Source organism: Aquimarina sp. AWH4_224, from assembly GCF_056160245.1.
In genome coordinates, this window is sequence record NZ_JBSWWU010000001.1 from 57,672 (window position 1) to 288,357 (window position 230,686).

Annotated in this window: 210 protein-coding genes, 1 other RNA gene and 2 pseudogenes (2 of these 213 only partly in view); 131 read left to right on the top strand and 82 right to left on the bottom strand. The window is 35.6% G+C overall.

The window, feature by feature from the left end; genetic code table 11:
* Positions 1 to 23 carry the start of a histidine ammonia-lyase gene (gene hutH / locus ACXAGJ_RS00220; RefSeq protein WP_474836043.1) on the bottom strand. 1,558 nt of this gene lie to the left of the window's left edge, so the window shows 23 of its 1,581 coding nt (coding positions 1-23); the start codon lies at positions 21 to 23; the stop codon falls past the left edge of the window.
* An 83-nt stretch (positions 24 to 106) separates the two neighbouring features.
* Here hutH and ACXAGJ_RS00225 point away from each other — a divergent pair, with 83 nt between their 5' ends.
* Complete coding sequence (locus ACXAGJ_RS00225; protein WP_474836045.1) at positions 107 to 991, top strand: LysR family transcriptional regulator; 885 nt, start codon at positions 107 to 109, stop codon at positions 989 to 991.
* A gap of 147 nt (positions 992 to 1,138) precedes the next feature.
* Positions 1,139 to 1,771: a porin family protein gene (locus tag ACXAGJ_RS00230; RefSeq protein WP_474836047.1), complete on the top strand. Its 633-nt coding sequence runs from the start codon at positions 1,139 to 1,141 to the stop codon at positions 1,769 to 1,771.
* A 78-nt stretch (positions 1,772 to 1,849) separates the two neighbouring features.
* Here ACXAGJ_RS00230 and ACXAGJ_RS00235 read toward each other — a convergent pair whose 3' ends face one another.
* The 6 genes from ACXAGJ_RS00235 to ACXAGJ_RS00260 all read right to left on the bottom strand — a co-directional run bounded on the left by ACXAGJ_RS00235 (position 1,850) and on the right by ACXAGJ_RS00260 (position 6,022).
* Positions 1,850 to 2,218, bottom strand: a complete 369-nt coding sequence (locus ACXAGJ_RS00235; RefSeq protein WP_073312790.1) for a SnoaL-like domain-containing protein — start codon at positions 2,216 to 2,218, stop codon at positions 1,850 to 1,852.
* A 99-nt stretch (positions 2,219 to 2,317) separates the two neighbouring features.
* Entirely contained in the window at positions 2,318 to 3,625 is a 1,308-nt protein-coding gene (locus tag ACXAGJ_RS00240; RefSeq protein ID WP_474836049.1) for a cryptochrome/photolyase family protein, read from the bottom strand.
* A gap of 2 nt (positions 3,626 to 3,627) precedes the next feature.
* Complete coding sequence (locus ACXAGJ_RS00245; RefSeq protein ID WP_474836051.1) at positions 3,628 to 4,329, bottom strand: SDR family NAD(P)-dependent oxidoreductase; 702 nt, start codon at positions 4,327 to 4,329, stop codon at positions 3,628 to 3,630.
* Between the two features lie 12 nt (positions 4,330 to 4,341).
* Positions 4,342 to 4,836, bottom strand: coding sequence for an SRPBCC family protein (locus ACXAGJ_RS00250; RefSeq protein WP_474836053.1), 495 nt, complete (start codon positions 4,834 to 4,836; stop codon positions 4,342 to 4,344).
* 81 nt (positions 4,837 to 4,917) lie between these two features.
* Positions 4,918 to 5,274, bottom strand: coding sequence for a hypothetical protein (locus tag ACXAGJ_RS00255; protein WP_474836055.1), 357 nt, complete (start codon positions 5,272 to 5,274; stop codon positions 4,918 to 4,920).
* 88 nt (positions 5,275 to 5,362) lie between these two features.
* Positions 5,363 to 6,022, bottom strand: a complete 660-nt coding sequence (locus ACXAGJ_RS00260; RefSeq protein ID WP_474836057.1) for an MIP/aquaporin family protein — start codon at positions 6,020 to 6,022, stop codon at positions 5,363 to 5,365.
* A gap of 128 nt (positions 6,023 to 6,150) precedes the next feature.
* Between ACXAGJ_RS00260 and ACXAGJ_RS00265 the strand changes: the two genes are divergently transcribed.
* Positions 6,151 to 6,993, top strand: a complete 843-nt coding sequence (locus ACXAGJ_RS00265) for a DUF2911 domain-containing protein (RefSeq protein ID WP_474836059.1) — start codon at positions 6,151 to 6,153, stop codon at positions 6,991 to 6,993.
* Positions 6,994 to 7,066: 73 nt separating this feature from the next.
* On the opposite strand, the gene ACXAGJ_RS00270 is transcribed toward ACXAGJ_RS00265, so the two are convergent.
* A complete protein-coding gene (locus tag ACXAGJ_RS00270) occupies positions 7,067 to 8,044 on the bottom strand; it encodes a Gfo/Idh/MocA family protein (RefSeq protein WP_474836061.1) in 978 nt (325 codons plus the stop codon).
* Positions 8,045 to 8,271: 227 nt separating this feature from the next.
* On the opposite strand from ACXAGJ_RS00270, the gene ACXAGJ_RS00275 reads away from it, so the two are divergent.
* Positions 8,272 to 8,604, top strand: a complete 333-nt coding sequence (locus tag ACXAGJ_RS00275) for a hypothetical protein (protein WP_474836063.1) — start codon at positions 8,272 to 8,274, stop codon at positions 8,602 to 8,604.
* A gap of 11 nt (positions 8,605 to 8,615) precedes the next feature.
* Here ACXAGJ_RS00275 and ACXAGJ_RS00280 read toward each other — a convergent pair whose 3' ends face one another.
* From ACXAGJ_RS00280 to ACXAGJ_RS00290, 3 genes are all read right to left on the bottom strand, one after another.
* Positions 8,616 to 10,343: a sodium:solute symporter family protein gene (locus ACXAGJ_RS00280; RefSeq protein WP_474836065.1), complete on the bottom strand. Its 1,728-nt coding sequence runs from the start codon at positions 10,341 to 10,343 to the stop codon at positions 8,616 to 8,618.
* A gap of 163 nt (positions 10,344 to 10,506) precedes the next feature.
* A complete protein-coding gene (locus ACXAGJ_RS00285; RefSeq protein WP_474836067.1) occupies positions 10,507 to 13,005 on the bottom strand; it encodes a PIG-L family deacetylase in 2,499 nt (832 codons plus the stop codon).
* Between the two features lie 114 nt (positions 13,006 to 13,119).
* Positions 13,120 to 15,294, bottom strand: a complete 2,175-nt coding sequence (locus ACXAGJ_RS00290; protein WP_474836069.1) for an endonuclease MutS2 — start codon at positions 15,292 to 15,294, stop codon at positions 13,120 to 13,122.
* 86 nt (positions 15,295 to 15,380) lie between these two features.
* Between ACXAGJ_RS00290 and ACXAGJ_RS00295 the strand changes: the two genes are divergently transcribed.
* Complete coding sequence (locus ACXAGJ_RS00295; RefSeq protein WP_474836071.1) at positions 15,381 to 16,046, top strand: uracil-DNA glycosylase; 666 nt, start codon at positions 15,381 to 15,383, stop codon at positions 16,044 to 16,046.
* Here ACXAGJ_RS00295 and ACXAGJ_RS00300 read toward each other — a convergent pair whose 3' ends face one another.
* Positions 16,047 to 16,217 carry a hypothetical protein gene (locus ACXAGJ_RS00300; RefSeq protein ID WP_474836073.1) on the bottom strand — a complete coding sequence of 57 codons (171 nt, stop codon included), beginning with the start codon at positions 16,215 to 16,217 and terminating at the stop codon, positions 16,047 to 16,049.
* 284 nt (positions 16,218 to 16,501) lie between these two features.
* Positions 16,502 to 17,353 (bottom strand): substrate-binding domain-containing protein, encoded by an 852-nt coding sequence (locus ACXAGJ_RS00305; protein WP_474836075.1) that lies wholly within the window; start codon positions 17,351 to 17,353, stop codon positions 16,502 to 16,504.
* 150 nt (positions 17,354 to 17,503) lie between these two features.
* Between ACXAGJ_RS00305 and ACXAGJ_RS00310 the strand changes: the two genes are divergently transcribed.
* On the top strand, positions 17,504 to 17,650 hold the full coding sequence (locus ACXAGJ_RS00310; RefSeq protein WP_474836077.1) for a hypothetical protein: 147 nt from the start codon (positions 17,504 to 17,506) through the stop codon (positions 17,648 to 17,650).
* 83 nt (positions 17,651 to 17,733) lie between these two features.
* Here the strand turns inward: ACXAGJ_RS00310 and ACXAGJ_RS00315 are convergent, their stop codons facing one another.
* Genes ACXAGJ_RS00315 through ACXAGJ_RS00330 form a run of 4 tightly spaced genes read right to left on the bottom strand, consistent with a single transcriptional unit; the run spans position 17,734 to position 20,878 of the window.
* Positions 17,734 to 18,618, bottom strand: coding sequence for a nucleoside phosphorylase (locus tag ACXAGJ_RS00315; RefSeq protein WP_474836079.1), 885 nt, complete (start codon positions 18,616 to 18,618; stop codon positions 17,734 to 17,736).
* A 1-nt stretch (position 18,619) separates the two neighbouring features.
* Positions 18,620 to 19,561, bottom strand: coding sequence for a DUF1835 domain-containing protein (locus ACXAGJ_RS00320; protein ID WP_474836081.1), 942 nt, complete (start codon positions 19,559 to 19,561; stop codon positions 18,620 to 18,622).
* 21 nt (positions 19,562 to 19,582) lie between these two features.
* Complete coding sequence (locus ACXAGJ_RS00325; RefSeq protein WP_474836083.1) at positions 19,583 to 19,915, bottom strand: translation initiation factor; 333 nt, start codon at positions 19,913 to 19,915, stop codon at positions 19,583 to 19,585.
* Between the two features lie 12 nt (positions 19,916 to 19,927).
* On the bottom strand, positions 19,928 to 20,878 hold the full coding sequence (locus ACXAGJ_RS00330) for an isopenicillin N synthase family dioxygenase (protein ID WP_474836085.1): 951 nt from the start codon (positions 20,876 to 20,878) through the stop codon (positions 19,928 to 19,930).
* Positions 20,879 to 21,133: 255 nt separating this feature from the next.
* Between ACXAGJ_RS00330 and ACXAGJ_RS00335 the strand changes: the two genes are divergently transcribed.
* From ACXAGJ_RS00335 to ACXAGJ_RS00440, 22 genes are all read left to right on the top strand, one after another.
* Positions 21,134 to 23,140 (top strand): alpha-ketoacid dehydrogenase subunit alpha/beta, encoded by a 2,007-nt coding sequence (locus tag ACXAGJ_RS00335; protein ID WP_474836087.1) that lies wholly within the window; start codon positions 21,134 to 21,136, stop codon positions 23,138 to 23,140.
* A gap of 257 nt (positions 23,141 to 23,397) precedes the next feature.
* Entirely contained in the window at positions 23,398 to 24,393 is a 996-nt protein-coding gene (locus tag ACXAGJ_RS00340; RefSeq protein WP_474836089.1) for an SDR family oxidoreductase, read from the top strand.
* A gap of 38 nt (positions 24,394 to 24,431) precedes the next feature.
* The gene (locus tag ACXAGJ_RS00345) at positions 24,432 to 25,715 is read left to right on the top strand and encodes a nucleotide sugar dehydrogenase (protein WP_474836091.1); all 1,284 of its coding nucleotides are present in this window, start codon (positions 24,432 to 24,434) and stop codon (positions 25,713 to 25,715) included.
* A 49-nt stretch (positions 25,716 to 25,764) separates the two neighbouring features.
* Positions 25,765 to 27,306 carry a lipopolysaccharide biosynthesis protein gene (locus tag ACXAGJ_RS00350; protein ID WP_474836093.1) on the top strand — a complete coding sequence of 514 codons (1,542 nt, stop codon included), beginning with the start codon at positions 25,765 to 25,767 and terminating at the stop codon, positions 27,304 to 27,306.
* Positions 27,307 to 27,308: 2 nt separating this feature from the next.
* On the top strand, positions 27,309 to 28,589 hold the full coding sequence (locus ACXAGJ_RS00355; RefSeq protein WP_474836095.1) for a hypothetical protein: 1,281 nt from the start codon (positions 27,309 to 27,311) through the stop codon (positions 28,587 to 28,589).
* A gap of 4 nt (positions 28,590 to 28,593) precedes the next feature.
* On the top strand, positions 28,594 to 29,562 hold the full coding sequence (locus tag ACXAGJ_RS00360; RefSeq protein WP_073312833.1) for a polysaccharide pyruvyl transferase family protein: 969 nt from the start codon (positions 28,594 to 28,596) through the stop codon (positions 29,560 to 29,562).
* 13 nt (positions 29,563 to 29,575) lie between these two features.
* Positions 29,576 to 30,688: a glycosyltransferase family 4 protein gene (locus ACXAGJ_RS00365; protein ID WP_474836097.1), complete on the top strand. Its 1,113-nt coding sequence runs from the start codon at positions 29,576 to 29,578 to the stop codon at positions 30,686 to 30,688.
* Complete coding sequence (locus ACXAGJ_RS00370) at positions 30,685 to 31,806, top strand: glycosyltransferase family 4 protein (RefSeq protein ID WP_474836099.1); 1,122 nt, start codon at positions 30,685 to 30,687, stop codon at positions 31,804 to 31,806. The genes ACXAGJ_RS00365 and ACXAGJ_RS00370 overlap by 4 nt, the downstream gene beginning before the upstream one ends.
* Positions 31,803 to 32,375, top strand: a complete 573-nt coding sequence (locus ACXAGJ_RS00375) for a serine O-acetyltransferase (protein WP_474836101.1) — start codon at positions 31,803 to 31,805, stop codon at positions 32,373 to 32,375. Before ACXAGJ_RS00370 ends, ACXAGJ_RS00375 begins: the two co-directional genes overlap by 4 nt.
* A gap of 22 nt (positions 32,376 to 32,397) precedes the next feature.
* The gene (locus ACXAGJ_RS00380; RefSeq protein WP_474836103.1) at positions 32,398 to 33,882 is read left to right on the top strand and encodes an AMP-binding protein; all 1,485 of its coding nucleotides are present in this window, start codon (positions 32,398 to 32,400) and stop codon (positions 33,880 to 33,882) included.
* Between the two features lie 15 nt (positions 33,883 to 33,897).
* Entirely contained in the window at positions 33,898 to 34,137 is a 240-nt protein-coding gene (locus tag ACXAGJ_RS00385) for an acyl carrier protein (RefSeq protein WP_474836105.1), read from the top strand.
* Positions 34,138 to 34,148: 11 nt separating this feature from the next.
* Positions 34,149 to 35,594, top strand: coding sequence for an MBOAT family O-acyltransferase (locus ACXAGJ_RS00390; protein WP_474836107.1), 1,446 nt, complete (start codon positions 34,149 to 34,151; stop codon positions 35,592 to 35,594).
* Positions 35,595 to 35,600: 6 nt separating this feature from the next.
* Complete coding sequence (locus ACXAGJ_RS00395) at positions 35,601 to 36,551, top strand: hypothetical protein (RefSeq protein ID WP_474836109.1); 951 nt, start codon at positions 35,601 to 35,603, stop codon at positions 36,549 to 36,551.
* A 100-nt stretch (positions 36,552 to 36,651) separates the two neighbouring features.
* Positions 36,652 to 37,653 carry an EpsG family protein gene (locus tag ACXAGJ_RS00400; protein ID WP_474836111.1) on the top strand — a complete coding sequence of 334 codons (1,002 nt, stop codon included), beginning with the start codon at positions 36,652 to 36,654 and terminating at the stop codon, positions 37,651 to 37,653.
* 21 nt (positions 37,654 to 37,674) lie between these two features.
* Positions 37,675 to 38,565, top strand: coding sequence for a glycosyltransferase family 2 protein (locus ACXAGJ_RS00405; RefSeq protein WP_474836113.1), 891 nt, complete (start codon positions 37,675 to 37,677; stop codon positions 38,563 to 38,565).
* Entirely contained in the window at positions 38,565 to 39,704 is a 1,140-nt protein-coding gene (locus ACXAGJ_RS00410; RefSeq protein WP_474836115.1) for a glycosyltransferase family 1 protein, read from the top strand. The genes ACXAGJ_RS00405 and ACXAGJ_RS00410 overlap by 1 nt, the downstream gene beginning before the upstream one ends.
* Before the next feature lie 2 nt (positions 39,705 to 39,706).
* Positions 39,707 to 41,107, top strand: a complete 1,401-nt coding sequence (locus tag ACXAGJ_RS00415) for a phenylacetate--CoA ligase family protein (protein WP_474836117.1) — start codon at positions 39,707 to 39,709, stop codon at positions 41,105 to 41,107.
* A 15-nt stretch (positions 41,108 to 41,122) separates the two neighbouring features.
* Positions 41,123 to 42,169 (top strand): glycosyltransferase, encoded by a 1,047-nt coding sequence (locus ACXAGJ_RS00420; RefSeq protein WP_474836119.1) that lies wholly within the window; start codon positions 41,123 to 41,125, stop codon positions 42,167 to 42,169.
* Between the two features lie 14 nt (positions 42,170 to 42,183).
* The gene (locus ACXAGJ_RS00425) at positions 42,184 to 43,593 is read left to right on the top strand and encodes an MBOAT family O-acyltransferase (RefSeq protein WP_474836121.1); all 1,410 of its coding nucleotides are present in this window, start codon (positions 42,184 to 42,186) and stop codon (positions 43,591 to 43,593) included.
* Positions 43,594 to 43,599: 6 nt separating this feature from the next.
* The gene (locus ACXAGJ_RS00430) at positions 43,600 to 44,535 is read left to right on the top strand and encodes an SGNH/GDSL hydrolase family protein (RefSeq protein WP_474836123.1); all 936 of its coding nucleotides are present in this window, start codon (positions 43,600 to 43,602) and stop codon (positions 44,533 to 44,535) included.
* Positions 44,536 to 44,667: 132 nt separating this feature from the next.
* Complete coding sequence (locus ACXAGJ_RS00435) at positions 44,668 to 45,999, top strand: MBOAT family O-acyltransferase (protein ID WP_474836125.1); 1,332 nt, start codon at positions 44,668 to 44,670, stop codon at positions 45,997 to 45,999.
* Positions 46,000 to 46,002: 3 nt separating this feature from the next.
* A complete protein-coding gene (locus tag ACXAGJ_RS00440; protein WP_474836127.1) occupies positions 46,003 to 46,965 on the top strand; it encodes a hypothetical protein in 963 nt (320 codons plus the stop codon).
* A gap of 52 nt (positions 46,966 to 47,017) precedes the next feature.
* Here the strand turns inward: ACXAGJ_RS00440 and ACXAGJ_RS00445 are convergent, their stop codons facing one another.
* Positions 47,018 to 48,991 (bottom strand): right-handed parallel beta-helix repeat-containing protein, encoded by a 1,974-nt coding sequence (locus ACXAGJ_RS00445; RefSeq protein WP_474836129.1) that lies wholly within the window; start codon positions 48,989 to 48,991, stop codon positions 47,018 to 47,020.
* A gap of 381 nt (positions 48,992 to 49,372) precedes the next feature.
* Here ACXAGJ_RS00445 and ACXAGJ_RS00450 point away from each other — a divergent pair, with 381 nt between their 5' ends.
* The 13 genes and pseudogenes from ACXAGJ_RS00450 to ACXAGJ_RS00510 all read left to right on the top strand — a co-directional run bounded on the left by ACXAGJ_RS00450 (position 49,373) and on the right by ACXAGJ_RS00510 (position 62,416).
* Positions 49,373 to 50,524, top strand: a complete 1,152-nt coding sequence (locus ACXAGJ_RS00450) for a glycosyltransferase family 4 protein (protein ID WP_474836131.1) — start codon at positions 49,373 to 49,375, stop codon at positions 50,522 to 50,524.
* A gap of 15 nt (positions 50,525 to 50,539) precedes the next feature.
* Complete coding sequence (locus ACXAGJ_RS00455) at positions 50,540 to 51,589, top strand: sugar-transfer associated ATP-grasp domain-containing protein (protein WP_474836133.1); 1,050 nt, start codon at positions 50,540 to 50,542, stop codon at positions 51,587 to 51,589.
* A 21-nt stretch (positions 51,590 to 51,610) separates the two neighbouring features.
* Positions 51,611 to 52,912: a phenylacetate--CoA ligase family protein gene (locus ACXAGJ_RS00460; RefSeq protein ID WP_474836135.1), complete on the top strand. Its 1,302-nt coding sequence runs from the start codon at positions 51,611 to 51,613 to the stop codon at positions 52,910 to 52,912.
* Positions 52,913 to 52,933: 21 nt separating this feature from the next.
* Positions 52,934 to 53,539 carry a sugar transferase gene (locus ACXAGJ_RS00465; protein ID WP_474836137.1) on the top strand — a complete coding sequence of 202 codons (606 nt, stop codon included), beginning with the start codon at positions 52,934 to 52,936 and terminating at the stop codon, positions 53,537 to 53,539.
* 17 nt (positions 53,540 to 53,556) lie between these two features.
* On the top strand, positions 53,557 to 54,654 hold the full coding sequence (locus ACXAGJ_RS00470; protein WP_474836139.1) for a hypothetical protein: 1,098 nt from the start codon (positions 53,557 to 53,559) through the stop codon (positions 54,652 to 54,654).
* 23 nt (positions 54,655 to 54,677) lie between these two features.
* Positions 54,678 to 56,174 (top strand): AMP-binding protein, encoded by a 1,497-nt coding sequence (locus tag ACXAGJ_RS00475; RefSeq protein ID WP_474836141.1) that lies wholly within the window; start codon positions 54,678 to 54,680, stop codon positions 56,172 to 56,174.
* Between the two features lie 10 nt (positions 56,175 to 56,184).
* Positions 56,185 to 56,430: an acyl carrier protein gene (locus tag ACXAGJ_RS00480; protein ID WP_474836143.1), complete on the top strand. Its 246-nt coding sequence runs from the start codon at positions 56,185 to 56,187 to the stop codon at positions 56,428 to 56,430.
* Positions 56,431 to 56,514: 84 nt separating this feature from the next.
* Positions 56,515 to 57,183 (top strand): acetyltransferase, encoded by a 669-nt coding sequence (locus tag ACXAGJ_RS00485; RefSeq protein WP_474836145.1) that lies wholly within the window; start codon positions 56,515 to 56,517, stop codon positions 57,181 to 57,183.
* 62 nt (positions 57,184 to 57,245) lie between these two features.
* Positions 57,246 to 57,851, top strand: coding sequence for a sugar transferase (locus ACXAGJ_RS00490; RefSeq protein ID WP_474836147.1), 606 nt, complete (start codon positions 57,246 to 57,248; stop codon positions 57,849 to 57,851).
* 29 nt (positions 57,852 to 57,880) lie between these two features.
* Positions 57,881 to 58,531: pseudogene (locus ACXAGJ_RS00495) on the top strand (NeuD/PglB/VioB family sugar acetyltransferase); the annotation flags it as partial.
* A 3-nt stretch (positions 58,532 to 58,534) separates the two neighbouring features.
* Positions 58,535 to 60,115 (top strand): FAD/NAD(P)-binding protein, encoded by a 1,581-nt coding sequence (locus ACXAGJ_RS00500; protein ID WP_474836149.1) that lies wholly within the window; start codon positions 58,535 to 58,537, stop codon positions 60,113 to 60,115.
* 38 nt (positions 60,116 to 60,153) lie between these two features.
* A complete protein-coding gene (locus ACXAGJ_RS00505; protein WP_474836151.1) occupies positions 60,154 to 61,242 on the top strand; it encodes a GNAT family N-acetyltransferase in 1,089 nt (362 codons plus the stop codon).
* 28 nt (positions 61,243 to 61,270) lie between these two features.
* On the top strand, positions 61,271 to 62,416 hold the full coding sequence (locus ACXAGJ_RS00510; protein WP_474836153.1) for a GNAT family N-acetyltransferase: 1,146 nt from the start codon (positions 61,271 to 61,273) through the stop codon (positions 62,414 to 62,416).
* A 25-nt stretch (positions 62,417 to 62,441) separates the two neighbouring features.
* Here the strand turns inward: ACXAGJ_RS00510 and ACXAGJ_RS00515 are convergent, their stop codons facing one another.
* Both ACXAGJ_RS00515 and ACXAGJ_RS00520 read right to left on the bottom strand, forming a co-directional pair.
* Positions 62,442 to 63,410, bottom strand: coding sequence for a hypothetical protein (locus ACXAGJ_RS00515; RefSeq protein ID WP_474836155.1), 969 nt, complete (start codon positions 63,408 to 63,410; stop codon positions 62,442 to 62,444).
* Positions 63,411 to 63,416: 6 nt separating this feature from the next.
* Positions 63,417 to 64,490, bottom strand: a complete 1,074-nt coding sequence (locus tag ACXAGJ_RS00520) for an MBOAT family O-acyltransferase (RefSeq protein WP_474836157.1) — start codon at positions 64,488 to 64,490, stop codon at positions 63,417 to 63,419.
* A gap of 1,038 nt (positions 64,491 to 65,528) precedes the next feature.
* On the opposite strand from ACXAGJ_RS00520, the gene ACXAGJ_RS00525 reads away from it, so the two are divergent.
* The 4 genes from ACXAGJ_RS00525 to ACXAGJ_RS00540 all read left to right on the top strand — a co-directional run bounded on the left by ACXAGJ_RS00525 (position 65,529) and on the right by ACXAGJ_RS00540 (position 71,902).
* Positions 65,529 to 66,662 carry a DegT/DnrJ/EryC1/StrS family aminotransferase gene (locus ACXAGJ_RS00525; RefSeq protein WP_474836159.1) on the top strand — a complete coding sequence of 378 codons (1,134 nt, stop codon included), beginning with the start codon at positions 65,529 to 65,531 and terminating at the stop codon, positions 66,660 to 66,662.
* A complete protein-coding gene (locus ACXAGJ_RS00530) occupies positions 66,659 to 68,587 on the top strand; it encodes an SDR family NAD(P)-dependent oxidoreductase (protein WP_473286665.1) in 1,929 nt (642 codons plus the stop codon). The genes ACXAGJ_RS00525 and ACXAGJ_RS00530 overlap by 4 nt, the downstream gene beginning before the upstream one ends.
* A gap of 160 nt (positions 68,588 to 68,747) precedes the next feature.
* Complete coding sequence (locus ACXAGJ_RS00535) at positions 68,748 to 69,539, top strand: polysaccharide biosynthesis/export family protein (protein WP_473286666.1); 792 nt, start codon at positions 68,748 to 68,750, stop codon at positions 69,537 to 69,539.
* A gap of 14 nt (positions 69,540 to 69,553) precedes the next feature.
* Complete coding sequence (locus ACXAGJ_RS00540; RefSeq protein ID WP_473286667.1) at positions 69,554 to 71,902, top strand: polysaccharide biosynthesis tyrosine autokinase; 2,349 nt, start codon at positions 69,554 to 69,556, stop codon at positions 71,900 to 71,902.
* On the opposite strand, the gene ACXAGJ_RS00545 is transcribed toward ACXAGJ_RS00540, so the two are convergent.
* The 5 genes from ACXAGJ_RS00545 to ACXAGJ_RS00565 form a co-directional block, all read right to left on the bottom strand.
* The gene (locus ACXAGJ_RS00545) at positions 71,899 to 72,636 is read right to left on the bottom strand and encodes a tyrosine-protein phosphatase (protein WP_474836162.1); all 738 of its coding nucleotides are present in this window, start codon (positions 72,634 to 72,636) and stop codon (positions 71,899 to 71,901) included. The two genes, ACXAGJ_RS00540 and ACXAGJ_RS00545, sit on opposite strands and share 4 nt — an antisense overlap.
* A 159-nt stretch (positions 72,637 to 72,795) precedes the next feature.
* Positions 72,796 to 73,530, bottom strand: coding sequence for a head GIN domain-containing protein (locus ACXAGJ_RS00550; RefSeq protein ID WP_474836163.1), 735 nt, complete (start codon positions 73,528 to 73,530; stop codon positions 72,796 to 72,798).
* A 25-nt stretch (positions 73,531 to 73,555) separates the two neighbouring features.
* Positions 73,556 to 74,647, bottom strand: coding sequence for a DUF4097 family beta strand repeat-containing protein (locus tag ACXAGJ_RS00555; RefSeq protein WP_474836165.1), 1,092 nt, complete (start codon positions 74,645 to 74,647; stop codon positions 73,556 to 73,558).
* Positions 74,628 to 75,188 (bottom strand): hypothetical protein, encoded by a 561-nt coding sequence (locus ACXAGJ_RS00560; RefSeq protein WP_474836167.1) that lies wholly within the window; start codon positions 75,186 to 75,188, stop codon positions 74,628 to 74,630. Before ACXAGJ_RS00560 ends, ACXAGJ_RS00555 begins: the two co-directional genes overlap by 20 nt.
* Positions 75,185 to 75,733 (bottom strand): RNA polymerase sigma factor, encoded by a 549-nt coding sequence (locus ACXAGJ_RS00565; protein WP_073312920.1) that lies wholly within the window; start codon positions 75,731 to 75,733, stop codon positions 75,185 to 75,187. Before ACXAGJ_RS00565 ends, ACXAGJ_RS00560 begins: the two co-directional genes overlap by 4 nt.
* Positions 75,734 to 75,956: 223 nt before the next feature.
* On the opposite strand from ACXAGJ_RS00565, the gene lon reads away from it, so the two are divergent.
* Positions 75,957 to 78,407, top strand: coding sequence for an endopeptidase La (gene lon, locus ACXAGJ_RS00570; protein ID WP_474836169.1), 2,451 nt, complete (start codon positions 75,957 to 75,959; stop codon positions 78,405 to 78,407).
* Positions 78,408 to 78,439: 32 nt separating this feature from the next.
* Here the strand turns inward: lon and mreB are convergent, their stop codons facing one another.
* On the bottom strand, positions 78,440 to 79,474 hold the full coding sequence (gene mreB, locus ACXAGJ_RS00575; RefSeq protein WP_474836171.1) for a rod shape-determining protein MreB: 1,035 nt from the start codon (positions 79,472 to 79,474) through the stop codon (positions 78,440 to 78,442).
* A gap of 272 nt (positions 79,475 to 79,746) precedes the next feature.
* Here mreB and cmk point away from each other — a divergent pair, with 272 nt between their 5' ends.
* Positions 79,747 to 80,445, top strand: coding sequence for a (d)CMP kinase (cmk, locus tag ACXAGJ_RS00580; protein WP_474836173.1), 699 nt, complete (start codon positions 79,747 to 79,749; stop codon positions 80,443 to 80,445).
* On the opposite strand, the gene ACXAGJ_RS00585 is transcribed toward cmk, so the two are convergent.
* The gene (locus tag ACXAGJ_RS00585; protein WP_474836175.1) at positions 80,446 to 80,796 is read right to left on the bottom strand and encodes a hypothetical protein; all 351 of its coding nucleotides are present in this window, start codon (positions 80,794 to 80,796) and stop codon (positions 80,446 to 80,448) included. It abuts the gene before it with no gap.
* Between the two features lie 218 nt (positions 80,797 to 81,014).
* Positions 81,015 to 81,392: a LysM peptidoglycan-binding domain-containing protein gene (locus ACXAGJ_RS00590; RefSeq protein WP_473286677.1), complete on the bottom strand. Its 378-nt coding sequence runs from the start codon at positions 81,390 to 81,392 to the stop codon at positions 81,015 to 81,017.
* Between the two features lie 148 nt (positions 81,393 to 81,540).
* Here ACXAGJ_RS00590 and ACXAGJ_RS00595 point away from each other — a divergent pair, with 148 nt between their 5' ends.
* Positions 81,541 to 82,329 carry a tRNA pseudouridine synthase A gene (locus ACXAGJ_RS00595; protein ID WP_474836177.1) on the top strand — a complete coding sequence of 263 codons (789 nt, stop codon included), beginning with the start codon at positions 81,541 to 81,543 and terminating at the stop codon, positions 82,327 to 82,329.
* Positions 82,330 to 82,333: 4 nt separating this feature from the next.
* Positions 82,334 to 82,969, top strand: a complete 636-nt coding sequence (locus ACXAGJ_RS00600) for an MOSC domain-containing protein (protein WP_474836179.1) — start codon at positions 82,334 to 82,336, stop codon at positions 82,967 to 82,969.
* Between the two features lie 17 nt (positions 82,970 to 82,986).
* Here the strand turns inward: ACXAGJ_RS00600 and ACXAGJ_RS00605 are convergent, their stop codons facing one another.
* The 5 genes and pseudogenes from ACXAGJ_RS00605 to epsC all read right to left on the bottom strand — a co-directional run bounded on the left by ACXAGJ_RS00605 (position 82,987) and on the right by epsC (position 88,356).
* Positions 82,987 to 84,021 (bottom strand): 2-dehydropantoate 2-reductase, encoded by a 1,035-nt coding sequence (locus ACXAGJ_RS00605; RefSeq protein ID WP_474836181.1) that lies wholly within the window; start codon positions 84,019 to 84,021, stop codon positions 82,987 to 82,989.
* 10 nt (positions 84,022 to 84,031) lie between these two features.
* Positions 84,032 to 86,149, bottom strand: coding sequence for a DNA helicase RecQ (gene recQ, locus ACXAGJ_RS00610; protein WP_474836183.1), 2,118 nt, complete (start codon positions 86,147 to 86,149; stop codon positions 84,032 to 84,034).
* A 133-nt stretch (positions 86,150 to 86,282) separates the two neighbouring features.
* Positions 86,283 to 86,659 (bottom strand): annotated as a pseudogene (locus tag ACXAGJ_RS00615) (nuclear transport factor 2 family protein).
* A 21-nt stretch (positions 86,660 to 86,680) separates the two neighbouring features.
* A complete protein-coding gene (gene cysM / locus ACXAGJ_RS00620; RefSeq protein ID WP_474836185.1) occupies positions 86,681 to 87,565 on the bottom strand; it encodes a cysteine synthase CysM in 885 nt (294 codons plus the stop codon).
* Positions 87,565 to 88,356, bottom strand: coding sequence for a serine O-acetyltransferase EpsC (epsC, locus tag ACXAGJ_RS00625; protein ID WP_474836187.1), 792 nt, complete (start codon positions 88,354 to 88,356; stop codon positions 87,565 to 87,567). The genes cysM and epsC overlap by 1 nt, the downstream gene beginning before the upstream one ends.
* Positions 88,357 to 88,545: 189 nt before the next feature.
* Here epsC and ACXAGJ_RS00630 point away from each other — a divergent pair, with 189 nt between their 5' ends.
* Together ACXAGJ_RS00630 and ACXAGJ_RS00635 are read left to right on the top strand one after the other, a co-directional pair.
* A complete protein-coding gene (locus ACXAGJ_RS00630) occupies positions 88,546 to 89,226 on the top strand; it encodes a DUF2461 domain-containing protein (protein ID WP_073312953.1) in 681 nt (226 codons plus the stop codon).
* A 100-nt stretch (positions 89,227 to 89,326) separates the two neighbouring features.
* Positions 89,327 to 90,316: a type I glyceraldehyde-3-phosphate dehydrogenase gene (locus tag ACXAGJ_RS00635; protein ID WP_474836189.1), complete on the top strand. Its 990-nt coding sequence runs from the start codon at positions 89,327 to 89,329 to the stop codon at positions 90,314 to 90,316.
* Between the two features lie 77 nt (positions 90,317 to 90,393).
* Here the strand turns inward: ACXAGJ_RS00635 and ACXAGJ_RS00640 are convergent, their stop codons facing one another.
* The 6 genes from ACXAGJ_RS00640 to ACXAGJ_RS00665 form a co-directional block, all read right to left on the bottom strand.
* Positions 90,394 to 91,143, bottom strand: a complete 750-nt coding sequence (locus ACXAGJ_RS00640) for an SDR family NAD(P)-dependent oxidoreductase (RefSeq protein ID WP_474836191.1) — start codon at positions 91,141 to 91,143, stop codon at positions 90,394 to 90,396.
* A 14-nt stretch (positions 91,144 to 91,157) separates the two neighbouring features.
* The gene (locus ACXAGJ_RS00645; RefSeq protein WP_474836193.1) at positions 91,158 to 91,751 is read right to left on the bottom strand and encodes an FMN-dependent NADH-azoreductase; all 594 of its coding nucleotides are present in this window, start codon (positions 91,749 to 91,751) and stop codon (positions 91,158 to 91,160) included.
* A gap of 49 nt (positions 91,752 to 91,800) precedes the next feature.
* The gene (locus ACXAGJ_RS00650) at positions 91,801 to 92,382 is read right to left on the bottom strand and encodes a TetR/AcrR family transcriptional regulator (RefSeq protein WP_474836195.1); all 582 of its coding nucleotides are present in this window, start codon (positions 92,380 to 92,382) and stop codon (positions 91,801 to 91,803) included.
* Positions 92,383 to 92,450: 68 nt separating this feature from the next.
* Positions 92,451 to 92,975 (bottom strand): GNAT family N-acetyltransferase, encoded by a 525-nt coding sequence (locus ACXAGJ_RS00655; protein ID WP_474836197.1) that lies wholly within the window; start codon positions 92,973 to 92,975, stop codon positions 92,451 to 92,453.
* Positions 92,976 to 92,983: 8 nt separating this feature from the next.
* Entirely contained in the window at positions 92,984 to 93,733 is a 750-nt protein-coding gene (locus ACXAGJ_RS00660; RefSeq protein ID WP_474836199.1) for a C40 family peptidase, read from the bottom strand.
* Positions 93,734 to 93,787: 54 nt separating this feature from the next.
* Positions 93,788 to 94,966, bottom strand: coding sequence for an acetyl-CoA C-acyltransferase (locus tag ACXAGJ_RS00665; RefSeq protein ID WP_474836201.1), 1,179 nt, complete (start codon positions 94,964 to 94,966; stop codon positions 93,788 to 93,790).
* A 178-nt stretch (positions 94,967 to 95,144) separates the two neighbouring features.
* Here ACXAGJ_RS00665 and ACXAGJ_RS00670 point away from each other — a divergent pair, with 178 nt between their 5' ends.
* A complete protein-coding gene (locus ACXAGJ_RS00670; RefSeq protein WP_474836203.1) occupies positions 95,145 to 97,190 on the top strand; it encodes an HD family phosphohydrolase in 2,046 nt (681 codons plus the stop codon).
* Between the two features lie 77 nt (positions 97,191 to 97,267).
* Complete coding sequence (locus ACXAGJ_RS00675) at positions 97,268 to 97,822, top strand: hypothetical protein (protein WP_474836205.1); 555 nt, start codon at positions 97,268 to 97,270, stop codon at positions 97,820 to 97,822.
* Here ACXAGJ_RS00675 and ACXAGJ_RS00680 read toward each other — a convergent pair.
* From ACXAGJ_RS00680 to ACXAGJ_RS00695, 4 genes are all read right to left on the bottom strand, one after another.
* Positions 97,809 to 98,090, bottom strand: a complete 282-nt coding sequence (locus tag ACXAGJ_RS00680; RefSeq protein WP_474836207.1) for a DUF3817 domain-containing protein — start codon at positions 98,088 to 98,090, stop codon at positions 97,809 to 97,811. The two genes, ACXAGJ_RS00675 and ACXAGJ_RS00680, sit on opposite strands and share 14 nt — an antisense overlap.
* 3 nt (positions 98,091 to 98,093) lie before the next feature.
* Entirely contained in the window at positions 98,094 to 99,332 is a 1,239-nt protein-coding gene (locus ACXAGJ_RS00685) for a mechanosensitive ion channel family protein (RefSeq protein ID WP_474836209.1), read from the bottom strand.
* A gap of 149 nt (positions 99,333 to 99,481) precedes the next feature.
* Positions 99,482 to 102,106 carry a TonB-dependent receptor gene (locus tag ACXAGJ_RS00690; protein ID WP_474836211.1) on the bottom strand — a complete coding sequence of 875 codons (2,625 nt, stop codon included), beginning with the start codon at positions 102,104 to 102,106 and terminating at the stop codon, positions 99,482 to 99,484.
* A gap of 134 nt (positions 102,107 to 102,240) precedes the next feature.
* On the bottom strand, positions 102,241 to 102,756 hold the full coding sequence (locus ACXAGJ_RS00695) for a hypothetical protein (protein ID WP_474836213.1): 516 nt from the start codon (positions 102,754 to 102,756) through the stop codon (positions 102,241 to 102,243).
* A 204-nt stretch (positions 102,757 to 102,960) separates the two neighbouring features.
* Here ACXAGJ_RS00695 and ychF point away from each other — a divergent pair, with 204 nt between their 5' ends.
* Positions 102,961 to 104,055: a redox-regulated ATPase YchF gene (gene ychF / locus ACXAGJ_RS00700; RefSeq protein WP_474836215.1), complete on the top strand. Its 1,095-nt coding sequence runs from the start codon at positions 102,961 to 102,963 to the stop codon at positions 104,053 to 104,055.
* Between the two features lie 306 nt (positions 104,056 to 104,361).
* Complete coding sequence (locus tag ACXAGJ_RS00705; protein WP_474836216.1) at positions 104,362 to 106,545, top strand: tetratricopeptide repeat-containing hybrid sensor histidine kinase/response regulator; 2,184 nt, start codon at positions 104,362 to 104,364, stop codon at positions 106,543 to 106,545.
* A gap of 38 nt (positions 106,546 to 106,583) precedes the next feature.
* Here ACXAGJ_RS00705 and ACXAGJ_RS00710 read toward each other — a convergent pair whose 3' ends face one another.
* A complete protein-coding gene (locus ACXAGJ_RS00710) occupies positions 106,584 to 109,031 on the bottom strand; it encodes an alpha/beta hydrolase family protein (protein ID WP_474836218.1) in 2,448 nt (815 codons plus the stop codon).
* Between the two features lie 98 nt (positions 109,032 to 109,129).
* Complete coding sequence (locus ACXAGJ_RS00715) at positions 109,130 to 109,900, bottom strand: alpha/beta fold hydrolase (protein WP_474836219.1); 771 nt, start codon at positions 109,898 to 109,900, stop codon at positions 109,130 to 109,132.
* A 131-nt stretch (positions 109,901 to 110,031) separates the two neighbouring features.
* Here ACXAGJ_RS00715 and ACXAGJ_RS00720 point away from each other — a divergent pair, with 131 nt between their 5' ends.
* Complete coding sequence (locus ACXAGJ_RS00720; protein ID WP_474836221.1) at positions 110,032 to 111,909, top strand: M61 family metallopeptidase; 1,878 nt, start codon at positions 110,032 to 110,034, stop codon at positions 111,907 to 111,909.
* 74 nt (positions 111,910 to 111,983) lie between these two features.
* Here ACXAGJ_RS00720 and ACXAGJ_RS00725 read toward each other — a convergent pair whose 3' ends face one another.
* The 6 genes from ACXAGJ_RS00725 to ACXAGJ_RS00750 all read right to left on the bottom strand — a co-directional run bounded on the left by ACXAGJ_RS00725 (position 111,984) and on the right by ACXAGJ_RS00750 (position 115,630).
* Positions 111,984 to 112,394, bottom strand: coding sequence for a Dabb family protein (locus ACXAGJ_RS00725; protein WP_474836223.1), 411 nt, complete (start codon positions 112,392 to 112,394; stop codon positions 111,984 to 111,986).
* A gap of 76 nt (positions 112,395 to 112,470) precedes the next feature.
* Positions 112,471 to 113,268, bottom strand: a complete 798-nt coding sequence (ppk2, locus tag ACXAGJ_RS00730; RefSeq protein ID WP_474836224.1) for a polyphosphate kinase 2 — start codon at positions 113,266 to 113,268, stop codon at positions 112,471 to 112,473.
* A gap of 6 nt (positions 113,269 to 113,274) precedes the next feature.
* On the bottom strand, positions 113,275 to 114,120 hold the full coding sequence (gene ppk2, locus ACXAGJ_RS00735; RefSeq protein ID WP_073312989.1) for a polyphosphate kinase 2: 846 nt from the start codon (positions 114,118 to 114,120) through the stop codon (positions 113,275 to 113,277).
* A gap of 194 nt (positions 114,121 to 114,314) precedes the next feature.
* Positions 114,315 to 114,770, bottom strand: coding sequence for an SRPBCC family protein (locus ACXAGJ_RS00740; protein WP_474836226.1), 456 nt, complete (start codon positions 114,768 to 114,770; stop codon positions 114,315 to 114,317).
* Positions 114,763 to 115,101 (bottom strand): ArsR/SmtB family transcription factor, encoded by a 339-nt coding sequence (locus tag ACXAGJ_RS00745; protein WP_073312993.1) that lies wholly within the window; start codon positions 115,099 to 115,101, stop codon positions 114,763 to 114,765. Before ACXAGJ_RS00745 ends, ACXAGJ_RS00740 begins: the two co-directional genes overlap by 8 nt.
* A 100-nt stretch (positions 115,102 to 115,201) precedes the next feature.
* Positions 115,202 to 115,630: a DUF1801 domain-containing protein gene (locus tag ACXAGJ_RS00750; RefSeq protein WP_474836228.1), complete on the bottom strand. Its 429-nt coding sequence runs from the start codon at positions 115,628 to 115,630 to the stop codon at positions 115,202 to 115,204.
* Between the two features lie 229 nt (positions 115,631 to 115,859).
* On the opposite strand from ACXAGJ_RS00750, the gene ACXAGJ_RS00755 reads away from it, so the two are divergent.
* From ACXAGJ_RS00755 to ACXAGJ_RS00765, 3 genes are all read left to right on the top strand, one after another.
* The gene (locus tag ACXAGJ_RS00755; RefSeq protein ID WP_474836230.1) at positions 115,860 to 116,237 is read left to right on the top strand and encodes a hypothetical protein; all 378 of its coding nucleotides are present in this window, start codon (positions 115,860 to 115,862) and stop codon (positions 116,235 to 116,237) included.
* A gap of 312 nt (positions 116,238 to 116,549) precedes the next feature.
* Positions 116,550 to 118,409, top strand: a complete 1,860-nt coding sequence (locus ACXAGJ_RS00760; protein ID WP_474836231.1) for a DNA topoisomerase IV subunit B — start codon at positions 116,550 to 116,552, stop codon at positions 118,407 to 118,409.
* Between the two features lie 26 nt (positions 118,410 to 118,435).
* Positions 118,436 to 121,111 carry a DNA gyrase/topoisomerase IV subunit A gene (locus ACXAGJ_RS00765; RefSeq protein ID WP_474836233.1) on the top strand — a complete coding sequence of 892 codons (2,676 nt, stop codon included), beginning with the start codon at positions 118,436 to 118,438 and terminating at the stop codon, positions 121,109 to 121,111.
* Positions 121,112 to 121,209: 98 nt separating this feature from the next.
* Here ACXAGJ_RS00765 and ACXAGJ_RS00770 read toward each other — a convergent pair whose 3' ends face one another.
* The 7 genes from ACXAGJ_RS00770 to ACXAGJ_RS00800 all read right to left on the bottom strand — a co-directional run bounded on the left by ACXAGJ_RS00770 (position 121,210) and on the right by ACXAGJ_RS00800 (position 125,885).
* Positions 121,210 to 121,788: a PhnA domain-containing protein gene (locus tag ACXAGJ_RS00770; protein ID WP_474836235.1), complete on the bottom strand. Its 579-nt coding sequence runs from the start codon at positions 121,786 to 121,788 to the stop codon at positions 121,210 to 121,212.
* A gap of 77 nt (positions 121,789 to 121,865) precedes the next feature.
* A complete protein-coding gene (locus ACXAGJ_RS00775; RefSeq protein ID WP_474836237.1) occupies positions 121,866 to 122,726 on the bottom strand; it encodes a lysostaphin resistance A-like protein in 861 nt (286 codons plus the stop codon).
* 60 nt (positions 122,727 to 122,786) lie between these two features.
* Positions 122,787 to 123,236 (bottom strand): SRPBCC family protein, encoded by a 450-nt coding sequence (locus tag ACXAGJ_RS00780; protein WP_474836239.1) that lies wholly within the window; start codon positions 123,234 to 123,236, stop codon positions 122,787 to 122,789.
* 100 nt (positions 123,237 to 123,336) lie between these two features.
* Positions 123,337 to 123,783: a hypothetical protein gene (locus tag ACXAGJ_RS00785; protein ID WP_474836241.1), complete on the bottom strand. Its 447-nt coding sequence runs from the start codon at positions 123,781 to 123,783 to the stop codon at positions 123,337 to 123,339.
* 368 nt (positions 123,784 to 124,151) lie between these two features.
* Entirely contained in the window at positions 124,152 to 124,943 is a 792-nt protein-coding gene (locus ACXAGJ_RS00790; protein WP_474836242.1) for a TerC family protein, read from the bottom strand.
* A gap of 1 nt (position 124,944) precedes the next feature.
* Positions 124,945 to 125,319, bottom strand: coding sequence for a DNA topoisomerase IV (locus tag ACXAGJ_RS00795; RefSeq protein ID WP_073313010.1), 375 nt, complete (start codon positions 125,317 to 125,319; stop codon positions 124,945 to 124,947).
* A gap of 68 nt (positions 125,320 to 125,387) precedes the next feature.
* Entirely contained in the window at positions 125,388 to 125,885 is a 498-nt protein-coding gene (locus ACXAGJ_RS00800; protein ID WP_474836245.1) for a helix-turn-helix domain-containing protein, read from the bottom strand.
* A gap of 379 nt (positions 125,886 to 126,264) precedes the next feature.
* Here ACXAGJ_RS00800 and ACXAGJ_RS00805 point away from each other — a divergent pair, with 379 nt between their 5' ends.
* The 5 genes from ACXAGJ_RS00805 to ACXAGJ_RS00825 all read left to right on the top strand — a co-directional run bounded on the left by ACXAGJ_RS00805 (position 126,265) and on the right by ACXAGJ_RS00825 (position 131,636).
* A complete protein-coding gene (locus tag ACXAGJ_RS00805; RefSeq protein WP_474836247.1) occupies positions 126,265 to 127,425 on the top strand; it encodes a M14 family zinc carboxypeptidase in 1,161 nt (386 codons plus the stop codon).
* A 76-nt stretch (positions 127,426 to 127,501) separates the two neighbouring features.
* A complete protein-coding gene (locus ACXAGJ_RS00810; RefSeq protein ID WP_073313016.1) occupies positions 127,502 to 127,981 on the top strand; it encodes an Lrp/AsnC family transcriptional regulator in 480 nt (159 codons plus the stop codon).
* A 94-nt stretch (positions 127,982 to 128,075) separates the two neighbouring features.
* Complete coding sequence (locus ACXAGJ_RS00815; RefSeq protein WP_474836249.1) at positions 128,076 to 130,661, top strand: phosphoenolpyruvate carboxylase; 2,586 nt, start codon at positions 128,076 to 128,078, stop codon at positions 130,659 to 130,661.
* A 77-nt stretch (positions 130,662 to 130,738) separates the two neighbouring features.
* Positions 130,739 to 131,251 carry a DinB family protein gene (locus tag ACXAGJ_RS00820; RefSeq protein ID WP_474836251.1) on the top strand — a complete coding sequence of 171 codons (513 nt, stop codon included), beginning with the start codon at positions 130,739 to 130,741 and terminating at the stop codon, positions 131,249 to 131,251.
* 1 nt (position 131,252) lies between these two features.
* On the top strand, positions 131,253 to 131,636 hold the full coding sequence (locus tag ACXAGJ_RS00825; RefSeq protein ID WP_474836253.1) for a nuclear transport factor 2 family protein: 384 nt from the start codon (positions 131,253 to 131,255) through the stop codon (positions 131,634 to 131,636).
* 10 nt (positions 131,637 to 131,646) lie between these two features.
* Here ACXAGJ_RS00825 and ACXAGJ_RS00830 read toward each other — a convergent pair whose 3' ends face one another.
* The 3 genes from ACXAGJ_RS00830 to ACXAGJ_RS00840 are packed head-to-tail and all read right to left on the bottom strand — an operon-like array spanning position 131,647 to position 133,727.
* Positions 131,647 to 132,285: an alpha/beta hydrolase gene (locus ACXAGJ_RS00830; RefSeq protein WP_474836255.1), complete on the bottom strand. Its 639-nt coding sequence runs from the start codon at positions 132,283 to 132,285 to the stop codon at positions 131,647 to 131,649.
* 19 nt (positions 132,286 to 132,304) lie between these two features.
* Positions 132,305 to 133,156, bottom strand: a complete 852-nt coding sequence (locus tag ACXAGJ_RS00835) for an alpha/beta hydrolase family protein (protein WP_474836257.1) — start codon at positions 133,154 to 133,156, stop codon at positions 132,305 to 132,307.
* Between the two features lie 4 nt (positions 133,157 to 133,160).
* Entirely contained in the window at positions 133,161 to 133,727 is a 567-nt protein-coding gene (locus ACXAGJ_RS00840) for a TetR/AcrR family transcriptional regulator (RefSeq protein ID WP_474836259.1), read from the bottom strand.
* An 89-nt stretch (positions 133,728 to 133,816) separates the two neighbouring features.
* Between ACXAGJ_RS00840 and ACXAGJ_RS00845 the strand changes: the two genes are divergently transcribed.
* The 6 genes from ACXAGJ_RS00845 to ACXAGJ_RS00870 all read left to right on the top strand — a co-directional run bounded on the left by ACXAGJ_RS00845 (position 133,817) and on the right by ACXAGJ_RS00870 (position 139,609).
* Positions 133,817 to 134,242 (top strand): PaaI family thioesterase, encoded by a 426-nt coding sequence (locus ACXAGJ_RS00845; protein WP_073313028.1) that lies wholly within the window; start codon positions 133,817 to 133,819, stop codon positions 134,240 to 134,242.
* Between the two features lies 1 nt (position 134,243).
* On the top strand, positions 134,244 to 135,341 hold the full coding sequence (locus tag ACXAGJ_RS00850) for an isochorismate synthase (protein WP_474836262.1): 1,098 nt from the start codon (positions 134,244 to 134,246) through the stop codon (positions 135,339 to 135,341).
* 55 nt (positions 135,342 to 135,396) lie between these two features.
* Positions 135,397 to 137,121 (top strand): 2-succinyl-5-enolpyruvyl-6-hydroxy-3-cyclohexene-1-carboxylic-acid synthase, encoded by a 1,725-nt coding sequence (gene menD / locus ACXAGJ_RS00855; protein WP_474836264.1) that lies wholly within the window; start codon positions 135,397 to 135,399, stop codon positions 137,119 to 137,121.
* Between the two features lie 103 nt (positions 137,122 to 137,224).
* Positions 137,225 to 137,566, top strand: coding sequence for a DUF2853 family protein (locus ACXAGJ_RS00860; protein WP_073313105.1), 342 nt, complete (start codon positions 137,225 to 137,227; stop codon positions 137,564 to 137,566).
* 118 nt (positions 137,567 to 137,684) lie between these two features.
* Entirely contained in the window at positions 137,685 to 138,518 is an 834-nt protein-coding gene (locus ACXAGJ_RS00865) for a CvfB family protein (RefSeq protein ID WP_073313106.1), read from the top strand.
* Between the two features lie 134 nt (positions 138,519 to 138,652).
* Complete coding sequence (locus tag ACXAGJ_RS00870; RefSeq protein ID WP_474836267.1) at positions 138,653 to 139,609, top strand: ion transporter; 957 nt, start codon at positions 138,653 to 138,655, stop codon at positions 139,607 to 139,609.
* Positions 139,610 to 139,613: 4 nt separating this feature from the next.
* Here the strand turns inward: ACXAGJ_RS00870 and ACXAGJ_RS00875 are convergent, their stop codons facing one another.
* On the bottom strand, positions 139,614 to 140,015 hold the full coding sequence (locus tag ACXAGJ_RS00875; RefSeq protein WP_474836269.1) for a hypothetical protein: 402 nt from the start codon (positions 140,013 to 140,015) through the stop codon (positions 139,614 to 139,616).
* 159 nt (positions 140,016 to 140,174) lie between these two features.
* Here ACXAGJ_RS00875 and ACXAGJ_RS00880 point away from each other — a divergent pair, with 159 nt between their 5' ends.
* Genes ACXAGJ_RS00880 through ACXAGJ_RS00890 form a run of 3 tightly spaced genes read left to right on the top strand, consistent with a single transcriptional unit; the run spans position 140,175 to position 142,512 of the window.
* Positions 140,175 to 141,017 carry a 1,4-dihydroxy-2-naphthoyl-CoA synthase gene (locus tag ACXAGJ_RS00880; RefSeq protein ID WP_473286728.1) on the top strand — a complete coding sequence of 281 codons (843 nt, stop codon included), beginning with the start codon at positions 140,175 to 140,177 and terminating at the stop codon, positions 141,015 to 141,017.
* Between the two features lie 39 nt (positions 141,018 to 141,056).
* Positions 141,057 to 141,833: a hypothetical protein gene (locus ACXAGJ_RS00885; protein ID WP_474836271.1), complete on the top strand. Its 777-nt coding sequence runs from the start codon at positions 141,057 to 141,059 to the stop codon at positions 141,831 to 141,833.
* A gap of 58 nt (positions 141,834 to 141,891) precedes the next feature.
* On the top strand, positions 141,892 to 142,512 hold the full coding sequence (locus ACXAGJ_RS00890) for a hypothetical protein (RefSeq protein ID WP_474836273.1): 621 nt from the start codon (positions 141,892 to 141,894) through the stop codon (positions 142,510 to 142,512).
* A 14-nt stretch (positions 142,513 to 142,526) separates the two neighbouring features.
* On the opposite strand, the gene ACXAGJ_RS00895 is transcribed toward ACXAGJ_RS00890, so the two are convergent.
* The 4 genes from ACXAGJ_RS00895 to uvrA form a co-directional block, all read right to left on the bottom strand.
* A complete protein-coding gene (locus tag ACXAGJ_RS00895; protein WP_474836275.1) occupies positions 142,527 to 144,941 on the bottom strand; it encodes an alpha-ketoacid dehydrogenase subunit alpha/beta in 2,415 nt (804 codons plus the stop codon).
* A gap of 198 nt (positions 144,942 to 145,139) precedes the next feature.
* Positions 145,140 to 147,971 carry a gluzincin family metallopeptidase gene (locus tag ACXAGJ_RS00900; protein ID WP_474836277.1) on the bottom strand — a complete coding sequence of 944 codons (2,832 nt, stop codon included), beginning with the start codon at positions 147,969 to 147,971 and terminating at the stop codon, positions 145,140 to 145,142.
* Positions 147,972 to 148,101: 130 nt separating this feature from the next.
* A complete protein-coding gene (locus tag ACXAGJ_RS00905) occupies positions 148,102 to 148,791 on the bottom strand; it encodes an LOG family protein (protein WP_073313130.1) in 690 nt (229 codons plus the stop codon).
* Between the two features lie 14 nt (positions 148,792 to 148,805).
* Positions 148,806 to 151,646 (bottom strand): excinuclease ABC subunit UvrA, encoded by a 2,841-nt coding sequence (uvrA, locus tag ACXAGJ_RS00910; protein ID WP_474836280.1) that lies wholly within the window; start codon positions 151,644 to 151,646, stop codon positions 148,806 to 148,808.
* A 176-nt stretch (positions 151,647 to 151,822) separates the two neighbouring features.
* On the opposite strand from uvrA, the gene ACXAGJ_RS00915 reads away from it, so the two are divergent.
* Complete coding sequence (locus ACXAGJ_RS00915; RefSeq protein WP_474836282.1) at positions 151,823 to 152,344, top strand: hypothetical protein; 522 nt, start codon at positions 151,823 to 151,825, stop codon at positions 152,342 to 152,344.
* A gap of 17 nt (positions 152,345 to 152,361) precedes the next feature.
* Here the strand turns inward: ACXAGJ_RS00915 and ACXAGJ_RS00920 are convergent, their stop codons facing one another.
* Both ACXAGJ_RS00920 and aroB read right to left on the bottom strand, forming a co-directional pair.
* A complete protein-coding gene (locus tag ACXAGJ_RS00920; RefSeq protein ID WP_474836284.1) occupies positions 152,362 to 153,084 on the bottom strand; it encodes a hypothetical protein in 723 nt (240 codons plus the stop codon).
* Between the two features lie 50 nt (positions 153,085 to 153,134).
* A complete protein-coding gene (aroB, locus tag ACXAGJ_RS00925) occupies positions 153,135 to 154,205 on the bottom strand; it encodes a 3-dehydroquinate synthase (RefSeq protein ID WP_474836286.1) in 1,071 nt (356 codons plus the stop codon).
* A 166-nt stretch (positions 154,206 to 154,371) separates the two neighbouring features.
* On the opposite strand from aroB, the gene ACXAGJ_RS00930 reads away from it, so the two are divergent.
* From ACXAGJ_RS00930 to ACXAGJ_RS00940, 3 genes are read left to right on the top strand one after another with little or no spacing between them, the layout of a single operon-like run.
* A complete protein-coding gene (locus tag ACXAGJ_RS00930; protein ID WP_474836288.1) occupies positions 154,372 to 155,544 on the top strand; it encodes a proline dehydrogenase family protein in 1,173 nt (390 codons plus the stop codon).
* The gene (locus tag ACXAGJ_RS00935) at positions 155,544 to 155,921 is read left to right on the top strand and encodes a VOC family protein (protein ID WP_474836290.1); all 378 of its coding nucleotides are present in this window, start codon (positions 155,544 to 155,546) and stop codon (positions 155,919 to 155,921) included. Before ACXAGJ_RS00930 ends, ACXAGJ_RS00935 begins: the two co-directional genes overlap by 1 nt.
* Before the next feature lie 16 nt (positions 155,922 to 155,937).
* Positions 155,938 to 156,510, top strand: a complete 573-nt coding sequence (locus ACXAGJ_RS00940) for a pentapeptide repeat-containing protein (RefSeq protein ID WP_474836292.1) — start codon at positions 155,938 to 155,940, stop codon at positions 156,508 to 156,510.
* 9 nt (positions 156,511 to 156,519) lie between these two features.
* Here ACXAGJ_RS00940 and pdxR read toward each other — a convergent pair whose 3' ends face one another.
* Complete coding sequence (gene pdxR / locus ACXAGJ_RS00945; protein ID WP_474836294.1) at positions 156,520 to 158,001, bottom strand: MocR-like pyridoxine biosynthesis transcription factor PdxR; 1,482 nt, start codon at positions 157,999 to 158,001, stop codon at positions 156,520 to 156,522.
* A gap of 134 nt (positions 158,002 to 158,135) precedes the next feature.
* Here pdxR and ACXAGJ_RS00950 point away from each other — a divergent pair, with 134 nt between their 5' ends.
* The 3 genes from ACXAGJ_RS00950 to ACXAGJ_RS00960 are packed head-to-tail and all read left to right on the top strand — an operon-like array spanning position 158,136 to position 159,628.
* A complete protein-coding gene (locus ACXAGJ_RS00950; protein ID WP_474836296.1) occupies positions 158,136 to 158,795 on the top strand; it encodes a pyridoxamine 5'-phosphate oxidase family protein in 660 nt (219 codons plus the stop codon).
* A 6-nt stretch (positions 158,796 to 158,801) separates the two neighbouring features.
* On the top strand, positions 158,802 to 159,107 hold the full coding sequence (locus ACXAGJ_RS00955; protein WP_073313161.1) for a DUF1272 domain-containing protein: 306 nt from the start codon (positions 158,802 to 158,804) through the stop codon (positions 159,105 to 159,107).
* Positions 159,108 to 159,109: 2 nt separating this feature from the next.
* Entirely contained in the window at positions 159,110 to 159,628 is a 519-nt protein-coding gene (locus ACXAGJ_RS00960; RefSeq protein ID WP_474836298.1) for an N-acetyltransferase family protein, read from the top strand.
* Here ACXAGJ_RS00960 and ACXAGJ_RS00965 read toward each other — a convergent pair.
* The 4 genes from ACXAGJ_RS00965 to porX form a co-directional block, all read right to left on the bottom strand.
* Positions 159,620 to 160,003, bottom strand: a complete 384-nt coding sequence (locus tag ACXAGJ_RS00965) for a DUF4258 domain-containing protein (RefSeq protein ID WP_073313165.1) — start codon at positions 160,001 to 160,003, stop codon at positions 159,620 to 159,622. The two genes, ACXAGJ_RS00960 and ACXAGJ_RS00965, sit on opposite strands and share 9 nt — an antisense overlap.
* Before the next feature lie 73 nt (positions 160,004 to 160,076).
* The gene (locus tag ACXAGJ_RS00970; RefSeq protein ID WP_474836301.1) at positions 160,077 to 161,279 is read right to left on the bottom strand and encodes an alanine dehydrogenase; all 1,203 of its coding nucleotides are present in this window, start codon (positions 161,277 to 161,279) and stop codon (positions 160,077 to 160,079) included.
* An 86-nt stretch (positions 161,280 to 161,365) separates the two neighbouring features.
* Positions 161,366 to 161,770 (bottom strand): tRNA (adenosine(37)-N6)-threonylcarbamoyltransferase complex ATPase subunit type 1 TsaE, encoded by a 405-nt coding sequence (gene tsaE, locus ACXAGJ_RS00975; protein ID WP_474836303.1) that lies wholly within the window; start codon positions 161,768 to 161,770, stop codon positions 161,366 to 161,368.
* Between the two features lie 7 nt (positions 161,771 to 161,777).
* Entirely contained in the window at positions 161,778 to 163,328 is a 1,551-nt protein-coding gene (porX, locus tag ACXAGJ_RS00980) for a T9SS response regulator signal transducer PorX (RefSeq protein WP_474836305.1), read from the bottom strand.
* A gap of 144 nt (positions 163,329 to 163,472) precedes the next feature.
* Between porX and ACXAGJ_RS00985 the strand changes: the two genes are divergently transcribed.
* The 13 genes from ACXAGJ_RS00985 to ACXAGJ_RS01045 all read left to right on the top strand — a co-directional run bounded on the left by ACXAGJ_RS00985 (position 163,473) and on the right by ACXAGJ_RS01045 (position 181,819).
* Positions 163,473 to 164,702, top strand: coding sequence for an HD domain-containing protein (locus tag ACXAGJ_RS00985; RefSeq protein WP_474836307.1), 1,230 nt, complete (start codon positions 163,473 to 163,475; stop codon positions 164,700 to 164,702).
* Positions 164,703 to 164,726: 24 nt separating this feature from the next.
* The gene (gene lpxD, locus ACXAGJ_RS00990) at positions 164,727 to 165,755 is read left to right on the top strand and encodes a UDP-3-O-(3-hydroxymyristoyl)glucosamine N-acyltransferase (RefSeq protein ID WP_474836308.1); all 1,029 of its coding nucleotides are present in this window, start codon (positions 164,727 to 164,729) and stop codon (positions 165,753 to 165,755) included.
* Positions 165,748 to 167,151 carry a bifunctional UDP-3-O-[3-hydroxymyristoyl] N-acetylglucosamine deacetylase/3-hydroxyacyl-ACP dehydratase gene (locus ACXAGJ_RS00995; RefSeq protein WP_474836310.1) on the top strand — a complete coding sequence of 468 codons (1,404 nt, stop codon included), beginning with the start codon at positions 165,748 to 165,750 and terminating at the stop codon, positions 167,149 to 167,151. The genes lpxD and ACXAGJ_RS00995 overlap by 8 nt, the downstream gene beginning before the upstream one ends.
* 103 nt (positions 167,152 to 167,254) lie before the next feature.
* Positions 167,255 to 168,037 (top strand): acyl-ACP--UDP-N-acetylglucosamine O-acyltransferase, encoded by a 783-nt coding sequence (lpxA, locus tag ACXAGJ_RS01000; protein ID WP_474836312.1) that lies wholly within the window; start codon positions 167,255 to 167,257, stop codon positions 168,035 to 168,037.
* A 28-nt stretch (positions 168,038 to 168,065) separates the two neighbouring features.
* Positions 168,066 to 168,632 (top strand): elongation factor P, encoded by a 567-nt coding sequence (gene efp / locus ACXAGJ_RS01005; RefSeq protein ID WP_073313180.1) that lies wholly within the window; start codon positions 168,066 to 168,068, stop codon positions 168,630 to 168,632.
* A gap of 20 nt (positions 168,633 to 168,652) precedes the next feature.
* Positions 168,653 to 169,588: a UDP-3-O-(3-hydroxymyristoyl)glucosamine N-acyltransferase gene (locus ACXAGJ_RS01010; RefSeq protein ID WP_474836314.1), complete on the top strand. Its 936-nt coding sequence runs from the start codon at positions 168,653 to 168,655 to the stop codon at positions 169,586 to 169,588.
* Entirely contained in the window at positions 169,585 to 169,992 is a 408-nt protein-coding gene (locus tag ACXAGJ_RS01015; protein ID WP_474836316.1) for a nuclear transport factor 2 family protein, read from the top strand. The genes ACXAGJ_RS01010 and ACXAGJ_RS01015 overlap by 4 nt, the downstream gene beginning before the upstream one ends.
* Before the next feature lie 77 nt (positions 169,993 to 170,069).
* Positions 170,070 to 170,942 carry a succinate--CoA ligase subunit alpha gene (sucD, locus tag ACXAGJ_RS01020; protein WP_474836318.1) on the top strand — a complete coding sequence of 291 codons (873 nt, stop codon included), beginning with the start codon at positions 170,070 to 170,072 and terminating at the stop codon, positions 170,940 to 170,942.
* A 137-nt stretch (positions 170,943 to 171,079) separates the two neighbouring features.
* Positions 171,080 to 174,061 (top strand): M16 family metallopeptidase, encoded by a 2,982-nt coding sequence (locus ACXAGJ_RS01025; protein WP_474836320.1) that lies wholly within the window; start codon positions 171,080 to 171,082, stop codon positions 174,059 to 174,061.
* A 119-nt stretch (positions 174,062 to 174,180) separates the two neighbouring features.
* Positions 174,181 to 174,927, top strand: coding sequence for a 3-oxoacyl-[acyl-carrier-protein] reductase (gene fabG, locus ACXAGJ_RS01030; RefSeq protein ID WP_474836322.1), 747 nt, complete (start codon positions 174,181 to 174,183; stop codon positions 174,925 to 174,927).
* 38 nt (positions 174,928 to 174,965) lie between these two features.
* Positions 174,966 to 176,996 carry a VWA domain-containing protein gene (locus tag ACXAGJ_RS01035; RefSeq protein ID WP_474836324.1) on the top strand — a complete coding sequence of 677 codons (2,031 nt, stop codon included), beginning with the start codon at positions 174,966 to 174,968 and terminating at the stop codon, positions 176,994 to 176,996.
* Positions 176,997 to 177,017: 21 nt separating this feature from the next.
* Positions 177,018 to 177,833 carry a prohibitin family protein gene (locus ACXAGJ_RS01040; RefSeq protein WP_073313199.1) on the top strand — a complete coding sequence of 272 codons (816 nt, stop codon included), beginning with the start codon at positions 177,018 to 177,020 and terminating at the stop codon, positions 177,831 to 177,833.
* Positions 177,834 to 178,021: 188 nt separating this feature from the next.
* Entirely contained in the window at positions 178,022 to 181,819 is a 3,798-nt protein-coding gene (locus ACXAGJ_RS01045; RefSeq protein ID WP_474836326.1) for a T9SS type A sorting domain-containing protein, read from the top strand.
* A 147-nt stretch (positions 181,820 to 181,966) separates the two neighbouring features.
* Here the strand turns inward: ACXAGJ_RS01045 and ACXAGJ_RS01050 are convergent, their stop codons facing one another.
* Both ACXAGJ_RS01050 and ACXAGJ_RS01055 read right to left on the bottom strand, forming a co-directional pair.
* A complete protein-coding gene (locus ACXAGJ_RS01050; protein WP_473286753.1) occupies positions 181,967 to 182,497 on the bottom strand; it encodes a hypothetical protein in 531 nt (176 codons plus the stop codon).
* A gap of 12 nt (positions 182,498 to 182,509) precedes the next feature.
* Positions 182,510 to 183,433: an OmpA family protein gene (locus ACXAGJ_RS01055; RefSeq protein ID WP_474836328.1), complete on the bottom strand. Its 924-nt coding sequence runs from the start codon at positions 183,431 to 183,433 to the stop codon at positions 182,510 to 182,512.
* 340 nt (positions 183,434 to 183,773) lie between these two features.
* Here ACXAGJ_RS01055 and hisG point away from each other — a divergent pair, with 340 nt between their 5' ends.
* The 23 genes from hisG to pdxH all read left to right on the top strand — a co-directional run bounded on the left by hisG (position 183,774) and on the right by pdxH (position 207,244).
* Positions 183,774 to 184,631: an ATP phosphoribosyltransferase gene (gene hisG / locus ACXAGJ_RS01060; RefSeq protein ID WP_473286755.1), complete on the top strand. Its 858-nt coding sequence runs from the start codon at positions 183,774 to 183,776 to the stop codon at positions 184,629 to 184,631.
* A gap of 24 nt (positions 184,632 to 184,655) precedes the next feature.
* On the top strand, positions 184,656 to 185,075 hold the full coding sequence (locus ACXAGJ_RS01065; RefSeq protein WP_474836331.1) for a GNAT family N-acetyltransferase: 420 nt from the start codon (positions 184,656 to 184,658) through the stop codon (positions 185,073 to 185,075).
* A 28-nt stretch (positions 185,076 to 185,103) separates the two neighbouring features.
* The gene (hisD, locus tag ACXAGJ_RS01070) at positions 185,104 to 186,393 is read left to right on the top strand and encodes a histidinol dehydrogenase (protein WP_474836333.1); all 1,290 of its coding nucleotides are present in this window, start codon (positions 185,104 to 185,106) and stop codon (positions 186,391 to 186,393) included.
* Between the two features lie 10 nt (positions 186,394 to 186,403).
* Complete coding sequence (locus ACXAGJ_RS01075; protein ID WP_474836335.1) at positions 186,404 to 187,243, top strand: DUF3667 domain-containing protein; 840 nt, start codon at positions 186,404 to 186,406, stop codon at positions 187,241 to 187,243.
* 9 nt (positions 187,244 to 187,252) lie between these two features.
* Positions 187,253 to 188,302, top strand: coding sequence for a histidinol-phosphate transaminase (gene hisC / locus ACXAGJ_RS01080; RefSeq protein WP_474836337.1), 1,050 nt, complete (start codon positions 187,253 to 187,255; stop codon positions 188,300 to 188,302).
* 39 nt (positions 188,303 to 188,341) lie between these two features.
* Positions 188,342 to 189,478, top strand: a complete 1,137-nt coding sequence (gene hisB, locus ACXAGJ_RS01085) for a bifunctional histidinol-phosphatase/imidazoleglycerol-phosphate dehydratase HisB (RefSeq protein WP_474836339.1) — start codon at positions 188,342 to 188,344, stop codon at positions 189,476 to 189,478.
* A 34-nt stretch (positions 189,479 to 189,512) separates the two neighbouring features.
* Positions 189,513 to 190,094 (top strand): imidazole glycerol phosphate synthase subunit HisH, encoded by a 582-nt coding sequence (gene hisH / locus ACXAGJ_RS01090; RefSeq protein ID WP_474836341.1) that lies wholly within the window; start codon positions 189,513 to 189,515, stop codon positions 190,092 to 190,094.
* Complete coding sequence (gene hisA / locus ACXAGJ_RS01095; protein WP_474836343.1) at positions 190,091 to 190,819, top strand: 1-(5-phosphoribosyl)-5-[(5-phosphoribosylamino)methylideneamino]imidazole-4-carboxamide isomerase; 729 nt, start codon at positions 190,091 to 190,093, stop codon at positions 190,817 to 190,819. The genes hisH and hisA overlap by 4 nt, the downstream gene beginning before the upstream one ends.
* Before the next feature lie 2 nt (positions 190,820 to 190,821).
* Positions 190,822 to 191,340 (top strand): DinB family protein, encoded by a 519-nt coding sequence (locus ACXAGJ_RS01100; RefSeq protein WP_474836345.1) that lies wholly within the window; start codon positions 190,822 to 190,824, stop codon positions 191,338 to 191,340.
* Positions 191,340 to 192,095 (top strand): imidazole glycerol phosphate synthase subunit HisF, encoded by a 756-nt coding sequence (gene hisF, locus ACXAGJ_RS01105; protein ID WP_474836347.1) that lies wholly within the window; start codon positions 191,340 to 191,342, stop codon positions 192,093 to 192,095. Before ACXAGJ_RS01100 ends, hisF begins: the two co-directional genes overlap by 1 nt.
* A gap of 96 nt (positions 192,096 to 192,191) precedes the next feature.
* Positions 192,192 to 192,788 carry a bifunctional phosphoribosyl-AMP cyclohydrolase/phosphoribosyl-ATP diphosphatase HisIE gene (hisIE, locus tag ACXAGJ_RS01110; protein WP_474836349.1) on the top strand — a complete coding sequence of 199 codons (597 nt, stop codon included), beginning with the start codon at positions 192,192 to 192,194 and terminating at the stop codon, positions 192,786 to 192,788.
* Positions 192,789 to 192,887: 99 nt separating this feature from the next.
* Positions 192,888 to 195,698, top strand: coding sequence for a gliding motility-associated C-terminal domain-containing protein (locus ACXAGJ_RS01115; RefSeq protein ID WP_474836351.1), 2,811 nt, complete (start codon positions 192,888 to 192,890; stop codon positions 195,696 to 195,698).
* A 3-nt stretch (positions 195,699 to 195,701) separates the two neighbouring features.
* Positions 195,702 to 196,616 carry a PorP/SprF family type IX secretion system membrane protein gene (locus ACXAGJ_RS01120; protein WP_474836353.1) on the top strand — a complete coding sequence of 305 codons (915 nt, stop codon included), beginning with the start codon at positions 195,702 to 195,704 and terminating at the stop codon, positions 196,614 to 196,616.
* Positions 196,617 to 198,695, top strand: a complete 2,079-nt coding sequence (locus ACXAGJ_RS01125) for an OmpA family protein (RefSeq protein WP_474836355.1) — start codon at positions 196,617 to 196,619, stop codon at positions 198,693 to 198,695.
* A 119-nt stretch (positions 198,696 to 198,814) separates the two neighbouring features.
* Complete coding sequence (locus tag ACXAGJ_RS01130) at positions 198,815 to 199,531, top strand: hypothetical protein (RefSeq protein ID WP_474836357.1); 717 nt, start codon at positions 198,815 to 198,817, stop codon at positions 199,529 to 199,531.
* Positions 199,532 to 199,684: 153 nt separating this feature from the next.
* The gene (locus ACXAGJ_RS01135) at positions 199,685 to 201,046 is read left to right on the top strand and encodes a TlpA family protein disulfide reductase (RefSeq protein ID WP_474836359.1); all 1,362 of its coding nucleotides are present in this window, start codon (positions 199,685 to 199,687) and stop codon (positions 201,044 to 201,046) included.
* A 218-nt stretch (positions 201,047 to 201,264) separates the two neighbouring features.
* Positions 201,265 to 203,064, top strand: coding sequence for a 30S ribosomal protein S1 (rpsA, locus tag ACXAGJ_RS01140; RefSeq protein WP_073313251.1), 1,800 nt, complete (start codon positions 201,265 to 201,267; stop codon positions 203,062 to 203,064).
* A gap of 146 nt (positions 203,065 to 203,210) precedes the next feature.
* On the top strand, positions 203,211 to 203,750 hold the full coding sequence (pyrR, locus tag ACXAGJ_RS01145) for a bifunctional pyr operon transcriptional regulator/uracil phosphoribosyltransferase PyrR (protein ID WP_073313253.1): 540 nt from the start codon (positions 203,211 to 203,213) through the stop codon (positions 203,748 to 203,750).
* 37 nt (positions 203,751 to 203,787) lie between these two features.
* The gene (locus ACXAGJ_RS01150; protein ID WP_474836362.1) at positions 203,788 to 204,717 is read left to right on the top strand and encodes an aspartate carbamoyltransferase catalytic subunit; all 930 of its coding nucleotides are present in this window, start codon (positions 203,788 to 203,790) and stop codon (positions 204,715 to 204,717) included.
* A gap of 3 nt (positions 204,718 to 204,720) precedes the next feature.
* Complete coding sequence (locus ACXAGJ_RS01155) at positions 204,721 to 205,053, top strand: ribonuclease Z (protein WP_474836364.1); 333 nt, start codon at positions 204,721 to 204,723, stop codon at positions 205,051 to 205,053.
* Positions 205,054 to 205,105: 52 nt separating this feature from the next.
* On the top strand, positions 205,106 to 205,567 hold the full coding sequence (locus ACXAGJ_RS01160) for a thioredoxin family protein (protein ID WP_474836366.1): 462 nt from the start codon (positions 205,106 to 205,108) through the stop codon (positions 205,565 to 205,567).
* Between the two features lie 57 nt (positions 205,568 to 205,624).
* Positions 205,625 to 206,530: a ribonuclease Z gene (locus ACXAGJ_RS01165; protein WP_474836368.1), complete on the top strand. Its 906-nt coding sequence runs from the start codon at positions 205,625 to 205,627 to the stop codon at positions 206,528 to 206,530.
* 69 nt (positions 206,531 to 206,599) lie between these two features.
* The gene (pdxH, locus tag ACXAGJ_RS01170; RefSeq protein ID WP_474836370.1) at positions 206,600 to 207,244 is read left to right on the top strand and encodes a pyridoxamine 5'-phosphate oxidase; all 645 of its coding nucleotides are present in this window, start codon (positions 206,600 to 206,602) and stop codon (positions 207,242 to 207,244) included.
* A 1-nt stretch (position 207,245) separates the two neighbouring features.
* Here pdxH and ACXAGJ_RS01175 read toward each other — a convergent pair whose 3' ends face one another.
* Positions 207,246 to 209,447 carry an OmpA family protein gene (locus ACXAGJ_RS01175; protein WP_474836372.1) on the bottom strand — a complete coding sequence of 734 codons (2,202 nt, stop codon included), beginning with the start codon at positions 209,445 to 209,447 and terminating at the stop codon, positions 207,246 to 207,248.
* Positions 209,448 to 209,830: 383 nt separating this feature from the next.
* Between ACXAGJ_RS01175 and ACXAGJ_RS01180 the strand changes: the two genes are divergently transcribed.
* The 4 genes from ACXAGJ_RS01180 to ACXAGJ_RS01195 all read left to right on the top strand — a co-directional run bounded on the left by ACXAGJ_RS01180 (position 209,831) and on the right by ACXAGJ_RS01195 (position 213,950).
* The gene (locus tag ACXAGJ_RS01180) at positions 209,831 to 210,316 is read left to right on the top strand and encodes a SixA phosphatase family protein (protein WP_474836374.1); all 486 of its coding nucleotides are present in this window, start codon (positions 209,831 to 209,833) and stop codon (positions 210,314 to 210,316) included.
* A 2-nt stretch (positions 210,317 to 210,318) separates the two neighbouring features.
* A complete protein-coding gene (gene ppk1 / locus ACXAGJ_RS01185; protein ID WP_474836376.1) occupies positions 210,319 to 212,421 on the top strand; it encodes a polyphosphate kinase 1 in 2,103 nt (700 codons plus the stop codon).
* A 5-nt stretch (positions 212,422 to 212,426) separates the two neighbouring features.
* Positions 212,427 to 213,326 (top strand): Ppx/GppA phosphatase family protein, encoded by a 900-nt coding sequence (locus ACXAGJ_RS01190; protein WP_474836378.1) that lies wholly within the window; start codon positions 212,427 to 212,429, stop codon positions 213,324 to 213,326.
* A gap of 66 nt (positions 213,327 to 213,392) precedes the next feature.
* Entirely contained in the window at positions 213,393 to 213,950 is a 558-nt protein-coding gene (locus ACXAGJ_RS01195) for an outer membrane beta-barrel protein (RefSeq protein WP_473286781.1), read from the top strand.
* Positions 213,951 to 213,997: 47 nt separating this feature from the next.
* Here the strand turns inward: ACXAGJ_RS01195 and ACXAGJ_RS01200 are convergent, their stop codons facing one another.
* Complete coding sequence (locus ACXAGJ_RS01200) at positions 213,998 to 214,639, bottom strand: Crp/Fnr family transcriptional regulator (RefSeq protein ID WP_474836381.1); 642 nt, start codon at positions 214,637 to 214,639, stop codon at positions 213,998 to 214,000.
* Between the two features lie 249 nt (positions 214,640 to 214,888).
* Between ACXAGJ_RS01200 and ACXAGJ_RS01205 the strand changes: the two genes are divergently transcribed.
* The 6 genes from ACXAGJ_RS01205 (at position 214,889) to ACXAGJ_RS01230 (ending at position 220,348) form a co-directional block, all read left to right on the top strand.
* Positions 214,889 to 215,434, top strand: a complete 546-nt coding sequence (locus tag ACXAGJ_RS01205; RefSeq protein WP_474836383.1) for a YybH family protein — start codon at positions 214,889 to 214,891, stop codon at positions 215,432 to 215,434.
* 131 nt (positions 215,435 to 215,565) lie between these two features.
* The gene (locus tag ACXAGJ_RS01210; protein ID WP_474836385.1) at positions 215,566 to 216,843 is read left to right on the top strand and encodes a type III PLP-dependent enzyme domain-containing protein; all 1,278 of its coding nucleotides are present in this window, start codon (positions 215,566 to 215,568) and stop codon (positions 216,841 to 216,843) included.
* A gap of 3 nt (positions 216,844 to 216,846) precedes the next feature.
* Complete coding sequence (locus tag ACXAGJ_RS01215; RefSeq protein WP_474836387.1) at positions 216,847 to 217,125, top strand: acyl carrier protein; 279 nt, start codon at positions 216,847 to 216,849, stop codon at positions 217,123 to 217,125.
* 33 nt (positions 217,126 to 217,158) lie between these two features.
* A complete protein-coding gene (locus tag ACXAGJ_RS01220) occupies positions 217,159 to 218,736 on the top strand; it encodes a class I adenylate-forming enzyme family protein (RefSeq protein WP_474836389.1) in 1,578 nt (525 codons plus the stop codon).
* Between the two features lie 3 nt (positions 218,737 to 218,739).
* Positions 218,740 to 219,636 (top strand): alpha/beta fold hydrolase, encoded by an 897-nt coding sequence (locus ACXAGJ_RS01225; RefSeq protein ID WP_474836392.1) that lies wholly within the window; start codon positions 218,740 to 218,742, stop codon positions 219,634 to 219,636.
* Complete coding sequence (locus ACXAGJ_RS01230; RefSeq protein WP_474836394.1) at positions 219,623 to 220,348, top strand: DUF6733 family protein; 726 nt, start codon at positions 219,623 to 219,625, stop codon at positions 220,346 to 220,348. The genes ACXAGJ_RS01225 and ACXAGJ_RS01230 overlap by 14 nt, the downstream gene beginning before the upstream one ends.
* 41 nt (positions 220,349 to 220,389) lie before the next feature.
* Here the strand turns inward: ACXAGJ_RS01230 and ACXAGJ_RS01235 are convergent, their stop codons facing one another.
* Together ACXAGJ_RS01235 and ACXAGJ_RS01240 are read right to left on the bottom strand one after the other, a co-directional pair.
* Complete coding sequence (locus ACXAGJ_RS01235) at positions 220,390 to 220,971, bottom strand: MiaE family protein (RefSeq protein WP_474836396.1); 582 nt, start codon at positions 220,969 to 220,971, stop codon at positions 220,390 to 220,392.
* Between the two features lie 118 nt (positions 220,972 to 221,089).
* Positions 221,090 to 222,907 (bottom strand): DNA polymerase III subunit gamma/tau, encoded by a 1,818-nt coding sequence (locus ACXAGJ_RS01240; RefSeq protein WP_474837119.1) that lies wholly within the window; start codon positions 222,905 to 222,907, stop codon positions 221,090 to 221,092.
* A 106-nt stretch (positions 222,908 to 223,013) separates the two neighbouring features.
* Between ACXAGJ_RS01240 and rnpB the strand changes: the two genes are divergently transcribed.
* The 3 genes from rnpB (at position 223,014) to bshA (ending at position 225,025) form a co-directional block, all read left to right on the top strand.
* An RNA gene (gene rnpB / locus ACXAGJ_RS01245) (RNase P RNA component class A) lies at positions 223,014 to 223,315 on the top strand.
* Between the two features lie 53 nt (positions 223,316 to 223,368).
* Positions 223,369 to 223,827 carry a hypothetical protein gene (locus tag ACXAGJ_RS01250; protein WP_474836398.1) on the top strand — a complete coding sequence of 153 codons (459 nt, stop codon included), beginning with the start codon at positions 223,369 to 223,371 and terminating at the stop codon, positions 223,825 to 223,827.
* Positions 223,828 to 223,897: 70 nt separating this feature from the next.
* The gene (gene bshA, locus ACXAGJ_RS01255) at positions 223,898 to 225,025 is read left to right on the top strand and encodes an N-acetyl-alpha-D-glucosaminyl L-malate synthase BshA (RefSeq protein ID WP_474836400.1); all 1,128 of its coding nucleotides are present in this window, start codon (positions 223,898 to 223,900) and stop codon (positions 225,023 to 225,025) included.
* A gap of 34 nt (positions 225,026 to 225,059) precedes the next feature.
* On the opposite strand, the gene ACXAGJ_RS01260 is transcribed toward bshA, so the two are convergent.
* Entirely contained in the window at positions 225,060 to 225,548 is a 489-nt protein-coding gene (locus tag ACXAGJ_RS01260) for a hypothetical protein (protein WP_073313330.1), read from the bottom strand.
* Positions 225,549 to 225,626: 78 nt separating this feature from the next.
* Positions 225,627 to 226,439, bottom strand: coding sequence for a 2-oxoadipate dioxygenase/decarboxylase family protein (locus tag ACXAGJ_RS01265; RefSeq protein ID WP_474836403.1), 813 nt, complete (start codon positions 226,437 to 226,439; stop codon positions 225,627 to 225,629).
* A 159-nt stretch (positions 226,440 to 226,598) separates the two neighbouring features.
* Here ACXAGJ_RS01265 and ACXAGJ_RS01270 point away from each other — a divergent pair, with 159 nt between their 5' ends.
* On the top strand, positions 226,599 to 227,084 hold the full coding sequence (locus ACXAGJ_RS01270; RefSeq protein WP_474836405.1) for an Lrp/AsnC family transcriptional regulator: 486 nt from the start codon (positions 226,599 to 226,601) through the stop codon (positions 227,082 to 227,084).
* Positions 227,074 to 230,001 carry an FAD-binding and (Fe-S)-binding domain-containing protein gene (locus ACXAGJ_RS01275; RefSeq protein ID WP_474836407.1) on the top strand — a complete coding sequence of 976 codons (2,928 nt, stop codon included), beginning with the start codon at positions 227,074 to 227,076 and terminating at the stop codon, positions 229,999 to 230,001. Before ACXAGJ_RS01270 ends, ACXAGJ_RS01275 begins: the two co-directional genes overlap by 11 nt.
* On the opposite strand, the gene ACXAGJ_RS01280 is transcribed toward ACXAGJ_RS01275, so the two are convergent.
* A protein-coding gene (locus tag ACXAGJ_RS01280) for an esterase-like activity of phytase family protein (protein WP_474836409.1) crosses the window boundary here: on the bottom strand, positions 229,991 to 230,686 show its 3' portion. 603 nt of this gene lie beyond the right edge of the window; 696 of the gene's 1,299 nt are visible here — the last part of the coding sequence; its start codon lies off the right edge, out of view; it ends in the stop codon at positions 229,991 to 229,993. The two genes, ACXAGJ_RS01275 and ACXAGJ_RS01280, sit on opposite strands and share 11 nt — an antisense overlap.

Consider the following 230,686-nt stretch of genomic DNA (forward strand, 5'->3'; position numbering starts at 1 on the left):
AAATGGTGCGCTGTTGTTGACATTTATTCTTGTATGATTTGTTAGTACTAAATTAATGGTTACATTTAATAATTAGAAATACCATTTATATCAATTATTAATAACTATGAGTTATCAATTAGAGCTTAGACATTTTAGTTATTTTCTTGCCGTAGCCGAAGAATTACATTTCAGGAAAGCTGCCGATAGATTATTTATTTCTCAACCTGGATTGAGCCGACAAATCAAGCAGATGGAAGAGATCATTGGAGCTAAATTATTTGTTAGAGATAAAAGAAATGTAGCGCTTACTGCAGCTGGAGTTTTTCTAAAAAAAGAACTGGAGTATATTTTTAATCATATTGATTTTACCATAAAGCAAGCCCGATTAGTAGATCAGGGAAGTACTGGAGAGGTAAGGATAGGATTTTTAGGCTCAGCCATTCAAACAGTGATACCAGATATTTTGGTACAAGCCAATCAGGAATACCCTAATATTCAATTTAGCTTAGAGGAAATGTCTAATTATATGCAAGTAGAAGCTATACAGAAAGATCAGTTGGATCTTGGTTTCGTTAGATTATCCAGGGTTCCTGATGGGCTAAAAATGAAGACTGTGCATACAGATTCGTTTTCATTGGTGTTGCCCAAAGAACACCATTTAAATTTGAAAACATTTAAGAATATTGCTCAGGTAGCTGAGGAAAATTTCATTCTGTTTTCTTCTGATTATAGCTCTTTGTACTATAATAAAATTATGAGTATCTGCGAGGATAAGGGATTTACTCCCAAAGTGACTCATAAATCTGTACATGCTCAAACAATTTTTAAGTTGGTAGAAAGTGGTCTAGGAGTGGCCATCGTACCTACGTCATTACAGCATGGCTTTAATTTGGCAGTAAAGTTTCTTGAGATCCCAAAAATTCCTCAAAAGGCAGAGCTTTCGGTGATTTATAAAAAAGACAATCGTAACCCAGCTCTGTCAAAGATAAAAGCTATCATCGATGTTTGATTGTTTTATACAAGTATAATTATTTTTTTTATTTCTGGATCGGGTTGTTTACTTTTGAAAACGTAATTAAATTGTAGTTTCTTCGTTTATTACTGAGAATGAAGAAATTCTAACAACCAAATAATAATTGCTCCAAATTAGATTACTATGAATAAACGAATATTTTTCCTTGTTCTACTTGTTGGTTTTTTATCCCAAAAAATGACTAGCCAAGTTGAATCTTTTCAAATGGGATTAAAAGTTGGATTGAATGTGGCAGATGTAGTTGGTGATGGGACCGATGATCTTGATGTACGAACAAGTGTACACCTTGGATTGGTTGCCGAAATACCTATCATAGAGATCCTAGCTATACAACCAGAATTGTATTATTCTTTCCAGGGATATAAAGCAGATAGCCCGGAACCAAATTTTGAGGATGAAACCTTAAAGTTGGATTATATTTATCTTACTCCGACCATTAAGTATTATCCATTTTACACTGCACCTGGTTTTAGTATAGAAGTAGGGCCTCAGTTAGGATATTTGACTTCTGCTATTCTTGAACGTAAAAATACGGCTAATGGAGGTACAGAAACTTCTGATGTAGATTTGAAGGAATCTTTTTCTGAAATCGACTTTGGTGTGAATTTAGGATTGGGATATCAATTTGAGTTCGGGACCTTTTTTCAAGCCAGATATAACTTCGGAATTGCTGATATCGATGATATAGAAGGCTTAGAAGACGAAGCTTCCATTAGAAATGGAGTGTTTCAAGTTTCTTTTGGATACAAGTTTTAGGAGACAATAACATACAGATATAAGAACTAAAAGCCTGATGATTATCAGGCTTTTTTACTTTTTAAGGAATACCTTGCGTTATTGTGGAGGCATAGTATAGAAAAACTGTTCTTCGGTAATTTTACCATCGTTAACTTCGTAAACACAAAGCTCTTCTATTTGCATACGACCTTGCCCTTTAAAAGTACAATCCATTTTCATGGTAAGACTAAAATGATTATCGGCTACAAGAGGGTCAGAGATTTGGCCTCCGTGATACTCTTCTACCGTAGCATACCAGTCTTCACTTTTTTTTATCACTGCTTCTTTACCAGCGGTTACAGAGTTAGGGTATCCTGGCATTTCTTTGCTTACAACCTTGGTATCATAAAGTTCGCTGATAGCCTGCATGTTTTCTCCCATGCGGCAAAGTTCTACTAAACGGTTGGCAACTTGTTCTGTAGTCATTAGAATTTGGATTTATTGATTATGCGTATTGTTTTAAGTACTTCAAAATACGAAAAACATCAATCCCAAATATTAAATAAAATGTTATATTTTCATCGGTTAATCCAGCGCTTCCTTGTAGGTTTTTAGACAGCGTTCTCTGGCCATCTTGTGCTCTACCATAGGATGAGGGTAAGTGAGTTCATTGAGGTCTTGTACCCAAGTTTTAATGTACTCAAGATTTTTATCAAATTTGGTAATCTGCGTTGTGGGGTTAAATATTCTAAAATAAGGCGCTGCATCTACACCAGAACCCGATGCCCATTGCCAGTTGCCTACATTGGCAGAAAGATCGTAATCCAATAGTTTTTCCGCAAAGTACGCTTCACCCCATCTCCAGTCGATCAGTAAATGTTTACAAAGAAAACTAGCTACAACCATGCGTACACGATTATGCATGTAACCAGTTTGATTTAACTCTCGCATTCCTGCGTCTACCAAAGGATATCCAGTTTCTCCGTTTTTCCATTTTTCAAAATCTGCTTCGTTGTTTCGCCATTCTATGCGATCGTATTTGGATTTGAATGCATGATCTTTGGTTTTGGGATAATGCCATAGAATTTGCATAAAAAACTCTCTCCAAATCAGCTCAGACCAGAAGACTTCATTGTTTTGTGAAATTGCTTTTTTTACAATTTTTCTAATACTTACTATTCCAAAGCGCAAATAAGGGCCTAGTTTTGATGTTCCTTTTTCTTTGGCTGGGAAGTTCCTGGTATCTTCATAATTGTCGATCAAGGTAGGGGAGACGTCAAATACAGGAACTTTGATTATTGAAGGTTCAAATCCCATTTCGGCTAAGGTGATTTCAGGAAAATGAATATCCTTTACCGTATTAGCAAGATATTGTTCTGTAGCTACAGACTGTATCTGGCCGGTATGGAACAGTTCTTTCCATTTATTTTTATATGGTGTATAGACTACATAAGGATTGCCATCCTTTTTTAGAATATCACCTTTTTCAAAAATGACTTGATCTTTGTACGTCTGAAATCGAATATTTTTTTGAGTAAGAAATTCAGCTATTTTTTGATCTCTTTCTCGGGCATAGGGTTCATAGTCATGATTCGTATATACCTCTTTAACTTCAAAATTTGTAGTTAACTGATTGAACACTTCTTCGGGAGTACCATAAAACCTGGCCAAAGACGATTTGTATTTTTGATACAGTTCTTGATTTATTCCTTCTAAGGTGTTATAAATAAAGGAAACCCGTGCATCATTTTTTGGTAGGTGATCCAAAATCTTTTTATCAAAGATAAAGATAGGTAGGACAGGATATTCCGATTGCAGTGCGTTGTATAAACCAACATTATCATCTAATCGTAGATCTCGTCTAAACCAGAATACAGAAATAGCTTTACCCATTATTAATTGACGTTTAGGGTAGACATTCCTCCATCAACACCGATAACTTGTCCTGTAATCCAACTACTGTCGTCACTGAGTAAGAATCGTGCAATATTTGCAATATCTTCTGCTTGTCCTACTCGTTTCATTGGATGTCGATTATTCATCAACTCTTTCTTTTTTTCGTTTCCTAATAAACGTTTGGCTAATGGAGTTTCGGTTAACGAAGGTGCAATAACATTTACCCTAAATTGTGGAGCATATTCTGCTGCCAGTGCTTTTGCAAAACCTTCTATCGCTCCTTTTGCGGCCGCGATACTGGTATGAAATGGCATTCCAACTTTTACGGCTACAGTACTGAAAAATATCAAACTTGCTTGCTCAGAGTTTTTCAGTTTTGGTAAGATCGTATGAATAATTTTTACTAAAAACATGAAATTGATTTGCATATCCTCTTCAAAAGCTTTTGGATTCAACATTTTGAAAGGCTTCAGGTTAATACTCCCAGGACAATAAACAAAACCGTCAATTCTTTCTGGAAGGGCAGAAGAGTCTATTTCATCCTTGGAAGCATCATAAGGAATATGGGTTACTTCTAGATTTCCCAAATTTTCTGAGGTTCTGGACGCGATGTATATATTGTGTTCGCTATATAGTTTTAAAGCAATTTCGAAACCAATACCATGGCTTCCTCCGATCAATAAAATATTTTTTCTTTTCATATTCCCAAGGGATTAAGTAAATAGGATTTGGTAGTTGTTATTAGACTCTAAGGTACCAAATAGTTCTTCTAATTTATGTTTTCTATAATTAAAAATCTCTGTTAGTTTGGGTTTAACCAATATAGGATGAACCATTTGTCCTAATAGTCCAAAAGGAACTTTATAATCAATGATATCTTCCATCTCGACACCGCCAGGGATCTCTTTAATGAAGTGTTTATGATGCCAAAGGGCGTATGGACCAAACCTTTGTTCGTCAACAAAGTATAATTTGTCCTCAACATGCGTGATTTCTGTAACCCATTTGTTTTTGATACCAGCTATTGGAGTCACAATATATTGAATGATCTGACCCGGATACATTTCTCGGTCGGCACCAGATACAATTTGGAATCCCATATAATCAGGAGTAATGGTTTTTAAGTTTTTTGGGTCGGAAAGAAATTTCCAGGCTTGATCAACAGAAATAGGTAGGTTTTGTTTTGCTCTTAGGGTATAGATTTTCATACTTCAAGAATTTGAAGTAAAAATACAATCATTTTGTTTAACTAAAAAGGTTAAATTGTTAAACAACAATAAATTTTAACATTAGAAGTAAGCTTCTGCCCAGGAGATTGCTTCGTCAACACAGCTAAAAAACACAAAAGATTTACCATATAATTCTTGTTCCATAATGGCTTTGTTTCTTACTTCATTATCTTCAGAAACTATAGCAAGGCCCTTCATGTTTGATAATTGGCCTTGTTTATAAATGTCGGTACTTACGTTGTGTTTAAATTTTCTATAACTAATCATCAAAAAATCCTGAGCTTTATAATGCTCACGTAGCTTGTCTCTTATAATAGACGCTCTATCAAGGGTAAGATCCACATTTTCGTTAATAGTGAGGATAACAAATTGATCATGTAACTCCATCTGGCAAAATTCGTTCGAAAAATGCTTCATAAGGGGGAAATAGGTTAATTGTATGATAAATATATGTTAAAAATAAGGAGTTTTGCAAATTACAGGGGCTAGAAAAAGCTAAGAAATCTTAACAATCATCACAGCAATTGTCTGGTTTCACAATTCTGCAGGTTAAAACAGCCAGCAAAGCTCCAATTACCGGAGCGATAAAATATAGCCATTGATGCTCCCAGTGTCCAGATAATAGTGCAGGTCCAAGGGATCTTGCAGGATTCATTGATGCTTTGGTTACCGGACCGGCAAACATAGCTTCTAACAGCACAACACCTCCAATAGCGATGCCGGCCATAGTTCCTGTTTCTTTTGATCCTGTAGATACATTGATGATAACCACCATTAGAAAATAGGTAAGTAGTGTTTCTAGAACAAAAGCTTTATAAGGATCTATAGAGGGTATGGTACCTCCTAGGTACTCACTCTCCGGAAATAGAAAAAGCAGTACGGAACTTGCTAGGATAGCACCAATGCATTGTGCCAAAATATATTTGGGAACCTCTTTCCATTCAAACTTTTTTGCATAGGCAAAGGCTATGGTAACTGCTGGGTTAAAATGAGCACCGGATATTTCACCAAAAGCATAGATCATGGCCATAACAATAAGTCCCCAGGTAATGGCTATTCCTACATGAGATACGTCGCCTCCTGTAACTTCGTTAATGGTCATGGCTCCAGTACCACAAAATATCAAACTAAAGGTTCCAATGGTTTCTGAAATGTATGTTCGCATAATTTTTATTAAAACGAGACAAATATACTATTCCTTATTTTAAGTTTTTGTTAACTCATTATGTATGTGTAATCCTTATTTTCGTTACCGTTATTATTGAAACAAATCACAAACTAAATTAACACACAATGAAAAAAATTGTCTTATTTCTTTCTGCTGCGCTCTTGTCGTTTGGCATAGAAGCACAAGTAAAAACTCCTCAACCTAGTCCTTCTTCTAAGATTGAGCAGGTTATTGGATTGACCGATGTTGCTGTAGAGTATTCTCGACCTAGTATGAAAGGAAGAACTATTTTTGGAAACCTAGTTCCTTATGATAAACTATGGAGAACAGGTGCAAACAAAAATACTCAAATCACATTTGGTGATGATGTAAAAGTAGAAGGTAAAGAGCTTAAAAAAGGTACTTATGCGATTTTTACTAAACCAGGAAAAGAAAACTGGGAAGTAATTTTTTATAGCGATGCAAATAACTGGGGTACTCCAAGAAATTGGGATGATTCTAAAGTAGCCGCTACTGCGACTGTAAAAGCAAATACATTACCTATGAATGTGGAAACTTTTACGATCATGTTCAGTGATTTTACAATGAGTGGTGCTACAATGAACATTATTTGGGCAAATACTGAGGCAGCGGTAAAAATTGAAGTGCCAAGTAAGAAAAAGGCGTTAGCTAGTATCGAGCAAGTTATGGCTGGACCATCTGCAGGAGATCATTATCAAGCTGCAGTTTTCTATAAAGAAATCGAAAACTTTGATAAAGCTGCGGAACATATTGACAAAGCAATTTCGATGAGAAAAGAGCCTGCGTTCTGGTTTCACAGACAACAATCTTTGATCTATGCAAAAAAAGGAGACAAGGATGGGGCAATAAAAGCTGCTAAAACATCGTTAGAATTAGCAGAGAAGGCTGGAAATGCCGATTACGTAAAATTGAATAAAGATTCCCTTGCAGAGTGGGGGGCTAAATAATCACTCTTTTTCACACACACAGATCAGAAAAGCGTTCCAAACCAACTGGAACGCTTTTGTTATTTGATATACTTTAATACTGAAGACTTACTTCATTTCTTACGTTGTCTAATAGCTTAATTAGCTGTAGGCTTTTTTCAAAAGTCATAATGTCACTTTCGGTTCTTTTTTGAAGCAACATTTGTTGTACATGTTCAGCCTCAAAATTGTAGCCATTGGTGGTCACAGGGAATTCAAATAACTCTGTTTTACCATCTTTTTCAATAGTTACCGAAGATGGTTCGTGAAAACGACTATTGATCATAATCGTACCATATTCTAATTCGATCTTTGCCATTGTTTGGGTTTGTTGTGTAATTGCACTAAATAAATTAGCCTCCACATCATTTTGATATTTCAGTATCATTCTACACTTATGATCAACACCAGTATCACCAATTTCTGCTTCTGCTTTGACACTATCTGGGTACCCTATAAGACTCAACGCAGCAAAAAGCGGATAAATACCTACATCCAAAATGCTTCCTCCACCAAGGCTTTTGTTGAAAATTCTTCCGTTGGGATCAAATGGAGCAGAAAAGCCAAAATCTGCTTCAAGGTTTTTAATTTCACCAAGTTTCTTAGATTGGATCAATTCCAATACATATCGGTAGTGAGGTAGGAAATATGTCCAGAGTGCCTCCATCAGAAATACATTATTAGATTTGGCAGCTTCTATCATTTCGGTTACTTGTTTCAGATTCATCGCAAATGGCTTCTCGCACAATACTGCTTTTTTGTGATTGAGGCAAAGTATGGTGTTTTCATAATGAAACACATGAGGTGTTGCAATATAAATTACTTCAACATCAGGATCTTTAACCAATGCTTCGTAACTACCATAACTCATTGTACTTTTGAATTCATCTCCAAAGCGTTTTGCCTTTTCTTGATCTCTACTTGCTACTGCATGTAGTGAAGCATTTGGAACCGATTGTAAATCTTCTGCAAATTTTTGAGCGATTTTACCGCAACCAATAATTCCCCATTGTATAGATTGATTTGAAGACATAGAAGATATTTCATTAATAGTGTTATCAAAAATAGTTAAAAAGGGCTTGTTTTCTTCTCATAAAAACAGGTAAATACCCGTTCTTTTTTGTTTTTGTTATCGAATTGATACTACGAGTTTATTTTGTTGAAATATTCGTAATTATCAGATTTAAAACTACTTAAGTTTTGTGAGTTTATGTTAAATTCCTTATATTTAGGTAATTCTCACCTTAAAACCTTATTACCATGAATAAATCAGCTACTCTAGAAAACAAGTCCATTAGGCAACCTCATTTTATGAGATTGAATTTGATGAATCGAGAACTAACCAGAATGTTGGCTCGATTACATTCTTACCAATGTGAGCCTTGTACTTCGGAGATGTATGATAAGTTTTTAAGGTTAAATCATGATGGTCATAGACTGCAGGATACCATAGAAAAAATAAGTAAAGTATTAGATAGTACTACAAAGTTCCCTAAAGCTATACTGGATGAAATAGATGCGGTAATGCAGCGATATCACGGGTATCAAAAATCACTTACTTCTTACCTTTCTGAAGCGATTATTCATCACTAATTTCAATTAACTTACATTTTGTAATTCTCTTCTTCCAATGGATCATTATTTGACCCCATTACGGATTGTATCATAATGGCGATACCCATTACCAATACGCAGCCAAATAGGTTCAGCCATAAATAGGGCATCCAGTCATTGTACCATCCTATGATAACAATTACTTGGGTGATAATGGCTGCGATGAAGGTGGCATTACTTTTTACATACTTTATAAAGAAAGCAAGTAAGAAGATACCGAGTACATTTCCATAAAAAATAGAACCTATGATATTAACAAGCTGAATTAGGTTGTCGAATAAATTAGCAAAACAAGCCACCAAGATGGCGAGAATACCCCATAAAAGGGTAAAAAGCTTTGATGCATTAACAAAATGCTTATCGGTCTTATTGGTTTTGACATTACGTTTGTATAGATCGATAGCCGTAGTAGACGCCAGCGCGTTTAATTCTGAAGCGGTAGATGACATCGCAGCAGACAAAATTACCGCCAAAAGCAAACCAATTAATCCTCTTGGTAAGTTGTTTAATATAAAATGTATGAATACATAATCTTTATCATTGGTTTCTACATTAGCATCTGCTTTTTCGATTAGAGTTTTGGCTGCCTCACGATTAGCAATATCTTCTGCATTCAATGTTTTAATTTGATTTTGCAAAGCAGCAGTGCTCTCTGTATTATCAGTATTCCCTTCGTTTAGGTGTCGTACATATTCATTTTGTACTTTCTTTTTTTCGGTATATACTTGCCGATTCTCTGCTTCTAAGTTTTGATACGCTGATTGGTATTCTGAGCTTTCAATGACTTCTTTGGCCTTTGGATTAAAATTAAGTGGAGAAGGGTTGAATTGATAAAAAACAAAAACCATAACTCCAACCAATAGAATAAAGAATTGCATAGGCACTTTTAAAAGAGCGTTAAATAGCAAACCTAATTGACTCTCTTTAATCGATTTTCCCGACAAATAACGCTGCACCTGACTTTGGTCCGTTCCAAAGTAGGAGAGGGCCAGGAAACTTCCTCCTATAATTCCACTCCAAAAAGTGTAACGATTGTCCATATCAAAAGAAAAATCCAATATATCCATCTTGCCACTGGCACCTGCAATTTCCAATGCTTTGCTAAATGTCACTCCTTCTGGTAGATAACTTATGATTAAGAAAAAAGCAATGAACATCCCCGAAAAGATAATGGCCATTTGTTGTTTTTGAGTCACACTTACTGCTTTGGTACCTCCGGTGACTGTATAGATAATTACCAAAACTCCAATAATAATATTTAGGGTAGTGAGATTCCAACCTAAAACGGCAGATAAAATAATAGCAGGAGCAAAAATGGTAATCCCTGCAGATAATCCTCTTTGGACCAAAAATAAGATAGCCGTTAAGCTCCTGGTTTTGAGATCAAATCTGCTTTCCAGATATTCGTAAGCTGTATATACATTAAGTTTATGGTATAAAGGAATAAATATCATACAAATCACCACCATGGCGATTGGAAGTCCAAAATAAAACTGAACGAATCCCATCCCGCTATGAAAAGCTTGTCCTGGAGTAGATAAAAAGGTTATCGCACTGGCTTGAGTTGCCATTACGGATAAACCTACTGTCCACCATTTTGCTTCGTTACCACCACGGATATACTCTTGAACATTTTTACTTCCTTTGGTTTTCCAGGCTCCGTAAAGCACAATAAACAATAAAGTGATAATGAGAACTATCCAGTCTATACTTTGCATAGTGTTTGATTAGGTGGGTTGAAAATTTTAAACTAAAGCTATTTATGAAAACTTTGCGGTGATGAGATAGAATAAAAGAATATACACTGCATTTGCAATAAGTATCATCGAATACCATTTTTTCCAAACAAATTTCTCTTCGTTCTTCATGCTTTTAGATCTTTTATTTTCCTAAAGATAACATATTAGCAAATAAACGATAAGCACCAGATACTCCCGCAGGGAATTCTCGAAAGAAACTTAATCCGGTATATACGTAATATCCTTTACCATACTGAGCTACTAATAAAGGCCCTTTTTTTAGAGACTCTCCTTTATCATTTGCCGCCAAAATAGGAGTGTATTCGCTAGACCATTTGCTAGGAAAATATAAGCCTCTCTCTTGCACCCAACCCGAAAAATCCTGAGAAGAGATTTTATTAGGAGTGTTTAGCACCTGATGATCTGGGGCCAAAAATGTAATTTCTGCATTTTCGTCGGTAACCCGATCTCTAGACAGTTGGATAGGAAAGGGACCTAAGTTGTCTTTTACCTTTAGTCGATGACTTGTATTATATTGTATTACAAGATTCCCTCCATTTTTTACATAATCTAATAAGGTTTGCTGTTTGAATTTGAGTTCTTCTACAGTATTATAAGCTCTAATACCCACTACAATGGCATCGTATGCCGATAAGGTTTCGGGCGAAATAGATTCTGGATGTATAGTCGTTACTTTATATCCTATTTGTTCTAGACTTTCGGGAACAACATCTCCGGCACCTTCTATATAACCAATATTCTGTCCTTTTTTCTTGATGTCTAAGCGAACTACTTTAGTTTGAGAAGGCAAGGCTACCGTTTGAAATGGAATATGATCATAATCTATAGTAATTAACTCTTTGGAATACGTTTTTCCATCTACAGTTATTTTGGGAGAAATATACCCTTCACTTTGTTGTTGCGGAGCAGTGAGTTTAAAAACCACTGTTTTTTCTTCTCCTTTTTGTGCTAACTGAAAATCTATGTTAGAAGGTTCAATACTCCAGCCTTGTGGATGGTCTAAAGTAATAGATCCTTTCAAATTAGCTTTACCAGACTTAATGGTAACCGGTACTTGTTTTGAAGGCCCGTTAGCGTAAATAATTACTTTATCTTTTATTCCTGCAGATACTACGGGGATGATTTCAAAAGGTTTGTAAACCTCACCTTTTACAGGATCATTAGTTTTATAAACCACATCTTTGGTAAAAGAAACAGGTGTGCCTTCGATATCAAGATTAAAAACAGCTTTTATTTTATGATCAGTTTCCGGTTTACCAATAAGGTTACGATCGTCTACCTTGTACATCCCTAAGGTTCCTTTTTCATTTAACCAATAAGGGTTTGTTGCCTCAAACGATGCAGGTATTTTACCTTTTAAATCAATAGTTTGCTTTTCGTTATTAGCTAATACTTTCTCGACATTTTGAGTACTTCCTATAGCATCAAGTGTGATAGATTTTAAAGTAATTGAGCTTGCACTTCTATTAATGGCTTCAATTTTTATTTCAACATCATTACCCAAAGAACTATTAGATTCAGCAGAAACTGCTTCGAGATAAAGACCGGAAGCTGCAGTAATGATTTCCTTTATTTCTTTTGATTTCAACGTTTTCCAATGTTCATCTTCTAACTGTTGTATTAAGGAATAAGCTTTGACCAATTGAGGTACACAAGCAGAGGGATTTCTGAAATCAAAATCCTTTTCAACTTGATATAAGATATCACCTATGGCTTTACCTCCTTTAACTCTGTTCCAGGAAGTGTCAATACCATCAAAGACATTAGTTTTATCTTGTGGAAGATCTCCTTTTATAATTTCGACATATTCTTTTTGTTTTCCTCTAGAACCAGTACTTCCAAATCCTTGAGATTTGTGTTGACTTCGACTAAGCGAAGCAATTTCAGTATTAGATAAGCCTATCTCAGGGTAAAAAACACCCGTATCAAAAGACATTAACTTTGATTTGTCTGCTTTTTCGAAATTTTCTCTACTCCCGTAGAACCACCAAGAAGTATTAAAAAACAATCGCTTGGGTTGCCAGGTAGATACATATTCTAATTGATCCGGGAAAACAGAAGAATCTGCGGTTAGATCAAAAGCTTCTTCGCTCAACATCGCCGAAGTGGTATGATGACCGTGCGTTGTACCTGGAGTTCTATGATCGAAACGATTGATAATAATGTCTGGTTTGAACTTTCTGATGGCCCATACCACATCACTCATCACCTGATTTTTATCCCAAATAGATAAGGTTTCATTTGGGTGTTTTGAAAATCCAAAATCATTGGCTCTGGTGAATATTTGTTCACCACCGTCGGTTCTTCTTGCTGCTAATAGTTCTTGTGTTCTGATCACCCCAAGAAGTTCTCGAATTTCTGGTCCAATCAAATTTTGTCCACCATCACCTCTGGTTAAAGAAAGATACGCCGTTCTTGCTTTTACCTTATTGGCCATGTAGGAAATAAGTCTAGTATTCTCATCATCCGGATGAGCAGCTACATACAATACAGAGCCAAGGAAGTTCAACTTTTTGATGGCTTCATGGATTTCTGCAGAGGTTGGTTTATTTGGCTTTTGAGCAATACTATTGATCGGAATTAAAAGACTAAAACCAATAACTAGGAGTAACTTTCGCATAATTCTTTAGTGCAATTTTGATTGTAATTGCACCAAATATATAAAGATAAAACGCGCAGAAAAGTGGTTTAAGTATACTTTAACAGGGGATAGTTACCAATATAGTGTTGGCTTTTATTTCTTTGATCGTTCTACAAACTCTAATTGATCCAGAGTAACATTTGTAGTAAAAACACCATAGTTTACAATCGCTTTTTCCTTTTCGATAGTATCAATCGTTCCTACTGATTTTCCATCGATCATGCGAACCCGATCTCCAACTTTTAGGGTAACTTTGGGTTTGTTTTGTATTATTTTTTCTTCTTTCTTTTTTTCTTCTTTTTTCTTTTCCCGAATTACTTTTACTTTTTCGGTAACTTCTTTTACAACCTTTTGTTCCTTGGTTTTCTTGATCTTGCGTTCTTTGACGGATTGTTTTTTTCGTTTCGAATTTTCTACTTCTACGATTTTTAGAAATTCATTAATCAATTCGCGCTTTCTTTTGTTATTGAAATACTTCTCGCTTAGATCATTCACTTTTTGACCAAGGTATATCATACGTTGATTCGCATCATAAAGTTCTTGATAGCTTTCAAGTTTTCGCTGTATACGATCGTTGATTTTCTCTAATTTTTCTTTTTGAGCCTCTGCTTTTTGCTCTTTGGTTTTTAAGGAAGAAGTTGTTTTTTGAAGCTTTGATCGTTCCTTTTGCAGGTTTGCGATACTTTTATCAAATCTAATCTTGCCTCGCTCTACTTTTTTCTTGGCTTTGTTGATTAAGCTATATGGAATGCCATTTTTTTGAGCAACCTCAAAGGTAAATGAACTACCTGCTTCTCCTAGATGTAATTTGAAAAGAGGTAATAGCGTTCTTGAGTCAAAAAGCATATTGGCATTGGTCATGTTCGGAAGCTCATTAGCCAACATTTTTAAATTTGCGTAATGTGTGGTAATGATTCCAAAAGATTCTCTTTCGTAGAATACTTCGAGAAAAGCTTCAGCCAGTGCACCTCCTAATTCTGGATCGGATCCGGTACCAAATTCATCAATCAGGAATAAGGTTTTGTCATTACATTTCCGAAGAAAGTAATTCATATTCTTCAGGCGATAACTATAGGTACTCAAATGATTTTCTATGGATTGATTATCTCCAATATCAGTAAGAATTACATCAAACAAGCACATTCTGCTGTATTCGTGCACCGGAATTAAAATACCACTTTGCAACATTACTTGCAATAAGCCAATAGTCTTTAGCGTGATACTTTTTCCTCCAGCATTAGGCCCAGAGATCACTATTATTCTATTATTCTGGTCGAGAGATATGGTTTGCGGAAATGTTTTTTCTCCCTTTTCTATATTGCTGAGATACAATAAAGGATGATAAGCATCTTTTAGGGATAATTCTCTACTGTCTGTTATTTTTGGAAGCACCGCATTTAACTGGTTGGCATATTTTGATTTTGCGCCTACAATATCGATATCACTCAAGTATTCCTGATACTCCTGTAATAATTCTGTAAACGGACGTAGTTTGTTGGTGAGCTGTTTCAGAATTTTTACTACCTCTTCTCGTTCTTCATATTTCAGATTGCTTAGTTCACGACTAAATTGTAAAGTAGTTTCAGGTTCAATATATACAATGCTGCCTGTTTTGGAATTTCCCATAATCGCTCCTTTTACTTTGCGGCGATACATGGATTTTACAGCTAGGACTCTTCTATTGTCAACTACACTTTCCTTGATTTCATCCAAATACCCTAAGCTGTTGTAATGGGTAAGATCCTTGCCAAAACTTCCATTCAGTTTTCCTTGGATGATGTTTATTCGTTTTCTGAGTTGTAATAAAACTGCCGAAGCATTGTCTTTTACTTCTCCAAACTTATCTATTACAGCATCAACACAAAGAATAATTTCTTTGGTAAAAGGTATTTCGGTCGATGTTTGATATAGAAAAGGGTAAAGCTCTCTATTAGATTTGAAAAAATGTAATAGGTCATTACAAGTAACACTTATGGAAACTAATTTTTTCAAGTTTGACGCTTCCAAAAACGTATTTTCAATGTTGAGGAGCTGGATTTCCTTATTGATACTATCAAATCCATGATTTGGAATACGGGCATCGTTGAGATAAGATGATTTATATTCATTAACATGCTGTAAGGAGATCATTAAAAGTTCTTTGCTCTCATGCGGAGTGATTTGCAAAGCTTTTGATTTACCATAATCAGTAACACATAACTCGGCAACATGCACAAGAACTTTATCTAATTCTAGGTCCTTAAGTGTTTTTTCAGAAATACGAATCATACTTTTTTAAAGCCATTTTTTTGGCCTATATTTCTCAAGTTTTTAAGAGAAGCAAAAGTACATAATTAGAATAATTTATCGTGTAGATGGATGTAAATATTGAACCCGGCTGGAAAGAACAGCTAAAAGAAGAATTTGACAAACCCTATTTTTCAGAGTTGGTTAACTTCGTAAAGATGGAATATGGAAGTAATACTTGTTATCCCGCAGGTTCTAGAATCTTTTCGGCTTTTGACTACTGTAGCTTTGACGAAGTAAAAGTAGTGATTATCGGTCAAGATCCGTATCATGGGGTAGGGCAAGCCAATGGTTTGTGTTTCTCTGTAAATGATGGTATAGCAATGCCACCATCATTAATCAATATATTTAAAGAGATAGAAACTGATCTAGAGATTCCTTTTCCAGAAACCGGAAATCTGGAACGATGGGCGAAACAAGGTGTATTGCTTTTGAACGCAACTTTAACGGTAAGAGCGCATCAAGCAGGTTCTCATCAAAATAGAGGATGGGAGAAATTTACGGATGCTGTTATCAAATGTATTTCTGATAAAAAAGAAAAGGTGGTGTTTTTACTATGGGGTGGTTTTGCTAAAAAGAAAGGAGCAAAAATAAATAAGAATAAGCATTACGTACTAACAAGTGGGCATCCCTCACCACTTAGTGCGAATAGAGGATACTGGTTTGGTAATAAGCATTTCAGTAAGGTAAATGAATACTTATTGCAAACAAATCAAACCAAAATACAATGGTAGCTACGCTGCAGTTTGTATTTCTGAGCTTTTTGCTTTGCTGGTATTGATGTGGTTGATTTTTCCTTTGGCCTTGGCCTTTTTCTTTCTGCCATCTACAGATTGCATACTAAAGCGCAACAGCACAAAGTTAAAGGCGATCAAACCTATTAGTATTAGTAAAAAAGTAGTCATAGTGATTTGTTAGTTAATTATTAGATGCATTGAATACAAAATGGTTGCTTATGCGTTAATAATTAGTTCATTGGGGTAGGCTTGGCAAATGTACAAAAATATTTTATTTCTGTATGTATTTGAGTTATAGATAATTAATTATTAACGGTTTGATAAATTTTGACTCTGATCTTCATATATATTATAGTTTTACTCTTAATTTTTTAACATTCCTTTAGTATAAAACGTTTTAAACCTAAAACACCCTACCTCAGTTTAAAAAAATATTTTAAAATTTAATAAGATTAAAATCTATACATCAAATCTTCGGGAGAAATGGTTTCATCAATAATATTCAACGCGTGTAATTGTTGTTGAATATAAAGAAGTGTCTTTTGATCGATAATTGATTGACTCCATTGAGTTATGGTTAGCCATTTTTGGATATCCTCTAAACGCTGATCATATCTATAAGAAAGGGTTCGATCTATACTTGGGATGTTTTTGAAATCAGCCGTTGTTGTATTGATAATATTCAGGATTTTTTCTATTTGATCATGTTTTGTTTTTATAATTTCATCTCTTACTGCAATGACAAAACATGGCCATGGGGTTGGATAATCTGCAACTCTTCTGAAAGTTCCATTATCTACCAAAGGCTTGGTAGTAAAATGTTCCCACATAAAATAGTCGGCTTTTCCTGCAGTAAGTGCGTCTATAGCTCCGTTTAAATTTTGCGTGACTTCAAAGCTTAATGAAGAAGTATCCCAATTCTGTGATTGTGCATTCATATAAGCCATTAGTTCAGAACCAGAACCATATCGGCTTATAGCTACTTTGGTATTTTCTAATTGAGATAATTCGGTGTAAGGAGAGTTAGATGCAACATGTATACCCCATATTAATGGTGTTTGAATATAGGTTTGTACAATTTTGGATGGATTACCACCTATAATATCTTTAACGATGCCTTCGGTAAGAATAATTGCCATATCAATTTCTGAAGCACGTAACGCCTCACACATAGCTCCAGTACCGCCATAATAATCGGTCCATTCAAGTTGTATACCTTCTTTTTGATAGCTTTCATCTTCTATGGTTAGGTGCCAAGGTAGGTTAAAATGTTCAGGAACTCCTCCTATTTTTATAGTATGCATGCGTAACAAATTAATAAAAACATGTATTTCATCGATTATTTTTGTTTTTTAACGATGAAATTAAATTCTTTTTTTTATATTTGACCTATTATTCTTCCATTCAAGAGTATATTTGATAATAAGTTCAAACCCAAAATAAAAACAATTGCTATGAAAAAGAATTTTCTTAAAACCAAAAACACTTATGTAAAGGTTGCCAAGTTAAAAAATAATCCTGTTGAAAATGGAATTGTAGTTTTTATCGGGGTTTTATTATTAACAAATTTACTGATAAGTCTCAAAATATTGTTTGGTTAATAAAGAATCAAAATTGCCCTAATTATTTTCATAATATTTTAATGATAAAAAGATGAGTATTCGTACTCATCTTTTTTTGTTAGTTATTTAGTTGTATTGAAATTTATGATTTTAGATAGTGTGTATTCAATAAGTTGGTCCACAGTTTGTTTTGGATGTTCGCTGAATGTTCCTGTAACTCTATTCGCTAAAATTGCATTCATTGAAACAGCTTTATGACCTAAAAGCTTTGCCATTCCATAAATTCCCGCAGTCTCCATCTCCAAATTAGTTATCCTTTTTTCATTGTACCTAAATGAAGTAATCTTATCATTCATTTTTTTATCAGGAATTGCAAGTCGCAATACTCTTCCTTGTGGTCCATAAAACCCAACGTTAGTCGCGGTTATCCCTTTTTGGGTAAGTGAGCTATGCATCTGTTTTCCTAACTTTTCGTCATACTCAACTGCATAGGGGAGTGATTTGTTTGTACTCCAGTTCAAATGCTCTATCAAAGATGCTGATAGTTCTTTTTGCTGTATGGATTCACTTTTATAGAAATGAAGAAGACTATCAAATCCGATGGCCATCTCCGAAATAACAAAACTATCTACATCAATTTCTTTTTGTACAGAACCAGAGGTGCCTATTCTTATGATATTTAGAGAAGTAAGTTCTGGTTTAACTTCTCGTGTATTCAGATCAATATTTACTAATGCGTCTAACTCATTTAAAACAATATCTATGTTGTCTGTGCCAATTCCTGTAGAAATCACTGTAATTCTATGACCTTTATAGGAGCCAGTTTGTGTATGAAATTCTCGTTTTCGAATTACAAACTCTACAGATTCGAAATATTTGGTTACATCGTTTACACGATCGGGATCCCCTACAGTAATAATAGTTTGTGCTAAATGTTCTGGCTTTAAATTAAGGTGATAGATACTACCGTCTGTATTGAGAATGAGTTCTGATTCGGCTATAGGCATATTATAGTTTTAATAGGGTATGCGTTTCTGTATTGTACAAATAATCGTATTTTTTTACTCCTCCGTAATACCAATCTAACTTTTGAGTGTTGTAAAAATTCTTTTTACTTTTCAGAGCTAGCTTACCTCTTTCGGACAAATTGAGTTGATCTTTGGTTTGATCCAAAAATTGAAAGAGTCTTGCAATTACTCTTTTCATTTGCATATCTCCATATCCATAATACCCTTGATATTCTAATGCATATCCCATAAGTTGACGAACATTTTTTATTTGATATTTGTCGATCATTTCAAGGATGTTGTGTTCTAATATGTTCAATCCGGTGAGCATATTCGGGAAACGCTGTAAATGAGCTCTTAAACAAATAGAAAGGTATTCAAAAGAAGATTGTTTTTTGATCTGACCTGCGATCTTTTTAGGATTAGATTCGCAATATAATGTCCAGACATAATCAGCTAATTCTAGATCATCTAGTGAAAGCAATATTTTATTTTGATAATGTATTTTTAATTGTGCCGTAGACAGTTCGCATAAACCCATTAATTTTTTATCACTCTCTGTTCTTCCACTGCATACAAGATAGATTGGTATATCTTGTATTCCTTTTCTCATCAGTAGGCTTATAGCAGCAATCATATTGATATGACAAAACAGATCATATTCGAACCACAAGATAATTTCATCATAGTTTTGAAGATTATCTAGTAGTTGCAGCTGAGAAACAAATTTAGTTTCATAATCGTTAGGCGCGATACGGTAGTATTTCTTTAAAAAATCTTTTCGTTTTTTTATGCCGTCATCGCTTTCTATTTTAACAGAGGTGGGGCCTTCGCATAACATTTCGCGCCATGTAAAAAAATCCCCTTCTACAAGTTGCAGCTCTTGTAATCGATCTGTTAGACTGTCTCCGTTAGTGATATGTAATATTCCTCCTGTTGCCAAAATAAAATACAGGTAATTATGTTAACCTCCTACTCGTTTTACTTTAAATCCTTTCTCTTTTAGGATGTTCATAATCTGATCACGATAATCTCCCTGTATAATGATAGCATCATTTTTAAAACTACCTCCCACACTTAAACGTGTCTTTAACTCTTTGGCTAATTTTTTAAAATCTTCATCAGCACCCGTATATCCCTCTAGAATGGTAATAGGTTTTCCCTTTCGCTTTTCATACTTACAAATTATTGGATCATCTTGCATCCATAGTTTATCTTCTGGTGCTTCTGTAAGGTTTTCCTCTTCGTTAAACTCGTGATCAGGAAAAAGGTTTTTCAATTGATCTTGTAAATCCATATTATCCTTAGCCTATTTTTTTATCAATCCTATCTCTACCAACCGCTGATGCAAAAACTCTCCAGCGGTTATGTCATCATATTGCTTTGGATTTTCAGAAGTTACACACTCTTCCAAACAATTCAACTTCATGTCACTTCTAGGGTGCATAAAGAAAGGTATAGAATATCTCGGTTTACCCCATTGTTCTTTGGGTGGATTTACAACCCTGTGTATAGTAGATCTTAGCTTGTTATTGGTATGTCTTTCTAACATATCTCCCACATTGATTACCAATTCGTCATCTTGGGGTATAGCATCTATCCATTCCCCATCCTTACGTTGTACTTGTAAGCCTCCTGTTGAAGCACCCATTAGCAGTGTGATCAAATTAATATCTCCATGTGCACCTGCGCGTACAGCACCTTTTGGTTCTTCGGTAATAGGAGGGTAGTGAATCGGTCTTAGAATGCTATTCCCGTTACTTGCCCAATGATCAAAATAATTTTCGTCCAAACCAATGTATAAAGCCAATGCTCTTAATACATAAATTCCTGTTTTTTCCAGCATGCGGTAGGCTTCCATACCCGTTGCATTAAAATCTTCAAGTTCATCTACCACTATATTTTCGGGGTACTCTTCGATAAGGTTAGCATCTTTATCAGGTTCTTGTCCAAAATGCCAAAACTCCTTCAGATCACCTTCTTTTTTCCCTTTAGCATGTTCTTTTCCAAAAGAAGTGTATCCTCGTTGACCTCCTAGACCTTCAATTTCATACTTTTCCTTGGCTTCTACAGGTAAAGCAAAGAAACTTTTAACTTCTTTGTATAGATTTTCTACTAACTGATCGCTTAAGAAATGATTTTTTAAAGCTACAAAACCTATTTCTTCGTAGGCTCGTCCTATTTCATTTACAAATTTTTGCTTCTTAGCAGGGTCTTCAGATAAAAAATCTGCTAAATCAATACTAGGTATATTATTCATTGGATATATGCTTAATTATTGAAGAACTAAAATAAGGTGTATTTTACATAAAAACCATGGATTCTCTCCAAAAAGTTTTAAGGTTTAATTTCTGATCAAATTAATTATTTTTAGAATTATTAATAAGAAACTAAGGTAAATTTAATTAATTCGTATGATTGTTTGAATTAAATTAACAACTACTTAATAATATTCCTTTTTTGCTGCGATTTCTGAAGCAAAAAATAATTACATTTATTCTTTTAATTCTCATGTATGGATTACATTTCTGATGAAAAATCACCCCTCCAATTTGATAGAAAGCAATTGGACAACGAGACCTTAATTTCCCTTTACGAGAAGATGGTCAAACCAAGATTGATTGAAGAAAAAATGTTGGTGTTACTAAGACAAGGTAAGATCTCAAAATGGTTTAGTGGTATTGGGCAGGAAGCGATTGCCGTTGGGGTAACTGCTGCATTGAATCAGGATGAATATATTTTGCCAATGCATAGAAATCTTGGGGTATTTACGACAAGAAATATTCCATTATTCAGATTGTTTTCTCAGTGGCAAGGTAAATCGAACGGATTTACGAATGGTAGAGATCGTTCCTTTCATTTTGGAACGCAGGAATTTAAGATTGTAGGTATGATTTCTCATTTGGGTCCACAAATGGGGATAGCATGTGGGATTTCTTTGGCTAATGTTTTAAAGAAAAATAATAAGGTTACTGCTGTATTTACTGGAGAAGGAGGAACTAGCGAAGGTGATTTTCATGAAGCACTGAATGTAGCCTCTGTATGGAGTTTACCCGTACTGTTTTGTGTTGAAAATAATGGCTATGGTTTATCTACTCCAACCAGTGAACAATACAATTGTACAGATTTGGCAGATAGAGGAAAGGGGTACGGAATGGAATCTCATGTAATCGAAGGAAATAATGTTTTGGAAGTCTACACCAAGGTTGCCGGGTTGGTCAAAAGTATTCGGGAGAATCCTCGTCCTGTACTGTTGGAATTTAAAACGTTTAGGATGCGTGGACATGAAGAAGCTAGTGGAACCAAATATGTCCCTCAAGAGCTTATGGATTTTTGGCAAACAAAAGATCCGATAGACAATTATAGAAGTTATTTACAAGATTTAGGTCTTTTATCATCTGTTGAAGATGAAGCTTTACAAGTTGCTATTAAACAAGAGATAGATGAGCACTGGGAACGAACAAATGCGGAGGAGAATGTTGTCGTAGACCTAGAAAAAGAAATGAAAGATGTGTATGCTCCGCATGATTTTCATAGAGTTGATCCAAACGAGACTTCCAAAGAATTGAGATTAATAGATGCAATCTCGCAAGGCTTGTATCAAGCGATGGGAAAGTATAAGGATCTTGTAATAATGGGACAAGATATTGCAGAGTATGGAGGAGTGTTTAAAATAACCGAAGGCTTTGTCGAAGCATTCGGTAAACAAAGAGTGAGAAACACTCCAATCTGTGAATCTGCTATTGTTTCTACAGGATATGGGTTGTCTGTAAATGATCATAAGGCTGTGGTAGAGATGCAATTTGCTGATTTTGTGTCTTCAGGATTCAATCCAATTGTCAATTTATTGGCAAAATCCAATTACAGATGGGGGCAAACTGCCGATGTAGTGATTCGTATGCCATGTGGAGCAGGAGTAGGAGCCGGCCCTTTTCATAGTCAAACCAATGAAGCATGGTTTACCAAAGTGCCAGGGCTTAAAGTGGTATATCCAGCGTTTCCAAAAGATGCAAAAGGTTTATTAATTAGTGCAGTAGAAGATCCTAACCCGATACTGTTTTTTGAGCATAAGGCATTATACCGTAGTATTCGACAAGAAGTGCCAGAAGATTATTACAATCTACCTATAGGGCAGGCCTCTATTCTGAAGGAAGGAAACGATATTACCATTATTAGTTATGGAGCGGGAGTGCATTGGGTGTTGGAGACTTTGAGTAAGCATGAAGCTATTTCAGCAGAAGTCATTGATTTACGAACATTACAACCTCTGGACACGACTACTATTTATGCCTCGGTTAAGAAAACCGGAAAGGTAATTGTGCTACAAGAAGATACTTTATTCGGAGGGATTGCTTCAGAAGTAGCGGCTCTTATCATGGAAGAGTGTTTTGAGTTTTTGGATGCACCCGTAAAAAGAGTAGGGAGTATAGAAACACCAATACCTTTTGATTCAGGATTAGAAAAACAGTTCTTAGCAAAAAATGTTTTTGAAGAAGAATTAATTCGATTATTACAGTACTAATTTTGTCTTTTTTACATTAAGAAAACGTTATTGTTAATAAAAAACGTTAAAAAATTAAATATCTGATTTTTAGTTAATTAAATGGTTTTCGTAGGCTCAATGGTTGTTTTTTTACGTTAACCGACACACCCAGAATTTAAATAGGGGTAAAATCCCCTTTAACATATGTTGTATGTTCTTTTGGTAAATGTTAATTTCGCGCTGGCTATGGAAATCATAGTTTTGGGATTAAAAAACAGGGGGTTAAAACATAATACATGGACACTAAACAGATAGAACAGTTGCGTTCTTCAAGGATACTCGTGACTGGTGCTGCGGGTTTTATTGGATCTAATCTTTGCGAAACCTTATTGGATCTAGGCAGCAATGTGGTAGGAATGGATAATTTTGCTACCGGACACAGAAAAAATATTTCTTCATTACTAGAACATCAGAACTTTACTTTTGTAGAAGGAGATATTAGAGATTTGGATGCTTGTCATAAAGCATGTGAAGGTGCAGATTTTGTATTACATCAAGCGGCACTTGGGTCTGTTCCACGTTCTATAAACGATCCAATAACCAGTAATGAGGTAAATGTTGGAGGATTTCTAAATATGTTAGTTGCTTCCAGAGATGCAGGAGTTAAACGTTTTGTGTATGCGGCAAGTTCTTCTACCTATGGAGACTCCAAGGCCTTACCTAAGATTGAAGAAAATATCGGTAAGCCACTTTCTCCATATGCGATTACCAAATATGTGAATGAATTATATGCCGATAACTTCAAAAGAACTTATGATTTAGATACTGTTGGATTACGTTATTTTAATGTTTTTGGACGTAAACAAGATCCAGAGGGAGCATATGCCGCAGTAATTCCTAAATTTGTAATGCAATTGATGAAACATGAATCACCCGTAATAAATGGTGATGGTAGTTTTTCTAGAGACTTTACTTATATAGATAATGTGATTCAGATGAATATTTGTGCAATCACAACAGATAATACAGAGGCATTGAATAATGTATACAATACGGCATTTGGTGAAAGAACATCTCTTAATGAATTGACAGTATTATTAAAAGAATATTTATCAGAATTTGATGCCGACATCGCTAATGTGGATATACAGTATGGGCCAGAGCGAAAAGGCGATGTTCCGCATTCGTTGGCTTCTATAGATAAGGCAAAAGCTCTTTTGGGGTATGACCCTAAGTTTGATATGAAAACTGGATTAAAAGAAGCTGTAAAGTGGTATTGGGATAATTTATAATCTTATTCACCAGCAAACACAATAAATAAACAACCATTATGCAAGATACTAGGATCGCAGTAATCGGATTGGGATATGTAGGACTTCCGTTAGCAAGATTATTCGCCACAAAATTCCCTGTAGTAGGATTCGATATTAATCAAAATAGGATATCAGAATTGCAATCAGGTACGGATTCTACTTTAGAAGTAGAAGATGATTTGTTGAAAGAGGTATTGAAAACGAATAATGATCTTACATCAAATGGTTTGTTTTGTACTAATAACATTGAAGAAATAAAGGATTGTAACTACTATGTAGTTACTGTACCTACTCCGGTGGATAAAAATAACCGCCCGGATTTGACACCTTTGTATAAGTCTAGTGAGACTGTTGGATCTGTACTTAAAAAAGGAGACATAGTTATTTATGAATCTACAGTATACCCAGGAGTTACTGAAGAAGAATGTATACCGGTTCTTGAAAGAATAAGCGGATTAAAATTTAATACAGATTTTTATGCAGGGTATTCTCCAGAACGAATAAATCCTGGAGATAAGAAACATACCGTTGAAAAAATCCTAAAGGTTACGGCAGGCTCTACTCCAGAAATAGGAAAAAAGGTAGATGCATTATATGCATCTGTGATTGAAGCAGGAACACATCTTGCACCAACTATAAAGGTAGCTGAAGCTGCAAAAGTGATCGAAAATTCACAACGAGATATCAATATTGCTTTTGTAAATGAGTTGGCAAAAATCTTTAATTTAATGGATATCGACACACACGATGTACTTGCCGCTGCGGGAACAAAGTGGAATTTTTTACCGTTCAAACCTGGTTTGGTAGGAGGACATTGCATTGGAGTAGATCCTTATTATCTGGCTCAAAGAGCACAGGAATTTGGATATCATCCCGAGATTATTTTGGCAGGTAGAAGATTAAACGATAGTATGGGGAATTATGTTGCTTCCGAAGTAATTAAGCTAATGGTAAAACATGATATTCATATCAAGGGAGCTAATGTTTTAGTATTGGGAGTGACCTTCAAGGAAAATTGCCCTGATGTTCGTAATACGAGAGCCGTTGATGTAATTGATCAATTAAAGGATTTTGGAACTAATGTAACGGTTTATGACCCTTGGGCAAATCCGGATGAAGTAATGCATGAATACAATCTAGAAACGACTACTAATATTCCAAGTCAAAAATTTGATGCGATTGTTCTTACGGTAGCACATAAAGAATATTTGGATGTTGATCTTAACACTTTGCTGGTGCCCAATGGGGTTCTCTATGATGTAAAAGGAATTCTGGAAGGAGATGTACAAGGAAGATTATAAGTATTACCGAGTTTTTAATTTTAGCAACTAAACAACTAATACATCTAAATTGAGCCAACTAAAGAAAGGAGCGTTACTTACGTACTTAAAAATTGTGCTTACCAATGTTATAGGAATAATGATGACACCGTTCATCGTTAGCAATATTGGAAAGGATGAATATGGTATATTTAATGCTGTTGGGGCACTAATAGGCACAATTGCTCTTTTGGACTTTGGCTTAACTAACACCGTAGTTCGTTTCGTTGCAAAATACAGAGCAGAAAAGGATAGAAAAGGTGAAGAGAATTTTCTGGCAACGGTGCGATTAATATACTTTGTTATCTCGATGCTGGTTATCTTGCTGGGTGTTATTTTTTATTTCTTTCTAGATACTTATTTTACCAAGTTCAATGCCGAGGAAATTAGAATTACCAAGATCATGTTTGTAATTCTGATTATAAATCTGGCGATATATCTTCCTGGTATGATTTTTACAGGAATCTGCAAAGGGTATGAAGCTTTCGTTTTTCCAGAATCTGTTGGTATTATTAGGTACCTTCTTAGATCGGCAACCATAGTAGCAGTTCTTTTGTTTGGTGGTAAGGCGATATCATTGGTGATAGTAGATTCGTTGTTTAATTTGTTTACTATTACGGTTACAGGGTATTATGTTTTCAAAAAATTAAAAGTAAGGTTTAAACTTCATCAACTTTCTAAACAATATATCCTTCATATTTTTAAGTATTCTGGTTGGATCTTTGTATTTTCATTAGTAGCGATGTTGCAGTGGAAATCCGGAAGTTGGGTGTTGGGATCTATGAGTTTGCCAAAAGTACTTGGTATTTACGGTATTGGGATTGCTCTAGGATCATATTATGGAACTTTTTCAACTGCTATATCTAGTGTTTTCTTACCTAGGGCAACACAAATGTCTGTAAATAATGCATCTGGCGAGGAATTGACAAGTATGATGATTAAATTAGGTAGGTTGTCTTTTATCATATTAATGTATGTGCTTGGAGCTTTTATCTTGTATGGAGAGCAGTTCATAAATTTATGGGTTGGAGGAGGAGATGCTGAAAACTCTGGAAGATATACTCAAAGTGAATGTAAGGAAATCTATATTATTGCAGTTGCTATTATGGTTGGATATACTTTGCCATTGTTACAGGCTTTTGGAAACTCTATTCTTGAAGCAAAGAATAAATTGTCCTTCAAAGCAATACTCTATTTTGTTTTTATGTTTTTGGGCACATTATCAGGATGGCTATTGGCTTATAAGTATGGGGCTATAGGAATGATTTCTGGACTTGTAGGGGGATGGTTGATTGTGCAGAACGTAATGAATTTTTACTATCATAAAACCATCGGATTGAATATTTTTAGGTTTTTCAGAGAAATGTTACATAAGTCATCCTTGGTTATAATTTTAGTGATTTTCATAGGGTATTTTATCAATTATATTCCTGGAGAAGGTTGGCTTAATTTTGTGATAAAAGGAATTACCTATACAGCAGTATTTATTCCGCTAATGTACTTTTTGGGAATGCTGGACTATGAAAAACAATTATTTATCAAACCAATAGCATCAGTGCTGAAACGAAAATAAGAATGGATACAGTTAAGCTACAACATATTTCGTATTCTGATAATGGTCAAAAAATAAATTATGCGTATACCACCCAAGGTAATGCGCAAAAGTACTTTGTTCAGGAAAAACCTTTGTATTCCAAATACTTGGTAGATGTAAGTACAGTTCCCGATAGTATAGCGGTGATTCCTTTTTTGTCTAATTTACTTCCGATAGCTTGGTTCGCTGGATTTACCATAGAAGTAGATGAGGTAGATGAAGATTTCTATCATTCTCAAGAAGTTGTTAAGAAAGAATTTGAAAAGAGAGATACTTCCAGAACACTTTCAGGAGGATTAACTGCAAAAACTTTAATAAAGAACAATTGCAAAGGTGATAAAGCAGCTATGTTATTTAGTGGAGGCGTGGATGCTTATGCAACTTACATCAGAGCTTATGAGAAAAAGCCAGATTTAATTACTTTGCTAGGAGCAGATATTGAGATAGAAGATCAAAAACAGTGGACAGAGTTTACCGACTTTATAGAAAATGAAGAGCTATTAAAAAACAACCATAAAGAATATATAGAAACCAATCTTAGAGATTTTTATACCTATCAAGTAGAGTTATTGCTTAATGATATTGGCTGGTGGGGAAAAGTACAACATGGTTTGGCGCTAATAGGAGCTCTAGCTCCGCTTTCATTTTTATATAATTATGGATCGATTTACATCGCTTCTTCATACACTGATAATATTGATATAGACTGGGGTTCTACACCAGAAATGGATGAAAAAATTACCTGGGGAGGTGGAATCAAAGTGTTTCATGATGGTTACGAACTAAAGCGCCAAGACAAAGTTGATCTTATTGCTGGTTTTGCTTCAAATACAAACACCAAATTCAGATTACGGGTATGCTATTCTGAAAGACGAACAGAATTTAACTGTAGCAGTTGCGAAAAGTGTTTCAGAACAATTTTGGGATTAATATTGAATGGGAAAGACCCTAATGATTATGGCTTCAATGTTGATGAAGGCATATACGAGAAGTTTTACACCGTACTTGATATCGGTGGTGCGAGTAAAGGAGTACGATACTTTTGGTGGGAATTAATGGAGAAGGCAAAGTCGGTTGATGATTTCTTTATTTTTAAAGATAAAGAAATTGAGACTCAGCAGATGAATGACATTCGAAAGGGAAAAATTGATCGGCTTTTAGAACACAAAATAAATAATCCTCATAAAGGAATTCACCGAATGAAATTTATTTTAAGAAATAAATTTCCATGGTTGATCACATTATACAGAAAAATAAAATAGACAGATGAAATACGGGTTATTAACATACGATGAGAATAGACGTTTTTTTAACGTAGGAGACAATATTCAGAGTTTGGCGGCTAAGCAGTTTTTGCCTAAAGTAGATCAATTATTAAATCGCGAAAGGCTGGCAGAATATTCTGGAGAACCAATCAAATTGATCATGAATGGTTGGTTTACGCACAATACCCATAATTGGGTGCCGTCAGAACCGATAGATCCGGTATTTGTGTCTTTTCATATGAACAATACTGCGGCTCCTTTTATGCTTAGTGAAAAAGGAATTGCTTATCTAAAAAAGCATGAACCTATAGGATGTAGAGATCAGTTTACAGCAGATACACTGAAAGCAAAAGGTATCGATGCTTATTTTACAGGTTGTCTCACGCTAACTTTGGATTCATACAAAGTTGATGATGCTGAAAGAGGAGATCAGATTTATATCGTAGATCCATTATATAGTTACCCAAGACCAGAAAAAGTATTTTATAATACAAAAAATACGGTAAGGAATATCCTGAATGGTTCTGCATTCCAATTGGGTAAAAAGAACAAACATCTTAAGAATTTTATCAGCAAAGAGGTTTTAGAAACTGCAGAGTTCATTAATCAGGAACCACCTTCAAACAAATACACCGACGAGGAGAAGTTTGATATGGCTGAGAATCTACTCAAAAAATACGCAAGAGCGAGACTAGTAATCACTTCAAGAATTCATTGTGCTTTACCTTGTTTGGCTCTAGGTACTCCTGTGATATTTGTAAATGGGTTTGACAGTTTTGTAGATTCTTGTCGTTTTGATGGGATCTTAGAACTCTTTAACCGAATAGACGTGAATAGTAAAACAGGTGAGTTTACAGCTAATTTCCCTCTAGAGGGGCAAATTGGTTTGGATACGATGGTGAAAAATTTGGAGAAACACCATGATCTAGCCAATGCATTAAAAGAAAAAGTAACCAGTAAACTAAATTAGAAACTGCTTAGTGATGAGACTGGTCTATATTGTAAATAGAATCGATGGCCCTGGCGGATTAGAAAGAGTACTTTCTATAAAAGCCAGCAGGCTTGCTGATCATTACAATTATGATATACATGTGGTTACCTTAAACCAAAACACCAACGAGCTTTTTTATCAATTTAGCCCAAAAATTAAATATCATAATATTAATGCAGCGGGTAATCCCTTGGTTCATGCATACAAATATGCAAAAGGACTGAGAAAAGTGATTAAAAAGATAAAGCCCGATGTGATTGCAGTTTGTGATGACGGACTGAAAGGGTTTCTGGTGCCAAAAATTTTAAATAAGCCGTGTCCGATGATTTATGAACGGCATGTTTCTAGAAATGCCGTGATTAAACAAGGGGCTAAATCTTTTACTTCGAAAATTTCCGACCGTATAAAATCGGCACTGATGAATTTTGGAGGGCGATCTTATGATCATTTTGTAGTACTTACCAAAGGTAATTTAGAAGAGTGGACCTTTAAAAACTTAAAGGTAATTCCTAATCCATTATCGTTTTATCCAGAGGAGAAAAGTACACTGGATAACAAGAAAGTGCTGGCCGTCGGTAAACAAAGCTATCAAAAAGGATATGATCGTTTACTGAAGAGTTGGAAGACAGTTGCAGATAGACATCCCCAGTGGGAGCTGGATGTGTATGGTACTATAGATAAGAATCAAAAGCTGGATGATTTAGCTCTGGAGTTAGGGATAACAGATAAGGTGAATTTTTATCCACCTGTGAGAAACATAGCTGAAAAATACCAACAAGCGTCGTTATATACCATGTCTTCGAGATATGAAGGGTTTGGAATGGTGCTTACAGAGGCAATGGCCTATGGAGTTCCCTGTATTTCATTTGATTGTCCTTATGGTCCTTCAGATATTATTTCGCATCAGGAAAATGGAATTTTGGTAGAGAACGGAGATGTAGACGGGTTTGCTCAAGCCATTCTTGCCCTTATCGAAAATGAAGAAGAAAGAAAGTCCTTTGGAGTAAATGCTAAAGAAGCTGTAAAGAAATACCTTCCAGAAAAAATAGGAGAGGAGTGGGATACTCTGTTTAGAAGTCTAACAAATACAACAGTATCTGCATGAAAATCCTATTTATCATAGATCAGGTGTATTTGCATGGAGGTATAGAACGAGTACTTTCGATTAAAGCAAACTATTTTGCGCGGCAAGAAGACAACGAGGTTTTTATCATAACTAGTGAGCAAAAAGACAACGTTCCTTGTTATGTTTTTGATGAGCATATAAAGTTTCAGGATTTAGGAATTAATTACAATAGGTATAAATCCTATTTTCATCCTAAAAACCTGTTGAAATTACCAGGTCATATCCGAAAAACAAAATCGTCGATTAAAAAGTTTCAACCTGATGTGGTTGTAGTTTGTAGCCATAGTGCAGACACCTATTTTGTTCCTTTTTTAGTAAAACGCGTTCCTAAAGTAAAAGAGTTTCATTATTCAAAATTTATTGAAGAGGGAAAGCGTAAACGTCCCGGAGTTTTCAAGAAATGGTTTTTTAGGTTTGCAGATTATGTAGAGTCAAAATATGACAAGTTAGTCATCTTAAATAATGATGAGTCTAACTATTATAAGAGCAATAACACCGTGGTTATTCCTAATCCGTTGACGTTCTATCCCAATGAAGTCTCCAAAGGCACTGCCAAAAGAATTATTACGGCCGGTAGAATAGCACACGTAAAGGGGTATGATATACTAATTGATATTTGGAAATTGGTTCAGAAAAATAAGACCGATTGGCAACTTCATATCTTTGGAGATGGAGATAAAGGATATACTAAACAATTACAGGATAAAATAGATAAAGAAGAACTAGGCGACAGTTTACAACTCAAAGGATCTACGTCAAATATTCAAGGAGAGATGTTGGATTCTTCTATTTTTGTAATGAGTTCGCATAATGAATGTTTTCCTTTGGTATTGTTAGAAGCGCAAGCCTGCGGTTTACCTATTGTATCATTTGATTGTCCATATGGTCCAAGAAATATTGTAGATACAAAAAACGGGATTTTAATACCTATTTATGATAATGAGACTTTTGCAGATCAATTATATCAACTGATGAATGATTCAGATCGGATCAAAGAAATGGGTAAAAATGCAAGAGATAATGCACAACAGTATCAATTAGAGCCCGTAATGGGGATGTGGAAAAATATGTTTAATCAATTAATTGATAAATCATGAGATCGTTAATCATCAATTTCTATAAACTGTTTTTGTTTCCTCATGTACTTTTGTACTATAGAAGTAGAAACAAATCTGCCATAGATATGGATATTGATCGTTGGGCTTCTGCCAAAGGACTTACAGGGAGTCGAAGATCCTTATTATTAAGTTTTTTGGCGACTTCTCCTGATTTCAGAACAGTATTCTATCATAGAAACAGAGGTATGTTAGCTTCTTTATTGAATATCTATTGTAGAAAAGAAAAATATTTCAGAATCGATATCAGTACCAAATTAGGTGGAGGGATTCTTACCGGACATCCATACAGCACTATTTTGAATGCAGAGGAGATCGGAGAGAATTTTTACGTCAATCATCTGGTAACTCTTGGTGAAGTTGATGGTAAAAGACCAACCATAGGAAATAATGTTTCTGTATATACAGGAGCAATTATTATTGGAGATATAAAAATTGGGAACAACAGTGTTGTAGGAGCTGGATCCGTTGTAGTAAAGGATGTTCCCGATAATTGTGTAGTAGTAGGAAACCCTGCTAAAATCATTAAAAAAGACGGAAATAAAGTATAATTAAATTCTAAATTGGGGGATTATGAATTTGATATTAGATATACAAAAGGCGATAGAAACCAACTATGAGCGCAATGCCTTTTGCATTAGAGAACAGTATTATAGTTACCAACAGTTTGCACAGGTCATTTCAGACATAAGAAGCGCCATTCAGCAATCGGTAAAAAAGGAAGAAACTAATATTGGTTTGGTCACCAATGATGATATCCAAACCTATGCTTCTATCATTGCACTTTGGATGGAAGGTAAGGCTTATGTGCCATTAAATCCTGAGTTTCCAGAAAGCAGAAATCAAATGGTGGTGGATTTGGCTGATATTATTACGGTTCTAGACTCTTCAGAAAAAGAAGTGTTTGCCGAAACCAAAACAATTCTAACCAGGCATTTGGATACAACGGATATAGATCTAAAACCAGTTGTGGTTGGAGCAACTGATCTTGCCTATATTTTCTTTACTTCGGGAACTACAGGTACACCAAAGGGAGTGCCGATTACTTTTAGTAACCTTTCCAGTTTTATGGATGCATTTTGGGCACTGGATTATCCCATTACCAAAGAAGATCGATGCCTGCAAATGTTTGAGTTAACCTTTGATCTTTCGGTAATGTCTTATCTGGCACCCATGCTCAAAGGTGCTTGTACATATACCATACCCAAGGATGAGATAAAATACAGCTATATTTTTGAGTTGATGGAGGATTACGAGCTTACTTTTATGCTCATGGTTCCTTCCATTTTGCATTATTTACGTCCGTATTTTGATGAAATCAATTGTCCGGCCATGAAATACAGTTTGTTTTGCGGAGAAGCATTACCGTTGGATGTTACTGAAGAATGGAGTAACTGTGTTCCTAATGCCACAATTGCTAATGTATATGGCCCTACCGAATGCACCATATTTTGTACGGATTATACCTATGTAAGAAACGGAACAAACAAAACCCACAATGGTGTATTGACCATAGGAAAGGATATGAAAAATACAACTACCATTATTGTAGATGACGAGAATAATGAAGTGGCTGTAGGTGAAAGTGGAGAGTTATGTCTGAGTGGTGATCAACTTACCCCTGGTTATTGGAAAAACGAAATTAAGAATAAAGAAGTATTCTTTGATAAAGAATACAACGGGAAAAATACCAGGTTTTACAGAACAGGTGATCTATGTAATGTGGATCATGAAGGTGATATTTTGTATTTAGGAAGAGTTGATTTTCAGGCCAAAATTCAAGGATTCAGAGTAGAGTTATCCGAAATTGAGTTTCATGCCAAAGCAGGATTGGATAAGACCAATGCCGTAGCGATAGCTTTTACCAATAAGATTCACAATACAGAGATTGGGTTGGTGATAGAAGGCGAAGCTATGGATACAAATGATTTGGTAGTGTATATGAAAGGTAAATTACCGGCTTATATGATACCTACGCAAATAAAATTTATACAGAACTTTCCTTTAAACACCAACGGGAAAATAGATAGAAAGAAATTAAAAGAAATGTTTAGTTAAGAAAACAGAGTTCATATGGAAATTAGTACTATAAAAGAAAGAATAAGTAATGTGTTAACCTCTATTTTGGAACACAGCAACTTCGAAATGCACGACGAATTAACGGCCAAAGATGTAGATGGATGGGATTCATTATCACATATGATGATCATTACCAAGATTGAAGAAGAATTTGGTATTCGTTTTAAACTAAGAGAGTTAAATAAGCTTAAAAACATGGGAGCTTTGATCTCCTTAGTACAAAGTAAGGCATAAGTCGACTCAGCATGGTATTCAATTCTTTCGATTTTCTGGCATTTATTATTCCGGTATTGCTATTGTACTGGCTGGTTTTCAAGAAATCTGATGTGTTGCAAAACATATTGTTGTTGGTTTCCAGTTTGGTATTCTATGCATGGGCAGATTGGCGTTTTTTGGTACTATTGATTGCCAGTACGGGTATTAACTATGCACTAGGAATTAAAATTGCACAGACCGAAGAAGATAAGAAAAGAAGTGTATTTCTGTACCTGGGATTGATCTTTAATGTAGGCTTGTTATTGTATTTTAAATATGCCAACTTTTTCTATCAAGGATTTTACGACATACTTCAAGTTTTTGGATCCAGTGTAAGTCATAATACCTTGCAGATTATCCTACCACTTGGGATTAGTTTCTTTACTTTTCAAACCCTTGGATATCTTATCGATGTATTCAATGAAGAAATAGAACCTAGTAAAGATCTACTGCGTTTTTCTGTTTTTGTCACATTTTTTCCTAAGATATTATCAGGACCCATCGAAAGAGCTGCCGGACTATTACCACAACTCGAGGAGAAAAGAACCTTCTCTTATCCAGTAATGGTAGACGGATTGCGTCAAATTTTGTGGGGATTTTTTGCCAAAGTGGTTATTGCCGAAAATTGTGCGGCTATAGTGAATCCTATTTTTAATGATTACCAAGCACAGTCAGGAAGCACATTGCTGCTAGGGACATTTTTCTATGCGATTCAGTTATATGCAGATTTTTCTGGATATTCAAACATGGCGATTGGAGTAGGAAAACTATTTGGTATTCAATTAATGCGAAATTTTTCTACGCCATTCTTTTCAACAAACATTGCTGATTTTTGGAGAAAATGGCATATTTCATTAACCACTTGGATGATGGATTATGTGTTTACTCCGCTTTCCTTTATTTTGAGGAGGCATCAAAAAAGAGGATTAATGATCTCTATCGTTGCTACTTTTATTCTGGTAGGTTTTTGGCATGGTGCCAATTGGACCTTTGTGGTTTATGGACTGTGTCACGGTCTTTATTTTATACCGCTGGTATATTCGGGAAAAATGAATGCTTCTGAAGTTGTAGCCGAGGGTAAAGTACTACCTTCTTTTAAGGAATTAGGCAAAATGATTTTGTTGTTTTTGCTGATTATGCTAACCGATGTTTTTTTTAGAGCAAACAATGTCGTAGAGGCTTTTGATTATTTTGGAAAGATATTTTCGGGGTCTTTGTTTGATTTTCCTGCGATATTAATGGGGAGCAATTCGTTAATTACACTAGGGTTGATTTCACTTTTTGTCGCTGTAGAGTGGATTCATAGAGAGAAAGGGCATGATTTTGAATTGAGTACATATCCGGTATGGATACGTTGGAGCTCTTATGTGTTTATCTTTGTGTTATTGTTGTTTTTCGGTAAAAGTGCAGAAACATTCATATATTTTCAATTTTAGACGATCATGAAAAAGTTCATTTTAAAACTTAGCTTATTTTTTGCCATTTGTTTGGGTATCGTCACTTTTGTATTGATGAACTATGGGGGGAATATTGACTATTTCTACGAAAAATTTACTACTCCAAAGACAAAATCGATGATTGTAGGGGATTCCCGAAGCTTTCAAGGGATTCAACCAGCTGTAATCAATGAGCATTTTAAAGATACCGAATATAATTCTCCAATGCTGAATTATAGCTTTACGATTGCCCAGGCGATCATCGGGCCTTTGTATAATGAAAGCATTTATAAGAAATTAGATGAGTCGGCAGATAATGGTATATTTATCATTTCGGTAACTCCGGAGATGTTAACAGTACACGAAGAATATGACAATGCTGCAGGAGAGTTTAGAGAAGAAGGGCAACCACCTCATAATATGAATTTTGTAAATACGAATCCTAATTATGAGTATTTGATAAAGAATTTGTCGTTTTTTCATTTTCGAGCCATGTTTCGCCAAAAATCAAAAGTGCATAAGGATGGGTGGCTAGAAGAAACCAATTTACCAACAGATGAAAAGGTGTTTGAGGATTGGAAAAAAAATCAAATTGCTTTGTTTTTGAAGGATGCCAAGAAATCAAAGTTGTCAGACGTGAGGATTGAAAGTTTATCAGATTTGATCAATAAATTGAAGCAGCATGGGCATGTGTTTTTGGTAAGAATGCCAATTTCAAAAGAATTCTTGAGTTACGAAGAACAATATTTTCCAACATTTGGAAATGTTATTGATAAGGTTGCAAAATCAAATGATATATCTTATTTTGATTTTAACGTGGGGGAGATGAAGTATAAGACTTATGATGGACATCATATAGATAAATTTTCGGGAAAAGAATTTACAAAGGTCTTATCAGATTCTATTTATAATAGTATAAAAAAGCGAAAAAGAGTAGCTGAACATAGCGTAAACTAATATGAATACCTTTATTCCTATAGATTGGTATTATCCGTTGTATCTTAATCTGTGCTTCTTTTTAGTACTTTTTACGCTATTGCATACCCGAATTCTAAACATGAGCGAGCCTAAAAATTTGGCTTTTATCAATGTAACGGGATATGTATTATTGGCTTTTTTAATATTTCACATTGGTCAAAGACCCGCCAGTCATAGGTTTGGGGATACGATCAATTACTATAGGACTTTTCAGCATTACAGTACGGGAGGAGAGATTCTAACGGTCAATGACTATGGGTGGCATGTGTTTATGAAGACTATGGCCAGCTTTTCTTCTATCCATACTTTTTTTACCCTTTGTGCTTTCTTTTACATTTTTCCGATGTATAAGATTTCCAAGGTGTATTTCAAGGACTATTGGTACTACGCATTCATTATGTTTGTGGTTTCGTTTTCCTTTTGGACTTACGGTGTAAATGGGATGCGTAATGGAGCAGCTTGTTCTATCTTCCTTTGGGGGTTCAGTTACCATAAAACCAACAAGGTAGTTATGGGGCTCTTATTCCTTGTTGCTTCATTTTTTCATAAAACCACTTTATTACCCATCTTGGCATTTTTGATGACCTACATCTACAACAATCCAAAATTCTATTTCAAAGGTTGGCTGGCTTGTATACCCTTGTCGCTAGCGATGGGAGGTTTTTGGATTTCATTATTTGCCGGTTTAGGATTTGGTGATGATGACCGGCTATCGGGGTATTTAACTAGTGAAGCCGCAGAAGGGACCTTCTCTAGCACGGGATTTCGATGGGATTTTCTTTTTCATAGTGCTTTTGCTGTTTTTGCAGGATGGTATTTTGTGTTTAAAAAGAAGTTCGAAGACCCGATTTACAATAGATTACTCAATACCTACCTTATCTGTAATGGCTTTTGGATTTTGGTGATTAATGCAAACTACTCTAACAGGTTTGCCTATCTGTCTTGGTTTATGATGGCCATCGTAATTGCCTATCCATTTTTGACACAACGATTTTTTAAAAACCAACATTTTTTACTTGGGATGGTAATACTGGTATATTTCGCATTTACCTATTTTATGTATTACTTCTTTTGGGGATAACTCTTAAACTAACTAACAACTATGAAAACAATTACAGTATTCACACCAACCTATAATCGGGCCTACTGTTTGGATCAATGTTATCAAAGTTTGATAAGGCAAACGAATCAAGATTTTCTTTGGTTAATTATTGACGATGGATCTTCGGATAATACCGAAGAACTAGTGAATTCCTGGATTGCTGAAAATAAGATTGCAATACAGTATCATTTTCAGGAAAACCTGGGAATGCATGGCGGACATAATGCAGCATATCGTTTGATTGAAACTGAACTTAATGTTTGTATCGATAGCGATGACTTTATGCCGGATGATGCTATCGAAAAAATCCTTGCCAATTGGGAAAAGATCAAAGGGAAGGACAATTTTGCGGGTCTGGTAGGCCTTGATGCTAATACCAAAGGAGATATTATTGGAACCAAAATTCCTGACCACCTTACGGAAACAAGGCTCTATGATTTATACCATAGGCATGGTGTTTTGGGAGATAAAAAACTGGTATTCAGAACTGAAGTGGTTAAAAAATATCCACCATATCCTATTTTTGAAGGTGAGCGTTTCGTACCACTTGGGTACCTGTATCAACTTATAGATCAAGATTACAAACTATTGCCAGTAAATGAGGTGTTCTGTATTGTGGAGTACTTAACCGATGGATCGAGTATGAACATGCTAAAACAATACCGTAGACATCCCAATGGTTTTGCTTTTTCCAGAAAGAGCAGAATGAAATTAGGAGAAAGCTTTAAAGAGCGTTTCAAAAATGCCATTCACTATGTTTCTTGTGCATTGTTTACCAAGAACGGATCCTTTTTGGCAGAGTCTCCAAGAAAACTAATCACCTTTTTGGCGATCCCGTTTGGAGTAGCATTAAACATGTATATCCGTTTTAAAACCAGAGGAGGAATATAATGGCACCAATTAGGGTATTGCAGGTTTTTACTATCATGAATCGTGGTGGGGCAGAATCAATGATCATGAATTATTATCGAAATATTGATCGCGATCAAATACAGTTCGATTTTTTGGTGCATCGTAAAGAAAAAGCCGCGTTTGATGATGAAATAGAACGTTTAGGAGGTAAGATCTATAAACTGGATCCTATCAATCCAGTATCCCCTGCAAGATACTATGAAGCGCTGAGAGCTTTTTTTAAAGAGCATAGTGACTACGCTATTGTGCATTCTCATCTCAATACCTTTAGTAATTTTCCACTCAAAATAGCTAAAGAATTCAATATTCCCTGTCGGATTGCTCATGCGCATATAGCAATTTCCGACATCAATCTATCTAGTATTCGTAAAGAAGGGCTAAAAGAAACAGCAAAGAAATGGATTAAGTTTCGATTAAAGCAGAAGGTAAAGGATAACACCACTCATCTTTTTTCTTGTGGAGAGAAGGCAGGAAAATGGCTCTTTGGTAAAGAGACGTCATTTCAATTGATGAATAATGCGATTGATAGTAAGAAGTTCGCGTATAACGAGGATGTAGCAAGAACCTATAGAAATACACTACATATAAAAGAAGATACCCTGGTATTGGGGCATGTGGGACGCTATGCTAGCCAAAAAAATCATACGTTTTTGATCGATATTTTTGCAGCTACACTCAAAAAAAATCAGAACTGCGTATTGATTTCAGTAGGAGATGGACCTTTACGAGCTGGAATTGAACAAAAAGCCAAAACGCTGGGGATAGAGGATAAGATACTATTTTTGGGAGTGAGAGAAGATATCCCAGAATTGTTTCAGGTGTTTGATGTATTTGTTTTCCCATCGTTTTATGAAGGTCTTCCGGTTACCTTGATCGAAGCTCAGGCTGCAGGTGTAAAAGTAGTGGCATCCGATACCATTACTTCTGAAGTACATGTTACCGATGAGATTGCATTTTTACCACTGCAAAAAGAAGCCGATGTATGGGCCAAAACGATACTGGAGATAGATACCTCAAAAAAGGGGCAAAACACTGATAAAATTGTCGATGCAAATTATGATATTGTTTCCAATACCTTAGCGATGGAAAAATTTTACTTAGAACAATCAGCGATATAGCTATGGCAGGGATCAAAGAGAAAATATACAATAACATGCCATATCCTTTTAAGTTTATATTGTTGAATATAAAAGGATACTTAAATAGTAAACAGCGCTATAACAAAGAGTTCGAAGGCTATTTGAAAGAGCACATCCGATTGTGGGATGCAGATATAGAAACAGTAACTCGTTTTCAGGATAAAAGATTAGCCATGTTGTTGTCGGAAGTCCTGGAGCATTCGGATTGGTATGGCGATATCATGAAAAAGTTGAATATTACTGCAGAGGATATCCAAAATTCACCCAAAGAAGTGTTGTCCAAAATGCCGATACTTAAAAAATCTGAACGGAAGAATGAAGTAGAGCGTTTGGTGAATAAAAAACGTGAAACGGCAATGGTGGGGCATACCAGTGGTACTTCTGGATCTCCTACTATAGATTATATAGATCGAGATTCGATCAATATATCTTTTGCTCTATGGAAACGATTTCATCATGTGATTGGGATACAACCCAAAAGCAGACAAGTTCGGTTTTCTGGTCGATTAATCGTGGATACAACCACCAAAAAACCTCCATTTTGGGTATATAATTATTTCGAGAGACAACTGTTGATGTCTACCTATCATCTTACCGATACAAACTTGGGGCATTACATCAAAAAACTAAATTCCTTCAAGCCAGAATTACTGGATGGCTATCCTTCGGCAATTTATATCATCAGTAAGTTCATTAATCAGAATGGTATTCAATTAACGTTTACGCCAAAAGCAATAGCAGTAACTGCTGAGACCTTGTATGATTATCAGCGAGAAGAAATACAGAAGGCATTTGGTTGTCATGTGTATAACCAATACGCTTCTAGCGAAGGAAGCCCTTTTATTACCGAATGTGTTGAGGGGAATTTGCATCTTAATTTAGACTCAGGAGTTTTTGAATTCATAAATACCAAAGGAGAGCCTGCACAACCTGGGGAAATTGCAAAGCTGGTGGTAACTAGTTTTATTAATTACAAAACCCCATTGATACGTTATGATATTGGGGATACGGTGTTGTTGTCTCCAGCAGATAAAGAATGTCCGTGTGTGTGCAATATGCCCATCATAGAAAAGATCATTGGTAGGGAAGACGATATTCTATGGACTGAAGAGAAGGGGTATGTAGGCAGAATGGATACTGCGTATAAAGGATTGCATGGCATTGTTAAAAGTCAGATCATTCAGGAAAGTCCGGATAAAATTGTGGTCAATCTAATACCTGATCAAGGATATAACAAATCGATACAAAACCAATTACTCAAGAATTTGAAAGATAGATTAGGAGAGCAAATCGAATATGAGATTTGCGTGGTAGACGATATTCCTTTGGGACCTAATGGCAAGTTTGATGCCGTAAAAAGAAACTTTGAGTTACAACTTTAAAACCAATACAATACGTTGACAATTTTACATTTAATAACAGGTTTAAGTGGTGGTGGAGCCGAACATATGGTTTTGGAGCTTGCGGGTCAAACTGTAGGTACTGAAGACAAAACGATTGCAGTTTCTGTGTCTAATAGAAAACAAATTCAGCATAAGTTTGAAGAAAAAGGTATCGAGTGCCACTTCTTGAATATAGCCTCTCCAAAATCAATATTACCGGGACTCAAGAAATTAAAAGAAATATGTGTCAAAGAAAAAGAGTTGGTTTTTCATTGTCATATGTTTCATGCTTTCGCCTTTGGATTGTTATTTAAGCTTTTCTTCAAAAATGTACCTATTGTTTTTACGCTACATACCAATAAAGTAAAACAATCTTATCGTAGAGTTTTACTGTTTGTGACAAAAATTTTTAGAAAGAAGGATATTATTTTCAGCTCAAACTCCAAAAAATGGTATTTAAAGAATAGTGTCGCTATACCTAATGGAGTGGACACCAGTCGCTTTGATGATTCGGCAAAAAAACTAAATAATCCTTTTGTTTTTCTGTTTTTAGGAAGATTAACCGAACCCAAAAACCCTTTGTTTTTGATCGAATTGGTTAAAAGATTAAAAAATGCTGGGAATGAGAACTTTGTAATCCATGTTGTTGGTGATGGAGGATATAGAGAAGCATTAGAACGGGCAATAGCGGATGAGGATTTTGCTCAATATATACAGTTGTTTGGTCACCAAAATGATGTGCCAAAATACCTTAAGAATGCCAATTGTTTAATCATTACTTCTTTATGGGAAGGAATGCCAGTTTCTATTATAGAAGCAGGAGCATCAAGATTACCAGTAATTTCAACACCAGTGGGAAGTATTCCCGATTTTTTGAATGCTGAAAACGCTTACCTTACTCATTTGGATGGTTTTCATGAAGCAGCTATTTCGGTAATGACCAATTATGATGCAGCTTTACAAAAAGCAGAGGTTTTGTATGCGTTAGTCAAGAAACAGTATGATATCAATGAAGTGTATAATTTACATCTAGAATTGTATAGAAGCGCCATAAAAGGATAATAAACAAGATAACTATGCTATTTAACTCTTTTGATTTTTTTGTCTTTCTAGCGATAGTATTGGTATGCTATTGGTTGTTAGCTAAAAGTATCAAATGGCAGAATGTGTTGCTGTTGATCGCTAGTTATGTATTTTATGGCTGGTGGGATTGGCGCTTTCTATCCCTTATAGCATTAAGCACAATTGTTGATTACTTTGTGGGTTTCAAGGTGTATAGATCTGATGATAAAACAATAAAAAAGAGATGGCTTTGGGTAAGTGTATTCTTTAATATTGGATTGTTGGGTTTTTTTAAATACTTCAATTTTTTTGTGGATTCCTGGATAGAACTATTTGCATCTTTGGGATACACTTATCAAGATGTTTGGACACTCAGCATCGTATTGCCTGTGGGGATTTCTTTTTATACGTTTCAAACCATGTCATATTCCATCGATATTTATCGAGGGAAACTAGAACCTACAAAAGACTTTGTTGCTTTTGCAGCGTTCGTTAGTTTCTTTCCACAATTGGTAGCGGGACCTATCGAAAGAGCCACCAATCTGGTTCCTCAGTTTTTGAAACCACGAACGTTTACCTATGATGCCCTTTCAAAAGGAGGGAAGCTGATGATCTGGGGATTCTTTTTGAAGTTAGTTGTAGCCGATAGAGCAGCCATATATGTAAATGCAGTATATAACAATATTGAAAGCCACGATGGATTGAGTTTTATTGCAGCTACCATACTTTTTGCATTTCAGATCTATGGAGATTTTGCAGGGTATTCTTTAATCGCGATTGGTACAGCCAAATTGTTTGGTTTTGACTTGATGACTAATTTTAGAAGACCCTATTTTGCGGCTTCTGTAAGTGAGTTTTGGACTCGTTGGCATATATCCTTGTCTACCTGGTTTAGAGATTATTTGTATATCCCATTAGGAGGAAATAGAGTTTCAAAACCAAGGTGGTTGTATAATCTATTTATTACGTTCTTGATTAGTGGTTTATGGCATGGTGCTAACTGGACCTTTGTAGCCTGGGGAGCATTAAACGGGGTGTATTTGATCGCAGAAGCATTACTGTTTAAAAAAGGCCGTAAGGGACTGCATAACGTGTTGTTGACTTTTGTCTTGATCAATTTATCCTGGGTCTTTTTTAGAGCGAATAGTATCAACAATGCTTTATCTATGATCGGTGAAATGTTTACCAATCCAGGGAGATTATATATAGGTAGTGGAGACGATATTGCAGCTTCGCTGTATGCTACTTTGGCCATTGCGATGTTGGTGTTGGTAGAAACCAAAAAAGAATATTTTAATTCGTTGTTTACGATTTCCAAAAATAGGTTGGAGCTTATCCGATTGGTTGGATATGCGATTGTAGTATTTATGATATTGTATTTTGGGGTGTTTGGAGAGAGTCAATTTATTTATTTTCAGTTTTAGAATCGGATGAAAAAAGAATTTACATCGTCACTTATAAAGATCATGAAGTTTGTCATCATTTTATTGATGATTGATTTTTTGCTGGGTACGATTGCAAAACAGATATTCTTTAGTCAGGAAACTGGAAAGTTTGCTCGAGCGACACATGTGATTGAGGATAGTGAAGCCAAAGTCATGGTATTTGGTAGTTCGCATGCGCATCGACATTATGTGCCTAAAGTATTCGAACAAGAATTACAAACTACTTGCTATAATGCAGGAGCAGAAGGTCAACAATTGTTGTTTCATGCGGCCTTGCAACAAATGGTATTAAAAAGGTCAAAGCCGGATTTGTTACTCCTCAATATAGACGAAGATTTTCTGTATAGCTCTAGAGAAGCATATGATCGATTAGCAGATTTACATCCTTATTATTCAAATCATCGAGATGTGTTGAAGCCAATTTTGGAGATGGGATCACCAGGAATCGATTTCAAATTGTTTTTCAAATCCTTTCAGGCAAACTCAACTTTAATACACGCACTACGCTATTATGCTTCTCCTCAATTAGATCAAAAAGGGTATAGACCACTATATGGTAAAGTAAAACCTTCCAAAAATTTAAAGAGATTTGAAAATCTGGAAGCAGGGGATAATATTGATCCCAATTTTGTTATCGCGCTAGAACGTTTTATTGTTGAAGCGAAAGACAATGAAGTGCCATTGGTTTTTGTGACCTCGCCCAATCTGTTGGTTACAGACTATTCGAACAACGAGTCTTTATCCAAAATAAGAGAAATTGCCAAGAAAGAACAGGTGATGTTGCTGGATTTTTTTAATTCTGAAACATTTTTGGAACAATACCACTTGTTTCATGATACATCGCACCTCAATAATGATGGAGCAGAATTATTTACTAAGTTGGTGGCGGATAGGATTAAAGAATTGCAACACTCCAAATGATGATAAGAAAACAAATAGAAGTTGAATTAGATATGAATTTTAGAATTACCAGATATGCTTTTTAACTCTTTAGAATTTTTTGTCTTTTTACCAGTAGTTTTTCTATTGTACTGGTTCGTAGTACATAAAAATTTGAAACTTCAGAATTTTCTGGTACTTGTAGCTAGTTACGTGTTTTACGGATGGTGGGATTACAGATTTTTATCATTGATAGCACTAAGTACAGTTGTAGATTATTTTATTGGTATCGGTATTCACGAATCTGATAATAAAAAGATTCGTAAACGATTATTATTCTTAAGTGCATTATTCAATTTAGGGTTATTAGGATTTTTCAAGTACTACAATTTCTTTGTGGATTCTTGGATCGATTTGTTAGCTTCTATTGGATATGCGGTAGAAAGCACATGGACACTAAAGGTGATATTACCGGTAGGAATATCTTTTTATACCTTCCAAACGATGTCGTATTCTATAGATATTTATAGAAAACAAATGAAACCCACTAGAGATTTTGTTGCTTTTGCTGCATTCGTATCCTTTTTCCCGCAGTTGGTGGCTGGACCTATAGAACGAGCTTCTAATTTATTGCCACAAATGTTGGCTAAAAGAAAGTTTGACAAAACCAAAGCACTAAAAGGTATAGAATTAATTGTTTGGGGATTGTTTAAAAAGGTGGTGATTGCAGATTCGTTTGCTCCCATTGTGAATGATATTTTTGCGAATTATTCCGATTACTCTGGGGGCACATTAATTATGGGGGCAGTGCTCTTCGCCTTCCAGATTTATGGAGATTTTAGTGGATATTCGGATATAGCGATTGGTACGGCCAGACTCTTTGGTTTTGATTTGATGACCAATTTCAATTTCCCTTATTTTTCAAGAAGTATAGGTGAGTTTTGGAGAAAGTGGCACATATCATTATCCACGTGGTTTAGAGACTACTTATACATCCCCTTAGGAGGCTCCAAAGTAGGGAAGTGGAAAGGAATTAGAAATGTGTTTGCTATATTTTTGGTAAGTGGGTTTTGGCATGGGGCCAATTGGACTTTTATTGTCTGGGGAGGGATTCATGCGCTACTTTTTATTCCATCTTTCGTTTTAGGAACTAATCGAAGGCACTTGGAAGATAAGGTTGCCACCATAAATATTTTGACATATCTAAAAACAACAGCTCAAGTATTGTATACTTTTTTTGTGGTTACTGTAGCATGGGTCTTTTTTAGAGCAGATTCTATACGAGATGCCTTTCAATATTTGGGAGGCATACAATCATTAAAGGTGGATGCTACTAGTTTTATTATGTATTCTGACATATTATTAATCTTGGTGTTGTTGGTTTTGGATTTTATGAGATACAAAAAGAAGAAAATACACTTTATTTTATGGGTGCTTATGGCTATTGCTATCGTAGGGTCACTCAATAGAGAAATACAAGCAGAGTTTATTTATTTTCAATTTTAGGAGATGAAGTATATTAAAAATATTATCGTTGCTATCGTTATTCTGGAAGTTCTAAATCTGGGATATGCTGTGATTACCAAAGGATCAGATGCTTTTTTACCGGTGACTGGTTTTAATGATCCTCCGTTGTATTATGACATGAACGAATTGTATGGGGTAACCCGGCAAAAGAATAGTAAGCAAATGATTAACTATCCTTGGGGAGGAGTGGTTAACCAAATCAATTCCTTTGGATTTCGTGATGATGAATTCGATCAGGGAGGAACTCTGGTGGTGGGTAATTCGTTTGTAGAAGGATTTGGCATGGATAATCAGGATCGCTTTTCTGAACTATTAGAGGAGAAGTTGAAAACAAAAGTAAATAATGCTGGGTCAGGAGGGGTTTGGACTCCTGTGCAAGGTATCGTTTTAGTAAAACATCTGTTGAAGGAGAAGGGCTTGAAGTTTGATAAAGTGGTGTTTGTGATGACTCCTGGAGAAGTGGTTAATATTGGGCACAGGAATCCAAAAAATGATCCTAATAGGAGCTATCCTTACAGAAACGAAGATAAGATTGAATTCTATGCGGCTAGCAGTAATAGTTTTGGCAATCACCTTTCATTAACCAGTAAAGTAAAGCGATTCAGCAAAAGCTTATTGATGTTTAAATTATTCAATGTTTTCAAATACTACGGTACTGCCAAAACAAAGAACAAGGACGTTGATTTTGAAAAAGAAAACTTGGATTGGGTTATCAACCAGTTGGAAGCTCAAGATTTAGGGATCACTATTGACATGGTAGTCATTAATAATCTGGGAAGAATTAATATTAAAAATATTCATGATTATAAAAGCAACACTCAACAAGTACGATATCACGTTGTTGATTATCCAGACGGGTTAAGTAATTATTTTGTGGCTAATGGCCATTTGAATGAGAAAGGAAATGAGGTATTGGCCGATCTGCTATTACCAATCTTTCAATAAATAAAAATCCCGGGAACTACCCGGGATTTTTTATATAATAGTTGTTAGTTTTTTAGTTTGTACACGTATTCGTGTTAGCGATTACGATATTAGTACCAGCGGCTTTCTGATCGATACAGTCCAAATTAGTACCGATTACCGTAATGTTATTATTACCAATATTCAGATCGCTACATCCTTGTTGGATCGTAATTCCATCTTGTCCGGTAGATTCGATAGTATTACCTGTAATATCGATATTTTTTGCATTTACTAATATGATACCTTTCTTGGTTCTGTTTTCCATGAAATCTACACCATTAGTTCTACTTATCGTTGTAGATCCCGTAAAATCGTTGTCTCTAAAGGTAGTTTTGAAACTTTCCTGACCTGCATTTTCGTTTACAGCAACCATCTTTACACTTTCTCTTGCAACACGAACAACATTGTTGTTTCTAAAAGTAACATTGTCCATAGTAGTAAGATTACCAAAGATGGCAATACTGGCGTCTCTATCACTGGTTAATGTATTGTCGTAGATATCAAAGTTCCTAATATCTTTTGGTTGTATTCCTACACCAAAATCTTCGATGACATTACCATATATTTCCATGTCTCTTTGGTATGCCGCGATACCAATATTATGTCCAATAATTCTGTTATTAGCAATTACGTTGTTGTACGTATCTGATGAGTTAGGATGTCCTGTGGTAATTCCAGCTCCAATATTATCATCAGCTGCAGCGACGATAGTGTTACCGATAATTTTCACACCATGGCCTGCACCAATAGCTATTCCATCTTCAGTGGTATTGTTTTCTATGGTCACATCTTCACCGATAGCTACAACAAAAGCGCCAAACTTACTTCCTATTTCAGTACAGTTTCTTATCGTAATATCGTATGCTTTTTCATAAAGAATGAAGTTACCTGCATCATCTTTTCCTCTAAATGCTTCTACATCCAAAGCAACACCCGGAGCCATACCTGGAGAACCTGGCATATCTATACCGGCATCTTTAAAATGACATCCATCTAGTGTGATATTAAATCCATCAGTAATAGAAACATTATTTCTTCTATTACTATCGAACGTACAATTTGTAAATCTGATATTGTTAGAAGGCTGATAATTTGGTTGGAAGGTAAAGTTAAGACTGTTAACGTTTCCACCATCTCCTGTTCCAAAGGCCATGGTTACACCATCAATATCTACGTTGTTAGAACCGTGTACCATAAGCACCATACCAAATGCATGTGGTCCTGGTTGTGAATTGTCGTCATGATTTTTGCGATCACCGATTAAGTTTCCTCCTTCTACTCTTACATTAGATTCACCTCGAATACCTAGAAGGACATAATTCTTTCTGCTATTTGGCTGTACTCTTAAATATGTTCTATCTGTCATTCTAAAAGTAAAGTCTGAGGGAATATTTACGGATTCTACAGATGGATAGAAATTTTGATTTGTAGTCGTGCTAGTCACCGTAGCTACTTCAAAAAAGGCATCAAATTGATCTACTTCAAAAGTAGTAGCACCTAAAGCTTTGGTCTGATTGATTAAGTTTTCAAAATTTGTATTATTGGATAAAGCGACAGTAGTATTCACTTGTCCTTGTACAATATTCTTCCATCTAGAAGGAATAAATTTGAAAACAGGATCTTTTAATTGAACATCTCCTTTTAATTCTAGATCAGAATTCATTATTCTTCCGTCGATATATCCTCCTGAGAAATTTAAAGTTCCGTTGATAATTAATCCTCCGTCAAAATCAAAATTAACGTTGGCAGGTAAATCAACAGATTTTCCTTGTAAGTCTAATTGACAGTTAATTACGGTTGTAGTATTAGCTTTGATAGAAGAAATATCAAAATCACATGGATCCGTAACTAAGTCTGGATCTGGTTCTGGGTCGGGATCAGGATCTGGGTCCGGATCAGGGTTTTCTACCGCATCGGGCACGATTTCCTCAAATGATTCGTTGCTACATGCAACAAAAAGAATAGTTAGGCAAATAACTAGAATGTGGGGGGTCATTCTTTTCATAGCAAAATAAATTTGGTTATGTAATATTTAGTTTCTAAGTAATTATTTCGCCATATATATTTTTAAGGGTTTAGTACAAATAAACGTAATTTCATCGAGAGTATTGTGCATCACGTCGATAAAAAATGTTAAAAATTGCACAAAAAAACTATTTTTATAACAATTGCTTAACACTCTTACGGGAACACCGTACAATAAAGTTGCAAAATGGGGCTTTTCCCCCAGACTTCTTAACTTTTTTGCAATTATTTTTGCAATCGCATAATTCTTAAATTTTCTGTGTGAGAAAAATATGATTTCTGCAGTAAAAGAAAGAGTATTATCTATATTTGCATTCGAAATAAATAAACCAGGATTATAATTTTCATGTAAAGGGGGAATATGAATAAAATTATCCGTGTTACAACCATACCAAAGTCTTTAGGAGGATTACTCAAAGGCCAGCTAAAATTTATGTCTCAATACTATGAGGTTATCGGTATCTCAGGTAAAGGCGAAGGCAGGCTGGATAGAGTTGCAAAAGAAGAGGGTATTGCTGTGGTGCCAGTAGAAATGACTCGAAAAATCACACCAATAAAAGATCTTCAGGCAGTTTATACATTATATAGGATCTTCAGAAAAGAAAAACCAGATATTGTTCATAGCCATACACCAAAGGCAGGAACATTGGCAATGCTAGCTGCCAAATTAGCCAGAGTACCACACCGATTGCATACCATTGCTGGACTACCACTACTTGAAGCTACTGGGCCTAAAAGAACCTTATTAGATACAGTAGAAAAGATTACCTATGCTTGTGCAACAATTATATACCCTAACTCTTTTGGATTGAAGGATATCATTATTCAAAATAAATACACAAAGCCTAAAAAGCTAAAGGTGATTGCCAATGGGAGTTCTAATGGGATAGACACTTCGTTTTTTGATCCCGCTCTATACACACCAGAAGATAATCAGAAACTTAGAGACGAATTGAAAATTAAATCGTCTGATAAGGTGATCATTTATGTAGGTAGGTTGGTGAAGGATAAAGGAATTAATGAATTAGTTAGAGCTTTTAAAAGAATCAGTACGGATCATCCAGAAGCTAAATTACTTTTGGTGGGTATCTATGAAAAAGACCTGGATCCTTTATCTCCGGAGATTGAAAGCGAGATTGAAACAAATCCAAACATTATTTTTGTTGGGTGGCAAAATGATGTAAGGCCTTTTTTTGCAATTTCTGATATCTTAGCTTTTCCTAGTTATCGAGAAGGTTTTCCAAATGTGGTGATGCAAGCCGCGTCTATGGGAGTCGCAAGTGTAGTAACTGATATTAATGGATGCAATGAGATAATTACTGAAGGAGAAAATGGATTAATCATACCTGTTAAAGACACAGAAGCCGTATATCAAAAGGTATCAGAACTCATAAAAAATGACGATGTAAGAAATACGTTGGCAGCAAACTCAAGAACGTCTATAACTACCCGATACGAATGTCAGGTGGTATGGGAGAGCTTATTAGAAGAATACCGATCTTTGATGAACTAACCAAATCTACAATCAATGAAAAGGAAGTTTAAGTTATTGAAAAAAAGACTTGATGTTTTTTTCAAGGACCCCGAGCGGAAAAGTTTTTTTCGAATTTTTAGAGAAGCTATTGGGTTTTGGATGGCCAAAAAAGAATTTCCTTATTTCTACTTTGGTAAATTTTTATATCGTAAAGATGTAAAAAACTATAAAGACTACTTGAGCAGTAAAGAAGTGGATAACATCACCTTGTCTAAAAAATTGCATCGTCCGCAATATGCAACACTGCTTAGAAACAAATTGGCTTTTGCATTATTTATGGAGAAGAATAATTTGCCTGTTCCTCCTATGATTGCCTATAATCTTAAGAATCGATTTTTTTACAATTCTAATTTTACCTTAGTAAATAGTAAAGAAGAACTAGCAACATATTTTAATACCCTTTTTGAAAAAGAAGGAATCACTAAAATCTTTGTAAAAGCGATTACTGAAATGGGAGGTGTTGGGGCCTATTTGGTTACAAAAGATAATGTCGATCAAACGGTAGAAGAAGACGGTGAATATATCATGAATAATGATTGTATTCATCAAGATGTGATCATTCAACACGAAAAGATTAATGAATTGTATCCCCATAGCGTAAACACCATACGGTTTGATACGTATCTGGATAACAAAGGAGAGGTGCATATTCTATCAGGATATATGCGATTTGGTAGAGGAGGTAGCGTTTTGGATAATAGTAGTGGTGGAGGCTTTTGGGTATCTATCGACATGGAGAAAGGAGTGCTGGTAGAAAAAAGTTATCAATTGATGAAATACGGTGGTAAACGTTTTAAAAGTCATCCGGATACAGGAACAGTTTTTTTAAACCATGAGCTACCTTATTTCAAAGAAGCTTGTGATCTGGTAAAACAATGTGTTAATCATATTCCAGATAGAATCATAGGGTGGGATATTGCGGTTAGCCAAAATGGACCAGTTATTATAGAAGGGAATGATAATAACTCCTTGTTAGGTCCAGATTTGGTGTTTGGAGGGTTTTGTAAACATCCATTGTATCAGGAAATCATTAGTAACATTTAGTAAAAAACAATAAATCGGGGAATGAAACTTTTTGAAACAGCTAGAAATAAAGCTTTTTGGATCGTAGATGGATTAAAAGGTGGGTCTAAAAAACGTCATTACGAAGATATTAAGTTTGTCAATGAAAATCCTTTGGATCAAAAGGCGATAGCATACAAAGATGAACATTTAAAAAAAGTGTTGGATCACGCCGTAGCCACTTCACCTTTTTACAAGGAGCAAAATGGATATAGGTCCATCGAAGATTTTCCGGTGATCAATAAAAACGTAATTCGAGAGAATTTTGAGGATTTTCAATCTACAGCTTTTAAGGATCAACCAAAATTTACGGTAAGCACTAGTGGTTCTACAGGTACACCTTTCAAAACGTTTCAGGATAAGAACAAGCGACTCAGAAACATGGCGGATACCATATTTTTTTCTGAAAATGCAGGTTTTAAAATAGGAAACCGATTGACTTATTTCAGAATGTGGAATGCCTTTGAAAAAAAGAGTTTTACAACACGAGTATTGCAAAATATAGTGCCAATTGATGTATTTGAGTTTAGAGATGAAAAACTAATACAACAAGTAATTGATGACTTGCCAAATAGTAAATCTTCAGATAGCTGGCTTGGGTATGCTTCGGCTTACGAAGAGATTTGTAAATACTTAGATCGAAACAATTATTCGGTGGTGCCTAATAATCTTAAATCTATCATTGCGATGTCTGAGCGATTGAATGACTATACCAAACAAAGTGTTCTTAAATATTTTGATACCGAAGTGGTTTCCAGGTATTCTAATGTAGAGAACGGAATTTTGGCGCAGCAACCTCTCGGAAATAAAAAACACTTTGATATTAATGAGGCGAGTTATCTGGTAGAAATTCTAGAGATCGGCTCCAATAAGAGAGTACCTGATGGTGAGTCGGGAAGAATAGTGATTACCGATCTGTTTAATTATGCAGTACCGATGATTCGATATGATACTGGTGATATTGGTAGAAAGGATACCGTAGATGGAAAAGCCATTCTTTTAGAGGTAAACGGAAGAAAGATCGATCAGATTTATGATACCAAAGGAGAGCACATTTCTACAAACCTAGTGTTATTGGTAAACAACTATCCAGAATTGAAACAGTGTCAGTTGATCCAAAAAGCAAAAGGAACGTATCATTTTAAAATCAATAGCGGAGGTGATTTTTTACGAGAAAATGAGTTTGTTAACGACTTTAAAGGGTATTTGGGCGAAGATGCAAAAATCACTGTAGAATATGTTGATGAAATTCCGTTACTTGCATCTGGAAAAAGAAGAGTGATGGTTAATGAAATGAACAATTGATTGACGCTAAGCCGCTAGATAATGTATAGATCTTTTTTCAAACGGGTTCTTGATTTTTGTGTCTCCTTCACAGTGTTGGTTTTAATTTCTCCACTGTTTTTGATATTGATTATTTTTCTGGCTATTGCCAATCAGGGAAAACCTTTCTTTGTACAGAGAAGGCCTGGAAAAAATGAAAAGATATTTAGCATCGTTAAGTTCAAAACGATGAATGATAAGAAGGATGACCAAGGTAACTTGTTACCGGATAAAGATAGAATCACGAAAGTAGGAGCATTTGTTAGGAAAACCTCGCTTGATGAGATTCCGCAATTGCTGAATGTGTTAAAAGGTGAAATGTCACTAATTGGTCCTAGACCATTAATTATAGAGTATCTCCCCATCTATAATAGTACACAAAAAAAACGTCATAATGTTAGGCCTGGTATAACAGGCTGGGCTCAGGTTAATGGAAGAAATTCTATTACCTGGAAAAAAAAGTTTGAGTATGATGTCTGGTATGTGGAGCATCTAAGCTTTCTTGTAGATTTGAAAATCATTGGATTAACATTGCAGAAAGTGATTCAGAAAAAAGATGTAAATCTATCCGAAGAACTGACGTCAGAATATTTTAATGGAAACAATTAGGGTTTAGAAACAGTACTATGAGCAAAAATCTTGAGGTAATTGGGATCACCAAAAAAATGCTTAGGGAAGCAATTGATCAAAATACATTTTGGCAGGATAAGCTAGCTCCAATGCCAAGAGCTAAGGCGATCTGGTTGGTGGCTAACTCTAGGATTGCTGAAGATGATTATTGCGGGGTGATCGGTTATGAAGACCAAAAAATGATCTCCTTTATTTTTATGTTTCCAGATCTTGCGAATTCTCATAACCAAGAACCGCAAAAGGTGTACTGGATGATTTCCTGGTGGGTACATCCTACCTACAAGGATACGGTTTTGGGGACCTATATCTATAACGAAGCAGTAAATCTAACCGGGAAACGAGTGTTGATTAAGTCCTATGCAGAAAATGTGAATACTTTCTACGAGAAGCAACCGTTTACGGTAATCGCTTCGAGGTTAAGGCATACGATATTCTTCAGTTTGGATCCCTCGATGTTGATCGGAAGGTTTAAATTTTTGAAACCAGTACAATTTCTTTTGGTAGCGGCGGATTCGGTGATATACAGTTTCTTCAAGTGGATCAATGGATTCAGGTTCAAGAAAAACACAAAATCGTTGCATTACGATTATATAAATCAGATAGACGAACCTACCTGGAAATTTATCGAACCACTTTGCCAGAATGATCTGATATACAAAGCCAAAGAATATATCAATTGGCAAATTGATCCCGGTCAGTACTTGCAAACCCCAATTTCCAAAAAGTTTCCGCGAAAGGCTTTACAAACGGGTATAAGCAATAATATTCATATTCATAATTTGAAAGTAATTAAGGATAAGGAGATGATTGGATTTATGTCTTATGTGATTAATTTTAACGAGCTGAATGTGAAATATTTCCTGGCAAAAGATGAAGCGCATTATGAACTGTGTGTAGATGCACTTATTGATAATTTTGCAAAATCAGGTAGAAGATTCATTTTTACAGATGACACCCGGCTTTCTGATACCATTACCAAAAGGTATAAGACCATATTTACCCATAAGGTGACCAAGAAAGGACTGGCACATAATGAGACCAACTTGAATCTTGAACATATAGAATTATTGAATAGAGACGGACATTTTTATTAGACCAAAAATACGATTAACCAACTATGAATTTTATACATCAACTTCAGGAATCGATACAAAGCCATGCACAACACAATGTGTTATGCGTCAAAGGAGTGTTTTATTCGTATCAGGATTTTGCTAACGAAATATCCAAAATAAGACAAGCAATTGCTTCTACGATTGAGGATTCTGAAAAGTTGATAGGGTTAGTGACCAATGATGATCTATACACTTATGCGAGTATCGTTGCGCTTTGGTTTGAAGGAAAAGCTTATGTGCCGGTTAATCCTTTATCTCCGATAGAACGAAACACACAGGTTTTTGAAATGACAAAGACCAAATATGTGCTGGATTCCTCAGAGGAATCGTTATATAATTCACTTTCAGTAATACAAACACATACATTAACAGATGCTGCACCTAATCTTGTTCCAAAAACAGGGCATGGAGAGGATCTGGCTTATATATTGTTTACATCAGGAACCACTGGCTTGCCTAAGGGTGTTCCTATTACATTCGATAATGTTCAAGGACTCGTAAATGCAATAGATGCGGAACCAGAATTCAATTTGGTGCCTTCAGATCGTTGTTTACAAATGTTTGAACTTACCTTCGATTTTTCAGTGGTAACCTATTTATTTCCATTACTTGCAGGATCTTGTATGTATACAATTCCTAAAGGGGCGATCAAATATTTTTATGTATTCAAGTTGATCAAAGAAGAAAAGCTAACCGTGCTGACTATGGTACCTTCTATTATTAACTACTTACGTCCGTATTTTTCAGAAATCAATGCTCCGGATGTTCGATACTGTAGTTTTGGAGGAGGAGCTTTACATTATGATATCGCCAAAGAGTGGAGCGACTGTTTACCGAATTGTAAGATATTCAACTATTATGGTCCAACAGAGTTTACAGTGTACAGTGGTTTTTACCCGTATCATAAAGAAACACATACCAAAAACCATAACGGGATTATTGCCATAGGAACTCCTCAAAAAGATACGCGATACCTGGTGGTAGATCAAGAGAACAAAGAAGTTCCTATCGGAGTTACCGGAGAGTTATGTTTAGCAGGACCGCAAATAACTCCGGGATACTGGAAGAATGAAGAGAAAAATGCAGTCAGTTTTTTTACAAGAGAAGAGGAAGGGGAATCGATACGCTATTATAAAACCGGAGATTTATGCTTTAAAGATGAAGAAGATGATTTTCTCTATGTAGGAAGAGCAGATTTTCAGGTAAAAATAAGAGGGTATAGGGTTGAGCTTGCTGAAATTGAGTTTCATGCTAAAGCCAAATCCGAGAAAAAAGTGAATATGGTCGCTCTGGATATTACCAATAGCCTTGGGAATGCAGAATTAGGTTTGGCGATAGAATCTGAAGAATTTGATACAGAGGCAATGTTTGATTATATGAAAACTCAAATGCCTGACTACATGATTCCTATGCATGTTATATTTGTAAAAGAGTTTCCGCATAGTATCAACGGAAAAATCAATAGAAAAGAACTTAGAACGTATTTTGATATCAAATAATTAATCAATAATGACTCAAGAAGAAATAGTATCCAAAGTTAAAGAAGCCTTTGTAGCGGTATTAGAACATGATAATTTTGAACTTACTGACGAAACCACTGCCAATGATGTAGACGGTTGGGAGTCGGTAACCCACATGATGATTATTACAGAGGTAGAAAAAGCTTTTGGGATCAAATTTAAACTCATGGATTTGATGAACATGAACAATGTAGGAGATTTGATGAAAACCATTAAATCAGAGCTAGGTATATAAATCATTACTCTCCTGATTTTTGTCATAGTATAATGAAAAAGGGATTCATTCCTTTATCAAATATCATTGTACAAATGCAAAATCATGGAAAGAATAGTAGTAATAGGAGCATCAGGACATGCCAAGGTGATTATAGAGGCTATTGAAAGTATTGGGAAGTATAAAGTTTACGGACTTATTGATTCTTTCAAGCCTATTGGACAAAAAGTATTAGGCTATGAAATTCTGGGAACAGAGGATATCATTCCTACCCTTGCGAAACAGGGAATCTGTAAAGGTATTGTAGCTATAGGAGATAATTGGACAAGGTATGTAATGCATACTAGAATTAAAGAGATTGAGCCCGGTTTTGAATTTATCACGGTAGTGCATCCCTCTGCTGTAATAAGTAAAAGCGTTAGGATAGGAAAAGGAACAGTAATAATGGCATCGGTTACAATCAACGCTCTAGCAGAGATAGGTGATGGATGCATTGTAAACACAAATGCAAGTTTTGGACATGATGGAGTGCTTAATGATTTTTCTAGTATTGCACCAGGAGTGACCGTTGGAGGTAATGTCAAGATCGATTTTTGCTCAGCAGTATCACTAGGAGCAAATGTAATACAAGGGGTCACTATAGGTAGACACAGTATTATTGGAGCAGGGGCTTTGGTGCTGAACGATGTAGATGATTATAAATTAGTTTATGGAGTTCCTGGAAAGGAAATTGAAACCATTAAAAAAGGAAAAAAATATATTTCTAAATCTTAGTTTAGTATTCTTTCTAAAGTAGAGGAGGTATTTGATAAGATTTAATTTTTTAAATAAAAAAGATGTATAAATCATTTTTGAAACGCTTGTTAGATTTTTTGGCTTCCTTTTTTGGGATAGTATTGTTATCGCCAATTATCCTTTTTCTGATTGTGTTTTTGGCCATAGCAAACAATGGAAAGCCTTTTTTCTTTCAAGCGCGTCCGGGTAGAAATGAAAGAATTTTCAAAATTGTGAAGTTCAAGAGTATGAACGACAAGAAGGATGAAAACGGAGAGCTTTTACCATTTGAGCAACGCATCACAAAAGTGGGTAAGTTTATCAGAAAATACTCTTTGGATGAAATTCCACAGTTGTTTAATGTGCTAAAAGGGGATATGAGTCTTATTGGACCAAGGCCTTTATTAGTAAAATATCTTCCGTTGTATAATGATTTTCAGAAAAGAAGACATGATGTACGACCAGGAATCACGGGTTGGGCACAGGTAAATGGTAGAAATACGATCTCTTGGGACGAAAAATTTAAATTGGATGTTTGGTATACCGAACATATTAGTTTTACAACGGATATAAAGATTTTGATACGAACGATTAAGAAAGTATTGTTCAAAGAAGATATCAATAGCGGACAAAATTTGAATATGCCTACTTTTACAGGTAATAATTAACCAAAAAAACAACCACTAAAAACTTTAGATACAAAGTGAAAAATGCAGTTATTATAGGAGCAGGGACCCAGGGGCAGGTATACGCTTCCTATTTGAAAGAAGCTGGAGTGCAGATTATCGGTTTTATCGATGATAACCCCGATCTCCAAGGCACAGATGTGATCGGTATTCCCGTCTTGGGAAAATACGAAGACCTTTTTGATAATACATTTAAGAGTAAAATACAGGATGTGTATTGCCCTATCGGGGTGAATAAAGTAAGAGCAGAGTATTTATCGACCTTAAAGAATGAAGGGTACGGTATTCCGGGGTTTTTACACCATACTGTTTCTATCGCACCAGATGTAACCATTGGAGAAGCAGTCTACATGTTGGCAGGAAATATCGTAATGCCGCATACAACGATAGGAAATTACATCATGATCAATATGGATAGTACTATTGCACATCATGTAACTCTGGAAGATGGTGTTTTTATGTCATCTGGAGTTAATATTGGAGCTTTGATCAATGTAAGAGAAAACGCCTATATTGGTATGGGAGTAACCGCGATGACCGGGGTAAAAGAAATAGGTAGAGATACGCTTATAGGAGCCGGTACCGTTATTATACGTGATGTTCCTGATTATACCACTGTTGTAGGTAACCCAGGGAGAGTTATTAAAACCAAACAACCTTAATTCATGCAGGCCGAAATTAAAACCAAAATATCAGATATAACATTTATCGGTTCAGGGATATCTTCTTCTTTTACCATCTTACATTTTCTAGATAAATTAGAAGCTAATCCAGATGCAACCGAAAAGATTCACATCACAATCATCGATAAGTATAGCGAGTTTCACACGGGAATTCCATATGGTTCCAGATCAGGATATTCTGTGCACCTTATTACTTCTTTGAAAAACTTTTTACCAGAACCAGAGTTGAGCAAGTTTATCAAATGGCTTAACGAGAACAAAGGCTGGTTATTGGATAATTTGCAAAGAGAAGGAGGCGATTTGTCCGTTGAATGGATGCAAACTCATGCTCAAAAAATAGAAAACAATGATTGGAAAGATTTGTTTATTCCCAGAAGGTTTTTTGGATGCTATATCGAAGAAAAAGTGAACAGCCGTTTAGATAAATTCAGACAAGAGGGAAGACTGGAAATAAGCTGTGTTACCGGTGAAGTTATCGATATCGAAAAAGAAGCAGAACGATACCACCTATCATTAAAAAATGAACAAGTTATTGTTTCCAATAAAGTAGTACTGTCTGTAGGGTCATTGCCGGTCAACCATCTTTGGAAAGATGAGGACCTTATTGAAGAAGACAATCTTTTGTTTGCTAATGACCCTTACAAACCAGAGTTAGCACAAACTTTGCAAAAGATTGATGCTTTTTCTGAAAGATTGGGTAACAATACTCCGATTAATGTACTAATTGTAGGAGCCAATGCCAGTGGATTGGAGATGTTGTATAAGCTTAATGATATAGCTCATATAAAATCAAGGATAAATAAGTTCTCTTTTCTTTCTACTCAGGGATTGTTGCCGGATTCTGTTATTGATACTGAAAAGAGAAAAGAATATGTCCCTGAGCATTTAAAGGCTTTGGCAGATAAAGAAAGTCTAACTGCTCAAGAAATAGCGAATGCTACCTATAAAGATCTGGATCATGCCGATGAGATCAATTTGGGAGCTGCATCTACTGTTGAGATTGTTTCCAAAGCATTTGGAGCGTTGCTTGGTAAGTTAGATACAGATGAACTTAGAAAGTTTGCTTGTTTTCATGGTAATGAGATCGGGAGAAGACAGCGTTGTGCGGGATTTCATTATTCCAAAACCGTTGATGCATTAAAAGCCGAAGGAAGATTCAATCATATTGCGGGGCGATTTAGGGATCTAAAGAAGAATGATAATGGAGATTATGTTTTGGAATACTTGGATACACAAACCAAGACCAATTTGATAGATCAGGATCCAGTACATATCATTATCAATTGTGTAGGAAGTACAAATCTGTCAAAAGAGAACATACCCGTATTACTTCAGAATATGATAAAGAAAGGATATGCCAAGGCAAATGATTCTAATATCGGTTTTGAGGTGAATGAAAATTTGGAAGCCTTACCGAATTTACACATCATGGGCCCTTTGTTGGCTGGAAATATTTTTGATGGAAAGGCAGTTTGGCATTTAGAACATTGCGGTCGAATCATATGGTTGTCAAAAGTGCTGTCTGAAAAATTCAGTAGTTATTTTCTGAATACGGTAGAATAAAGAAACTAAATAATAAACCTAAATTAATAGTTGTACAATTGAAGCAAAACTACAGATTACTTGTCGACCATCTCGATGATCAAGCAAATGTATCTCAATACAGAACGCTTCTTCAGGAGAAATGGGATAATAACGTGTATTATGCAATCGAGCATTTGCGTTATTTTGCTAATGATTCTGACAAGCTGAATTACTTTTTGTTAGAAAAAGACGGTACCCCATGTGTATTAATGCCTTTTGTGTCAAGAGAAATTGAAGTAAATGGTGTTAAAAGTAAATATCGAGATGTAATAAGTCCTTATGGATATAATGGTCCTCTTTTTAATCCTGATGTTTCTGAAGAAGACCTATCTGAGTTTTGGAGACAAGTAGATGCCTGGTATCTGGAGAACAATATTGTCTCAGAGTTTATTCGGTTTAGTTTAACAGCTAATCATATGGCTTATTCTGGTAATTTGATACAAACCCTTTCGAATGTAAGAGGAAATCTTTTGGGAGATTTTGAAGCGCAATGGACGGCTTTTCTGCCCAAGGTGAGAAATAATTACAGAAAAGCAGTCAATTATGATTTGAGCTTTAAAATATTCGACAAGCAGGAGATTACTAAAGATGTCATCAAAATTTTTAATGATATTTATGTAGAAACGATGAGTAGAAATAATGCAGCTAGTATCTATTTCTTTTCTAGTTCGTATTTTGATGATCTTGTCCTTTCGAACATTAATAACTTTTCAATAGCAGTCGCTTATTTCGAAGATGTCCCAATTTCTGTAGAGTTGATCATTAATTACAAGGATACCGTTTTTGCCTTTTTGGGAGGGACCAATGCAGAATACTTCAGTTATCGACCTAATGATTTTCTACGGGTAAAAGTTATCGATTGGGCTATTGCCAATGATAAGAAACACTATGTTTTGGGTGGAGGAATGAAAGATAGAGATGGGTTGTACAAAAATAAAAAGTCATTGTTTCCAAAAGACGAAGATGTGATTTTTTATACCGGAAGGAAGGTGATCAATCAAGAAGTTTATGATGATTTGAGTACCTCTGTAAATCAAGAGTATACTACATTTTCTGAAGAAGAGTTGAACAATTGTTTTTTTCCGTTTTACCGATGGAAATCCTAAATAGAGGTATAAACCAAAATTTAAACAGGTGAAAAAAGAGATTGTAGATTATTTTTTCGAAATTTTTGAAAAGGGAAATATACCTCAAATATTTTCAGAGATTACTACCCATGGAGAGCATCAATCTATCCGAAATCCAGAGTATGAGGATCGATCAGATACGGTGTATTCATTTTTCTTTATTCCAGATTACCTAAAGCCGGTCTACAATACTGCAAAACTGAATACAAAGACGATTAATCAGTTTTTCAAGGGGTATGCGATTTTGTTAGACGGTTTTGCCAGTGCAGATGCATATGTAAAAGCTCGTTTCCGTAGTAATGCCAAAGGGATAAGACGAAGAGTAAAAAGACTAGAAACTTGCTTTGATGTCTCTTACAAAACCTTTTATGGAGAGATCCAGCGAGAAGAGTATGACACGTTGCTAAATGCTCTAGAAAAAATGTTGGTTAGAAGATTCGAACAACGCAATGATGTTAGCCAAAGTTTAAAACAATGGGATCGTTATAAAAAGATGTACTTTTCTTTAATCAATGAAAAGAAAGCTTCTCTTTTTGTAGTTTATGAAAAAAACACGCCTATAGTAGTTTCCTTAAATCATCATTTTCACGGGAGATTGTTTAGTGCGATATCTTCTTATGATATCGACTTTGGGAAATTTAGCTTGGGTAGTGTAGAGATTTTTAAGAAATTGGATTGGTGCATAGCAAATGATCACTTGTCTTATGAAATGGGAATGGGAGATTTGAGCTACAAAAGAGAATGGTGTAATCATATCTATCAATTCGAACAACAAATATTATATCCCAAAAAATCCCTCTCGGGATGGTTAACAGCTACTACAGAATACTTGAAAGCAAGTGCAAAAGAGTTTGTTTTTAAAATAGCTTACGTCCGCTACAAAAACTTTAAAGCAAAACGTAAAAAAGAACATCCTATTCAGGAAAGGTCTTTTGAGACCAACTCAATAGAAGAGCTAAAAACATTCGAAACCTACCAGGAAATCGATTACAATCAGGATGAACATCTGTACCTACGAAGAAACGTATTTGATTTTCTATACACTAGTATCGAACATGTAGATCAGGTAAAAGTGATTCAGATACCCGAAGAAAGGGATAGTTTTTATATTTGTGGAGTTTCCAAAATGCAAAAAATCATTTTTGCAGATTAAAGATTTCAGTAATTTCTTGTAGACTTTATTTCCAGCCTTTGTTTTGCTGCAAATGATCTGTGATCACTTTAGCAATCAAACTTCTACCATGGTTGTTCCAATGGCGATCATAAATCAACGTTGTGGGTTTTTTTGACGCTTCAAATAAAGAGGCAAAATCCAGATAATCAAAGTTATTCGTTTCCAGGTATTCTAGAAATAGAGGAGGGGTGATTCTGGAATCTAGTAGGAGTGTAAACCGTTCTTTGTCAAAGCCATAAAGATTAACCAGGCTTTCAAAATTGGCTAAATATTGTTGTTCTTTCTCTTTTTGGATTCGTAAAGTTTCTTCTTCGCTAACAGCATCGGGTTCCTGCTTTGATTTTAGAAAACTTCTCATCCTGTAGATCAGTTTTTGCGGAGGGTCAAGAAGCCCAATACTCTTGGTATAGACCAATAATTTACTCTTTTTGAGTAATTTGTTTAAAGGAGATTCTAGAGCCAGTCTTCCTGTCATTACCTGATATTTGGAGCGTGTTAAATCATTAGAAAACTTGATTCCCAATATCACTTGATCAATATGATCAAACTGTTCTTTGTAGGAGTGTACAAGATGCAATTGATCTGCAAAATCATACCCCGCATACCCATATTCATATACTTCGATATCTGTGAATTGTTGCTCTATTTTTTTACCAATGGAATTGTAGTAGTTTTGATGAAATCCCTCTATAAAAGAGTCTCCTACTAATGCCAGTTCTGTCTTATTCGCTGTAGGGTTAAATTCTCGATAAGAATTATATCCCGAGTTATTAATTTTGTATTCAGAAAAGTTTTGCCTTCGATTTCCGGTTACTGAAAAACCGTTTTGATTCGGTACCCATTTTTCAACTTCGTATTCATCAAGAAATCGAGTAGGAGTGTCCTTTCCTAAATGAAAAACACGCACCAAACCTTCCAGAAAAATTAGGATCAGAAAAAAGTATAAACCGCTTTTTAGAATAAGTTTTTTCATCGTGTTTTAGAATTGAAAGTAAATAAAAGATCGATCTACATTATCGTCGTAGAATAATAACATAGCCAGTATTACGAGCGCATATACCAAAAATCGAACGTACTTGGATTTAAATTTAAACGGAGCTCTTTCATCTCTACGTATCCTAAATTCATACCATACAAAAATACCAAGTAAAATATAATAATCGATCATTCTATATCCCAATGGATGATGATAGTTTTCGTAAGAAAAATTAGTATAACACTGTTTTATAAAACCAAAGGCGTCAGAAATGGATTCTGATCTAAAAAATACTCTAGAAAAAGTAACCAGAGAGAATGTGATCACGATCTGTATGATTTCTTTTACAGAAGGAAACCAGCTGTTTTCTGCTACTACATTGTTCATATAGATTCGGTTTCTTCCCATCAAAAATACAGGGATATACAATACCGCATGTAATGCTCCCCAGGCAATGAATGTCCAATTAGCACCATGCCAAAAGCCACTGACCAAAAATATGATGATGATATTTCTAACCGATTTAAGTTTGCTTACTCTGCTTCCTCCAAGTGGGATGTATACATAATGCCTAAACCATGTAGAGAGTGATACATGCCATCGTTGCCAGTATTCTGCTACATTTCTGGAAAAAACAGGGAATTTAAAATTAGACATCAACTCTATACCAAATAGTTTTGCGGTACCAATGGCGATATCAGAGTATCCGCTAAAATCCCCATACACCTGAAAACTAAAAAGAGAAACTCCCAGGATCAAGGTTGAAGCGGGATACGAATGGTAATTGGCAAAGATATCATCTACAATCGGTGCTATCGAATCTGCAATAACCACTTTTTTAAACAGTCCCCAAAGAATCAATTTTAACCCTTCCGTACATTGTACGTAGTTAAACACCCTTTTGGTAGTGATTTGTGATAGTAGGTTTGATGCTCTTTCAATAGGTCCGGCAACTAGTTGCGGAAAGAAACTTACAAAAGTGGCAAAAGCAATAAAGTTTTTGGTAGGAGATAGTCTTTTATAATAGATGTCTAACGAATACGACATGGTCTGGAAAGTATAAAAGGAAATTCCCACTGGTAATATGATTTGTAAAGTCCAGGTGCTTTTTAAATCATAACCTAAGATGGATATAAAATCAACCCAGGAATTTACAAAGAAATTATAGTATTTAAAAAAACCTAAAAGGCTGATATTGAAGATTACACTAATCCATAGCCAGGTTTTTCTTTTTGATTGATTATCAGAGTTGTGTATAGCTTGTCCTACAAAAAAATCTACTAAAGTGCTTGCTAGAATGAGGAATAAAAATCGCCAATCCCAAAGCCCATAAAAAATGTAACTAGCAACTAGAAGAAAGGTGTTTTGAATCTTGTTCTTTTTGTAAAAAAGAAACCAATAGGAAACAAAAACTATCGGTAGAAAAATGAAAAAATCTATAGAATTAAATAACATCTAGATGGTTTATAATTATAAAATTCTTGGGGAGGATAATAGTTACATTTATAACAATAGATAACTACTTTGAAGGAGTAAATTTTATATAATTAATTAAATAAATCAAAATTTATCTATGTTTTTTTTGAATTACACCCGTAAACCTGAGTGTTAGGTTCTAAACAGCCTGTGGTAAGGGGAAAATACCCCGTCTATATTTAGGTATTGCACTGTAATATTTAAAAAAAGTATGCCTATTATTGCAGTGTTTATTGGTGGTTAGCTAATAATGTCATCTCCTGATTATTTTTTTGTTTATCCTTGATCAAAATGACATTAGCGTAATTGCAACATAAGTTCTTTGAACAGTATTACTTGTAAAAGCTTGGTTTTCATCATACTTTTCTTACGGGAAACACGTATTTAGTGTAAGTAAGTAAGGGAATTTTAACCGTTAAACGTTTTTTTTAAGTATTCTGTCTAAAAAATAGATTTTTGAATTGATAATTGATCTATCTGAACTATTTTAGCTATCGGAAAATAAAATTATAAGGAAGTTCTACCCCCCTCTTCCAGCGTTTTTTTAGATTGTCATGAAAAAGAGGTGAATAGATGGTACAATTTAGTCGGTATCGTTTAATCACTTAGAGATTATTTGTTCATTATTAATGGGAAAATATGAATATAATTGACTCAAAAAGAATATGGCTTTCATCGCCGCATATGGGTGGAACGGAACAAGATTTCGTCAATGAAGCTTTTCGTACAAACTGGGTTGCTCCACTGGGGCCGAATGTTGATGGGTTTGAAAAAGACCTTGAAACTTACCTAGAAAATGATGCAAATGTAGCAGCACTAAGTTCTGGTACAGGAGCACTGCATCTTGGTTTGATCATGCTTGGGGTATCTCATGGAGATGAGGTATTATGTCAGAGTATGACCTTTGCAGCTTCAGCGAATCCAATTGTATACCTAGGGGCAAAGCCAATATTTGTTGATAGCGAAAGAGATACCTGGAACATCTGTCCAGAGCAATTAGAAATTGCGATTAAGGACAGAATAGCTAAGGGAAAAAAACCAAAAGCAATTGTGGCGGTTCATTTATATGGAATGCCTTACAATGTAGAAGCGGTTCATCAAGTAGCAAAAGAATACAAGATACCTGTTCTTGAGGATAGTGCAGAAGCTCTGGGAAGTACTTATCATGGGATTAAGTGTGGTACTTTTGGGGATTTAGCCATCTTATCTTTTAATGGAAACAAAATTATCACTACATCAGGAGGTGGTGCTTTGGTTACCAAGAATGAAGAACAAAAGAAGAGAGCTATCTTTTTATCGACGCAAGCAAGGGATAATGCTCCACATTATGAGCATTCAGAGATAGGGTATAACTATCGTATGAGCAACATTACAGCGGGAATCGGTCGAGGACAGATGCAAGTATTGGATAAGCATGTGTCTTATAGAAGAAGAAATTTTGAATTTTATAAAGAACATTTATCAGATTCTTCAGAAATAAAGTTTTTGGAGGAGCCTAACGGAATGTTTTCAAATAGATGGCTTAGTTGTATCGAAACCACTTCGTACGAACTAAGAGAAGCAATTAGAGGAGCCCTGGCCAAAGAGAATATTGAGTCCAGACCATTATGGAAACCGATGCATCTCCAATCTGTGTTTACAGAATGCGATGCGTATTTAAATGGAGTTTCAGAAGATCTGTTTGAACGTGGACTATGTCTGCCAAGCGGATCAAATCTTGAAGAAGACGATTTACAAAGAGTAGTTTCAGTAATTAAAAATGTATTACGATGATTAAAAATTACCTAATAAATAATTCACATAAACATGCTTCCAAGTGGTTAGTATTGTCTATAGATGTATCTATTACGATTTTTAATTTCTTTTTAGCTTATGTAATACGTTTTGGTATTACGCTAAATTTTGATACATCAAGTTTGTTATACCAAATCCCTGTGGTTGCGGTATTGGCAACGCTAAGCTTTTTGACCATCGGATCTTACAAAGGTGTAGTAAGACACACTGGGATGAGAGATGCGTACAATTTATTCCTGTCGGTTACCGTATTAATCGCTTTAACTGGCTTTTTGATGGTGTCTAGTAGAATGTCATTGATCCCTGAGTTATTGAATATTCCGGTATCGATTATTTGTATTCACTATCTTTTGAATATCATTACGCTTACTACTAGTCGTTTGATATTTAAATATTGTTTCTACTACATAAAATCAAAATTAGGAGAGACTTCTAGAATTTTAATCTACGGAGCAGGAGATTCTGGTTTGATCACTTTGGCAGCAATTACGAATGATTCTAGCCGTTCTCTTTCGGTGGTTGGTTTTGTAGATGATAATGCACAAAAAATAGGAAAGACCATCAATGGTATCAAGGTGTTCTCTTCAAAGTGCTTAACACAGAGTTTTATCAACAAGAATAACATCCAGGAAATCGTTGTGTCAATACCTCATATCAGCAAGAAAAGGCTTTCTGAAATTTCTGATGAGTTATTGAAACTATCGGTTAAAGTAAAAATTATTCCTGCGGTTAATGACTGGATCGATGGTAAGTTGAATGTTTCACAAATCAAAGAAATCCAGATTGAAGACTTGTTGGATAGAGCACCTATCAATATGGATAACCAAAATATTAAAGCAGAGCTTGAAGGTAAGGTAATTATGATTACAGGTGCTGCAGGTTCTATTGGTAGTGAGATTGTAAGACAAGCTTCTTATTATAACTACAAAAACTTGATTTTGGTAGATCAGGCAGAATCTGCTCTGTATGATTTACAACAAGAATTGTTAAGTAAAGGGGTTACTAAATTTACTCCTATCATAGCTGATATTAGAGATCACCAAAGAATAGAAACTATATTCGAAAAGTATAGACCTAATATGGTATTTCATGCGGCAGCGTATAAGCACGTACCGCTTATGGAATCTAATCCTTGCGAAGCAATTAAGATTAATGTTTTAGGAACTAGAAAATTAGCGGATCTCTCTTCAGAATTTGGTGTAGATAAATTCGTATTTGTTTCTACCGATAAAGCGGTGAACCCAACAAATGTTATGGGTGCAACCAAGAGAGTTGCAGAAATGTATATCAAGTGTCTTCATAGAACTAGTAAAACTAAGTTTATCACAACGAGATTTGGTAATGTACTTGGTTCTAATGGTTCTGTGATTCCTTTATTCAAAAAGCAAATCCAAAAAGGAGGTCCATTAACAGTTACTCACAAAGATGTAACACGTTTCTTTATGACTATTCCTGAAGCGTCACAATTAGTGATTGAGGCAGGTACTATGGGTAATGGAGGAGAGATCTTCATATTTGATATGGGGGAATCAGTAAAGATATTTGATCTTGCCAAAAAGATGATTCGACTTTCAGGATTACAATATCCAAACGATATTGACATCCAGATTACTGGACTAAGACCAGGGGAGAAGTTGTACGAAGAATTATTGGCGGATACCGAAAATACATTACCTACTTATCACAAGAAAATTATGATCAGCAAACATGATGATAATGATTGTGCATTGGTGAAAGATAAAATCGATGATTTGTGTATCATGAATTTATTAAATCAGGATCATCAAATTGTTGGAAAATTAAAAGAAATTGTGCCCGAATATATTTCTAATAACTCTACCTTCGAAAGTATTGATAAAATCAATAAAGAATCTAATAGAGCAAAAGAAGAGATTTTGGCATAGGGATTTAGGGAAAACAAGGTTTGCCATAGGACAATAATTGAGTTTGTGTCATTAAAAGGAATTTTAAGGGAAACAGATGATACAAAATTCTATTGTCGAATTAAATAAAGTTATATTTTTGTGACTTATACGATAGGCTTGCCTTAAAAGTGTTGTAAATATGCGATATAGATTTTTGTTATTACTTCTATTATTATTGATTTCAATTGTTTCATGTAAAGCTCCAAAAGACGTAGTATATTTTCAGGATTCTGCTAATTTGGAAAAAATAAGCTCTCCAAATTCATTTACACCTGTATTTAAAGTAGATGACATTGTTAGCATATTTATTTCTGCGGCGGATATGGATGCGGCAAGACCATTTAATTTGGGTCAGGGATCAAACATTAGTGCGGCAGGAGATGCTGGAGCAGCTGCAGCTGGTGGAGGAAGCGGAGTAGAGCCTAATTACTTAATCGACGAAAATGGAAATATCGATTTCCCAGTTCTTGGAAAGCTAAAAATAGCTGGGCTTACCAGAGTTCAGGTAAAAGATATGATCAAGGAGAAGTTGAAAATTTATATCAACGATCCAATAGTAAGTGTACGACTTATGAATTTCAAAATCACCGTTTTGGGTGAGGTTGCCAGGCCAGGTTCTTATACCATACCGAATGAAAGGGTAACTATAATTGAAGCACTAGGTCTAGCTGGTGATATGACCATTAAAGGAAAGAGAGAAAATGTGATGGTGATTAGAGAAAACGAAGGTGAAAATACCTATCATCGTGTGGATCTTACATCAAAATCAATTTTTGAATCTCCAGTATACTATTTAGCACAAAATGATGTGTTGTATATTGAGCCTAATGATTCTAGAGTAAGAACTTCTAAAACTAATAATAATGCCTTAGGAATTATTATCAGTGTGGTTGGTCTAGTCTTGTCTGCAGTAACATTAATCATAAGATAATATTAGGTAATTCTATGATTACTAATAATGCCCCCGTCGAAAATAATACTTTTGATGCCAATAATGGTTTTGGTTTCAATCTACGTGATCAAATAATTAAGTACCTCAAAAAATGGTATTGGTTCGCTTTGAGTGTAGCCATTTTTGTAACAGGAGCTTTTTTAAAGGTCAGATATACGATTCCGCAGTATAATGTGTCTTCATCTATCATGATTTCTCAGGATGAAAGTATAAGCGAATCAGAGCTTGCTGCTTTCAAGGATTTAGGGCTGATAGAGTCTTCTCAAAATAGTATACAAAACGAGATTCAGATTATTAGATCAAGAACTTTGATTACCAACGTGGTTAATAATTTGAAACTTAACGTTAGATATTTTTCTGAAGGTCGCATCTTAGAAGTAGAGAACTACCCTAAATCTTTGATAGAAATCAATTTTTTGGCAGATGATTCTATTGTACACACAAAGTCTAAAGTTTTTCATGTAAAAATAAACTCGTCTACTGCCTTTTCATTTTTAGATGAGAAAGGGAATAAGATCAGTGACCATTCTTTTGGAAATACCGTAAGCAGCACTGTTGGTGATATTGTGATCACTCCAAGTGTAGATAACCTCGACGCAAATATTGGTAAGATCATAAAAATCCAAATTGCTCCGGTAAAAATAGTGGCAGAGTCGTATAGAAACCGAATCGCCATATCGCCAATGAAAAACTCTACCATAGTTCGTTTGGCACTTAACGACCCTGTTAAGGAAAAAGCAAAGGATATCCTCAATAATCTGGTAGAAGAGTACAATAAGGCAACCATCGAGAATAAAAAACAAATCTCTGCCAGAACAGCAGATTTTATTAATGAACGTCTGGATTTGATATCTGGAGACTTATCTCAGGTGGATGATGAAGCAGCAGGTTATAAATCTAAGTTTGGTTTGACCAATGATGTAGAGGCACAAACACAACGCGTTGCAGATATTGATTCTAGAAACGTACAAGAAATAGCGCAGCTGAATACACAACTGAACCTAATCGAATCGATGAGAAGGTTTGTATTGAGCCAGGAGGGGCGATATGATCTCATTCCTGCCAATCTTGGATTTAGTGACGGTACGATTACAACAACCGTTACCAGGTACAACGGTTTGATTTTACAGCGAAAGCGATTATTAAAAACGTCTAGTGCACAAAACCCTGTGGTTGTCAATATTGATCAGCAAATCGATGGGTTACGACAAGTTTTGATCGGTAGTTTAAATAGTTTACGAAGTAATATCAATATTCGTTTACAAAGTTTAAGAACTCAGGATCAGTATTTCAGTGGTAAGCTATATAGCGCACCTTTGCGTCAAAAAGACCTGAGAGTTATTGAGCGTGAGCAAACCATTAAAGAACAACTTTACCTTTATTTATTACAAAAAAGGGAAGAAGCAGAGATCACAAGTCATATTACCTTGTCTAATGCACGTGTAATTGATAAAGCAACAACCTTAAGTTCATTCCCGGTATCTCCTAATAAAAAAATGATCTATGCAGGAGCGTTGTTCCTGGGATTAGTGATTCCGTTTATGATCATTTATTTATCAGATTTGCTGAATGTAAGAATCAACTCTAGAGAGGACCTTGAAAAAGTGCTTTCTATGCCTATTATAGGTTCTATTCCAAAGGTAAAAGGAAAGAGCAAGATTTTGATCTCTCAAAATGACAGATCAGGAATTGCAGAAGCGTTTAGGATACTACGTACCAATTTGGATTTCTTACTCGCAGGAATCAAAAAGGATAAAGGAAAAGTTATTTTTATTACCTCTACAATTTCGGGAGAAGGTAAGACCATGATATCTTCTAATTTGGCTAAAGCACTGTCTATTTCTGGTAAGAAAGTGGTGTATTTGGGTACTGACCTTAGAGATCCTAAATTTCATAAAATATTAGAGTTGCCTCAAGGGAAAGATACCAAAGGACTTACTAATTTCATCATGGATTCCGAATTGAAGACCACAGATGTGATATATAGTCAAAAAGATGAAGATTCTTTCGATTATATCCCTTCTGGAGCGATTCCTCCTAATCCTGCTGAGTTACTGATGCAGGATAGGGTAAAAACGATGTTCGATTATCTGGAAGAGAATTATGATTACGTAATTGTGGATACTGCACCTGTGAGCTTGGTTGCAGATACCTTATTGATAGGTAAGTTTTCTGATCTTAGTATTTATATCGTAAGAGAGAACTACTCAGATAAGAGAATTCTGCAGGTACCTGAAAATTTCTACAGAGAAAAACGTTTACCGAATATTGCCGTACTTCTTAATGCGGCGGGTAGTCAGGCAGGGTATAACTACGGTTATGGATACGGAAAAAAGAACTAAGAGAATATAAAGTTCTTTTTCATTAGGTTTTTGATTTGCTCTGCTATTTTTGGTTGGAAGCCTTTTTCCAGTACCATAAATTGTTGGTAGTTGTGAACGTCGGATCCGGTGAAGTCTATATAACCTCTTTCGATCATTTTCTTTGCAAATTCTTTAACCTGATCCCCATAAAAACCGGACAAAGACAATAGATTAAGTTGAAACAGAACACCAGCTTCTTTAAGCTCATCAAACTTCTTTATATCTTTTTGGTAAAATGTATAACGCTCGGGGTGTGCAAGTATCGGAATATATCCAGCCAATTTGGTTTCAAACAGCATTTCATTCAAATTCATTGGTGGACTAAAGGTGGACATCTCTACCAATACATATTTGTCGTGTAAAGGAAGAATGTCTTTTTCCTTTATTCTTTGAAAAAACAAATCATCCAACATGTATTCTGCACTTACCTTCAATTGAATATCTTCAATCCCCAGAGTGGGCAGTATAGCATTTACTTCCTCATATTTTTGAAGAATGGTTTCCGTAGAATTTGGCCAAATTTGTTGTAGCACGTGTGGCGTGGTGATTACTTTTTTTACTCCAAGCTTTTGAAATTGTTCTAATATATAGGCAGATTGATACATGGTTTTTACACCATCATCAATTCCTGGAATTAAATGCGAATGGATATCCACATAGCCATCAGGAACAATGTCCTTAAAAGGAATCTCTTTTTTAGATAAAAACAGCAATGCGGCAGGTATTTGGGGGTGAACAATATTTCCTTTATGCTTATCTTTTAATAAATTAAGATAATCATGATGTAAAAATAAAGATTATTATACATAAAAAAAACTGCTTATGATTTCCTTATGATCATAAGCAGTCTGATGTTGTTAAAAAACTGTCTATTAATATCTTGTAATGTCTCCTGATCCAGAAACCTTTTTGTCTTCTATTTTTGGATCTCCTTTATACATAATATCACCAGATCCTGTAACTCTTGCTTTTAATGAAGCAGTAGCAGTTACTTGTACATCTCCAGATCCAGTTACAGAAGCACTAACTTCTTTGGCATCCAAACTATATGCTTTTAGATCACCAGAACCTGTTACACTGCAGTCAAAGTTGCTTGAAGAACCGCTTAGCACCAAATCTCCACTACCAGTTACATAACCTTCTGTGGTTTCTGCATCCAACATCAATTTTACATCACCAGATCCTGAAACGCCGGTTTTAAAATTTGTTGCTTTGATTGGGTCTTTACTATAGACATCTCCAGATCCGGATAAGGTAACTTTACTAATATCTTCAAAAGGAACAGTGATTATTAATTTTTTACCTCTTGATACTTTTAGATAATATCCTTTTTCTACATAAATTTTTAATGCATCTCCATCTACTTCGGTATTTACGTACTCGATTAGGTTACTTTCACCTTCGATGGTTAATTTACCTTCAGAACCTGCTACCAAAGATACATCCAAAGATCCTTTTACCTTGATTATATCGTAGTCTGATACAGTTCTGTTTTTGGAAACCATATTACCGTTTCCGGCGATTTTCTTTCCATTTCCCCACCACTGTGCATTTACAGAAGTGATACTGCATAAAGCTAAACTTAAAATGATTGTTACTGTTCTCATTTGATTGAAATATTAGATTAGTGTTTTAATTTTTTCTGATTCTGATTCCTCCATAGCTAGAATAGATGTTCATCGTGTTTCCGGTATTGGGTTCACCCACATATCCCTGATACTCTTTTTTGGAGTCTTTACTGTATTTTTTCTGAACGTTGATACTGTCATCCAATTTAATGCCCCCGTAAGAAGTTTTGATGTAAAAATTAAAGCTACCCCCAGCTTCGTATCCAATATCGACTCCAGTATAATCAGTATCAATACTCACAGTTTTTATAGACGATTTTAGAGATTCTACATCTATCGAACCGTAATCTGATTCTATATTAAGGGTGTTTGATACACTCCCTATCTTGGTGTCTACATAGTCAGAATTTCCAATAATCTTATCGGCATTCTGGATTCTTATTCCCCCATAATCACAGTTATAGTTAATGGCTTTTACGGATTTAAATTTCGATTGAGTATAATCTGCATTCAAGTTTATTTTTTCACTGCTTCCCACCTCAAAGTTTGAGTAATCTGCATTGATCTTACCAGTCTTCATATACTTTATCGTGCTATTATTGGTATAATCAATGTTAATATCATTGTTCTTTCCCAGTAATTCACCCAAAATAATTTGTCCGTAGTCACAGTTAATGTTAGCATCTCCCTCGATCTTATCTAAGGTAATACTTCCGTAGTCATTGTTAAGATCAACACTGTTGGTTACTGGGACTTTTACGGTATAGTTTATTTTTAAACTTAAGTTGTTCCCCCAATTGTTGGTCCATTTATCCCACCAGGAACGATCTCCCTTGTTGAATGTAGTTTTTGCACTAACCATTTGAGAAGAAGATTCAAAATCTACATCTATGGATTCTAGCTTTTTAATTACCTTTTCTTCATTATTACCACTTACTTTTATGCTGATTTGCATTACGATGCGATTTTCATCCCAAGAGGTGATATCAAGATTTCCATAATCATTACTGATTTTTAACAAGGCATTTGGGCTCACAGAGAATTCTTTATTCAGTGTTTTCTCTTTGGTGTATTTTCCTTTTAGCTCTCCATTGTTTGCAATTACGGCCACAGGAAACAAGAGTAATAGTATTATCTTATAGAATAGCGTTTTCATTTTCGGATATTTTTAATTCGTTTATTTCGTTGATTTTTTGAAGTACATCTTCAAGCAAACTTGCCCTTTTCTGAAAGTTTCTAATCATTGCACTGATTACACGTTTATCATTTCCACTGTGTACCAGGTCTTTCTTTAGATCCTCATAGTCAGACTCAAGTTTTTCTAACAAATTCATGGCATCTTTTACTAATGCGTTGGTTTCTGGCGAAGAAATTTGATCAATTTCTTCTAGTTGTTGCTGAATGGCAGAGGTGAAAAACGTTTGGGTTTCTTCCATTTGCGGCGAAACACTAGCTAGATCTGCTTTCTCTTTGGGTTCATAAGATGTAAACATCGTAGCTACACCCATAAGGATTGCAATAGAAGCAGCAATGGCCAAAGGTTTGTACCAACTTTTCTTTTTGGCTGATAGTTGAACAACTTCACTTTGTTGTTGTAGTTTATCCAAAAATCTTGTTTTATGGCCATCAGCAGGTTCAAATATGTCTAGCTGATCTTTCATTCGTTCAAACAGTTTTTCAATATTGTCCTCTTTCATACCGGCTGTAATTTTTTGCGTAGGCTTTCTTTTGCGCGCGAAACAAGCGTACGACAATTAGAATATGATATATTCATGATCTCACAGATTTCTTCATAATCATACCCTTCAATGAGGTGTAATGATAATGCAGTGCTGTAACTTTCTTTTAGTTGTTTTAGTGTACTTAGAACTGTATTCGCCTTTATTTGTGTTAAATCTTCTTCTGCGATTCCGTCGGTATCACTCAAGCCATATTCAACGGTTTCCAAAGCTACCTCTTTATAGGTGTCCTTTTTGCGTAAAGCAGTGATACTAGAATTCACAACAATTTTCTTTAACCAGGCGCCAAACATTTTATTGTCTTCTAACATGGGCAGCTTTGTAAAGGCAGTTAAAAAAGCCTCTTGCATAACATCTTCTGCCTCTGCAGAATCTTTTATGATTCGTAAAGCTGCATTAAACATAGCTTTGTAATAGCGGTTGTAAACCTCAAGTTGCGCACCTTGATGTTGTTTACGACATTTCGCAATTAATTGCTCTGTATTTAGTTGGGTTAGTGACAAAAAAAATAGTTTACTTTAACCTAAAGATATAGAATGATACAGTTTGTTACAGTTTTTTAATTTTTTTTTTAAAGTTTGTGGCATAACAATTGAAATATAGAAGTATCATTACACGCTAAGAATCTGATTTTATTGGGTTTTTATTGATTTTTTTAATCTGATTATAGTAACTTTAAAAGATATGTCAATTGTCTTAATGACAAAATGACTTTTATATATACTTATGGCGAAAACCAAATTTACAACACTTGACAGTTTGTCATTTCAAGGGATAGATGAGGAAGCAGAGTTAATACCATTATTAACTCCAGAGGATGAAGAGGAAATTAATAAGGAATCGTTACCTGAGGTTTTACCAATTTTACCGCTTAGAAATACCGTATTGTTTCCAGGAGTGGTAATTCCTATCACCGCTGGAAGAGACAAATCCATAAAATTGCTTAACGAAGCAAACAGTGGAAATAAAACTATAGGCGTGGTTTCTCAAAAAGAAGAAGGAGTAGAAAATCCTTCTTTACAAGATATCAACAAAATTGGAGTGGTAGCTCGTATTCTTAGAGTCTTGAAAATGCCTGATGGCAATACTACGGTGATTCTGCAAGGGAAAAAAAGATTTGAAATAGAGGATGTAGTTGCAGAAAACCCTTACATCAAAGCTAAGGTAAAAGAAGTACCAGAAACAAGACCCACAAAGGAAAATAAAGAGTTTAGTGCAATTATTGAATCTATTAAAGACCTTGCACTAGAAATTATTAAGGAAAGTCCTAATATTCCTTCTGAGGCTTCTTTTGCTATCAAGAATATAGAGAGTAATTCTTTTTTGATCAATTTCGTTTCTTCTAATCTGAATCTTCCTGTAGAAGAAAAACAGAAACTTTTAGAGATCAACGATCTGCAAGAGAGAGCATTGGCAACACTGAAGTTCATGAACGTAGAGTTCCAAAAACTGGAGCTTAAAAATGTGATTCAAAGTAAAGTGCAGCATGATATGAGCCAGCAACAACGGGAATATTTTCTGCATCAACAAATGAAAACGATTCAAGAAGAACTTGGAGGAGTTTCGCATGAAGATGAGCTGGAGGATATGCGCATGCGAAGCAAAGAAAAGAAATGGGATGAAAAGATAGCCAAGCATTTTGAAAAAGAACTTTCAAAAATGCAACGTATGAACCCTCAAGTTGCAGAGTATTCGATACAGCGTAACTATTTGGATCTGTTTCTTGATTTACCTTGGAATGAATACAGTACAGATAAGTTTGACCTAAAACGAGCAAAGAAAATATTGGATAAAGACCATTATGGTCTAGACGAAGTAAAACGCAGAATCATAGAATACCTGGCGGTATTAAAACTGCGTAATGATATGAAATCTCCTATTCTTTGTCTTTATGGACCTCCGGGTGTGGGTAAAACCTCATTAGGGAAGTCTGTAGCCGAAGCTTTGGGAAGAGAGTATGTAAGAATATCCTTGGGTGGTTTGAGAGATGAAGCCGAAATACGAGGACATAGAAAGACCTATATCGGTGCAATGCCAGGTAGGATCGTTCAAAGTCTTAAGAAAGCAGGAACAAGCAATCCTGTCTTTGTACTAGACGAGATCGATAAACTATCTGTAGGGAATCAGGGAGATCCGTCTTCTGCCTTATTAGAAGTATTGGATCCAGAGCAAAATTCGGAGTTTCATGATAACTTCCTAGAGATGGGATTCGATTTGTCTAAGGTAATGTTTATCGCAACCTCAAATAGCCTGGCAACAATTCAGCCAGCGCTAAGAGATCGAATGGAAATCATTAACGTTACTGGATATACTATCGAGGAAAAAGTTGAGATTGCTAAGCAACATTTACTTCCAAAACAATTGGAAGAGCATGGGTTAACTAACACCCATCTTAAAATAGGGAAAGTACAATTAGAAAAAATCATAGAAGGGTATACTCGCGAGTCCGGTGTTAGAGGGCTGGAAAAACAAATCGCAAAAATGGTTCGCTATGCGGCAAAAAATATTGCGATGGAGGAGGAGTATAATATAAAAGTAACCAACGAGGATGTTATTGAGGTGTTGGGAGCTCCCAGATTAGAGAGAGATAAATACGAAAGTAATGAAGTAGCAGGAGTGGTTACCGGTTTGGCATGGACCAGCGTTGGAGGAGATATTTTATTCATAGAGTCTATTTTATCAAAAGGGAAAGGAAATCTTACGATTACTGGAAACTTAGGTAAAGTGATGAAAGAATCTGCTACTATAGCCATGGAGTATATCAAGGCTAATGCAGATATACTTGGGATTAATCCTGAGATTTTTGATAAGTACAATGTGCACATCCATGTGCCAGAAGGAGCGACTCCCAAAGATGGACCTAGCGCTGGTGTTACTATGCTAACCTCTTTGGTTTCATTATTTACACAACGTAAAGTAAAGAAAAGCCTTGCTATGACAGGTGAAATAACGTTGCGAGGTAAAGTATTACCAGTAGGAGGTATTAAAGAGAAAATCCTTGCGGCAAAAAGAGCTCATATCAAAGAGATCCTGCTTTGTGAAGACAATAGAAGAGATATCGAAGAGATAAAGGCAGAATACCTAAAAGGACTGACTTTTCACTATGTTAAGGATATGGGTGATGTTCTTAAAATAGCAATAACAAATACCAAGGTGAAAAAACCGAAAAAACTATAAACAAAAAAGCAGAACATTACGTTCTGCTTTTTTTATTTTTTTCTCACCAATACTCCGGTATAGCGATCTAAATTTTTGAGTACAATTTCACTTCCTTTTACAACGGTTTTCAAAGGTTGATCTCCAAGATGCACGGGTAGTTCTGTTGACCAAGATAAACGTTGGTCTAATCCCCTGAGCATGGATCCACCTCCAGTTAAATAAATACCGGAATTATAGATATCGGCAGAGATTTCTGGTGGGATTTCAGACAATGTTTCCATGATAGCATTTTCTATTTGTGAAATAGATTTATCCAGACTTCTTTCAATTTCTTTATAAGATAAAGAAATTTGTTTTGGCTTTCCGGTAAGTAAATCTCTTCCTTCAATTTTCATATCAGGTGGTGGTTTTTTTAAATCAGGTACTGCAGAACCAATTTGTAGTTTTACTTTTTCTGCCATAGATTCTCCAATATGAAGATTACGATGTTCTCTTACGTACTGCATAATGTCTTCGTTAAAAACATTACCTGCTATTTTTACAGATTGCCCACTAATAATACTTCCTATGGAGATTACTGCAATTTCTGTAGTTCCTCCACCAATATCAACAACCATGTTTCCTTTGGGTTCTAAAACATTGATCCCACCACCAATTGCAGCAGCTATAGGCTCGTGTATGAGGAAAACATTTTTTGCATTCAATCTTTTTGCCGATTCCTTTACTGCCCTCATTTCTACTTCTGTGCTTCCGCAGGGTATGGATATAATCATATTGTAAGAGGAAGTAAATAAAGAAGATTTAAGTGTGGATAGTTGCTTGATAAATGCTTTCAGCATTTTTTCTCCGGCATCAAAATTAGAAATAACTCCATTTTTAAAAGGGTGCAACGTCTGTATATTTTTGTTGATCTTTCCCTTCATCATACCAGCTTCCTTACCAACGCCGATAATTTTACCAGTTAATCTGTTGATGGCAACTATAGAAGGGTGGTTGATTACTATTTTTCCTTTGTAGGTGATTAAAGTATTTGAAGTGCCAAGATCTATGGCGATCTTTTCATTAAGAAAATCAAAGAAGCCCATATTTGCGTGTTTAGGTTAATAGATGTCGATTTAAGATCTTAAAAGTAACTTCTTGTCATGCAAAAGGGCGTTTCATGTAATAACTTTACAATTACTTAAATATTGTATACGAAGCCTCAACTGATGCATTAGGATGTGTCTAATGTCATTGAGGGCAGTTTAAGTTCTTTAAGTAAAGGGTAAGGTTTTAACTTTTTACTCGAATATGAGTTAGTTTGAATTGTTTAAGGTATTTTTGATGTAGAATTAAATTCTGAAAACAGGAATACAGCTTGGAAAATAATAAAATCATTATTGCAATAGATGGACATTCATCTACAGGAAAAAGTACAGTAGCCAAACAGTTGGCAAAAGCTTTGCGCTATATATATGTGGATACTGGAGCTATGTACAGAGCAGTAACACTATACGCAATGCGGAAAGGATATATAGATGTTGATCATTTTGATGTGGAAGCCTTGGAAAGTGAGTTGCCTTTGATACGTATTAGATTTGAAAGAAACGCTAATAATGGGTTGGCAGAGGTGATTTTGAATGATGAAAATATTGAAAAAGAAATAAGAGGGTTATCGGTATCCAGACATGTAAGTAAGATCGCTGCAGTATCTGCTGTTCGTAAAAAATTGGTCGAACAACAACAAGAAATGGGTAAAGATAAAGGTATTGTTATGGATGGTAGGGATATAGGAACGGTAGTATTTCCTAATGCAGAATTGAAATTATTTATGACAGCGACGGCAAAGGATCGAGCAGAACGACGCTATTTAGAACTAAAGGAAAGGGGGGACGATGTAAGTTATGAAGATGTTCTAAAAAATGTAGTTAACCGGGATCATATTGATAGTACACGTAAAGATTCACCATTGAGAAAAGCTAGCGATGCAATCAAAATAGACAACTCTAATCTTACTCTTGATCAACAGTTTGAGCAGATACTGGTATTGGCACAAACAAAAATTAAGAACTCTTAGTTAATTGGTGTCCGAAACATAATCGTGTTCATTGGTGTATTTGATAATGTTTCTGGATTCATAATACCTTAGCGTATTTTTGGTCCATTCTATAATCTCTACATATTCATCACCTCCACGAATAACCAATACACGATTTAACATCAGATCATTATTCTGGACAGTGATAAACCTTTTTATAGAAATATCATTCACTTCATAAAAAGCCTTTTCATTGATAATTTGATAAGACTTTCCGGTATTCAATACCACCTGATCTTTACGTTCGTAAATTATGTCTGTTTTTGACAGTGATTGGGCACATGTAGGTATTGAATAGCATAATACAATAAATAGTAATATCCTGTTCATACAAGTTGAGCTTTGGTTTCAAAATATAAAAATACGGTAAAACCACAAAATAATTAGGGTAATTGGCGGAATTTACTTGTTTTTCAGGGTAAAAAGAGCAAAAAATCGATATAATACATAAAAAAGCTACTTTTTGGAGGAGTTTTTATTAAAAAAAAGCCGCAATAATAATGTTATTGCGACTTTTCTGTTGTTTTTATAGTATGGAAAATACTTTCTTAGAGATTTGGGATCACTAATTCCTGATCTGGATGGATAACATCTGGATTTTTAAGAATGTTAGTATTCGCCTCAAAGATTTCTTTATATTTCATTGGGTCACCATAATAGTGTTTAGCTATTTTACTTAATGATTCGCCACTTTTTACCGTATGTCTGTGATAAACAGAATTATCTGATACGTCAATGTCAGCCATAATATCTGATGGAGATTCACCTCCAATTTCTTTAATTTTGTCCCAAAGTAGATTTTTCTCATATTGAGTCTTGGCAGTTCCCTTTATTTTAAGAGTTCCGTTTTCTTCAGAGACATCACCGCCTTGGATATTTAATTGTTGCCCTAGATCCAAAACTTCTTGATACTTAGCTTTTACCATAACAAAGTTGATTTTAAATTATTAATTAGATTTACTCAAATATAGTGATTCTTCACCTATCTTTTTTAAAGTTTTAGGATTAAAAAAGAGTGTTTTATCGTTGAAATACATAATTTATCTATATTCGGGGACTACATAATAAAAATCAATGTTTAGAAAACGTTTCTATTATTTATTAGAATTACAATACTTAGGGTTTAGATATCACGGTTGGCAAAAACAACCTACAGTAAACACATTACAAAGAATGGTAGAACGTACTGTTGCCTATGTTTTGGAACATAAAGATTTTAAAGTATTAGCAGCGGGGAGAACGGATGCAAAGGTATCTGCCAATCATGCATTTATAGAATTGTTTGTAGATCATGCCCCTTTGGATGTCGAAGAATTTTTGCCCATTTTCAATAGAAATCTTCCGCAGGATATTAGAGCTTTGAAGATAAGTGTTACTGACGAGCATTTTAATATCATTCAATCTCCAAAAGTCAAGGAATATTTATACTTATTTTCTTTTGGTTCAAAGTTTCATCCGTTTTGTGCTCCCTTTATGTACAATATTTTGGAAGACCTGGATATAGAAATCATGAAAAAAGCAGCCCAATTGTTTGTCGGGAAACACAATTTTAGATCGTATTGCCATCGCCCTTCGGAGAACACGATTTTGGAAGGAGAAATACTTTATTGTGAGATAGAAAAAAATGATATCTATATGGCAAATTTTTTTCCAGAAGAGAGTTATCTTTTACGAGTAAAAGGAGAAGGGTTTAAAAGAAATCAGATTCGTTTAATGATGGGAGTTTTGTTGGATTTGGGTAGAGGAAAAGTGGATATAGATTTTATAAAACAAACGTTGAATCCAGATGCAGAAGAAATTGTATTAGAGCATATCGTACCAGGATCAGGCTTGATTCTGAATAAAGTAGACTTAAAACCATAATATAATGAAAGTGTTATCAACAAACATAGGTGAATCCACAACCATACTCTGGAGAGGAAAAGAAGTGAAAACAGGGATTTATAAATACCCAGTGGACCAACCGATCTTTTTAGACAAAGAAGATGTAGCTGGAGATCACGTTATTGACAGGAGATATCATGGAGGGGTTGATAAGGCTTGCTATTTATATGCAGCGGAGCATTATCCTTTTTGGAAAGAAAAGTATCCCGATTTAGACTGGAATTATGGAATGTTTGGAGAAAATCTAACTGTTTCCGGTTTTCTGGAAGAAGCTATTAAAATAGGGTCTGTTTATCAACTAGGGACTGCAAAGGTACAGATTTCGAGACCCAGGCAACCGTGCTATAAGCTAGGTGTTCGATTCGGAAATCCTGCGATTATCAAACAATTTATCGATTCTAAGTTGTCTGGAGTATACGTGAGAGTTATCGAACCTGGATCTGTAAGTGCAGGCGATGAGTTCATTCTGGATAATGAAAATACCCAGGGGATCTCTATTAAAGAATTAAATACTTTATTGTTTCATTATAACGCTGAAGAACACGTTGAGCTTTTAAAGAAGGCAGTTGAAGATCCTTTGGTGTCTGATAGTGACAAAAAGTATTTTCCGAAGGACTAAACATACTTCTTGAGCTTCTAGGCAATCTCTTTTAATAAGGTGGTTGCTTCTATCCTTTTTCTGGGAAGAGAAGAAGCATTTGCAATTTCGCTTTCTTTGATCAATTGAATTATTCTTGTATTGGCTGGGCAGGCTATTTCATGTTTTTGAGCAGCTTTTATAATCGCACCGTTCAAATAATCGATTTCTGTCTTTTTGCCTTGAGAAAGATCCCACCACATCGATGTTCGTACTGTTGGATCGATGGCTAGCATTTTGTTGGCCACCAGATTAAAAAGAAAATTAGGTAAGCTAAGTACCAAGGGAAGGTATCTTGCAGGCAAGGATGTGAGTTTGGGTAATTGAATATCCAAAGAATTAGTAACCTTAAGCAACTCTTTCATTAATGCTGCAATCACTAAACGATAACCTCGTTGCTGGAGCATATTCTTGACCGGGATATCAGCTAATGCATTCACACTATTCCCCAGGTTGAGTTGTAATTTAGCCCATTGTAATTCCAACATGGCTTTGGTTTCTTTAACTGGTAACATTTTACTATCCAGTACTTCGACCAATTCTGTAATTACTTCAGGTTGTTCAATTGGTGTTTCGATATGCAAGGTCCCCTCTGATCCACGATGCAAATGACCAGGATCAGGTTCTGCCACATTAAAAGGAACCATGACTCGCAAAACCTGATTGTTTGGAAATTGTTCCTTAATCATTTGCTCAGATCCCAAACCGTTTTGACAACATAAAATTATAGTATTTGGACCCACAAATGGTTTGATATCATTGCTCACCTTTTGCATTGTAGTGCACTTTACGGTAACCCAAAGAAAACGACAATGCATATTATTGTCGGTTGCCGAAGGTATTTCTGAATCGATAAAATACAACTTAGGAATATTGACTTCATTTTTATGATAGTCGGTTAATCGAAGTCCATTTGCTAATTTCTTTTGGGTTTGTGGTCGACAAACCAATCTAGTATCCTGTCCCAAAGAAGTAAATATACCTCCTAGAAAACCTCCGATCAATCCAGCGCCAAAAACGATATGTGAAGACATAAGATTAGTATTAAGTAGTCGAGTCTTTTTTGTCTAATATAGCCAAACCAATTTTTATAGTGTTGTAATCTATTGTTCCTTCAAAGTGTTCGAAATAGGGTTTGAGTGTCTCAGGGCTGTTCAGTATCTCTTTAGCTTTTTGAATAGCTGTAATGTTTTTCTTATCAATAAATTGATGTAGATCTATGGCTTCACCATCTTCGTATAGTTTGAAGATGTGAGAAAAAATTGTACTGGCTGTCAGTTTTCTTTCGACTGCAATTTCTTCCAAAGAAAGCCCATTCTTCAAAAGGGTTAATGTTTCTGTATGAGTTTTTCCCTTTTTGGTGGTTTTTCTTTTCTTTTTTGGAGGGTCTACAAAAGCTTGAATTTCTTTGATAAACTGATAGCCGTAATTTTGCATCTTCTGGCGTCCTACACCATTAATCAGTATAAATTCTTCATCGGTTACAGGTTTGTGCTTTTCCATTTCCCGTAAAGTAGCATCATTGAAAATTTGATACGCAGGAATTCCTGCTTTTTTGGCAAGTTCTAAACGTAATAATCTTAGCTTTTCAAATAAATCATTACTCGCAACCTGATCCGTGTTGATCACGGGCTGTTTTACTTTCTCCAATTCTTTTAAATGTGCTAGACTTACCTTTTCTCCTTCAAACAATACTTTCTTGGATAAAGCAGTTAGCTTTAGTTTGTTATTTTGATGAAATGCAATTTCAAGATATCCTTGATTGATGAGTTGTATGATGTATTGTTGCCAATCTCTCCAGGCAATGTCGCGACCAATACCGTAGGTTTTAAGATTTTGATACCCTTGATCAACAACAATTGCATTTTGTGCTCCTCTTAGAACGTCTATTACTGTTCCAATAGGTTCCTGTTCTTTAATTCTTGTGACGCAGGATAAGGCCTTTTGGGCCAGGATTGTCCCATCGATTATAGTAGGGGGATTATTGCAAACATCGCAATTACCGCAATCTTTTTCTATCAATTCTCCAAAATAGCTCAATAGTATTTTGCGTCTGCAACTCAAGGATTCTGCGTATTGTTTCATTCTATCCAATTTGGCCAATTGGATGTCTTTATTACCAGACATATCTGCAAACTTTTGCAGTTGTACAACATCGGCATAACTATGAAACAATAGAGTAGAAGAGGGAAGCCCGTCGCGGCCGGCACGACCAATCTCTTGATAGTATCCTTCTATGTTTTTGGGTAAGTTATAATGAATTACCCATCGTACATTGGACTTGTCGATCCCCATACCAAAGGCAATGGTAGCACATACTATTTGTATACTATCATTAATAAACTTTTCTTGTACTTCGGCTCGTTTTTGATGTTCGATCCCAGCATGATATGCTGCAGCACTAAAACCTTTGTTGTTTAACTTTTCTGCAAGCGCCTCTGTAGTTTTTCTGCTCAGGCAGTAAATGATCCCACTTTGAAAAGGTTTATCAGAAAGGAAAGTATAGATCTGCTCGATACGTTTATTTCCCGGTCGTACTTCTAATGCTAGATTTTTACGATCAAAAGAAGCTAGATGTAATTTGGCATTTGGGATATTCAATTGATCACAGATATCTTTTCTAGTAGCCTTATCCGCCGTAGCAGTTAAGGCGATTATTGGGGTTTCGGGAAATTGTTTTTTCAGATATCCGAGTTGTGTGTAGGCTGGTCTAAAATCATGTCCCCAAGCTGAAATACAATGAGCTTCATCAATGGCGATTAAGCTTATCTCTATTTCGTTGAGTAGCCCTTCCAAAAAGTGTAAGCTTTCCGGAGCAACATATAGTATTTTAATAGCCTGATTAGCGATGTCCTGAAATATTTCTTGTTGTTCTGCTTCGTCTTGACTACTATTTACAAAGGCAGCTTTAATTCCGTTAGCCTTTAATCCATCTACCTGATCTTTCATTAATGCAATCAGTGGAGAAATGACTAAAGTGATACCTGGTAGTAATAACGCAGGTAGTTGATAACAAATCGATTTCCCTCCACCGGTTGGCATAATAACCAAGTTATCCTTTCCTTCAAAAACAGCATCTATAATTTCCTTTTGGAGATCACGAAAGCTGTCATATCCAAAATATTCTTTGAGGGTGTTTAGTATCAGTTGTGATTCAGGCATAGTATTAGCAATACTGTATTCGGTAAAAACGTTAGTATAATAAATTAAATTACAATAATAGAAGTGTTCAGTTTTATTTTTTGAAACTGTATGTATTTTTGGTCAATTCCAGGATTACGTCATCGACTACAAATCAATACATGGAATTCTCATTTGCAGAATGTTCAGGAATTTGCTGGATGGCATCCCAATGTTCAACAATTTTCCTTGTTCGTCAAAACGAAAAAAGTCCATGGTTACATATTGATCATTTCCAGGCCATGTTTGATGGGTATGTAAGGAGACCAAATCCCCCTCGGCGATGCAACGCACAAATTCTATGGTTTTTTCTGGATATTCACGTTGCATACGTCCAAAATACACTATAAACCCAGATTTCCCGTCTTTTACGTCAGGATTGTGTTGAATATAATCTGCACCTACAAATTTTTCTATCGCTTCTTTGGGATTGCCTTCATATGCCATTTTGTAGAAGGCAATGGCATTATCTTTATTTTGCTGTAAGTTCATAAGAGAAAGTTTACCCTAAATCTACTCAAAAAGATCAGAACTTAGGTATCGATCTCCACGATCACAAATAATAGCAACAAGAACACCGCTCTCTAAAGTTTCGGCAAGCTTTAAGGCAGCTGTAACAGATCCACCGCTGCTCATTCCAGAAAAGACCCCTTCTTCTTTGGCTAATCTTTTAGCCATTGCCGTGGCTTCTTCCTGGCTTACTTCAATGACCTGATCTACTTTTTGCGGATTAAAAATTTTGGGCAAGTATTCTTTTGGCCATTTTCTAATACCTGGTATTCTAGAGTCATCTGTAGGCTGTACCCCCACAATTTGCACGTCTTTGGATTGTTCCTTTAAGAAAGTAGAAGTTCCCATAATTGTGCCTGTGGTTCCCATAGAAGAGACAAAATGGGTGATTTTACCTTCGGTATCTCTCCATATTTCAGGACCAGTGGTTTTATAGTGTGCTTTCCAGTTGTCATCATTTCCAAACTGATTCAGCATTACATAGCCTTCATTGTTTACTTTTGCTTCTGCATAGTCTCTTGATCCTTCAATACCGATATCTGCAGAGGTTAAAGTTACTTTTGCTCCATAGGCTCTCATGGTTTGTACCCGCTCTTTGGTAGAGTTCTCCGGCATGACCAGTTCAATATTGAGATCAAAGATTCCTGCAATCATAGCTAACGCAATACCGGTATTACCACTAGTGGCCTCGATCAATTTTGTATTTTGATCTATGTCCCCTCGATCTAAAGCCGATTTGATCATATTAAATGCTGCACGATCTTTAACGCTCCCACCGGGATTATGACCTTCCAGTTTTAAATAAAGTGTGATATTTGGGTTTTTAACAAGGGATTTCACCTTTACCAAAGGCGTGTTACCAATCAGGTCTAAAATGCTATGAGACATTAAACAACTTTTTTAATCTTGATTTCTGAAGTATTTGAAATGATGGAGTTTTCTGGTACCGAAGAGGTAATCCAAGCATTACCACCGATTGTGCTATTAGCTCCGATAACGGTACTACCGCCCAAAATTGTGGCATTAGCGTAAATGGTAACGTTATCTTGTACGGTAGGATGTCGTTTTACGTTGCGTAGTTTACGATCTACATAAAGACCACCTAGTGTAACTCCTTGATAAATCTTCACATTATCTTTGATGATGGCAGTTTCTCCAATCACTATTCCCGTAGCGTGATCAATAAAGAAGGATTCTCCTATTTCTGCTCCTGGATTTATATCTGTACCTGTGAGTCGATGAGAGTACTCAGTCATTAATCGCGGTACCATAGGTAATCCAAATTTCAGTAGTTCATGACTCAGTCTATAAATCGCTATAGCATAAAAACCGGGATAGGCCAGATATACTTCCTCTATAGAATTTGCCGCAGGATCACTTTTCATAAAAGCCTCGGCATCTCTATTCAATTTTTGTAAAATACCGGGTAGTTTTTCCAGATAAGATTGCCAAAGTTTGCTGCAAGGTTTTTCAGTTTCCCAACACGCCAAATCAATCAACTCTTCAAAAGTTTCTTCAAGAAGGTCAACATTTTTGGCTACTTCGGTGTCTGAATCAAATAGGGTATAAAAAAGCAAGTTCGTAAAATACTCTGTACGCTCTTTTAAACGGAGGCGTAAATTGGGATTTTTCTTTTGCTCTTTTATTCTTGCTATGATAGCATCTCGCTCTTTGGACATCATCTTACGTTTAAAACTCTAGTAAATATATAGAATAAAGAATACATAAGTCACAATAAGTTGCAAATCATTACATTTTTAAAGGAAATATAACAACTCCAACCTAAAAATGGCATAAATGCATAATTTTTAGTTAAACTTAAAACTGGGAGGTAGATTTTAGATAAATTTAGTGGTAAAGAAAAACTTATGAATACCATACCAAAATCAGCATTTGAATTTTTAAAAAAACTAAAAAAGAATAATCATCGGGATTGGATGACCGAAAATAAAAAGGAATATCAAGCGGGAGAAAAGGTATTAAAAGCTTTTTATGCTTCCATAGTAGAACGATTGAATGAAAATGATGAGATAGAGAAAACAAAGGTATTTCGTATCAATAGAGATATTAGATTTAGTAAAGATAAAACCCCGTATAATGTACATCGAAGTGCCAGTTTTAGCAGAGCGGGAGCCCATAGAAGAGGTGGATATTACCTGCGTTTAGAACCTGGTAATTCTTTGGTAGCGGGTGGTTTTTTTGGCCCTCAGCCAGCAGATTTACTACGTATTCGTAAAGAATTCGAAATGGATGATCAGGAAATTAGAGAAATATTATCAGCTCCTGATTTTGATAAGGCTTTTGGTGGGTTTAATACTGAGTTTCAGGTAAAGACTGCTCCAAAGGGTTTTAGTAAAGAACATCCTGCTATAGATCTCATCAAAAACAAATCTTTTTTTGTATCTCATAGCTTCACAGATCAAGAAGTTTTTGCCGATGACTTTTTGGACAAAGTGATCTATCATTATGAGTTGTTAAGGCCTTTTTTTGATTACATGAGCGATGTGCTTACCACCGATTTGAATGGAGTATCTTTATTAGAAGATTGAAGCTTTTAATAGTAATTTTAATAATCTTTTTTCGACAAAAATAGTGGAGAAAAACAGATGTTTTCTCTTTAACTTTTTACCAACATTAACTTAAAAAAATATGAAAAGAATAGCCATAAATGGGTTCGGACGAATAGGAAGAGCCGCATTGAAAGTAATTATGGACGAGCCAGATATGCAAATTGTGGCCGTTAATGATTTAATGACCATCGAAAATGCAAAATACCTTTTAAAATACGACAGTGTATATGGCGTGTACGATAAAGAGGTGAGTGTTGATGGGAATCACCTAGTCGTAGGTGATCAAAAAATAATGTATCTCAATCAACGTGATCCAGAACAATTACCGTGGAAAGAAAACAATGTTGATATTGTTATTGAGAGCACAGGTTTTTTTACGAATAGAGAAGATGCCGAAAAGCATATTAAAGCAGGAGCCACAAATGTGGTAATATCTGGTCCCACAAAAAGTATAGATACTCCAACTGTTGTGCACGGAGTAAACACTGAAGATGGAAAAACCAATATATTTTCTTGTGCAAGTTGTACAACAAATAATATTAGCCCGGTAGTAGAGATATTAGGAAGAACTATAGGGATTAAAAAAGCAATTTTGAATACAATTCATGCATATACCGCTTCGCAAACTTTGGTGGATGCTCCGTCTAAAAAGAATCCAAGGATGGGTAGAGCAGGAGCAGTTAATTTAACTCCAACGACAACCGGAGCTGCAATTGCTACTACCAAGGCTTTACCACAATATCGAGGTAGGTTTGATGGGGTGGCAGTAAGAACACCTGTTCCCGTAGGCTCAATAAGTGATGTGACTTTTATTGCCGAAAGAGCAACTACTCCCGAAGAAATCAATGAGATATTACAAAAAGAATCAGGAACAGATCGATATGCTGAAGTATTGGATGTTACTTATGAACCTATTGTCTCTTCTGATATTCAACAAAGTCCATATGCAGCAATTGTTGATGCTTCTATGACCAGAGTGGTAGATGGAGATTTGGTAAAACTGATGATTTGGTATGACAACGAATGGGGATTTACCAATCAAATGATTCGACAGATCAAAGAATTATAAGCGATTATCGAATAAGATATAAAAAGGCCGTATGGTTTATGAACTATACGGCCTTTTTTAGTGGTTATTGTTTTGATTTAGATTTGACTTAAACCACCGTCAACTTCTATTTCAATACCATTGATGTAGGATGCGTCTTCAGAAGCCAAAAACAATGCAGTTTTGGCGATCTCTTCAGACGTTCCGAATCTTCCTAGTGGTACTTGTTCTCCAAATCCTGATCCCATTTCTTCGATAGTTTCTTGTGGTAATCCCATTTTGTCGTAGATAGGAGTAGCAATTGGTCCTGGAGCAATAGAGTTTACTCGTATTTTGCGTGATTTCACTTCAGAAGTTAATACTCTTTGGTAAGCTCTTAAAGCTCCTTTGGTAGCAGAATACACACTAAAACCATCAAATCCTTTTTGTGTAACAATAGAATTAGTGAACAAAATAGTACCCCCGTCATTAATATGAGGTAATGCTTCTTTTGTTGCCAAAATAGGCCCTTTTACATTAGTGTTGAATAATGAATCGTAATGTGCTTCGGTTACTTCATGAGTAGGAGTAGGAGGTGCGATCCCTGCATTCAGGAAAAGTACATCAATTTTTCCGTAAGCTGCTACTGCTTCCTGAATGAGCTTGGTATTGTCTTCAGGTTTTGAAACATCAGCAGTAACAGTTATAAAATCTCCTTCAAGCTCATTAGCTACTTCTTCTAGTGCCTCTGGACGTCTTCCTGAAATTACCACCTTGGCACCTTCTTCTAAGTATAATTTTGCTGTGGCTAATCCAATACCGCTATTCGCTCCTGTAATAACGGCTACTTTGTTTTCTAATTTTTTCATTTTTTATTTTAATGTTATAGTGATAAGTTTTGAATTTTAGTTTTAGCTCCTTCCAGAATTTCTTCGGCGTTGGTCATGATTAAATCGGAATTAATAAATTCGATATCAGTAATTCCTAAGAAATTGAGAAAAGTGGTCATGTATCCTGTTACGTGATCAACTTCGGTACCTAGCTTGGTACCGCCAGTAGTGATAATCACATAGGCTTTTTTGTTTTTTAGTAATCCTTGTGGTCCGTTTTCGGTGTATTGAAAGCTGATTCCCGCTCGGGAAATAAGATCGATATACGTTTTTAAACCGGCTGAAACGCTAAAATTGTACATAGGAACCGCAAATAGATAAGTATCAGCCTCTGCAAACTCTGTTGCCAGAATGTTAGAAGCTTTAATGGCTTCTTTCTGGGCAGTAGTTTGTTCATTTTCTGGTGTGAAATAGGCGGTTACACTGTCTTCGTTACCCAAATGGATAAGCTCGTCATAATAGGCGTCTCTATGTATGGTGGTATAATCAGCTTCATTTTCTAATTTGCTTTGTAGCACATCTGCCAATTGTCTACTGATAGAGGTGGATTTTCTTGGACTACTGTCTATTCTTAATAAGGTTTTCATTTTATTTTGTTTTATTTGAAACGATCGTTTCATATTAGAGTAAAAAAAATTAATATAATGCCTTTAGTATGGTGTTTACTAAATTGTCTAGTTCTTCTTTATTATTGTTTAATATGCCTGTCATGCGTAACCCTTGGATAGCTGAATATAGATATAAAGCATATTGGGCTGCAGTTTGATCTTGATTAAAGATTTTTTCCATTTGCCCTTTGTACACGATGTCCTCTAACATGGCTGTGGTTTGGTCCTGACTTTGTTCCATAAAGGATTTGATCATTGGTTCCTGATTGGTCATTTCTGACTTACAGTTTACCAAAAGACAACCTTTTTTGTTGGTATCATTTTGGATGTCCTCAACATACATGTTGAAAATTGCTTTAATAGAGTCGGAGGCGTTATGGGTTTGAATCAACTCTTTTTTCATATTGTCCTTACCACAAGATCTATAATGATTAAGCACTTCCATAAACATGCCCAATTTACTACCAAAAGAATTATAGATACTAGATCTATTTAGCGAAGTGGCATCTACCAAATCCTGCATAGAAGTTCCGTTGTATCCATTTTTATGGAATACATCAGTTGCATTTTGCAATACTTGTTTTCTATCGAAGGTTTCTACTTTTGGCATTTTAATTGAAATGTTCGTTTCAAAATTAAATAAAAAAAAACACGGAACTGTTATGAAAATCATAAAGTTTATAATTCCAATTTCATCATTACATCGGTTTGAATCTCGGTACCTAGCACAAACTTATGTGTAGTAAAAGCTTTAAATCCCCACCGTTCATAAAAACGAATAGCTCTTGTGTTTTGGTCCCAAACCCCAAGCCAAACGCAATTTGATTGTAATTCTTTGGCGATTGATAGGGCTTTATGCAGTAATACCTGACCAATACTTTTTCCTTGTTGTTCTCTTATAACGTAGATACGTTCTATTTCTAAAGCATTAAGATCTACAGCTTCGGTTTGAGCATTCTGGGTATTTAACTTGATGTACCCTACCACAGTATTTTGTATACGAGCAAAATAAAACTGGGAGTAGGGGTGCAGAAGTTCTTTGGTGATTTGATCTAGGGTAAACTTTTGCTCAAGATAGCTTTGGATATTTTCTTCGGTATTTACAGGAGGACCAAAGGCCTCGTAGAAGGTGTTATGTCCTATTTCTAACAGCTTTTCTTTGTCTCTTAAGGTAACTTTTACTATTTCTAAATCTTGAGACATCGTAAGGCCTAAATAATTCTTTTGATTACCCGTAGGTTGTGGGTATGCGTTCTTCTTTCCGCATTATAAATCCCCGTATGATCTATACGATCCACGCGCACTTTGCCATGCGCGTGGATGATATAGTTATCTTTCATCATGATACCGACATGTATGATGTTACCTTCTTCGTTATCAAAAAAAGCCAGATCGCCGGGCTCACTTTCTTCTATAAAACTTAATGCTTCTCCCTGAGTTGCTTGCTGCGAAGCGTCCCGAAGTAGTTGATATCCATTTAATTTGTAAACCATTTGGGTAAAACCACTACAGTCTATCCCAAAACTGGTCTTACCTCCCCATAAATATGGAGTATTTAGAAACATCAATGCAGTTTCTATCAAGTGTTCTTTTTCACTTTTTTGTGTAATGGTATATCCTTCAAAAGTATGTTGAAAAAAGTCCAAAGCTCCAAGAGAAGCTCCTAGTGGAATAGGCATCAATTGATTTTGATCACAATTTACAAACTCTACCAAATCACCTGATAAACAGATATCCTGTTCATCAAAGTTTTTATACTGATCTTCGGTGATATCCAGATATTGTTTGTTATCGATCCAACCTTCATACTTATCATAGGCTAGGCGAATCTTACTCCACTTTTTACGTTTCTCGAGTACTTTAAAATGTTCTCCATACAAGACCTGAGTAACCATTTCACTTGGGTCACTGGGTTCTGCACGTAAAGGAACAATACTTAGGTTACAAATGCCGTATTGCATTATCGGTAATTAGGAATTAGCAATGTTATAGAGCTACGCTCTTGATCAATAAAATTATAAACGCTCTATTACCATAGCAGAGGCACCACCACCACCGTTACAGATTGCTGCGGCTCCAATTTTAGCATTGTTTTGATCCAGTACATTGATCAAGGTAATCAAAATACGAACCCCAGAGCATCCTAATGGATGTCCCAAAGAAACAGCTCCGCCATTTACGTTGGTATTCTCATCGCTAAGTCCAAGAATTTTAAGATTTGCTAAACCTACTACAGAGAATGCTTCGTTGAATTCGAAGAAATCAACATCATCTAAACTAATACCTGCTTTCTCGATAGCTTTTGGTAACGCTTTTGCAGGAGCAGTAGTAAACCATTTTGGTTCGTGAGCTGCATCTGCATAACTTTTAATTTTAACTAGAGGTTGTAATCCCAGTTCTTTGGCTTTATCAGCACTCATTACTACTACAGCTCCCGCACCATCATTAATAGTAGAAGCATTAGCAGCAGTTACCGTTCCATCTTTGCTAAACGCAGGTCGTAAAGCTGGAATTTTCTCCATTTTTACGTTTTTGTACTCTTCATCTTCCGTAACCATAACAGGTTCTCCACGACGTTGTGGAACAGGTACGGGTACTACTTCATTATTAAATTTACCATCTGCCCATGCTTTTGCAGATCTTTCGTAAGATTGGATAGCAAAAGCATCCTGATCTTCACGACTAAATTCATATTCATTGGCACATAAATCAGCACAAACTCCCATTGCATTTCCATCGTAAACATCTACCAAACCATCTCGTTGCATTCCATCTTCCAGGGTTTGAGGACCAAATTTATGTCCTGCTCTTAGTCGAACGTAATGCGGAATCAAACTCATGTTTTCCATACCTCCGGCAACGATGATATCTGCATCTCCCAAAGCGATAGCTTGAGCAGCATGCATTACAGCTTTCATACCACTGGCACAAACTTTATTTACCGTAGTACAAGGAACGTGATCACCTATACCAGCACCAAGCGCGGCTTGTCTTGCTGGAGCTTGTCCGTTTCCTGCTTGTACTACATTTCCCATAAAAACTTCTTGAACAAGAGAAGGGTCTAGGTTGATCTTATCTAGTGCTCCTTTTATGGCGATAGCACCCAATTGGGTTGCCGGCACAGTAGACAAACTTCCTAAGAAACTTCCAATTGGTGTTCTTGCTGCAGATACAATTACTACTTCTTTACTCATTATCTGTAATTTAAATTGTGTGTATTGTTTGCTGCGAATTTAAGGATTTTTGTAGGATAAAAACTAAGTAAAAAGTTAAGAGTTAGCTGTAATACAGGTATAATTCTTAATTCTAGAGGGATACTTCGTACATCTAAGTTTGATTTACTACTTTTGAGTAATCAATAGAACGTAATTTGTGAGACGCTTTTTGAATAAATTTTATAAAAGACAATCTTTTATTTACAGGATTTTTCTTTTTATAACTACTACTGCACTTATTGTCTATTTGTTTCCTAAAGGGGGGATATTTAAGTACGAGTTTACCAAGGGAAAACCTTGGCAATACGAAAACTTATATGCTCCTTTTGATTTTGCCATTGCGAAGACAGAAGAGGAGATCGAAGAAGAAAAAAAAGACATTACCGATAATACAATCCCTTATTTTGAATACGATACTATTGTTTCTAATACTGCCAAAGAATCCTATGACGAGGCATTTAATAATTATCTGAAAGTCTTTAATCAAACCAGTGCTAGGGATCAGGCAAAGTTGTTTGGTCGAATCCTGCTTAACGATATTTATCGATACGGAGTTTTACAAAGTACGAGTCCGTATGATGAGCAGCGACAGATTTTTTTAAACAAAGGAAACGAAGCTGAAGCCATCACTTATGGGCAAATTTTGACTTCTAATGAAGTGACTAACCTCATTAACTCCAGAATAGATAAGAGTGAATATGCAAAGTTCAAAAGTGATTTTGTAGCTTTATTTTACGATTTGGTAAAGCCCAACGTAAAACTCAATGAAAGATTAACACAGAGCACACTAGAGAATGAGTTGGCCAAAGTACTCCCCACTAGAGGAGGAGTATCAAGAGGAAGTAGGATTATCGCTAGAGGAGAGGTTGTAGAAGGAGGTAAGTTGCAGATCTTGAATTCATTAAAAGCAGAATACGAATCTCAGGTATGGAGTGCCAAAAACTTTTACTGGATCGTTTTGGGGTATAGCCTTTTAGTATCCTTGGCATTAATGATGCTTTTATTATTTATCAGGAAATACAGGAACGATATTTATGAAAATAATACCCAAGTCACCTTTATTTTCTTTAATATTTTGTTTATTGTTTTGGTATCTACTTTGGTGGTGAAATATCGCTCCGAATACATCTATGTAGTGCCCTTATGTATATTGCCTTTGGTTCTTAAGGCTTTCTTCGATTCGCGTTTAGGTTTATTTACTCATGTTATTACAGTATTGATATTAGGTTTTGTCGTGCCTAATAGCTATGAGTATACATTTTTACAAATCATTGCAGGTATTGTTACGATATTGACGATTTCAGAATCTTTTAAAAGAGCTAATCTTTTTATTTCGGTGGGTCAAATCACCATCATCTATATCATTGCCTATATATCTTTTCATATTATACATGAAGGGAGTGTAAGTAATATCGATTGGACTACCGTTGTTTTGTTCGTGATCAGTGGATTCGCAACCCTTATTGTGCACCCATTGATTTATGCTTACGAAAAGATTTTTGGTCTTATTTCTGATGTTTCCTTGTTAGAACTTAGTGATACCAATTCGGTGTTGCTAAAAGAATTGTCAGACAAAGCTCCTGGTACATTCCACCATTCTTTGAATGTCGCAAACATTGCAGAAGCAGCGGCCAATGAAATTGGAGCAAATGCCATGTTGGTTAGAGTTGGAGCACTGTATCATGATATAGGTAAGATGGCAAATCCTACTTATTTTACAGAAAACCAATCGGCATCGGGAAATCCACACGATGTGTTGTCTCCAAAAGAAAGTGCAAGAATTATTATCAATCATGTAATAAGAGGGATTGAAATCGCTAAAAAGTATAAACTTCCAGATCGGGTCATTGATTTTATCAGAACGCACCACGGTACAAGTACAGTATATTATTTCTATACCAAAGAAAAAGAAAGTAATGAAAATGTGAATATTGAGGACTTTCAGTACCCTGGCCCAAAACCGTTTTCAAAAGAAACTGCAATTTTGATGATGAGTGATAGCGTAGAAGCTGCATCAAAGAGCCTTAAAAACCCTACCAGTAGCTTGATAGATTCTTTTGTAGAAAAGATAGTCAATAAGCAAATGGAAGATGAGCAATTTCTAAATGCTAATATTACCTTTAAGGAAATTCAACAGGTGAAGAAGGTTTTTAAACGTAAGCTCACGAATATCTATCATTTACGGATCGAATATCCGGAGTAATTGTGTTTTTTCGCTGGCATGGTTTTGCGGCACATTGTTTGATGCAGTAATCCTAGCAAATTTTAAACACAATCAGGATGAAGAATTATCTTTTTTTATTGGCTTTACTTAGTTTACCATTTACTCATGTTTCTAATGCACAACTACGCATAGGAGGGGGGATATCTATAGGAGTAAATATTGACCTTCCTCTGCCAGAAATTGCGGTAGTAGTAGGAGGCGCATCGTGCCCACAACCTCAAAATAGACGCCCAATAGTTCATAGCTATGGTTCGATTAATCATCAAAATGGTCCTTATGGAAGGCATATTTATGAAGTAACAGGAGCAAGATTGCAACCAACATCTAATCAAGAAGAACGTATACTATATTATTTGGACTCTGGAGATGTATTAGAACTCATAACTCATACCGTTAACCCCAATGATTACAATTATCATTATTATGACGGGAATTGCGGTGATTGCTGGACAAATAATAACAGTATCGTCGCAATTTATATGAATCAAGAAGAAATCCCATTGCATAATGGAAGCATATCGCTACAACCAGAAGTCAATGGCAGACTACATAGCGTAATTAACCTTCATAGTATCTATGATGGTGATTTTAATGGTACTATTGTGTTTTAGTCAGATATTTTTTATCCATCCAAAAAGTTCCGAAAGGAATTATAGAACAAAGTAATACGATAGCTAGGGTTTTGTTATTCCATTGTTTTTCGAACTTTACAACAATGGCAAATACGATGTATAACAAGAATAGCACCCCATGTGCCATACCGATGACTTTATTGGGTTCAGGTGATTCGAACATATACTTTAGGGGCATAGTTACAAATAAAATAAGTAGGTATGAGATACCTTCTAGATAACTGATGAGTCTAAAACCTTTTATCATAAATTATGTATTGATATTATAATCCAACTCAAAAACTTCGAGTTTAAAATAGGGGATAGCAGATAGTAGGTGATCAAAGATATCTGCCATTATATTTTCATAGTTTTTCCAAACCTTATCATTACTAAACGCATAGATCTCAAGTGGAGTTCCTTGAGCTGTGGGAGCTAGTTGTCTGCTCATGATGGTCATATCTTTGTTGATATAAGGGTGGTTTTCAAGATATAACTCTACATAAGCTCTAAACACTCCCATATTAGATAGGTTTCTACCATTAACCAAATTACTTTTGTCAATGTTGTTTTGTGTATTAAAGGAGTCTATTTCCGATTTTCTTTTCTGAAGATACGCTTTGATGATTTCAATTTCCTGAAGTTTATTGATATCTTCTTCTGAAAGGAAACTAATACTTGATGTTTTGATCAAAAGTGATCTTTTGATTCTTCTCCCACCAGAATCCATCATTCCTCTCCAGTTTCGAAACGATTCTGAAGTAAGGTGATAGGTAGGGATAGTAGTAATGGTTTTATCAAAATTCTGAACTTTAACCGAAGAAAGATTAATTTCTATTACATCTCCATCAGCACCATATTTTTCCATGGTAATCCAATCTCCAATACGTACTGTGTCATTTACGGCAACCTGAATACTGGCAACAAATCCAAGAATAGTGTCTTTAAAAATTAATAAAATAACAGCAGACATGGCACCAAGTGCGGTTAGAAACGTCCAAATGGATTTTCCGGTGGCCGAAGAGAATATAAAGATACCCCCGATAACCCAGACAAAAATCATAAAAACCTGTACATAACTATCGATAGGCTTGTCCCTAAAAGAATCTAAAGATTTTAGGAAATCCCGAAATGTCCTAAGAATACTTCGCAAAATCCAAATTGTTAATACGATTACCATGATATCGAATAAGATCTCAAGGTACTTTTCTGTAGTTGGGAAAGCCGCAAATAATTGAGGCACAATCCATACTGTGATAGACAGCGGTACAATATGAGCCAGATAGTCAAAGGTATTGTTCTTTACCAGATAATCGTCGAAAGTGTTTTTTGATCTTGATGCGTATTTCTTAAAAATAGTGATAAAGACTTTTTTCATGATAAAGTGTATCACGAATAAAGAAACGATCAATATGGCAAGACCAATAATTAAATTTAAATATTCTGAAGTGTTCTCTGAAAAGCCTTTGGAAACAAAAAGCTGATAAAAGTATCGGGTAATATCTTCCATAGAAAAGGAATACTAGTTTGAGCGCAAAATTAAGGGTATACGGATAGTAATAAAAAATTATTATAAGGATTTATGATTTAATTTAACGTAAACAAACAAGAACCGCCATATACAATGATATGGCGGCTTTGATAAAGTGTTTTTGTAATCTAGAAGTTGAAATCTAATCTTGCATAATAATATGCACCACCAAATCCCATTTGCACCGCATCCCAGTATCCACCTGCTTCGGTTTCTCCATCATTTTGTTGATCTGGATATTCGTTAAAAATATTATTTCCTCCTAAGGTAAGTTTTAGGTTATCGGTTAATTGATATCCCGCATTAAGATCTGCAGTTATTTTTGCGCCATACACATCTTCAGTGTCTGCAAAATCAATCAATACAATTTCGCTAAAATGAGTCAATCCTAATCCAGCATTGAATTTATCCTTACTGTAGTTTGCATTAAATGCAAATTTACTATCAGGAGCAGAAGCCAAGAGAAATGCCTTTTCACGTTCTCCAAAGAATATGCTTTCGTCCAAATTCCCATTTTTAACCTCTTCGATGGTCATGTTATTGATATTTCCTGCAAGGGTGGCAGAGATATTACCAAAATCAAAATTACCCTTCCAGGATAGGATGATATCAAGCCCTACAGTTTCGGTATCCACTCCATTTGCAAAAAATTGTGCTTCATTTACATTTGGAATTTGAGGAGCAGCAAAGGTTCCGGTAAGTACTATTCTGTCTTTTACATTGATGTAGTATCCATCTATGGTAGCAGTAAACCCACCAAAGCTAGCTGTTGCTCCCACGGCAGCATTTATCGCTGTTTCTTCTTCAAGGGATTCGATACCAAAAGAAGCGGTTACTGGGCTGTTATTTGGTGATAAAAGTGTCTCTGTAGCCACACCTCCTTGAAAATCGGTGAATCTTAAGTTGTAATATATCTGAGCTAAAGAAGGAGCTCTAAACCCTGTACTCACAGATCCACGAACATTAATGTTGTCTGACGCTTTCACCCTAAAGGCCAATTTACCATTTATGGTGCTTCCAAAATCACTATAGTTCTCGAATCGTGCTGCAGCACCCAATAAGAAGCTATCGGTTATATCCAATTCTGCATCTGTGTACAAAGAGAAGTTGGATCTGGATCGATCAACTTCGTTGGCTGGGCTATATCCCGGGAAACCTTGTGATCCTCCTGGTCGAAGTTCTCCAGAAATAGGGTCGGTAGGTTGAGTTTGATTAGCAGGATCAATAATGGGTAATCCATTTACATCATAAGTGGCATAAGATCCCTCTTCACCAGCAAAAATGATAAAGTTTTCGGTTCTATATTCAGATCCAAAGGCGATGTTTAATCCTTTCATAATGTTTGGATAATACTTGGAGAGATCAAGACTTGTGGTATTCTGACTTAAACTATGTCCACCAGCATCAAAGTCAGTAGGAGAGGACTCTTGCAAAGAAGCATTCAATGTTCCTTGTATGAAATAATGAAAGTTGTTTTTACCCCATGTGTTATTTACGTCAATTTTCCAACCGTTTTCAGTTTCAGTACGCACCCCAACCGACACTGAGTTATCGATGATGTTTGAAGTAATTCTTGGTGTAAAACCATTAGGGAATATTGCGGTTACTACTCTTTCACCGTCATTACGAGTAAAAGCAAAAGCATCGGTATCTCTGTAGTTTCTTCCTCCAAAGGCGTAAGCTTCTGTTTTTTTGGAAATAGGCACAGCGGCGTTTACGAAGAAATTAAACCCATCGATAGCCGCTTCACCAAAACCTCTCCTGAAATCAAACCCGGGACGAAGCGTCTTATTTTTACTTAAGAACTCTGTGGTAAAGTTGGCAAAACCGCCATCACCAATTTCTACTCCATAATTGGCAGTTACTTTTACGGATCCACCGTCAAAATCCTGATCATCACCAATACGATTTCCATCATTATCGGTATCTAATCGATTTCCATCTGTATTGGGAGTGCCATCGGGAAAATCTCCTTTGGCATTGGTGTTGTAAGCTCCGTAGCTTACACTTCCAGAGATGGTATTTACATCATTTTTAAGCACAATGTTGATAACTCCGGCGATAGCATCAGAACCGTATTGCGCAGCAGCACCGTCTCGTAATACTTCGATTCTTTTGATAGCAGTAGCGGGAATAGCATTAAGGTCGGTTCCCGAATTTCCTCTTCCTCGTGTACCAAAAATGTTAATTAAAGACGAAGAATGACGTCTTTTACCATTAATCAAAACCAAAGTCTGATCAGGTCCTAATCCACGAAGAGAGGCAGGATCAATATGATCAGCTCCATCAGATCCGGATTGTTTGTTGGCGTTGAACGAAGGAGCTGTATATTGAAGCAGTTCATTGATTTCAATCTTACCACTTTTGGTAATAATCTCCTGCATATCAATTATATCGATAGCTACAGGAGTATCGGTTGCTGTTCTTTTTGGGCTTCTGGATCCAACCACAATAATGGTACTTAGGGCTTCTCCTTCTTGTAGAATAACATCTATGATTTCTTGATTTCCAACTTCTACTTCTTTGGTTTCATAACCAATAAAGCTGAAAACTAATACAGCTCCTTCGTCGACAGCAATGGTATATTTACCTTGCTCATCGGTGGTGGTACCTTTTTCTGAGCCTTTTTCCAGAATGTTAACATAAGGGATAGGAAGACCTGCGGGGTCAGTTACCGTACCTGATACGATTTGTTGACCATAACTTAGGTACGTAGTGAATACCCCCAATAAAATGAGTGTGAATTTTTTCATAAAGTAATGTTTATTTAAGTTGATTGTCACCTTAAATATATCTAAAATATTTTACTTCGATTACTTTAAAAAAGAGCAGACATAAAAAAGGCCGGAAGTAATTCCGGCCAATATGAATAATTATGTTTTTGATATTATTTCAACTTATAGATAGTGGTAATGACTTCGTCTGTGTTATTGTCATATGATTCTAAAATAAGATTCTTGTCATTATCAAAATGCCCGACGGTATTATCTTTTCCTCCGGCGTTTAAGATATAATAACCATTACTAAGCGGTCTTGCTTTGCATACTTGATTACCAGTTTTGTTCAAAAGAGTAATTACAAAGCCTTTTCCATCGGTTACTTTGGTATATGCATCCATATCCGAAGAAGATTCTGATTTTTGAACTTGAACTTCCTGATCAGAATAAGTTGCAGATTGATTGGTTTTGTCTTCATCACCAGGGTTTAATTCGATTTTACTTTTTTTGGTAATGACTTCTTGTTTCGTAATCACTTTTTCCTCGCCGTTAGCTCCCTTAATTCTAATAATTTTGGTAACTGTTTCTTGCGAAGAATTTTCTTTAGGTTTTTCTGTAGTTTGAGAAAAACCGGGACTTGTAAATCCTAAAAGGATGACTGAGGTTAAAATTTTAAAAGTATTCATTTGTTTATAATTGGGATTCAAAATTAAAAAAAATGCTAAAAACAATAAAATATGCACTTTCATCGCCATAATCTGAAGCGTAAGTAGCGATTCGTTAATCTAATTCTTCATATTTGTTTCCTAACTAGGAATAATAGTATCTTTGCACTCTCAAAAACGAGATAATACATAAGAAATCTCTGTTCAAAATAACGCAATAGAATTATGAAAGCAGGTATCGTAGGATTACCAAATGTTGGAAAATCAACTTTATTTAACTGTTTGTCCAATGCCAAAGCGCAAAGTGCAAACTTTCCGTTTTGTACTATAGAACCCAATATCGGAGTGGTCAATGTTCCTGATCCCAGATTAGAGAAATTAGAAGAATTAGTTAATCCTGAGAAAGTGATACCAGCCACGGTAGAGATTGTTGATATTGCTGGTTTGGTTAAAGGAGCAAGTAAAGGAGAGGGGTTAGGAAACCAATTTTTGGGGAATATCAGAGAAACCGATGCGATCATTCATGTGCTTAGATGTTTTGATAATGATAATGTAGTACACGTTGATGGTTCTGTAGATCCTATACGTGATAAGGAAACTATTGATATAGAATTGCAGTTAAAGGACCTTGAAAGTATAGATAAAAAACTGGATAAGGTAAAGCGAGCGGCAAAAACAGGAAATAAAGAAGCGCAGAAAGAAGAGTCTATTTTATTACAATTGAAGGAAGGATTGGAAGCTGGAACTTCGGTAAGAGCTATCGGTGTTTCTGAAGATGATCGTGAAGTTTATGTAAAACCATTACAGTTGATCACGGATAAACCCGTATTGTATGTTTGTAATGTCGATGAAGGATCTGCAGTAAGCGGAAATCATTATGTAGACAAGGTAAAAGAAACTGTGGCTTCAGAAAATGCAGAGGTGATCGTTCTTGCTGTAGGTACCGAAGCGGATATTACAGAATTAGAAGATTATGAAGAACGTCAACTATTTTTACAGGATATGGGATTAGAGGAGCCTGGTGCTTCTGTACTTATTCGTGCAGCCTATAAACTATTAAATCAGCAAACCTATTTTACTGCAGGCCAGAAAGAGGTACGAGCATGGACAGTAACTGTTGGAGCCACTGCACCACAAGCTGCAGGGGTGATTCACACCGATTTTGAAAAAGGTTTTATCCGTGCAGAGGTAATCAAATACGATGATTTTGTACACTATGGTAGTGAGTCCAAAGCGAGAGAAGCGGGTAAACTAGGGGTAGAAGGAAAAGCATATGTTGTAAATGATGGGGATGTAATGCATTTTCTGTTTAACGTTTAGTAAAAGTATATTTATATAAAAAAAGGCCTTCTGCTGTTCGTCAGAAGGCCTTTTTGATTCCTGTTACGAATGCGATTGCCTTACTTTAGAGGTAATCTCATGTCTTTATAACTCTTAAATTTTCTATCGTTAAAAGGATGAACATTCTTTAAAAAAGAGATGAAATCGACACTTCATTAATGGGTGTTTACGGTTTTTTTACTAAATTAACATATTGATAAGCAGGTTTTTGCTTATATGGGGACTCTTTAACGTAAACAAAATATTCATTGTATAAATTGCTCGTGCATTAATAATTAGTGAGCCTTGAGAACGTATGTGCTAATATTTTCTGTGGTAGCTCTTAGCTATCTGTCTTACGGTCAGAACACCATGACCGAAACCCATAATGATAGCCTACAATCATTGATTGATCAGTCTAATGATTTGAGTTATGAGTACAAGATTAAAGAATCATTGGATTATGCTATTAAAGCTGTAAACTATGCTCATGAATTAAATAACAACTACTACAAAGGGCGTGCATATTATTTAATGGCTTATAATTACGAGGTTTTAGTTGACTTCAAAAATGCTGAAACCTGTTACCGAAAATCATTGCATTTTGGAGAGATTTCAAAAGATACATTGTTGATCTTGCGTAGCAATAATGGTTTGGGGAATGTCTATTCTGATGGTTATAAAGACCTGAAAACTTCTTTGATTTTTTATGACAAAGCCAAAGAGTTGGGTAAAAATCTTGAAGATTCTTACGAATACATGACCCCAGTAATAAATTTAGCGTGGACCTATATTGATATCGAACAATTTGAAGAAGCATTGCCCTTTATAGAAGAGGCACATCAATTGGTAGTAGAGCATAGAGAATTACAAGGGTATTGTGAGGTGTTTTACCTGAAAGGTAAATATGCGATGTATAAAGGGGATTTTGTAGAAGCTGGTGATTTTTTTGAGGAAGCTATCGATATTGCAGAAAAACACGATATGATTCTAGAATTGTCTTATTTATATGAAGGAAGAGCTGAGCTAAATGAGAAAAGAGGTAATATCAATGAAGCCTATCAGGATATTAAGAAATATCAGGAGTTTACGAATAAACTGTATGATAAAGAGAAATTAAAACAAATAGAGATTGCCAGAGTAAGTTTTAGTGTTGATGAGTACAAAAGAGAACTAGAAATTGCTAATAAAGAAAAGGATTATCAAGCAAGTATTGCTAAGAATAACAAGACAATAACTTTTATTTCGATAGCTGGATTAATTTTTGTGTTGGGAACTGCATTTTTCTTTTACATGGGGTATCGTTCTAAGAAAAAACTCAATAATGTATTAAGAGAAAAAAATACACAGCTAGAAGTTGCAAAAACTGAAGCAGAGAAATTAACTACGGTAAAATCACAGTTTATCTCCACGGTAAGTCATGAATTGAGAACTCCGTTGTATGGTGTAGTGGGTATTACCTCTTTGCTACTAGAAGAAAAAGATATGCCAGAAAAGCATAAAAAACTGCTTAATTCCTTAAAGTTTTCTGGGGATTATCTACTTGATTTGATCAATAAGGTATTGAAGATTGGTAAAATTGAATCCAACAAAGAAAAACTAACCAAAACCCCAACTGATTTAGCGCAATTGTCTCAAAACTTATTACATTCTTTTGAATACCAGGCCAAGAATAAGAATAACAAACTGGAACTAGATATTCAGAAAGAAGTACCTAAAATTGTAAGTGTTGATTCCCTTAAGTTGTCAGAAGTATTAATTAATTTGATAGGGAATTCAACAAAATTTACAGAAAATGGAACGATTTGGTTGAGAATTAAAATCGTATCTATAGATAAGGATCATATTAAAATAAGGTACGAAGTAGAAGACAATGGATTGGGAATTCCGAAAGATAAGCAAGAGTTTGTTTTCGAAAAGTTTTCTCAACTAGGGAGAGAAGTTAATAAATCTGAAGGTACCGGTCTTGGACTCTCTATTGTGAAGAACCTACTTGAAATGATGGATAGCCAAATTCATCTCGATAGTAAAGAAGGGAGAGGAACCCGATTTTATTTTGATTTAGATGTTGAGATTGTCGATGAAAAACAAGCAGAGAAACTCGATCTTAATGGCGAAGATACAGCACAAACGTTTAAGAAAATTCTTGTAGCAGAGGATAACAAAATCAATCAAATAGTAACCAAAAACCTATTGGATATTATTGGGTATAGTTGTACAATCGTAGAAAATGGCTTCAATGCCCTGCAAATGGTCAAAAAAGAAGACTTTGATCTTATTTTGATGGATCTAAATATGCCTTACCTGGATGGAATGGAAGCAACCAAGCGGATACGTGAATTTAATACGCAAACGCCTATTATAGCTTTAACGGCTTCAGAATTAAGTGAGGTGAAGTCTGAATGTTTGGAGGCCGGGATGAATGATATCATCAATAAACCACTAAATAAAGACGATCTCAAAGATATTATTGCAAAGAATTTGATGTAGTATTCGCAATAATATCTTTGAGATCCTAGTATTGTTTCTTAGTGAGTTCCCTCAGGTTGTTTGTTTTTCTTATTTTTGTTCTTGACATGTTTTTCAAGCCATTGATCTTGTTCCCATAGCACATGAAGAATGGATTCTTTGGCTCTATACCCATGACTCTCTTTGGGTAAAATCACGAGCCTTGTTGTTGCACCTAATCCTTTCAACGCGTTAAAATAGCGCTCACTCTGCATTGGATATGTTCCTGAATTATTGTCTGCTTCACCATGAATTAAAAGTAAAGGTGTTTTCATTTTATCGGCATGCATAAATGGGGACATGTTGTAATATATTTCTGGAGCTTCCCAATAATTGCGTTCTTCACTTTGGAAACCAAATGGAGTAAGTGTTCTGTTATAAGCGCCACTTCGCGCTATACCCGCAGCAAAAAGATTAGAATGAGAGAGTAAGTTTGCTGTCATAAATGCACCATAAGAATGTCCTCCTACAGCTACTCTTTCTCTGTCTATATATCCTAGTTGGTCAATGGCATCTATTGCGGCTTTACCGTTCGCAACCAACTGATCTCTGAATGAATCATTCGGTTCTTTGTTATCTTCCCCTACAATAGGAAAAGATGCATCATCAAGTACTGCATATCCTTTTGTAATCCAATATATCATAGATCCCCAAAAAGGATAGGTAAACTCATTTGGATTTGAAGTAGATTGAGAAGCACTATTTTTATCTTTATACTCTACAGGGTATGCCCATAAAATCATTGGTAATTTTTCTTTCTTCTCTTTATCGTATCCCGGTGGAAGATATAAAGTTCCTGAAAGCTCAAGTCCATCATTTCTTTTATATTTAATCAATTCCTTCGAAACATTTTGTAATCCTTTAAATGGATTTTCGAAAGAAGTAATTTGATCTACAGTGTTCTTTTTTATGTTTCTTACATAGTAGTTAGGATATTCGTTTGGAGATTCAACGCGAACAAGAAATTTACCTTTTTCAAGATCTATGGCACTGTATATATTTTCAACTTTATCAGTGTATTCTGATTGATAAACCCTAGTTGTTTTGTTTGTTTTTAATTCTAAGTTATCAATAAAAGGGAATTGACCATCTTTCGTAAAACCATCTCCGATTAGGTGCATCTGATCATTCTTAATGTCAATTACAGAAAGCCCATAGTCATTAATGGTTCTAACAGGGTCCCCAGGATCACTGTAACGGTCTTGGTAATTTCGATCAGAAATAATTTTTGATTCAGATTTTGGTTTTGAGGGATTGAAAACATACGTCTTGGTGTTTCGGGTATTCCACCAATAATCGTATGCAATCGCGTACTCACTATCATTAGTCCAATTGATTTGCCAAACTCTGTTTTTGGTTTTTAGAATAGATTGAGGAGCTTCAGTAAAAGGAGCTTTTAACTGGAATACTTCATCTCTAAAATCTACTTTAACTTCTGGATCTCCTTTGTCTAATGCTTCAAACCAATACAGTACTGCAGGTTGGTCTACTCTCCAAGAAATATTTCTTTTACCGGTTCTAGTAGACATAAAACCTTTTGGTAGAACTTCAGTAAGAGGAACTTGGTTAATCGTTTTTATAACCTTTCCGTTATTATCATAAATTTTAGTTTCTTGAGGGAAACGGCGGTAAGGTACCAAATAAGAAAAAGGCTTCTTGATTTCAATTACGATAACATATGCCCCATTTGGTGAAAAAGAAAACGAACTGTACATAGCAGAAGAAGCCCAATTTTCAATGGTTCCATCTAGCGGGACTTTTTTAATCTCTGAAAGGGATAGTTGCTCAAAGTTATATTCGTCGTTAGGATTCTTTAATAAATCCTGATACGTTCTGTTTTGTGCTTTTGTACCTTCACTAATCGTAATGGTAGGACCCGTAGGAATAGCTTCTTGCTTGTTTACAAGGGACTTTCTGTCATTGGGGATAAACTTTACTAATAAAGATGAACTGTCCATAAACCATTTAAAAGGAGCACCCATATTTGAGTTTACCTTTGCATCTGTAATTTTCTTTGCCTCATTTTTTGCGACATCAAGAACCCATAATTCAACGCCGGTTTCTACAGTATTGGTGAAAGCTATTTTCTTTTGATCTGGTGACCATCTAGCATTCGTAATTCTCATATTTGAAGACAAACCAAGAACCTGTTTAGCTTCTTTATCTTTTGGAGTCTTAATTTTAATATTATTGAAGTAATTGGCACGGCTAGAAATATTGGTTTTAGGGTTAATCCTTAAACCTGCTAGCCTCATTTCTTTTTCCGAAAGTTCTGCAATAGATTTATATGGATTACGATAGAAGAAAATTAAATTGTCGGCATTTTTATCCGTTCTAACAAAAGGAGCTAGTTGGACATCAACTAAATCCAGGATCTCATCTGAAGGCTTTTGATAGCCTAAATTTTCTTGGGCATAAACAGTAGATGACACTACCAATAATGCTAGGAAGAGCTTAATGTATTTCATGGTTAAGAATATTGTGTGAAAATTTTTGATACAGCTTTATAGCTGTTACAAGATTCAAATAATTACGAATATTAACAAGTATAATAATCCATTTAACATTAAAAAGATAAGTTTTTAATAAATCTAGTGGTCTCTTGTAAAACCACCTCCACATTCTCCTTATGCGGAGTATGACCAATGTTAGGAATAATCAATGCTTCTGAAGATCCTGTCGTATTATTCGCAATTGAGTATACCTGTTCCAAGGTTCCGTATTCGTCCTTTTCTCCTTGTATGATTAGAGATGGGCATTTGATTTTGGGAAGAAACTCCTCAATATTCCAGGATTGATAGTCTTCGGATAGCCAGGTCTCTGTCCACATCCTAAACACATCATCTGTTTTGTCTCCATGATATTTTATAAGTTTATCCCGAAGATTGGTCTTTTGGTAGGCGATTACCGCTTCTTTGATACCAGCTATCGTTTCTTTTTCGACAAAAACATGAGCACCTTCTGTGATAACACCAGAAATGATATCTGGAGATAGTGCTGCCGCCAGTAACGAAATACTTCCGCCGTCACTATGTCCAAAAAGAATAACTTTTGTAAGTTGTAGTTGATTGATAATTTGTACCAATACCTCCGCTTCATTTTGGAGATAGTTTTTATCTCTTTTTTGAATTGAAAAAGGGGCAGATTGTCCATATCCCTGTCGATCATAGGATAGTACATTACATTCTGTTTGATCAGCCATTTTTTTAGGAAAATCCCTCCATAATTCTATACATCCCAAAGAATCATGAAGAAAAATGATAGTTGGTAAATCTGTATTGAATAGGTTATGATTGTCTGAGAATTTGAGACTATGATGATCAATTTTAATATCCAAAATGTGGGGTTTATGGTAAAAAGTGCTAAAAATAAGCTAAAGTCTGTACAAAATGTATATTTTACGTCCTCAAAATTGTAACATAGACTGGATTTCTTAGTCTAGCAATAGTAAATAATTAATTTGATCAGATGAAAAATATTTTTGCCAAAATCTTCATTGGCGTAATGCTAGTGGGGTGTGGAACTCCAAAAACGTCTAACGATATCGCTACAGGTGTACCTATTGCCTCGTCTGTAGATTTAACAAAGTCTGCAGAAGACAAAGTGCCCGTAGTTATCAACCCAGGAAGGTTTGTGCAAGATACGGTAACTTACTACTTGCCCAAAGTGGTACAAGGAACCTATGCGGTAAGTGATTTTGGGAAATTCGTAGATAATTTCAAAGCGTTGGATTATGAAGGAAATGAGATTATTACCAATAAGTTAGATGCCAATACCTGGGTGATTCCTAATGCAAAACAATTAGACCAAATCCAATATCTAGTTAATGATACTTATGATATTGAAAACTCTGGAGAAGCTACACCATTTTCTCCTTCAGGAACCAATATAGAGCCAGAGAATTACGTATTGAACCTGCACGGTTTTATTGGTTATTTTGATGTGCTCAAGAACAATCAGTATACACTAGAGGTTATTGCACCAAAAGAGATGAAACGAACTTCTGCATTGCAAAAAGTAGGAGAAGAAGCTAGTGAAGATGGAAGCGTAGTAACTGATAAGTATTTTGCATCACGTTATTTTGAGATCACGGATAACCCTATGATGTATGGAAAACTAGATGTAGAAGAATTTATGGTGGGGGATATCAAAATTGTATTGAGTGTATATTCTCCAAATGGTGTTCATAAAGCTTCAAAAATTAAAGAAACTGTCTTTAAGATGATGAAGGGACAAAAGGCATATCTGGGTGATATTAATAGTACACCTAGATATGATATCTATTTATATTTAGCCGAAGGTACTCAGGAATCACCAACAGGATTTGGAGCTCTGGAGCATCACACATCAACTGTAGTAGTATTACCTGAACAGATGCCAGACGAAGCATTAGCAAGTGCTATGATTGATGTAGTTTCTCATGAGTTTTTTCATATTGTAACTCCGCTTTCGGTGCATTCTGAAGATGTACACTATTTCGATTACAATGATCCTACATTTTCAAAGCATTTATGGATGTATGAAGGAGTAACTGAATATTTTGCTACTTTATTTCAAGTCAATCAGGATCTCGTTGGTGAAGATGAGTTTTATGAAAAGGTGATGGGCAAGATCCAAAGCGCCAATGGTTTTGATGATACGATGAGTTTTACAGAAATGAGTGAGAACATCCTGGATCAACCGTATGCCTCAAATTATGTAAATGTATACGAAAAAGGAGCGCTTATTGGGATGTGTATTGATATTCTGATGAGAGAAGAGAGTAACGGGAACAGAGGTATTTTGTCCTTAATGAAAGAGTTATCCTTGAAATACGGGAAAAATAAACCTTTTGAAGATGATAACATCATCGCCGAAATTACAGAAATGACGTACCCTTCTATAGGTAAATTTTTGAATACTCATGTAGTAGGGAAGACTCCGATCAATTATAGAGAGTTTTTTAACAAGGTCGGGCTTTCAATTAGTAATGAAAAGGTAGAAACGAATTATATTCAAAATTCGGGAGCACTCATCGTAGCTGGTGATCAAGCCACTGGAACGATCTTCTTTACCGATTTGGTAGCAGATAATAGTTTTTGGGCAGAAAATGGAGTAAAAGCCAATGATAATATTGTGGAGATCAATGGTACTAAGTTGACTGTACAGAATGCTAATAATGTACTTGGAGGTACTTTTCAATGGAAAGAAGGAGACGATTTGGAGGTGAAATTGGATAGAGCAGGAGAAGAGGTTGTAATCAAAACTAAAGTAGCTAAATCGTATACACAAGGAGAGACATTGTCTCCGTCAGATAATCCTACAGAAGAACAACTAGCGCTTCGTAAAGCCTGGTTGAAAGGATAATTTGGAATAACAATAACTAAAAAAGCTGTAGAGCATATGCTTTACAGCTTTTTTTTATGATAATTATAGACTGTCTATTTCAAAGAAGAAGAATCGTATACCAATACCTTATTCCATAAATCTTTATTTTCTGCAATAATTTTTTTGTGAATAGGAGCTACTTGGTAGTTGTCATGAGCTTCTTTGGATTCAAAAGTGATTACCACACAATAAGTAAAAGAAGCGTCAACTACAGGGCGTTTTTCTGTGTTGGCAGGTGCTCCAAAATGGCTAGAGGTGATAAATTCACAACCGTCTAAAAGCTCTTTTACCCCTTTTTCAAAAGTTTTTCTTTCCTCTTTATTATCTGGATTGTTTAACCAAAATAGTACAGTGTGTACTAGTTTTCCGTCTATGGTTTTAGCTGGTTTTGTGGTTGATTCATCTTGTTGCGCAAAACTAAATGAGGAAATTAGAAGTGCAGCAAGAATTAGATAACGTTTCATAAATCAATGTGCTTTAGTTAATGTGTTACCGAAATGGTATATATAAGAGTTGTTTTTGTTCAAAATATAGACGGTTTTACTCCGATTTATAAGGGATTTTATCTAAGATGTATCGTATCGCTTCAAGACGGGCTTTGGTTTTTCGATCTGCTTCTATAATGATCCAGGGAGAATCTTTGGTATTAGTATGTTCAAACATTTTGACTTTGTATTTGGTGTACTCATCCCAAAGTTCCTGTGCTCGTTCATCTACCTTTGTCATTTTCCATTTTTTCAATGGATTGGACTTGATATCTTTAAAACGATAATCTTGTTCCTCCTTAGTGATCGAAAAATAGAACTTGATGAGGTAGGTGTCAGATTCCATGATCATTCTTTCAAACTCGTTGACTTGCCCCATAAAGGTCTCATACTGTTGTTGGGTACAAAAACCATTGACGGGCTCTACTACGGCTCTGTTATACCAGCTACGATCAAATAAGACTATCTCGCCAGGTTTGGGGAGTTGGTTAACATAACGTTGAAAATACCATTGCCCTCCTTCTTCTTCGGTTGGCTTTGGCAGAGCAACGATTTTGAAGTGTCTGGGATTAATATGAGCAGTAACTCTTCTTATGGCTCCACCTTTTCCAGCGGCATCCCGACCTTCAAATAGAATGACGATTTTTTTATTATTGGCAATCACCCAGGTTTGTAATTTTACTAACTCTGCTTGTAATGCTTTAAGCTCAATTTCATACTTGGTCATTCTCAATGCCTTTTCTACATCCGTCTTTTTGTCGGCAAGAAGATATCGCAATCCAATTGGAGAATTGAGGAGTTCTACATCCTTTTCTGAAAGATATAGGGTTTCTGTTTGTTTTGCTTCTTTCATAGGGGATTAAATATCAATTTGTTCAACATATCGATGATACCTCAATATCACATTAGGATCGGGAAATAGCCTGGTTTTGGCTCTGGTTTTACCGGTATATTCAAATTTGGATAGTACGTAACGCATACTTTCCAGACGAGCGGTTTTTTTACTATTGGTTTTTACAATAATCCAGGGGCTAAAGGTAGTATGTGTTTTAGAGAACATTTGTTCTTTATAGAGCGTGTATTTACTCCACAATTGCTGTCCTTTCATGTCTACAGGGCTAAATTTCCAGGCTTTCAATGGGTTTTCTATCCGCGCATCAAATCGTTTTTGTTGTTCTTCTTTAGATATTGAAAACCAGAATTTGATCACAATAACACCGTCTTCATACAGCATATGTTCAAATTCCGGTACCTGCACCATAAACTTGTTGTATTGCTTTTTGGTACAAAATCCCATTACTGGCTCTACTACAGCGCGGTTATACCAGCTGCGATCAAAAAAAACAATTTCTCCTGGGTTTGGTAATTCTTTTATATATCTGCGAAAATACCATTGCCCTTGTTCTTCTTCTGTAGGTTTGGATAATGCAACGATTCGCATAGAACGAGGGTTGAGGTGTTCTGTAAACCGTTTAATAGATCCTCCTTTTCCAGCAGCATCTCTTCCTTCAAAAATAATGGCTACTCTCATTTTTTTCTTGGCAATCCATTGTTGAAGGTTTACCAATTCAGCTTGTAAAAACCGTAGTTCTTCTTCATATTGAAACTTGCGCATTATTTTCTGGATATCAATATCCTTTTCCTGGGCAAGTGCTACAAGCTGTTTTCGTTTTTTTATTTGATTAAGTTCCTCGAGGGTGAACATGTTTATTAGGATTTGTTGAAGTTGTATGGTAAATATAGCATTAAGCAAGCTTTGGTACAACCCCATATATGGCTTTTCTGGATTTGAAAAGATAATCGCTTTATAAACAATGTAATGTCTGGAAGGTATTTTTGGAAAAAAATAAAGCAGGCACATTTCATAGGCGCCTGCTTCTAAATATTTTTGGGATGATTTTAGTTTACTTTTTCTTGTAAGTAAGAGGTTAATCTTTCAAAAGTAGAGCCCCAACCGTTGTAGAAGCCCATTTGTTCTTGTTGCTTGCAGTATTCTTCGGTCTCATGAATGACATGAAATGTAAATTGTGTTTTGTTACCAATTTTCTTGAGTAACACTTGCAGTTCGACACCCTCGGTCATCGGTTTGAAATTGGCAGATGTTCGGATTTTTTGAAGTTCAACGATTTCGATGTATACACCATCTGCAATAAAATCTTTTCCATCGGGCATGGTCATTGCATATTCCCAGGCACCACCTTCTACAAAATTATGCTCAATAATTCTGGTTTTCATTCCTTTTGGGCCCCACCATTGTGCAATATGTTCAGGTTGTGTCCAGGCCTCCCAAACCAATTCGATGGGAGCGTCAAAAGTTTTTTCAATGGTTAACGTTCGGTTGTTAAGATCACTCATTTTTATTATCGTTTTTGGATTTTGCTTGTAGTTGTTTTAAATAGGCTTCGAAAGAGTCTATTTTTTCTTCCCATAAACTTTGATATTGTTCAACCCATAAGAAGGCGGGAATCAGACTCTTAGGGCGAATCAGACAATAACGTTCTCGCCCTTGTTGTTGGATGTCAATAATACCACATTCATTAAGAATCTTTAGATGTTTAGATATCGCAGGTCGACTTACATCAAACTGATGGGCTATTTCGTTGATTGATAAGGTTTTTTGTGATAACAATTGAATGATATCACGTCGCACAGGATCGGCAATAGCTTGAAAAACATCTCTTCTCATAAATATGTTACCGTTTGGTTACAAATATATGTGTAACTATTCGGTTACGCAAATTAATTGTAGGTTAATTTTTGGATTTGAAGAATAGGTAAGTCAATGATTACAATCCAAGAAGTTGAAGTTTTTTAATTTTATGATAGCGTAAAGCAGCTTTAACGCATTGCTTTAGCTCATTTTCGGGTAGTGGTTCGTTAATTTGAAACACCAGGGCTCTATTTCCTTCAAAATCGAAAGTATGTTTAAAAACGATTCTGAAAGTAGCCACTAATTGACTTGAACAGTTAAAATACATGGCATATTGATTTGGAGTCTTTTTCTTCCAATCAATTCTGAGGGTACTTCCATGTTTAGCAATATAGCTCGGTTCTCCCCATTTTAGAGTTTCTTCTAATTCTAATACTTCCTCGGTTTCCCTAGCAGTTTCCAAAATCAACTCACGAAGATTCAGCATCTTATCTTTTACGGTCTCCGGATAATTATCAAAAACGGTTTTTACGTTTTGGGAGGTGTTCAGTTTAAAATCTTTCATGAATTGTTATTTACTAAAAAGGATGTTGTGATTTGAAAAAAATTAAAGATAAAGGTATCAGGTGTCACTGACAACTGTATGTCAGTAGCTAAATTTAATTTTTGGAGAGCTTTATTGAACATAAGGAAGAATTGACATCAGCATGGGAAGAATCATAATGTACCCATGCATATGCAGGATATACTTTTGTGGTGTACACAATAAACAAAACTTTTAATTAAAAACTATTATGAATAATTCAACTACAAAAGAACAGACAATCAAAGAAAATGTACACGCTGTATTAAATCTACTTTCAGAAGGTAAATTTCTGGATGCAATGAATGAGTATTTGGCAGATGATGTTATTCTGCGCGAAGGAAATAACGAGCCTAAGGTGGGTAAGGAATTTTGTATTCGTCAAGAAGAAGAATTACTAGCTACCGTTACTGCATTTCATGGATACGAAGTTGTAAGTGGTCCTGCAGTAAAAGGAGATACTTCATTTTATGAGGCTGTAATGAAATTTGATACCGCAGACGGACAAAAACATACTTTCGAACAAGTGGTGCGAACAAAATGGAATGATGCAGGGGAAATTATTGAGGAAAGATATTATCATTCTTAAAATCAAAAGATTACAACAAGTGTTTAATGAGATTTAGAACGACCATTACTTTTTCAGTAATGGTCGTTTAGTATATGAATGTCTCTTATTGTTTAAAATAGAATCCAATCTCATTTTACGTTTATATAATTAGATGCTCTCCCGTCAGATTTAGACAAAATTGAAGGTGTACTTTGGTTGAAATGTATTTTAATAGCTTGTAAGCCAAATAATCAACAAATTTCGTTATGTATTTGTTAATTACTTTGTAGGTTGGCTGTTTTAATTTTGTAAGTGAAACCTTATATTAGCTGGCATTCTACCCAAAATTTTATGAGTAAGGAAACCAAATATACTGAAGATAATATACGATCCCTCGATTGGAAAGAGCATATCCGTATGCGACCAGGGATGTATATTGGGAAACTGGGAGATGGATCATCTCCAGATGATGGAATTTATATTTTATTGAAAGAGGTACTCGACAATTCGATTGACGAATATGTGATGGGTGCTGGTAAGACCATTGAAATTTCGATACAGGGAGATAAAGTGATCGTAAGAGATTATGGTCGTGGTATTCCTCTGGGTAAAGTAGTGGATGTGGTTTCCAAAATGAATACCGGAGGTAAGTATGACTCCAGAGCTTTCAAAAAATCTGTTGGATTAAACGGAGTAGGTACCAAGGCAGTAAATGCGTTGTCTACTTATTTCCGTGTAGAATCCACTCGTGATGGGAAATCGGCTTCAGCAGAGTTTGAGAAAGGAAATCTTACCAATCAGGATACACTAGAAGAAACTTCTAGAAGACGAGGAACCAAAGTATCGTTTGTTCCAGATGATTCTATTTTTAAGCATTACAAATATCGTACAGAGTATGTAAGCAAAATGCTTAAAAACTATGTGTATCTCAATCCTGGTTTAACCATTATCTTCAATGGGGAAAAGTTCATTTCTGAAAATGGGTTAAAAGACCTTCTTTCAGACAATATCAATCAAGAAGATCGCTTATATGATATCGTTCACTTAAAAGGAGATGATATCGAAGTGGCGATTACGCATAGTAAAACGCAGTATAGCGAAGAGTATCATTCGTTCGTAAATGGTCAACATACCACACAAGGAGGAACGCATCAAGCTGCTTTTCGTGAAGCCGTAGTAAAAACTGTTCGAGAGTTTTATGGTAAAAATTATGAGGCTAGTGATATACGTAAATCGATTGTAGCTGCCATCAGTATCAAAGTAATGGAACCCGTTTTTGAGAGTCAAACCAAAACAAAACTGGGATCTACAGAGATGGGAGGTGGTTTGCCTACCGTAAGAACCTACATTAATGATTTTGTAAAGAACAAACTCGATAATTTCTTACATAAAAATCAGGCTACTGCAGAGAGTTTACAACGTAAGATTTTACAAGCAGAACGGGAAAGAAAAGACCTATCTGGAATCCGGAAATTAGCTCGTGAAAGAGCAAAAAAAGCAAGTTTACACAACAAAAAACTCAGAGATTGTCGTGTGCACTTAAGTGATAGCAAGAAAGAGAGAAATTTGGAGAGTACGTTATTCATTACCGAGGGAGACTCGGCGAGTGGATCGATTACCAAATCCAGAGATGTAAATACGCAGGCAGTTTTTAGTTTACGAGGGAAACCTTTGAATAGCTATAACATGAGTAAAAAGATTGTGTATGAAAATGAGGAATTCAATCTTTTGCAAGCGGCTTTAAATATAGAAGAGTCTTTGGAAGATCTGCGATACAACAATATAGTGATCGCAACCGATGCCGATGTCGATGGAATGCACATTCGATTACTATTGATCACATTCTTTTTGCAATTTTTCCCCGAAGTGATCAAAGAAGGTCACCTTTATATTTTGCAAACACCACTGTTTCGGGTAAGAAATAAAAAAGAAACCATCTATTGTTATTCTGAACAGGAACGAAGAGATGCAATTAATAAATTATCAGGAAAACCTGAAATCACACGATTTAAGGGACTTGGTGAAATTTCTCCAGACGAATTCAAACATTTTATAGGAGATGATATGCGTTTGGATCCGGTGATGCTGGATAAAGAAAAGTCTATAGAAGAGCTATTGTCATTTTACATGGGGAAAAACACTCCACAACGACAAGAGTTTATCATAGACAACTTGAAAGTAGAATTAGACGCAATAGAGGAAGAATTATAATAGTTTAAGCGCCCCTTAGGATAAATATGGATTTGGAAAACGAAAACGAAGAACTACATCACGAATCAACTCCCGAGGATCACCAACCACAAGAGGTGATCACTAAGGTAACAGGAATGTACAAAGACTGGTTTTTGGATTATGCCTCGTATGTAATCCTGGAACGTGCTGTACCCGCTATAGAAGATGGTTTAAAACCGGTACAACGCCGTATCCTACATTCTATGAAGGATTTGGATGATGGACGATATAATAAAGTCGCTAACATCGTAGGGCATACCATGCAATATCACCCTCACGGTGATGCCAGTATCTCTGATGCCATGGTTCAAATAGGTCAAAAAGATCTATTGATCGATATGCAGGGAAACTGGGGTAATATCCTTACTGGGGACAGAGCAGCAGCCTCGAGATATATCGAAGCGCGCTTGTCTAAGTTTGCCTTGGATGTAGTGTATAATCCTAAGGTAACCGATTGGCAGTTATCCTATGATGGAAGAAAGAAAGAGCCCATCAATTTACCGGTTAAGTTTCCGTTATTGTTAGCACAGGGAGCAGAAGGTATTGCTGTTGGATTAAGTACCAAGATACTTCCTCATAACTTTATCGAGCTTATCGATGCTTCGGTAAAACATCTGCAAGGAAAACGATTTACGATACTACCTGATTTTCCTACCTCTGGTATTGCAGATTGCACGAATTATAATGATGGTAACAGAGGAGGTAAAGTTAGAGTACGAGCAAAAATTGCCCAACAAGACAAAAATACATTGGTGATTTCTGAGATTCCTTTCTCAACGACCACCACAAGTTTGATTGATTCTATTCTGAAAGCAAATGAAAAAGGAAAGATCAAGATCAAAAAAATAGAAGATAATACTGCTGCAGAAGTGGAGATCTTAGTGCATCTTCCTTCAGGCATTTCTCCTGATAAAACTATTGATGCACTATATGCATTTACCAATTGTGAGGTTTCCATTTCTCCTCTTGGGTGTGTGATCGAGGAGAACAAACCAAATTTCATTGGTGTTTCCGAGATGCTTCGCCGTTCTACCGACAATACGGTAGAATTACTAAAAAAAGAGCTCGAAATACAGTTAAACGAGCTTCAGGAGCAATGGCATTTTGCTTCTCTGGAAAGAATTTTCATCGAAAATCGAATTTATCGAGACATTGAAGAGGTAGAAACCTGGGAAGGAGTGATAGAGGCGATCGATAAAGGGTTAAAACCACATATCAAACACCTAAAGCGTGCTGTAACCGAGGAAGATATTGTGCGATTAACAGAAATACGAATCAAGCGTATTTCTAAGTTCGATATTGATAAAGCACAACAAAAAATTGAGGCCTTAGAAGATGATATCGCCAGTGTAAAGCATAATTTGGAGCATCTTATCGAATATGCTATAGATTACTTTAAGCGATTAAAATCTACTTACGGAAAAGGTAAAGAGCGTAAAACAGAGCTTAAGATTTTTGATGATATCGAAGCTACTAAGGTAGTAATCAGAAATACCAAGCTTTATGTAAATCGTGAAGAAGGATTTGTGGGTACATCATTACGACGAGATGAATATGTAACCGATTGTTCGGATATTGATGATATTATCTGTTTTACTGCAGAAGGCAAGATGATGGTTACTAAAGTAGATTCTAAAACCTTTATTGGTAAAAACATTATCCATGTTGCCGTATTCAAAAAGAAGGATAAGCGTACCATTTACAATATGATTTATCAAGATGGTAGAGGAGGAGCTTCTTTTGTAAAACGATTTGCGGTAACAGCAGTAACACGTGATAAAGAGTATGATCTTACCCAAGGGAAAAAGAGCTCAAAAATCACGTATTTTTCTGCTAACCCTAATGGCGAAGCCGAAGTAATTACTATTTTGCTACGTCAGGCTGGGAGTATCAAAAAACTGAAGTTTGATCTGGATTTTTCTGATTTGCTGATAAAAGGTAGAGGAGTAAAAGGAAATATTGTTACCAAATATAATATTAAGCGCGTAGAGCTAAAAGAAGCTGGAGTATCAACATTGAAGCCACGCAAAATTTGGTTTGATGATACGGTGCAAAGATTGAATGTTGATGGAAGAGGAGAACTGTTGGGAGAATTTAAAGGAGAAGATCGCCTGTTGATCATCGATCAAAAGGGTGGAGTAAAAACTTTGATTCCTGAGATGAGCTTGCATTTTAGTACAGATATGATTGTGTTGGAAAAATGGAAACCTAAAAAACCAGTTTCAGCAATCTATTGGGATGGAGAAAAAGAGCGTTATTATGTGAAGCGATTTGTGATTGAAAACCCTGAAAAAGAAGAGTCGTTTATCACAGATCATCCTAAATCGTTTTTGGAAGTAGTATCAACAGATTATAGACCTTTGGCCGAAATTGTTTTTACCAAAATAAGAGGAAAAGAGCAACGCCCTAATGAAGAGGTAAATCTAGAAGAGTTTATTGCAATAAAAGGGATAAAAGCACTTGGTAATCAATTGACTACTCATAAAGTACGACAAATAAATCTATTGGATTCGTTACCTTATGAAGAGCCAGAACCACTTCCTGCAGAAGAAATTGAGGTTGTTGAAGAAGAAAATGTATCTCCCGAAAATGGAGGACAGACTACAGACGCTACATCAAGCAATTCTGAGATAAAAAATACCGAGGAATCTGAAGAAGGGGAACAAGGTAGTTTGTTCTAAACTTCGATATAAAGATATTCAAAGTTTTAGATGATAGAAGTAAGTTGTTGTGTCCAATTCCAATAATTGATTGGGGTAATGGTACTAGATGTTCACAATTACAATTTCTTTACATATTTGGTGAGAATCACAATATGTTGACCGTTTACTTTGCCTTCTAGATGTTCTTCGTTGTCGTGTACCAAGGTAATGTTACGCACTGCTGTACCTCGTTTTGCGGTAAAATTGGCGCCTTTAACGTTTAGATCTTTAACTAGTACTACATTGTCTCCTGCTTGTAACAGCGCTCCGTTTGCATCGATATGTTTTATAGTATCTTCATTTTCATCTCCTTCTCCAGTTGCTTTTGCCCATTGCAAAGTGTCATCATCTAGATATAGCATGTCTAGTAAGTCTTGTGGCCAGCCTTCAGCTTTAATTTTGTGTAACATTCTCCATGCAACCACCTGTACTGCAGGGACTTCACTCCACATGCTTTCGTTTAAGCATCTCCAATGATTTGGATCTATCTTTTCAGGGTTTTCTATCTGTTCTAAGCAAGTTTTAGAGATTAAAATATGACTTTCTACTCCATTTCCAGGAGATTTAGGAACTTGATATACCTCTAGGTTTTCGGTATCACCAGATAATTCACATTTTTGCTGACTACGTTTTTGTAATGCTCTTTCCAAACTCATTTATGCAGGATTCTTTTTTTTGATCCCTACAAAAATGCAATTTTTTGTAGGATAAAAGAAAATAGCTAAGTAGTTTATTAAGCATTCGTATTAGGAGTAGGTATTACAGAGACTTTTTTTGCAAAATAGTATCCAATAGCTATAATACCACCAATTTCAGCAATAATAGAAAATATGGAGCCTTCAAAACCAAAAGCACCGCCATTTAATAGATTATTCTCTACGATTTGAGTTTCAATAATAGAATACATGTCTAAACCACTAACGTTGAAACCAAAATGTGTTTGAAAAAAGTTCCAACTAAAATGTAATGCAATAGGAAACCATAAGTTTTTGGTATACACATATGAGATTCCCAGAAGTAAGCCTGCCAGAAACAGAACAATCATACTAAACCAACTAATATTTGGGTTAAATCCGTGTAACAAAGCAAAAATTGCCGAAGAGAGAATAAGTGCTATATATTTATTAAAAGAGATCATAAAATTTCTAAGTACATATCCTCTCAACAAAACTTCTTCTACTATGGCTACAATCAAAAATATCAAAATAGAAATAAAAAGCTCTCTGATTGAAAAAGTCAATTTTACAAACTCAATTTCACTTAGAAGCAATAAGATGACATATGCAAACCCCATAATAAAAGCTCCAAGCACAATTCCACCTACGATTTCCTTACCTCTATTTTTTATATGAAAACCAAGAGAAACGAACTTTTCCTTATCTACAAAACGCATAAAAATCCATAGTAGTAAAAAGTTCCCCAAGAGATTAAAAGAAGAGGTGATTAATTGTTGTTCTGAAGATTTAACTACATTTGGGGGATCTATTTGAATACCTGCTACCCAAGCACCTATTAATTGAAAACCTCCTACTATAAAGAAATAGGGGATGATCAATAGTAGAACCCTTATCCATCCAATGTGTTTGTTTTCCATATATCTCTATTAGGTTTATGGTTGCTAAAATAGAAATATTTTTTATGGTTTAGAGGTAGCTCATTGGCTAACGGTACTTTCTACAAAATCTTTGAACTGATCCAACCACTTTTGTGTATACTTTTTGGACAGTCCTGGCATTAAGAAAGCCATTAACTTTGGCATAAACCCTTTAAATCTGGTGTAATGCACTAAATAATCCATTCTGGTAGTATTATGAGAAAGCGCTTTGAAACTGCATGTCACGGCATTGTCCATATGTTTGTGTTCATAAGTTCCACTGAATTCTTCAGGAAGGTTTTTTGCAGTAATCGTCTCCACAAGTTGCATTTCTCGTTTTCCATGTTTGTAGGTAAGTATGGATTTGGCTCCAGGAGTACCGGGCGTTCCGCTTAAGGGTTCAAAACTTATAAAACCATCTTGCCATTCTTTGAGATGATCTGGATTATCAAAAAGTTGAATAACCTGATCTATTGGGGCATCTATTAGGACACTACATGTAAACTTCATAGGGATTCGATTTAATAGATGATCTTATAAATATAGACAAAAAAAACACGGTTTGTAATTTTCAAACCGTGTTCATCATATCTATGAAGAATGTATTTGTTTAAAAACCAGCATATTTGTTAGCACTCTCCAAGACTTTTGAAAAATCGTAATAATCACTTAATGATTTATTGTCTACGTGTTCTATAAGTGAATAGTTTTGTCTTAAATATGCATTTGTAAAATCGTCGATCCTATAATTGAGTAATTTTGCTTCCATAAGATCCCTTTTCCATGCTTTTCTTTGTGATCTTTTCATGGTACCCTCTTGAATCATCCTATCGTATGCTATGATTTTGAGTGATAATTCTTTGCAACGGGCAATCATTGCTTTGTATTCTTCTACAGGGTAGGTGGGTTGATCTTTTTCGATGTTCTGAGCTTCTTCAAATTGTTGTACTTCAATAGTAACATTTGTAAGCGTTGATGTGGTAATTTGTTGATTTTCTTGGGCTTGTAATACAATTGTAGTGAACCAAAGAATGGCAAATAGTGTGTGAGTTTTCATATTTTGGGGTGATTTTTAAAATTTAACTAAAATGTTTTGCGATCTGGATCTAAAGTAAATTTTAACACAAAGAATCTACAATTGATACAGATATAACTATTCAATTTTCGTTAAAATTCATTATTGATGGATTAAGTGTTTACTAGATAACAAAACGAATCCTTAATCCAGTTTATTGCGAGAGTTATAAAATTTGTAGGAATTTAAGAGTGTATTAACACGTGTTATATGCGTAATAGATTACATAAATATGTAGGTGGTTAACTACATGTATTGTCGTTAATAAAATGAAAAACAGATTTTTAACCTATCTATTTTGGTAATAGATCATGATTTCCTAATAGTATTTCGTTACATTTTGTAAAAAATTAGAAACTTTGTTTTTTTCTAATCTTAAAGTTTAAGAACTCTACAAACAAGGAAAACGCAATGGTGAAATATAGATAGCCTTTTGGAATGGTTCCCACTTCGGTATCAAATATTTTAAAATGTGCTAAATGAGCGGCTTCTGCTATGAGCATAAAACCAATAAGTATCAGGAATGAAAGTCCCAAGATTTGAATAGATGGGTGTTTATTAACGAACCTGCCAACAGGAGCAGCAAAAATCATCATTATTAAAACTGAAATTACGACAGCGACAATCATTATAATTAATGCATCATTAGGATTTTCGCTTAAACCATTTGTCATCCCTACCGCGGTAAGAATAGAATCAAAAGAGAAAACGATATTGATCAATGTGATCTGTAGAATTGCTTTTGAAAGCGTAGAGGAACTCTTGGCCTGAATTTCTTTTTCTTCTTCTCCTTTTTCTTCTACTTTTTCATGAATTTCATGGACACTTTTGTATAACAGAAAAATTCCACCACCAAATAGTATTAGTGCTTGTCCGCTAATACCAGCTTCTACCCAGGGTAGATTGATATGCCAAAACGGTGCTTCCATGGCTACAAGAAGTGAAATACCGAATAGCAATACAATTCGCATGATCATTGCCAACAACAAACCAATGTTGGTTGCTTTTTTTTGTTGTTGATCCGGAAGCTTACTTGAGGCTAACGAAATAAAAATAATATTGTCAATACCTAATACAATTTCTAAAAAGGTAAGTGTTAGTAATGCAACCCATGCATCTGCAGAAGCGAAAATTTCAAACATCTTATTTTATTTTTTTGGCAGTTCCTTTTTGCTTGTTGGCACTACCCACTAATCCGTACTCAAAAGTATATATATCACCATCTGTAGATAATATTTTCATGTGGATTGATTTTTCCTCAGACATACTTTTAGGATGTAATTTTTTGACGATGTACTCGCAATCATTAATCCATCGTATAGTCGCCGTATCACTTTTCCCTCTGAAATAATCGATCTCGATAGAATCATTTCTGACAAATGTGGTTTTTGCTAGTTCTCCATCAAGAAGGGTTTCGAACTCAAACGTCCCAGTATGAAATTCTGTACAGTTTCGTTCTTGTTGATAACACCCTGTAAAGAGTAAGCCGCAGAAAAGTGTAAAAAGAAAGTACTTCATAGTTTGGTTTAACTAAAAGCGAAAATAAATTTATTTCCAGAAAGTTAATAGTAAGCGCTAAAAAAATATCAAGATTTTTTTGTGGTGTATGATCTAAAGGAACCATCATTGTAGAAAATAACAATTCTTTCAATTTTTTCCTCATCATAGGTAATCTTACGAATAGCTTCCTGAGAAGTTTGAGGTATAGGAGTAGGGGTTTCATTTTCTTGGACAGGAGCAGGAGTGTGTTGCGAAAATAAATCCTGATCTTCTTTATCAATAGGAAGTGTAGTAGGTTGTATTTTTTCCTGAGATGATGTTGTTGTTACCAATTGTTTTTCCTGTACAATTTCTTCGGATTTTGGAAAGCTCCCTTTTCCATATAATAACCATTGCATATCCACATCGCTATACGCTTCAGTTATTTTCATAACAAAGTCAAGACTGGGTTTATTTCGTCCACTAAGGATATGTGATATAGATGAACGTCCGACACCCATATAATCTGCAAAAGATGAGGCAGATACACCATAATGATCCATTATTTTTTGGATTCTTTTACCAAAATCTTTGTTGTTTACCATTGTAAACGAATAGAAGGTTAATATTGTGTTACAAAGGTAAACAATTTAATGAAATTCTCCTAGTTACATTTGTAAACAGTGATTATTAGATAGTGAAGTGGTTATTTAGGTTATTTATTATAATTGCCTGATTAATAATAATATGAATTGACGTATAAGTATTTATAAAGTTAATTGTTAATAACTAAAATACAATTGGAAACTGTACAGATATAATTGATTACAATCGTAAACAAACTAAATAATTTCACATGTTTACAAATGTAAATTGACGGTATTTACAATTGTAAATTAGTTGTTGGTTTACAGATGTAAATAATAATTTGTTTTGTTATGAATCTTCAATAAACTATACTAATTTCGTGGCTTATAATTAGATATGAGCAACATTGATAGATTAGAAAATTGGTTCTTACAACACAAAGAGACTTCCTTATTTGGACGTTATATTTCTTATGATCATATAGCCCCTATTTTAGACAAGCATTCTTCTAAAATGCAAATTGAGATCGTAGGTGCATCTGAAAACAGCGCACCTATTCATTTAATTACTTTGGGAACTGGTCCTAAAAAACTATTATATTGGTCTCAAATGCATGGCAATGAAAGTACGACTACAAAAGCGGTGTTTGATGTCCTTAACTTTCTAAATGATGCCAAAGAACCTTTGGTAAAGGAACTCTTAGAATCTTGTACGCTCTATATTATTCCTATATTAAGTCCGGATGGAGCTAAGGCATATACGAGGTTAAACTACAATCAAGTGGACCTTAATAGGGATGCTCAAGCAAAAACACAAAAGGAAAGCGTTGTATTAAGTAAGATTATCAGCCAGGTTCAACCAGATGTAGCTTTTAATCTACATGGGCAACGAACCATCTTCAGTGCAGGAGAAACTAATCATACAGCTACAGTATCTTTTTTATCCCCAGCAGGTGATCCAGAGCGAACCATTACTGCTAGCCGAAAAATAGGTATGGAGATCATCGCTCATATGAATTCTATTCTTCAACAGTATATTCCTAACCAAGTGGGGCGATATGATGATGGTTTTAATATCAACTGCATAGGAGATACTTTAGAGTCTTTAGGGATTCCAACTATTCTTTTTGAGGCAGGTCATTATAAAGAAGACTACGATCGCGAGCATACTAGGAAATATATATTCTATGCATTAGTGAGTTCTTTAGAGTATCTAGCTAGTAGATCGGTGACTGGAGCATATTATCAAGACTATTTTTCAATTCCAGAAAATGGAAAGTGTTTTTACGATATCATCATTCGAGATGTACTTTTAAATGATAAAAATGTAGATATAGCGATTCAATTCTCTGAAAAATTAGACGGAAATACTATCAAATTTGTACCTAAAATTGTTAAAATTGATGATTTACGAAAATTTTATGGTCATCGGGAAATAGAGGGTAAAAAGAGAGTAATTTGTCACGAAAACGTTACAGTAGAGATAGTTCCAGAGGTTGAGATGTTAAAATTTCACCTAGATTCTGAATTATTCTCAATAGAATTGACAAAAAGGTGAATTAAAATGTGTGAAAACTGTATTTTTCTGTTATTTTTGCAATGTAAATAATCGGGAAAAATATTAAATTGTTACTATGGCAAAGTTCAAATTAGACGAAGTTGACCACCAAATTCTGGATATGTTGATTGAAAATACACGTACTCCATTTACCGATATCGCAAAGAAATTGTTGATATCTGCAGGTACTGTTCACGTACGTGTTAAAAAAATGGAGGAAGCTGGAATTATCGAGGGGTCTTCTCTAACATTAGACTATAAAAAATTAGGATATTCTTTTATAGCTTATGTAGGTATTTATCTTCAAAACACTTCTCAAACCAAATTTGTTTTGGAGCGCATTAACGAAATACCTTATGTTACTGTAGCGCACATCACTACAGGAAAATTCAACATCTTTTGTAAAGTAAGAGCAAAAGACACTAACCATGCAAAAGAAATTATTTTTAAACTAGACGATATCGACGGTGTATATCGTACAGAGACTATGATTTCTTTAGAAGAAAGCATCAATGATAAGAAACGCTTAATGCATTCTATTTTCCAGGAATTGTAAAGGGTTTCTCTTTCTTAATAGTATAAGCCCTTTGAGACATGATCTTAGAGGGCTTTTAATTTTTGTTAACCACAACCATTTTACCACCACAACAATGGCTAGAAAACCAAAAATCGAACGTTTTAATGAAAACGTTCTAGCAAAGTACCAGATATACAACAGTATATTCATGACCTTGCCTTTTGATACGATTACCAATACCGGAGTATTATTACCACTTTTTAAAGACGTTTGCGAAAAGGGCTACGAGCTACATAAGAATCCTACAGAAATTGTAGAAAAGTTCTTTGCACAATATCAGGATAATCCTTCTGAAAAAGATAAACACGATCTTTTGTTCCGCTTTATACAATATATAGAGAGACAAGTAGTATTATTTGATGCAATTGAAGATGCAGCTTTTCCTGTAGTGAATAATATGGACGGTAGAGGAACATTGCGTAGTATCAAAGAAGAAGCACAAGCAAAAGGGCAACTGGAAGAATTGAAAGATTACCTTAGGAGATTCAAGATTCGTCCAACACTTACAGCACATCCAACTCAGTTTTATCCGGGAACTGTTCTTGGGATTATTCATGATTTGGATAGTGCAATACGTGTAAATGATTTGGCAAAAATCAAAAAATTGTTAGCGCAATTGGGTAAGACTGCTTTTTTCAAGAAAGAAAAGCCGACACCTTTTGATGAAGCTGTAAGTTTGATATGGTACCTAGAGAATGTATTTTATCACTCTGCCAGTACCATATATAACTACATTCAGGAGAATATTTTTGAAGGAGAAGAGATGGATAATGATTTGATTAATCTTGGTTTTTGGCCGGGAGGAGATCGAGATGGGAATCCATTTGTTACTACAGAAACTACACTCAAAGTAGCCAAAAGATTGCGCAAAACGATATTGATCAATTACTATCGCGATATGCGTGAGTTAAAGAGACGTATCACTTTTGGAAATCTACAAGAAAAGATCATCAAGTTAGAATCTGCGTTATATGATAATTTTTATTATTCAAAAACTGCAGAGCCATTATCTATAGAGACGTTACTAAATGGTTTACTAGAGATCAAAGAAGAATTGATTGCAGAGCATCAATCTTTATTTTTGGAAGACCTTCAGGCAATGATCAACAAGGTGAAAGTTTTTGGATTTCATTTTGCTACTTTAGATATAAGACAGGATTCCAGAGTACATCATAAGGTGTTGACAGATATTGTTCAAAAGACCAATGAAGCAGGTTTAGGGATTTTTCCTGAGAATTATGAATCACTTTCAGAAAAAGAGCAAATCAAAGTCCTTTCTGAGGTAAAGGGGAAATTAGATCCATCGATTTTTGAAGAGGACATTACCAGAGCTACGATAGAGTCGATTTATGCGATTCAAACTATTCAGAAAGATAATGGAGAACGCGCTGCAAATCGATATATCATTAGTAACAATGGAGGTGAGTTAAATGTAATGGAAACCTTTGCTATGATTCGCTTATGTGATTGGCAGCAACCCACGGTAGATGTGATTCCTCTTTTTGAAACGGTACCAGATCTTAAAGTAGCGCACACTGTAATGGAGTCGCTGTATAGTAATCCCGTTTATATGGATCACTTAAAACGCAGAGGAATGAAGCAAACGATTATGTTAGGGTTCTCTGATGGTACTAAAGATGGGGGATATCTGATGGCAAACTGGGGTATTTTCAAAGCAAAAGAGGAACTAACCAAGGTTTCTAGAAAATATGATGTAGATGTGATCTTCTTTGATGGTCGAGGAGGACCTCCTGCAAGAGGAGGTGGTAATACCAATCAGTTTTATGCTTCTCTAGGTCCAACTATTGAAGATGAACAAATACAAATCACGGTGCAAGGACAAACCATTAGTTCTAATTTTGGAACATTAGATTCTTGTCAATATAACCTGGAGCAATTATTGGGAGCTGGTGTCGAAAACCAATTAACAACCAATGATGCTAATCGTTTTTCTGAAGAGAATAAGAAGACCATGCAAGAATTGGCAGATATCAGTTATCAGACTTATGTAGATTTTAAAAGTCATCCAAAGTTCCTTCCGTATTTAGAGCATATGAGTACCTTAAAGTACTATGGAAAAGCTAATATTGGTAGCCGACCTTCAAAACGAAGCAAAAGTACTACCTTGGATTTTGGAGATTTGAGAGCAATTCCTTTTGTAGGTAGTTGGAGTCAGTTAAAACAAAATGTTCCGGGATTCTATGGGGTAGGAACCGCATTAAAGTCTTTTGAAGATCGTGGAGAATTTGATAAAGTAGTTGCTTTGTATAAAGATTCTGCATTTTTTAGAGCGTTGATAGCAAATAGTATGATGAGTTTGACTAAGTCATTTTTTGAGCTTACGGCTTATATGAAAGAAGATAATGAGTATGGGAAGTTTTGGGATATTATCCATGATGAGTTCGAACTCACAAAAAAGCTATTGATGAAATTGACTGGCTATTCTGAATTGATGCAAAACGAACCAGCGGGTAGAGCTTCTATTGATATGCGAGAGAAAATTGTACTTCCGTTACTTACGATACAGCAGTATGCTCTGAAGAAAATTCAGGACATGAATCGTGCTGAAGATGCTGATACTGAATTACGTGAAGTTTACGAAAAAATGGTGACACGCTCACTATTCGGAAATATTAATGCTAGTCGTAACTCAGCATAATGTAATAAAGAACTGTTAAGTTTTTTTAGAAGTGAGGTAGGAATGATTAAATTTCTACCTCATTTTAATTACATACTATGATATCCCAACTCCGTAAAGAAGAATTCCATCCTTATTATGGTACATACATTGCAAAAGCAGAATTTCCTGATATCGTTGAGGGATTGAAAGCGGGTAAAACTGAATTTATTGATTTTGTGAGCGTTTTGCCTGATGAAAAACTAGCTTTTGCCTATGCAGAAGGAAAGTGGACAGTGGCCGAAGTGTTACTACATTTGATCGATTCTGAAAGAATATTTGCATATCGAGCATTAAGGTTTGCTCGTAAAGACAATACGCCTTTGGCTGGTTTTGATCAGGACGTATATGTGCCAAATTCTAATGCAAAGCACATGACAAAGAATGATATCATAGAAGATTATGAAGCAGTGCGTAGCGGTTCTATTACTATGTATAAGAATTTTACCGAAGAGATGTTGCAATTTATAGGAACAGCAAGTGATAGTCCTATGAGTGCAAGGGCATTGGGTTATATTTTAGCAGGACATCAAAGACATCATTTGGAAGTGATTAACGAGAAATACCTTTAGGATGACCAAAGAAGAAGTTGCGCATAATTACCTCGACTTTTTACAAAATGGGAATATAGATCAGATCGTTGAATTGTTTACCGATAATGGTACCGTAGTCTCACCTTTATATGGCACAAAGTCTGCGAGAGACTTTTATACGGTTTTGAAAAATGACACCAACCGTTCTATACTTAGGTTCGATGGTTTGTTTTATGAAGAAGATACCAATCGTATTTCTCTGCTTTTTGATTACTATTGGGAGATTAGCAATGGAGAAACTGTTCAATTTAAGGTGGTTGATATTATTGAATTATCGCCAGAAAATAAAATAGAAAAATTGACGATCATCTATGATACTGTGCACAGTCGTCAAGCCATAGAAGATATCAAGAAAACGAAATAAAAAGTTTAGTTTATAGTATTAGAGATAGGGTATTAGGATCTAATTCATGCCCACCAGTATGCATATAGAATTGAATTCCAGGAAAAATGCGTTCTAATCTATCTTTTTCTGCTTGGACTTTGTCTTCTTCGTAATAGGGATCTTTTTCTCCCAAAATATGTACTATTTCTGTGGCAGAGGTTAAAAACTCAAAATCCTTTGGAGCTAGCTCTCTGGGAAAACCACCAGATACTATAGCAAAAGCAGCACAAGATATTTTTCTGCTAGCTATCCATCTGCTAGCGATACTAACGCCTTGAGAATATCCCAAAACAATGAGATTAACATTTTCTGGAATATCTTCCTCTTGTACTACAGAATCTATATAGTTTAGTACGTTTATAGTCTCGGCTTTGGTATTTTCTTTGGTAAGCCAACTCGAACCTACTTTATTGTAGGTGTTGCCTTTATAATATTTTGAAGGCGCCTGCGGTGCGATAATATAGTTTTCGGTACTATCCAGACTTTCGAATAATTTAATGAAATATCTACTTAGATATCCAATCCCATGAAAAACCAACCAAACATTTTTTGTAGTACCGGTAAATTGATTTAGTGTAGAGTAGGAGTTTGTAGTTTGATAAACAGCTGATTTTTCTTCTGTATTCATAAAGTTGAAAGTAAGTTTTTTAATGTAATTCGAACCAATCATATACAATTGGCCACAAGATATCTCGGTTTTTCTTTCTAAAAAAATCAAAATGCCCGATAGCCCTCAAATTGTATTGAGATGGTATGAGATGTTTGCGGGTTACCAAGGCATTTTGATATACTTTATCTCCCAAAATATCTACAGATTTTTTGGGAGCAAAAAGATCATCCTCTATACTTACCAATAGCATCTGATCTTTAATGTGTTCGTAATGAGTGACTTTGTTTTGTTTGGTAAAATGTAGCATTGAATCCGGGTGTAACAAGAACTTTGCCCAATCCTTTGCTACTTGTGTGGTTAGGGATTCGCCCAGTCCAAACCATTTTGAAGGATAATAGCCCAAAATAGAAGTGGTTAAGGGTACAAAAAGTCCAAAATTAAGAAGTATCAAAAGTCTCATTTTAAACTTGAAGTGCTTGTAATATCCATACTGAGAAGCAATGGTTAAATACTTGTCGTAATATTGATGAGCATCACTAAAACCAATGCTGTTCCCTCCGTAACTATGTCCGATTAAATATTGTTTGTTTCCAGGGTATTCTTCTTTGGCATGTTTTGATACTTCTTTGAAGTCCCCTGCCCAGGAGAAATATCCATCATTTTTTATGGATTGTAATGTTTTGGATTTGGAAAAGCCAATACCTCGATAATCAAAAGTGAATACATTACATCCCTTTTGTGCCAGTTCTTTTGCTAAGCTGAAATAGAATTTTTGAGGAACAGCTACTGCAGGAGCAAAAACAACAGTAATGTTACTAGGTGATTCTGGAACAAATTCATGTACCGATATAGGATAATTATCAAAAGATCGTAGTGTGTAGGAATCCATTAGATTATTTTTTAAGGATAATTTTCTCCATTCTTTGTATGGCTTTATCTAGATATTTGGAATCATCATAGACTTGCATCAACAAAATCCCACCTTCTATATCTTGTACCATTTGTTCTGCAAGTTCTGTAGCTTCATTAACATCGTACTGAGATTGTTGTAGTAAACGTTCAATCCCGGAAATAAAATCTTGAAAGAAAGATTGGATCTCTTTTTTGTAAATAGGATCGAGGTGAATAGTTTCCAAAGCAGTATTTGCCATAATACATCCACCATCTGAAACTTGAAATATTTTAAACATCAATGTCTTCATTTTTACAATTTTCTCTTCAAGGCTCATAGAAGGGTCATCAATGATTTTGAATAGATTATGATGAAAATAACTATGTACTGTGGCTAGTACTTCTTTAATCAGTTCGTCTTTATTACTGAAATAGTAATAGAAATGTGATTTCTGAATCTGGCAAGCTTTAGACAATTCGCTCATGCTACTGTTTTGTACACCACGTGCTCTAAGTACTGGAATGACCTTTTTTAGAACTTCAGCTTTGGATGTTTTTACTTTTGGCATTTTATTGAACGTTCGTTAAAATAATAATCAAATATAGTTAGAATTATTTAAAGTCATTACATATTTTTGCTATATAATACTTCGTTTTTATGAAATTCACAGAATCAGAGATACTCGAACAATGCGCAAAAATGTGTAAAAACACCCTTATGGAAACCCTGGAAATTTCCTTTTGTGAGGTGGGTGAGGATTATTTGGTGGCCAAAATGCCAGTAACCCCAAAAGTTCATCAACCCGATGGTGTATTACATGGTGGAGCGATGGTTGCGCTAGCAGAAAGCGTGGGTAGTGCGGCTTCGTACATTTTTCTCAATGCAAAGGATTTTTTTATACGAGGACTTGAGATATCTGCAAACCATGTAAAAAGTGTAAAAGAAGGATACGTGTTTGGACGTGCCGAAATTGTACACAAGGGGAGAACTACCCAACTCTGGGATATTAAAATAAGGGATGAAGAAGGAAATTTGATTTCTGTTGTAAAGTTGTCCACTATCGCATTGCCAAAATCAAAGTAATATGAATGTGCATCCAGAATTTGCTGGTATCGAAGAACATTTGAACCAAAACCTGCCCTTGGTTTTATATAAAAAACAAGGAGCGAAGCATCTTAATGTTTTGCTTCAAGAAAATGATACGATCTATGAGGTGGTAAATTATCAGGAGTCTGGATTTGTTTTCTCTCCTTTTGATCAGAGTAAAAAGACGATTTTACTTCCACTGGATGTTTGTAAACACATTACTATACCACTTACTGAGTTACCGGTAATAGATGAAGATGTATTTTATACAAAAAAGCAGGAAATAAAAATTTCTTGGTCTGAAGAACAGAAAAATCAACATAAGCAATTAGTACAAAAAGGAATTGATGTAATTAAGACAGGTGCTTTTAAGAAAGTGGTTTTGTCCAGAAAAGAGGTTGTTGTAGGTGAAGAAGCTTTTGAGTCTTTGTTATTATTAAAACGATTAATCAATTCTTATGATGATGCGTTTGTGTATTTGTGGTACCACCCAAAAGTTGGTATTTGGTTAGGAGCTACTCCGGAGACATTGCTCTATAGTAAAGAAAATAAGTTTTCTACTATGGCATTGGCGGGAACATTGCCATACCAGTCTACAGAGCAGGTGAACTGGGGTAACAAAGAGCTTGAAGAACAAGAGATGGTCACTTCGTTTATTCTAGAACAATTATCCGGGATCGCAAATGACATTATTTCTTCAAAAACCTACACACACAAGGCGGGAACTTTGCTACACTTAAGAACAGATATAAAAGGAGATCTAATTCCGGAAAAATCAGGATTAAAGGATGTATTATCTATATTGCATCCTACACCAGCAGTTTGCGGTTTACCCAAAAATGAAGCGAAGAAGTTTATTGTACAAAATGAAGGGTATAGTAGAGAGTATTATACCGGATTTCTTGGGGAGCTACATATGAAGGATGGCAAAGGGAATGTGATATCTGATATGTATGTAAATCTACGTTGTATGCAACTTAATGGTAACGAGGTTGAGTTATATGTAGGAGGAGGAGTAACCAAAGATTCTGATCCGGAAAAAGAATGGGAGGAGACGGTGCGCAAAACCGAAACCATGAAAAAGGTGCTGTTTTAAATTCGTATCAAAAGGTTGGGTTAGATTGGTTTGATGTTGTACTTTAGCTCATCAAATGAAAAGACGTTTTTATTCAAAAATTCCTTTAGCGCAAAGTGTTGTAGCGCTATGCGAAGCCAAAGGTATTCATCACATCGTAATTTCTCCAGGATCTCGTAATGCTCCCTTAATTATTGGTTTTACCGAAAACCCAACTATGAAGTGTTATAGCATTGTGGATGAACGCTGTGCTGCTTTCTTTGCTTTGGGGATTGCACAGCAGATAAAAAAGCCGGTAGCACTTGTGTGCACCTCTGGAAGTGCATTGTTAAATTACTATCCTGCCATTTCAGAAGCTTTTTATAGTGATATTCCGCTAGTAGTGCTAAGTGCGGATCGCCCTATCGAACGAATAGATATTGGAGACGGGCAGACCATTCGTCAAAAAAATGTTTTTGAGAATCATATTTTATATTCTGCTAATTTATATTCTGAAGTGGTTGCAGAAACCGAAATTAAAGATCCTAAAGTACGACAGAAACAGCGGGAAGCCCAAAAGCATAACGAAAGAGAAATTAATCTGGCTTTAAACAAAGCTATAGAGAAAAAAGGTCCGGTACATATTAACGTTCCTTTTTATGAGCCTTTGTATGATCGATTAGAGGAACCAACAGTTATACCAAAAAATATACCTGTAGAATTTCCGCAGCATCATATCTCAGAAACTCTTCAGGATGAGATGCTCGAATTATGGAATACTTCCAAAAGAAAAATGATTCTTATAGGAGTAAACTCTCCTGGAGTCATAGAACAACAGTGGATCGATCATTTTGCTAATGATCCTTCGGTGCTCGTGTTAACCGAAACCACATCCAACATACATCATAACTCTCATGTAAATTGTATTGATCAGTTGATCACCTCTTTGTCTGAAAAGGAGTTTGAACAATTGCATCCAGATATATTGTTGACAGTAGGAGGAATGGTTGTGTCCAAAAGAATCAAAGCTTTTTTAAGAGAATATCAACCTAAGGCACATTGGCATATTGATGAGAAAAAAGCTTTTGATACCTATTTCTGTTTGGCAGAACATATAAAACTAACTCCTGATAACTTTTTTGAAACCTTTTTGACGGAAACAAAAAATGTAAATGGAGATTATAAGGAATCCTGGTTAGCTATTCGAGATCAAAGAAGAGAACGACATCAAGCATATCTGGAACAAATAAAGTTTACTGACCTTAAAGCGTTTGAGGTAATTTTTGATCATATTCCCGAAGGTCAAATGGTGCAGCTAAGCAATAGTTCTACAGTACGCTATGCACAATTATTCTCTTTAAAACCTTCATATCAGGTATTTTGTAATAGAGGGACTAGTGGGATAGATGGTAGCACTTCAACAGCTATTGGAGCCGCCGCAGTAACTAACACTCCGACGACTTTGATTTCTGGAGATCTCAGTTTTTTTTACGATAGTAATGCATTGTGGAACGATCACATCCCGGCAAACTTCAAAATTATTTTGATTAATAATGATGGAGGAGGGATTTTTAGGATCTTGCCTGGTAAAGAAGAAAGTGTTAACTTTAGTACATACTTTGAGACTACTCATGGTCTATCTGCAGAACACTTGTGTGCCATGTTTGGATTTGAATATCACAAGGCGGATACATTAAATGATACCATTACCAGTATTCAACAGCTATATGAAAACGACAGCAAACCCCAGCTACTCGAGATTTTTACACCTAGAAAAGAAAATGATAGTACGTTAATCGATTATTTTAGGTGTTTTGTCTAATATTTGGCCTTTAATATACTTTAAAGAATATTTATTCATTTAATATTCATCTATATTTGAGAAACAAATTAAAATAACTAAAAACCTAAAACATTATCATCTTATGAGTAAAAGAGACGAATTAATCGCTAAGTATGCTGCGGACATTAAAGACAAAATCGGTCAAACACCAGATATGGATTTATTAACCAAAGTTACTATCGGATGTGGGCCATCTATCTATAATGCTGATGCTGCTACAGTATCAGGAAGTGATCAAAGTGAGTTAGATACTGTAAAGAAGAACTTTTTGATCAAAAAATTAGGTCTTGCTGATGGACCTAAATTAGATGAAGCTATTGCTTCAGTGATTGAGCAGTACGGTAAATCAAACCGCAATAAATACAGAGCTGTAGTATACTATCTTTTAACCAAGCATTTTGGTAAAGAAGCAATCTACAACTAAAAATTAATACTTTGTTTTAGAGATAAGGGTGGGTCGAGTAACGATTCACCCTTATTGTTTTGTTTTAATAGCGAAAAAGCGCTTTTAAAAATTATCTTTGCACAAAATATAGAATACAATGCTAAACTTAGGAGTATACAATACGCTTAAAATTTTGAGAGATCGTGAGCCGGGATTATTTCTTGGTGACGATGATGGGAATGAAGTATTACTTCCGAATAAATATGTTCCGGAAGAATTTGAAATAGGAGACGAGATTAAAGTTTTTGTGTATTTGGATAGTTCTGAGCGCATTGTTTCGACTACCCTAGAGCCCTATGGTACACTCAATACCTTTGCATATCTGAAGTGTACAAGTGTATCCGATATTGGTGCCTTTTTAGATTGGGGATTAGAGAAAGATCTTTTTGTTCCTTTTAAAGAACAAGCATTCAAAATGAAAGCAGGAGGTTGGTATCTGGTGTATATCTATTTGGATGAGGAAACCAATCGATTAGTAGGTTCTAGTAAGACCAAAAAATACTTGGATAACTCTCTAGTGTTATTATCTTCTTATGATGAAGTGGATTTAATTGCGTCTCACCCTTCACCACAAGGTTGGAATATGATTGTAAATCAAAAACATCTCGGGTTGGTGTATGAAGATGAGATTTTTCAAAAGATGACTGTAGGAGACCAGATGAAAGGCTTTGTAAAAAAAGTGCGTCCCGATGGTAAAATTGATCTTACCCTTCAAAGACATGGTTATCGTAGCATAGAGCCAAATGCCGAACAAATCCTAAAGGAATTAAGAGCTAGCGGTGGGTTTATTGACATCAATGATAAGTCTGCTCCGGAGGATATTAAAGAAGTTTTTCAATTGAGCAAGAAAAGTTTCAAAAAAGCAATAGGGTCTCTTTATAAAGCTAGGAAAATAACCATCGAAAAAGATGGGATACGGATTGTAGAATGACCTGAAATTTAAATATCGTAAAGTTAAGTTTGTTTTAAGAGTGGTATGCAATTGTGGGTAATCGGCTTAAAGTCAATTATTTTATTAAATTTATATCCTCAAATATATAGTCACTAACTTAACCTTTTATACCCATGGTTGCATTTTGCAAACGAATCGCCGATTCCAGGTGGTTTCAACAATTCATTATTACAGTAATTATTCTTGCCGGAGTTTTAGTTGGTATACAAACCTACGGCGATAAAGTGATGCAGTGGACACCAATTATTGATGCACTCGATTGGTTAATCCTCATTATTTTTACGATAGAAGTAGTTATAAAGATTACCGCCGAAGGAAATCAACCTCAGAATTATTTCAAAGATGCTTGGAATTTATTCGATTTCTTCATTGTTGTAGCTTGTTATGCAGGTCCATTTTTGGGAGACAGTGCAGAATTCCTTCCTGTATTACGATTAATTAGAATACTTAGAGTTTTTAAACTCGTTACGGCACTTCCCGAATTGCAGCTCATAGTTGGGGCATTGTTACGCAGTATCCCTTCTATGGCGTATATAAGTTTGTTATTGGGATTGCTGTTCTATATCTACGGGGCAATGGCAGTGTTTTTGTTTGGGGCGAATGACCCTATTCACTTCGAGAATTTACAAATGGCTATTCTGTCTTTGTTTCGGGTAATTACTCTGGAGGATTGGACGGATATCATGTATATCAATATGTACGGGTGTGATAACTATGGATATGGAGGAAACGAAGCTTTGTGTGCCAATCCAAGTGGATCACCTATTTTGGCAGCTATGTTCTTTGTTTCTTTTGTATTAATAGGAACCATGATTGTTTTGAATCTATTTATCGGTGTAATAATGAACGGTATGGATGAGATGAAAGCTGAAACTGAACTAAAAGCAAAAGTGAAACGCAAAAATAAAGAGGACGGCACCAATTTAAAGGACGAAATTCACTTATTAATTGATAAGGTAGACGGAATAAAAGAAGAATTAAGTGTGCTAACCCATTTATATGATCAGGAACGTAAAGAAGTTCCATTGATTGGTAAAGCATATGAGCATACCAACGGGAAATCAAGGTGATTTCTTAGTATGCTAGACCAGTAATAGGGCAGAAAGCACCACTATAAAAGCCTGCATCTTTGTAAGCTATATTTTTTACACCACCTGTATTTTGTGTGTTATTATATCCGCTACCAGAAACTCGTAAAGAAAATGCTTTGGGTTGAGGAATAGAAACACTGTACAACGGTGCGATGAACTGTTCTTTAGGTAGTTCTAGTATAGGAGCACTTTTGCGTAACGCTTGTTGCCGTACATCCACGGTGAGATTGACTTCCATTAATTGATATTTTTGGGATGGGTCTTCCTTTTGTATTAAGGAAATAGGTTCACTAAGTCTCTCAAAAGAAATGGTTTTAATTTCAATTTCTTGTCCAAAAGATAGGTATCCAATACCTCCAAATAATAATATCATCAAAGTCTTCATGTTGTAAATATATATGCTATTCTATAAAAGATCATCAAAAACTATGCTAAATTCTAGATATAATCCGGGTTTTTATCATTTTTTTGATTGATTTAGCTGATAAATAATAGAGATGAATAGCCTTTATTGTATTATTTTTGAAAGATAAAAAATAAATTAATGAGTTCAATAGACTGGAAAACCGCAAAAGAATATAAAGATATAACCTATAAAAAATGCGATGGTGTTGCTCGCATTGCTTTTAACAGACCTAACGTGCGTAATGCTTTTAGGCCTAATACTACTAGTGAATTGTATGATGCATTTTACGACGCACAAGAAGACACTTCGATAGGAGTGGTATTACTTTCTGCAGAAGGACCTTCTACCAAAGATGGTGTGTATTCATTTTGTAGTGGAGGAGATCAAAAAGCAAGAGGACATCAAGGATATGTGGGAGAAGACGGAATGCACCGATTGAATATTCTGGAAGTGCAACGATTGATTCGTTTTATGCCAAAGGTTGTTATAGCGGTAGTGCCAGGTTGGGCAGTAGGAGGAGGACATAGTTTGCACGTGGTATGTGATCTTACTTTAGCGAGCAAAGAACATGCGATTTTTAAACAAACGGATGCGGATGTAACCAGTTTTGATGGTGGATATGGCTCTGCTTACCTTGCCAAAATGGTTGGACAAAAGAAAGCTAGAGAAATTTTCTTTCTAGGAAGAAATTACACTGCTCAAGATGCTTACGAAATGGGAATGGTAAATGCCGTGATTCCCCATGATGAACTTGAAGATACGGCCTATCAATGGGCACAAGAGATATTGGAGAAGTCACCTACTTCTATCAAAATGCTGAAATTTGCAATGAACCTTACTGATGATGGTATGGTAGGGCAACAGGTTTTTGCAGGAGAAGCAACGCGATTAGCATATATGACCGAAGAAGCAAAAGAAGGTAGAAATGCTTTTCTTGAAAAACGTAAACCAGACTTTAAAAATGTAAAGTGGATACCATAAAACGGTATCCTAGGGGGTGAAACATAAAGATTAGGGGAAATGGATAAAAAAGAAGAGGAATTATTATCGATGCATTATCAGATCGAGAAGACTGATATCAAGCAACAACAATTAGAAGATCGACTGGGTTCTATTTCTAAGGATTTGGACAAAAGTAAAACCGTTCGGAATTTATATTTTGTTCTAATCGTTCTGTTGTTGTTGATCACAGCTGGGGCAGGGTTTTACCTGGTCAAAAAAGATAAAATATTCGCTTCTGGGCTTAATGAAGATAATTCTGAAGAAATCCAAAAGCTACTAGTGACCAACGATTCCCTTAAAAAAGCGCTTCATAAATTAAAAGAAGATGTTGCTGCATATCAAAATCAAAACAGTGGTGTAGGAGCAAATGGTGAAGAGGCGTTAGATTCCATTCAAGAAGAAAGTAAACTGAAGTTTGAAAGAATTTACTGCTATATTACTAAAGCTTTTGAAAGTAATGATGCTACATTTATCGAAGCTGATTTTATAGAATTTTATGAGGGTAGAAAAGCGGTAATGAAAGCCAAAGAATTCGGTGAAGCGGAGTATGATATCGACAAAGATGGTGATACTTTGTATTATTTGTATAATAATTATTATATTAATAACCAGAATTCTAAGTCCAGAATTTTAGAACTTGACGATAAAGCAAGGGTTCGGATTGATGATATCAATCAAATTTCTAATGGGTTTCCATTAAAAGCGTTTCAAAGAATTATAAAAAAGAAACAAGTTTTTGTATTAGAAACTAATAATGGTGTTGTTTACAGTATTACTCAGAAGAAACTCCCTTAAGCGTGGTGTAAATATGTGCGATACAATTTTGTTGAAACCCCATTAAACTACCCCAGTCATGAAGGTTATGAAAGACGAAGATCTTTTGTCATTACATTATCAAATAGAAAAGGCAGAAATCAAGCAAAAGAAACTTGAAGACTTGTTGGACGCCGAGACCGAAAAACTAAAGAAAAGTAAATATTCTAATCGAATGTTTGGTTCTTTTTCTTTAGTGTTACTACTTCTAGCAATATTTCTAGTTGCCAACGCATTTTATTCGAATAAAAATAATGAGTTAGCTACGGTCGAGATCAATAGGAGTGAAGAGTTATCCTTACTTCAGAATGAATTGGACGCTGTAAAAAGTGAATTGGCCGTATTGAAAAAACAAAAACAAGAGATAAAAGATATCAAAGATATGTATCTTTATAGAAGTTTGATCAATAAGGATACTGTGTATTCTGTACAGGTAAAGGCCTTAGTAGATGGTAAAATAGCTTCTATTTCAGAAAAATATACAAATACTTTGGTATACAGTGATACTTCGTTGTATAAGTTAAGTCTTGGTATTTTTGAAACCTTATCTGAAGCTCAAGATTTTAGAAAAACCTTGATACAATCTGGGATGTATGACAAACGCGTGTTCGTAATATCATACAAAGATGGTAAACGTATTAAAATAGAAGACTTTCGGTAAAACTTTTACTCTTTTTATCTAAGCTGTGGATATGAACTAGGATCTACCTCGTTCATGATATCGTATACCTTTTCGAAAATATCTTCGGTAGATGGTTTGCTGAAATAATCTCCATCAGTTCCAAAGGCAGGTCGATGCGGCTGTGCACTTAGCGTTTGTGGTTTACTGTCCAAATGCGCATAAATGTTTTGCTCATCAATCAGTTTGTGTAATATATACCCTGTTGCACCACCAGGTACGTCTTCGTCTATAATCAGTATTCGATTGGTTTTTGCAACACTCTTTACAATATCGTGATTCAAATCGAAAGGAAGTAAGGATTGTACATCTATTACTTCGGCATTGATACCTACGGTAAGCAATTCCTTTGCAGCTTGCTCAACTAATCTTAGCGTAGATCCGTATGATACTAATGTGATATCTGTTCCTTCTTTCACAGTTTCAACAACTCCGATAGGCGTTCTGATTTCGGATAGGTTCGAAGGCATCTTTTCTTTTAATCGATATCCATTCAAACACTCAACCACTACTGCAGGTTCGTCACTCTCTAATAAAGTGTTGTAGAAACCAGCTGCTTTTGTCATATTTCTAGGAACCAAAATATGGATACCTCTTAGTAAATGGATTAATCCACCCATTTGTGATCCAGAATGCCATATACCTTCTAATCGGTGTCCTCTGGTTCTTACAATCAAAGGAGCTTTTTGCTTTGCAAATGTTCTGTAACGCAATGTAGCAAGATCATCACTTAATCCTTGTACACAATACAGGATATAATCCAGGTATTGAATTTCTGCGATAGGACGCAGGCCTCGCATTGCCATACCGATTCCTTGTCCGATAATTGTTGCTTCTCGAATTCCAGCATCAGAGATTCGTATTTCTCCGAATTTTTCCTGAAGTCCTTCTAATCCCTGATTTACATCACCAATCTTACCACTATCTTCTCCAAAGATTAATGCTTCAGGAACTCTATTAAAAATTTGCTCAAAGTTATCACGTATAATCACTCTTCCATCTACTGTTTCAGTATTATCCTGATATTCTGGTAGTACCTCTTCAATATTGGTGACTTTGGATTCAAAATCATTATACAAGTGATCGCTATACTTAGGCTGGATTTTATCTATATAAGTATTTACCCATTGTTGCAGTGCCATTTTTTCTGCAAAGTTTTCCTTTACAACATATCTTAAGGCTTTTCTAGTAGCTTCAAGAATATCCTTACGTATAGGCTCTTCTTTTGAAGCAAGCGCATTTACTAATGGAGTGATAAAGTTTTTGTTAGCACTTTTTGCTTCTACAGCTTTCAGTTTTTGTAATGCTTCTTGTTGTTCTGATTTGATTTCAGATATATACGCATTCCAAGCTGCTGTTTTTCCTTGACGAACTTCTTTCTTTGCCGTTTTCTCAAGATCCAGCATTTCTTCTGCAGTAGCAATATTGTGATCTATGATCCACTCTTTGAACTTTTTGTTACAATCGTGCTCTCTTTCCCAGTTTAGGCGTTCTTCACTTTTGTAGCGCTCATGAGATCCTGAAGTAGAATGCCCTTGAGGTTGTGTAAGTTCGGTTACGTGTATGATTACAGGGATATGCTTTTCTCTTGCGATCTCATCTGCAGTTTCATAAGCATCCGTAAGCGCAGGGTAGTCCCAGCCTTTTACTTTGATGATTTCATATCCTGCTAAATCCTCGGTGCGTCTAAAGCCTTCTAAGATTAAAGAAATATCTTCTTTAGTTGTTTGATGTTTTGCATGTACAGAAATTCCGTATTCATCATCCCAAATGCTAATTACCATAGGTACTTGCAGTACCCCAGCGGCATTAATGGTTTCCCAAAATAAACCCTCGCTTGTACTTGCGTTTCCGATCGTTCCCCATGCTACTTCATTACCATCGATGGAGAAGTTTTTGAAATCAGCTACGCTTTTTTCATTACGGAATACTTTTGAGGCTTGGGCTAAACCTAAAAGTCTAGGCATTTGTCCAGCAGTAGGAGAGATGTCAGAACTTGAATTCTTTTGCTGAGTAAGATTTTTCCAGCTACCATCATCGTTCAAACTATGTGTGGCAAAGTGACCACCCATTTGTCTACCTGCAGCAAAAGGCTCTTTTTCTATATCGGTGTGTGCGTATAATCCAGCAAAGAATTGCTCTATCGAATATTTGTCGATAGCCATCATGAAAGTTTGGTCACGATAATATCCTGATCGGAAATCACCATCTTTAAATACCCTTGCCATGGCAAGTTGTGGTAATTCTTTTCCACCACCAAAAATTCCAAACTTTGATTTTCCTGTTAATACTTCTCGTCGCCCAAGAAGACTACACTCTCTACTTATAAGTGCGATTTTATAGTCTCTAAGGATTTGACTTCTATATTCTTCAAATGAAATATTTGATGTAGTAACAGTTTCAGATTGCATACGAACGACGTTTAAAGGTTTGCAAATTTAGTTAAAATGCTGGCCATTTGCAAGACCGATACTCTTAAATTTTTTAAACATATCTCAGTTAAATTCATTTTTTGTTGATGAATTATTGTTTTTGGGTGTATTTTTAAGGATTGATTAACAAATGTGTAAAATTTTCACATTTGGGATTTTGAAAAGGTGAAAAGGCGGTTAATACCACTCTCTAGTAAACAATCCGATAAGGGTTTCTGGACTTAATGTAATGATAAACCGAATTTGTTGATCGTAATTAGGTTGTGCAATTTCCCAACCTTTACTAGAAACAACAGGGAAGAAGACTTCGAAGAAATCGGCAACCAAACTTAATCGCACTCCGCTGTCAAAAACAAACTCGGGAGACGCACCTCTGTTTTTTACCAGTCCCACATCTCCATAGGCGTAGATCCAATTCCAAATATTGGTATTAGCGTTAAGCGTAGTAATCCACTGATTGGCAAAAGGAACATCAAGTTGAGATTTAAATCCTCCTTCTGCAATGATGATTTGTTGACTAACGAATCCAGTATCTTCACTTCGTCCTAAATAATTAAAATCAAATAAGTAGTCTGTGGGTCGATCCAAAGCAAAGCTAAAGAAATCGCCATCTCTTTCTGTGTCATTGAATAAAAATGTACCGGCGAAAAATCTTAGGTTTAGCTGTCTGTTGTTTAGGAATAACTTTCTATAGTTTACTGTAGTCGATAGTTTACTGAAATTTTTAGAAATCTGATAATCTACAGTATATCCTAAGAAATCAGTTAAGTTGAAATCAGAATATCGATATCTTGCATTAAAAACGTTATAATCTGGTGTTTCTACAGGGTTCAATTCATCCCTTTGTCGAAATACGTTTACATTTCGCAAAGACAGTCTTTCATTTTTATTGGATCGAAGATCTTCGGGTCTGAAATAGAAGTTTACCGACGTAGAAAATCTTCTAAACAACAAATCAGGAGCATAGCTAAACATGCTACCATTTATTCCGTAACGAATTTGATATAATCCGTGATCTGCAATTTGATTTCTAAAGAAGAAAGAGGCAGATCCCAACAATTTATTGGATTTTAAACCATAAGCCGGGGAAATATTGTACTCAAAGTTTCTTCTTATCAACGTTTTATTATAGAATTTGGATGCAATCGTAAATCCATCGTAAACATTAAATTCAAATTCTGGGATAAAGAAAATCTGATGATATCTTGGGTCTTCTACATCTTGCAACAATCTGAATTGAACAGGTTTGTTAATGAACCAATTTAGATTTCTGATGTTGTTTCTTCTGTTAACTTCAGGGATATTTTGATCATAATCCAGAGCTACTTTACTAAGATCATCGTTTGCAATCGTTACTTTTTTGGTCCCAGTAAACCCTTCGACCCAGGTTTTGGAAACCACATCCTTTTTACGAAGCCCATATAAGGAAATCGGCATTAAATTATTTTGTCGATTCTTTATGGTAACCTCTACCGAGTCCTTCCTTTTCTTAACAGACTTTATTTTGAAATCCAATTTAGCATTGGTCTTTACGTAATCTTCAAAAAACCAGTCTACATTTTTTGGCGACATTGAAGTGAGCGTCTCTCTATACTTTTCAGAATTGGTTGGCTGTAATACGTTTTGTTTATAAAAAGTACTGATACTTTCAGCTACGATATTATCATCTTCTAGATAATCCTCGAGATACTTGAATCCAACACCAGCTTTATAAGCATTGGCAATATTTTGATTGAACTTTACCAATTGATCCTGGGGGAGTGAGAGCGGCTGATCCAGAAACAACCTTGCCATATTTTTGTAAGCAAGAAAATACTGGTCGTTAAATTCTAAGTCTGCAATATGAAACCATCGAACTCCGATGACCTTACTTAGCTTACCAATAATTTTCATATCGGGATAGTGCTGCTCGGTATAAGCCATCATCAAATAGATATGTAAGGCATCCTTAAGCCAGGCATCATGTCTTGGGTCGATAATGAGCGTGTTCTCCAGATAATTTTCGGTAATTGCCTTCAATTGTTTGATTTCAAACTGAAACCCATCAGGGAAAGGTCTTACAATATCAGGCAGCTGATTTAATCCATATACTGGATTGTTTTTATAATCGCTTTCGGATACCAAAATTTTGTCAAAAGGGTAGGAGCCTAATTTTTTTTGTAAGAAATCGATAACTCTACTGGTGGCTACCATTTTCATTTTGGACATCAATTTATTGTCATCAATATCACTTACAAATTGGATTCCATTAAAATCAAAGTTGTAAAATTTACTTACCCCACGATTAATATATAGGTTAACTTCTGTTCTGTTGTTTCCGGTAAACTGTATCTTTTTGATGTCTTTTTCTTGCGAGGCGACTAAAACCTCTTTTTTAAGATCCGAGACTACAGTGTATGATTCGGGAACGGTAAAGTCAATTTTATAATCTATTAACGGAGCATATAGATCATCCAGATTTTTATGACTGTACGTCTTCCATTCATCGTCAAATACAGCGGGTAGGATGTACCAGTATTTAAGGTCGAAGTTCCCGTTTTCTTTGTATCCATATCTAGTGAATTTACTACTAGGAATCTTGACTTTGTATTTTAAAACAAAAGTTTGTTGTTCTCCTGGAAGCAGTATTTTGGGGCATTCGACCCAAATAATATCCGGAGCACCATCTTGTCTTCCCCAGCTTAATGATTGCGAATTCGCGTCAAGGATGTGTTGTACCGTAGTGTGTCCTCTTTCATGGTCTTTTGCAAAATAAAAGCGCTTTAGAAAATCTTCAGAAAAACGTTCTCCCAATGGCGTGGTCTTACTGGAAAAAGCATTTGCCCAGTCAAGAAACTCTATTTTTTTTAATCCTTTGTCAGAAGTATTAGTATAAGTGATTTCTTGTTCGATAGTAAGTACCTTTTTCTCGGTATCTAACTCTGCATTGATATACGTGCTATGTTGAGCTGTTGCAGTAAGCAGTGATAAAAATGCAATTATGATATGAGAAATCTTAGTACTGTTCAAGATGTTGTGTGTAACTTAAAAGTTTTTATTATCAATTAATAGGCCAAAAATAACAGAATTTGATTTTTCCTCAATAAAGAAAAAATACCAAATCCTGTTTTAATGTATAATTACTTTTTAGAGAATGATATTAGAAATTAGGACTTAGATTGTATTCTGCATAGAACTTATCAAGTATTTCTAAAACCTCTTCAGGGGTATCAACCACATGAAAAAGATCTAAATCACCTTCACTGATATTTCCGAATTTTTCTAGTAATGTTGTTTTAATCCAATCGATTAGTCCTCCCCAAAACTCAGTACTTACTAATATAATCGGAAATTTAGCGATCTTTTTGGTTTGAATAAGGGTCATCGCTTCAAATAGTTCGTCCAAAGTCCCGAATCCACCAGGCATTACTACAAAACCTTGAGAGTATTTAACGAACATTACCTTACGAACAAAGAAATAATCAAAATCCAGACTTTTATCACTATCGATATAAGGATTGTCATGTTGCTCAAATGGGAGGTCGATATTTAAACCTACAGAGGTTCCTCCGCCCAGATGTGCTCCTTTATTTCCTGCTTCCATGATCCCAGGACCACCGCCAGTAATTACTCCATACCCATTATTCACAATTTCTCTAGCTACATTAACTGCTAATTCGTAGTACTTGTCATCGGTTTTTGTACGGGCGGATCCAAATATTGAAACACATGGGCCAATTTTACTCATTTTTTCGAATCCGTTTACGAATTCTCCCATGATTTTAAAGATAGCCCAAGAATCGTTAGTTTTTATTTCGTTCCATCCTTTATGATGTTGTTCTTTTCTCATAAATCTGTGTGATTTTAATTTAATATGCCTAGTTCTTTCTTCAAGAACTTAGCGGTATAACTCTTTTTATCTTTTATAATAGCTTCTGGTGTCCCTTTGGCAACTACTTGACCTCCATTTTTACCTCCTTCGTACCCTATATCAATAATATGATCCGCCATCTTGATCACATCCAGATTGTGCTCTATAATGAGTACCGTGTTACCTTTGTCTACTAATTTATTCAATACCTCCATCAGGACTCTGATATCTTCAAAATGCAATCCAGTAGTAGGTTCATCCAAGATGTAGAAGGTATTTCCGGTATCTCTCTTAGAAAGTTCTGTAGCTAATTTAATACGTTGTGCCTCTCCTCCGGATAGGGTGGTAGATTGTTGTCCAAGGGTAATATAGCCCAGCCCCACACTTTGGATGGTTTTTAACTTACGTGCAATTTTTGGAATATGCTCAAAAAATACGCAGGCTTCGTTGATGGTCATTTCCAAAACATCAGAAATAGATTTTCCTTTGTATCGAATTTCTAAGGTTTCTCTATTGAATCTTTTTCCCTGGCAGGTTTCACATTCTACATACACATCTGGTAAAAAGTTCATTTCTATCACGCGTAATCCTCCTCCTTTACAGGTCTCACATCTCCCTCCAGCTACGTTGAAGCTAAAACGCCCCGGTTTATATCCTCTGATCATCGCCTCTGGTGTTTTTGCAAATAAACTTCGTATTTCAGAAAACACACCAGTGTATGTGGCAGGATTGGATCTTGGGGTTCGTCCAATTGGGGATTGGTTGATATCGATCACTTTGTCTGCATGTTCTAATCCCGAAATGCTCTTATACGGCATTGGTTTTTTTACCCCATTAAAATAGTGCGCATTCAGAATAGGGTATAAGGTCTCATTTATTAAAGTAGATTTCCCACTTCCAGAAACCCCTGTTATGGCTACCATCTTTCCCAAAGGGATGTCGATAGAAACATTTTTCAGATTGTTCCCTGTGGCTCCCTTCAAAGAAATGGTCTTGCCATTTCCTTTCCTTCTTTTTTTAGGGATTTCAATTTGCTTCTTTCCGCTTAAGTAATCCGCGGTAAGGGTATCGTGTTTTTGTAGTTCTTCCGGAGTACCTTCGCTAATGATCTCTCCACCATGTTTTCCAGCAAACGGACCAATATCAATCACATGATCGGCACGCTCAATCATATCTTTATCATGTTCTACCACGATGACCGAATTACCAATATCCCGCAATTGAATAAGCGAATTGATCAACTTTTCATTATCTCGCTGATGAAGACCAATACTAGGTTCATCAAGAATGTACAATACTCCTACCAATTGAGAACCAATTTGCGTAGCTAATCGGATACGCTGTGCTTCTCCACCAGATAAGGATTTACTACTTCGGTTTAACGAGAGGTAGGTAAGACCTACATCTACCAAAAACTGAATACGAGCGTTGATCTCCTTTAGTATTTCAGAAGAAATTTGCTTTTGCTTTTCGCTCAAATGATTCGGGAGATCCTTAAACCAATCGGCTAGTTCCAAAATATCCATTTGCGCTAGCTCGGCGATATTTTTGTTATTTACCTTAAAGTAAAGAGATTCTTTACGTAAACGTGAGCCTTCACATTCTGGACATTGGATATTATCCATATACTCTTTGGCCCAACGCTTTAGTGAAGTAGAATCACTATTGTTATAAGTGTTTTCTATAAAGGTAGCAATACCTTCAAAATCAATTTTGTACTCTCGCGTAACTCCTAAAGTTTTACTGTTTACGCTAAACTTTTCTTTTCCGCCATACAATATGATTTGCATGGCTTCTTCAGGTATCTTTTTGATGGGGTCACTCAACTTAAAATCAAAGCGTTGTGCAATAAGCTCCAATTGTTTGAATATCCAGTTGTTCTTTTGTGGACCTTGCGGAGCTAAACCTCCATTTTTGATCGATTTGGAATCGTCTGGGATTATTTTTTTGAGATTTACTTCATACAGATTCCCGATTCCATTACATTTTGGACAGGCTCCTTTTGGAGAGTTAAATGAAAAATTATTGGGTTCTGGGTTGGGATAAGAGATACCACTTGTTGGACACATTAAACTCCTACTAAAATAGCGAGGGTGCTCTGATCCCTGTTCAATCACCATCAATACATCATCTCCGTGGTACATGGCAGTATTGATAGTTTCCATCAAACGTTTGGAGTTTTCCTGATCTTCGTTAACCAATAATCGATCAATCACAATTTCGATATCATGAGTCTTGTATCGATCGAGTTTCATCCCTTTGGTTAAATCTCGAATTTCTCCATCGGTCCGTACCTTTACAAACCCCTGTTTGGCAATTTGCTCGAACAATTCGCGATAATGTCCTTTACGAGATCGTACAATAGGAGCAAGGATATTTATTTTTTTGCCCTTGAAATCCTTGAGAATTAGATCTTTGATTTGATCATCACTATAACTCACCATCTTTTCTCCAGTATTATAACTGTAAGCATCACTTGCTCTAGAGAAAAGAAGTCTCAGGAAATCATATATTTCTGTAATAGTACCAACCGTACTTCTTGGACTTTTACTAGTGGTTTTTTGTTCGATGGCGATTACCGGAGATAATCCATCAATTTTATCAACATCCGGACGTTCTAGTCCTCCTAAAAATTGCCGGGCGTAGGCCGAAAAAGTTTCTATATATCGGCGTTGTCCCTCGGCATAAATAGTATCAAAAGCTAAAGAAGATTTACCAGATCCCGACAAACCAGTAATCACTACTAATTTTTCTCTTGGGATGGTCACATCTATGTTTTTTAGATTGTGAACTCTAGCCCCTAATACTTCGATATTTTCTTCAGATTCAACCATAAATTTTTAACCAAGATTGCAAATGTAGTTATTTGCTCGCTCTTTGTAAAATGGGTTTGGTTTCAGTTTTGTTAAAAGACTATAAATTTTAAAAGAAAAACAACCATGTGTTATGTTTATCTTTATTTCTCTTTAGTATTGATTAATAGTTTTTATTTTTACTCAAAAAACACAATATGATACTTGGAATAGGTTCAAGAATAAAACATCCAGAGCATGGAATGGGAGTAGTAACCAATGTAACTGCAAAAATGTATTGGGTTACTTTTATTGAAAATGGATTAGAAACCATCGAGATAGACGAAGAATTTGAAGTGATTGAAGGTGTTGAGGATGAAGTGGATACGGTGAGTTTTTATGAAGTAGAAAAAACCTTTAAAGATTTATTGAAACGCTATAGCGATATTTCTGAAGTTGTTCCTATCGCTGATAAGTGGAAAGGAGGAAACTTGATTTTACAACCTGGAGACTCGAACCTGAGTGCCAAAGAAATGCCAATAGATACCTTTTTTCATAAAATCGTCATGGTGCGTGATCGAATTCGTGTGATGGAGCAAAAAATCAATAGCTCTAATCTGGATGAACAAGATAAAATAGATCTACAACAATACATTACACGTATGTATGGTAGTTTAACTACTTTTAATGTACTTTTCAAGAATAAATCTCAAAATTTTGTGGGTAGTAGAAGCAAATAATGCTTTTCTAGAGCTCATTATTTCGAATTCCAGGCACGTAGATTAGAAATAGGTATTTCAAAACCTGCTAATCGGTGTTTTTGGGATAGATATGCACCACTTTCTGTATTTGTCCAACCAGCCCAAGTGGCTTCAACTCCGCCTATGGGTATAATGGAGACCCACATTTGGTAGCTGGTCGGCAAGTAATTCTCATCCACTTTCCAGAGATATGAATCTCCTGGTGTAGTTCCACCAGATTGGTAGGTAACTAATAGTGCTTCAGAGCCATCGTCTAAATTTACCATTTCCCGGGTAACGCCTGGATCAAACAATTTGTGTGGAGCCACAACCCAAAAAGAATCGTTATTAAAAAAAGCTAGTGCTTTACCAATAAGTTCTTGTTTTTGGTCGTTATCAGTAATTGCTTTTGCTTCTGTATATACTTTGCTATTATCAGGTTGAGTTAGATCAAGTGCTACCTTGTGATCACCCCATTGTACTTCTACTGTTCCATTAGATTTATTCCATAAATAGTGGTGTTTGTTTCTAAAGGACCACTGAATAAAATCCGTATTCAGATAAGCATCATGCTTTACAGCCTTTTGTATTTTTAAAGCTAATTCGTCTGCTTCAGGTCCGGACTTGCCTTCTGGTAGCTTATGATGTAATGAAAAATACAGGGTTCCCGCTGTGATGATAATCAAAGCAATACTACTTAAAACAAGTATTTTGAGTAGCTTAAAAAGTTTCTTTCTCAAGATGATGGATTTTGTGCATTAAATTTACCTTCTAAAGGTATAAAAAAGCATTAAAACGAGTCGTAGTACTCAAAAGACTTTAGAATAAGCTGATCATCCGCTACACAATTGTATTTGGCTTCCCCCAGTGTATTTAGTAATACGAAATAAATATTCCCTTGTTCATTTTTCTTGTCATGAACCAATAAATCCATAATGGGTTGATGATCCTCGCTCGGGATAGTCACCTTCGGAAAAGTATGTAGAATTACCTTACTGATGGACTCAAGATCTTCCTTGGTGAGAGATAATAATTCTGAAGACATATAAGCTTCCATGATCATACCAATCGCAATAGCCTCACCGTGTAACAAAGTTTCTCGCTCGGGATGTGTTAAGTAATACGATTCGATGGCATGGCCTAAGGTATGACCAAAGTTGAGATACTTTCTAATATTTTGCTCAGTAGGATCTTCAAATACAATATTGTTTTTGATCACTACCGAATCGTAAATCATTTTTTCAAGATCCGTAAGGTCTAGTTTGGATAGATCGCTGATCTGATTCCAATAATCTTTGTCTTGGATCAATCCATGTTTTAGCATTTCTGCAAACCCACTACGCATTTGATTAGCCGGTAATGAAGCAAGATAAGTGGTGTCTACCAAAACCATTTCAGATTCACTAATCACACCCACCATATTTTTGAGATTTCCCAGATCCACACCGGTTTTCCCTCCTACAGAAGCATCCACCATCGCCAATAGTGATGTTGGGATGTTGATATAGTTAATTCCTCTTTTGTACGTACAGGCAACAAAACCGCCCAGATCAGTAACTACACCACCGCCCAAGTTAATCATCAAACTTTTACGATCTGCTCCCAGTTCTGAAAGTACATTCCATACACCACTACAGGTTTCAATATTTTTATGAATTTCACCGGGTTCTATTTCAATAACCTCGATATCATATGATCCTTTAATTTCTCCCATCAATCGAGAAAGGCAGAATTCGTGCGTATTGCTATCAACCAGAATAAAGATTTTAGAATGGTTCGCTTTCTCTAGATAAGTATTTAATGCAGAGTAGCATTCTTCACCAAAATAAACAATAGAATCTTTAGAGATAATAGGTTTCATACCGTGGGTTATTATTTGGGGCGAAATTAAGTAGAATTTGCAATAAAATAAACTCGCAAGTTCTATATTTGCAGATATCGTAAAAACGATAGCAGGTTTAGATAAAAATTCATCATATTTTTATCAAAATATATTTAATCTTATTGATTCCTAAAATTAATTCTTGATGGGGCAAAATAAATTGTTCGATAATACTGAAACGGCTTTCGCATTAAAAAGTGATTCTGAACTAGAGCGAGCGTATTTTTTGTTTAAAATGATTTCTAACGAGCCTTTGGTTCGAATAGGAACAGCAGTAACTAACTTTGCCATAAAGGCGCATTTACCAGTACAAGGACTTATTCGAGCTACAGTGTTCGATCATTTCTGTGGAGGGGTTAATGAAGAAGATTGCTTGCCTGTGGTAGATAAGATGTATACCAAAGGAGTAAGCTCGGTATTAGACTATTCTGTAGAAGGAAAAGAAGAAGAGGCTCAGTTTGATGCTGTGTTGCAAAAAACACTGGAAATCTTAGAATTTGCAGATAATAAAGATGCAATGCCATTTGGGGTTTTTAAACCTACAGGTTTTGGACGTTTTTTGATTTGGCAAAAGAAAACCGAAGGAACACCACTTACTGCTGAAGAAGAAGAAGAGTGGAAGCGTATAGAGGAGCGATTCGACATCGTTTGTAAAAAAGCGTATGATTGTGATGTAGCTTTGTTAATTGACGGAGAGGAAAGTTGGATGCAGGATGCAGCAGATGAATTGGTGGGTAAAATGATGCGTAAGTATAACAAAGAAAAAGCAATTGTATACAATACACTTCAGTTATATCGCCACGATAGAATGGCGTATTTGCAACGTTTACACGAAGAAGCTCGGGTATACAATTTCAAAATTGGAATGAAGATCGTAAGAGGGGCATATATGGAGAAGGAAAATGAAAGAGCAGCCGAGAAAAACTATCCTTCACCAATTTGTAAAGATAAAGCACATACTGACCAAAACTTCAATGATACTATGAAGTATATCCTGAAACACATTGATGATATCTCTGTTTTTATAGGAACTCATAATGAAGAAAGTAGCTATTTGGCTATGGAAATGATGAAGGAAGTGGGTATAGATAAGAGTGATTTTAGAGTCTGGTTCGGGCAATTATATGGGATGAGTGATCATATCAGTTTTAATATGGCAAATGAAGGCTATAATGTGGCCAAGTATCTTCCTTTTGGTCCGGTTAGAGATGTAATGCCTTATTTGATCCGTAGAGCGGAAGAAAATACCTCTGTCGCAGGACAAACTAGTAGAGAACTTAATTTGTTATCTCAAGAAAAACAACGTAGAAAATTGTAATGAATCTTAATCAAGTTACCGTACCTTCTATCGATATTGCTCGATCCATTGAGTTTTATAAGGCCTTGGGATTGAACCTTATTGTTGAAGCACTTCCTCATTACGCCAGATTTGAATGCCCTAATGGAGATGCTACGTTTTCAGTTCATTTGGTAGATAAGTTGCCAGAAGGAGAAGGAGTGTATGTGTATTTTGAAACTGAATTATTGGATCAAGAAGTAGCACGTTTACGTAAAGAAGGGATGCAATTTGATCAATTACCGGTAGATCAAAGTTGGTTGTGGCGTGAAGCTAGATTACGGGATCCTGATGGAAATAAAGTCATTTTATATTTTGCTGGAGATAATCGGAAAAACCCACCCTGGAGAATAAACTAACAGATACTCTTTTGTTATGGATGAACATGTTCTGGATCAATCTTTTCTGCGAGAAAATTTCAAAGGGAAACGGTTAACCGCCAGAACTTTTGATAACTGCACTTTTAGTCATTGCGACTTTACTGAAGCTAATTTATCTGGGATTACTTTTCTAGAATGCAGATTTGAAGATTGTAATTTTGGCTCTGTGATGCTAAAGGAAACTTCATTACAAACTGTAGTATTTGTAGCATGTAAATTATTGGGTGTCGATTTTAGTAGTTGTAACTCATTCTTGTTCTCTGTAGCTTTTGAAAATAGTACTCTGGATTATGCCTCTTTCTATGGTTTGGGTATCAAAAACACACCTTTTATCACTTGTAGTGCAAAGGAAACAGATTTTACTCAAGCTGATTTATCTGGTGCGGTCTTCGATCAATGTGATTTGAATCAAGCTATTTTTGATCAAACAAAATTGGAAAAAGCTGATTTTAGAACGGCTTTTAATTTTAGCATCGATCCAGAATTGAATACTGTGAAAAAAGCAAGGTTTAGTGTCTCTGGATTAAAAGGACTACTGGTTAAATACAATTTGGATATAGAAGAATAACCGTTTCACTTATAACTGAGCGCATACTTCTTCAAGGATGTCAATAGTTTTGTAAATTTCTTCTTCATTTAGCGAGGCAAATCCCATACGAATACTGTTATGTTTTAAGTTGTTTGGATCGTATCTCCGCCATTCTGGGTTAAGTTCCAGTTTTAGAGAACCGGACCTAGCTACAACATCATCCCAATTGTATTTATTGTTTAAGGTAACCCAGACGGCTAATCCTCCTTTTGGAACTTCAAATTCGAAATAATTGGATAATTTTTCTTTGAGTAAGGAGCAGAATAAATCTCTTCTGTTCTTGTAGGTTTTAAGAACTTTACTCGTATGCCTTTGTATATCTCCAGCTTTAATAAGTTGTGCCATAGTTTTTTCTAGAACCATATCTCCTTGTCGATCAATGATCCTTCTCATATTGGAAGCTTCATCTATAAAATCCTTGGGGGCAATCAGGTAACCAATACGCATGGCGGGCGCTATGATTTTGGTGAATCCTCCAATATAAATCACATTGCCATAGTTGTCATTACTCGCCAGTGGAAGAATAGGGGCATTGCTGTAATGAAAATCGTAATCATAGTCATCTTCAATAATGGCAAAACCATATTGCTTAGCCAGTTGCAATAAGTGCATTCTTCTTTCTGCAGATAGGGTTACCGTTGTGGGATGGTGATGATGAGAGGTCACATAAATAGCTTTTATTTTGGTTTTCTTGCATAGTGCTTCCATGGCATTAGTGTCAATTCCTTGATCATCTACAGGGATATGAGCGATAGTAGCTCCTGCTTCTTCAAAAGTATAGTTGGCAGTGAGGTAATTTGTATTTCCAACCACAACAGTGTCTCTTTTGTTGAATAAGAGTTGACTCGCAAGGTAAATTCCCATTTGACTGCCTCGGGTAATCAAGATGTTCTCCAAAGAGATGTTTAATCCTCTGGTTTGGTTAAGGTATTTTACCAACTTTTCCCTTAGATCAAGATTGCCATAAGTAGAGCCGTAGGCAAAGAGGTTTTGGTGGTAGCTTTTTTTGGCAATATTTCTATAAGTTTTGGATAATTCCTCAATCGGGGCTAGTCGGTGATCCGGAGATCCGTCGTCTATCTGTATTTTGGGAGAATCATCAAAAGTAACAGAACTGTACATTAAATTAGGTCTTTTTGAAAACGAAAAAGAGCTGATGGTAGTAGTTTTTTGTTTTGAATTTTCATGATCAAAATCAGCAGGATTTACAATAGGAAGCATACTATTTACATAGGTTCCACGAGAAGGTAACGTTTCAATCCAGCCTTGTGCGATAAGTTCGTCGTAGGCAGCAATTACCGTTTTGCGGTGAATTTGTAGGTCGTTTGCCAATGTTCTGGTGCCAGGTAATCGGGTAGCGGGAGGTAATTTTCCCGACTTGATATGTTTAATCATTTGATCGCATAATTGCAGATACAAATTGCGTTGGGCTTTGCGATCGAGTAGTATGGAACTTTTGTATGGAAACATAACCGGACTATTAGATATATTAAAACTGGATGCATATAAGCATCCATAAAGCTACTACTTTTGAGTATCAAATAAAAATCAGAAGCTAGAGCGAGCGCATTAGCTGCTATGTTTAATTTCAAAATAAATAAGCTATGGGAACATATTCGGTATCGCCATTAAATAAAGTAGTTCGGGGACCTAAAAGAGCGAATTACGACGTACAAACTATAAACGCCATTTTGGATGATACTTTTTTGTGTAATGTAGGGTATATATGGGATAATAAAGCTATTGTTATTCCTACGGCCTATGGAAGAAAAGAGGATAAACTCTACATTCATGGATCGCTCAAAAATCGTATGATGTTAAGTTTGTTAGAAGCAGGAGAGGCGAGCGTTTCGGTAACTCATCTAGATGGTTTGGTTCTGGCTAGATCTGCATTTCATCATTCTGCAAATTATCGTTCTGTAAATGTATTTGGGAAAGTGCGGAAACTAGAAGCCCCAGAAGAGAAAATGGCTGCTCTTGCCTGTATTTTGAATCATATGGTAGATGGGCATTGGGATCATGTTCGACAACCTAATGAAAAGGAATTTAATGCTACACTAGTACTTGAAATAAGTATGGATCACGCTTCGGCAAAGGTCAGGGCAGAAGGAGTTAACGATGAACCCGAAGATCATAATTCTTCAATTTGGGCCGGAGTAGTGCCAATTCGCCAAGTAGCTTTTGATGCTATTTCTGATGAATTGCTGCAGTCAGGTGTAAATATACCTGATACTGTAAATCGCTTTGTAGAACAAAATAAATAGACACAGATGTTACAAATAAGACCCAGTTGCGAGAATTGTGATGCACCATTACCGAATACTAGTGATCAAGCAATGATATGTTCTTTTGAATGTACGTTTTGTAAGGATTGTGTGGATCATATATTTCATAATGTTTGCCCAAATTGTGGGGGAGGATTCGAGAAAAGGCCTACCAGACCATCGAATTGCTTTACCGGAAACTGCGTAGATCGCTATCCAGCAAGTCAAAAAAAGGTGTTTAAACCAGTAGTGTTTGATAAGTTTAAAGAAATTTTGAATATTTTTAGAGATATTGAACCAAGAAAAAGGTAACAATGATTGATATCAGACGAGCTACAGTAAAGGATACACAAAGTATTTCTCATTTAGGTGCGACAACCTTTGATGAAGCTTTTGGGCATTTATTTATTCAACGGGATGATCTTAATTCATATCTTACAGATACGTTTGCTGAAGAAAAAATATTTCGCAGTTTACAAAAAGAAAAGAATGTGTATTGGTTAGCTACTGAAGATGGTGTTCCTGTGGGGTATGCCAAGTTACAACTTGATGCTCCTTCTGAGTTTATTGATAGTACAAAGGTCTGTAAGCTTCAAAAGATTTATTTTCTAGGGAGTCATGTTTCCAAAGGTATTGGTAGCCGTTTGCAACAATTAGTTTTTGAAAAGGCTGTGGAGCATAACAATCATTATCTTTGGCTGTCGGCATTAAAAGAAAATGTAGGTGCAGTAAAGTTTTATGAAAGAAATGATTATGAAATAGTTGGAGAGCATCCCTTTACTATAGGAGAACAAAAGTTTGAGTTTTGGGTAATGGGTAAGAAATTAGTCTAATTCACTCTTTATATCCAAAGCTTCCACTTTTGCTGTAGAATCACAGTTTTTTACTTGTAGTTCTATAATTTTCTGTTCTAATTGACCTTCAATAAAATAAAGGTTACAAGAGTCTCTTTTGGTGTCACTTTTTGAAAAATCTACGCTTCCGGTTTGTAGGACTTTTGAAATGTCTGCTGTATCAATGCTATTTGCTTGCATTTTGGTTAAAACCTCTTGTTTGAATACACGATCTTTAACTCTGATATTTTTAAGTACTCGAGCATTAGGTCCATAATCGCAAGAAGTCTTTTTTCCGCCTAAAAAGAAAAATAACAGGATAAGACCAATAGTGAATCCTCCAAGGTAATAAAACAAACGCTGTGCTAATTTCATTAGTTATAAAATTGAAACGGCAAAGTAACGACTTTTTACACAAAAAAGAAGTAGCGCTTTTTCACTAAGAGCATTAAATTATCAACAGATTGATATCTCGGTACGATAAGTCAAACCAATCTGCGATAGGTTTGCTGGTTAGGATACCATGATAAAAATAGAGCCCACTTTTAAGCCCTCGATCAAAACGTACCGCACTTTCAATCCCGCCTTCTTCTCCTATTTGTAATAGATAGGGAGTAAAGATGTTACTGATGGATAATGAGGAGGTACGAGCGTATCGTGATGGGATATTAGGAACACAATAGTGCACAACACCGTGCTTTTCGAAAGTAGGATGGTCGTGAGAAGTAACTTCACTAGTTTCAAAACATCCGCCCATATCAATACTAACATCAATCACTACCGCTCCTTGTTTCATACGTTCTACCATGGTTTCGGTCACAATAACCGGAGCTCTGTTTTTACCTCGAACGGCGCCTATCACCACGTCGCAACGACGTAAGGCTTTTAATAAGTTCTTAGGCTGAATAGTAGAGGTGTAAAGTGTTCTACCCAGGTTGGTTTGAATACAACGTAATTTGGTAATCGAATTGTCAAAAACTTTTACATTGGCTCCAAGACCAACTGCGGAACGCGCAGCAAATTCACCAACAGTACCTGCTCCAAGAATCACCACTTCTACAGGAGGTACCCCACTAATGTTACCCATCATTAAACCTGATCCAGAAGTGCTTACACTATTCATAAGTTCTGAAGCTATTAAAACCGCAGCAGTACCAGCTATTTCACTCAAAGCTCTTACCGCCGGATAGGCTCCGTCAGAATCACGAATAAATTCAAAACCAAGAGCCGTAATTCTCTTTTTTGCCAGCGCTTGGAAATAATCTTTGGTTTGAGTCTTTAATTGTAGTGCCGAGATTAAAACCGACTGTGGGTTGATATGTTCTAATTCTTCTAGCGAAGGCGGTTCTACTTTTAGGATAATCGGGCATCCAAAAACTTTTGTTTTGTCATTGGTAATTTCTGCACCTGCTTCACTGTAATCTCTATCCGAAAAACTAGCACCTATACCAGCATTGGCTTCTAATAGTACTCTATGTCCGTGAGCCGTTAATGCGGCAACTGCATCTGGAGTAAGACATACTCGCTTCTCTTGGTAACTAGTCTCTTTTGGGATCCCTATAAAGAGCTTTCCTTTTTTGCGTGCTACTTCAATGGTTTCTTCTTGCGGCAGTAGTTGCTCTTTGGTAAAAGGAGATGTTGGTTTGCTCATTTGCGTGAAATTCTGTAACTCAAATTACGAATAAAAAAGCCAAGAAAACAAATATGGTGAAGTATTAACATCAGTTTTAGTGCCTATTAAGCAACAGTAATCTTCCTTTTGCCATCTTCAGCAAGAACAATTTTTACAGTAGCAATATCCAAGGGTAATATGTTTTTTACCCGATCAGGCCATTCAATAAATACCCAGGCACCTGATTCCAAATATTCTTCAAAACCAATGTGATAGGCTTCTTCTTCATCTTCGATTCTATAAAAATCGAAATGATAAATTGGCCCTTCATCTCCTTCATATTCATTGACCAAAGAATAGGTTGGGCTGGTGATACCGTCTTGTACACCCAGTTGTTTACAAATTTGTTTAATCAAAGTGGTTTTACCAACGCCCATATCACCATCAAAGCTTATAATTTTGTTGGTCGTATGGGCAATTACCTGTTCTGCAATATCTGAAAGTTCTTCTAGGGAATATGTGATGGTCATTTTTGTTTTATCTGGGATTTAACACAGCAAATGGTATGATCATTTCTTCTAGCGATACCCCGCCATGCTGGTACGTATTACGATAATAACTTACATAATGATTGTAATTATTAGGGTACGCAAAGAAATAATCTCCTTTGGCAAAAATAAAAGAACTACTCACATTTATAGAAGGTAAATGAATTTCTTTTGGATTGGTAGCTTCAAGAACTTCTCTTTGTTCATAAGTTAAACTTTTCCCTGTCTTGTATCGCAGGTTTAAACTGGTGTTTTTGTCTCCGATTACTTTCGAAGGGTTCTTTACATTAATGGTACCGTGATCCGTTGTGATCAACAGTTTGAATCCAAGTTGTTGAGCCTGTTGTATCATTTCTAGTAGAGGAGAATTCTTAAACCAACTTTGGGTAAGAGATCGATACGATTTATCATTAGATGCTAATTCTTTGATAACTTCCATTTCGGTTTTACTATGGGAGAGCATGTCTACAAAATTGTATACTACCACAGTGAGATCATTGTCCTTTAGACCTTTGAAATTGGCAGCAAGAGTCTTTCCGGATCTTTCGTTGGTAATCTTGTAGTATTCGTGTTTGATATCCAATCCCAAACGTTGTAACTGAGCGGTCAAAAATTCATTTTCATTCATGTTTTTTCCACCTTCATCCGTATCATCCAGCCAAAGGTCAGGATGTCTCTTTTTCATTTCGGATGGCATCAATCCAGAGAAAATGGCATTTCGCGCATATTGGGTAGCGGTTGGTAGGATACTGAAATAGGATATCTCTTGTTCTTTTTTGTAATAGTTGTTTACGATCGGTTCAAACGCCTTCCATTGGTCATACCTTAAATTATCAATAACAACCAATAGAGTAGGCTGACTTTTGCTTATCTCAGGAACAACCATTTCTTTGAATAATGTGTGTGACATTACGGGTGCATCTTCATGCCCGCTGAACCAATCTCTATAATTTTTGTCGATAAATTTGAAGAATTGAGAATTAGCCTCGGTTTTCTGTGATTCCAAAATTTCGAACATTCCTGTATCTTCAATGTCTTCAAGTTGCAATTCCCAATATAAAAGTCTTTGATATAGATCTGACCACTCTTCAAAAGAGTTGACCATGGCCATATCCATAGCTATTTTTCTAAACTCCTGTTGGTAATTGGCTGTTGTTTTTTCAGAAACTAATCTGGAGTTGTCCAGGTTCTTTTTTAAACTTAAAAGAATCTGATTAGGATTAACCGGTTTAATCAAATAGTCAGCAATCTTACTCCCGATTGCTTCTTCCATAATATATTCTTCTTCACTCTTGGTGATCATGACTACGGGGATACTATCTTTCTTTTCTTTGATTTCAGAAAGCGTTTCTATTCCTGATAATCCTGGCATATTTTCATCCAAAAAAACGATATCAAAATTGTCGTCGTCTAATATATCTAATGCTTCGGTACCGCTTTGACATTTTGTAACCTCATAATTTTTCTGCTCCAGAAATAATATATGCGGTTTTAGTAAATCAATTTCATCATCCACCCACAATATCTTTATCTTACTCATCAATCGTATTATTTATTTGATTAATTATCCGTTAATATAATTTTTTTGTTCCTTTTTTGAATAAACTTATTACTTAAAATTTATAGGAAGTGCCTTATATGATCGCCATATATGTATATTTGCTTTCATAAAAGTAAAATAAACTTGAAAAAAAGAAATAAGCTCAAAATATTAAACGACCCAATTTACGGTTTTATTACCATACCGAATGAACTAATTTTTGATCTTATAGAGCATAAATATTTCCAACGACTTCGCAGAATTTCTCAAATGGGTTTATCGTATTTGGTATATCCTGGAGCGCATCATACTCGTTTTCACCATGCTTTGGGTTGTATGTATTTGATGCAAAAAGCGGTAAGAGTTCTTCGTTTTAAGGGAGTTAGCATTTCTGAAGAAGAAGAAGAGGGATTATATGTGGCGATACTTTTGCATGATATTGGTCATGGTCCATTTTCGCATGCGATGGAGCATAGTATCGTAAATGAGATCAATCACGAATCTATTTCGTTGATGTTTATGGAGAAAATCAACGAAGAATTTAACGGGAGTTTAACGTTAGCGATTCAAATTTTTAAAGGAGAGTATCATCGTAAATTTTTACACCAATTGATATCTAGCCAGTTGGATATGGATCGTTTGGATTATCTGAAACGTGATAGTTTTTATACTGGTGTTGCCGAGGGTAATATTAATAGTGAACGTTTGATCACTATGCTTACCGTGGTTAACGATGAATTGATGATCGAAGAAAAAGGAATTTACTCTGTAGAAAAGTTTTTGTTGGCTCGTAGGTTGATGTATTGGCAAGTGTATTTGCACAAGACCAGTATTGTTGCCGAAAATGTATTGATAAGAGTATTGCAAAGAGCAAAGGAATTGGTGGATGATGGAGTAGAGCTAGAGGCAAGTAAAGCGTTGAAGTTCTTTTTGCAGAATAAAATCACTGCTGATAATTTTACCGAAGATGTATTAGAGACTTTTGCTAAACTAGATGATTACGACGTAGTTTCGGCAATGAAAGAGTGGATGTCTTCTGAAGATTTTGTATTGCGTACATTATCTACTATGATTATAAATAGAGATTTGTTGAAAATTAAAATCAAAAAGAAGCCTTTTGATAGTGAGAAAAAGGAAAAACAAATTGAAAAATTCAAACAAGCGTATAAAATTTCTGATGCTGAAGCACGTTATTTTGTTTTTGGAGGAACTATTACTAATCAAGCCTATCATCAAAACAAGCAAAATATTAATATTTTATACAAATCAAGGAAAGTAGTTGATATTGTGAAGGCTACAGATGAGTATAACTTAGAAGCCCTATCTAAACCTGTGACTAAATATTTTATGTGCTCTCCGAAGTACAAACATTAACACATTTTTTATACTTTTGCTAGAATGATTTTTACAGCCACACAAATTGCAGGTATCTTAAACGGAGAAATTGAAGGAGATGAATCTGTTGAGGTATCAAAACTAGCTAAAATAGAAGAGGGTACTAAAGGGTCTTTGACCTTTTTGGCAAACCCCAAATACACCCAGTTTATTTATTCTACAGATGCTTCAATTACTATAGTTGATAAAACTTTTGAAGCCGAATCCGACATCAAAACGACATTGATTCGAGTGGATGATGCGTACAAAGCATTCTCTCAATTATTAGAATATTACAATATGGTAAAGATGAATAAGACAGGGATAGAGCAGCCTAGTTTTATTTCAGAAACAGCCAAATATGGCGAGAATATTTACTTTGGGGCATTTTCTTATTTAGGAGAAAATGTAACCATTGGTAAGAATGCCAAAATATTTCCTAATGTGTATATAGGAGATAATGTTACTATTGGGGATGATGTTGTAGTATTTGCTGGAGCTAAAATTTATTCTGAAACCATTATTGGAAATAGTTGTGTAATCCATAGTGGAGCCATTGTTGGAGCAGATGGATTTGGGTTTACCCCAAATGAAAAAGGAGAATATAGCAAGGTGCCGCAAACAGGAAATGTTATTATTGAAGATAATGTAGACGTAGGGGCCGGAACTACCATAGATAGAGCCACATTAGGTTCTACTATTATAAGAAAAGGAGTAAAGCTGGATAATCAAATTCAGATCGCACATAACGTCGAGATAGGAGAACATACCGCTATAGCTGCACAAACAGGAATTGCAGGTTCGACAAAAATTGGAAAAAATTGTCTTATTGGGGGACAAGTAGGTATCGCTGGTCACCTTAATATTGGTAACGGCGTACGAATACAAGCACAATCTGGAATAGGTAGAAATATCAAAGATGGAGAAGCAATACAAGGTTCTCCTGCCTTAGGATATTCGGACTATAACAAGTCTTATGTACATTTCAAGAATCTCCCAAAGATCGTAGATAGAGTATACAAATTAGAGAAAAAGATAAACGATAATGAGTGACATTGTTGTGAGTAAGCAAAGAACCATTAAAGAGGAAATTAAACTTACCGGAGTAGGTTTACATACAGGAAAAGAAGTTACCCTTACTTTTAAACCTGCACCAGAAAATCACGGATACGCATTCTGCAGAATTGATCTAGAAGGCAGTCCTGTGATCGAAGCTGATGCCAACTATGTGGTAAATACCCAGAGAGGTACTAATCTGGAAAAAAACGGAGTAAGCATCCAAACTTCAGAGCACGTATTAGCCGCTTGTGTAGGACTCGAAATCGATAACCTTTTAATAGAATTAGATGCTTCTGAGCCTCCTATTATGGATGGATCCAGCAAGTTTTTTATCGAGGCTCTTGAAAAGGCTGGTATAGTTGAACAAGAAGAAGAGCGAGAAGAGTATATTGTTAAAGATGTGATCTCGTATACCGATGAAGAATCAGGCAGTGAGATTATTGTAATGCCTTCAGATGAGTACCAGGTGACTACAATGGTAGATTTTGGGACAAAGGTTTTAGGGACACAAAATGCATCACTTAAGCACTTATCTGATTTTAAAAAGGAAATTGCAGATGCCAGAACATTTAGTTTCTTGCATGAATTAGAAATGTTACTAGAGCATGGTTTGATCAAAGGAGGAGACCTTAATAATGCTATAGTTTATGTAGATAAGGAATTAAGTCCAGAAACCATGGAAAAGCTAAAAGTAGCTTTTGGTAAAGATTCGATTGCAATTAAGCCTAATGGAATTCTGGATAACCTTACGTTGCATTATCCAAATGAAGCAGCAAGACACAAATTACTGGATGTAATCGGGGATTTGGCCCTTATAGGTACTAGAATTCGTGGAAAAGTTATTGCGAATAAACCTGGACATTTTGTAAATACGCAGTTCGCCAAAAAGCTTTCTAAAATCATTAAGATTGAAAAAAGGAATAAAGTTCCTCAATTTGATTTGTCTAAGGAGCCTTTTATGGATATCAATAAAATAATGGATATGCTTCCGCATAGACCTCCATTTTTGTTGATAGATCGTATTTTAGAAATGTCAGACAAACATGTGGTAGGGCTAAAAAATGTAACCATGAATGAGCCTTTCTTCGTGGGACATTTTCCTGGAGCCCCAGTAATGCCAGGTGTATTACAGGTCGAGGCTATGGCGCAAACAGGAGGTATCTTGGCATTAAGCACTGTTCCTGATCCTGAAAACTACCTTACTTACTTTATGAAGATAGACAAGGTGAAGTTTAAACAACAGGTATTGCCAGGTGATACATTGATTTTTAAATTAGAGTTGATAACTCCTATTCGAAGAGGTATTTGCCATATGCAAGGTTTTGCTTATGCCAATGGTAAGTTGGTTACTGAGGCAGAATTAATGGCACAAATCGTAAAATCAAAATAATTAATAATTTAAAAGAGAATTATCCATAAGTTTAGTAATCTTGTGGATCTAGAAGAATTGAATCGCACATTGCATTTGATGTATATAAAATAAACCAAAACTGATGAATCAACCTTTAGCATATGTTCATCCCGGAGCGAAAATTGCGAAAAATGTGGTAATTGAGCCTTTTACTACAATCCATAATAATGTAGTCATAGGAGAAGGGACATGGATAGGTTCTAATGTAACCATTATGGAAGGTGCACGAATAGGAAAGAACTGTAGTATTTTTCCTGGGGCTGTAATTTCTGCTATCCCTCAGGACAAAAAGTTTAATGATGAGGATACCATTACCGAAATCGGTGATAATACTACAATAAGAGAATGTGTTACCATCAATAGAGGTACTACCGATAGAATGAAAACCAAAATAGGAAATAATTGTTGGATTATGGCCTATTGCCATATTGCTCATGATTGTATTGTTGGGGACAATTGTATTTTCTCAAACAATAGTACTTTGGCAGGACATATTACTGTAGGAGATCATGTGGTACTTGCTGGAATGGCAGCAGTACAACAGTTCTGTAGTATAGGTAATCATGCCTTTGTAACGGGTGGTTCTTTGGTAAGAAAAGATGTACCACCTTTTGTTAAAGCAGCTCGTGAACCATTATCCTACGTTGGGATTAACTCAATCGGTTTGAGACGAAGAGGTTTCAGTACTGAGAAAATTAGAGAAATCCAGAATATATATAGAATCTTATATCAAGGAAATTATAACAATTCTCAGGCAGTTGCCATTATAGAAGCAGAAATGGAAGCAACCTCAGAGCGTGATGAAATATTAGAATTTGTTAAGAATTCTCAACGAGGAATCATGAAAGGATATTTCTCGAATTAGTAAAACAAAAATTAAAGAATACTAGATAATGGCAAGTACAAGTGATATTAGAAACGGACTTTGTATAAAGTATAACAATGATATTTATAAAATCATCGAATTTTTACATGTTAAACCAGGAAAAGGTCCGGCATTTGTGAGAACTAAGCTCAAAAGTGTAACTACAGGAAAAGTAATTGATAATACGTTTTCTGCAGGGCATAAAATTGAAGATGTACGCGTAGAAACCCACAAGTTTCAATATCTATATGCAGAAGGTGATACTTATCACTTCATGAATACAGAAGACTACAATCAAATAACGCTTGAAAAGTCAACATTGGATGCTCCTGGTTTATTGAAAGAAGGAGAAGTAGTGACGGTTATTATCAATTCTGAAGATCAAATGCCATTGTCTGTAGAAATGCCGGCTAGCGTCATTTTGGAAGTAACAGCTACAGAGCCAGGAGTAAAAGGAAATACAGCTACCAATGCGACTAAACCAGCAACGGTAGAAACAGGTGCAGAAGTAATGGTGCCATTGTTCATCAATGAAGGTGATAAGATCAAGATTGAAACCGAAAAGGGTACCTATAAAGAAAGAATTAAAGAGTAAGTAATATTCGTATCTGAATAATGAAATTTCCTCAAGCACATACCTTAGAGCAGATAGCTACTATCATATCTTCAGAATTTATTGGCGATCCAGAGTTTCCAGTACTGGGAATGAACGAAATCCATGTGGTTACACCAGGGGATATTGTTTTTGTAGATCATCCGAAGTATTATGATAAAGCTTTAGAAAGTGCAGCTACTGTAGTACTTATTAATAAAAAGGTAGCGTGTCCTGAAGGAAAGGCATTATTAATATCAGACGATCCGTTTAGGGATTTTAATATTCTGACCAAGTATTTTAAACCATTCGAAAAGGCAAGTGCTCAGATTTCGCCAACTGCCAAGATTGGAAAAGGAAGCATTGTACAGCCTGGTTCTTTTGTTGGAAATCATGTGGTTATTGGAGAAAATTGTTTGATTCATAGCAATGTTAGTTTGTATGATCATACAGTTATAGGTGATAATGTTACCATTCATGCAGGATCCGTATTAGGAGGAGATGCTTTCTATTATAAAAATCGTCCTGAGGGATTTGATAAATTGATCTCTGGAGGTAGAGTAGTAATAGAGGATAATGTAGATATTGGTGCTCTGTGTACCATAGATAAAGGAGTAACTGGGGATACTACCATAAAAGAAGGAACCAAAATCGATAATCAGGTGCATATTGGCCATGATACAGTTATTGGTAAAAAGTGTTTAATTGCTTCACAAGTAGGGATTGCTGGTTGTGTTGTTGTAGAAGATGAAGTAACGATGTGGGGTCAAGTAGGAGTCACAAGTGGGATTACTATAGGTACAAAAGCAATAATTTCTGCGCAATCTGGAGTAAGTAAATCACTCGAAGGAAAGAAAAGTTATTTCGGCACACCAGCTGATGACTTCAGAAAAAAATACAAAGAAATTGCTGCTATACGGCAAGTACCTGATTTAATAGAAAAATTGAATACTAAATGAATACAAAGGCAAAAGACATCGTAAGGTCTTTTTATGAAACGGATTTAATACACAACTCAGAAGCTTTTTCTGAATTTCTACACCCGGAAATTGAACTGTTTTGGAATAGTAGTTTTGGATTTAGCAAGAAGAATTTTAACGATATCAAGATGATGTTTAGCGAGATGGCTGCATCTTTTGAGACCTTCAGATGTGAGATCAGCCATTTGTTGGCAGAAGATGATAAAGTCACAATCCGTTATACGTATTTTGCAAAGACGATAGAAGATCCTGATAAAGAAGAGGCTATAGCCCATTTTATTACGATTTGGGAGTTAAAAGACGATAAATTGTATCGAGGATATCAAATAAGTCAGCAAGGGGATAATACTCCCGAAAGTATGAAATCTTTTCTTTCAAAATAATTTCATTTTCATTTTAACGATAGTGTTCAAAAGCTTACTTTTGGAACTTTAAAAAGCAATAAAAAAATCATAACGCAATGAGTGTTTTAGTAAATAAAGATTCGAAGATTATTGTTCAAGGGTTTACAGGTAGTGAAGGTACATTTCACGCTGGTCAAATGATTGAATATGGAACAAATGTTGTAGGAGGAGTTACTCCAGGAAAAGGAGGGCAAACTCACTTGGATAAACCTGTATTTAATACGGTAGAAGAAGCTGTTAAAGAAGTAGGAGCTGATACCACTATTATATTTGTACCGCCTGCATTTGCCGCAGATGCGATTATGGAAGCTGCAGATGCTGGGATAAAAGTAATCATTACTATTACCGAAGGTATTCCTGTTGCTGATATGATAACGGCTTCAAATTATATAAAAGATAAGGATTGTAGATTGATTGGTCCAAACTGCCCGGGAGTAATTACTCCAGGTGAGGCCAAAGTAGGAATTATGCCAGGTTTTGTTTTCAAGCAAGGAAATGTTGGTATTGTTTCTAAATCAGGTACATTAACTTATGAAGCTGCTGATCAAGTTGTAAAACAAGGATTAGGTATTACTACTGCTATCGGTATCGGAGGAGACCCAATTATTGGTACTACTACAAAAGAAGCGGTAGAATTACTAGTTAATGATCCTGATACGTCATGTGTTGTAATGATCGGAGAAATAGGGGGACAGCTTGAAGCAGATGCTGCAAGATGGATTAAAGAAAGTGGAACTAAAAAACCAATCGTAGGATTTATTGCTGGAGAAACTGCGCCAGCAGGTCGTACGATGGGACATGCGGGAGCGATTGTTGGAGGTAGTGAAGATACTGCTGCTGCCAAGAAAGCAATTATGAGAGAATGTGGTATTCATGTAGTAGATTCTCCTGCTGAAATAGGTAAAAAAGTTGCTGAAGTTTTAGGTTAAGCAGCTGTTAAATAATTACAAAACCTCTTGGATTTATGTCCAAGAGGTTTTTTATTGGACATAATTTAAGAAAACTGTAACGTGTTTGTATATTTCACGTCTCTTAGTTAACTACAAATCAAACTAAATAATTATTTATGAAGATTTTTAAATCTATGCTACTATTGCTCTTTGTTTTATTACTGAGCAATTGTAAAGATTCATCGACAAAAACGGATACATCAGATGTTATCAAGACTGAACAACATACTGATAGTGCTGGTTTTAATTATGAAACCGTATCTAACGACCCAACAGGTCTAAGGTTGTATACTTTGGATAATGGGATGAAAGTGTATTTGGCAAAAAACGAAGAAGAGCCAAAGATTCAAACCTATATTGCCGTACGTGCAGGGTCTAATTATGATCCTAAAGAGACTACTGGTCTTGCACACTATCTAGAGCATATGGTTTTTAAAGGTACTGATGAAATAGGGACGCAGGATTTTGCAAAGGAAAAAGTACTGCTAGATCAGATTTCAGATTTGTATGAAGAACATAAAAAGGAATCTGATCCTGAAAAGAAGAAAGCGATTTACAAGAAAATTGATGAAGTCTCTCTAGAAGCTTCAAAAATTGCAATATCTAACGAATATGATAAAATGATTAGTTCTTTGGGAGCTCAAGGAACTAATGCACATACCTGGTTTGAAGAAACTGTATATAAAAATAAAATTCCGGTAAACGAATTAGATAAATGGCTTAAGGTAGAAAGTGAGCGTTTTAGTCAACTTGTACTTCGTTTATTCCACACGGAGCTTGAGGTGGTATATGAAGAATTTAACAGAACTCAGGATAACGATTTTAGAAAATCGTATTATGCTACTCTGGAAGGGTTGTTTCCTAACCACCCTTACGGACAACAAAGAACCATTGGAACTTCGGACCACTTGAAAAACCCTTCTATGGTTGAAATTCATAATTATTTTGATAAGTACTATGTTGCTAATAATATGGCTGTGGTATTAGTAGGGGATATTGAGTTTGATGAAACTATCAAAAAAGTGAATGACGCCTTTGGAGGATATGAGAAAAAAGAGGTGGTACATCCGGTTTTGCCAAAAGAAGAGCCAATAACAAGCCCTATTGTTAAAGAAGTGTTTGGTCCAACCTCAGAGAATGTTGCAATTGCATATCGTTCTGAAGGAATTGGTTCTGAAGAAGAAAAATTGTTGACCATGGCAGATATGATTTTAACCAATGGAAAAGCAGGACTTATAGACTTAAATTTGAACCAAAAACAAATGGTGCAAAATGCAGGTTGTTCTCCAATGTTCCAAAATGATTATGGGTTCCATAGATTTAGTGGTACACCAAAAAATGGACAAACGTTAGATGAAGTAAAAGATCTGATTTTAGGAGAAATAGAGAAGCTGAAAAAAGGAGAGTTTGAAGATTGGATGATGTCAGCGGTAATTAATGATCTTAAACTGTCTCAAACTAGAGAGTATGAGAATAATACTGCATTAGCAAGTGCATATTATAACGCCTTTATTCACCATCAGAATTGGGAGGATAGAGTTAAGTTCCTTGACGACCTTAAAAAGATTACTAAGCAAGAATTGGTAGATTTTGCAAATAAATTCTATCAGGATAATTATGTAGTCACTTATAAGCGCAAGGGAGAAGATAAAAATGTTGCTAAGGTAGAGAATCCAGGAATCACTCCGGTTGAGTTGAACAGAGATAAACAGTCTAAGTTCGTTACTGAGTTCTATGAGATTAAGACCTCTCCTTTACAACCAAAATTTATTGACTATAAAACAGCCATCAAGCAAACAAATACAGAGAATGGTTTAGAGGTGTCTTATATCGAAAACCCAAACAACGATCTATTTAGTTTGAATGTCATCTTTGATATGGGTAAAGATAATGATCGTAAAGCTTCTCTTGCGGCTGGATACCTTGATTATTTGGGTACCGATAAATATTCTCCGGATGAGCTTAAAAAAGAGTTCTATAAGTTAGGAATTAACTATAGTGTAAGTGCTGGTTCTGATATCACTTATGTAGGATTGTCTGGACTTAAAGAGAATTTGGATGCTGGTTTAGCACTTCTTGAGCACCTTTGGGGTAATGCCGTAGCAGATCAAGAAACGTATAATAAATATGTAGATAAAATCGCTAAGGCTCGTGATGATAACAAAACTCAAAAAGGAAATATTTTGTGGAATGGTTTGATGAACTACGGTATTTACGGAGACAACTCTGCTTTACGTAATATTTATACCATCGCAGAACTTCAAGAAATAGATCCAAATGAGTTAGTAACTAAAGTGAAAGAACTTAAAGGGTTTAAACATCGTATTTTCTATTATGGTAAAGATGTTGATGCGGCTATAGCTTCATTGAATAAGAATCACGTTTTGAATGGAGATCTTGCTGATTATCCAGAAGAAACAACCTACTTAGAAAAAGAAACAGGTGGAAATGTATATTTTGTAGATTATGACATGGTACAGAGTGAAATGGTATTCTTGGCCAAAGGATCACAATTTGATCCATCAAAACTTGCTGCTTCCAGACTTTTTAATTCTTATTTTGGTAGCGGTTTATCGTCTATCGTTTTTCAAGAGATTAGGGAGTCAAAATCTTTAGCGTATTCTGCATTCTCTGCATATTCAAATGCTTCAGAGAAAGATAAATCCAACTATATCTACGCATATCTTGGTACACAAGCTAATAAAATGCCAGAAGCCGTCGATGCAATGATGGATTTGATGACCAATATGCCAGAGGCTGAACAACAATTTAATGCTGCCAAAGAAGCGACATTAAAGAAAATTGCTGCAGAGAGAATTACAAAATCTAATATTTTCTGGCGTTATGAAGGCCTTAAGAAAAGAGGGATCGACAATGATAATCGCGAGGAAATGTATAATACGATCAAAAATATGACTCTGAAAGATTTGAAAAAATTCTTTAATGAAAACATTAGTGGAGAGACATATAATGTATTAGTGATTGGAAATAAGAAAGATGTGGATATGAAAGCGCTTTCAAAACTTGGAAAAGTTCAGGAAATGGATGTTGATTTCTTATTCAATTACGAAAAGAAAAAAGAAGATATTAAATTATAATATCAGAGCATTATAGATTGCAAACCCCGTGATAAAACACGGGGTTTATTCTTGGTCAGCAGTTTGTAATTCTTATATTTGATATCACAATATATAAACAACAAAATTTTATAGCGCTAATGAATCTCTTACAAGGTAAAACAGCAATTGTTACTGGGGCTACTCGTGGTATAGGAAAAGGAATAGCTGAAGTTTTTGCTCAAAATGGAGCAAACGTGGCTTTCACCTACAGTTCTTCTGTAGAAGCGGCCAAAATATTAGAAAAAGAACTTAACGACTTAGGAGTTAAAGCAAAAGGATATCAAAGTAATGCCGCTGATTTTGAGCAAGCGCAAGAGTTGGTAAAGGATGTGTTAGAAACTTTTGGAAGTATTGATGTTCTTGTCAATAATGCTGGTATTACCAAAGATAATTTATTGATGAGAATGGGAGAAGAGGACTTTGATAAAGTGATCGAAGTAAACCTGAAAAGTGTTTTTAATATGACCAAAGCTGTACAGCGTACTATGCTTAAACAAAGAAAAGGAAGTATTATCAATATGAGTTCGGTGGTTGGTGTAAAAGGAAATGCCGGACAGGCAAACTATGCAGCTTCAAAAGCTGGTATCATTGGTTTTTCTAAGTCGGTTGCACTTGAGTTAGGTTCGAGAAATATAAGAAGTAACGTGGTGGCACCTGGTTTTATAGAAACTGAAATGACGCAAAAGTTAGATGAAAAAGTAGTAGAAGGATGGAGAAATGCTATTCCTTTAAAAAGAGGAGGTACTCCAGAGGATATTGCTAATACATGCCTGTACTTGGCAAGTGATCTAAGTGCTTATGTTACTGGGCAGGTATTAAATGTGGATGGAGGAATGCTTACCTAAACAGAAGTTGGGTGAGATAAGAACAGTAATGTCTTTCAATGCAAACAGAAACAATTTTATTGATCATAGCAGCCTTTATAATCTCCTTGATTGTATCGTTATATCAGTATTTATATAAAGCAAAGAGTACAACCAAAAAGAGTGTATTCTTTGCTTTTTTACGTTTTCTGAGTGTTTTTGCAATTTTGTTGTTATTGATTAATCCTTCTTTTAGGAAAAAGACTTTTTTTACAGAAAAGCCTAAGTTAATTGTTGCTATAGACAACTCATCATCTATGTCTTATCTTAAACAAGAACAAGGGGTTGTCTCGTTTGTAGAACGTATAAAAAACAGTAAGGAAATTAATGATCGTTTTGATATAAACTACTATTCTTTTTCTGATGATTTAAAAGACTCACTAAAGCTAAGTTTTGATCAAAAACAAACGAATATTTCCAGAACTCTTGAGGATTTAAGTCAGATTTATAAAAGTTCAACTGCGCCAACGATATTGGTAACAGATGGAAACCAAACATATGGTAGGGATTATCAGTACAGTAGTTCTAGATATAAACAACAAGTTTATCCCGTTATCGCTGGAGATACTATTACAGTAACAGATACTAAAATTGCACAATTAAATGTTAATCGATACGCTTATTTAAAAAACAAATTCCCTGTAGAGGCTATACTCACATATTCTGGGGATCAAAGTGTAAGTGCCAGATTTCAAGTGTCCCTGGGTAATGCAGTAGTATTTAGTCAAAACATTACTTTTACAAAAGAAGAAAATTCCAAAGTCATTAATTTCACATTGCCTGCTACTCAAGTTGGAGTGGTGCAGTACAATGCCAGATTGATTCCTTTAGAAAGTGAAAAGAACAAAGTAAATAACACCAAGGCTTTTGCGGTTGAAGTAATTGATCAAAAAACCAATGTACTACTTGTTAGTGATATGGTACATCCCGATTTGGGTGCAATTAAGAAAAGTGTTGAAAGTAATGAAAGACGGAGTATTACAATCCTAAAAACATCTGAAGTAAAAAACTTAGATGATTATCAATTAATTATTCTATATCAGCCCAACAGTAGATTTAGAGGAGTTTATGAGAAAATAAATACTGCGCGAAAGAATTATTTGACTATTGTAGGGTCTAAAACAGATTGGGTATTTTTGAACAAAACACAAAATAAGTACTATCAAGAGATTACGCGACAGACAGAATACTATATCCCGAGATTTAATCCTAATTACAGTACTTTTTTATTTGATGATATCGGTTATGAAGGGTATCCACCGTTGATTGGTAACTTTGGAGAGATTAGAATTTCTTCAAATCACGATGTACTATTGTATCGTACCATTGGTAATATCCAAACCGAAGAACCTTTATTAGCTACTATAGAAGAGGACGGTATTAGAGAGGCTATACTTCTTGGAGAAGGTTTTTGGAGATGGAGAGCTCAGAATTTTCTGGATACCAAAAACTTTGAGAGTTTCGACGATTTCTTTTCCAAGCTGATTCAATATTTGGCTACAAACAAACCAAAAAGTAGATTGAATACCATTTCAGAATCCTTCTACTATGGTAATGCAAATATTAAGATCAAAGCAGAATACTTTACGAAGAACTACGAGTTTGATAATAGAGGAAGCCTACAAATTAGTTTAAAAAATAAGGAAACCGAGGAGACTCAAACCATTCCAATGCTACTAAAAAATAATTTGTACGAAGTAGATTTGAGTAATTTGAAAGCTGGAAATTATGATTTTACGGTAGCTGTTTCCGGAGAAAATATTTCGCGATCAGGAAGTTTTACAGTTTTGGAGTATAATGTAGAACAACAATTTTTGAATGCAGATGTAACAAAGTTGAAGCAGGTAGCTACTAATACTAATGGAAAGTCATACTTTATAGGGCAAGACGAAAAATTAATTCAGGATTTAATTCAAGATCAACGTTATCAACCTATTCAAAAAAGCAAAGAAAATGTGGTATCTTTAATTGACTGGAAATATCTTTTAGTCATTATCATCCTATTACTAGGGATAGAATGGTTTGCACGCAAGTATAACGGACTCATTTAAAATTAAAAACTCAAAATTATTATGGAAAAATTACCAAAAATAGGATTGCCAATTTTGATCCTTATTGTGTTAAGTATCGTTTTTATCTCTAAGTCTACTGTGACTATTGGTTCTGGAGAGGCTGGAGTATTATATAAGACTTTTGGAGGAGGTGTTGTGACAGAAAAGCCGCCATTAGGAGAAGGATTTCATCTTGTGGCTCCTTGGAACAAAGTAATTGTTTACGAAGTGAGACAGCAAGAAGTATTTGAGAAAATGCAAGTGTTATCATCTAATGGATTAGAGATCAAATTAGATGCTTCTGCATGGTTCCAACCTGATTATGAGAAATTGGGACTATTACACCAGCAAAAAGGAGAGAATTATGTAAATAGAGTGCTGTTACCAACAATTAGATCTGCTGCTCGTAGTGTTGTAGGAAGATATACTCCAGAACAATTGTATTCTAGCAAGAGAGACGCGATTCAAAAAGAAATTTTTGAGGAGACCAAAAAGATTGTAGGCAATCAATTCATACAGTTGAATGAAGTTTTGGTTCGTGATGTAACTTTGCCGCCAACGATAAAAGAAGCGATAGAAAGAAAGTTAAAGCAAGAACAAGAAGCATTGGAGTATGAGTTTAGACTAGAAAAAGCCAGAAAAGAGGCTGAAAGACAAAAAATTGATGCAGAAGGTAAGGCAACAGCCAATAGAATTTTGAATGAATCACTTACCGATAAAATCCTAAGGGAAAAAGGAATTCAAGCTACTTTAGAACTTTCTAAATCACCTAATGCAAAGGTAGTTGTAGTAGGGTCCGGAAAAGACGGGATGCCTTTAATTTTGGGTAATCAGTAGACATACAGCATACAAAATTCAGTTGTCAATTTGATAGCTGAATTTTGTTATTTTCAATATATCTGTTTTTAATTCGTTTATTTTATTAAATTCGCAATTCATATGTTAAGAAATGGGTTTTAGGGTGTTAATATTTGGTTAATTACCGTAATTCTTTTACTTTTAAGCCATAAACTCAACTTATTAATATGAAAAGAAAATTATTTCGCCCCATTGCACTGGGCCTAGGCTTGGTGGTTGCACTTCTTGCTTACACATTAACCACCCCAAAAACAGAAAAATCCCAAAATCAAAATGATGACATTGTAAATTTGAGAGCACAACATGCAGAGCATTTGGCTAATAGTCCTTTCAAAAACACCTTACAATTATCAAAAAAAGAACGTAAAGCTCAAGGCTTACCTCCTAACAGGTATTTTGAGCAGATGTGGGAGTTAACGATGAACCCAAAAAGTGGTCGTACTCACCCAGAGAACATTTTCTCACTTCAAGAACAGCTAAAAGCTAAATTTGCGAAAAGAGCTCCTGGAGATGATCCTAACAACCCATGGATAGAAAGAGGTCCTAATGATATAGGAGGTAGAACTCGTGCTATCATGTTTGACCCTAATGATTCATCCAACCGCCGAGTATTTGCTGGAGGTGTAAGTGGAGGTCTTTGGGTAAATGATAATATTACCTCGTCTACGTCTCAATGGAGTAGAGTACAAAATGTACCAGGAAATCTATCAGTTACTTCGATTACTGTAGATCCAAGAAACTCGAATATCTGGTACGTAGGTACAGGAGAGCAGTATACTGCTGGAGATGTGGTTGGTAACGGTGTTTACCGATCTACAGACGGTGGTAATAGCTGGCAAGCACTTAGTATTCCTGCTGCCGGAGCCGCTACTTTTAGTTTTAATGCAAATAACTTATTCCTTTCAGGGTTATTTTATGTAAATGACGTTGTAGCTTGGAATAACACATCACAAAACCGTACAGAATTATTTGTAGGAGTTGGTGCTCATGTATATGGAGATGCGAGTAACCCTTCAAATTGGTTAGGTTTACAGACTGCAGGTTTATATAGATCTGTAGATGGAGGTTCTACCTGGAATCGTATTGAGTCTTCGAATTTAGCGTTTGATTTCCAGGGAACGAACTATTATATGATTCCTAATGATTTTGAAGTAGGAGCAGATAATACATTATGGATGGGAACCATCACAACTCCAGGTATTGGAGGTGGTGGTGGAGGAAGAGTCTTCAGTTCTACCAATGGTGGTACTTGGACCGAAGCAGCTGCTTCTCCTTTAGCAGATTCAAATCGTGTAGAAATTGAGGTTTCTTCTACAGATGCTAACAAATTGTATGCACTTACACAAGGATCTACAGACCCAGTGCATATTTATAGAACAACAAACAAATTTGCTTCGGTTACTGAAACTGCACTACCTAATGATGCAGATGGTGGTATCCCAGCAAACGATTTTACCAGAGGACAGGCATTTTATGACTTGATGATCGAAGCTGATCCTAATAACGATGATATTGTTTATGTAGGAGGTATTGATTTGTTTAGATCTACCAATAGTGGTAACTCTTGGAGTCAAATTTCAAAATGGTCTAACAATTCTGGATTAGCAAGTCTTAGTGTATCACTTGTACATGCTGATCAACATGCAATGACCTTCAGACCAGGAAATTCTAATCAGGCGATTTTTGGTAATGATGGAGGGGTGTATTACGCATCTGATTTATCTCGTGGTTCTAACTCGAATGTATTTGGAGCTAGAAATAGCAATTTCAATGTAACACAGTATGTAAAAGCAGGTATCGGTCCAAACGGAACAAATGATGTTACTGGTATTTTTACTGCAGGTGCACAGGATAATGGTTCTCAAGCATTTAGAAATGCTTCAGCTGGAATTAATGGATCAGAAGAATTATCTGATGGAGATGGATTCTATACGTTTGTAGATAAAGATGGGCAGTACATGACTGCAACTTTTACAAATAATGTGATTTATAGATATAACTTACCTTGGGATGGTAGAGGAAGAAGACAAGGTGGAGCGACTACTATCCTTAATGAAAGAACAACAGGAGATTTCGTAAACCAAATGGGATACGATAGTGATGCTAATTTCTTATTATCGAATGCGTCTTCAGGTGGTTCATTCTCGATCAAAACGATCGATGTTGCTGGTAATCGTAATAATAATATTACCAATGCTGTCTTAACGGCAAAACCAACGGCATTTATTGCTTCTCCTTTTGCTAATAATACTTGGTATGTAGGAGCAGCAGATGGAAAATTATTCAGACTTACTAATGTTGGTTTGGGTACAGCTTCTTGGACAGAAATCAATACACCATTTGTAGGTTCAGTTTCTTCGGTAAGATTAGGAGCTACTGCAAATGATATCATGGTGTCTATCCATAACTATGGTGTAACCAGTGTTTGGTTCTCTAATGACGGAGGAGCAAATTGGTTGAACAAGGAAGGTAACTTACCAGATATTCCAGTTAGAGATATACTTCAAAACCCATTAGATAGAAACGAAGTTATCCTAGCTACACAATTAGGTGTTTGGGTAACAACTAACTTTAATGATGCTAACCCTAATTGGGAGCAGGCATATAATGGAATGAGTGACGCAAGTGTAACTTCATTTGATTATTGGGCTAAAAATGGTAATGATAACGATAATGTAATCATTGCATCTACTTACGGTAGAGGAGTGTTTACAGGATCATTCACCTCTAATTCAGTTGCAGATACACAAGCACCAAGTACTCCAACAGGTTTATCAGCTTCAAATATTGCTGAAACTACTTTGACATTAAGTTGGAATGCTGCTACAGATAATGTAGGTGTTGTAGGATATGATATCTATCAAGGAAATTCTAATTTAGGATCGGTTACAGGAACAACTGCTAATATCACAGGGTTAACAGCAAATACTGCATACCAATTCAGAGTAAAAGCCAAAGATGCTGCTGGTAATGAGTCTGGTTTCAGTAATACAGCTTCTGCTACCACAACTGGTGGATCAACAGGAGGTTCTGGTTGTGTGTCAGGAATTTCTTCATTCCCGTACAACGAAGGATTTGAAAATACAATTGGAGCATGGAGCCAATCTACAGCAGATGATCTAAATTGGACTGTAGACGCAAGTGGAACTCCATCTAGAGATACAGGACCATCTTCTGCTACTCAAGGAAGCTTCTATATTTTTGTTGAGGCTTCTGGTAATGGAACAGGTTTCCCAAATAAACAAGCAATAATTACTTCCCCTTGTTTTGATCTATCTGGACTTAGTGCTGCTACGTTCTCATTCAGCTATCATATGTTTGGAGCCAATGATATGGGTAGTATTGCATTAGAAGTAAGTGATGATAATGGTTCTTCATGGACAAGCGTTTGGAGTGAGACGGGTAACAAAGGAAACTCTTGGTTAAATGCAAGTGTTGACTTAGCATCCTACGTTGGAGGAAGTATTCAAGTACGATTTAATAGAATTACAGGTGGTACGTGGCAAGCAGATATCGCTATAGACAATGTGTCTCTTTCTTCTGGAGGAGGAACATCTACGCCACCACCGGCAGATATTTGTGCTGGAGTTGCAGAATACGACAGCACAAGAGCTTACAGTGCTGGAGACCAAGTAACATTTAGAGGGTCGTTGTATGAAAGAACAACAACAGGTTGGATTAACTTAGGTACTTGTGGTTCGACTACAGCAGCGGTAGATGGTACTTTTGTAGATCTTAATGATTTTGATACGTCATTAGCAATTACCTTGTATCCAAACCCAGCTAAGAATAACTTATTCATAGCAAGTGCAAACACCAATACTAAAGCATACAGCATCTTTAACACGCTAGGGCAACTAGTTGACGAAGGAAATGCTGAAAATGCAATTGATGTTTCACAACTTCAAAATGGATTATATACTATAGTAATTAATGGACAAACTCAACGATTTATTAAAAACTAACATATAGTATACTAATTATAGTAGGAAAGCCTTGAATACTTGTATTCAAGGCTTTTTCATTTGCACTCATTTATCTTATGAAATGAGGAACAAAAAAAGCCTTCATGTATCATGAAGGCTCAGCAAAATAGATCATGGTTAGTGTTACTATTTCTGCTTTAATTTTTCTGCTTGTTTGGTCCACTGATCTCTCTCAATTCGACCAGGAAAAAACTGAATAAGTTGCGTGACTGTTTCAATATCTTCGGCAGTGAATCGGCTAATTTGATCAAACGTGTAAATCCCTATTCCGTTTAATTTTTCCTCAATAAATGGACCAATACCACTTATTAACTTCAAATCATCCTTTTGAGAAGCATCCGCTTCACCAAAACTAGCAAAGTTCAACTTAGGTTGCTCTCCTGTAGGAGCTGGTGCACTCGAAATAGGAATACCACCGTGATCTCTGGTTTTGATCGCTTTAATTTCATTTTCTGAAGAAGCTTTGTTCGAGAATGTCGATTTGGCTTTAGTATATTCAGCATTTTTCAATATCGAATTTTGTCGTTGACATTCTTCGAGTTCAGCTTTGTATTTATTTTTTAGTGCCCATCGGGATAATAGCCATCCTAACAAAAATGCTAGGAATAGCAGTAAAAGGAGACACCACCAATTGGCTTCGTTTAAAAATTCTAACATAGTTGTGGTTATTTAATTTACAATGATTTCTATTCTTCTGTTTTTTGCTCTGTTTTCTTCACTGGTATTAGGAACAATAGGATTAGATTCTCCTTTTGAAGTAGCCTTAACCTTATCAGCGTCGATTCCTTGAGATATTAAATACTGTCGTACATTATTGGCACGCTGTTGTCCAAACCAGAGATTTGCTTCCTCATCTCCAACATCATCGGTATGCCCAGTCACACGTACACTTTTATCTGGATATTTGTTGAGATAGTTCTTTAATTCCAGAGCATAGTTGGATAACGTTGCATCGGGTTTAAATGTCTTCTCACCAAAATTGGAGTATAACGTTCTATTAGCGACACTTTTCTCTACTTCAACAGTACGTTCTTCGGTTAATGTTTTAAAAAGTAATGAAATACCTCCAACATGATTACCATCAGCATTGTATTCATAATCTTTTACCTCGCTAGAAGTACTGATTCTATCGGAATTAATCCCTGATTTTATGAATAAGTCTTTCATAAAAGTGGCCCGGGTTAATCCAAGTTCATCTTCTGTATTGTTTTCTTCTGAGGTTTCATAACCGGTAATCAAAAGTTCTTTGTTTTGATTTTTCCCGAGATAATCAGCAACCAAATCACCAATATCAGCAATGGCATCTGGTATAAATACATCACCGTTTTTGTTATTGATTTGAAGTTGACCTTTGAGAGTTAGTACATCTTGATCGTCATCATCTTTGATAACAAAATTGAGTTTCTGTTGTTCGATAGCAGCAATGCTATCTTCGTAAGCTTTCCTTGCAGCAGCTTCGCGTTTGAGTCTAATTTTTTCTTCGTTTTTTAGGTTTTGTCCGGTTTCCCGAGCACACCAATCGCAAGAATAATACCACCACATTGCCAGCCATGCGAATAGCAAAAAGATAAGAAATGAAATGATTTTTTTCATAAGTTGTTGATTAGTATTGTCTTTTAAAGTTATAAAAATGTTTATAATCAACCTATTACGCCAAATAATTATTGAAGATTTATGCTGATAAAAAGATTAATAACAAAAAATTAAGTTGAAATGCATTTTGAAAACATATTTTTTATAAATTCGCGAAGTATTAGAAAACAATGAGAAACATATTTGTACATCATCACCATTCAAACATATTCGCTCAGGCGTGGTAGGTTTGGTATGTGTATATAACAAATAAATCAAAACCCGTTTGAGCAACTCAAACGGGTTTTTTGTTTTCTATCAACTCGTTTGGTTTGATCTAACACAACAACAAAAAACTAAAATGTCAAAAATTAAAATTGCTATTCAAAAAAGCGGTAGGCTTAATGAAGACTCTGTAAAAATTCTAAAAGATTGCGGTATTTCAATTGATAATGGGAAAGATCAGTTAAAAGCACAGACGCGTAATTTCCCTATGGAGGTAATGTTTCTCCGAAACGGAGATATCCCTCAATATTTAAGAGATGGAGTAGTTGATATTGCTATCATAGGAGAAAATGTGCTGATAGAAAAAGGACAAGATATTTCTATAGCCGAACGTTTAAATTTTTCTAAATGTAAAGTTTCCCTGGCGGTACCCAAAGAGTTTGAATACAATTCTATTCAGGATTTGGATGGTAAAAAAATTGCAACTTCTTATCCTAATACAGTAAATCAGTTTTTAGCACAAAAAGGGATCACTGCAGAGCTTCACCAGATATCTGGATCTGTAGAAATTGCACCTAATATTGGTCTTGCAGATGCAATCTGTGATATCGTGTCTAGCGGTAGTACATTGTTCAAAAACAATCTAAAAGAAGTAGAGGTAATGTTAACTTCTGAGGCAGTATTAGCAGTTTCTCCAAAAATTTCTGAAGAGTCTAAAAAGATCTTAGAAAAATTACAATTCAGAATACAGGCGGTTCTAAAGGCACGAAACTCAAAATATGTGCTTTTGAATGCTCCAAATGACAAGATAGAAGATATCGTTAAGATATTACCTGGAATGCGAAGCCCTACGGTATTGCCGCTTGCAGAAAAAGGATGGAGTTCTATACATACCGTAGTAGAAAAGAATAAGTTCTGGGATATCCTCGACGAACTAAAATCCGAAGGCGCTGAAGGAATATTGGTTTGTCCAATAGAAAAAATGGTGCTTTAATAACCACAATAGATTTAGATCATTATGTACACCATTTCCTTAATACCAAATAGCAATATAGATAGTATACTACCACTCTTGCAAGAGTTGAATCCTAAAGTGGAATTGCAAATCCTAAAGGCTCGTTTAGACGATATGCTACAATCTAATTATGAGTGTGTAGGGGTTTACGATCAAAATAAATTAATTGGTATTTCGGGTTTGTGGTTCTTAACCAAGTATTATGTGGGGAAACATGTAGAACCAGATAATGTTTATATTCTTCCAGAATACCAAGGTAAAGGAATAGGAAAGTTATTGATGAATTGGATATTTGATTATGCCAGAAGTAAAGGATGCGTAGCTTCCGAACTAAACTGTTATGTAAATAATACTTCTGGACAGAAATTTTGGTTGGATCAAGGTTATGAATTGATAGCTTATCACTATCAAAGACAATTATAGATTCAATTAATTAATAGAAAAAGAACAAATGAAAAAAACATATAATCCAGAAATAAAAGAGTGGGGAGAACTATTGAAACGACCTACTCAAACTATAGCAGATATTGAAAACACTGTCTTGCAGATTTTTGATGAAGTAAAAGCTGAAGGGGATGAAGTTATTAATGCGTATACTCAGAAATTTGACAAGGTGGCTATCCAAGACATCTTGGTTACTCCTGCTGAAGTGGAAGAAGCAAAAATGCTGATCGATGAGGAGCTCAAAACCGCTATATTATTGGCAAAATCGAATATCGAAGCTTTTCATAAGGCACAAAAAACAGAGCGAGTAGCAGTAGATACTACTGATGGAGTTTCTTGTTGGCAGGAAAAGAGAGCAATACAAAAGGTGGGGCTTTATATTCCTGGTGGAACAGCCCCTTTATTTTCAACGATTTTGATGCTAGCTGTTCCTGCAAACTTGGCGGGATGTAAAGAGGTTGTGTTGTGTTCTCCACCAAATGCTGAAGGTAAAATCCACCCCGCAATATTGTTTACTGCAGATTTATGTGGTGTAACAACAATCTGTAAAGCAGGAGGAATTCAAGCAATTGCAGGGATGACGTTTGGAACCCAATCTATTCCTAAGGTTTATAAAATTTTTGGTCCGGGTAACCAGTTCGTTACTGTAGCCAAACAATTGGCAACCAAATTTGGTGTGGCCATAGATATGCCTGCTGGTCCTAGTGAGTTATTGGTCGTAGCCGATGATAGTGCAAATCCCGCTTTTGTTGCTTCGGATTTATTGAGCCAAGCAGAGCATGGTAAGGATAGTCAGGTTATTCTGGTGTCTACTTCAAAAAGCATGATCGAATTAGTAGAAAAAGAAGTGGCAGGACAATTAGAAAAGTTGCCGAGAAAAGAGATTGCAACGGCAGCTATCGAAAACTCTAAATTGATTTATGTAGAAAATGATCAAATAGCCTTGGACCTAATTAATGAATATGGGCCAGAACACTTTATTGTTTGCGTAGCAAATGAAGATTTCTATGTAGATCAGATCGTTAATGCAGGATCTGTTTTTATTGGTAATTATACACCAGAGAGTGCAGGGGATTACGCTTCTGGAACCAATCATACTTTGCCTACAAATGGCTATGCAAAGCAATATAGCGGTGTAAACCTGGATAGCTTTATGAAATCCATGACATTTCAGAAAATATCAGAACAAGGAATAAAAAATATAGGGAATGCTATTGAGTTGATGGCCGAAGCAGAGGGGCTTCAAGCACACAAAAATGCAGTTACGTTGCGACTACAAAGCCTATCAGAAAATTAAAATTATTGGGATGAATTGTAAAAATTGTGGATATCAACTAGAAGAAGGATTAGGGTACTGTAATAATTGCGGAGCCAAGGTGATTAGTGAAAGGATTACTTTGAAACAATTACGAAACGATTTTTTTAATGATGTTTTGGGATTGGATAATCTGTTTTTAAGGACCATAAGAACTTTTGCAGTAGCACCATATCAGGTGATTTTGGATTATGTTGCTGGTACAAGAAAGCGATACATAAACCCATTTGCTTTTTTGGCAATTGTAGCCGCGATTTCAACATTCGTATTTAATACTTTTTCAGAAGAATATATTAGCAGGATAGATGCCACTCAAGATGAATCGATGTATGAGGAGATATTTGCCATGATCAATCCGGGAAAGGATAAAAACTCTGCAGAGTATCAACAGGAATATGCCGAATATAGGGATTCGTCTATTGAAGCAAGTAGAAACATGTATGTCATATTATTACGTTATTTCAATATTTCGGTATTTCTATTTACACCGGTATATGCTCTTTTAGCTTTTTTGGTGTTTGGTAGCAAACCATTTAATTATGGAGAACATTTGGTGGCAAATGCCTACCTGGTAGCATTTGGGTTACTGGTAGGGACTTTGTTTTTCTTGGCTTCGGTAGCAATACATCCATCTATATATATGTATAGCTCAATTATCACTATTGCCTATTATTTGATTAGTTATAAAAAAATTGCAGAACTATCCATTAAAGGAATTCTGTTTAAATTTTTAAAATTCATTTTATTGAGTATTGGGTTTTTAATCGTGATTGGTTTTGTTTCAGTTGTACTAGGGTTTTTAGGAGCATTAATTTATAATAAGTTATCGTAAAATACGACAATGAAAAAAATAGAATTTGATATAAACAGAATTGTAAGAGATAACGTAAAAGGCTTACAGCCTTACTCATCAGCAAGAGATGAATACGTTAGTGATGGGTCAGATATGATTTTTTTGGATGCCAACGAAAATCCTTATGAAAATGGAGTAAATCGTTATCCGGACCCTCAACAGCGCAGTCTTAAAGATGCTTTGACGGTTCAAAAAGGAGTGTCGAGTAATCATATGTTGTTAGGTAATGGTAGTGATGAAGTGCTGGATCTTATTTTTAGAGCATTTTGTGAGCCCAAAAAAGATAATATCATCACATTACCACCAACATATGGGATGTACAAGGTATTGGCAAATACCAATGATATAGAAGAAAAAAGAGTGTTGTTAACAAAAGATTTTCAGCCTGACCTATCTGGAATTTTTGATGCTGTGGATGAAAATTCGAAGGTCATCTTTTTGTGTTCGCCCAATAATCCTACAGGAAACTCTTTTGATGCTAAAAAAATAGAAACTATTCTAGAATCATTCAATGGTTTGGTAGTAGTTGACGAAGCTTATATTGATTTTTCTAAAAAGGAAAGCTGGGTGTCAAATCTTACCAAGTATCCCAATTTGATAGTTACACAAACTTTGTCTAAGGCTTATGGTCTTGCTGGGATACGTTTAGGAATTTGTTATGCCTCTGAAGAGATTATCCAAATTTTAAACAAAATAAAACCGCCTTACAATGTCAATGAATTGACACAGCAACGGGCTTTGGATCGCGTATTGGATCAGGAAAAAGTAAAAACAGAGATCAGCAATATCCTAGAAGGAAGAGAAAGCCTGGTTAAGGCGCTGGCAGCTGTAGCTTTTGTAGAGACTATATATGATACCGATGCTAATTTTGTTTTAGCAAAAGTTGATGATGCTGACAAGCGATATGCGCAATTATTAGCAAAAGGTATCGTAGTTAGAAATAGAAGTACGCAACCGTTATGCAAAAATACCTTACGGTTTACAGTAGGGACTGAAACAGAAAATAAAGAATTAATTAAAACCTTGCAAAACTTGTAAAGTAACATTTCAGATGTAAGCTTTACATTATATCTAGACATGAAAAAGAAAGTATTATTTATAGATAGAGACGGAACAATCATAAAAGAAACAGCAGACGAACAAATAGATGCATTCGAAAAGATGATCTTTTACCCAAAGGCATTTACCTATTTGGGAAAAATTGCTAAAGAACTGGATTATGAACTGGTAATGATTACCAATCAAGATGGTTTGGGAACAGATGTATTTCCAGAAGATACCTTTTGGCCAGTACATAATTTTATCTTGAAATCTTTTGAAAACGAAGGAGTAGTATTCGATAAAGTGTTTTTGGATAGAACATTTCCACATGAGAATGCCAATACCAGAAAGCCAGGTACTGGGTTACTTACAGAATATTTTTCGGATGCATATGATCTGAAAAATTCCTTCGTTATAGGAGATCGCCTCACTGATATGGAATTGGCTAAAAACCTAGGTGCCAAAGGGATATTTATAAATGATAATACCAACTTAGGTACTGGAGAAATAACCATTAATACAAAAGAACTTGACGAGTATATTGCCTTAGAAAGTAATGATTGGCAACGTATTTATGAGTTTCTAAAATTAGAGGATCGCGTTGCAGAAATTGCTAGAAAAACCAATGAGACGGATATTTTTATCCAGCTGAATTTGGATGGTACTGGTAAGAGTGATATCTCTACTGGCTTAGAATTTTTTGATCACATGTTAGATCAGATTGCTCGCCATGGACAAATGGATTTGGTGATCAAGGTCAAAGGAGACTTGGAAGTTGATGAGCATCACACTATCGAAGATACCGCTATTGCATTAGGAGAGGTTTTCTCAAAAGCCCTTGCGGATAAATTAGGGATCGAACGCTACGGGTTCTGTTTGCCAATGGATGATTGCCTGGCACAGGTTGCTATTGATTTTGGAGGACGCAACTGGTTAGTTTGGGAGGCAGATTTTAACCGAGAAATGATTGGTAAAATGCCAACAGAGATGTTTTTCCATTTCTTTAAGTCTTTTACAGACGGAGCAAAAGCAAATTTAAATATCAAAGCCGAAGGAGTAAACGAACATCATAAGATCGAGGCTATTTTTAAGGCTTTTGCCAAAGCTATTAAAGTAGCAGTAAAAAGAGATCCGGAAAAAATGGTTTTGCCAAGCACAAAAGGAATGCTGTAAAACAAAACAAGCTGTATAATCTTTTGATAAACACATGAAAATAGTAATTATAAACTACGGAGCTGGAAATATTCAATCTATAAAATTTGCAATTCAACGATTGGGATATGAAGCAATTTTAAGCAATGATCCCGAAGAGATACAACAAGCCGATAAGGTAATTTTTCCTGGTGTAGGAGAGGCGAGTAGTGCTATGCAAAAGCTTAAAGAATCTGGGTTAGATACTTTGGTTCCAAAATTGGAACAACCCGTATTAGGTATTTGTTTAGGGATGCAGTTAATGTGTAACCATACCGAAGAAGGCAATACCAAAGGATTAGCAATTTTTAATATCGATGTGTTGCGATTTAACCACGGGGTGAAAGTGCCTCAAATTGGTTGGAATCAAATAGAAGAATTGAAATCACCATTGTTCAGGGATGTAGCAGAAAAGGAATACATCTATTTGGTGCATAGTTATTATGCGCCCATTACTGAGGAGACGGTAGCACAATCCACTTATGGAATTGCTTATAGCACTGCATTACAGAAAAATAACTTTTACGGAACCCAATTTCACCCTGAGAAGAGTAGTGATGTTGGTGAACAAATATTAAAGAATTTCTTAGAATTATGAGAATTATACCAGCTATAGATATTATCGAGGGTAAATGCGTTCGTCTTTCAAAAGGAGATTACGCAACCAAAAAAATATATAACGAAAATCCACTTGAAGTGGCAAAAATGTTCGAAGATCACGGAATACAATATTTGCATTTGGTGGACCTGGATGGAGCCAAATCAAAACATATTGTAAACCACAAAGTCTTAGAGCAAATCGCAACCAAAACAAATTTGAAAATTGATTTTGGAGGAGGATTAAAAACAGACGAAGATCTTAGAATAGCCTTCGAAAGCGGAGCAAATCAAATCACAGGAGGGAGTATTGCGGTAAAAGATCCAGATACTTTTACCTCTTGGTTACAGCGTTTCGGAGAAGACCGCATTATTCTGGGTGCCGATGCTCAAAATGAGAAAATTGCAGTGAGCGGATGGTTAGAAGAAAGCGATAAGGAATTGATTCCATTCATCAAAGAATATCGTGAAAAAGGAATTACTTATGTGATTTGTACGGATATTAGTAAAGACGGAATGTTGCAAGGGCCTTCTTTTGATCTTTATGAAAAAATCTTAAGTGAAATCGAAGGAGTGAAATTGATTGCTTCTGGTGGTATTTCGGATTTTGAAGAACTCCCCAGACTTGCCGAACTAGGATGTGAGGGAACTATCATCGGTAAAGCGATTTATGAAAATAAAATTAGCCTTACTCAATTAGAAAATTTTATTCTTTCAAGAGCATAGATATGGAAGAGAAAGTCGCAAAAGAATTTATAGAACAGATCATTTATAGATGGGATGAAAGTACAAGAATGATCGGATTGAGTTTTGAACAACTTGATGAAGAGGATATTTGGAAAAAAGCAACATCCAACTCAAATAGTGTGGGTAACCTGATACTTCATTTGTGTGGTAATATCACTCAGTATGCTATTTCATCTCTGGGAAATACTGAAGATCAAAGAGCACGAGATGAGGAGTTTGCCGCCAAAGGAGGTGTAAGCAAAGACGAGTTATGGGGTAAACTGAAGGAAACTATTGAAAGGGCTAAACACACACTTCGTAACATTTCAACATCAGAATTGCTTAGAGAGCGAGAGGTGCAAGGATTTACGTTTTCAGGAATAGGTATTGCCATTCATGTTGCCGAACATTACTCGTACCATACAGGACAAATAGCGTTTTGGACGAAACAACTCAAAGATAAATCCAACTTAGGGTTTTATGATGGAATAGATTTGAATATTAAAAACAAAAATGACTGATGCTTACTAAAAGAATAATTCCTTGTTTGGACATAAAAAACGGGAGAACAGTAAAGGGAGTAAATTTTGTAGATCTAAGAGATGCTGGCGATCCTGTTGAATTGGCAGATGTATATTCAAAAGCTGGAGCGGATGAATTGGTTTTTCTAGATATTTCTGCTACAGAAGAAAGACGTAAAACCCTAGCTGATTTGGTACTGCGAGTAGCGGAGAAGGTGAATATTCCTTTTACAGTAGGGGGAGGGATATCGTCTGTAGAAGATGTAGATATTTTATTACAGAATGGAGCAGATAAGGTTTCTGTTAACTCTTCAGCAGTGAAAAATCCTGATTTAATTAATGAATTGGCTGGTAAATTTGGGAGTCAATGTATAACAGTGGCTATCGATGCCAAACAGATCGATGGAGAATGGAAAGTGCATTTGGTAGGAGGGAAAGTGCCTACTGAGCTTAATCTTTTTGAATGGGCTAAAGAAGTAGAACAAAGAGGAGCGGGAGAGATCCTATTTACCTCGATGGATCACGATGGTACGAAAGATGGATTTGCCAACGAAGCTTTGGCTAAATTATCTGAAGAATTGAATATTCCAATAATTGCTTCAGGTGGAGCAGGTAACATTTTGCACTTTGTAGACACCTTTAATAAAGGAAAGTCTGATGCAGCTTTGGCAGCAAGTGTTTTTCATTTTAAAGAAATAGAAATCAGCGATTTAAAGCAGGAATTAAAAAAGAATGATATTCCGGTTAGAATCTGACCAAGTGACTTTTTAAGAGAAAAATAGATGTTGTCACAAAAAAATAAATTAAAAATTTAGAAAAAATGCTGCATATGCAGCTAGTAATAGTAAAGCATGGAAATAGACTTCAATAAAAATAGTGATGGATTAGTGCCAGCAATCATTCAAGATGCAATGACCAAGAATGTTTTAATGTTGGGATATATGAATCAGGAAGCTTATGATAAAACGATTGCACTTAAAAAAGTTACTTTTTTTAGTAGATCAAAAAACAGATTGTGGACCAAAGGAGAAGAGAGTGGTAATGTTTTACATCTAATCGATATAAAAGTGGATTGTGATAAGGATACGTTGTTAGTGTCTGTTAAACCAGAAGGTCCTACTTGTCATACAGGTACAGATACTTGCTGGAACGATCAGAATGTTCAGGAGTATGGTTTCTTAACAGAACTGGAAGAAGTAATTCGAAATCGCAAGGAAAATCAGGATAATGAAAAATCGTATGTAGCTTCATTATTTAAAAAAGGAATTAATAAGGTAGCACAAAAAGTAGGAGAGGAAGCAGTAGAAGTGGTTATCGAAGCCAAAGATGATAACGAAGAACTGTTTTTGAACGAAAGTGCAGATTTGCTCTTTCACTATCTAATATTGTTACAAGCCAAAGGATATAAATTAAACGATATAGTAAATGTTTTGCAATCAAGAAGTTGAGTATTTTGACCTAAACAATCGATTAAAAGCGAAATTTACCGACAAAAACTTGTTTTGTTAACAAAATGTTATAATTTCGTAGACCTAAACCAACTAATTTTGAAACATAACAAAGGTGAATTACAGTATGTTTTTGGGAAACTTATTGTAAAAATACTCTTAATCGGGCTATTGTTTTTTGCCCAACGTTCTTTTTCCCAATGTGTCAATCCAGGACTCATTACCATAGAGAAATGCGATATGGAAACTATCGATTTTGATATGAACGGTGATCCAGACGGGATCATTAATATTTATGATGAAACCGGTACTACACCAGCAGATGGTACTTGGTCCATAAGTCCTAGGTTTAGTGTGGCTTTTGATGCTGTAACCGGTAATCTGTCTACTTGGGATTTGCAATTTTCTACAACAGCAACAACACCAAATAATTATTTTTTCGAATTAAGAAATGCGGTTTGCGGGGATGTGCCTATTCGAACAGCCAGATTGTTTTTAGGGCCATACTCAGGGGTCACTTTGGCTCCTTTTGGTACACTAAATGTAAATGTAGAGGCATGTGATAATGAGACTTTTGATTTGTTTAATGCGCTTACTTCAGATGCACTTAACCCTCCTCCCCATCTTAACGGAGAATGGATATATAATGGGAGCAGTCCAAATTTCTTATCGCTTAGCGGTTCCATGTTTGCTGCAAGAATACCTTATCAACCAGGACTTCCGTTGGTAGATCAAGAAGTGTTTGAATTTATTTATCGAGTACCGGGATTAACACCGTGCGATCCGTCTGAAGAGACCACGGTAAGAATCTCAATGATACGCCAGGTAGATTCTGGAGGATCAGATATCATAGAGATTTGCGAGTCTGATGTATTAGCAGGAGTATATGATGCTGATATCGATTTACGAGATGATCAGTATTTATTAGGAGAAGATATAGAAGGGTATTGGAGTATACCGGATCCAACAGGACAAATAGCAGACGAAAATGACTCTATGGTAAATCTTAGAGCCGTGTATGAGCAAATTGTTGATGGAGGAAACAACCTCCGTTTTGGTTGTGAAACAATAGAGTATACCTATAATGTGGATCAACGATCTGGAGTTTGTACTGATAGAAATACCTCGGTGTCTTTTACCTTTTATGAGCAATTAAGGTCATTTAATCAACCAGATGCTGCTCCAAGATTGTGTAGAAATACTTCTGGAAGTCTAAATTTATTCGACTTATTAGAATTTACTAACGAAGGTGGTTTTGACTTCACATATGATAACAGCTTTTACGTAAACTGGAGATTGGTTTCTGGTCCATCTTCTTTAGGTTTAATCGAACAGCCAGATTCGTTGATGGATTTCGATACCAGTATTGATTATTACCTGGGGACCGTTAATTTATCATTAGCACCTCCAGGAGTGTATACTTTCGAATTTGGAGTAACACCAGATATAAATTGTCCTTCTCCGGATCAAATTTGCGATCCTTTTATTACAGATCCATTAGATCCGACCTTCTCTAATAACCCATGTGCTATTTTAACAACACAGGTTGTTATAGAGGTATTGGCTTTTGACTATGCCGGTGAAGATACCGATGACATTGATCTTTGTGCCTCTCTTGGGCAGGTTGATCTTATTAGCCTTTTGGATACCAATGGCACAGATACTGTGGTGGATACAGGAGTTTGGACAGACGGATCGGGTGCTATTATTAACAATGATTTTGTTTTTCCAGATATAGCAGTATCTCAAGTTTTTAATTTTACATATACTACGACAAGCAGTTCAGGATGTATTGAGCAAGCTGAATTAGAATTTACGGTGTATGCTGTACCTGATGCCGGTGAGGATAACGAGTTTCGGGTTTGTTCTGATAACCTGAGTCTTTCTCTTTTTGATTTACTAGGAGGTACTCCAGATACAACCGGTACATGGACAGGTCCTTTTGGATATGTTTCTACCGATCATTTAGGAACTTTTGATATCAACGATGAGACTTTGCCAATCCTAGGTCCAGGAAATTATACCTATACTGTACCTGCCAATCCTGGGTGCCCAGATGAAGATACAGCCATTGTAAGAATTATTGTTGTGGAACCTCAAACGATTGGAAATGATAGGGCAGATAGCTTTTGTAAAATAGATGGTAGAGTGAACCTGTTTACTCTTTTGGATAGAGATACTCCAAGAACTGGAGTTTTTGAAGATACCGATGGTACAGGAGCGCTTTCACCAGAAGGAGTTTTAGAATTCGAGACGTTGACCAACGAGATTTATAACTTCAGATATGTGGTCACCAATGCAGTGCCTTGTGATGAATCATCGCTTAATGTTGCTGTTCAAATTGTGGATTTGCCAGAACCGAATGTTCCGGATCAGGAATTTTGTATCCTGGATGCAGCTAGATTGGATGATATCGAAGTAGATGTACTTAATTTTAATTGGTATACTTCGGTAGAAAGTGATACTCCAATTATAGATAACCCAATCCTATTGGATAATCAATTGCTATATATCGCCAATGTGGATGTGGACAATTGCGAGTCTGAAAGAGTGGCGGTCAATATTAATATCTTAAATACAGGTGAGCGTTCTTCTAGTGGAGAGTTGTGTACTTTGGATTTTCAGGATGGGGTTTCTCCTAATGGAGATAATCAAAATGACACTTTTGACCTTTTTATAGAAGATGTTTACAACATCCCTGAAGCGTTTCCAGATTTTGATCTCAAGATCTATAACCGATACGGCAGTTTGGTATACGAGGGCAATCGGGATACCGAAGAATTTAGAGGAGAAAGCAACACTTCGGTACGATTAGGAGATGATCTTCCTTCGGGAACATACTTCTATATTTTTACACCTAATTTTGAAAACAATTTACCAATACAAGGTAGTTTCTACCTAAGCAGATAATCAATGAAAAAAATAATTTTTAGTTTGGCCTTGGTTCTCTGCTCGGTAGCGTACGCACAGCAGGAACCTCAGTATTCTCAGTACATGTACAATATGAGTACAGTAAATCCTGGGTATGTAACCAACCAAAGTGGTTTGATCTCGACAGGATTACTATATCGCAGACAATGGACAGGGATCGAAGGAAGTCCCGAGACTACCAATGTTTTTGGAAATATCCCTTTGAGTGAAAAAATTGAATTAAGTGTCAATTATGTAAATGATAAAATTGGAGATGCTATTCCGGTAGTGAATGATTATATCAATTTGGATTTTGCATACATCACCAGAATATCTGATCAGGCAAAGTTGTCCTACGGGCTTAAAGCAGGGATAAATAATTTCAGAATAGATCCTTCAGGGTCTGATGTGGCCGATGATCCGGCTTTTAGAGATAATACCTCTACGACTCAATTGAATATTGGGGCAGGAGTCTACTTGTTTACCAGTAACTTTTATGCAGGTCTTTCTTCTCCAAATTTGTTGCCGAGTGATATTGATATCGATGGAATAGGAGTGTCACAAACCAAAACACATATTTATGGTATTGCAGGTTACGTTTTTGATTTTGTAGACGAAGTAAAGCTAAAACCCTCTTTTGTAGTAAAACAGGTTATTGATTCGCCACTTACATTTGATATATCCTTAAACTCTTTGATCTATGATAAGTTTGAGCTTGGGGTTTCCTATCGATATACGGACTCATTTATAGCTCTTGCCGGATTTAATATTACTCAGAACCTCAAAGTGGGGTATTCTTATGATTTTAGTGTAAGCGAATTAAGCGGATTTAATGATGGAAGTCATGAAATAGTATTGCTATATAATTTCGACCTTCTACGATTTGGTAATCAACATACTTCACCAAGATTTTTCTAGATGACAAAGACAAAGATATTTATACTGCTACTAGTAACGTTTCAATTTGCTTTTTCTCAGAAAAAAAGTAGAGCAGATCGTTTTTTTGAACAAGGTGATTATATAAACGCGGCCTTGCAATACGAACAACAGCTTAATCAAGAAGGATATACCAAGCACATATTAAATAATATCTCTACATCCTATTACCGTACTTTCAAATTCAGAAAAGCCTATCGGTATTTAAAAGTGCTTACTTCTGGAAAGTTTTATGATCGTGATAAAACCTATGATAATAAGTACAACTTTATGATGTATCAGGTATTGTCTGCTTTAGGAGAATATGATAAGTCTATTCCTTATTTGAAGTTGTATGCGGGTAATAACTCTGATCATACCGTTGATAAAGAGGATGTGATCTCGACGATAGAGAATTTTAAGCTGAAGGATGACGATTATAAGGTGAAGTCAGTGTCTTTTAATTCTGACGCGGCTGATTTTGGAGCAATAAAAAGAGATAGTATTGTCTATTTTGTTACCGATAGAAGCCCACATAGTGCACTTGATAAAAATTATAAATGGACACATCGTCCTTTCTTGGATATCTACCAGGTTGCAGTTAATGAGAAGAATATCCCAACAAACGAAGCAACGACATTGTCTAAAGAAGTAAACTCCAAGCTGCATGAGGGTAATTTTTGTTTTACCAAGGATGGAAATACGATGTATCTCTCAAAAAGTAATTCAGAAAAAGGAAAGAAAAAATTTGATAGTGTACGAAAAAATTCAGTGCACTTATACAAGGCTAATAAAGTAGATGGAACCTGGTCTACACCAGAAAAGTTAGTATTCAATAATGTAAATTATTCTATAGAGCACCCGGCGTTATCACCTGATGGGTCTAAATTATATTTTGCGTCCAATATGCCTGGTGGTTATGGTGATTTTGATATTTACTATGTAGATGTTGATCTTGACGGAACCTATGGAAAGCCCGTGAATTTGGGCCCTGTTATCAATACCAAAAACAGAGAGCAATTTCCTTTTATTTCAGACAAAGGTCATTTGTTCTTTGCTTCAAACGGTCATTTGGGCTTGGGGATGATGGATAATTTTGTTTCAGAATTAAAGAAAGAAGAGTTTACCAAACCTATTAATCTAGGTGCGCCTATTAATTCTAGCTACGACGATTTTTCTATGGCGTATTATAATGAAACTGATGGTTTCTTTGCATCAAATAGAAAAAAAGTAGGAGATGATATTTATTCATTTTCCCAAATAGGAGAGATATTTCCAAAAGAATACATTGCTCGCTTTGAGGTTAGGGATTATGCATCTGAGAGTTATATCCCTAATGCAGAGGTGATTTTGTACGATGAAGATAATGAGAAGTTGTATGAGAGTCAATTGGATTCTATTGCAGGTTTTGAAATGAAACTCTTTTCGGGGAAGTATAACTTCAAAGCATCTGCCTTTGGTTATAAAACACGAACAAAGCCGGTTTTGGTAAAAGAAAAGCAGAACGAAACCTATGTGGTCTATCTGGATAGGGATAAGCAACGAGAAAAAATTGCTGAGAACGCCGATCAGGTGAATATAAAAGACAGCATCAATATCAGAAATCAAAATACGGTGACCAGTAGTAATACACGAACCAAAGAAGAAGAGATTTCTAAAGAAAAACTTAGAGAACTGCTATTAAATGATAGAGAAGGTCCTCCTGTAGTTGAAAAAAATGGGAAGCTCTATTTTGAGATGCCACCAATTTATTTTGACTACGATAAGTGGAATATCCGATCAGATTCTAAAAAAGTACTGGATAAACTCGCGCAGAAACTAGAAAAGTACAAGACCGTATATATCAAAATTAGTTCACATACAGATAGTCGAGGTACAGCGTCATATAACCAATTATTATCAGAACGAAGAGCAGAGTCTACACGTAACTATTTGGCGTTAATTGGTTATGTAAACGCCAGAAGAATGCAATTTGTTGGTTTTGGAGAATCCGTTCCGCTGATTAATTGCGAGGATAAGGTTTGTACCGAAGAAGAGCACCAAACCAACAGAAGAAGTGAGTTTGAGATTGTGAAATACTAGAAGTAACACTTATAGAAAGATAATCAGATTTATGAAATTGATATAAGACTGTTTTTTGCTGGTGGGAAATAGATTTAGTTTTGAGATAAATAGAATTACAAAACTTAAAATTAAAATCTATGAATACTAAATCAATTAAATTTGTATTGTTACTTTTTTCATTTGTTATAGTTAGTTGTCAATTGGATAACGATGAGAATGAAATTATATCCAGTGATCTACAAGAGTTCATTACTTTAAACAATCTAGAGCCATTAGAAAAAGGTAGTTCTGATGCCATAAAATTTAATACCATTGAAGAAGCACAACGGTTTGTTGATGATTTTAGAAAAAGTACGAGATCTATCGATGTTTCTAAAATTGTTACTACTGCATTTAGCGGGGGCAATTTAGGCAGTTCAAAATCTTCAGGACCTTTTAAAGCTCTTGGTTCGGTAACAGTAGAGTTGTATAAAGCTCCACTTCCTTCGTTATTTAAGATAGAAGCAGATATCGTTTATCCTTATTGCACAGGTGATGGGGCTATTTTTAATGATTTGGCAAATTTTAGCGTAAATTCATATTTAACGGGAACTACGATAAATACGACTTGGGACCCAACAACTGAAGTGGCAAACTACCGTACTACGAGATCTATGTTTTATACAGTTAAGGGTAATTTAATAATAGAAACAGAGGTTATGGGAACCACATTAAGAGTGTCTGAACGACTTGGGTTTGTTAATGGAGTGGCAGGAAACCCTCAATTAGGAGATAATAGTGGTAGTTGTGAGCCACCTTCGGGAGGAGATGATGGTCATGGTGGAGATTGTCCAAACGGTAGTGAAACACGCTAATACTCTTTTCAATATATTTTATTCCTGCCAAAGAAGAATAGCGCCAAACCAACAGGAGAAGTGAGTTTGAAATTGTGAAATATTAGATCATATTAACTATAAGATTAAAACAATAAATGTATTTTTATAGGTAATAAACAAAAACTTACTCTCATGAATAAACTATGGATGCTTTTGATATGCATTGTCTTTGTTGCTTGCCAAAAGGAAGTAAAAAAGGATTACGCTCTATTTTCTGGCAAGGTAACAGGAAACGCTGACGAAGTTAGAATTTTTGGTAACGATTTTGAACATAAAATTCCAATTGCAGAGGATGGTACTTTTTCTGACACCTTGAAAATTGATGTAGAAGGATACTACGATTACAACATCGGTAAGGAATATTCTGCCATTTATCTTACCAAAGGAGCTGACTTAAACTTGACTATCGACACTGACAAGTTTGACGAATCAATTGCCTACACAGGAGTAGGATCGGGTGAAAATAACTTTTTGGCCGAGAAATACTTGAAGAATGAAGAGATGACAGCAGATATGAAAGCGTTCTTTTCTTTAGAGCCTGAAGCGTACAAGAAAAAGTCTATAGCACTTAAGAATGAGATCCAAAACTTATTAGGTAGTAAGAAAGAATTGAATGTTGATTTTGTTCAATCAGAAACCTTAAATAATACATATACTCACGTAGGAAGGCTTTTTGATTATGAAGGAGGACATAAATACTATACCAAAAAAGAGGAGTTAGAACTTCCTGAAGATTTTTTTGCAGAAGCCAATGAAATAGATTTTACTGATGAGAATAAGTATCAAACCTTACCTCAATACAAAAATCTAGTAAGAGGATATCTTCAGCGAAGTCTGGCAGATTTAGAGAAAAAATATGATGATGATACACCAAAAGCATTACAAGAATTAGTAGGAGGAATGCCTGCCGATAGTAAGATAAAAGAAGCTTTTTTACAAAATATGTCGTTTTTTATGGCGTATTCAGATAAACTTGATGAATTGTACGCGGTATTAAAGACTACTCCCAACCTAGAACATCAAAAAGAGTTTGAAAGACAATACAATATTTATAAAACGCTGGTTAAGGGGAAACCTTCTCCTTCTTTTGAATATGAAAACTTTAAAGGTGGGTCTACAGCTTTGGGAGATCTAAAAGGTAAATATGTATATATGGATATTTGGGCAACCTGGTGCGGTCCTTGTAAAAAGGAAATTCCATTTTTGAAAAAATTGGAAGAGAATTATCACAATAAAAACATAGAATTTGTAAGTATTTCTATCGATCGCAAAAAGGATTATGATGCCTGGAAGCAAATGGTCGAGGACAAAGAGCTTGGCGGTATTCAGTTAATTGCGGATAAGGATTGGAAATCTGATTTTGTAATGAACTATGGTATAAAAGGTATTCCTAGATTTATTTTGGTGGATCCCGAAGGAAAAATAGTAAGTGCCAACGCGCCAAGACCGTCTAATCCAAAGTTAATCGATCTATTTGATGAATTAGAAATATAGCTTTCTAATCCTTCAAAAAGTACATAGCCCGAAATATTCGGGCTTTTTTTATAATCTTTGTTCTAGTGTATTGTTTTATAATATATTAAATTGTACTTTTGCACTCCTTTTTGGCGAGTAAGAGAGTAGAAAAGGATTTTTATAAAACGAATTATAACGCTTCTGTGGAGTTTTCGCTTTAACTTTCAATTATTTACAGAATACAAATTTTATCTTCAATGTCTGAAGAAACAAAAAACACAGACGTTCAGGAAGTTTCTCCGCAACAAGCGAATCCTGAGCAATTTCTAAAAGAATTTAACTGGCACAACTACGAAGAAGGAATCGATCCTATTGCTGACTCTAAATTAGAAGAGTTTGAAAAATTGGTTGCTGAAAATTTCGTAGATACTTTAAATGACGAAGTAGTAATGGGAACAGTAATCAATATTACTGATCGTGATGCTATTATCGACATCAATGCCAAAAGTGAAGGAGTTATTTCGTTAAATGAATTTCGTTATAACCCAGATTTAAAAGTAGGTGACAAAGTAGAAGTATTAATTGATGTACGTGAAGACGCTACTGGTCAGTTGATCCTTTCTCACCGTAAAGCTCGTGTAATCAAAGCATGGGATAGAGTAAATGCAGCTCATGACTCTGGTGAAATCGTAAATGGTTTCGTGAAGTGTAGAACTAAAGGAGGTATGATCGTAGACGTTTTCGGAATCGAAGCGTTCTTACCAGGTTCTCAAATTGATGTGAAGCCAATTAGAGATTATGATGCATATGTTGGAAAAACAATGGAATTCAAAGTGGTAAAAATCAACCACGAATTCAAAAACGTTGTTGTTTCTCACAAAGCGCTTATCGAAGCTGATATCGAAGAGCAGAAGAAAGAAATTATTGGTCAATTAGAAAAAGGTCAAGTATTAGAAGGTACTGTTAAGAATGTTACTTCTTACGGTGTATTCGTTGATCTTGGAGGAGTTGACGGACTTATCCATATTACTGACCTTTCTTGGTCAAGAATTAACCATCCTAATGAGATCGTTGAGTTGGATCAGAAATTGAATGTTGTAATCTTAGACTTTGATGAGGCTAAGACTCGTATTCAGTTAGGTCTTAAGCAATTGAAGCCACACCCATGGGAGGCTCTTGACAAAGATCTTAAGGTAGGAGATAAGGTTAAAGGAAAAGTAGTAGTAATCGCAGATTACGGTGCATTTATCGAAGTAGAAGAAGGAGTAGAAGGATTAATCCACGTTTCTGAAATGTCTTGGTCAACTCACTTGCGTTCGGCTCAGGATTTCGTAAAAGTTGGAGACGAAGTAGAAGCAGTAGTACTTACTTTGGATAGAGAAGAGCGTAAGATGTCTCTTGGTATCAAGCAATTGACTCCAGATCCATGGACTGATATTACTACCAAGTACCCTGTAGGATCTAAGCATTCTGGTATCGTACGTAACTTTACTAACTTTGGTGTATTCGTAGAGTTAGAAGAAGGAATCGACGGGTTGATTTATATCTCTGACCTTTCTTGGACTAAGAAAATCAAACACCCATCAGACTTTACTAATGTTGGCGATACTCTTGATGTAATCGTTCTTGAATTGGATGTTGAAGGTCGTAAACTAAGTTTAGGACACAAACAAACTGAAGAGAATCCTTGGGATAAGTACGAAACTGAATTTGGTTTAGGTACTAAGCACACTGCTAAGATTGCAGAAATCGTAGACAAAGGTGCGACTATCGACTTTAACGAAGATATCGTTGCATTTGTTCCTTCTCGTCATTTAGAGAAAGAAGATGGAAGCAAGCTTAAAAAAGGAGAAGAAGCAGAATTCCAAATCATTGAATTCAGTAAAGAATTTAAGAGAGTAGTTGCTTCTCACACTGCTTTATTCAAGGAAGAAGAAGCTAAGATTGTTAAGCAAGCGGCTAAGAAAGCTGCCTCTAGTGCGGCAGAAAAGACTACGCTTGGTGATATCGACGCTTTAGCAGATCTTAAAGCTAAAATGGAAAAAGGAGGAAACTAGATTTTTCTTACTTTTTAAATCATAAAAGGCTGTTCGCAAGAGCAGCCTTTTTTCTTTACCTTATATTTATCATAAACTCTGTGGTTATCTCATGATTAATTGCAAATTTTCATTATTTTTGTATCCCAAATATCCTTTTGGAGAATATGAGTCAAAAACTACTACTTAGTGCAAAAGAAATAGATATCATACTGCACCGTTTGGCTTGTCAATTAATAGAAAATCATACCCATTTCAAAGACACCGTGCTTATTGGTGTGCAACCTAGAGGTACTTTTTTAGCAGACCGAATAAGACAAATACTATTAAATGATTATCATCTGGATACCGTAGATTTAGGGTATTTGGATATTACATTTTATAGAGATGACTTTAGGCGAGGAGAAAAGCCTTTGGCAGCAAATTCTACGGATATTGATTTTGTAGTAGAAGACAAGCGAGTGGTGTTTATTGATGATGTATTATATACTGGAAGAAGTATTCGGGCCGCGCTTACCGCTGTTCAATCCTTTGGTAGACCATCAGAAATAGAACTATTAACACTAATCGATAGACGATTTAGTAGGCATTTACCCATTCAGCCTAACTATAGAGGGAGACAGGTGGATGCGATCAATCAGGAAAAAGTAAAGGTGCATTGGAAAGAAAATGAAGGAGAAGATGCCGTTTATCTGGTTGGTAAATAAATATCAAAAGTACTTTAGAAGAGCAATATAAAATACTATGAGCGAATTAAGTGTAAATCACTTACTGGGAATAAAATACCTAAATAAGAAGGATATTGATCTTATTTTTGAAACGGCAGATCATTTTAAAGAAGTGATCAATCGACCCATCAAAAAAGTCCCTTCATTAAGAGATATTACTATTGCTAATTTGTTCTTTGAAAACAGCACCAGAACAAGATTGTCTTTTGAGCTTGCTGAAAAAAGACTCTCTGCAGATGTTATCAATTTCTCTGCGGCTTCTTCGTCGGTAAAAAAGGGAGAAACCCTTATAGATACAGTAAATAATATACTTTCGATGAAGGTGGATATGGTAGTGATGAGACATCCCAACCCCGGGGCTGGAGTTTTCCTATCAAAGCATGTAGATGCGAGTATCGTTAATGCTGGTGATGGTGCACACGAACATCCAACACAAGCCCTATTGGATTCGTATTCAATAAGAGAACGCTTGGGAGAAGTGGCAGGCAAAAAAGTGGTGATCGTGGGAGATATTTTGCATTCCAGAGTAGCGCTTTCTAATATTTTTGCGCTCAAATTACAGGGAGCAGAAGTAAAAGTTTGCGGACCCAAAACCTTGATTCCTAAATATATTGAAAAATTAGGAGTACAGGTAGAAACGAATTTGAGAAAAGCACTAGAATGGTGCGATATCGCAAATATGCTCAGAGTACAGAATGAAAGAATGGAGATTAGTTATTTTCCTTCTACTCGAGAGTATACCCAACAATTTGGGGTGAATAAAAAATTACTTGATAGTCTTAATAAAGAAATTGTAATAATGCACCCAGGCCCCATCAATCGTGGCGTAGAAATCACGAGTGATGTTGCTGATTCAGATCAAGCCATTATTTTGGATCAGGTTCAGAATGGAGTAGCAGTGAGAATGGCAGTGATTTATCTGTTAGCTTCTAAAATTAAACGATAACTTATGATTTTTAATAAAGATGGTTCTACAACCATAATCACACAAGAAAAGACTACCATCATTGAATTTGTTAAGGGTCTTGAAGATAAGTATGAAACGCTTAAAAATGATAATCTTATTATTAACTTGTTTTCATTGAAAGATCTTTCTGTGGCAGATGTGAATGAGTTTTTAAGGATATCTAATCAACATAAGGCAGCAAAACATTCATTCGTTATTGTTACCGATAGGTTGTCTTATGAAGATGTGCCTGAAGAGATTACCATAGTCCCTACACTTCAAGAGGCTTATGATCTTGTAGAGATGGAGGAAATCGAACGAGATTTAGAGTTTTAAGAAATTTTTATATTTTTTGTAATGTTTTGTTTAGCGTTGCGTCTTAGTTAATATGAATAAACTAGCCCCATTTTTCGTATTCGTATTTTTTTTATGTTTCAGCTTCAAAGGTATTGCCCAGGACTGGAAATATGATTTGGATGAAGCTTTGGCAGTCGCCAAAGAAAAAGACCAAAAAATTGTTTTGTTTTTTACAGGATCGGATTGGTGTCCTCCTTGTATTAAATTGGAAAAGAAAATCCTGTCTACTCAAGAATTTGCAGATTTCACTCAGCAAAAATATGTGTGGTTGAAAGCAGATTTCCCAAGAAGAAAGAAAAACAGAATTTCTAAAGAACAAAAGCAGAAGAATAAAGCGCTTGCCAGCCGATATAATAAGAAGATGGTTTTCCCCGCTATTCTAATTCTTAATAAAGAAGGTGTTGTATTAGGAGCAACAGGTTATAGAAGAGATTTGGATGTACATGGATATATTTCATTACTTACCTCTTTTGATTCTTTTGATCAATATTGATTTCTAATTGAGATTGCGCTATATTCACGCTTTGATAATACAATAGTGAAATAAATTTTGAAACTTACAATATTAGGGTGTTACTCTGCAACACCAAGAACATTTACTAATCCTACATCTCAGGTACTTGAAATAAACAATCATATCTTTTTAATTGATTGTGGAGAAGGAACACAGGTGGCGTTGCGAAGAAACAAGGTCAAGTTTTCAAGAATCAAGCACATTTTTATTTCTCATCTGCATGGGGATCATTTTTTTGGTCTCATCGGTTTGGTTTCTACGTTTAGATTGTTAGGTAGAGATACTCCTTTGCATATCTATGGACCACAAGGAATTAAAGAAGCGATCACTTTGCAGCTGAAACTATCTAATTCCTGGACTGATTTTCCGTTGCACTTTCATGAATTGACTAATACCGGTCCGGAAATGATATTCGAGGACGAAAAAGTAACGGTGCAAACTATTCCACTTCAGCATCGTGTATATTGTAATGGGTTTTTATTTCGTGAAAAGCCAGGAGAACGGCAGTTGGTTTTAAGTAAGGTTCAAAATTATGATATCGATATCGCATATTACCGTTCCATTAAGAAAGGAAAGGATGTGGTTCTGGAAAATGGAGAAGTAATACCAAATACAGAGTTAACTCTAGATCCAAGACCAGTAAAAAGCTATGCTTTTTGCAGTGACACTCGTTATGATGAAGCCAAAATTGAACAAATCAAAGAGGTGACGGTATTGTATCATGAATCTACATTTCTCGAAAGTCATAAACATTTATGTGCCAAAACCGGGCATAGTTCTGCGATCGAAGCAGCTACAATAGCTCAAAAAGCTAATGTAGGCACTTTGATATTAGGTCATTACTCTACACGATATGAAAATATCGAAATATTCAAAGATGAAGCAAATACTGTTTTTGATCATGTAGAAGTAGCCGACGACGGAAAAGTCTTCGAATTTTAAAGAAATAATAAGAATTGTTGTTAGTACTGATTCTATAAAATAGGTAACTTGCGCCTATAAATTGTTACTATGAATCGGGATCTGACCAATTATCGTAAGTCTTATGAAAAACATACACTGGAGGAAGGAAATCTTCAGGATTCACCATTTCAGTTATTTTCAGATTGGTTTAAAGAGGTAGAAGAAAGTGGAGGAGTAGAGGAGACCAACGCAATGACTTTAACTACATTGGGACTAGATGGATTCCCAAAGGCCAGAGTGGTTTTATTAAAAGAATTTGATCATAACGGTTTTATTTTTTACTCCAACTATGAGTCTGAGAAAGCCAAGGCTATGGATAGTAATAATAAAGTATGTATTTCCTTTTTTTGGCCTAACCTGGAGCGACAAGTAATCATAAAAGGGAGGGTAGAAAAAGTATCCGAAGAAAAGAGTGAATCCTATTTCAGATCAAGACCAAGAGGAAGTCAATTAGGTGCCTGGGCTTCACAACAAAGCGAAATCATCAATTCAAGAACGGTACTAGAAAATCAATTGCAGTCATTGGAAAACAAATTTGAAGGGAAAGAGATCCCTAAACCCTCTTTTTGGGGAGGTTATCAAATTATTCCTTCAGAATTCGAGTTTTGGCAAGGTAGAGCAAATCGTTTACACGATCGCATACGTTATCAAAAAGAAGGTGATCAGTGGATGACCAAAAGGCTTTCTCCCTGATCTAATCCATAATTACAAAATTTGATCTTCTGTTTTTACGATACTCTTCTTCGTTACAATCTTGACCATCGAGACAATCGTTGACTGGACGAGTTTCTCCAAATCCAACATAAGATAAAATTCTATTTCTGGAAACGTTTTGACTTACTAAGTAGTTGTAAATAGACTCTGCTCTTTTTTGGGATAAATCAAGGTTATAATCATGATTACCTCTACTATCTGAGTGAGTTTCGATCTTGATCACCATATCTGGATAGTCCTTGGTCATCAATTCAACAATTTTATTTAGTTCTAGTTCTGCTCTTTCAGTAATATCCCATTTATCAAATTCGAAATAGATCTCATTCAAATTAATAAGATCATTTATGGTCTTATCCAGTTTTGAATTTGCTTCCAAACCTGTTTTTGGTGGAGTAGAGCTTTGCACTATATCACCAGGTGTAATTCCTCCGCTTTTAGTATTAGAAGACCTGTCTCTTTTGTCAAAATCACCTGGAGTAACCTGGGCAATATCGTGACCTAGTTTCTTCTTTGGTATAGCAACCAAGCTGCTAGCGTTAGGGCAATTCAGAGAACTAATGTCGATTGCTAATTTAAACTGATAGTAATCTGGCAAGTCACATTTGTTAATGTGATTATATCCTTTAGAGTACTTTATCGTTTCATTTAATGATCCATTAAACTCTGCTGTAACAGGTTGATCAACTACGGTAATGTCATCTATGGTTTCAATAGATTCGCAACTGGTATCTACAGTTACATTATAAGATATATGGAAAGGCTCACTATCTATTTTTACCATCTTATTAGGAATGGTGAACAAAATAGTTCTGGTGTTCTTATCGAATTTCGCCTTAACACGTTTTGGTAGCTCTAAAGACTTTTCAGAAAAAATAACATTTTTGGGAAGAACATCTTTAATAATAGTATTTTTCGCATCATCATTACCTTCGTTATGAATAGTAAGGTGATATGTAATCTCCTGCTTAGGCGCTAATACATCTTCAGGATGAATATATCTATTATTATCAGTAAACTTGGACCTTTTAATGATATGGATAGCGGGCTCGTAGATGTCTACACTAAAGGCTACTGCCATTACAGAGTATCCATCGTTATCGGTCTTTAATCTAAATTTAGCTTCCGTTTGATTATTACCTATAATACTGTTTCTTACATTTTTAATATCGAATAAGTCGGCATCATAACCAAGCGTATTCTGACTGGCAGGTACTCTGGTCTTAATGTTTCTTCCGTTCTCAGTAATATTGGCGTTAAAGAAATTATTCATAGGATTCGTACCATCTGCAAGACTCTTATATTTGTTGGTCTCGTTAGACATTACTTGAAAACGATCTCCACGAATTCCTTTATCTCCTTCATAAGCAATTACTCCAATTTTTCCGTGAACTGCACCATTAGGTATGGTTTGGAAGTTGTTGAAGGAAAATGCAACAGGTTTAGATTTAGAATCAATATTTACGAAACCATCATACACGTAAAATCTTTTTCTGGGTTTTGTATGATCTTCATAAATAACGATCATTGTCCAGCCTCCCGCTAATCCATTTCCAAGAGTTGCATCGTCATTTATTTCCGAAGTAGTGGCAGGTATATTAGCTAGGGTATAGGTTCCCAGCGGATTTTTTAAGTTTAGTACATCTTCTGTTATATCCTTATAACATGAATATTGTTTAAATAAGGCTTCAGAATCGTTGTAATAATCATGAATAATTTTACCGTCCGTAATAGTAGCATATTCACTTTGTCCTGGATACTTAATTTTTATAGAAGTAATATCCTCAGTTCGATTTTCGTCAGCATATGAAGCGGTCCAATAAAGACCAACGTGTCTTATAGTACTACATTCTGTGTCAATGATAAGATCTGCACTACTAGAGTTAAAGGTAGAAGGGTCATTATCAATATCGATAAATCCCATTCTAAATTGATTATTCAATCCACCATCATTGTAGCTTTTGTTGGGGTCAAAAACCCCAGTACCATCGTCATTACTGACTTTTCCTAATATTGTATTGGAAACAAACTTAAAATCCCCCTTGAAAGTAAATTCGGTCCTTTTTTCTAAAGGAACCTCTACTTGTCCATACATAGATAGACTGCAAAAGATTGCAGTAACCATTAGTAGGTTTAAGCTTTGTAATCCAAAAAGATTTCCTTTCTTCATAATCTCTTTTTCCACTTTTCTAGTTTTTTAGCCCTTGCATTTTGACTTAATTCGTGCGAGTTTTGCTTGGGGGGAAGCACTCCTAATTAAGGGAAAACCGTATGTAAATTTAGATTTTAACATTTACATAAATAAGAAAAAACACAGGTTTTCGATGTAAATACAATTTTTATCGATCAAAACCAGCCCTCTATCGACTTCATATTCACTTGTTTATCTCGCTTCATTACTTCATATCCTTGTCTTTTAACAGTAATTTATCGTTATATCAGAATAAAACAGATCAAATTAATTTTTTGATTTAACGGTTATTTTATTCTAGGTTATAACAATTATTGAATGTGAATTAGTAAACTTGTATTACATAACTCATTTTTGCCATTTATAGTATAGAAATCATGAAAACTTTATATATCATTAGACATGCCAAATCTTCTTGGGATTATGATGTTCCCGATGATCAAAGACCATTAAGTAATAGAGGACTCAGAGATGCCGAGTTGATTGGGAAACATCTGAAAACCCTAGTAAAACCTATAGATTTGGTCCTAAGTAGCCCTGCAGAACGGGCTTATACGACTTCACAAATTGTTTTGGACAATCTGTCGATCGATAAAGATGTATTTCGTTTAGAACCAGATCTTTATGATTTTGGTGGAAACAAAGTTTTGGAAGTAATTAAAAATTGTAAGAATGAGATTAATACACTTCTTATTTTTGGTCACAACCATGCATTCACTTCGATAGTAAATTTATTAGGAGATCAGAGCATTGATAACCTACCTACCGCTGGGGCTGTTGGTATTGAGTTTGAAGAGGAGCAATGGGATCAAATTTCTGTAGGAAAAATCGTTCTTATGGTTTTTCCTAAATCTTTACGATAAATATGGAATTAATTAACAATCAGTATATTAATAGGGAATTAAGCTGGTTGCAGTTTAATGCAAGAGTATTACAGGAAGCTGCAGATGATAGTGTTCCTTTGGTTGAACGTTTACGTTTTATTGGGATATTTTCTAATAACTTAGATGAATTCTTTAAAGTACGCTATGCAACGATCAAAAGGATAGATTTGGCGGGAAAAGACGGTAAGAATGTCTTGAAAGGAACCACAGCAAGCAATCTATTGGAAAGAATCACTAAGATCGTGATCAAACAACAGGCAGAGAGTTTAAAAACCATTGATACGATAGGGGAAAAGCTGGAATCTCGTAATATCTTTATTATTAACGAGGATCAAGTGAGTGAGGATCAAGATCAGTTTATTCGTAATTATTTTGTGAGTAAAGTAAGTCCCGCTTTGGTAACTTATATTTTGAATGACCTTGAAGAGTTTCCGCATCTAAAGGATAGTGTAGCGTATTTGGCGGTAAAACTTGTATTGAAAGAACGAATTCCTAAAGAAGGAAGGATTTCCAAGATTTTGCAACAAACAACCAAAGAGAAGATATATGCGCTTATAGAAATCCCTAAAAACATGGATCGATTTGTGGTCTTACCAGAGAAAGATGGGAAACAGTATATTATCATTCTTGACGATTTGATTAGGTACTGTATGCGTATTAACTTCAGTATTTTTGATTATGTAAGTGCATCTGCGCATATGATTAAAATCACAAGAGATGCGCAGTTAGATTTTGATAATGATCTTAGTAAAAGTTTTATCCAAAAAATATCTAGTAGTGTAAAATCCAGAAGGGATGGAGAACCTGTTCGATTCGTTTATGATAAAGAGATCGAAAAGGATACGTTAGAATTCCTAATGGAGAAAATGGAAATTGATAATACCGATAGTATTATTCCAGGTGGTAGGTACCACAACCGAAGAGATTATATGCGCTTTCCTGATTTAGGAAATCCTGAACTCACTTATCAAACCATGCAACCTCTTACCATTCCTGGTCTACCATTGCAAGGTAGTTTGTTAGATAAAATTGCGAAAAAGGATTTTCTTCAATACACCCCTTACCATACGTTTTCTTACACGGTAAAGTTTTTAAGAGAATCCGCTATTGATCCTAAAGTAAAAAGCATAAAAATCACTATATACCGACTGGCTAGTATTTCTCATATCGCCAGTTCTTTGATTAATGCTGTAAAAAATGGGAAAAAGGTAACGGTACAAATTGAGCTACAGGCCAGGTTTGACGAGGCTGCTAATATTAGATATGCAGAGCAGATGCAAAGAGAAGGTGTGCATCTTAATTTTGGAGTTACTGGACTTAAAGTGCATTGTAAAGCCTGCGTTATAGAACGTGAAGAAAAAGGAAAAACCAAGAGATACGGTTTTATAAGTACGGGTAATTTTAATGAATCTACAGCCAAGATATATACAGATTATACCTTGTTTACCACCAACGAGGCTATTCTTAAGGAAACTAATCGGGTATTTAAATTTTTTGAAATCAACTACAAAGTCAATCGATACAAACACCTTTTGGTATCCCCACATTATACACGATCTTCTTTGGTAAAATTGATTAATAACGAAATCACGAATAGCGAAAACGGATTACCAGCAAGAATACGATTGAAACTCAATAGTCTTAGTGACTATGATATGATTGATAAGCTATATGAAGCCAGTAGAGCAGGGGTGAAAATAGATTTAATCATTCGCGGAATTTGCTGCTTAATTCCAGGTATCCCCGGAATGAGCGAAAATATAAGAGCTATCAGTATAATAGATAAATTTTTGGAACATCCACGATTACTAATTTTTGAGAATGGGGGGGATCCTAAAGTGTATATTTCATCAGCAGACTGGATGACTCGAAATCTAGATCGAAGAGTCGAAATCTCATGTCCTATCTACGATGAAGATATCAAATTAGAACTTATGGAAACTTTTGATATCTCCTGGAACGATAATGTAAAGGCTAGGATTCTTTCTAAAGATCAGGATAATGCTTACATTCGAAACGAAAAAGAAAAAATAAGATCACAGGTTGCTGCCTATGATTACTATTTAGAGAAACTAGGAAATTAATTATTTTGTTGACAATAGAAAAATACGGAGCCATAGATATAGGTTCCAATGCGATTAGATTATTAATCAGTAGTGTCCACGAAGAAGAAGGAAAGGCCACTAGATTCAAAAAAACTAGTTTAGTTCGTGTTCCGATACGATTAGGAGCTGATGTATTTAAAGATAAAAGAGTTTCTGAAGCAAATATCGCCCGAATGCTCGATACCATGCAAGCGTATCAATTACTCATGAAAACCCACAAAGTAGTTCGATACAAGGCTTGTGCTACTTCCGCAATGCGCGAGGCAGAAAACGGAAAAGAACTTGTGCAATTGATAAAAGATCAAACTGGAATTCAAATCGATATTATTGATGGAAAAGATGAAGCCGCAATTATTGCGATGACAGATCTTCATCAATTGATCAATACTGATGCTTCTTATCTTTATGTTGATGTAGGAGGGGGGAGTACAGAATTTACACTATATCATAACGGAAATACAGTGACTTCCAGATCCTTCAAATTGGGAACGGTAAGATTGCTCAACAATTTGGTTCCAGATCAAACCTGGAATGAAGTCCAAAATTGGATACAAGAGATTACCCAAGATTATAATCGGATATCGTTGATCGGTTCTGGAGGGAATATCAATAATATTTTCAAGAATAGCGGAAAAAGCATGGGTAAACCCTTATCATTCTTATACCTCAGTTCGTATTACAAACTTTTGAATTCGTTGACCTATGAAGAACGAATATGGGAACTTAATTTGAATCAGGATAGAGCCGATGTAATTGTGCCCGCAGCAAGGATTTATCTATCTGCCATGAAATGGAGCGGAGCCAAAGATATTTACGTTCCAAAGATCGGATTGTCGGATGGGATCATTAAATCCTTGTACAATGAAAAATTGAAAAACAAATAATTCCATAAAATCTGTATATTTACTGCCAGATTTCCCCCTGATATTGTAATTAAACACATATTTACTATGAAAAAAACTTTACTTTACGTTGGTATCTTTTTATTCACTCTTTCAGGAGTATTAGCACAAGAAAAAACGTATGGAGTTCGTCTGGGAGCAAATCTTAGTTCAATCAGTTCTGATGATATTCCAGAAAACCTGGAAGATAATCGATTCGGTTTTGTGGTTGGTTTTCTGGCCGAATATCCTATCAAGGATCGAATAAGTTTTCAACCAGAATTGCAGTATTCTTCTCAAGGAAATGATGATGAAGCACTTCGTGTGGATTATTTAAAACTTCCCTTGTTCTTCAAGTACAATTTCACAAACATTTTTAATGTTCATATTGGGCCTCAGGTAGGGCTTAAAATATGGGAATGGGAAGACAACGCTGGTATAGATGCCAACTTCAATACTTTTGATTTTGCTGCGGTTGCCGGAATCGGAGTCAACATTACCGAGAATTTCTTTGCAGATCTTCGTTATGACTTTGGATTGTCTAATGTTTTCGATGATGAAGGTGTAACCGGAGGAGCAGATGGGAATAACAGTGTTATACAACTTTCCTTTGGATACAAGCTTTAAGCTATCCAATATTTACAATATATGATCTAATGTTTATATTGAGTGTCTTAAGAACTGTAAAAACTTTTGTTGAGTATAATTCGGTTCTTAAGACATTCTATTCGTAATGATCTTTTGAGATCGTTAAACATCTTATTAGTGATCACCCTAGATGCTCTAATGTAGTTTGCAAATTCTTCTTGATTAAGAGGGCAATATAACGCAATACGGTATTCATCCGCCGATGGAATCTCAAAGTTCTTTTGAAATTCTAATAAGGTTTCCTTTACTCTGTTTTCTACAAACCTGTTCTGCAGGATTCGAATTCGTCTTTCCAGAAGACAACATTCTATTCCAATCAAGCAAAATACTTCAGTAGGTAGAATGATCTTTTTCTGAAGCATAGATTGTATCTGATGTATTTCAAATTCATAAACTATCGTTTTTGCCTGAAGGGCTTGGTAGGTATAATTGAGTGTGTCTTCGACAAAGATTTGACAACTTCCAAAAAACTGATTTTCAGCTAGTATTATAGATATGAGTAATTCTCCAGATTCATTGGGGTAACTTAACTTAATGGCACCACTTCTTACCAAATAAAGTCTTTTCCGGTTGGTCTTGTGATAGGGTCTAATAATTTCATTTTGATCATACGTGTTGCAATGATGAATCCCTTGTTTTACCAAAAGATCAAATAATTTAATAGTCATGTTTTTGTTTGTTGGTTTTAAGTTGCTTCTTTCTGACTATTAATATTTGCTAAGTAACTTTCGTATTAACATTCCGTTAGTACATTTATTATAATTTTGACGCAATTTTTCTGCGTAAACAACATAAAAAGTGCTAATTCTTAGAAAATAAATTAAATTTTGGTGTTAGAATTTTTATAACGATTGAGTTTGAGTTGGAATAATTTCGGTTTTCACAATCATGATAATTAACTCTTAAAACCAAAACTCATGAAATTTTTTAATTCTAAAGCGTTAGCTATAGTTAGTATAGCTGTGCTGGGAGGGCTTTTTTTTACTTCATTTGTAAAGTCTTCCCTAAATCAAAATGTCGAAATTAATTACAAGAATTCTGTAGTAAGCTATTACGGAAGTACTTCGGTGACCAAAGCAGATCTGGTCTCTCAAGCCAAGCTTATCGATATTGCTGATCGTAGGTTCGAAACCAAATGGGTAAACAAAGATCCCAAAGGAATCTCGGAAGAATACACTCGCAAGGGAGCCGTATTTATGAAACCTGGTAAAAAACCCAGATTGGGAAGAAATGAGATCGAAAAAGAATTTTCTGAAAGTGTACAGGTTATAGACCGTGTAGAATTCTTTCAGGATGAACTGCAGTTTTTTGGCGACATGGATGTAGCTTTCCAACGCTGTCATATGTTGGGATATAAAAATACCAGTTCTTCTCCGGTATTTGAAGGGTCCTATGTAATTCTCTGGAAGAAAGAAAAAGGAGAATGGCTTATTGAGTATGATATGTTTAACGCTGATAAATAGCAGATAAGCGTATTATAACAAATCCTAGATCATTCAACCTTTTAAAAATGGCATAGTTACATAGTTATGCCCAATCACAAACGTTCCCTTCTTTGCAAGCTAAAGAGGGAAATGCATTTAATCTCAACATAATGAAAATTAATACATCAGATATTTTATCTGCAGTCCACCAATATGGAACCCCAGCATACATCTACGACGGGGAACAATTGATATCTAATTATAAAAACCTGAAAAATGCGCTGCCCAACTTTGTAGATGTGTTTTATGCCTTAAAAGTGAATCCTAATGTTTCTTTGGTAAAACTGTTACGATCTCAAGGCGCTTGTACAGAAGTATGTTCAGTTACCGAACTAGAAATTGCACTCAAAGCCGGTTCAACCCCAGAAGATATTATATACCTGGGGCCTTGTAAAAAAGACTATGAGCTTAAAAGGGCTATCGAATTGGGGATTTATGCTATTGTCATAGAATCCGAAACGGAACTAAAAAGAGTTTCCAGTTTTGCTAATAATGCCGGAGTCACTGCAAATGTGGCTATTCGGATCAACCCCGATTTTTCTGCAGAAGGTTCTCCATGGAAAATGGGAGGTAGACCTACTCATTTTGGTATTGAGGAAAAACAAGCCATACAAAACTTTGGAAGTTATCTTGCTACACCAAACATACATGTACGAGGAATACATGTATACAATGGGACGAATATTCTGGAAGCTCAATCCGTATTCGAAAACACCAGGTACATTCTGAATCTTTATGATCAAATTTCGCAGAAATATCACTACCATTTTACCATGGTAGATGTTGGAGGGGGAATGGGAGTGCCTTATTTTCAAAATCAGGAACCCTTGGATATTACATTGTTTGAAGAGCTGATGGAGCCATTGTTTACTTCATTTCATGACAAATATCCTGATACCCGAATTATTATGGAATCTGGTCGATTTATAATCGGGACAGCAGGCGCAATGGCAGTGCAAGTGAATAACTTAAAATCGAATCATGGAAAGCTCTTTGCGGTTACCGACGGAGGAACAAATTGCCATTCTGCAGCAGCTGGATCGGGAAGAGTAGTCAAAAGAAATTTCCCAATTCAAAATATATCCGCGAGTTCTGACACTGCGAAAAAAATATATCAGGTGTCTGGGCCATTGTGCAGTCCTGATGATATCATAGGGCGTAATATTGAACTTAATGAAATAAGTCTGGATGATATTTTGCTGGTTAAATTATCAGGAGCTTATGGACCAACATCATCACCAGTTCTGTTTCATAGTCATGGATACCCTGCCGAGATACTATTGTATCAGGATGAATCATTTCTTATTCGGGAAAAAGACACTTCTATGGATATTATAAATAAACAAATAGAAGTTGATTTCAAACACACTAAACTCATAACAAATTAGCACATGGATACTCTTAAAATATTAGATACAATCAAAGATGGATTACTGGACAGTATTCCGAATATCACAAAAGAACAAATTCAATTAGAAGCTCATCTCAAAAATGATTTGGGGATCGATTCTCTCTCGTCAATGTTCTTTCTTACCTATTTAGAAGATCATATTCATGGTTTTGAAGTCAATGCCGATACTATAGAAGCCAGGCATTTTAATACGTTGCAAACCATTTATGACTATGTACTATCAGAGCTGAAAGTGAACACTTCTGTTTCGGTGCATTAAATAAACTTCTAATACATTTTAAATACAATAATAATGATACCAAAAATGCAAAACTTTTTGGAGGAAACCGTACGTCTTTATCCCAAAAAGACGGCGGTGACTTTCTCCGGAAATTCATATACATTTTCAGATATAGAAGAACAATCCAATAGTTTGGCTTCTTATCTGCAAAAACAGGGTGTTCAAAGAGGAGACCGTGCAGTAATTTTATTGGGCAACAAGATCGAAACCATTGTTTCCTTTTGGGCAATCCTAAAAGTGGGCGCAATTGTCATTCCTGTAGGTATGGAGTTGAAATCTGGTAAAATAGAATATATCCTTAAAGATTCTGGCGCCGTTGTACTTATCACCACCGCAGAAATAGCGACAAAGAATGCTTCCATTCTTCAACAATCCTATCTCAAAGAAACGTTGATCGTAGATGGACCAACAAATACCAAAGGACAAGTTGATTATGATAAGATGCTTAAAGATAATCATGATGTTCTACAACCCAGTGGACTTATTAGCAAAGATTTGGCCGCGATTTTATATACTTCGGGCTCTACAGGTGAGCCCAAAGGAGTAATGCTATCTCATGAAAATATGATAGCCGCTACCCATTCTTTGAATACTTATTTGGCATATACAACCGAAGATAAAGTGCTTTGTGCCTTGCCCTTATCATTTGATTATGGGTTGTACCAAATGATTATGAGTGTTTCCAAAGGAGCTACATTGATATTGGAAAAAGAATCAACCTGGCCCATCTTTTTACTTAAGAAAATACTACAAGAAAAGATCACCATATTTCCCGTAGTACCTACGATGGTAATGTTGTTGCATGAGCAAAACAAGAAATATCAATTTGATCTTTCTAGTATCCGAAAAGTAACCAATACTGGAGCAGCACTTACTCAAAATAATATCCAAATGGTGCAGGAATTGTTTCCTCATGCTGAAATATATTCCATGTACGGACTTACTGAATGTAAACGGTGTACGTATTTACCACCTTCTGAAATTGACAAAAAACCAGATAGCGTAGGCATAGCGATCCCTAATACCGAATTGTGGTTGATAGATGATGAGGAACAGAGAATTACTACACCACATGCGGTAGGGCAGTTAGTGATCAGAGGAGCAACGGTAATGCAAGGGTATTGGAATAAACCTGAAAAAACCGCTGTCAAACTCAGGCCTGGTTTACATTCTGGAGAGAAAGTACTTTATACAGGAGATTTATGTGCTTTGGATGAGGATGGGTATCTCTATTTTAAAGGCAGAATGGATCATATGATCAATTCGAGAGGAATCAAAGTCAGTCCAAAAGAAGTAGAGGATTACCTGGGGAGCATTCCATCAATAAATGCAGCAGTAATCACAGCGATTCCTCATGAGGATTATGGAGAAGCGTTATTTGCTTTTGTAGTCCTAAAAGAAGGACAGACTACCTCTGAAAAGGAAATTTTATCCCTTTGTGCTACACATCTAGAAGCTTACAAAGTGCCAGAGTTTGTGGAGATACTTTCGTCTATCCCAAAGACTCCAAATGGGAAATTTGATCTTATTGCCTTAAAAGAAAGAGCTTTACGAATAGCAAAGACTGATGCGAAGGCATTTTTAACCTAAGGTATGGATATAGAATATGAAGTAGACGGGTTAGTGCTGAGAGCAAAAACCTGGGGGAATAAAAACGGTTATCCGGTATTAGGGCTTCATGGTTGGTTAGATAATGCTTGTACGTTTGATAAGATAGCACCCTTGTTTTCGCCAGATATCTATTTTATAGCAATAGACTTGGCTGGGCATGGCTTATCGGATCACCGGGATGCCAACAGTTCTTACTACTTATGGGATTATGCGGCAGATGTTCTTAAAGTATTAGATGTGCTTGGATACAAAAAAATAAGTGTCATAGCGCATTCTATGGGGACTGGTATTGCTTGTGTTTTGGCAAGTGCTATATCGAGCGTAATAGAAAAAATGGTCTTTATAGATGGTTTGGGACCTCCATTTGTGGCTCAGAAGGAAGAAGAAGTCGTCATTAATTTTTATAGGGCTATTCGACAGTTGCGAATGGCAAAAAAGACGAAGTTATATGGTTTTTCTTCGCCAGAAACAGCACAATTCTCATCGGTAACAGCTGCAATAGAAGATCGGGTAAACAATCCTATAGGTAAGATATCTCATAATGCAGTGGCTAATTTGTTGAATAGAGCTTTAGTCAAACTTCCCAACGGATATCGCTGGAGTCATGATCCCAGAATTGTATTGCCAGAACGCTATCGAATTACAGAATCTCAGGCACAAGCCTTTATACAAGCGATAACCTGTCAAACCCTTATTGTTTTAGGAAAACAAGGACTGTTTTCCAAAGGAATGTTTAAAGCTCGATTGAGCAAATTTCAGCAAGGCAAGATCCATTGGATGGAAGGTGGGCATCATCTTCATTTGGAAGAATCACATGATAAGATCGCTTTATTAATTAATGAATTTTTACAAAAAGAAATAAATAATGAAAACTATTAAATGTACAATACTGCTATTTATGCTGGTAGGAGGATATGTTTTTTCTCAAGAAGAAGAACAAACCAACAAAACTACTTTTGCGACTAAGATTATTCATAACAGTGTAGCAGGATTCTATCCGATTTTCTTCGGAAATTTTGAAACCAATAAGAACTATGATATTACCTTTTATACTATTTTTTGGACCAATCCTTCTTTTGGGAATCTTCCATCGGGCAGTGATTTGTTATTAGAAACTGCTGTAGGATTGGGATTCAAATTTTTTGACAACTCATTGTATGTAAACCCTTCTTTTGGAATCACAAGTGGTAAATTTTCTTCGAATAGTACTGGAACCAAAATTGCCGAAGGAATTGTGCCGAGTTTGTATGTCAACTATCAGACCAACATTATTGATTTTGAAGGGTATATTTCTTATTACAAATCCATACGGGAAGATGATGATATTCTTACCAAAGATTATTTGCTAAACTGGATAGCTCCAGGGATACATGTGAGCAAGCGATTGGTCGCTGGTCTGTTTTATGAGTCGTTTGGAGTGACTCGACAAGAGGAAGGGGATCCGTTGCTAGTGTATCAATGGCTAGGAGGGTCGTTAAAGTTGAAATTCGATAAAGGTATTGCGTTTAGAATATCGATGGGAGCTACTTTAAATACGGATGCCGGAACTTCGGATGAGTTTTACAAGGTGTCAGCTTTTATTCCCTTGTAGAGAGGATATAAATAAAAAGAGGGTCAAACTGACCCTCTTTGTTAACCGTGTATTGTTTCTTTGGTACCGAGATCTTTCATGATTTCGGCTTCAAATTCGAGAAGATCTTGCCATTTTCTATCTACTTCTTCTCGTTTTCCGTATTTACGGGCAAAATTTAGAAACATCGTATAATGATTGGCTTCGCTTACCATAAGGTCTCTATAGAACTTGGCTAGCTCTTGATCTTCAAGTTCTTCAGAAAGCAATTTGAATCGCTCACAACTTCTGGCTTCAATAAGCGCGGCATATAATAAGCGATGTACCAAGTGAGTTTCTCTACTTCCTCCTTTTGGGAAAAACTTCAGTAATTTGTTGACATACTCATCCTTTCTATCTCTACCTAAAGTCCATCCTCGAGCAATAATTTTATCATGCACCATTTTGAAATGACTAATTTCTTCTTTTACCAATTTGGTCATTTCTTGAACCAGATCAGTATATTCGGGAAAACTTACAATTAAAGAAATTGCAGTAGAAGCCGCTTTTTGCTCACAAAACGCATGATCCGTTAAGATCTCTTCAATATTCTTTTCAACAATGTTTACCCATCTTGGATCGGTAGGAAGTTTTAAACCTAGCATCTTTTTATTTTTTAATTAGCCATCAGGACATATGAGTCCATCAATGTATTAGCAAAGATACTTATCCTGTAGAACTTCTAAAAAAAAGTGGATTTAAAAAAAGGGAGTTATTGCTGACCTAAAGATCTAAATCAAACAGAGATCGTAGCTTATCAATAAGTGGGTTTTTCTCTTTTAACTTCTCGTATTTGTCTTGAGGGGTAAAAGCATATTTTTTGGAAGCTTCTTCATTTACATGAATAACAAGTTCTATACTATAATTGTTTAACTTCCTGTATAAAAATTGAAATAAACCAGGAAGGGCATTCTCCAAATCTACTTTCATGGATTGATTAGGAAGCTCTACCTGAATTTTACCTTCATTATTCATACTCGGTACATTCATCGCAAACATAGAACCGATAATACGTTCTCCCTTCTTATCTTGCAATTTACCATATTCGATCCAGGCATCTTTCATTTCAGATTCTGTAAACTCATCATGCGGTAAAGAGTTTGGATCAACTATACTGTCTACTTGCTTTTCCTGATGCTCTTTCTTTTTGCGAATACTACTCAAGGATAAACCAGAAGTCTTTTTACGAGGGGAAGATATAGAAAGATTATTCTTAGTTTCAGCAGCTGGTGTTGGAGTAACGACTTCGCTTTCTGTACTATTTACTTCTTGATTAGTGATTTGAATATTTTCTTTTTCCTGAATATTACTATCTGTTGTTTCTACTGAAACAGGAATGGGTTCAGGAGCTGAACTTTCAATAGGAACAGGCTTCGTTTCAACCTTCTCTTTAATCTCTTGATTAATTTTTATGGGTTGAATACCTTTTTCTTTGAAATAAGAAGGAGGAATTATGTAGGGTTTGTCATTTTTTTTTTCTCCATCCGGAGTAAGGATAGAGGCAAGCTGCATCAAACATAGTTCTACCAGTAATCTTTGGTTACGACTGGTTTTATACTTCAGATCACAATCATTGGCCAATTCAATTCCTTTTATGAGAAAGGCATGTGATGCTTTTTGAGATTGCTCTAGATATTTTGCTTTGGTTTGTTCTCCTACTTCCAAAAGATTAATGGTCGCTTGATTTTTGCAGACCAAAAGATCTCTGAAGTGAGAGGCCAATCCTGCAATAAAATGGTGCCCATCAAATCCTTGAGCTAGAATATGATTAAACTCAATAAGTAATTGAGGAATATTATTTTGTAAAATCAAATCGGTAGCCTTAAAATAGGTCTCGTAATCTAGTACATTCAGATTTTCGGTTACCGCTTGTCTGGTTAAGTTTTTACCACTGAAACTAACAACCCGATCAAAAATAGACAACGCATCTCGCATTGCTCCGTCCGCTTTTTGTGCAATAATTTGCAATGCATCTTCATCGGCATTAATTCCTTCTTGAGCTGCAACCTGCATCAGATGATTTTTGGCATCAGTTACCGTGATTCTTTTGAAATCAAAGATTTGACATCTGGATAAAATCGTTGGAATGATCTTATGCTTTTCTGTGGTAGCTAATATAAAAATAGCGTGTTTTGGAGGTTCTTCTAATGTCTTTAAGAAAGCATTAAAAGCAGCTTGCGATAACATATGAACCTCATCGATGATATAGACCTTGTATTTTCCTACTTGTGGAGGAATACGCACCTGATCAATAAGATTCCGAATATCGTCAACAGAGTTATTGGAAGCTGCATCAAGCTCAAAAATATTGAATGCAAAATCTTCGTCCGGATGTTCGTTTCCATCTTGATTGATTGTTTTTGCCAATATTCTTGCACAAGAGGTTTTACCAACTCCTCTCGGACCAGTAAATAGCAAAGCCTGCGCCAAATGGTTGTTTTCTATAGCATTTAGCAAAGTATTGGTAATAGCCTGTTGCCCTACAACATCCTTGAAGGTTTGAGGTCTATATTTCCGTGCAGATACTATAAAGTGTTCCATCGCTACAAAGTTAAAAATTGCAGCCATAAATTACATTTCAGGATTTGGTTTTTATATTTAGTTATTAACAGCTGTTGTACTTATTGAATTTATGATATTTTTGCAGCAAGCAGATCACCTTATCGCGGCGCTGTCGAGGAAAGTCCGGACACCATAGCGCAGCATAGCGGGTAACGCCCGTCCGTTGTAAGACGAGGACAAGTGCAACAGAAAGAATGTACAGGTAATGCTGTAGTGAAATCAGGTAAACTCTATGCGGTGCAACGCCATGTAAACCAACTTTTGAGGGTTGCGCGCCCAACGTTGGAGGGTAGGCGGTTAGAGCTAGTAAGTAATTACTGGCCTAGATAAATGATAAGGCCCGTTTTTTTGACGGTGACAGAATCCGGCTTATGATCTGCTTTTTCTTTTCATTTTAGGTACATTATTTGATGCCATATAGTTTTTAAAACCTAAACCAAATGAAAACTGTATTAACTCATCTATTCTTCAAATTACTAATTGTAACTGCATTTGCTCAAGAAAAAATTCCTTCGATTGAAGAGATTATCGGATCCTGGACAGTGGTTCAAGAAGATTATAATGATAGTATTTTATATTTAGAAAAGACCAAGTTATTAGAATATACCACAAAAAGAGACATAAAAATTTATCAGAACAGATATACCAATACCTTAAGAATTAAATATCAAGACCACTTAATTCCCAAAGTTGTAAAAAGGGTTCCGCCCATACCAAGATGCGGGAATGATAGAAGACGTTATAATCAAAAACAAAACCCTTATTTCAAAAAAAGTCTATGCGCATATGATCCGAAGAGTGGTTTTTTTAAGGTTTCTGATCCTCATTTTTTCGATGGGAAATTATTTACCATTCACAAAATTAGCTTTAAAGAAATGCGACTTACAAGGGTCAAATAAGTTTTAAAACTACTTTAACAATAGGCTATACTAAATTTCTTGTACCTTGTGCGGCAAAGAAATTAACCCTATGAAAATTGCGATTGTTTGTTACCCTACTTTTGGAGGTAGTGGAGTAGTGGCTACCGAATTAGGTATTGCCTTGGCAAAATTGAACCATGAAGTTCATTTTATTACCTATAAACAGCCTGTACGCTTGGATTTGTTAAATCCTAACATTCATTTTCATGAGGTTCATGTTCCAACCTATCCGCTTTTTTTGTATCAACCCTATGAGTTGGCTTTATCGAGTAAGCTTGTTGGTATCATTAAGAAACATAATATAGATGTTTTGCATGTGCATTATGCAATACCACATGCGTATGCAGGATACATGGCCAAAAAGATGCTAGAAGAAGAGGGGATTTACATCCCAATGCTCACCACGCTTCATGGTACCGATATAACATTAGTAGGTAATCATCCAAATTATAAACCGGCGGTTACTTTCAGTATTAACAATAGCGATATTGTTACTTCGGTTTCGCAAAGTTTAAAAGATGATACTTTACGTTTGTTCAATATCAAACAGGATATTAAGGTAGTACCAAACTTTATTGATGTAAGTCAACAGAAAACAAGCTTTACCGATTGCCAAAGAGAGGTTATGGCGGCACCAGAAGAACGCATTGTTACTCATATCAGTAACTTTAGACCAGTAAAAAGAATTACAGATATCATTGATATCTTTAATAATATTCAAAAAGAAATGCCAGCCAAATTGTTGATGGTTGGAGAAGGACCAGAGCGCAAACCGGCAGAACAGAAGTGTAAAGAGCTGGGGATTAAGGATAAGGTGATCTTTCTGGGTAATAGCAATGAGATTGATAAAATTTTGTGCTTTTCAGATCTATTCTTACTACCTTCAGAACGAGAGAGCTTTGGACTAGCAGCCTTAGAAGCTATGGTGAATAAAGTGCCTGTTATATCAAGTAATGCTGGAGGAATTCCGGAAGTAAATCGTCATGGGGTATCAGGGTACCTAAGTAATGTTGGTGATGTTGAAGAAATGTCAGTAAACGCGATTAAAATTCTTAAAGATGACGATGTGCTAGAACAGTTTAAGGAGAATGCATACAAGGAAGCAAAAACATTTGATGTAAACGAAATCGTTCCTAAATACATTGCTTTATACGAAGGTGCATTAGCAATGACTTAGGAACGACTTATGTTGTTTTGTTATATTCTCTATATTAGAACTGATAACGGATTCCTAATCCTAGGTCAAAATCCAAATCATCATCATTGTCTCCAAAACCTATTTCCGGTCTAAAATCAAGAGATATGAGTATAGGGATATTGAAGTTGTATTCTATACCGATGTCACCGGCGATAAATAGATAGGTATCACTATCATCTCCTCCAGGAAAATTATCATCCAGATCTACATATACAAATCCTCCACCAGGACCTACATACCAATTAAATCCTTTGTCCAGATTAAATACCCATTGGTATAGCCCTGTAAATTTGATAGCATCTCCAAAATCAAAATCTCTCCATCCCAAATCAAACTCTAGTCGATTGTTTCCACTTAAGCCTAATTGATAAGATATTTCTGCACCAAAACCATCATCGTCTCCCAACCTCAAACCTAATGCATGTTTAGAAATTTCTTGTGATTGAACTGTACTTATCGACGCTACAATAAAAGCTACAATAAATAAAATACGTTTTGTCATAGTTAAATAGGTTTTTTAGATTTATGATATCAAATATAACGTTCCATATCTACTTTTAATGTATTTAGTCGACATTTATTACGATTTTTGTAGCAGCATGTCAGTGCTTTCAAAAATTTTGTCAGCGGAGTTTGCTATAAATCCGGTAAATAGCGTTCCGTCTTGTTTTGGGTAGCGATACGCAAATTCATAGTAACAAGAAGTGATGTTTTGCTTTCCTTCTTCAAACTCGAATTCAATTTTATCTGCTAGTATGCTGGATTGTTCCAAAAGTTGATCTGTAGAACCCTTGATTTCTCCACCCGAGGTATTCATCTGGAAACCATTGTCTTTCAAGAAATAATTTACCTGTTCCAGCGTATCAAAAGAATTCAATTTGTTTACATCTACGGTGAAGTGATTTGAGCAAAAACCATTAACGTACATCCATGCGGCGTATTCAGATTCTTCAAGTAATGTAGTATAGGTAGCATGCGAAGGAGTTTTCCAAACTCTACCTTTCAGTATCAGATCATCCTGCAAGAATACTTCTTGATCTACTTCATCTAGTAGTTCCTTAACGGTGTTTTGCAATTGAGTAGAGCATTCTTCCAACAACAATTGACTGATAAAAATTTTTGGTGCGTTAGGATCATTTTGATGTTCAAAATGTTTTGCATATAGTTTTTTAGCTTCAAAACGATATTCTCCTTTTGGGACATATCCCATTTTTATAAAAACACGGGAAAGTACATCGATGTTTACTCGTGGATCATTGAATGTTCGTATTGCAATATGATCATTGAAAACAGTATTTCCTTCCTCCTCAAATAGAGATTTTACCTTTTGTGCAGAGGGAGTCTTGGTTGTATATTGTTTCCATAATTCATTAAAAAAATCAGTAGTATTCATAACGTCTTGTTTTTTGATGTAAAATTATTAGTTTTGACTTTAATAGGGGTTATATGCAGTCTATTTAATCTTGTTAAGTTTGTTTTTGTGTTAAAATAACAGTAAAGTGTTTGAAAATAACTCTGTTTTGAATAATTTCATTTAAAAAATAATACTGTCATGCATCATTTTGATTATATCGATCAGCAAATTTTGTTACAGATTAGGGAGGATGCAAGAAAACCTTTCTCTCAGATAGCAGAAGACTTGAAGATTTCTAATTCACTGGTACATCAACGTATACGAAAGCTAAAAGAACAAAGAGTTATTGCCAAGGCAGAATTTGTTGTGGATGAGAAAAAGATTGGTTTCAGAACAAAATCATATGTAGGTATACGTCTTAGAGAGGCCCGATATGCCGAGCAGGTAGTTGCTGGATTAAAAAAAATACCAGAAATTTTAGAATGTAATTTTGTATCCGGTAATTATGCTATTTTCATTCTTATTTTTGCATATGATAACCACCACCTAAGAAAAATTCTATATGAACAAGTCCACCACATTGATGGGGTGGCGGGAACTGATAGTTTTATTTGTTTTGATACCAATTTCAAAAGACCCGTATCGTTAGAAGCTTTAACGAAGAAAGATGTTTATGATCAATAACGCATTACTTCACCAATTTCAGAATACGCTAGAGGGAGAGTTTAGATTTGATTCACTCTCCAAGCGGTTATATGCTACAGACGCCTCTGTGTATCGAAGAATACCCATAGCCGTGGCATTTCCAAAGACGACATCAGACTTAAAAAAAATAATAGCTTTTGCTGAAGAAAACAGAATTGGCATTATTCCCAGAACAGCAGGAACTTCTCTTGCTGGTCAATGTGTTGGAGAAGGAATAGTGGTGGATGTATCTAAGCATTTTACCAAAATTGTTGCTGTAGATGAAGCCAATGAAACAGTTACCGTTCAGCCAGGTGTAGTTCGAGATGATTTAAATAGATATCTAAAACCGTACGGACTTTTCTTTGGTCCCAATACATCAACCTCTAATAGATGTATGATTGGAGGAATGGTAGGTAACAACAGTAGTGGTACCACCTCCATACAATATGGTGTTACTCGTGATAAAGTGCTGAGCATGCAAACAATTTTATCTGATGGTAGCGAAGCTTCTTTCTCTAATGTATCTCCAGAAGAGTTTCATGCAAAACGGCAATTGTCTTCATTAGAAGGTTCTATTTATCAAACTATTTATGATGAACTTTCTTCAAAGGAGGTACAGGCACAAATCAAAGCCAATTTTCCCAAAGCCGAGATTCACCGTCGCAATACAGGATATGCGATCGATGAATTGATTGAATCTGAAGTTTTCTCAGATAATAGCCAACCTTTTAACATGTGCAAACTGTTATCGGGTAGTGAGGGAACGCTGGCTTTTACTACAGAAATTACATTACAGTTGGATGAACTCCCGCCAGAAGAATCCTCTATGATTGCTGCACACTTTAATAGCATAGAGGATTGTATGAATGCGGTTAGCCCTGTTATGCAACATAAGTTATTCACTTGTGAGATGATGGATAAAACGATCCTTGATTGTACACTGAATAACATCGAGCAATTAAAAAACCGATTTTTTATTGACGGGGATCCGCAAGCCATATTGATGTTAGAGTTGAGAAGCAATAGCAAAGATGATCTGGAAATCCAGGAAAAACAACTGCTTGCAGAAATTCAGGATTCCGGACTTAGCTATGCAAATCCTATATTAAGAGGTAAAGAAATTGATCAGGCCTTAGAACTTCGAAAAGCAGGCTTGGGGTTGTTGGGTAATATTGTTGGTGATAAAAAAGCCGTTGCCTGTATAGAAGATACTGCAGTGGCTATCCCTGATTTGGCTTCATATATTTCGGAGTTTACCGAAGTGATGAAATCTTATGATCAGCAGGCGGTTTATTATGCCCATGCTGGGGCAGGAGAATTGCATTTACGCCCCATATTGGATTTGAAGAAAAGCGAAGATGTAACCCTTTTCAAGAAAATTACAGATGATGTCGCTACTTTGGTGAAAAAATACCAGGGATCGATGAGCGGAGAACATGGGGATGGTATCGTAAGAGCCAGTTATATTTCTTATATGATTGGTGATGATAATTTTGAAATCGTAAGGCGAATCAAAAAACTATTTGATCCTAACGCTATTTTTAATCCAGGAAAGATTGTTGAAGCATATGCAATGGATGAAAAGTTGCGATACGAAGTGGATCGAAAGGAACCAGATATAGATACATTACTTGACTTTTCGGATTCGCTAGGAATTTTAAGGGCCGCAGAAAAATGTAATGGGAGTGGTGATTGCAGGAAATCTGTCGAAGCTGGGGGGACGATGTGCCCAAGTTATCGTGCTACAAAAAATGAAAAAGATACAACTAGAGGAAGAGCCAACGCATTGAGAGAGTTTCTTACTACTGGTGGGAAAGAAAACAATTTTGATCACAAGGAATTAAAAGAAGTATTTGATCTGTGTTTGAGCTGTAAAGGATGTGCAAGTGAATGTCCTTCTAATGTAGATGTAGCTGCGCTAAAGACAGAGTTCGAATATCAATACCAAAAAGAAAACGGTACATCGCTAAGAACAAAGCTATTCGCACACAATAATCGTTTGAATGAATTAGGACGAATAAGCACTGGTATTACTAATTTCTTTTTTACAAATAGTTTTACCTCAGGAGTTCTGAAATATGCATTAGGAATTGCTAAAGAACGGGAATTGCCAGTACTGAGCAAGTTGTCTTTACGGAAATGGTGTGATCAAAACCTTAAAAGTTTACAACCTGAAAGTCCCATCAAATCTGTATACCTCTTTGTAGATGAGTTTACGAATCATTTAGATACGGAAATAGGAATTGATGCAATAAAATTACTGACGAAGTTGAATTATGAGGTTAAAATTGCAGATCATAAGGAGAGCGGTCGATCATATATTTCAAAAGGGTTATTACAGCATGCCAAGAAGTTTGCCAATCAAAATATAGAAGTTTTTACTCCTCTTGTATCCCAAAAAACCCCATTGATTGGAATTGAGCCTTCTGCTATTCTTACGTTCAGAGATGAATATCCACGATTGGCTGAGGATAAGAACAAGGCAAAACAGCTAGCCGCGAATTCTTATTTAATTGACGAATTTTTAGCTTCAGAAATTGAATTTGGAAACATCAATCAAAGTCAATTTTCAACTGAAAATAAAATAATTAAGTTACATGGGCATTGCCATCAAAAAGCCTTGTCTGGAGTGCAGCATACGTTCACTGCTTTGAATTTACCCAAAAACTTTAAAGTAACTATTATCCCTTCGGGATGTTGTGGTATGGCAGGATCATTTGGTTATGAAAAGGAGCACTATGAAATCAGTATGAAAGTTGGGGAGCAAACCTTACTCCCGGCAGTAAGAAAGGCTCCAAAAGATACGCTTATTGCTGCTGTCGGAACAAGTTGTAGACATCAAATAAAAGACGGAACACAGCGCGAAGCACTGCATCCCGTCTCTATATTGTATGATGCTCTGATTAAAAATTAGCTTTAATCATATATAGCGAACTAGCGTCTATTGTAGGTGCAGTTCCTGGAAGTATTTTTTGTTCAATAATGCCGTTGTCGTCCTCATCGGTAACGGCAAAATCATCATCATTAATGCACCCTAATGTATGATTATCGATAAGCCAAATACCCTCAAGTTTATCGTGAGGATATCCAGTTTTGTTGACCAAATCAGCAACCAGAACTTTGGAAACTGGTTGGATTCCTGCAGCTTCCAGTTCTTCCCAGCTTGACTCTTCCAGGGTTTTCTCATTAATCAAGAGCCCAAACTCATCATTGTCATTTGCGGCGCTAACATCGGTGGCATTAGAAACATCAATTTTATAGATATGCTTTTGTACTGGTCCGCTTCCAGAGAATTTCCCATCTCTTTCTATGACCAAGAATTCGGTATTGGATAGGCCTACGATCTCAGAATTGGACAAATTAGCATCTTCTTGTCTGTATAGAAACTGTTTGGTTGTACCTGTTTGTAAGTCAAAAAACAAAATACGAGTAAGGTCAGTTCTGATTCGTACAGGATTGTACATAGTAGATTGCATGATACCCACCAATGTAGATTCATCTGGAGTAATTCCTAAACCTTCCATTCCTCGATTTGGTCTTCGTTTACCAAATACCGCTGGTATTTTTCGTCCTCCATTCCCTTCATTAATACCGATAGG

Bases quoted from the DNA above. Each gene is read 5' to 3' on its own strand.
- ACXAGJ_RS00380 (WP_474836103.1), top strand. From the start codon at position 32,398: ATGAATTTGATATTAGATATACAAAAGGCGATAGAAACCAACTATGAG.
- rpsA (WP_073313251.1), top strand. From the start codon at position 201,265: ATGTCTGAAGAAACAAAAAACACAGACGTTCAGGAAGTTTCTCCGCAA.
- ACXAGJ_RS00525 (WP_474836159.1), top strand. From the start codon at position 65,529: ATGAATATAATTGACTCAAAAAGAATATGGCTTTCATCGCCGCATATG.
- ACXAGJ_RS00970 (WP_474836301.1), bottom strand. From the start codon at position 161,279: ATGAGCAAACCAACATCTCCTTTTACCAAAGAGCAACTACTGCCGCAA.
- ACXAGJ_RS00365 (WP_474836097.1), top strand. From the start codon at position 29,576: ATGAGACTGGTCTATATTGTAAATAGAATCGATGGCCCTGGCGGATTA.
- ACXAGJ_RS00310 (WP_474836077.1), top strand. From the start codon at position 17,504: ATGAAAAAGAATTTTCTTAAAACCAAAAACACTTATGTAAAGGTTGCC.
- ACXAGJ_RS01135 (WP_474836359.1), top strand. From the start codon at position 199,685: ATGAATAAACTATGGATGCTTTTGATATGCATTGTCTTTGTTGCTTGC.
- ACXAGJ_RS01215 (WP_474836387.1), top strand. From the start codon at position 216,847: ATGGATACTCTTAAAATATTAGATACAATCAAAGATGGATTACTGGAC.
- ACXAGJ_RS00770 (WP_474836235.1), bottom strand. From the start codon at position 121,788: ATGAGTTTGGAAAGAGCATTACAAAAACGTAGTCAGCAAAAATGTGAA.
- hisF (WP_474836347.1), top strand. From the start codon at position 191,340: ATGCTTACTAAAAGAATAATTCCTTGTTTGGACATAAAAAACGGGAGA.
- ACXAGJ_RS00950 (WP_474836296.1), top strand. From the start codon at position 158,136: ATGGGAACATATTCGGTATCGCCATTAAATAAAGTAGTTCGGGGACCT.
- ACXAGJ_RS01150 (WP_474836362.1), top strand. From the start codon at position 203,788: ATGAGCGAATTAAGTGTAAATCACTTACTGGGAATAAAATACCTAAAT.
- ACXAGJ_RS01240 (WP_474837119.1), bottom strand. From the start codon at position 222,907: ATGGAACACTTTATAGTATCTGCACGGAAATATAGACCTCAAACCTTC.
- ACXAGJ_RS00410 (WP_474836115.1), top strand. From the start codon at position 38,565: ATGGCACCAATTAGGGTATTGCAGGTTTTTACTATCATGAATCGTGGT.
- ACXAGJ_RS00595 (WP_474836177.1), top strand. From the start codon at position 81,541: ATGTTTAGAAAACGTTTCTATTATTTATTAGAATTACAATACTTAGGG.
- hisIE (WP_474836349.1), top strand. From the start codon at position 192,192: ATGGAAATAGACTTCAATAAAAATAGTGATGGATTAGTGCCAGCAATC.
- hisB (WP_474836339.1), top strand. From the start codon at position 188,342: ATGAAAAAGAAAGTATTATTTATAGATAGAGACGGAACAATCATAAAA.
- ACXAGJ_RS00870 (WP_474836267.1), top strand. From the start codon at position 138,653: ATGGTTGCATTTTGCAAACGAATCGCCGATTCCAGGTGGTTTCAACAA.
- ACXAGJ_RS00425 (WP_474836121.1), top strand. From the start codon at position 42,184: ATGCTATTTAACTCTTTTGATTTTTTTGTCTTTCTAGCGATAGTATTG.
- ACXAGJ_RS00630 (WP_073312953.1), top strand. From the start codon at position 88,546: ATGAATACCATACCAAAATCAGCATTTGAATTTTTAAAAAAACTAAAA.
- ACXAGJ_RS00370 (WP_474836099.1), top strand. From the start codon at position 30,685: ATGAAAATCCTATTTATCATAGATCAGGTGTATTTGCATGGAGGTATA.
- ACXAGJ_RS01205 (WP_474836383.1), top strand. From the start codon at position 214,889: ATGAAATTTTTTAATTCTAAAGCGTTAGCTATAGTTAGTATAGCTGTG.
- ACXAGJ_RS00340 (WP_474836089.1), top strand. From the start codon at position 23,398: ATGGACACTAAACAGATAGAACAGTTGCGTTCTTCAAGGATACTCGTG.
- cysM (WP_474836185.1), bottom strand. From the start codon at position 87,565: ATGTCTCATAGCATTTTAGACCTGATTGGTAACACGCCTTTGGTAAAG.
- hisH (WP_474836341.1), top strand. From the start codon at position 189,513: ATGAAAATAGTAATTATAAACTACGGAGCTGGAAATATTCAATCTATA.
- ACXAGJ_RS00850 (WP_474836262.1), top strand. From the start codon at position 134,244: ATGAATGTGCATCCAGAATTTGCTGGTATCGAAGAACATTTGAACCAA.
- ACXAGJ_RS00330 (WP_474836085.1), bottom strand. From the start codon at position 20,878: ATGAATAATATACCTAGTATTGATTTAGCAGATTTTTTATCTGAAGAC.
- ACXAGJ_RS00880 (WP_473286728.1), top strand. From the start codon at position 140,175: ATGAGTTCAATAGACTGGAAAACCGCAAAAGAATATAAAGATATAACC.
- ACXAGJ_RS00720 (WP_474836221.1), top strand. From the start codon at position 110,032: ATGAAAAATATTTTTGCCAAAATCTTCATTGGCGTAATGCTAGTGGGG.
- ACXAGJ_RS00465 (WP_474836137.1), top strand. From the start codon at position 52,934: ATGTATAGATCTTTTTTCAAACGGGTTCTTGATTTTTGTGTCTCCTTC.
- hisC (WP_474836337.1), top strand. From the start codon at position 187,253: ATGAAAAAAATAGAATTTGATATAAACAGAATTGTAAGAGATAACGTA.
- ACXAGJ_RS01065 (WP_474836331.1), top strand. From the start codon at position 184,656: ATGTACACCATTTCCTTAATACCAAATAGCAATATAGATAGTATACTA.
- fabG (WP_474836322.1), top strand. From the start codon at position 174,181: ATGAATCTCTTACAAGGTAAAACAGCAATTGTTACTGGGGCTACTCGT.
- epsC (WP_474836187.1), bottom strand. From the start codon at position 88,356: ATGTCCAAAGAGCGAGATGCTATCATAGCAAGAATAAAAGAGCAAAAG.
- ACXAGJ_RS00830 (WP_474836255.1), bottom strand. From the start codon at position 132,285: ATGAATACAGAAGAAAAATCAGCTGTTTATCAAACTACAAACTCCTAC.
- lpxA (WP_474836312.1), top strand. From the start codon at position 167,255: ATGAATCAACCTTTAGCATATGTTCATCCCGGAGCGAAAATTGCGAAA.
- ACXAGJ_RS00785 (WP_474836241.1), bottom strand. From the start codon at position 123,783: ATGAAAACTCACACACTATTTGCCATTCTTTGGTTCACTACAATTGTA.
- ACXAGJ_RS00710 (WP_474836218.1), bottom strand. From the start codon at position 109,031: ATGAAATACATTAAGCTCTTCCTAGCATTATTGGTAGTGTCATCTACT.
- ACXAGJ_RS00440 (WP_474836127.1), top strand. From the start codon at position 46,003: ATGAAGTATATTAAAAATATTATCGTTGCTATCGTTATTCTGGAAGTT.
- hisD (WP_474836333.1), top strand. From the start codon at position 185,104: ATGAAAAAAACATATAATCCAGAAATAAAAGAGTGGGGAGAACTATTG.
- efp (WP_073313180.1), top strand. From the start codon at position 168,066: ATGGCAAGTACAAGTGATATTAGAAACGGACTTTGTATAAAGTATAAC.
- ACXAGJ_RS01220 (WP_474836389.1), top strand. From the start codon at position 217,159: ATGATACCAAAAATGCAAAACTTTTTGGAGGAAACCGTACGTCTTTAT.
- ACXAGJ_RS00645 (WP_474836193.1), bottom strand. From the start codon at position 91,751: ATGAAAACCTTATTAAGAATAGACAGTAGTCCAAGAAAATCCACCTCT.
- ACXAGJ_RS01050 (WP_473286753.1), bottom strand. From the start codon at position 182,497: ATGTTAGAATTTTTAAACGAAGCCAATTGGTGGTGTCTCCTTTTACTG.
- ACXAGJ_RS01035 (WP_474836324.1), top strand. From the start codon at position 174,966: ATGCAAACAGAAACAATTTTATTGATCATAGCAGCCTTTATAATCTCC.
- ACXAGJ_RS00295 (WP_474836071.1), top strand. From the start codon at position 15,381: ATGGATGTAAATATTGAACCCGGCTGGAAAGAACAGCTAAAAGAAGAA.
- porX (WP_474836305.1), bottom strand. From the start codon at position 163,328: ATGAGTAAGATAAAGATATTGTGGGTGGATGATGAAATTGATTTACTA.
- ACXAGJ_RS00895 (WP_474836275.1), bottom strand. From the start codon at position 144,941: ATGCAATCTGAAACTGTTACTACATCAAATATTTCATTTGAAGAATAT.
- ACXAGJ_RS00745 (WP_073312993.1), bottom strand. From the start codon at position 115,101: ATGAGAAGAGATGTTTTTCAAGCTATTGCCGATCCTGTGCGACGTGAT.
- ychF (WP_474836215.1), top strand. From the start codon at position 102,961: ATGAAAGCAGGTATCGTAGGATTACCAAATGTTGGAAAATCAACTTTA.
- ACXAGJ_RS00680 (WP_474836207.1), bottom strand. From the start codon at position 98,090: ATGATAAAAGGTTTTAGACTCATCAGTTATCTAGAAGGTATCTCATAC.
- ACXAGJ_RS00385 (WP_474836105.1), top strand. From the start codon at position 33,898: ATGGAAATTAGTACTATAAAAGAAAGAATAAGTAATGTGTTAACCTCT.
- ACXAGJ_RS00775 (WP_474836237.1), bottom strand. From the start codon at position 122,726: ATGGAAAACAAACACATTGGATGGATAAGGGTTCTACTATTGATCATC.
- ACXAGJ_RS00795 (WP_073313010.1), bottom strand. From the start codon at position 125,319: ATGAAGTACTTTCTTTTTACACTTTTCTGCGGCTTACTCTTTACAGGG.
- ACXAGJ_RS00875 (WP_474836269.1), bottom strand. From the start codon at position 140,015: ATGAAGACTTTGATGATATTATTATTTGGAGGTATTGGATACCTATCT.
- ACXAGJ_RS01075 (WP_474836335.1), top strand. From the start codon at position 186,404: ATGAATTGTAAAAATTGTGGATATCAACTAGAAGAAGGATTAGGGTAC.
- ACXAGJ_RS01010 (WP_474836314.1), top strand. From the start codon at position 168,653: ATGAAATTTCCTCAAGCACATACCTTAGAGCAGATAGCTACTATCATA.
- lpxD (WP_474836308.1), top strand. From the start codon at position 164,727: ATGATTTTTACAGCCACACAAATTGCAGGTATCTTAAACGGAGAAATT.
- ACXAGJ_RS00345 (WP_474836091.1), top strand. From the start codon at position 24,432: ATGCAAGATACTAGGATCGCAGTAATCGGATTGGGATATGTAGGACTT.
- ACXAGJ_RS01100 (WP_474836345.1), top strand. From the start codon at position 190,822: ATGGAAGAGAAAGTCGCAAAAGAATTTATAGAACAGATCATTTATAGA.
- ACXAGJ_RS00560 (WP_474836167.1), bottom strand. From the start codon at position 75,188: ATGAAAGAGGACAATATTGAAAAACTGTTTGAACGAATGAAAGATCAG.
- ACXAGJ_RS00490 (WP_474836147.1), top strand. From the start codon at position 57,246: ATGTATAAATCATTTTTGAAACGCTTGTTAGATTTTTTGGCTTCCTTT.
- ACXAGJ_RS01180 (WP_474836374.1), top strand. From the start codon at position 209,831: ATGAAAACTTTATATATCATTAGACATGCCAAATCTTCTTGGGATTAT.
- ACXAGJ_RS01260 (WP_073313330.1), bottom strand. From the start codon at position 225,548: ATGACAAAACGTATTTTATTTATTGTAGCTTTTATTGTAGCGTCGATA.
- ACXAGJ_RS00375 (WP_474836101.1), top strand. From the start codon at position 31,803: ATGAGATCGTTAATCATCAATTTCTATAAACTGTTTTTGTTTCCTCAT.
- ACXAGJ_RS00445 (WP_474836129.1), bottom strand. From the start codon at position 48,991: ATGAAAAGAATGACCCCCCACATTCTAGTTATTTGCCTAACTATTCTT.
- ACXAGJ_RS00230 (WP_474836047.1), top strand. From the start codon at position 1,139: ATGAATAAACGAATATTTTTCCTTGTTCTACTTGTTGGTTTTTTATCC.
- ACXAGJ_RS00915 (WP_474836282.1), top strand. From the start codon at position 151,823: ATGATACTTGGAATAGGTTCAAGAATAAAACATCCAGAGCATGGAATG.
- tsaE (WP_474836303.1), bottom strand. From the start codon at position 161,770: ATGACCATCACATATTCCCTAGAAGAACTTTCAGATATTGCAGAACAG.
- ACXAGJ_RS00280 (WP_474836065.1), bottom strand. From the start codon at position 10,343: ATGCAAAGTATAGACTGGATAGTTCTCATTATCACTTTATTGTTTATT.
- ACXAGJ_RS00390 (WP_474836107.1), top strand. From the start codon at position 34,149: ATGGTATTCAATTCTTTCGATTTTCTGGCATTTATTATTCCGGTATTG.
- ACXAGJ_RS00235 (WP_073312790.1), bottom strand. From the start codon at position 2,218: ATGACTACAGAACAAGTTGCCAACCGTTTAGTAGAACTTTGCCGCATG.
- ACXAGJ_RS00835 (WP_474836257.1), bottom strand. From the start codon at position 133,156: ATGGATTCCTACACACTACGATCTTTTGATAATTATCCTATATCGGTA.
- sucD (WP_474836318.1), top strand. From the start codon at position 170,070: ATGAGTGTTTTAGTAAATAAAGATTCGAAGATTATTGTTCAAGGGTTT.
- ACXAGJ_RS00260 (WP_474836057.1), bottom strand. From the start codon at position 6,022: ATGCGAACATACATTTCAGAAACCATTGGAACCTTTAGTTTGATATTT.
- pyrR (WP_073313253.1), top strand. From the start codon at position 203,211: ATGAGTCAAAAACTACTACTTAGTGCAAAAGAAATAGATATCATACTG.
- ACXAGJ_RS00840 (WP_474836259.1), bottom strand. From the start codon at position 133,727: ATGCCAAAAGTAAAAACATCCAAAGCTGAAGTTCTAAAAAAGGTCATT.
- ACXAGJ_RS00635 (WP_474836189.1), top strand. From the start codon at position 89,327: ATGAAAAGAATAGCCATAAATGGGTTCGGACGAATAGGAAGAGCCGCA.
- ACXAGJ_RS00485 (WP_474836145.1), top strand. From the start codon at position 56,515: ATGGAAAGAATAGTAGTAATAGGAGCATCAGGACATGCCAAGGTGATT.
- ACXAGJ_RS00930 (WP_474836288.1), top strand. From the start codon at position 154,372: ATGGGGCAAAATAAATTGTTCGATAATACTGAAACGGCTTTCGCATTA.
- ACXAGJ_RS00590 (WP_473286677.1), bottom strand. From the start codon at position 81,392: ATGGTAAAAGCTAAGTATCAAGAAGTTTTGGATCTAGGGCAACAATTA.
- ACXAGJ_RS00250 (WP_474836053.1), bottom strand. From the start codon at position 4,836: ATGAAAATCTATACCCTAAGAGCAAAACAAAACCTACCTATTTCTGTT.
- ACXAGJ_RS00935 (WP_474836290.1), top strand. From the start codon at position 155,544: ATGAATCTTAATCAAGTTACCGTACCTTCTATCGATATTGCTCGATCC.
- ACXAGJ_RS00240 (WP_474836049.1), bottom strand. From the start codon at position 3,625: ATGGGTAAAGCTATTTCTGTATTCTGGTTTAGACGAGATCTACGATTA.
- ppk2 (WP_474836224.1), bottom strand. From the start codon at position 113,268: ATGAAAGAAGCAAAACAAACAGAAACCCTATATCTTTCAGAAAAGGAT.
- ACXAGJ_RS00860 (WP_073313105.1), top strand. From the start codon at position 137,225: ATGAGTAAAAGAGACGAATTAATCGCTAAGTATGCTGCGGACATTAAA.
- ppk2 (WP_073312989.1), bottom strand. From the start codon at position 114,120: ATGTTCACCCTCGAGGAACTTAATCAAATAAAAAAACGAAAACAGCTT.
- ACXAGJ_RS00315 (WP_474836079.1), bottom strand. From the start codon at position 18,618: ATGCCTATAGCCGAATCAGAACTCATTCTCAATACAGACGGTAGTATC.
- ACXAGJ_RS00475 (WP_474836141.1), top strand. From the start codon at position 54,678: ATGAATTTTATACATCAACTTCAGGAATCGATACAAAGCCATGCACAA.
- ACXAGJ_RS00885 (WP_474836271.1), top strand. From the start codon at position 141,057: ATGGATAAAAAAGAAGAGGAATTATTATCGATGCATTATCAGATCGAG.
- ACXAGJ_RS01225 (WP_474836392.1), top strand. From the start codon at position 218,740: ATGGATATAGAATATGAAGTAGACGGGTTAGTGCTGAGAGCAAAAACC.
- ACXAGJ_RS00725 (WP_474836223.1), bottom strand. From the start codon at position 112,394: ATGAAACGTTATCTAATTCTTGCTGCACTTCTAATTTCCTCATTTAGT.
- ACXAGJ_RS00940 (WP_474836292.1), top strand. From the start codon at position 155,938: ATGGATGAACATGTTCTGGATCAATCTTTTCTGCGAGAAAATTTCAAA.
- ACXAGJ_RS00685 (WP_474836209.1), bottom strand. From the start codon at position 99,332: ATGGAAGATATTACCCGATACTTTTATCAGCTTTTTGTTTCCAAAGGC.
- mreB (WP_474836171.1), bottom strand. From the start codon at position 79,474: ATGGGCTTCTTTGATTTTCTTAATGAAAAGATCGCCATAGATCTTGGC.
- ACXAGJ_RS00285 (WP_474836067.1), bottom strand. From the start codon at position 13,005: ATGCGAAAGTTACTCCTAGTTATTGGTTTTAGTCTTTTAATTCCGATC.
- ACXAGJ_RS00355 (WP_474836095.1), top strand. From the start codon at position 27,309: ATGGATACAGTTAAGCTACAACATATTTCGTATTCTGATAATGGTCAA.
- ACXAGJ_RS00300 (WP_474836073.1), bottom strand. From the start codon at position 16,217: ATGACTACTTTTTTACTAATACTAATAGGTTTGATCGCCTTTAACTTT.
- ACXAGJ_RS00755 (WP_474836230.1), top strand. From the start codon at position 115,860: ATGAATAATTCAACTACAAAAGAACAGACAATCAAAGAAAATGTACAC.
- hisG (WP_473286755.1), top strand. From the start codon at position 183,774: ATGTCAAAAATTAAAATTGCTATTCAAAAAAGCGGTAGGCTTAATGAA.
- ACXAGJ_RS00600 (WP_474836179.1), top strand. From the start codon at position 82,334: ATGAAAGTGTTATCAACAAACATAGGTGAATCCACAACCATACTCTGG.
- ACXAGJ_RS00540 (WP_473286667.1), top strand. From the start codon at position 69,554: ATGATTACTAATAATGCCCCCGTCGAAAATAATACTTTTGATGCCAAT.
- ACXAGJ_RS00890 (WP_474836273.1), top strand. From the start codon at position 141,892: ATGAAGGTTATGAAAGACGAAGATCTTTTGTCATTACATTATCAAATA.
- ACXAGJ_RS00270 (WP_474836061.1), bottom strand. From the start codon at position 8,044: ATGTCTTCAAATCAATCTATACAATGGGGAATTATTGGTTGCGGTAAA.
- ACXAGJ_RS00820 (WP_474836251.1), top strand. From the start codon at position 130,739: ATGATATCCCAACTCCGTAAAGAAGAATTCCATCCTTATTATGGTACA.
- lon (WP_474836169.1), top strand. From the start codon at position 75,957: ATGGCGAAAACCAAATTTACAACACTTGACAGTTTGTCATTTCAAGGG.
- ACXAGJ_RS00650 (WP_474836195.1), bottom strand. From the start codon at position 92,382: ATGCCAAAAGTAGAAACCTTCGATAGAAAACAAGTATTGCAAAATGCA.
- ACXAGJ_RS00660 (WP_474836199.1), bottom strand. From the start codon at position 93,733: ATGCAATACGGCATTTGTAACCTAAGTATTGTTCCTTTACGTGCAGAA.
- ACXAGJ_RS01125 (WP_474836355.1), top strand. From the start codon at position 196,617: ATGACAAAGACAAAGATATTTATACTGCTACTAGTAACGTTTCAATTT.
- uvrA (WP_474836280.1), bottom strand. From the start codon at position 151,646: ATGGTTGAATCTGAAGAAAATATCGAAGTATTAGGGGCTAGAGTTCAC.
- ACXAGJ_RS01235 (WP_474836396.1), bottom strand. From the start codon at position 220,971: ATGCTAGGTTTAAAACTTCCTACCGATCCAAGATGGGTAAACATTGTT.
- aroB (WP_474836286.1), bottom strand. From the start codon at position 154,205: ATGAAACCTATTATCTCTAAAGATTCTATTGTTTATTTTGGTGAAGAA.
- ACXAGJ_RS00325 (WP_474836083.1), bottom strand. From the start codon at position 19,915: ATGGATTTACAAGATCAATTGAAAAACCTTTTTCCTGATCACGAGTTT.
- ACXAGJ_RS00585 (WP_474836175.1), bottom strand. From the start codon at position 80,796: ATGAACAGGATATTACTATTTATTGTATTATGCTATTCAATACCTACA.
- ACXAGJ_RS00450 (WP_474836131.1), top strand. From the start codon at position 49,373: ATGAATAAAATTATCCGTGTTACAACCATACCAAAGTCTTTAGGAGGA.
- ACXAGJ_RS00405 (WP_474836113.1), top strand. From the start codon at position 37,675: ATGAAAACAATTACAGTATTCACACCAACCTATAATCGGGCCTACTGT.
- ACXAGJ_RS00415 (WP_474836117.1), top strand. From the start codon at position 39,707: ATGGCAGGGATCAAAGAGAAAATATACAATAACATGCCATATCCTTTT.
- ACXAGJ_RS00265 (WP_474836059.1), top strand. From the start codon at position 6,151: ATGAAAAAAATTGTCTTATTTCTTTCTGCTGCGCTCTTGTCGTTTGGC.
- ACXAGJ_RS00790 (WP_474836242.1), bottom strand. From the start codon at position 124,943: ATGTTTGAAATTTTCGCTTCTGCAGATGCATGGGTTGCATTACTAACA.
- ACXAGJ_RS00255 (WP_474836055.1), bottom strand. From the start codon at position 5,274: ATGAAGCATTTTTCGAACGAATTTTGCCAGATGGAGTTACATGATCAA.
- ACXAGJ_RS00675 (WP_474836205.1), top strand. From the start codon at position 97,268: ATGAAGAATTATCTTTTTTTATTGGCTTTACTTAGTTTACCATTTACT.
- ACXAGJ_RS01025 (WP_474836320.1), top strand. From the start codon at position 171,080: ATGAAGATTTTTAAATCTATGCTACTATTGCTCTTTGTTTTATTACTG.
- ACXAGJ_RS00500 (WP_474836149.1), top strand. From the start codon at position 58,535: ATGCAGGCCGAAATTAAAACCAAAATATCAGATATAACATTTATCGGT.
- pdxR (WP_474836294.1), bottom strand. From the start codon at position 158,001: ATGTTTCCATACAAAAGTTCCATACTACTCGATCGCAAAGCCCAACGC.
- ACXAGJ_RS00430 (WP_474836123.1), top strand. From the start codon at position 43,600: ATGAAAAAAGAATTTACATCGTCACTTATAAAGATCATGAAGTTTGTC.
- ACXAGJ_RS00955 (WP_073313161.1), top strand. From the start codon at position 158,802: ATGTTACAAATAAGACCCAGTTGCGAGAATTGTGATGCACCATTACCG.
- ACXAGJ_RS01195 (WP_473286781.1), top strand. From the start codon at position 213,393: ATGAAAAAAACTTTACTTTACGTTGGTATCTTTTTATTCACTCTTTCA.
- ACXAGJ_RS00665 (WP_474836201.1), bottom strand. From the start codon at position 94,966: ATGAGTAAAGAAGTAGTAATTGTATCTGCAGCAAGAACACCAATTGGA.
- ACXAGJ_RS01040 (WP_073313199.1), top strand. From the start codon at position 177,018: ATGGAAAAATTACCAAAAATAGGATTGCCAATTTTGATCCTTATTGTG.
- ACXAGJ_RS01160 (WP_474836366.1), top strand. From the start codon at position 205,106: ATGAATAAACTAGCCCCATTTTTCGTATTCGTATTTTTTTTATGTTTC.
- ACXAGJ_RS00515 (WP_474836155.1), bottom strand. From the start codon at position 63,410: ATGAAAAAACTTATTCTAAAAAGCGGTTTATACTTTTTTCTGATCCTA.
- ACXAGJ_RS00290 (WP_474836069.1), bottom strand. From the start codon at position 15,294: ATGATTCGTATTTCTGAAAAAACACTTAAGGACCTAGAATTAGATAAA.
- ACXAGJ_RS00460 (WP_474836135.1), top strand. From the start codon at position 51,611: ATGAAACTTTTTGAAACAGCTAGAAATAAAGCTTTTTGGATCGTAGAT.
- ACXAGJ_RS00800 (WP_474836245.1), bottom strand. From the start codon at position 125,885: ATGGTAAACAACAAAGATTTTGGTAAAAGAATCCAAAAAATAATGGAT.
- bshA (WP_474836400.1), top strand. From the start codon at position 223,898: ATGAAAATTGCGATTGTTTGTTACCCTACTTTTGGAGGTAGTGGAGTA.
- ACXAGJ_RS00480 (WP_474836143.1), top strand. From the start codon at position 56,185: ATGACTCAAGAAGAAATAGTATCCAAAGTTAAAGAAGCCTTTGTAGCG.
- ACXAGJ_RS01275 (WP_474836407.1), top strand. From the start codon at position 227,074: ATGATCAATAACGCATTACTTCACCAATTTCAGAATACGCTAGAGGGA.
- pdxH (WP_474836370.1), top strand. From the start codon at position 206,600: ATGAATCGGGATCTGACCAATTATCGTAAGTCTTATGAAAAACATACA.
- ACXAGJ_RS00360 (WP_073312833.1), top strand. From the start codon at position 28,594: ATGAAATACGGGTTATTAACATACGATGAGAATAGACGTTTTTTTAAC.
- ACXAGJ_RS00335 (WP_474836087.1), top strand. From the start codon at position 21,134: ATGGATTACATTTCTGATGAAAAATCACCCCTCCAATTTGATAGAAAG.
- ACXAGJ_RS00530 (WP_473286665.1), top strand. From the start codon at position 66,659: ATGATTAAAAATTACCTAATAAATAATTCACATAAACATGCTTCCAAG.
- ACXAGJ_RS01015 (WP_474836316.1), top strand. From the start codon at position 169,585: ATGAATACAAAGGCAAAAGACATCGTAAGGTCTTTTTATGAAACGGAT.
- menD (WP_474836264.1), top strand. From the start codon at position 135,397: ATGAAAAGACGTTTTTATTCAAAAATTCCTTTAGCGCAAAGTGTTGTA.
- ACXAGJ_RS00605 (WP_474836181.1), bottom strand. From the start codon at position 84,021: ATGTCTTCACATATCGTTTTTGGCGCTGGATTGATCGGAGGTTTTCTA.
- ACXAGJ_RS01130 (WP_474836357.1), top strand. From the start codon at position 198,815: ATGAATACTAAATCAATTAAATTTGTATTGTTACTTTTTTCATTTGTT.
- ACXAGJ_RS01045 (WP_474836326.1), top strand. From the start codon at position 178,022: ATGAAAAGAAAATTATTTCGCCCCATTGCACTGGGCCTAGGCTTGGTG.
- ACXAGJ_RS00400 (WP_474836111.1), top strand. From the start codon at position 36,652: ATGAGCGAGCCTAAAAATTTGGCTTTTATCAATGTAACGGGATATGTA.
- ACXAGJ_RS00780 (WP_474836239.1), bottom strand. From the start codon at position 123,236: ATGAAGTTTACATGTAGTGTCCTAATAGATGCCCCAATAGATCAGGTT.
- ACXAGJ_RS00995 (WP_474836310.1), top strand. From the start codon at position 165,748: ATGAGTGACATTGTTGTGAGTAAGCAAAGAACCATTAAAGAGGAAATT.
- ACXAGJ_RS00765 (WP_474836233.1), top strand. From the start codon at position 118,436: ATGGATTTGGAAAACGAAAACGAAGAACTACATCACGAATCAACTCCC.
- ACXAGJ_RS01250 (WP_474836398.1), top strand. From the start codon at position 223,369: ATGAAAACTGTATTAACTCATCTATTCTTCAAATTACTAATTGTAACT.
- ACXAGJ_RS01200 (WP_474836381.1), bottom strand. From the start codon at position 214,639: ATGACTATTAAATTATTTGATCTTTTGGTAAAACAAGGGATTCATCAT.
- ppk1 (WP_474836376.1), top strand. From the start codon at position 210,319: ATGGAATTAATTAACAATCAGTATATTAATAGGGAATTAAGCTGGTTG.
- ACXAGJ_RS00455 (WP_474836133.1), top strand. From the start codon at position 50,540: ATGAAAAGGAAGTTTAAGTTATTGAAAAAAAGACTTGATGTTTTTTTC.
- ACXAGJ_RS01055 (WP_474836328.1), bottom strand. From the start codon at position 183,433: ATGAAAAAAATCATTTCATTTCTTATCTTTTTGCTATTCGCATGGCTG.
- ACXAGJ_RS00225 (WP_474836045.1), top strand. From the start codon at position 107: ATGAGTTATCAATTAGAGCTTAGACATTTTAGTTATTTTCTTGCCGTA.
- recQ (WP_474836183.1), bottom strand. From the start codon at position 86,149: ATGCCTGAATCACAACTGATACTAAACACCCTCAAAGAATATTTTGGA.
- ACXAGJ_RS00845 (WP_073313028.1), top strand. From the start codon at position 133,817: ATGAAATTCACAGAATCAGAGATACTCGAACAATGCGCAAAAATGTGT.
- ACXAGJ_RS00965 (WP_073313165.1), bottom strand. From the start codon at position 160,003: ATGAAATTAGCACAGCGTTTGTTTTATTACCTTGGAGGATTCACTATT.
- ACXAGJ_RS00640 (WP_474836191.1), bottom strand. From the start codon at position 91,143: ATGAAAAAATTAGAAAACAAAGTAGCCGTTATTACAGGAGCGAATAGC.
- ACXAGJ_RS00760 (WP_474836231.1), top strand. From the start codon at position 116,550: ATGAGTAAGGAAACCAAATATACTGAAGATAATATACGATCCCTCGAT.
- ACXAGJ_RS00550 (WP_474836163.1), bottom strand. From the start codon at position 73,530: ATGAGAACAGTAACAATCATTTTAAGTTTAGCTTTATGCAGTATCACT.
- ACXAGJ_RS00810 (WP_073313016.1), top strand. From the start codon at position 127,502: ATGGCAAAGTTCAAATTAGACGAAGTTGACCACCAAATTCTGGATATG.
- ACXAGJ_RS00905 (WP_073313130.1), bottom strand. From the start codon at position 148,791: ATGAGAAAAGAACAACATCATAAAGGATGGAACGAAATAAAAACTAAC.
- ACXAGJ_RS00695 (WP_474836213.1), bottom strand. From the start codon at position 102,756: ATGAATACTTTTAAAATTTTAACCTCAGTCATCCTTTTAGGATTTACA.
- ACXAGJ_RS00815 (WP_474836249.1), top strand. From the start codon at position 128,076: ATGGCTAGAAAACCAAAAATCGAACGTTTTAATGAAAACGTTCTAGCA.
- ACXAGJ_RS00805 (WP_474836247.1), top strand. From the start codon at position 126,265: ATGAGCAACATTGATAGATTAGAAAATTGGTTCTTACAACACAAAGAG.
- ACXAGJ_RS00305 (WP_474836075.1), bottom strand. From the start codon at position 17,353: ATGCATACTATAAAAATAGGAGGAGTTCCTGAACATTTTAACCTACCT.
- ACXAGJ_RS01155 (WP_474836364.1), top strand. From the start codon at position 204,721: ATGATTTTTAATAAAGATGGTTCTACAACCATAATCACACAAGAAAAG.
- ACXAGJ_RS01210 (WP_474836385.1), top strand. From the start codon at position 215,566: ATGAAAATTAATACATCAGATATTTTATCTGCAGTCCACCAATATGGA.
- ACXAGJ_RS00865 (WP_073313106.1), top strand. From the start codon at position 137,685: ATGCTAAACTTAGGAGTATACAATACGCTTAAAATTTTGAGAGATCGT.
- ACXAGJ_RS00690 (WP_474836211.1), bottom strand. From the start codon at position 102,106: ATGAAAAAATTCACACTCATTTTATTGGGGGTATTCACTACGTACCTA.
- ACXAGJ_RS01270 (WP_474836405.1), top strand. From the start codon at position 226,599: ATGCATCATTTTGATTATATCGATCAGCAAATTTTGTTACAGATTAGG.
- ACXAGJ_RS00555 (WP_474836165.1), bottom strand. From the start codon at position 74,647: ATGAAAACGCTATTCTATAAGATAATACTATTACTCTTGTTTCCTGTG.
- ACXAGJ_RS00825 (WP_474836253.1), top strand. From the start codon at position 131,253: ATGACCAAAGAAGAAGTTGCGCATAATTACCTCGACTTTTTACAAAAT.
- ACXAGJ_RS00470 (WP_474836139.1), top strand. From the start codon at position 53,557: ATGAGCAAAAATCTTGAGGTAATTGGGATCACCAAAAAAATGCTTAGG.
- ACXAGJ_RS00535 (WP_473286666.1), top strand. From the start codon at position 68,748: ATGCGATATAGATTTTTGTTATTACTTCTATTATTATTGATTTCAATT.
- ACXAGJ_RS00245 (WP_474836051.1), bottom strand. From the start codon at position 4,329: ATGAAAAGAAAAAATATTTTATTGATCGGAGGAAGCCATGGTATTGGT.
- ACXAGJ_RS00740 (WP_474836226.1), bottom strand. From the start codon at position 114,770: ATGAGTGATCTTAACAACCGAACGTTAACCATTGAAAAAACTTTTGAC.
- ACXAGJ_RS00655 (WP_474836197.1), bottom strand. From the start codon at position 92,975: ATGTCTCAAGATTTAGAAATAGTAAAAGTTACCTTAAGAGACAAAGAA.
- ACXAGJ_RS00275 (WP_474836063.1), top strand. From the start codon at position 8,272: ATGAATAAATCAGCTACTCTAGAAAACAAGTCCATTAGGCAACCTCAT.
- ACXAGJ_RS00960 (WP_474836298.1), top strand. From the start codon at position 159,110: ATGATTGATATCAGACGAGCTACAGTAAAGGATACACAAAGTATTTCT.
- ACXAGJ_RS00750 (WP_474836228.1), bottom strand. From the start codon at position 115,630: ATGAAAGATTTTAAACTGAACACCTCCCAAAACGTAAAAACCGTTTTT.
- ACXAGJ_RS01230 (WP_474836394.1), top strand. From the start codon at position 219,623: ATGAAAACTATTAAATGTACAATACTGCTATTTATGCTGGTAGGAGGA.
- hisA (WP_474836343.1), top strand. From the start codon at position 190,091: ATGAGAATTATACCAGCTATAGATATTATCGAGGGTAAATGCGTTCGT.
- ACXAGJ_RS01265 (WP_474836403.1), bottom strand. From the start codon at position 226,439: ATGAATACTACTGATTTTTTTAATGAATTATGGAAACAATATACAACC.
- ACXAGJ_RS01120 (WP_474836353.1), top strand. From the start codon at position 195,702: ATGAAAAAAATAATTTTTAGTTTGGCCTTGGTTCTCTGCTCGGTAGCG.
- ACXAGJ_RS00395 (WP_474836109.1), top strand. From the start codon at position 35,601: ATGAAAAAGTTCATTTTAAAACTTAGCTTATTTTTTGCCATTTGTTTG.